The sequence below is a fragment of the Blastococcus sp. SYSU DS0510 genome (genome assembly GCF_054050835.1).
Window position 1 is genome coordinate 1 of the sequence record NZ_JBJHAC010000007.1, and the last position, 171,392, is coordinate 171,392.

161 protein-coding genes and 1 pseudogene are annotated in these 171,392 nt (G+C 73.7%); 90 read left to right on the forward strand and 72 right to left on the reverse strand.

The window, feature by feature from the left end; genetic code table 11:
• Positions 1-117 precede the first annotated feature (117 nt).
• On the reverse strand, positions 118-843 hold the full coding sequence (locus ACI79P_RS07485; protein WP_456580406.1) for a metal-dependent transcriptional regulator: 726 nt from the start codon (positions 841-843) through the stop codon (positions 118-120).
• Positions 844-998: 155 nt separating this feature from the next.
• Here ACI79P_RS07485 and ACI79P_RS07490 point away from each other — a divergent pair, with 155 nt between their 5' ends.
• From ACI79P_RS07490 to ACI79P_RS07500, 3 genes are all read left to right on the forward strand, one after another.
• Positions 999-2,180 (forward strand): acetoin utilization protein AcuC, encoded by a 1,182-nt coding sequence (locus tag ACI79P_RS07490; protein WP_456580407.1) that lies wholly within the window; start codon positions 999-1,001, stop codon positions 2,178-2,180.
• Positions 2,181-2,246: 66 nt separating this feature from the next.
• Positions 2,247-4,934, forward strand: coding sequence for a bifunctional acetate--CoA ligase family protein/GNAT family N-acetyltransferase (locus ACI79P_RS07495; RefSeq protein ID WP_456580408.1), 2,688 nt, complete (start codon positions 2,247-2,249; stop codon positions 4,932-4,934).
• A gap of 103 nt (positions 4,935-5,037) precedes the next feature.
• Entirely contained in the window at positions 5,038-5,634 is a 597-nt protein-coding gene (locus ACI79P_RS07500) for a class I SAM-dependent methyltransferase (protein ID WP_456580409.1), read from the forward strand.
• 184 nt (positions 5,635-5,818) lie between these two features.
• Here ACI79P_RS07500 and sigB read toward each other — a convergent pair whose 3' ends face one another.
• Together sigB and dtd are read right to left on the reverse strand one after the other, a co-directional pair.
• Complete coding sequence (gene sigB, locus ACI79P_RS07505; protein WP_456580410.1) at positions 5,819-6,805, reverse strand: RNA polymerase sigma factor SigB; 987 nt, start codon at positions 6,803-6,805, stop codon at positions 5,819-5,821.
• A gap of 279 nt (positions 6,806-7,084) precedes the next feature.
• Positions 7,085-7,516, reverse strand: coding sequence for a D-aminoacyl-tRNA deacylase (gene dtd, locus ACI79P_RS07510; RefSeq protein ID WP_456580411.1), 432 nt, complete (start codon positions 7,514-7,516; stop codon positions 7,085-7,087).
• A gap of 149 nt (positions 7,517-7,665) precedes the next feature.
• On the opposite strand from dtd, the gene ACI79P_RS07515 reads away from it, so the two are divergent.
• Positions 7,666-8,205 (forward strand): hypothetical protein, encoded by a 540-nt coding sequence (locus ACI79P_RS07515; RefSeq protein ID WP_456580412.1) that lies wholly within the window; start codon positions 7,666-7,668, stop codon positions 8,203-8,205.
• Positions 8,206-8,252: 47 nt separating this feature from the next.
• On the opposite strand, the gene ACI79P_RS07520 is transcribed toward ACI79P_RS07515, so the two are convergent.
• Positions 8,253-8,717, reverse strand: coding sequence for an ATP-binding protein (locus ACI79P_RS07520; RefSeq protein WP_456580413.1), 465 nt, complete (start codon positions 8,715-8,717; stop codon positions 8,253-8,255).
• Positions 8,718-9,088: 371 nt separating this feature from the next.
• Between ACI79P_RS07520 and ACI79P_RS07525 the strand changes: the two genes are divergently transcribed.
• Positions 9,089-9,802 (forward strand): GAF and ANTAR domain-containing protein, encoded by a 714-nt coding sequence (locus ACI79P_RS07525; RefSeq protein WP_456580414.1) that lies wholly within the window; start codon positions 9,089-9,091, stop codon positions 9,800-9,802.
• 139 nt (positions 9,803-9,941) lie between these two features.
• The gene (locus ACI79P_RS07530; RefSeq protein ID WP_456580415.1) at positions 9,942-10,418 is read left to right on the forward strand and encodes a hypothetical protein; all 477 of its coding nucleotides are present in this window, start codon (positions 9,942-9,944) and stop codon (positions 10,416-10,418) included.
• Positions 10,419-10,457: 39 nt separating this feature from the next.
• Here the strand turns inward: ACI79P_RS07530 and ACI79P_RS07535 are convergent, their stop codons facing one another.
• The 3 genes from ACI79P_RS07535 to ACI79P_RS07545 all read right to left on the reverse strand — a co-directional run bounded on the left by ACI79P_RS07535 (position 10,458) and on the right by ACI79P_RS07545 (position 12,247).
• The gene (locus ACI79P_RS07535) at positions 10,458-10,988 is read right to left on the reverse strand and encodes a DUF421 domain-containing protein (RefSeq protein WP_456580416.1); all 531 of its coding nucleotides are present in this window, start codon (positions 10,986-10,988) and stop codon (positions 10,458-10,460) included.
• A gap of 403 nt (positions 10,989-11,391) precedes the next feature.
• Positions 11,392-11,559 carry a hypothetical protein gene (locus ACI79P_RS07540; RefSeq protein WP_456580417.1) on the reverse strand — a complete coding sequence of 56 codons (168 nt, stop codon included), beginning with the start codon at positions 11,557-11,559 and terminating at the stop codon, positions 11,392-11,394.
• 40 nt (positions 11,560-11,599) lie between these two features.
• Positions 11,600-12,247 (reverse strand): TetR/AcrR family transcriptional regulator, encoded by a 648-nt coding sequence (locus ACI79P_RS07545; RefSeq protein WP_456580418.1) that lies wholly within the window; start codon positions 12,245-12,247, stop codon positions 11,600-11,602.
• 62 nt (positions 12,248-12,309) lie between these two features.
• On the opposite strand from ACI79P_RS07545, the gene ACI79P_RS07550 reads away from it, so the two are divergent.
• The 3 genes from ACI79P_RS07550 (at position 12,310) to ACI79P_RS07560 (ending at position 14,008) form a co-directional block, all read left to right on the forward strand.
• On the forward strand, positions 12,310-12,915 hold the full coding sequence (locus ACI79P_RS07550; RefSeq protein WP_456580419.1) for a class I SAM-dependent methyltransferase: 606 nt from the start codon (positions 12,310-12,312) through the stop codon (positions 12,913-12,915).
• Between the two features lie 64 nt (positions 12,916-12,979).
• Positions 12,980-13,564 carry an HhH-GPD-type base excision DNA repair protein gene (locus tag ACI79P_RS07555; protein WP_456580420.1) on the forward strand — a complete coding sequence of 195 codons (585 nt, stop codon included), beginning with the start codon at positions 12,980-12,982 and terminating at the stop codon, positions 13,562-13,564.
• A 105-nt stretch (positions 13,565-13,669) separates the two neighbouring features.
• Positions 13,670-14,008: a DUF3099 domain-containing protein gene (locus tag ACI79P_RS07560; RefSeq protein ID WP_456580421.1), complete on the forward strand. Its 339-nt coding sequence runs from the start codon at positions 13,670-13,672 to the stop codon at positions 14,006-14,008.
• 469 nt (positions 14,009-14,477) lie between these two features.
• Here the strand turns inward: ACI79P_RS07560 and ACI79P_RS07565 are convergent, their stop codons facing one another.
• Entirely contained in the window at positions 14,478-15,356 is an 879-nt protein-coding gene (locus tag ACI79P_RS07565) for a carbohydrate kinase family protein (protein ID WP_456580422.1), read from the reverse strand.
• Positions 15,357-15,364: 8 nt separating this feature from the next.
• Complete coding sequence (locus ACI79P_RS07570; RefSeq protein ID WP_456580423.1) at positions 15,365-16,294, reverse strand: pseudouridine-5'-phosphate glycosidase; 930 nt, start codon at positions 16,292-16,294, stop codon at positions 15,365-15,367.
• Between the two features lie 91 nt (positions 16,295-16,385).
• Here ACI79P_RS07570 and ACI79P_RS07575 point away from each other — a divergent pair, with 91 nt between their 5' ends.
• Entirely contained in the window at positions 16,386-16,616 is a 231-nt protein-coding gene (locus ACI79P_RS07575) for a DUF3039 domain-containing protein (protein ID WP_456580424.1), read from the forward strand.
• 168 nt (positions 16,617-16,784) lie between these two features.
• On the opposite strand, the gene ACI79P_RS07580 is transcribed toward ACI79P_RS07575, so the two are convergent.
• From ACI79P_RS07580 to ppgK, 5 genes are all read right to left on the reverse strand, one after another.
• Positions 16,785-17,843: a YihY/virulence factor BrkB family protein gene (locus tag ACI79P_RS07580; protein WP_456580425.1), complete on the reverse strand. Its 1,059-nt coding sequence runs from the start codon at positions 17,841-17,843 to the stop codon at positions 16,785-16,787.
• 83 nt (positions 17,844-17,926) lie between these two features.
• Positions 17,927-20,236, reverse strand: coding sequence for a VanW family protein (locus ACI79P_RS07585; RefSeq protein WP_456580426.1), 2,310 nt, complete (start codon positions 20,234-20,236; stop codon positions 17,927-17,929).
• 142 nt (positions 20,237-20,378) lie between these two features.
• Positions 20,379-20,603 carry a DUF7455 domain-containing protein gene (locus ACI79P_RS07590; RefSeq protein WP_091930645.1) on the reverse strand — a complete coding sequence of 75 codons (225 nt, stop codon included), beginning with the start codon at positions 20,601-20,603 and terminating at the stop codon, positions 20,379-20,381.
• Positions 20,604-21,009: 406 nt separating this feature from the next.
• Positions 21,010-22,341 (reverse strand): RNA polymerase sigma factor, encoded by a 1,332-nt coding sequence (locus tag ACI79P_RS07595; RefSeq protein ID WP_456580427.1) that lies wholly within the window; start codon positions 22,339-22,341, stop codon positions 21,010-21,012.
• Positions 22,342-22,630: 289 nt separating this feature from the next.
• Entirely contained in the window at positions 22,631-23,374 is a 744-nt protein-coding gene (ppgK, locus tag ACI79P_RS07600; RefSeq protein WP_456580428.1) for a polyphosphate--glucose phosphotransferase, read from the reverse strand.
• An 88-nt stretch (positions 23,375-23,462) separates the two neighbouring features.
• Here ppgK and ACI79P_RS07605 point away from each other — a divergent pair, with 88 nt between their 5' ends.
• Entirely contained in the window at positions 23,463-24,293 is an 831-nt protein-coding gene (locus ACI79P_RS07605; RefSeq protein WP_456580429.1) for an inositol monophosphatase family protein, read from the forward strand.
• A gap of 16 nt (positions 24,294-24,309) precedes the next feature.
• On the opposite strand, the gene ACI79P_RS07610 is transcribed toward ACI79P_RS07605, so the two are convergent.
• Positions 24,310-24,846 carry a LytR C-terminal domain-containing protein gene (locus ACI79P_RS07610; protein WP_456580430.1) on the reverse strand — a complete coding sequence of 179 codons (537 nt, stop codon included), beginning with the start codon at positions 24,844-24,846 and terminating at the stop codon, positions 24,310-24,312.
• A 118-nt stretch (positions 24,847-24,964) separates the two neighbouring features.
• The gene (locus ACI79P_RS07615) at positions 24,965-26,011 is read right to left on the reverse strand and encodes a phosphotransferase family protein (protein WP_456580431.1); all 1,047 of its coding nucleotides are present in this window, start codon (positions 26,009-26,011) and stop codon (positions 24,965-24,967) included.
• Between the two features lie 284 nt (positions 26,012-26,295).
• On the opposite strand from ACI79P_RS07615, the gene ACI79P_RS07620 reads away from it, so the two are divergent.
• The 6 genes from ACI79P_RS07620 (at position 26,296) to ACI79P_RS07645 (ending at position 30,169) form a co-directional block, all read left to right on the forward strand.
• Positions 26,296-26,595: a DUF4193 domain-containing protein gene (locus tag ACI79P_RS07620; protein ID WP_091930594.1), complete on the forward strand. Its 300-nt coding sequence runs from the start codon at positions 26,296-26,298 to the stop codon at positions 26,593-26,595.
• Between the two features lie 85 nt (positions 26,596-26,680).
• A complete protein-coding gene (locus ACI79P_RS07625; protein WP_456580432.1) occupies positions 26,681-27,556 on the forward strand; it encodes a hypothetical protein in 876 nt (291 codons plus the stop codon).
• 102 nt (positions 27,557-27,658) lie between these two features.
• On the forward strand, positions 27,659-28,159 hold the full coding sequence (gene dut / locus ACI79P_RS07630) for a dUTP diphosphatase (protein ID WP_456580433.1): 501 nt from the start codon (positions 27,659-27,661) through the stop codon (positions 28,157-28,159).
• Position 28,160: 1 nt separating this feature from the next.
• Positions 28,161-28,880, forward strand: a complete 720-nt coding sequence (locus ACI79P_RS07635) for a DUF3710 domain-containing protein (protein ID WP_456580434.1) — start codon at positions 28,161-28,163, stop codon at positions 28,878-28,880.
• Positions 28,881-28,944: 64 nt separating this feature from the next.
• Positions 28,945-29,322, forward strand: a complete 378-nt coding sequence (locus ACI79P_RS07640; RefSeq protein WP_456580435.1) for an OB-fold nucleic acid binding domain-containing protein — start codon at positions 28,945-28,947, stop codon at positions 29,320-29,322.
• Positions 29,323-29,383: 61 nt separating this feature from the next.
• On the forward strand, positions 29,384-30,169 hold the full coding sequence (locus ACI79P_RS07645; protein ID WP_456580436.1) for a DUF3159 domain-containing protein: 786 nt from the start codon (positions 29,384-29,386) through the stop codon (positions 30,167-30,169).
• A gap of 66 nt (positions 30,170-30,235) precedes the next feature.
• On the opposite strand, the gene ACI79P_RS07650 is transcribed toward ACI79P_RS07645, so the two are convergent.
• Both ACI79P_RS07650 and ACI79P_RS07655 read right to left on the reverse strand, forming a co-directional pair.
• Positions 30,236-30,916 (reverse strand): potassium channel family protein, encoded by a 681-nt coding sequence (locus ACI79P_RS07650; RefSeq protein ID WP_456580437.1) that lies wholly within the window; start codon positions 30,914-30,916, stop codon positions 30,236-30,238.
• Positions 30,916-31,584 (reverse strand): potassium channel family protein, encoded by a 669-nt coding sequence (locus ACI79P_RS07655; RefSeq protein WP_456580438.1) that lies wholly within the window; start codon positions 31,582-31,584, stop codon positions 30,916-30,918. The genes ACI79P_RS07650 and ACI79P_RS07655 overlap by 1 nt, the downstream gene beginning before the upstream one ends.
• Before the next feature lie 173 nt (positions 31,585-31,757).
• On the opposite strand from ACI79P_RS07655, the gene ACI79P_RS07660 reads away from it, so the two are divergent.
• The 7 genes from ACI79P_RS07660 (at position 31,758) to ACI79P_RS07690 (ending at position 38,455) form a co-directional block, all read left to right on the forward strand.
• The gene (locus ACI79P_RS07660) at positions 31,758-33,800 is read left to right on the forward strand and encodes an APC family permease (protein WP_456580439.1); all 2,043 of its coding nucleotides are present in this window, start codon (positions 31,758-31,760) and stop codon (positions 33,798-33,800) included.
• A 100-nt stretch (positions 33,801-33,900) separates the two neighbouring features.
• Positions 33,901-35,154, forward strand: a complete 1,254-nt coding sequence (locus ACI79P_RS07665; RefSeq protein ID WP_456580440.1) for a class I SAM-dependent RNA methyltransferase — start codon at positions 33,901-33,903, stop codon at positions 35,152-35,154.
• Between the two features lie 126 nt (positions 35,155-35,280).
• A complete protein-coding gene (locus ACI79P_RS07670; protein WP_456580441.1) occupies positions 35,281-35,409 on the forward strand; it encodes a hypothetical protein in 129 nt (42 codons plus the stop codon).
• A 92-nt stretch (positions 35,410-35,501) separates the two neighbouring features.
• The gene (locus ACI79P_RS07675; RefSeq protein ID WP_091930586.1) at positions 35,502-35,729 is read left to right on the forward strand and encodes a DUF4177 domain-containing protein; all 228 of its coding nucleotides are present in this window, start codon (positions 35,502-35,504) and stop codon (positions 35,727-35,729) included.
• Between the two features lie 54 nt (positions 35,730-35,783).
• Positions 35,784-36,152, forward strand: a complete 369-nt coding sequence (locus ACI79P_RS07680; RefSeq protein ID WP_456580442.1) for a hypothetical protein — start codon at positions 35,784-35,786, stop codon at positions 36,150-36,152.
• Positions 36,153-36,257: 105 nt separating this feature from the next.
• Positions 36,258-38,174: a 1-deoxy-D-xylulose-5-phosphate synthase gene (gene dxs / locus ACI79P_RS07685; protein WP_456580443.1), complete on the forward strand. Its 1,917-nt coding sequence runs from the start codon at positions 36,258-36,260 to the stop codon at positions 38,172-38,174.
• Positions 38,171-38,455, forward strand: a complete 285-nt coding sequence (locus ACI79P_RS07690) for a thiamine-binding protein (RefSeq protein ID WP_456580444.1) — start codon at positions 38,171-38,173, stop codon at positions 38,453-38,455. The genes dxs and ACI79P_RS07690 overlap by 4 nt, the downstream gene beginning before the upstream one ends.
• A gap of 180 nt (positions 38,456-38,635) precedes the next feature.
• On the opposite strand, the gene ACI79P_RS07695 is transcribed toward ACI79P_RS07690, so the two are convergent.
• From ACI79P_RS07695 to ACI79P_RS07705, 3 genes are all read right to left on the reverse strand, one after another.
• Positions 38,636-39,760: a ScyD/ScyE family protein gene (locus ACI79P_RS07695; protein WP_456580445.1), complete on the reverse strand. Its 1,125-nt coding sequence runs from the start codon at positions 39,758-39,760 to the stop codon at positions 38,636-38,638.
• A 230-nt stretch (positions 39,761-39,990) separates the two neighbouring features.
• Positions 39,991-42,078, reverse strand: coding sequence for a 3-hydroxyacyl-CoA dehydrogenase NAD-binding domain-containing protein (locus tag ACI79P_RS07700; RefSeq protein ID WP_456580446.1), 2,088 nt, complete (start codon positions 42,076-42,078; stop codon positions 39,991-39,993).
• Positions 42,075-43,298 (reverse strand): thiolase family protein, encoded by a 1,224-nt coding sequence (locus ACI79P_RS07705; protein WP_456580447.1) that lies wholly within the window; start codon positions 43,296-43,298, stop codon positions 42,075-42,077. The genes ACI79P_RS07700 and ACI79P_RS07705 overlap by 4 nt, the downstream gene beginning before the upstream one ends.
• Before the next feature lie 225 nt (positions 43,299-43,523).
• On the opposite strand from ACI79P_RS07705, the gene ACI79P_RS07710 reads away from it, so the two are divergent.
• The 3 genes from ACI79P_RS07710 (at position 43,524) to ACI79P_RS07720 (ending at position 46,861) form a co-directional block, all read left to right on the forward strand.
• On the forward strand, positions 43,524-44,618 hold the full coding sequence (locus tag ACI79P_RS07710; protein ID WP_456580448.1) for a sugar ABC transporter substrate-binding protein: 1,095 nt from the start codon (positions 43,524-43,526) through the stop codon (positions 44,616-44,618).
• A 139-nt stretch (positions 44,619-44,757) separates the two neighbouring features.
• Entirely contained in the window at positions 44,758-45,564 is an 807-nt protein-coding gene (locus tag ACI79P_RS07715) for an ATP-binding cassette domain-containing protein (protein WP_456580449.1), read from the forward strand.
• A 10-nt stretch (positions 45,565-45,574) separates the two neighbouring features.
• A complete protein-coding gene (locus ACI79P_RS07720) occupies positions 45,575-46,861 on the forward strand; it encodes a sugar ABC transporter permease (protein ID WP_456580450.1) in 1,287 nt (428 codons plus the stop codon).
• Between the two features lie 168 nt (positions 46,862-47,029).
• On the opposite strand, the gene ACI79P_RS07725 is transcribed toward ACI79P_RS07720, so the two are convergent.
• On the reverse strand, positions 47,030-48,280 hold the full coding sequence (locus tag ACI79P_RS07725) for a ribonuclease D (protein ID WP_456580558.1): 1,251 nt from the start codon (positions 48,278-48,280) through the stop codon (positions 47,030-47,032).
• 130 nt (positions 48,281-48,410) lie between these two features.
• Positions 48,411-49,043, reverse strand: coding sequence for a DUF3000 domain-containing protein (locus tag ACI79P_RS07730; RefSeq protein ID WP_456580451.1), 633 nt, complete (start codon positions 49,041-49,043; stop codon positions 48,411-48,413).
• A 103-nt stretch (positions 49,044-49,146) separates the two neighbouring features.
• Here ACI79P_RS07730 and hemE point away from each other — a divergent pair, with 103 nt between their 5' ends.
• The 3 genes from hemE (at position 49,147) to hemQ (ending at position 52,661) form a co-directional block, all read left to right on the forward strand.
• Positions 49,147-50,199, forward strand: coding sequence for a uroporphyrinogen decarboxylase (hemE, locus tag ACI79P_RS07735; protein ID WP_456580452.1), 1,053 nt, complete (start codon positions 49,147-49,149; stop codon positions 50,197-50,199).
• Complete coding sequence (gene hemG, locus ACI79P_RS07740) at positions 50,196-51,569, forward strand: protoporphyrinogen oxidase (RefSeq protein ID WP_456580453.1); 1,374 nt, start codon at positions 50,196-50,198, stop codon at positions 51,567-51,569. The genes hemE and hemG overlap by 4 nt, the downstream gene beginning before the upstream one ends.
• A gap of 381 nt (positions 51,570-51,950) precedes the next feature.
• A complete protein-coding gene (hemQ, locus tag ACI79P_RS07745; RefSeq protein ID WP_456580454.1) occupies positions 51,951-52,661 on the forward strand; it encodes a hydrogen peroxide-dependent heme synthase in 711 nt (236 codons plus the stop codon).
• Positions 52,662-52,776: 115 nt separating this feature from the next.
• On the opposite strand, the gene msrB is transcribed toward hemQ, so the two are convergent.
• The 3 genes from msrB to ACI79P_RS07760 are packed head-to-tail and all read right to left on the reverse strand — an operon-like array spanning position 52,777 to position 56,181.
• The gene (gene msrB, locus ACI79P_RS07750) at positions 52,777-53,190 is read right to left on the reverse strand and encodes a peptide-methionine (R)-S-oxide reductase MsrB (protein WP_456580455.1); all 414 of its coding nucleotides are present in this window, start codon (positions 53,188-53,190) and stop codon (positions 52,777-52,779) included.
• 41 nt (positions 53,191-53,231) lie between these two features.
• Positions 53,232-53,897 (reverse strand): response regulator, encoded by a 666-nt coding sequence (locus ACI79P_RS07755; protein WP_456580456.1) that lies wholly within the window; start codon positions 53,895-53,897, stop codon positions 53,232-53,234.
• A complete protein-coding gene (locus ACI79P_RS07760) occupies positions 53,890-56,181 on the reverse strand; it encodes a sensor histidine kinase (RefSeq protein ID WP_456580457.1) in 2,292 nt (763 codons plus the stop codon). Before ACI79P_RS07760 ends, ACI79P_RS07755 begins: the two co-directional genes overlap by 8 nt.
• 174 nt (positions 56,182-56,355) lie before the next feature.
• Here ACI79P_RS07760 and ACI79P_RS07765 point away from each other — a divergent pair, with 174 nt between their 5' ends.
• Positions 56,356-57,000, forward strand: coding sequence for a hypothetical protein (locus ACI79P_RS07765; RefSeq protein ID WP_456580458.1), 645 nt, complete (start codon positions 56,356-56,358; stop codon positions 56,998-57,000).
• Between the two features lie 125 nt (positions 57,001-57,125).
• Positions 57,126-57,602 (forward strand): hypothetical protein, encoded by a 477-nt coding sequence (locus tag ACI79P_RS07770; protein WP_456580459.1) that lies wholly within the window; start codon positions 57,126-57,128, stop codon positions 57,600-57,602.
• 65 nt (positions 57,603-57,667) lie between these two features.
• Here ACI79P_RS07770 and ACI79P_RS07775 read toward each other — a convergent pair whose 3' ends face one another.
• Together ACI79P_RS07775 and ACI79P_RS07780 are read right to left on the reverse strand one after the other, a co-directional pair.
• Positions 57,668-57,871 carry a cold-shock protein gene (locus ACI79P_RS07775; protein WP_040339721.1) on the reverse strand — a complete coding sequence of 68 codons (204 nt, stop codon included), beginning with the start codon at positions 57,869-57,871 and terminating at the stop codon, positions 57,668-57,670.
• Positions 57,872-58,029: 158 nt separating this feature from the next.
• Positions 58,030-58,425 (reverse strand): hypothetical protein, encoded by a 396-nt coding sequence (locus tag ACI79P_RS07780; RefSeq protein WP_456580460.1) that lies wholly within the window; start codon positions 58,423-58,425, stop codon positions 58,030-58,032.
• A gap of 258 nt (positions 58,426-58,683) precedes the next feature.
• On the opposite strand from ACI79P_RS07780, the gene ACI79P_RS07785 reads away from it, so the two are divergent.
• Together ACI79P_RS07785 and ACI79P_RS07790 are read left to right on the forward strand one after the other, a co-directional pair.
• The gene (locus tag ACI79P_RS07785) at positions 58,684-58,941 is read left to right on the forward strand and encodes a hypothetical protein (protein WP_456580461.1); all 258 of its coding nucleotides are present in this window, start codon (positions 58,684-58,686) and stop codon (positions 58,939-58,941) included.
• 104 nt (positions 58,942-59,045) lie between these two features.
• Positions 59,046-59,441 carry a PilZ domain-containing protein gene (locus ACI79P_RS07790; RefSeq protein ID WP_456580559.1) on the forward strand — a complete coding sequence of 132 codons (396 nt, stop codon included), beginning with the start codon at positions 59,046-59,048 and terminating at the stop codon, positions 59,439-59,441.
• Here the strand turns inward: ACI79P_RS07790 and ligD are convergent, their stop codons facing one another.
• From ligD to ACI79P_RS07805, 3 genes are all read right to left on the reverse strand, one after another.
• The gene (gene ligD, locus ACI79P_RS07795; protein ID WP_456580462.1) at positions 59,442-60,512 is read right to left on the reverse strand and encodes a non-homologous end-joining DNA ligase; all 1,071 of its coding nucleotides are present in this window, start codon (positions 60,510-60,512) and stop codon (positions 59,442-59,444) included. It lies immediately after the preceding gene.
• A gap of 34 nt (positions 60,513-60,546) precedes the next feature.
• Positions 60,547-62,106: an alpha/beta hydrolase gene (locus ACI79P_RS07800; RefSeq protein WP_456580463.1), complete on the reverse strand. Its 1,560-nt coding sequence runs from the start codon at positions 62,104-62,106 to the stop codon at positions 60,547-60,549.
• A gap of 107 nt (positions 62,107-62,213) precedes the next feature.
• Positions 62,214-63,284: an ATP-dependent DNA ligase gene (locus ACI79P_RS07805; protein ID WP_456580464.1), complete on the reverse strand. Its 1,071-nt coding sequence runs from the start codon at positions 63,282-63,284 to the stop codon at positions 62,214-62,216.
• A gap of 106 nt (positions 63,285-63,390) precedes the next feature.
• Between ACI79P_RS07805 and ACI79P_RS07810 the strand changes: the two genes are divergently transcribed.
• Positions 63,391-63,711 (forward strand): GYD domain-containing protein, encoded by a 321-nt coding sequence (locus ACI79P_RS07810; protein WP_456580465.1) that lies wholly within the window; start codon positions 63,391-63,393, stop codon positions 63,709-63,711.
• On the opposite strand, the gene ACI79P_RS07815 is transcribed toward ACI79P_RS07810, so the two are convergent.
• Together ACI79P_RS07815 and treZ are read right to left on the reverse strand one after the other, a co-directional pair.
• A complete protein-coding gene (locus ACI79P_RS07815) occupies positions 63,690-64,454 on the reverse strand; it encodes a dihydrofolate reductase family protein (RefSeq protein ID WP_456580466.1) in 765 nt (254 codons plus the stop codon). The genes ACI79P_RS07810 and ACI79P_RS07815 overlap by 22 nt on opposite strands.
• Entirely contained in the window at positions 64,454-66,208 is a 1,755-nt protein-coding gene (gene treZ, locus ACI79P_RS07820) for a malto-oligosyltrehalose trehalohydrolase (protein ID WP_456580467.1), read from the reverse strand. Before treZ ends, ACI79P_RS07815 begins: the two co-directional genes overlap by 1 nt.
• A 267-nt stretch (positions 66,209-66,475) precedes the next feature.
• Here treZ and ACI79P_RS07825 point away from each other — a divergent pair, with 267 nt between their 5' ends.
• Positions 66,476-67,369, forward strand: a complete 894-nt coding sequence (locus tag ACI79P_RS07825; protein ID WP_456580468.1) for an ATP-grasp fold amidoligase family protein — start codon at positions 66,476-66,478, stop codon at positions 67,367-67,369.
• Between the two features lie 168 nt (positions 67,370-67,537).
• Complete coding sequence (locus ACI79P_RS07830) at positions 67,538-68,479, forward strand: ATP-grasp fold amidoligase family protein (RefSeq protein ID WP_456580469.1); 942 nt, start codon at positions 67,538-67,540, stop codon at positions 68,477-68,479.
• Positions 68,480-68,513: 34 nt separating this feature from the next.
• On the opposite strand, the gene treY is transcribed toward ACI79P_RS07830, so the two are convergent.
• Both treY and glgX read right to left on the reverse strand, forming a co-directional pair.
• Positions 68,514-70,889, reverse strand: coding sequence for a malto-oligosyltrehalose synthase (treY, locus tag ACI79P_RS07835; RefSeq protein WP_456580470.1), 2,376 nt, complete (start codon positions 70,887-70,889; stop codon positions 68,514-68,516).
• Positions 70,886-72,997, reverse strand: coding sequence for a glycogen debranching protein GlgX (glgX, locus tag ACI79P_RS07840; protein WP_456580471.1), 2,112 nt, complete (start codon positions 72,995-72,997; stop codon positions 70,886-70,888). The genes treY and glgX overlap by 4 nt, the downstream gene beginning before the upstream one ends.
• Before the next feature lie 466 nt (positions 72,998-73,463).
• Here glgX and uvrB point away from each other — a divergent pair, with 466 nt between their 5' ends.
• From uvrB to ACI79P_RS07870, 6 genes are all read left to right on the forward strand, one after another.
• Entirely contained in the window at positions 73,464-75,581 is a 2,118-nt protein-coding gene (gene uvrB, locus ACI79P_RS07845; RefSeq protein ID WP_456580472.1) for an excinuclease ABC subunit UvrB, read from the forward strand.
• Positions 75,582-75,855: 274 nt separating this feature from the next.
• Entirely contained in the window at positions 75,856-77,037 is a 1,182-nt protein-coding gene (locus ACI79P_RS07850; RefSeq protein WP_456580473.1) for a TerC family protein, read from the forward strand.
• Between the two features lie 220 nt (positions 77,038-77,257).
• Positions 77,258-78,361 (forward strand): TerC family protein, encoded by a 1,104-nt coding sequence (locus tag ACI79P_RS07855; protein WP_456580474.1) that lies wholly within the window; start codon positions 77,258-77,260, stop codon positions 78,359-78,361.
• 54 nt (positions 78,362-78,415) lie between these two features.
• Complete coding sequence (locus ACI79P_RS07860) at positions 78,416-80,377, forward strand: S9 family peptidase (RefSeq protein WP_456580475.1); 1,962 nt, start codon at positions 78,416-78,418, stop codon at positions 80,375-80,377.
• 258 nt (positions 80,378-80,635) lie between these two features.
• Entirely contained in the window at positions 80,636-82,291 is a 1,656-nt protein-coding gene (locus ACI79P_RS07865) for a M28 family peptidase (RefSeq protein WP_456580476.1), read from the forward strand.
• A 108-nt stretch (positions 82,292-82,399) separates the two neighbouring features.
• The gene (locus tag ACI79P_RS07870) at positions 82,400-82,687 is read left to right on the forward strand and encodes a hypothetical protein (RefSeq protein ID WP_456580477.1); all 288 of its coding nucleotides are present in this window, start codon (positions 82,400-82,402) and stop codon (positions 82,685-82,687) included.
• 12 nt (positions 82,688-82,699) lie between these two features.
• Here the strand turns inward: ACI79P_RS07870 and ACI79P_RS07875 are convergent, their stop codons facing one another.
• The gene (locus ACI79P_RS07875; protein WP_456580478.1) at positions 82,700-83,365 is read right to left on the reverse strand and encodes an MBL fold metallo-hydrolase; all 666 of its coding nucleotides are present in this window, start codon (positions 83,363-83,365) and stop codon (positions 82,700-82,702) included.
• A 46-nt stretch (positions 83,366-83,411) separates the two neighbouring features.
• Between ACI79P_RS07875 and ACI79P_RS07880 the strand changes: the two genes are divergently transcribed.
• The 13 genes from ACI79P_RS07880 (at position 83,412) to ACI79P_RS07940 (ending at position 99,826) form a co-directional block, all read left to right on the forward strand.
• Positions 83,412-84,917, forward strand: a complete 1,506-nt coding sequence (locus ACI79P_RS07880) for an amidase (RefSeq protein ID WP_456580479.1) — start codon at positions 83,412-83,414, stop codon at positions 84,915-84,917.
• 166 nt (positions 84,918-85,083) lie between these two features.
• Entirely contained in the window at positions 85,084-87,981 is a 2,898-nt protein-coding gene (gene uvrA, locus ACI79P_RS07885; protein WP_456580480.1) for an excinuclease ABC subunit UvrA, read from the forward strand.
• A gap of 194 nt (positions 87,982-88,175) precedes the next feature.
• Positions 88,176-88,451: a hypothetical protein gene (locus ACI79P_RS07890; protein WP_456580481.1), complete on the forward strand. Its 276-nt coding sequence runs from the start codon at positions 88,176-88,178 to the stop codon at positions 88,449-88,451.
• 132 nt (positions 88,452-88,583) lie between these two features.
• Positions 88,584-90,617: an excinuclease ABC subunit UvrC gene (gene uvrC / locus ACI79P_RS07895; protein WP_456580482.1), complete on the forward strand. Its 2,034-nt coding sequence runs from the start codon at positions 88,584-88,586 to the stop codon at positions 90,615-90,617.
• Positions 90,614-91,606 (forward strand): RNase adapter RapZ, encoded by a 993-nt coding sequence (gene rapZ / locus ACI79P_RS07900; RefSeq protein ID WP_456580483.1) that lies wholly within the window; start codon positions 90,614-90,616, stop codon positions 91,604-91,606. Before uvrC ends, rapZ begins: the two co-directional genes overlap by 4 nt.
• Positions 91,606-92,574: a gluconeogenesis factor YvcK family protein gene (locus ACI79P_RS07905; protein ID WP_456580484.1), complete on the forward strand. Its 969-nt coding sequence runs from the start codon at positions 91,606-91,608 to the stop codon at positions 92,572-92,574. Before rapZ ends, ACI79P_RS07905 begins: the two co-directional genes overlap by 1 nt.
• A gap of 134 nt (positions 92,575-92,708) precedes the next feature.
• On the forward strand, positions 92,709-93,689 hold the full coding sequence (whiA, locus tag ACI79P_RS07910; RefSeq protein WP_091930636.1) for a DNA-binding protein WhiA: 981 nt from the start codon (positions 92,709-92,711) through the stop codon (positions 93,687-93,689).
• Between the two features lie 334 nt (positions 93,690-94,023).
• Positions 94,024-95,028 (forward strand): type I glyceraldehyde-3-phosphate dehydrogenase, encoded by a 1,005-nt coding sequence (gene gap / locus ACI79P_RS07915; protein WP_456580485.1) that lies wholly within the window; start codon positions 94,024-94,026, stop codon positions 95,026-95,028.
• On the forward strand, positions 95,028-96,221 hold the full coding sequence (locus ACI79P_RS07920; RefSeq protein WP_456580486.1) for a phosphoglycerate kinase: 1,194 nt from the start codon (positions 95,028-95,030) through the stop codon (positions 96,219-96,221). Before gap ends, ACI79P_RS07920 begins: the two co-directional genes overlap by 1 nt.
• A gap of 13 nt (positions 96,222-96,234) precedes the next feature.
• On the forward strand, positions 96,235-97,056 hold the full coding sequence (tpiA, locus tag ACI79P_RS07925) for a triose-phosphate isomerase (protein ID WP_456580487.1): 822 nt from the start codon (positions 96,235-96,237) through the stop codon (positions 97,054-97,056).
• A gap of 47 nt (positions 97,057-97,103) precedes the next feature.
• Positions 97,104-98,879: an ABC transporter substrate-binding protein gene (locus ACI79P_RS07930; RefSeq protein WP_456580488.1), complete on the forward strand. Its 1,776-nt coding sequence runs from the start codon at positions 97,104-97,106 to the stop codon at positions 98,877-98,879.
• A 242-nt stretch (positions 98,880-99,121) separates the two neighbouring features.
• Positions 99,122-99,358, forward strand: coding sequence for a preprotein translocase subunit SecG (secG, locus tag ACI79P_RS07935; protein ID WP_456580489.1), 237 nt, complete (start codon positions 99,122-99,124; stop codon positions 99,356-99,358).
• 126 nt (positions 99,359-99,484) lie between these two features.
• Complete coding sequence (locus tag ACI79P_RS07940; protein WP_456580490.1) at positions 99,485-99,826, forward strand: RNA polymerase-binding protein RbpA; 342 nt, start codon at positions 99,485-99,487, stop codon at positions 99,824-99,826.
• A 1-nt stretch (position 99,827) separates the two neighbouring features.
• Here the strand turns inward: ACI79P_RS07940 and pgl are convergent, their stop codons facing one another.
• The 6 genes from pgl to tkt form a co-directional block, all read right to left on the reverse strand.
• Positions 99,828-100,643, reverse strand: coding sequence for a 6-phosphogluconolactonase (gene pgl, locus ACI79P_RS07945; RefSeq protein ID WP_456580491.1), 816 nt, complete (start codon positions 100,641-100,643; stop codon positions 99,828-99,830).
• Positions 100,640-101,668, reverse strand: coding sequence for a glucose-6-phosphate dehydrogenase assembly protein OpcA (locus ACI79P_RS07950; RefSeq protein ID WP_456580492.1), 1,029 nt, complete (start codon positions 101,666-101,668; stop codon positions 100,640-100,642). The genes pgl and ACI79P_RS07950 overlap by 4 nt, the downstream gene beginning before the upstream one ends.
• A 40-nt stretch (positions 101,669-101,708) precedes the next feature.
• The gene (gene zwf, locus ACI79P_RS07955; RefSeq protein ID WP_456580493.1) at positions 101,709-103,226 is read right to left on the reverse strand and encodes a glucose-6-phosphate dehydrogenase; all 1,518 of its coding nucleotides are present in this window, start codon (positions 103,224-103,226) and stop codon (positions 101,709-101,711) included.
• Positions 103,227-103,391: 165 nt separating this feature from the next.
• Entirely contained in the window at positions 103,392-104,996 is a 1,605-nt protein-coding gene (locus ACI79P_RS07960; protein ID WP_456580494.1) for a glucose-6-phosphate isomerase, read from the reverse strand.
• Positions 104,993-106,099, reverse strand: a complete 1,107-nt coding sequence (gene tal / locus ACI79P_RS07965; protein ID WP_456580495.1) for a transaldolase — start codon at positions 106,097-106,099, stop codon at positions 104,993-104,995. Before tal ends, ACI79P_RS07960 begins: the two co-directional genes overlap by 4 nt.
• An 82-nt stretch (positions 106,100-106,181) precedes the next feature.
• Positions 106,182-108,395, reverse strand: a complete 2,214-nt coding sequence (gene tkt / locus ACI79P_RS07970) for a transketolase (RefSeq protein ID WP_456580496.1) — start codon at positions 108,393-108,395, stop codon at positions 106,182-106,184.
• Positions 108,396-108,669: 274 nt separating this feature from the next.
• Here tkt and ACI79P_RS07975 point away from each other — a divergent pair, with 274 nt between their 5' ends.
• Complete coding sequence (locus tag ACI79P_RS07975) at positions 108,670-109,602, forward strand: heme o synthase (protein WP_456580497.1); 933 nt, start codon at positions 108,670-108,672, stop codon at positions 109,600-109,602.
• 132 nt (positions 109,603-109,734) lie between these two features.
• On the forward strand, positions 109,735-110,115 hold the full coding sequence (locus ACI79P_RS07980) for an endonuclease domain-containing protein (protein ID WP_456580498.1): 381 nt from the start codon (positions 109,735-109,737) through the stop codon (positions 110,113-110,115).
• Here the strand turns inward: ACI79P_RS07980 and ACI79P_RS07985 are convergent.
• The gene (locus tag ACI79P_RS07985; RefSeq protein WP_456580499.1) at positions 110,018-110,944 is read right to left on the reverse strand and encodes a COX15/CtaA family protein; all 927 of its coding nucleotides are present in this window, start codon (positions 110,942-110,944) and stop codon (positions 110,018-110,020) included. The two genes, ACI79P_RS07980 and ACI79P_RS07985, sit on opposite strands and share 98 nt — an antisense overlap.
• A gap of 162 nt (positions 110,945-111,106) precedes the next feature.
• Between ACI79P_RS07985 and ACI79P_RS07990 the strand changes: the two genes are divergently transcribed.
• Genes ACI79P_RS07990 through ACI79P_RS08025 form a run of 8 tightly spaced genes read left to right on the forward strand, consistent with a single transcriptional unit; the run spans position 111,107 to position 118,061 of the window.
• Positions 111,107-111,949: a helix-turn-helix transcriptional regulator gene (locus ACI79P_RS07990; protein WP_456580500.1), complete on the forward strand. Its 843-nt coding sequence runs from the start codon at positions 111,107-111,109 to the stop codon at positions 111,947-111,949.
• A complete protein-coding gene (sufB, locus tag ACI79P_RS07995; protein WP_456580501.1) occupies positions 111,946-113,385 on the forward strand; it encodes a Fe-S cluster assembly protein SufB in 1,440 nt (479 codons plus the stop codon). The genes ACI79P_RS07990 and sufB overlap by 4 nt, the downstream gene beginning before the upstream one ends.
• Positions 113,385-114,701 carry a Fe-S cluster assembly protein SufD gene (gene sufD / locus ACI79P_RS08000; protein WP_456580502.1) on the forward strand — a complete coding sequence of 439 codons (1,317 nt, stop codon included), beginning with the start codon at positions 113,385-113,387 and terminating at the stop codon, positions 114,699-114,701. The genes sufB and sufD overlap by 1 nt, the downstream gene beginning before the upstream one ends.
• Before the next feature lie 3 nt (positions 114,702-114,704).
• Positions 114,705-115,058 carry a Rieske (2Fe-2S) protein gene (locus tag ACI79P_RS08005; RefSeq protein WP_456580503.1) on the forward strand — a complete coding sequence of 118 codons (354 nt, stop codon included), beginning with the start codon at positions 114,705-114,707 and terminating at the stop codon, positions 115,056-115,058.
• Between the two features lie 13 nt (positions 115,059-115,071).
• Complete coding sequence (sufC, locus tag ACI79P_RS08010; RefSeq protein WP_456580504.1) at positions 115,072-115,845, forward strand: Fe-S cluster assembly ATPase SufC; 774 nt, start codon at positions 115,072-115,074, stop codon at positions 115,843-115,845.
• Entirely contained in the window at positions 115,842-117,155 is a 1,314-nt protein-coding gene (locus tag ACI79P_RS08015; RefSeq protein ID WP_456580505.1) for a cysteine desulfurase, read from the forward strand. The genes sufC and ACI79P_RS08015 overlap by 4 nt, the downstream gene beginning before the upstream one ends.
• Positions 117,156-117,165: 10 nt before the next feature.
• On the forward strand, positions 117,166-117,654 hold the full coding sequence (gene sufU, locus ACI79P_RS08020) for a Fe-S cluster assembly sulfur transfer protein SufU (RefSeq protein WP_456580506.1): 489 nt from the start codon (positions 117,166-117,168) through the stop codon (positions 117,652-117,654).
• A complete protein-coding gene (locus ACI79P_RS08025) occupies positions 117,654-118,061 on the forward strand; it encodes a metal-sulfur cluster assembly factor (protein WP_456580507.1) in 408 nt (135 codons plus the stop codon). The genes sufU and ACI79P_RS08025 overlap by 1 nt, the downstream gene beginning before the upstream one ends.
• A gap of 73 nt (positions 118,062-118,134) precedes the next feature.
• Here the strand turns inward: ACI79P_RS08025 and ACI79P_RS08030 are convergent, their stop codons facing one another.
• Positions 118,135-119,184, reverse strand: coding sequence for a Gfo/Idh/MocA family oxidoreductase (locus tag ACI79P_RS08030; protein WP_456580508.1), 1,050 nt, complete (start codon positions 119,182-119,184; stop codon positions 118,135-118,137).
• Between the two features lie 447 nt (positions 119,185-119,631).
• Entirely contained in the window at positions 119,632-121,443 is a 1,812-nt protein-coding gene (locus ACI79P_RS08035; RefSeq protein ID WP_456580509.1) for an SCO7613 C-terminal domain-containing membrane protein, read from the reverse strand.
• 84 nt (positions 121,444-121,527) lie between these two features.
• Here ACI79P_RS08035 and ACI79P_RS08040 point away from each other — a divergent pair, with 84 nt between their 5' ends.
• From ACI79P_RS08040 to ACI79P_RS08060, 5 genes are all read left to right on the forward strand, one after another.
• A complete protein-coding gene (locus tag ACI79P_RS08040) occupies positions 121,528-123,129 on the forward strand; it encodes an ABC-F family ATP-binding cassette domain-containing protein (RefSeq protein WP_456580510.1) in 1,602 nt (533 codons plus the stop codon).
• A gap of 253 nt (positions 123,130-123,382) precedes the next feature.
• Positions 123,383-123,610 carry a helix-turn-helix domain-containing protein gene (locus ACI79P_RS08045; protein ID WP_347057180.1) on the forward strand — a complete coding sequence of 76 codons (228 nt, stop codon included), beginning with the start codon at positions 123,383-123,385 and terminating at the stop codon, positions 123,608-123,610.
• On the forward strand, positions 123,607-124,395 hold the full coding sequence (locus tag ACI79P_RS08050) for an enoyl-CoA hydratase/isomerase family protein (protein WP_456580511.1): 789 nt from the start codon (positions 123,607-123,609) through the stop codon (positions 124,393-124,395). Before ACI79P_RS08045 ends, ACI79P_RS08050 begins: the two co-directional genes overlap by 4 nt.
• A 79-nt stretch (positions 124,396-124,474) precedes the next feature.
• Positions 124,475-126,373 (forward strand): ABC transporter ATP-binding protein, encoded by a 1,899-nt coding sequence (locus ACI79P_RS08055; protein WP_456580512.1) that lies wholly within the window; start codon positions 124,475-124,477, stop codon positions 126,371-126,373.
• Positions 126,374-126,629: 256 nt separating this feature from the next.
• A complete protein-coding gene (locus tag ACI79P_RS08060; RefSeq protein WP_456580513.1) occupies positions 126,630-127,094 on the forward strand; it encodes an SgcJ/EcaC family oxidoreductase in 465 nt (154 codons plus the stop codon).
• 7 nt (positions 127,095-127,101) lie between these two features.
• On the opposite strand, the gene ACI79P_RS08065 is transcribed toward ACI79P_RS08060, so the two are convergent.
• On the reverse strand, positions 127,102-127,926 hold the full coding sequence (locus tag ACI79P_RS08065) for a DUF881 domain-containing protein (RefSeq protein WP_456580514.1): 825 nt from the start codon (positions 127,924-127,926) through the stop codon (positions 127,102-127,104).
• A 127-nt stretch (positions 127,927-128,053) separates the two neighbouring features.
• On the opposite strand from ACI79P_RS08065, the gene ACI79P_RS08070 reads away from it, so the two are divergent.
• Entirely contained in the window at positions 128,054-128,332 is a 279-nt protein-coding gene (locus tag ACI79P_RS08070) for a hypothetical protein (protein WP_456580515.1), read from the forward strand.
• A gap of 21 nt (positions 128,333-128,353) precedes the next feature.
• On the opposite strand, the gene ACI79P_RS08075 is transcribed toward ACI79P_RS08070, so the two are convergent.
• The 4 genes from ACI79P_RS08075 to ACI79P_RS08090 are packed head-to-tail and all read right to left on the reverse strand — an operon-like array spanning position 128,354 to position 132,864.
• Positions 128,354-128,518 carry a hypothetical protein gene (locus tag ACI79P_RS08075; protein ID WP_456580516.1) on the reverse strand — a complete coding sequence of 55 codons (165 nt, stop codon included), beginning with the start codon at positions 128,516-128,518 and terminating at the stop codon, positions 128,354-128,356.
• 10 nt (positions 128,519-128,528) lie between these two features.
• Positions 128,529-129,239 (reverse strand): sirohydrochlorin chelatase, encoded by a 711-nt coding sequence (locus ACI79P_RS08080; protein WP_456580517.1) that lies wholly within the window; start codon positions 129,237-129,239, stop codon positions 128,529-128,531.
• Positions 129,236-129,997: an SDR family oxidoreductase gene (locus ACI79P_RS08085; protein ID WP_456580518.1), complete on the reverse strand. Its 762-nt coding sequence runs from the start codon at positions 129,995-129,997 to the stop codon at positions 129,236-129,238. Before ACI79P_RS08085 ends, ACI79P_RS08080 begins: the two co-directional genes overlap by 4 nt.
• Complete coding sequence (locus tag ACI79P_RS08090) at positions 129,997-132,864, reverse strand: aconitate hydratase (RefSeq protein ID WP_456580519.1); 2,868 nt, start codon at positions 132,862-132,864, stop codon at positions 129,997-129,999. Before ACI79P_RS08090 ends, ACI79P_RS08085 begins: the two co-directional genes overlap by 1 nt.
• A gap of 263 nt (positions 132,865-133,127) precedes the next feature.
• On the opposite strand from ACI79P_RS08090, the gene ACI79P_RS08095 reads away from it, so the two are divergent.
• The 7 genes from ACI79P_RS08095 (at position 133,128) to ACI79P_RS08125 (ending at position 141,649) form a co-directional block, all read left to right on the forward strand.
• On the forward strand, positions 133,128-134,150 hold the full coding sequence (locus ACI79P_RS08095) for a phosphatase PAP2 family protein (protein WP_456580520.1): 1,023 nt from the start codon (positions 133,128-133,130) through the stop codon (positions 134,148-134,150).
• Positions 134,147-134,905, forward strand: coding sequence for an SIR2 family NAD-dependent protein deacylase (locus tag ACI79P_RS08100; RefSeq protein WP_456580521.1), 759 nt, complete (start codon positions 134,147-134,149; stop codon positions 134,903-134,905). The genes ACI79P_RS08095 and ACI79P_RS08100 overlap by 4 nt, the downstream gene beginning before the upstream one ends.
• 204 nt (positions 134,906-135,109) lie before the next feature.
• Positions 135,110-136,645, forward strand: coding sequence for a long-chain-fatty-acid--CoA ligase (locus ACI79P_RS08105; protein ID WP_456580522.1), 1,536 nt, complete (start codon positions 135,110-135,112; stop codon positions 136,643-136,645).
• Positions 136,646-136,800: 155 nt separating this feature from the next.
• Positions 136,801-138,132, forward strand: coding sequence for an NlpC/P60 family protein (locus ACI79P_RS08110; protein WP_456580523.1), 1,332 nt, complete (start codon positions 136,801-136,803; stop codon positions 138,130-138,132).
• Positions 138,133-138,399: 267 nt separating this feature from the next.
• Positions 138,400-139,671, forward strand: coding sequence for an AAA family ATPase (locus ACI79P_RS08115; protein WP_456580524.1), 1,272 nt, complete (start codon positions 138,400-138,402; stop codon positions 139,669-139,671).
• The gene (locus ACI79P_RS08120; RefSeq protein ID WP_456580525.1) at positions 139,668-140,696 is read left to right on the forward strand and encodes a DUF58 domain-containing protein; all 1,029 of its coding nucleotides are present in this window, start codon (positions 139,668-139,670) and stop codon (positions 140,694-140,696) included. The genes ACI79P_RS08115 and ACI79P_RS08120 overlap by 4 nt, the downstream gene beginning before the upstream one ends.
• Positions 140,693-141,649 (forward strand): VWA domain-containing protein, encoded by a 957-nt coding sequence (locus ACI79P_RS08125; protein ID WP_456580526.1) that lies wholly within the window; start codon positions 140,693-140,695, stop codon positions 141,647-141,649. The genes ACI79P_RS08120 and ACI79P_RS08125 overlap by 4 nt, the downstream gene beginning before the upstream one ends.
• A gap of 62 nt (positions 141,650-141,711) precedes the next feature.
• Here ACI79P_RS08125 and ACI79P_RS08130 read toward each other — a convergent pair whose 3' ends face one another.
• A complete protein-coding gene (locus ACI79P_RS08130; RefSeq protein WP_456580527.1) occupies positions 141,712-142,683 on the reverse strand; it encodes a quinone oxidoreductase family protein in 972 nt (323 codons plus the stop codon).
• Between the two features lie 294 nt (positions 142,684-142,977).
• On the opposite strand from ACI79P_RS08130, the gene ACI79P_RS08135 reads away from it, so the two are divergent.
• The gene (locus ACI79P_RS08135) at positions 142,978-143,895 is read left to right on the forward strand and encodes a competence protein CoiA family protein (protein WP_456580528.1); all 918 of its coding nucleotides are present in this window, start codon (positions 142,978-142,980) and stop codon (positions 143,893-143,895) included.
• A gap of 125 nt (positions 143,896-144,020) precedes the next feature.
• Here the strand turns inward: ACI79P_RS08135 and ACI79P_RS08140 are convergent, their stop codons facing one another.
• The 3 genes and pseudogenes from ACI79P_RS08140 to ACI79P_RS08150 form a co-directional block, all read right to left on the reverse strand.
• Entirely contained in the window at positions 144,021-144,746 is a 726-nt protein-coding gene (locus ACI79P_RS08140) for a DUF2510 domain-containing protein (RefSeq protein ID WP_456580529.1), read from the reverse strand.
• 540 nt (positions 144,747-145,286) lie between these two features.
• Positions 145,287-146,141, reverse strand: coding sequence for an SAM-dependent methyltransferase (locus ACI79P_RS08145; RefSeq protein WP_456580530.1), 855 nt, complete (start codon positions 146,139-146,141; stop codon positions 145,287-145,289).
• A 47-nt stretch (positions 146,142-146,188) separates the two neighbouring features.
• A pseudogene (locus ACI79P_RS08150) lies at positions 146,189-146,266 on the reverse strand (hypothetical protein); the annotation flags it as partial.
• Positions 146,267-146,425: 159 nt separating this feature from the next.
• Here ACI79P_RS08150 and ACI79P_RS08155 point away from each other — a divergent pair.
• On the forward strand, positions 146,426-147,220 hold the full coding sequence (locus tag ACI79P_RS08155; RefSeq protein WP_456580531.1) for a hypothetical protein: 795 nt from the start codon (positions 146,426-146,428) through the stop codon (positions 147,218-147,220).
• Between the two features lie 531 nt (positions 147,221-147,751).
• Here ACI79P_RS08155 and ACI79P_RS08160 read toward each other — a convergent pair.
• The 3 genes from ACI79P_RS08160 to ACI79P_RS08170 form a co-directional block, all read right to left on the reverse strand.
• Entirely contained in the window at positions 147,752-147,904 is a 153-nt protein-coding gene (locus ACI79P_RS08160; RefSeq protein ID WP_456580532.1) for a Zn-dependent oxidoreductase, read from the reverse strand.
• 79 nt (positions 147,905-147,983) lie between these two features.
• Positions 147,984-149,720: a DUF429 domain-containing protein gene (locus tag ACI79P_RS08165; protein WP_456580533.1), complete on the reverse strand. Its 1,737-nt coding sequence runs from the start codon at positions 149,718-149,720 to the stop codon at positions 147,984-147,986.
• A 228-nt stretch (positions 149,721-149,948) separates the two neighbouring features.
• Positions 149,949-150,101 carry a Zn-dependent oxidoreductase gene (locus ACI79P_RS08170; protein WP_456580534.1) on the reverse strand — a complete coding sequence of 51 codons (153 nt, stop codon included), beginning with the start codon at positions 150,099-150,101 and terminating at the stop codon, positions 149,949-149,951.
• Positions 150,102-150,500: 399 nt separating this feature from the next.
• On the opposite strand from ACI79P_RS08170, the gene ACI79P_RS08175 reads away from it, so the two are divergent.
• Both ACI79P_RS08175 and ACI79P_RS08180 read left to right on the forward strand, forming a co-directional pair.
• A complete protein-coding gene (locus ACI79P_RS08175; RefSeq protein ID WP_456580535.1) occupies positions 150,501-151,169 on the forward strand; it encodes a threonine/serine exporter family protein in 669 nt (222 codons plus the stop codon).
• A 58-nt stretch (positions 151,170-151,227) separates the two neighbouring features.
• Complete coding sequence (locus tag ACI79P_RS08180; protein ID WP_456580536.1) at positions 151,228-152,658, forward strand: amidase; 1,431 nt, start codon at positions 151,228-151,230, stop codon at positions 152,656-152,658.
• A 311-nt stretch (positions 152,659-152,969) separates the two neighbouring features.
• Here the strand turns inward: ACI79P_RS08180 and ACI79P_RS08185 are convergent, their stop codons facing one another.
• The 4 genes from ACI79P_RS08185 to ACI79P_RS08200 form a co-directional block, all read right to left on the reverse strand.
• Positions 152,970-153,125 carry a Zn-dependent oxidoreductase gene (locus ACI79P_RS08185; protein ID WP_456580537.1) on the reverse strand — a complete coding sequence of 52 codons (156 nt, stop codon included), beginning with the start codon at positions 153,123-153,125 and terminating at the stop codon, positions 152,970-152,972.
• A 153-nt stretch (positions 153,126-153,278) separates the two neighbouring features.
• Complete coding sequence (locus ACI79P_RS08190) at positions 153,279-153,554, reverse strand: type II toxin-antitoxin system RelE family toxin (RefSeq protein ID WP_456580538.1); 276 nt, start codon at positions 153,552-153,554, stop codon at positions 153,279-153,281.
• Positions 153,551-153,826, reverse strand: coding sequence for a type II toxin-antitoxin system Phd/YefM family antitoxin (locus ACI79P_RS08195; protein WP_456580539.1), 276 nt, complete (start codon positions 153,824-153,826; stop codon positions 153,551-153,553). Before ACI79P_RS08195 ends, ACI79P_RS08190 begins: the two co-directional genes overlap by 4 nt.
• 4 nt (positions 153,827-153,830) lie before the next feature.
• The gene (locus ACI79P_RS08200) at positions 153,831-154,169 is read right to left on the reverse strand and encodes a hypothetical protein (protein WP_456580540.1); all 339 of its coding nucleotides are present in this window, start codon (positions 154,167-154,169) and stop codon (positions 153,831-153,833) included.
• A gap of 314 nt (positions 154,170-154,483) precedes the next feature.
• Between ACI79P_RS08200 and ACI79P_RS08205 the strand changes: the two genes are divergently transcribed.
• A complete protein-coding gene (locus tag ACI79P_RS08205; protein ID WP_456580541.1) occupies positions 154,484-155,086 on the forward strand; it encodes a DUF1326 domain-containing protein in 603 nt (200 codons plus the stop codon).
• 5 nt (positions 155,087-155,091) lie between these two features.
• On the forward strand, positions 155,092-155,922 hold the full coding sequence (locus ACI79P_RS08210) for a DUF2182 domain-containing protein (protein ID WP_456580542.1): 831 nt from the start codon (positions 155,092-155,094) through the stop codon (positions 155,920-155,922).
• Between the two features lie 336 nt (positions 155,923-156,258).
• Here ACI79P_RS08210 and ACI79P_RS08215 read toward each other — a convergent pair whose 3' ends face one another.
• The gene (locus ACI79P_RS08215; protein ID WP_456580543.1) at positions 156,259-157,056 is read right to left on the reverse strand and encodes a MerR family transcriptional regulator; all 798 of its coding nucleotides are present in this window, start codon (positions 157,054-157,056) and stop codon (positions 156,259-156,261) included.
• A gap of 78 nt (positions 157,057-157,134) precedes the next feature.
• On the opposite strand from ACI79P_RS08215, the gene ACI79P_RS08220 reads away from it, so the two are divergent.
• Together ACI79P_RS08220 and ACI79P_RS08225 are read left to right on the forward strand one after the other, a co-directional pair.
• Positions 157,135-157,488, forward strand: coding sequence for a nuclear transport factor 2 family protein (locus ACI79P_RS08220; protein ID WP_456580544.1), 354 nt, complete (start codon positions 157,135-157,137; stop codon positions 157,486-157,488).
• 121 nt (positions 157,489-157,609) lie between these two features.
• Positions 157,610-158,575, forward strand: coding sequence for a hypothetical protein (locus ACI79P_RS08225; RefSeq protein WP_456580545.1), 966 nt, complete (start codon positions 157,610-157,612; stop codon positions 158,573-158,575).
• A gap of 100 nt (positions 158,576-158,675) precedes the next feature.
• Here ACI79P_RS08225 and ACI79P_RS08230 read toward each other — a convergent pair whose 3' ends face one another.
• Entirely contained in the window at positions 158,676-159,431 is a 756-nt protein-coding gene (locus ACI79P_RS08230; RefSeq protein ID WP_456580546.1) for a hypothetical protein, read from the reverse strand.
• A gap of 157 nt (positions 159,432-159,588) precedes the next feature.
• Between ACI79P_RS08230 and ACI79P_RS08235 the strand changes: the two genes are divergently transcribed.
• Both ACI79P_RS08235 and ACI79P_RS08240 read left to right on the forward strand, forming a co-directional pair.
• The gene (locus tag ACI79P_RS08235) at positions 159,589-161,652 is read left to right on the forward strand and encodes a sensor histidine kinase (RefSeq protein ID WP_456580547.1); all 2,064 of its coding nucleotides are present in this window, start codon (positions 159,589-159,591) and stop codon (positions 161,650-161,652) included.
• Positions 161,649-162,305: a response regulator gene (locus ACI79P_RS08240; protein ID WP_456580548.1), complete on the forward strand. Its 657-nt coding sequence runs from the start codon at positions 161,649-161,651 to the stop codon at positions 162,303-162,305. The genes ACI79P_RS08235 and ACI79P_RS08240 overlap by 4 nt, the downstream gene beginning before the upstream one ends.
• An 88-nt stretch (positions 162,306-162,393) precedes the next feature.
• Here the strand turns inward: ACI79P_RS08240 and ACI79P_RS08245 are convergent, their stop codons facing one another.
• From ACI79P_RS08245 to ACI79P_RS08280, 8 genes are all read right to left on the reverse strand, one after another.
• Positions 162,394-164,922, reverse strand: a complete 2,529-nt coding sequence (locus ACI79P_RS08245) for an HAD-IC family P-type ATPase (protein ID WP_456580549.1) — start codon at positions 164,920-164,922, stop codon at positions 162,394-162,396.
• Positions 164,923-165,104: 182 nt separating this feature from the next.
• Positions 165,105-166,094: a heme-dependent oxidative N-demethylase family protein gene (locus tag ACI79P_RS08250; RefSeq protein WP_456580550.1), complete on the reverse strand. Its 990-nt coding sequence runs from the start codon at positions 166,092-166,094 to the stop codon at positions 165,105-165,107.
• Positions 166,091-167,035, reverse strand: coding sequence for a PDR/VanB family oxidoreductase (locus ACI79P_RS08255; protein WP_456580551.1), 945 nt, complete (start codon positions 167,033-167,035; stop codon positions 166,091-166,093). Before ACI79P_RS08255 ends, ACI79P_RS08250 begins: the two co-directional genes overlap by 4 nt.
• Positions 167,032-167,577 (reverse strand): dimethylamine monooxygenase subunit DmmA family protein, encoded by a 546-nt coding sequence (locus tag ACI79P_RS08260; protein WP_456580552.1) that lies wholly within the window; start codon positions 167,575-167,577, stop codon positions 167,032-167,034. The genes ACI79P_RS08255 and ACI79P_RS08260 overlap by 4 nt, the downstream gene beginning before the upstream one ends.
• Positions 167,574-168,566, reverse strand: a complete 993-nt coding sequence (locus tag ACI79P_RS08265) for a heme-dependent oxidative N-demethylase family protein (RefSeq protein WP_456580553.1) — start codon at positions 168,564-168,566, stop codon at positions 167,574-167,576. The genes ACI79P_RS08260 and ACI79P_RS08265 overlap by 4 nt, the downstream gene beginning before the upstream one ends.
• Positions 168,563-169,549, reverse strand: coding sequence for a PDR/VanB family oxidoreductase (locus tag ACI79P_RS08270; RefSeq protein WP_456580554.1), 987 nt, complete (start codon positions 169,547-169,549; stop codon positions 168,563-168,565). The genes ACI79P_RS08265 and ACI79P_RS08270 overlap by 4 nt, the downstream gene beginning before the upstream one ends.
• On the reverse strand, positions 169,546-170,076 hold the full coding sequence (locus ACI79P_RS08275) for a dimethylamine monooxygenase subunit DmmA family protein (protein ID WP_456580555.1): 531 nt from the start codon (positions 170,074-170,076) through the stop codon (positions 169,546-169,548). Before ACI79P_RS08275 ends, ACI79P_RS08270 begins: the two co-directional genes overlap by 4 nt.
• 5 nt (positions 170,077-170,081) lie before the next feature.
• On the reverse strand, positions 170,082-170,444 hold the full coding sequence (locus ACI79P_RS08280; RefSeq protein WP_456580556.1) for a cupin domain-containing protein: 363 nt from the start codon (positions 170,442-170,444) through the stop codon (positions 170,082-170,084).
• Positions 170,445-170,650: 206 nt separating this feature from the next.
• On the opposite strand from ACI79P_RS08280, the gene ACI79P_RS08285 reads away from it, so the two are divergent.
• Complete coding sequence (locus ACI79P_RS08285) at positions 170,651-171,265, forward strand: helix-turn-helix domain-containing protein (protein ID WP_456580557.1); 615 nt, start codon at positions 170,651-170,653, stop codon at positions 171,263-171,265.
• A 13-nt stretch (positions 171,266-171,278) separates the two neighbouring features.
• Here the strand turns inward: ACI79P_RS08285 and ACI79P_RS08290 are convergent.
• The coding region (locus ACI79P_RS08290; RefSeq protein ID WP_456579568.1) for an integrase core domain-containing protein at positions 171,279-171,392 on the reverse strand (114 nt) is incomplete at its 5' end.

Here is a 171,392-nt window from a genome sequence, read left to right on the forward strand (position 1 = left end):
CCGAGCCAACCCCGACCGTCAACGCGACCGCCTGATCACCCAGCTCCGCGCCCTCGGCTACCGCGTCACCCTCGACCCCGTGGCATAGATCCGTAGGCCAGCTGCGGTCGATTTACTTCACAGCAGCGGAGCGGCTTCGAGCGGGGTGAGCTCCTCGTCGGTGGCGCTGACGAACATGTGCTGGGCCACGCCCATCGGCAGCACGTACCCGTCGAGGCTGACCGAGCCCTCGACGAGCTGAGCGGTCATCGTGACCCCCGGGCGCACCCCGTGCTCGGCCAGCGCGCGCAGCAGGTCGGCGTTCTCCTGCAACTGCTCGCTGATCCGGCGGATCACCACCGGACGCCCCTCGGCGGTGGCGGTGCCCGAGAGCAGCGTGAGCGAGTCCAGGACCGCGGAGGTCTCGCCGCCCAGCGGCTCGTCGCCGCGCAGCGCCTCGAGCCCGGGGATCGGGTTGCCGAAGGGCGACACCGTGGGGTTGCCCAGCAGCGACAGCAGGCGGCGCTCGACCGCCTCGCTCATCACGTGCTCCCAGCGGCAGGCCTCCTCGTGGACGTCGGCGTAGTCCAGGCCGATGACGTCGACGAGCAGGCACTCGGCGAGCCGGTGCTTCCGCATGACCGCGGTCGCGAGCTGGCGGCCCTCCTCGGAGAGCTGCAGGTGCCGGTCGCCCTCGACGGTGAGCAGGCCGTCGCGCTCCATGCGGGCGACCGTCTGGCTGACCGTGGGGCCGCTCTGGTGCAGGCGCTCGGCGATGCGGGCCCGGAGCGGGACGATGCCCTCTTCCTCCAGCTCGAAGATCGTCCGGAGGTACATCTCGGTGGTGTCGATGAGGTCGTTCACAGCTCTCCTCCGTGTCGGCGGCCAGTCTACGGGGCCGGGCGCGCGGCGCCGGGCTCCCGGCGGGCGGACTCGGCGACCGACCGGCCGGCACGGGACCCGGTAGCGTCCGGGCGGAGCCGCCCGCGCCCGTCCGGGCGCGCCGCAGGGGAGGTGCCATGAGCGACTCGGTCGCCGTCGTCTGGGATGACGCGCTGCTCGGATACACGATGGGTGGCGACCACCCGCTGCACCCCGTCCGGCTCGACCTGACGATGCGCCTGGCCGACGGGCTGGGTCTGCTCGCCTCCGACCGGCTGCAGGTGCTCAAGCCCGAACCCGCCGGCGAGGACCTGCTCACCCTGGTCCACGACCCGGTGTACCTGGAGGCGGTGCGCCGGGCGCCGGCCGACCCCGGCGTCGGCCACGGCCTGGGGACGGCGGACAACCCGATCTTCCCGGAGATGTACGAGGCCGCCGCCCTGATCACCGGGGGCAGCGTGCTCGCCGCCCGCCAGGTGCACACCGGCGCCGCGCAACACGCGGTGAACATCTCCGGCGGGCTGCACCACGCGATGCGCGGCAACGCCTCGGGCTTCTGCGTCTTCAACGACGCGGCCGTCGCCATCGCCTGGCTGCTGGGCCAGGGGTACGAGCGCATCGCCTACGTCGACCTCGACGTCCACCACGGCGACGGCGTCCAGGCCGCCTTCTACGACGACCCCCGCGTGCTCACGGTGAGCATCCACCAGACGCCGCTCACGCTCTTCCCGGGGACCGGCTTCCCGGAGGAGACCGGCGACCCCGACAAGGCCCTGGGCAGCGCGGTGAACCTGGCCCTGCCCAACGGCACCGACGACTCGTCCTGGCTCCGGGCGTTCACCGCCGTCGTCCCCAGCGTGCTGCGGGCCTTCCAGCCGCAGATCATCGTGACCCAGTGCGGCTGCGACGCCCACCACGAGGACCCGCTGGCCGACCTCGCCCTGACCATCGACGGGCAGCGGGCCAGCTACAAGGCCATGCACGAACTGGCCCACGAGATCTGCGACGGGCGCTGGGTCGCTCTCGGCGGGGGCGGGTACGGCCTGGTGCGCTGCGTGCCCCGGGCGTGGACCCACCTGATCGCCGAGGCCGGCGGCGCGAAGCTGGACCCGGCCACCGAGATCCCGGAGTCCTGGCGGGAGGACGTGCTCCGCCGCGGCCTGCGCGCCCGGCCACCGACACACATGACCGAGGGCGGATACACCGGCTTCTCCCGCTGGGACCCCTTCACCGAGTCGCGGGTCGACCGCGCGATCATGCGCACCCGTCGCGCGAGCTTCCCCTACTTCGGCCTGGACCCGGACGACCCCCGTGATTGAGGACCACCCAGCCTCCCACCACCCGCAAGCTCGTGGTGGGACCCTGCTGGGCGGCCGGAGGCTGCTGTGACGACCGAAGAATCCGCCCCTCCCGCGCCGCCGCCGGGCTGGGAGGCCGACATCGTCGCGGCCGACGGCGGCACGGTGCACCTGCGGCCGATCTGCCCCGAGGACGCCGACGGCCTCAACGGCCTCATGGAGCGCAGCAGCGACCAGACCCGCTACTACCGGTTCTTCGGGCCGATGAAGCGGCTCTCCGAGCGCGACCTGCACCGCTTCACCCACGTGGACCACGACTCCCGGGTGGCATTCGTCGTGCTGCTGGGCGACCAGATCGTCGCCGTCGGCCGCTACGACCGCTACCCCGGCACCGACGACGCGGAGGTCGCCTTCCTCGTCGAGGACGCCCACCAGGGGCGGGGGCTGGGCTCGGTGCTGCTCGAGCACCTCGCCGCCGCCGCCCGCGAGCGCGGGATCAAGCGCTTCGTCGCCGAGGTGCTGGCCCAGAACAGCAAGATGGTGCGGATCTTCCGCGACGCCGGTTACAAGGCGGAGCGCTCGTACGAGGACGGCGTCGTCCACCTCACCTTCCCCATCGAGCAGACCGAGGACGCGCTCGCCGTCGCCTACGAGCGCGAGCAGCGCAGCGAGTCCCGGTCGATCGCCCGGCTGCTGACGCCGTCGTCGGTCGCCGTCGTCGGCGCCAGCAACGACGACGGGAAGATCGGCAACGCCGTGCTCCGCCACCTGCTGGACTACGGCTTCGCCGGGCCGGTGTACCCGGTGAACCCGGGGGCCAGGCACGTGCGCGGCGTCCCCGCCTACGCCGACATCGAGTCCATCCCCGACGACCTGGACCTGGCGGTCCTCGCGGTGCCCGCGGACGAGGTCGCCGGCGTCGTGGAGGCCTGCCGTCGCAAGCGGGTCCGCGGGCTGGTCGTCATCTCCGGGGGGTTCGGTGAGTCCGGGCCCCAGGGGCGCGCCGCCGAGCGGGAGCTGGTGGCGTCCGCCCGGGCGTCGGGCATGCGGGTCGTCGGGCCGAACTGCCTGGGCGTCGTCAACACCGACCCCGAGGTGCGGCTCAACGCCAGCCTCGCCCCGATGGTCCCCGGCCGCGGCCGCGTCGGGTTCTTCGCCCAGTCCGGCGCCCTGGGCGTGGCGCTGCTCGAGCGGGCCCGCAGCCTCGGGATCGGCCTGTCGACGTTCGTCTCCGCAGGCAACCGGGCCGACGTGAGCGGCAACGACCTGCTGCAGTACTGGGCCACCGACCCGGGCACCGAGGTCGTGCTGCTGCACCTGGAGAGCTTCGGCAACCCCCGCAAGTTCGCCCGGCTGGCCCGCACCGTCGGGCGCACGAAGCCGGTGGTCGCGGTGAAGAGCGGCCGGCACGTCGGGGTCACCCCCGGCCTGGCCGGCACCTCGGTGGCCGTGCCCGAGCAGTCGGTGGCCGCGCTGTTCGCCTCGGCCGGCGTCATCCGGGTCGAGACCGTCGCGCAGCTGTTCGACGTCGGGATGCTGCTGGCCCACCAGCCCCTGCCGGCGGGGAGCCGGGTCGCGATCGTGGGGAACTCCACCGCGATCGGGGTCCTGGTCGCCGACGCCGTCCTCGAGGAGGGGATGGAGCTGGCGCACGCCGCGCCGGTGGACATCGGCGTCGCCGGCAGCGCGGAGGCGTTCCGGGCGGCGCTGCAGGACGCCGTGGACGACGAGGGCGTCGACGCCGTCGTCGCGGTGTTCCTGCCGCCGCTGATGGCGGGCTCCCAGGAGTTCGGGCCGGCGTTGCGCGAGGTGTCGGTGCGCGCGGGCAAGCCGATCGTGGCGAGCTTCCTGTCGACGGAGGGGATCCCCTCGGAGCTCGCCGTCCTCGACGAGCACGGCATGCCCGCGCGCGGGTCGGTCCCGTCGTACAGCACGCCGGAGCGGGCCGTCATCGCGCTGGCCAAGGTGTGCGAGTACGCCCGCTGGCGGCGCCGGCCCGTCGGCGAGGTGCCGGAGCTCCCCGACGTCGACGAGGCCGCCGCCCAGCGGATCGTCCACGGCGCGCTGGAGGGGGCGCCGGCCGGGCGGGAGCTCACCGACGACGAGCTGATCGGGCTGCTGGCCGCCTACGGCATCCCGCTGCTGGGCACCCGCACGGTCACCGATGCGGAGGCCGCGGTCGCGGCGGCGGAGGAGGTCGGCTACCCGGTCGTGCTCAAGTCGACCGCGCCGTGGCTGCGGCACCGGTCCGACCTCGGTGGCGTGCGGCTGGACCTCCCCGACGCCGAGGCGGTGCGCAGCGCGTTCGCCGCCATCCCGTCCGGCGATCCGGTGATCGTGCAGGAGATGGCCGCTCCCGGCGTGGCCACCGTGGTCGAGATCGTCGACGACCCGTCGTTCGGCGCGCTGGTCAGCTTCGGGCTCGGGGGCGTGGCCACCGATCTGCTCGGCGACCGCGCCTACCGCACCCTGCCGCTGACCGACCTGGACGCCGCCGAGCTGGTGCGCTCGCCGCGGGCCTTCCCGCTGCTGGACGGGTACCGGGGCTCCGAGCCGGTCGACCTCGCCGCGCTGGAGGACCTGCTGCTGCGGGTGGCCCGGCTGGCCGACGACCTGCCGGAGGTGCTGCGGCTCAGGCTGGAGCCGGTGATCGTCGGGCCGGCGAACCCGTGGCACGGCGGCCGCTCGCTGGTGGTCGCCGGCGGCACCGGGGTGGTGGGCCCGCCGACCGCCCGCGTCGACCCGGGTCCCCGCCGCATGCGCTCACCCGTCTGACGTCGGAGGCCGGGCGTCGAGACGGCGCGCGGAGTGGTGGTCAGCGGGGGGCGCGGCTGCTGCACTTCCTGCGACGGGTCCGACGTGCGACCGGAGGTCGGCGATGACCAGGTACGCCTTCGCCTACCGCGTGGGCTTCACGCCGTGGGAGCGGTACGCCACCGCGGCCGCCGCGAGCACCGGGGCCCTGCTGGCCCGGGAGAAGGCCGACCGCCCCACCCCGCCCGGACGGGCGCTGGACCTGGGCTGCGGGCGGGGCCTGTACACGAACGAGCTCGCGCGCCGGGGCTGGGACGCGGTGGGCATCGACGCCGCGCCCCGGGCGGTCCAGGCGGCCCGGCGTGACGCCGTCCCCGGTGCCCGCTTCGTGGTGGGCGACGTGACGGACCTGCCCGGGGCCGACGACACGGGGACGTTCGACCTCTTCCTCGACGTCGGCTGCTTCCAGGGTCTGGGAGCCGCCGGTCGGCAGGCCGAGGGCGCGGGCGTGTCGGCGCTGGCGAACGCCGGCGCGACGCTGCTGGTCCTCGCCTTCGGCCCCACCCGGGTGCGCTCCTCCGTCGGGGGCGTGTCCCCGGCCGAGGTCGAGGCCGCGTTCGTCGGGTGGGACGTGCTGTCGGTCGAGCCGGCGGACACCGCGGGGCTGGGCTGGCCGTTGAACCGCACCTCGCCGCAGTGGTACCGCCTCCGGATGCGGTAGGCAGGGGCTCCGTCGTCCTCCCTCACCGCCCAGCGTCCTCCCTCACCGCGGGCCGTGAGGGAGGACGCTGCATGATCAGGTCCCCTGATCGTGGCGGGCCACCGACGCGACGAGGGCCCGCCACCGGGTGGTGACGGGCCCTCGGGCCGATCGGCCGGTCGCGCCGATCAGGTGGTCGTGCGGATCAGGCGAGGTAGTCGCGCAGGGCGTCGGCGCGCTGCGGGTCGCGCAGCTTGGCCATCGTCTCGCGCTCGATCTGCCGGACCCGCTCGCGGGAGAGACCGAACTGCTTGCCGATCTGCTCCAGGGTGCGGGGCTGCCCGCCGTCCAGGCCGAAGCGCAGGACGACGACGTCGCGCTCGCGGTCCTCCAGCGTGGAGAGGACGTTGCGCACGTCGCCCTTCATCATCTGGAAGGCCACGGCGTCCTCGGCCACGGCCGCGTCGGCGTCCTCGATGAAGTCACCGAGACGGGACTCCTCGTCGGCGCCGACGGTCTGGTCGAGGCTGACCAGGTCGCGGCTGTACTCGAGCAGCTCGGTGATGCGCTCCTCGGGCAGGTCGAGCTCCAGGCCCAGCTCCTCGGCGGTGGGCTCCCGCTCGAGCTCCTGGTGCATGCGCCGGCGGGTGCGGACCACCTTGTTGACCTGCTCGGCCAGGTGGACGGGCAGCCGGATGGTGCGCCCGGAGTCGGCCATCGCGCGGGTGATCGCCTGGCGGATCCACCACGTCGCGTACGTCGAGAACTTGAAGCCCTTGGTGTAGTCGAACTTCTCGACGGCGCGGATCAGGCCGACGTTGCCCTCCTGGATGAGGTCCAGGAACGTCATGCCGTGGCCGGTGTAGCGCTTGGCCACCGAGACGACGAGCCGCAGGTTCGCCTCGAGCAGGTGGGCCTTGGCGGCCTTGCCGTCGGTGGCCAGGATCTTGTAGTCGCGCTTGCGGGCGGGCGTGAGGCCCTCCTGCTCGGCGAGCAGCCGCTCGGCGTAGAGCCCGGCCTCGATCCGCTTGGCCAGCTCCACCTCCTGCTCCGCGGTGAGCAGAGCGGTCTTGCCGATGGTGTTGAGGTAGACGCGCACGAGGTCGGTGGAGACCAGGCCGCTGGTGTCGGGCTCCCGCCGGGGGGCGCGCACGTCCAGGGTGTCGGTGGGGGAGGACTGCAGCAGCGTCACGATGGGTCTTCGTCCTTGCCTTGGTTTCGGATGCACCCGCCGGGCGGCGATGGGCGGCGGTGCTCTCCAGGCGTGGAGCGGGGGCCACGGTCCGGGGTCACCGGCCGGTCCCGCTCTTCTCTGTCCGGTGTGGTACGCCCTGCACAACGGCCACTGAGGGGTCCGGTGTTCCGCGATCCGGTCGTTCACAGCAAACCGACAGGGAGTGTCTTCGGTCACCTGCCGGTACCCGCCGCCGTGGAGTCCCAGACATGTCATTCCCATGACGAAGGCGGTGCGTCAGACCTCCAGCAGCAGGGTCATCGGCCCCTCGTTCACCGACGAGACGCGCATGCTCGCGCCGAAGACCCCCGTGGCCACGGTGGCGCCCCGGCGGCGCAGCTCGGCGACGACCTCCTCGACGAGCGGCTCGGCGAGTTCACCCGGGGCGGCGTCCTGCCACGACGGCCGGCGGCCCTTGCGGGTGTCCGCGTACAGCGTGAACTGGCTGACGACGAGCACCGGCAGCCCCAGGTCGGAGGCCGAGGCGGCGCCATCGGGGCCGGGGAAGATGCGCAGCTCGTGGATCTTGCGGGCCATCGCCCGGGCCCGGGCGGCGTCGTCGTCGCGACCCACTCCGACCAGTGACAGCAGTCCCCGCCCGATCTCGCCGACGACGACGTCGTCCACCGTTACAGCCGCTGCACCGACCCGGCTCACCACTGCGCGCACCGGGGCATCGTCCCCGGTGGCCGGAGTGCCGTGCGAGGGCGGTCAGGTCACAGGCGCCTGCCGGGTCTGCGCACAGCTCCGCCGCAGGTGGCGCGGCCACCCTGCTGCCGGACCGGTCACGAGGACCGGCCCGGACGGAGGAGCGGAACGTGCGGAAGAAACTGATCATCGCGACGACGGCCGGGGTGCTCGCCCTGGGCGGGGGGCTGGCGGCCGCGGTCCCGGCCCTGGCCGACGAGGACTCCTCGACCACCCGGCAGGACCGCATCCGCGACGCCCTCGCGGGGCTGGTGGACGACGGCTCCCTCACCGGGGCGCAGGCCGACGAGGTGGCCGCGACGCTGGCCGGCAGCGGGCTGGGCAGAGGTTCCGACCGGGGCGGTGGCCGGATGGACCTGGCGACGGCGGCGACGGCCCTCGGCCTCACCGAGGACCAGCTCCGGGAGGCGCTGGCCGCGGAGGGCACCTCGATGGCCGACGTCGCCGCGCAGCAGGGCGTCGCCGTGGACACCCTCGTCGACGCGCTCGTGACGGCCGGGCAGGAGCGCCTCGCCCAGGCCGTCGAGGACGGCGACCTCACCCAGGAGGAGGCCGACGAGCGCCTCCCGGAGCTGGAGGAGCGGATCACCGAGCGGGTGGCCGACGACGACCCACGTCCAGGCGGACGCGGGTGGCGCGACCGGGACTGACCCCCGACGCGGGGACGGCGGTGCCGCAGGGGCTCGCGGCACCGCCGTCAGCGGCCGTACCGACCGAGGGGCGGCGTCGGCTCCAGGCAGCCCCACACCACCTTGCGGCCCGCGTGCACGTCCCAGCCGTGCGCCGGGCAGAGCGCGGCGACCAGGTTCAGGCCCATGCCGCCGGCGGCGGGGTCCCGGTCGACGGGCGGGCTGGGTGGCCGGTCGGCCGCGGCGTCGCTCACCTGGAGGAGCCAGCCGCCCGACGTGCCGGTGACCGTCACCCGTACCGGCGGAGCACCGTGCCGCAGCCCGTTCGAGACCAGCTCCTCGAAGACCAGCATCAACCGGTCGAGGTCGTCGTCGCCGGGATCGGTCACGGCGGCCGCATCGGCCACCGCGGTGCGCAGCTGGGCGCGGCCGGCGCTGACCTCGGCCGCCGTCGCCGGCTCGCCGCGCCAGATGGGAGGCGCCCCCGCGTCGGGCGCCGGCGGTGGCTGGTGCGCCCAGAAATTCTCTGTCATCTACCTCTCCCGGGATGCCGGAGGACCGACATGCGAGAGGTCCTCGTCCCCAGGAGAGCTGTGGTGCGCACCCGTCGAGCGACCGGACCCGTGCTGTTAGAGCTCCGTCCACCCCGCGGTACCCACTCGCCGGCGCGGTAAGCGGCGGCACGGTGGCGCTCTGTCGATCCGGAGGCTCCGCGGGGAGCCGGCCGCCCTGAACCTGCCGGTGAGCCGGTCCCTCCGACGTGGAGCGGCCCGGTGCGTGCCCCGCACCGGGCCGCTGCGTGGGGCGCCGTCCGCAGGGGCTGGTCCCAGCGTGCCAGAATCGGGTCGTCCGCGATCCGGTTGTCGACAGCGAGGACTGTCCCGGTCGTGAGGGGAGGCTCTGCGTGACCGGCCAGGGAGTTCCACCGGGACCGGTGCTGCTCGAGCTGGTCGACCGGCTGGCGCACGAGATGCTGGCCCGGTCGGACCCCGACGACGTCCTCGCCCGCGCCGTGGAGCTCGCCGTCGCGAACATCGAGGGAGCGACCAGCGCCAGCATCACGGTGCTGGAGCGCCGGGACGTCTCCACCGCTGCCGCATCGGGAGACCTCGCCCGCGCCGGTGACTCGCTGCAGTACCAGCTGGGCGAGGGCCCCTGCCTGGATGCGGCGGCGGGCGCCGAGGTGGTGCACAGCCAGGACGTCGCCGACGATCCGCGCTGGCCGCGCTGGGGGCCGGCGGCCGCCACCGACCTCGGGGTGCGCAGCATGCTGTCGGTGCAGCTGCGGAGCCGCCGGAGCGCCTGGGGCTCGTTCAACGTCTACGGTCGGCAGCCCGACGCCTTCGACGGCTCCGCGATCGCCCTGGCCGTCAGCTTCGCCGGCCACTCCGCCATCGCCCACGCGCGGGCGTCCGACCGGCGGAACCTCGAGGCGGCGCTCGTCACCCGCAACCTCATCGGCCAGGCCCAGGGCGTGCTGATGGAACGACACAAGATCACCGCCGACCGGGCGTTCGAGGTGCTCGTCGCGACCTCCCAGGCGAGCAACACCAAGCTCGTGGAGATCGCCCGGCGGGTCATCGAGACCGGCGTCAGCCCGCCCGGCGTCGGCCGCTGATCCGGGCCTGACCCTCCGCGGACCTCGACCGGGCTTTCTCCCGGCGGTGAGCATCCCCGGCCGGGTCCGGGTACAGGGGGCCATCGAGCACCGTTGCCGAGCGCCGGAGCGCCGGTGGCGCGAGGTCGAGGAGGACGTCATGGCGGCAGACGAGGACACCGGCGACGCGCGTGGCACCGTCGTCCGGGGTCTGCGGAGCACGGTGGGGCGGGAGAGCACCACGTTCGGCTTCTCGATCCTGGTCACCGTCACCTTCGGGGTGTGCCAGGTGACCCAGGGGTCGCCGGATCTGGCGCGCATCTACCTGTACGCGGCCGGTGCGGTCCTGTCGTTCACGCTGCTCGAGGGCATCCTCTCGAGGGGTTTCCGGCGCCCGATGCCGCAGCACCCCACCCAGACGCTGGCGCTGGGTACGAGCATGAACATGCTGTCCGTGCTGGTCGGGCTGGGCGCCGCGACGCTGGTGAGCGTCTGGTTCTCCCACCTCGCCGTCTGGGCGCTGGCGCCGTTCGTCGCCGGCGTCGGCTACCTGGTGACCGAGAGCCTGGAGGCCGCGCTCGCGGAGCGGATCCTCGTCTCCTCCGGAGATCCTGAGGCGCAGGACGTGTCGGGGTAGGCGCCGGGGCGACGAAGGCAGCGGCGCCCGCGCAGGGGATCAGGCTCCGTCGGAGGTGTAGGGGTGGACCGAGGCCCCGTCCCCCATCTTGTCGGAGCCGATGACCGCGAAGCTGCCGTCGGCCTGGAGGATCACCGCCGCGACGTCTCGCAGCGACCCGAAGCCGTTCTCCCGCGCTGCTGAGTGGAGGTCCGACTCGATCATCCGGTGCCGGCGCATGGCCCGGTCGACCGGCCGCCCGTCGTGGTAGAGCAGCGTGGGGCCGGGATCCAGCAGGCTCTTCAGGGCAGGCCAACGGGCACGGCCTGCCGCGAAGGCCCACTGCAGCGAGACGAGCAGCGCGAACGTCACGAGAGCTTCGACCAGGGACACCTCGGAAGCGGTGAGCACCCGACCGAACGCCGAGCCGAGCGTCACCGTGATGATGAAGTCGAACGGTGTCATCTTCGCCATGTTGCGGGGGCCGGTACCGCGCAGCAGCAGGGCCAGCCAGACGTATCCGACCACGCCGATCAGCACGATGCGCAGGATCGGGTCCCAGCTATCCCAGAGGAACTGGACCTGGTTCACGCGGCGACCTCCGTCGGTGTCGGGGCTGCGGGAAACGGCGGGATCGCGGCCGGAACGCCGCGCTGCCGCAGCCACCGGGCGATCGGCTCCGGCATGGCCACGCGGGCGATCCGGAGCTCCTGCGCAGCAGCGTCCGACCCAGCATCGCCCAGCGGGACGCCCATGGCGCGGTCGCGGGCTGCCGCGCCGACCGCCTCGGGCCGCGCCGTGGTGCTCCCCGGGTGCCGGCGGGGGACGCCCCGCCGTGCCGGTCTGCCGACCTGGCTGCCGGGGCAAGGACGCGCCTCGACGGGACCGCTGCCGCGGCGGCTTGCCGGAGGTCCGGGTCCGGCGAGGTGCGGGCGACCCGTGGGCATCGAGCTCCCGCCCGACGGGGCAGTGGTGGAAGCCCGGGCAGCCCGCCTCAGCCGCCCTGCTCGCGCACCATCTGCCCGAGCGGGTCGTCCCGGGTCGGCTGCACGGATCCCGACAGCGCGCCCTCGGTGTCCGCGCCGGTGGATTCCCCGGCCTCGAGGGCGCGGAGGATCCGCTCGACCAGGTCCGGACCCGAGTCGTCGGGGATGGATACCACCTGACAGCTCACACGCCCCCGGTGGGCTGACCACGGCCCGTCACGGCAGCAGGCTGTCTTCGAGTGTGGTGCGCAGCCAGCGCTCGTACCGGTCCGGTGACCAGCCGCACTGCACCCGGAACATGTGGTGCAGCTCGGGGCTGGTGAGGGCCCACAGGACGGCGGCTGCCTCGTCCACCGGCATCGCGTCCCGCAAGGGGCCGTTCGAAGCGATCCATCCCGCGACGGTCGTCATGGCCTGCCGCCGCTGGCGCAGGTGGAGATCGTCGCGCATGGCCGCGACGTCGGCATCGACCGCGGCAGCGCCGCGCAGCATGTCATCGACCGGAGCGATCCGCTCCAGCTGGCCGAGGATGCCGTGGGCGAAGGCCGCGATCTGCCGACGCTGGTCTGTCTCGGCCCGCATGGCCTGTGGATCCGGTCTGTCCAGCAGCGGGACGTCGGCGTCGTCACCCCCCACGACGGTGTCCAGCGCCGCCTGCAGCAGACCGCGCTTGGAGCCGAAGAGGTGGAACACCGTGTCGACCGACACCTCGGCGCCGCCGGCGACCGCGGCCAGGGTCGTGCCGGCGTAGCCCCGGGTGAGGAACAGGTCGACGGCCGCCGCGACGATCCGGCGTCTGGTGCTCCTCGCCCGCTCGGCGCGCAGCGGGGAGCGGTACGGCCGTCGGTTGACAGGGTCCGCCACGGGGAGCACGCTACCGGTATTCGTCCTAGTGCAACTAGGACCGAAATGACGAGAGGTGCCGCATGAGCACCGGATACGCCATCGCCTACCGGCTGGGCATCACCCCGTGGGAGCGCGCAGGCAGGGAGGCAGCCAGCCAGTTCGCCGCACTGCTGTCCCGGGAGGAGGCCGAGCGGACCCCGCCGTACGGACGCGCCCTCGACCTGGGCTGCGGAACCGGTGCGCACTCCCTGGAACTGGCCCAGCGGGGTTGGGCGGTGACCGGGATCGATGCCGTGGGCGCCGCCGTGCGCCAGGCCCGGGCGCGCGCGGCCGAGCAGGGGGTCGACGTCACGTTCCTGGAGGGCGACGTCACCGCCCTGCGGCGGGCCGACGTGGGCGAGGTCGGCTTCTTCCTCGACGTCGGGTGCTTCCACGGGTTGACGGACAGCCAGCGAGTGGCGGTGGGGGACGGGGTCACCGCCGTCGCCGCCCCCGGCGCGACCCTGCTGATGCTCGCCTTCTGGCCGGGGCGGCGCTCCCTCCTGCCGCGCGGGGCCGGCCGCGGTGACGTCGAGACCGCCTTTCCCGGCTGGACCCTCGCCGACGAGGTGCTCGCCGACGTGACCGGGATGCCCGGCCCGCTCCGGCGGACCGCGCCGCGCTGGTACCGCCTGCGAAGAGCGTGACGGCGGAGCGGTCGCCGTGGCGGTGGGTCATCGCCAGGAGCCCCTCCTACGGCACGATCTCGGTGTGCCGACGCTTCGCATCGCCCAGGACGACGCCGCCGACGAGCTGCTCAGCCGTGACCCGCTCGCGCTGCTGATCGGGATGCTGCTGGACCAGCAGTTCCCGATGGAGCGCGCCTTCGGTGCTCCGCGGCTGCTGGCCGACCGCCTCGGCGTGGAGGCGCTCTCGGCCGAGCAGCTGGCGGCGATGGACCCCGAGGAGCTCGTCCGGGTGTTCCAGGGTCCTCCGGCGCTGCACCGGTACCCCGGCTCGATGGCGGGCCGGGCCCAGGAGGTGTGCCGCGCGCTGGTCGAGCGCTACGACGGCCGGGTCGAGGGGCTGTGGGCGGACGGCTGCGACGGCGCCACCCTGCTGAAGCGGCTCAACGGTCTGCCCGGCTTCGGTGCCCAGAAGTCGAAGATCTTCCTGGCCCTCCTCGGCAAGCAGTACGGCGTGACGCCGCCGGGTTGGCGGGAGGCCGCGGGCGACTACGGGATCGACGGCTCCCGGCGCTCGGTGGCCGACATCACCGGCCCCGAGTCGCTGGCCGAGGTGCGGGCGTTCAAGCAGGAGCAGAAGCAGGCGGCCAAGGCGGCCGCGCAGGGCTGACCGGGTCGCCTGCACCGGGCCCGTCCCAGTGGCACCATGGGGGCGGTCCGGAGAGCCGCAGGGGCGATCCCCCGCGGACACCGGCCAGCGAGGGGAAGGGTGCCCGTGGCCTCGAGCCAGCAGTTCCCGCGTACACGCAAGCCGGAGCCGGTGCTCATCACCGAGGCGGCCCCGAGCCTGGCCGAGCAGCAGGCCCGCCGGAAGCGGCGGTACGCGATCACGATGGCCATCCGTGGCGTCGCGCTCATCCTGGCCGCCGTCTTCTACAAGATCGTCTGGTTGATGGTCATCCTGGCGATCTTGGGCACCGTGCTGCCGTGGATCGCCGTCGTCATGGCCAACGACCGGCCGCCGAAGCCGCGGACCCGCCTCCAGGGCGTCGACGTGCGCCCCGACCGCGTCCTGGAGAACCCCGCCCGCTCCGGGCGGATCATCGAGGGCTGAGCGTCCCGACCGGCGCCTGCACGTGGTGGCGGCCGATCGGCAGCACCGGCGGCCGGCCCGACGTCGGGTCCACCACGACCGGGCTCTCCAACCCGCAGACGGCGCGCACGCAACGCCTCGGTCAGCACGCCGGCGGCGCGCAGGCGCCCGTCGGCCAGGGCGATGAGGTGGTCGGCGTAGCGCGCGGCCATGTCCAGGTTCTGCAGCACCATGACGACGGTCGTGGCGCGGGCCCGGTCGAGGTCGGTCAGCGGGGGACGACGAAGCCGATCGGGCCACCCCCTCATCCGAGGCCGGCGGCGAGCTCGTCCCCCGGGGCCACGGAGTTCAGGCTGCGGTGGAGAGCAGGCCCACGGCGAGGAACGGCAGCACCGTGCCGATGGCCGGGGCGATCGGCCCAGGTGAGGCTTGCCCAAACCTGGGCGACGCCCCCACGCGCCGAGGTCGCGATCCGGTGACGCGGCCGGGGTCAGCGTGCGCCGGCGCGGCGGACCACCTCGGCCGCGCGGGCCAGCCCGGCATCGAGCGCCTCGCCGGGGGTGGGCCGCGGCCCACCCAGCCACGCGGCGAGCAGCCCGGCGGCGAACGCGTCGCCGGCGCCGGTGGTGTCGACGACGTCCGTGGGATGGGCGGGCCGGTGCACGAGCTCGTCGCCCGCCGCCCACAGGGCGCCGTCGGCGCCGAGCGTGACGACGGCGATCGCGTGCCGGGTGGCCAGCGCCCGCGCCGCCGCGGTGACGTCCGCGCAGCCGGTGAGCAGCCGCGCCTCCTCCGCGTTGGGGAGCACGAGCGTCGCGACCGCGGTGTCCGCGAGCCACCGGTCCACGCCGTAGGCGCGCAGCGGGCCGGTCGAGGCCGGGTCCACCGAGACGCTGCACCCGGCAGCCGCCGCCGTGCGCAGCGCGGCCAGCCCGGCGTCCCGGGGGCCGGGGTCCAGCAGGGTGTAGCCCGACAGGTGCAGGTGGCCGCCCGGCGGGGGAGCCGGGACGTCGGCCGGGCGCAGCGCGAGGTTGGCGCCGCGGTCGGCCAGCATGCTGCGCTGCCCGTCGGGCTCCACCAGGCTGACGATCGTCCCGGTCGCCGCGCCGGGCACGGTGCGCAGCCGCAGCTCCACGCCGCCCGACGTCAGCTCGGCGGACAGGCCGGCGCCGGCTGCGTCGTCCCCGATGCAGCCGGCCAGCAGCACCGGCGTCCCGAGGCGGGCTAGGTGCGCCGCCACGTTGGCGCCCGCGCCACCGCCACGGCTGACGATCCGCGCGGGCCGGTCCGACCCCGGCGCCGGCTCCCCGGCGAGGACGGCGACGACGTCGGTGGCCACGTCGCCGACCACGACGACCCGGGGCTGCACGGTCGCGCTCAGGCGGTGCGGGCGGCCAGCGCCGCGGCGATCCGGCCGGCCAGCTCCGCGTTGCGCAGCACCAGCCGGACGTTCACCTCCAGCGTCGCGCCCTCGCTGGCCCGGTGCAGGTGGTCCAGGACGAACGGCGTGACGTCCTTGCCGCGCACGCCCGCCGCATCTGCCGCGGAGAGCGCGTCGGCGATGACGCGGTCGTGCAGCTGCCGGTCCAGCTGCTGGTCGACCGGCAGGGGGTTGGCCACGACCACGGCCCCCGGCGCCAGCCCGCGGCGGGCCGCGAACACCGCGGCGGCCTGCTCGGGGCCGGCGACCGACCAGTCCACGGTCGAGCCCGAGTCCGCGACGTAGAAGCCGGGGAAGGTGGTGGTGCCGTAGCCGACCACGGTGACCGACAGCGACTCCAGCCGTTCGAGGGTGGCCGGGACGTCGAGGATCGACTTCACGCCGGCGCAGACCACGACGACCGAGGTGCGGGACAGCGCCGTCAGGTCGGCGGACTCGTCGAAGGTCTCGATCGACTGCCGGTGCACGCCGCCCAGGCCGCCGGTCGCGAACACGGCCACCCCGGCCGCCTCGGCCAGCAGGGCGGTGCTGGAGACGGTCGTGGCGCCGCTCATCCCGAGCGCCGCGGCCACCGGCAGGTCGCGGACGCCCAGCTTGGCCAGGTCGGGGTCCGCGCAGACCCGGTCGACCTGGTCGGGGGTCAGCCCGACGTGCGGGGTGCCGTCGAGCACGGCGATGGTGGCCGGCACCGCGCCGCCGGCCCGGACCGCCGCCTCGACGTCGTCGGCGGCCGCCCGGTTGTCCGGCCGGGGGAGGCCGTGGGCGAGGAGCGTGCTCTCCAGCGCGACGACCGGCCGGCCGGCGGCGAGGGCGTCGGCGACCTCGGGGGAGAGGACCGGGCGGGGAGCGGTGGTCGGCAGCGGCACCCTGTCATCATGGTTGGCGGGTGCGCCGAGCACCGCGGCGACCCCGGCCGCGCGGCCGCCGCACGACCGCACCGTCGAGCAGGGAGCCCGCATGAGCAGCAGCGACATCCTCGAGCGGCCGGACGTCCGCGACTCCGACACCGGCAACGCCAACGAGGTCTTCCACTACGTCAAGAAGAACAAGATCGCCGAGAGCGCCGTCATGGGCACCCTCGTCGAGGCGCTGTGCGGCGAGGTCTTCCCGGTGACGAAGAGCCCCAAGCCCGGCAGCCCGGTGTGCCCGGCCTGCAAGGAGGTCTACGAGCAGCTCCGCAAGGAGTAGAAGGACGCCCTGCCCCCACCGCTCGCAGGCTCGCGGAGGGTCCCTGCAGGGGGCCGGGTCATCCCGAGTGGGCCCCGGAGGGGTCCGCGCAGGGACGACGGACGCGCTCCGCGCAGCTGGGGACGGCACTGGTGGCGGTGCGGTCCGGAGGACCGCGATGTCATCGCTTCATCGCAGGCCGAGTCGGCGCGCCTCCTCGTCCAGCTTGGCCTGCCGCCGTTCCTGCCGGCGACGCTCGTGGCGGCGCAGCGGCGCGGGCCACCGCGCCTGGATCGTGGCGTTGAGCTCGGCGCCGAGCAGCACCGCCATCCCGAAGAAGAAGCAGAACAGCAGCGCGCCGATCGGTGCGGCCAGCGCTCCGTAGGGCAGCGCCACGGTCAGGATGTCGCTGACGTAGGCGCGCAGCAGCAGGGCGGCGACGAGGAAGAAGCCGAGACTGAGCACCGCGCCGGGGAGCTGCCGCCGCCAGGGCAGCCGGTGCGGCAGGACGACGTGGAAGAAGCTGGTGAGCGCCAGCAGCATGCCGATGACCACCATCGGCCAGTAGACCGCGTTGATCAGCATGTCGGTGGTGTCCCGCCAGTTCTCCGGCACGAGTGCGACGAGCCTGCCGCGGCCCAGCACCAGCAGCGGCAGGGTCAGCACCGCCAGCAGCAGCCCCACGACGAAGAGCCAGAGCGCCATCAGCCGGGTGTGGATGGGGCCGCGCACGTCCCGCTGGTCGTAGGCGATCACGATCGTGTTCATGAAGGTCGCCGTCGCCGACGACCCCGCCCACAGCGAGAGCAGGAAACCGACGCTGACCAGCTCCAGCCGGCCGGAGCCGAGGATGTCGGCGAGCGTCGGGCGCACCAGGTCGTCGACGACGTCGGCGGTGAGCACCTGCGCCGACGCGTCGAGCAGCTGGGCCTCGATCTGGGCGACGGCGCCGTCGCCGATCAGCGAGCCCAGGTAACCGAGCGAGCCCAGCAGCCCGATGAGCAGCGGCGGGACGGACAGGATCTGCCAGAACGCCGCCTCCGCGGACAGCCCGATGATGCGGTCCTGCCAGGCCTTGGCCAGCGTGCGGCCGAGCACCTGCAGGGGCACCCGCAGCGGACCGGGCCACCGGCGCACCCGGGAGGGCCGGGGCAGGTCGAGCCGCGTGGCACCCTGCGGGGCGGCGTGCTCGGCGGCCTCGTCCGCGCCGACCCCGGCGGGCGAGCCGCTGGGGAGGACGGCGCTCACCTGACCAGTGTGCACGCCCGGGCGTGCCCCGACCGGTGGGGCGCCGGGCTCGGCACCCCACCGGGTCGGATCGGAACGGGACGTCAGGCCGCCCGCGGGCGCGACGGGCGCCGGCCGCCCGGCGCCGGTGCGCCGCCCGGCGCCGGTGCGCCGCCCGGGACGGTGCCCTCGGGGCCGGGTGCCGGTGCCTCCGCGGGCACGCAGTTGATCACCGGCTCGGCGGCGTAGCGGGTGCGGAAGTCCTCCCGCTTGATCTCGGCGCCGGTATCGAGGTCGCGGAAGACGCGGGTGACCGTGATGTCGAAACCGGTGGACCCGGACTGCGGCTCGCAGGTGGGGCTGTCGGGCTTGTTCTGCACGACCGGCTCGCGGAAGTTGTAGCGCTCGCTGCTGATCGACTGGATCTCGTAGCGCTTGGTCCCGTAGAAGGTGACGGTGATCGTCCCCGGCGTCCACGCCGTGTCGACGTACACGGCGGTGTCGCCGTCGTTGCGCCACTTCAGGTCGATCGAGTCGTAGTAGACCGTCGCTTCCCGGCCGGCCGGGTAGCGGCTGATGTAGAAGCTGTGCGGCTTGTGGAAGACGTCCTCGAGGCCGGCGAAGAAGACGGCGTTGAACATCGTCGTGGCGAACTGGCTGATGCCCCCGCCCACGGCGGTGGTGAACTCGCCGTTGTTGATCACACCGGCCTCGACGTAGCCCTGCGCCACGCCGCGCGGCCCGGTGAAGCCGTTCAGGCTGAAGGTCTCGCCGGGCATGATGATGGCGCCGTCGACCTCCTCCGCGACCACCCGGATGTTCGTACCGCTGGCCGGGTTGCCGATGTTGGTGGTGAAGCTGGAGATCTTCTCGCGCACGCCGAGGGCCTCGGCCTCCTGGGTGGTGAACTCCGCCGGCACCGGGCCCAGCTCGGCGGTGACCGTCCGGGGCGCCTCCTCGGTCAGCACGGGCAGCAGCTGCTCGGCCAGCCGGGCCGGCGCGATGCCGGTCCCGTCCACCGACGGGACGACGTTCACCGCGTCACCGGAGACCTCGAAGGTGGCGTCCTGCGCGGGGGTGCCGAACACCGACAGCTCGTCACCGAGGGCCGCCTGCAGCGCCTGGGGGTCCAGCCCGACGGCGAGCTCGCCGTCGTCCTCGGGCGTGAAGGTGAGGGAGCCGGCGATCGCCTCCACCGGCACCTCGGCGGAGGTGGCGCCGTCCTGGCTCACGACCTGGACCGGCGCCGACAGGGCGGGGGTGACCGTCTCGTCGAGGACGCGCTGGGCCTCCGCGGCGTCCACGCTCACCGGCGTCACCTCCACGGGGAGCTCGATCGGCGTGCTCGGATCGCCACCGGAGGCCAGCGCCTCGGTGATCGCCTCGGCCGAGCCCTCGCGGTCCAGCGTGCGGCCGTCCACCGGCTCGACGACCGAGGGGGTGGTGCCCTCGATGGCGATGGTGGCGTCCTGCGGGGCGCGGTCGACCTGCGCGGCGATGCCGTCGATCTGGGCCAGCAGGGCGGTCTCCTCACCGGTGATGACCGGCTCGACCTCGCGGTCGGAGAACAGGGTCACCAGGCGCGTCCACGGGTTGAGCGGCTGCTCCTCGGCGGCGTCCACGGTGCTCGGGACGTCGAGGGTGATGCCGGCCGTGGCGGGGGAGAGGGTGCCCGCGACGTCGGCGGCGGTGACCGTGTGGTCGGCGACGACCCGGGGGGCGAGCCGCTCCTCCAGCCGCTGGGCGGCCGACGCGGGCGAGAGGCCGCCGACGTCCACCCCGGCCACCACCGTGTTCCGCGGCACCTCGCCGGAGGACGCCAGCAGGTCGACGCCGTAGAGGACGGCCAGCGCGGCCAGGACGCCGGCGGGGACGAGCGCCGCCCGGCGGCGCCACCAGGGGCCCCGGGGGCCGTGCGCGTGGTCGTCGCCGGGCGGAGGGCCGTCCGCCCCGCCTCCGGGTGCCGCCCGCACGGTGTCGAGGGTCGCGGCGTCCACGGGGGCGGTGGCCGTGGCGTCGGCGTCGGCGACCGGGGTGGCGACGGCGGTGCCCGCGCCGTCCTGGGCCGTGGGGCCGCCGGTGTCCCGGTCCGGCCGGCGGGTGCTGTCGGGCTCCTCCGCCGGGGCCGGCTCGGCGACCGGCGGACCCTCGGCGGACGGGTCCTGCGCGGTCGCCGGGTCCTGCTCGGTCGCCGGGTCCTGTTCGGTCACGGTGTCCTGCTCGGCCGCTGCGTCCTCCGCGGTGGCCGGGGGCGCGGCGGGAGCCCCGCGCTGCCAGTCCCTGCCGACCGGACGGGTGTCGTCCGGGGCTGCCTCGTACGCCGGCGTCTGGCCGGTCGCCGGGGGCGGGGGCCCGTCCCCGACGTCGGGACGCATGCGCACCGTCTCGTCGGGTGCAGGGTGGTGCTGGGACATGGGGGTTTCCTCCGGTCGCCGCCGACCGGGGGTCCCCGGAGACGACGGAGCCGCCGGCCCGACGCCCGCACGAGGCGGGACGTCGGACGCGGCGGCGTCGTCGGGTGAGGCGGTCATCGCGGGCGCGACGATAGCGCCTCTCTCACGCAGTTACGCGCTGCTCGCCCTCAGTGTCGATGATGTCGACGGCGATGTCACGCAGCTTGCCCTCGTACTCGCGGGCGTGGTGTCCGCAGAACACGAGGTCGCTGCCGTTGGCGAGCACGACACGGACCTTGGCAAGTGCGCCGCAGCGGTCGCAGTGGAAGGGCACGACCAGGTCGTCGGCGGCGGGGGTCGTCGTCAGCGTCTGGGTCATCTGGGTCATCACTCGCTCTCTACCGCACGGACCCGCGGCTGCGGATCGGCCTCCTGCACAGCGCCAGGATGGCCCCTCGGATTCCCGTTCCGACCCGGTTCATCCCGGACTCGCCGAAAGAGATGAGTCCGTAACACACCGGGCGTGGGTGGAGCGGGTTCAGCAGGGGACGTCACTGGGGTGGAACTGAACTGGTGGTGCTCGTGCTGGTGATCATCTGCCGGGCCGGTGGTCGACCGGTCCGACCGTGGGTCCGCTGCTGTTCTGACCGGGCCCACGCTACGCCGTCTACCCGACAGGTGTCGGCGTACACGGTCGCGATCTCCCCGTGACCACTGTCGGGTGACGGCGGGACGGCTGAACGCGAGTGGCCCAGAACCGGGGAGGTTCTGGGCCACTCGCGTCCGGTGCCGGCTCAGTCCAGGTAGTCGCGCAGCACCTGGGAGCGGCTCGGGTGGCGCAGCTTCGACATCGTCTTGGACTCGATCTGCCGGATCCGCTCACGGGTGACCCCGTAGACCTGGCCGATCTCGTCGAGCGTGCGCGGCTGGCCGTCGGTGAGGCCGAAGCGCAGCCGGACGACACCGGCCTCCCGCTCCGAGAGCGTCTGCAGCACGCTGGTCAGCTGGTCCTGCATAAGCGTGAAGCTCACCGCGTCGACCGCCACCACGGCCTCGGAGTCCTCGATGAAGTCACCGAGCTGGCTGTCGCCCTCGTCACCGATGGTCTGGTCGAGGCTGATCGGCTCCCGGGCGTACTGCTGGATCTCCAGCACCTTGTCCGGGGTGATGTCCATCTCCTTGGCCAGCTCCTCCGGGGTGGGCTCGCGGCCCAGGTCCTGGAGCAGCTCGCGCTGGATGCGGCCGAGCTTGTTGATGACCTCGACCATGTGCACCGGGATGCGGATGGTGCGGGCCTGGTCGGCCATGGCGCGGGTGATGGCCTGCCGGATCCACCAGGTGGCGTACGTGGAGAACTTGTAGCCCTTGGTGTAGTCGAACTTCTCGACCGCGCGGATCAGGCCGAGGTTGCCCTCCTGGATCAGGTCCAGGAACGCCATGCCCCGGCCGGTGTAGCGCTTGGCCAGGGAGACCACGAGGCGGAGGTTGGCCTCCAGCAGGTGGTTCTTGGCGCGCTCGCCGTCGCGGACGATCCAGTTGAGGTCGCGGCGCATCTGCGGGGAGAGCTTCTGGCCCTCCTCCTCGGCCTGGCGGAGCCGTTCGGCGCCGTAGAGCCCGGCCTCGATGCGCTTGGCGAGGTCGACCTCCTCCTCGGCGTTGAGCAGCGCGACCTTGCCGATCTGCTTGAGGTAGGCGCGGACGGAGTCCGCGGAGGCGGTCAGCTCGGCGTCCTTGCGGGCCTGCCGCAGCGCCTCGGACTCCTCCTCCTCGTCCCACTCGAAGTCGGTGCCGCCCTCGGCGGTCTCCTCCTCGGCGACGACCTCGACGCCGTCCTTGCCGGTGACGACCGTCTCGTCGAGCTTCAGCCCCTCGGAGCCGGCGTCGACGACCGCGACCGCGCCCTCCTCGGTGGCCACCGCGGTGAGCACGGCGCCCTCGCCGGTGCCCGGCGACGGGGTGATCGCCGGCTTCGCGCGGCCCTTGGCGCCGGCGGCCTTGGCCGGTGCCTTCTTCCGTGCGGCGGCCGGGTCAGCGGCCGCCTTCCTGGCACGGGTACCGGTTGCGGCCGTCCTGGCGCGCGGGGTGCTCGCTGCGGCTGCTTCCGGTGCTGGCTGATCGGCGGGCACTCAGGTTCCTTCCCGTGCTGGGTGCGTTCCCCGGGGGACCGTGTGGTCCGCGGGCAGCGGCTCCGGCCGGCGCTCCGCGGGGGAGGAGGACCCACGGGACCGGCGCGGCGTTTGGCCGCGATCGGGTCGGGGGATCCCTCCCGGCTGGGAAGCGACGGGCTGGGGCTCCACCATTGTAACGACGTCGCCGGGTGAAACCAGCGCCTCGCACCCGGGGCCCTCGCTCCGAGGGGGCGGGCGGAGCGACCCGGTGGGGTGACGCGGAGCGCCCGGTCGGCGCCCTGCGCGGTCAGGCCTCGGCGCGCTCGACGGCGGCCAGGGCGGCGCCGACGATGCCGGCGTCGTTCTGCAGCTCGGCGGGGACGACCGGGGTGCGCGTGGAGAGCAGCGGTACCCACTTGTGCGCCTTCTTGCTGACGCCGCCGCCCACGATGATCAGATCCGGCCACACGCTGGCCTCGAGGACGTCGAGGTAGCGGTCGACGCGCAGCGCCCACTCGGGGTAGCTGAGCTCCTCCCGCTCCCGGGCGGCCGCCGAAGCGCGGCGCTCGCCGTCCTCGCCGTCGACCTGGATGTGGCCGAACTCGGTGTTGGGCACCAGCCGGCCGTCGACGAACAGCGCGCTGCCGATGCCCGTGCCGAACGTGAGCATGAGCACCACCCCGCGGCGGTCGCGGCCGGCGCCGTAGCGCATCTCGGCCAGGCCGGCGGCGTCGGCGTCGTTCAGCGTCTCCACCGGGCCGGGGATGCGCTGCGCCACCCCCGCGGCCAGGTCGGTGCCCAGCCAGCTCTTGTCGACGTTGGCCGCCGTGTGGGCGACCCCTGACTTGAGCACGCCGGGGAAGGTCACGCCCACGCGCCCGGACCAGTCGAACGAGCCGACGATCCGCGCGACGACGTCGAAGACGGGTTCGGGCAAGGAAGGCTGCGGGGTCTCGATCCGGAGCCGATCCCCGATCAGCCGACCCGCCTCCAGGTCGACCAGGCACCCCTTGATGCCGCTGCCACCGATGTCCACCCCGAAGCCCTGCACGCGGACAGGCTAGTAGAAGGCCCCCTTCGCCCTCCGCGACTCGCATGGGGCCCTGCTGCGAGGGGGGCCGCTGCGGCAGGATCGGCGCATGAGCACCCCGCGCGCAACCCTCACGGACCCACCGGCACCGGCCGGGCTGCTGGCACTGGCGGTCGCGGTCGCGCGCGAGGCCGCCGTCCTGGTGGCCCGCGGCCGGGAGTCCGCGGGGGAGCAGGTGACCACCAAGTCCAGCTCCGTCGACGTCGTCACGGCGGTGGACGCCGCCAGCGAGGAGCTGCTGGTCCGGCGGTTGCTGGAGGCGCGCCCGGACGACGGGGTGCTGGGCGAGGAGGGGGCCGCGCGCGAGGGCAGCAGCGGGGTCCGCTGGATCGTCGACCCGATCGACGGGACCGTGAATTTCCTCTACGACATCCCCGCCTACGCCGTCTCGGTCGCCGCCGAGGTCGACGGGGTCGTGCGCGCGGGCGCGGTGCTCAACGTCGCCACCGGGGAGCTGTTCACGGCGTCGGCCGGCGGTGGCGCGTGGCTGGAGGTGCCCGGCCGGCCGCTCCGCCGGCTGGCGGTCGGCACACCGGTGTCGCTGGAGCAGACGATGGTCGCGACCGGCTTCGGCTACCGGGTGGAGCAGCGCCGGGCGCAGGGTGCGGTCGTCGCGGAGCTCGTGACGCGGGCGCGCGACATCCGGCGGTTCGGCAGCGCGGCGCTGGACCTCTGCGCGGTCGCCGCCGGCCGGGTGGACGCCTACTTCGAGCTCGACCTGAACCCCTGGGACCACGCGGCCGGGGCGCTGGTGGCCGCCGAGGCCGGCGCGGTCGTGACCGGGCTGGGCGGTGCGCCGGTCGGGGAGCCGATGGTCGTCGCGGTGGCGCCCTCGGTGGCCGAGCCCTTCCTCGCGCTGGTCTCCGAGCTGCACCGCTGAGCGGGGGGCGAGGGCCTCAGCAGTCGGCGGGTGCGCTGTCCGGGGCGGTCAGCGCGGCCTCGACCTCCTCGGGCGGGGCGAGGCCGGCGAAGTCGGGGCCCAGTACCAGGTCGACGACGGCGTCGGCCCGGACGTCGCGGTAGGTCGTGGACCCGGGCACGAAGACGGTCAGGAACCGCGCGGCGTCCGCGCCGGGAGCGCCGTACCGCACCTCGCCGACGCCGGTGACCTCCCGGTCCGTCGGGTCGTTGGCCACCTCGTTGACGGTGAAGCCGCGGCCGGCGAGCTCGTCGGCCACCGTCTGCGCGAGGCCGCCCTGGCTCGTGGCGTTCAAGACGCGCACCGACACGGTGGCCGGGTCGAGGGACGGGGGCGCCGCCTCGGCGGTGGCGCAGGCCCGGGCGTCCGCGGCCCGCTGCTCCCGCTCCTGCTGGGCCACCGACCACCAGACCGCGCCGGCGGCCAGGGCCAGGACGAGCAGGAAGATCAGCGGGGGGAGCGGGCGACGGCCACTGCGCGGGCGCACCGGGGGCTGGGCGGTGCGCTCGGTCACGGGAGAGCTCCTCGGCGGGGATCCGGCAGGCGTGACGCCGGCCGGCCGGAACGGGACGGACGACGCCCGCGACTGGTGCGGACGGCGGTCGGTGCGAGCTTAGGGGCGGCGGGGCGTCCTAGATCGCACCGTCGTCCAGAGCGGCGCGTCCCAGCTCGACGCAGGGGTCGATCCGCTCCGCGTAGCCCGTCGTGTCCTTGCCCGCCATCGCGCCCGCGGCCGAGCGGGCCACGATGCCCGCGATGATCGCGGCGAACTTGAAGAAGCCGAAGGCCACGTACCAGTTGAGCTCGGACAGGTCGGTGCCCGTCCGGCCGGCGTAGCGCTCGGCCACCTGCTGCCGCGTCGGGAAGCCGGGCAGGGTGGTGACCGGGCTCTGCGACGACGGCCGCTGCTCGCCGGCCTCCGGCCAGTAGACGAGCATCATCCCGAGGTCGGTGAGCGGGTCGCCGACCGTCGACATCTCCCAGTCCAGCACCGCCTTGATCCGGCCCGGCTCGGCCGGGTCGAGCAGGCAGTTGTCGAGCCGGTAGTCGCCGTGCACGATGCCCGAGCCCTGGGTGGTGGGCACCGTCTCGGCCAGGCGGGCCGCCAGCGCGTCCAGCCCGGGCCGGTCCCGGTCACGGGTGGCGTCCCACTGCTTGGTCCAGCGCCGCACCTGGCGGGCGGCGAAGCCCTCCGGCCGGCCGAAGTCCGAGAGGCCGACGGCGTCGTGGTCCACCGAGTGCAGGTCGGCCAGGACGTCGACCAGCCGCTCACCGACCGCCCGGCGCTGCTCCGGCTGGTCGGCGTAGCCCGGCGGGAACTCGCGGACCACGTGCACCCCGACCACGCGCTCCATCACGTAGAAGGGCGCACCGAGGACGCCGGTGTCGGTGCACAGGTGCAGCGTCCGGGGCACGGGGACGGCGGTGCCGCCCAGCGCGCTGATCACCCGGTGCTCGCGGGCCATGTCGTGCGCGGTGGCCAGCACGGCGCCCGTCGGCGGCCGGCGCAGGATCACCGCGTCGTCGGCCGACCCGCCCTCGGGGGTCACCACGTAGGTGAGGTTGGACATGCCCGCGGCGATCAGCTCGACGGTGACCGATCGCCATCGATCGTCCCCGAGAGCAGCGGCCAGGTAGGGCCCGACGACGGCTGGATCAGCACCCGGGGGAGTCGACACCGGCGCAGGGTAACCTCTGGCGCTCCGCCGCCCGCCCGACCCTTCCCGGGTCCGATGTGTCACCTCCGCTGAGGCGGGCACAAATCGGGGCCGAACGGCGTTGGGGGGCTGCCGGCCTCTCCGCGAGGGGAGGCCGACGCAGTGGACGGGCGCCCCGTGCGGGCCGCTCCCACACCGACCCACCGGTCGCCCACCGGCGAACGGCCAGGACGACGGCGCGCACCCCGCGCCTCGTCAGACGAGCGGGCACGACGCCCGCGGAACCCCGGAGGAGGGGCACACCCATGGCCACCGACTACGACGCCCCGCGCCGCAACGAGACCGACGAGCTCGGCGAGGACTCGCTCGAGGAACTGAAGGCGCGGCGGGCCGAGGCCCAGTCCTCGTCGGTCGACGTCGACGAGACGGACTTCAACGAGAACCTCGAGCTCCCCGGCGCGGACCTGTCCAACGAGGAGCTGACCGTCCGCGTGCTGCCCAAGCAGGAGGACGAGTTCACCTGCTCGCGCTGCTTCCTGGTGCAGCACCGCAGCCGGCTCGCGTCCACCCGCGGCGACCAGCTGTTCTGTCGCGACTGCGCCTAAAAGGACCACCCTTCCCCCCGCGCCTCGCACGCTCGCCGCGGGACCCTGAAGGGTGGCCGTTCCAGCACCTCACCAGGGGGGACCGATGACCGAGGGGCCGCGCACCGGGGCGCCGCGTGACGTGCCGCCGCCGCGCCCGGTCGCGCCGCAGGCCACCCCCGCGACGCCCGAGGAGAGCCCCCTCGCGCGCGCCGGACGGGCTCTCGCCGACGCCGTCGCCGGGCTGACCGGGAGCGGCGCGGACCGGCCCGCCGGCGGGGGCCTGCGCGACGTCGTCGGCGCCGTCGCGGGAGCCGTGGCCGGCGCGTTCGGCAGCGGGACCCCCGCGCCGCCTCCCGGCCCGGCCGAGACCCGGGCCGCCCCTGGGGACGGCCGCGTCCCGGGCGCGCTGCTGGGCGACCTCCTGGCGGCGGCCGCGCCCCGGCTGCCGATCCGTGACCGGGACCGCCTGCGCGCCGCCCACCCCGGGTTGTCGGACGACGAGATCGCCGAGGCGCTCGTCCAGCGGGCCGCCCGCGCCACGTCGGGCATCGGGGCGGCCACGGGCGGCCTCTCGGCCGCCCACTGGTTCGCGCCGCCCTCCCTGCTGGCGGTCCCGCTGGAGCTGGGGGCCGAGACGGTCCTGGTCGCCGCCGTCGAGGTCGTCCTGATCGGCGAGCTGCACGAGCTGCACGGCCGGCGCGCCCCGGGGGACGCCACCGAGCGGGCGCAGGCCTACCTCGCCGGGTGGTCGCTGCAGCGCGCCGTGCGGGACGGCGGCGCCGCCGGGCTCGGCACGGTTCTCGGGGCCGCGGGCCTGCGCGCCCTGCGGCGGCGCATGACCCGCCGGCTGGCCGGTGCGCTCCCCGCGGCGGCCCCCTTCCTCGTCGGCGCCGCGCTCTCGGGCCGGGGCAACCGCCGGGCGACCGAGACCCTCGCCCGCCGCATCCTCTCCGACCTGCGGGAGGGTCCGACCGCGTGAGCCGACCCGGCCTCCGGGGTGCGGGTCGCCGGCCTCCCTGCAGGGGCCCGGCGCGAGCCTGCGAGCGGTGGGGGGCGGGGAGGTCCTTATAGGGTCGGCGACGTGGCCGAACCCTCCGAGCTGGACGTGGCCGTCCGGCTCACCGCCCCCGACGGCGCGGTCCCGGCCTACGCCCTGGCCGGTGACGCCGGGGCGGACCTCACCGCGGCCGAGGACGTGGAGCTGGCCCCGTTCGAGCGCAGGCTCGTGGGTACCGGTGTGGCGGTGGCGATCCCCGAGGGCTACGCCGGTTTCGTGCACCCCCGCTCGGGGCTGGCCCACCGGCTCGGGCTGAGCATGGTGAACGCACCCGGGACCATCGACGCGGGCTACCGCGGGGAGATCATGGTCAACCTCATCAACCTGGACCCGGTGACGCCGCTGCGGCTCTCCCGCGGCGACCGCATCGCGCAGCTGGTGGTGCAGCCGGTGGTCCGCGCGCGGTTCGTGGCGGTGCCCGAGCTCCCCGCCAGCTCTCGCGGCGAGGGCGGCCACGGCTCCACCGGCGGGTACGGGCCCGCGGCGACCGGGTCCTCCGACACACCAGCACTCGAGGGGAACTGACATGCCGTTCGGACGGCGGCGCAACCGCATCGACCGCAGCCTGCGCGAACGGGGCGTGCCCCCGGAGCCGCAGCAGCGGATCCGGGAGGTCTACGAGACGACGGGCCCCTGGGACGAGGCCGACGCACCCCAGGACGGCCTGGCGCGGATCGACCTGGGCGCCCTCCGGCTGCCCGCGCTGCCCGGGATGGACCTGCGGGTGGAGCTGAGCCCGCAGCAGAAGGTGATCGGCGCGACGCTGCGCCACGGCAGCTCGCTGCTCCAGGTCGCGGCGTTCGCCGCCCCGCGCGCGGCCGGCATCTGGGACGAGGTCCGGGCCGAGCTGGCCCGCACCGCCTCGGGCCAGGGCGCGTCCCTGCGCGAGCAGGAGGGCCCCTTCGGCATCGAGCTCGTCGGCACGGTCGTGGCGGTCGCACCGGCGCAGCCCGGGCAGCCCGCCCCGGCGGCGTCCCGGCGGCCGGCCCGCTTCCTCGGCGTCGACGGCCCGCGCTGGTTCCTGCGCGGTCTGCTGAGCGGCTCCGCGGCCGCGGGCGGCGAGGCGGAGGCGGCCGCGCTGGAGGGGGCCTTCCGCGGCATCGTCGTCGTCCGGGGCAGCGAGCCCATGCCGGTGCGCGAGCCGCTCCCGCTCGCCCTGCCCCCGCAGGCCGCGGCGCAGCTGGCGGCGCAGCAGCCGCCGCCGGGGGCTGCCCCGGGCCGGGCGCCGGCCGGCGGCCCCGCCTGACGACGCGATGCAGGGAACACCCGTGCGCGTCCACGTGGGCACACCGGCGGCCTACGCTGGTGCCGTGACGGAGACCCGACCGGCGGGCTGGTGGTCGCGCGCGGTGCAGCGACTCACCGCCGACGACCACACCATCGACGCCCAGGAGCTGCGGGCGGGATCGGCCAGCGCAGGCTGCGAGCCGGTCAGCGCCTGCCGCAAGGGTGCGGTGGTCACGGTCACCGGCCGGCTCAAGTCGGTCGTCTACACCCCGCGCGAGACGGTGCCGACGCTCGAGGCCGAGCTGTTCGACGGCTCGGGTTCGGTGACCCTCGTCTGGCTGGGCCGCCGGCGCATCGCGGGCATCGAGCCCGGCCGGACGCTCACCGCGCGCGGGCGGTTCGCCGCCTTCGACGGCCGGCAGGTCATCTACAACCCCTGGTACGAGCTGAGCGCCGGCTGACCGCAGCGCGACGGCGGGCAGCCGCCACGCGGGGGACGGGCAGCGGACGAAGGGGACGAGGGTGACCGCAGCGGGCCGGACGGACGACGGCGAGCACGGTCCGGAGCCCGACGCCCCGGCGTCGGCCTTCGACCGCGAGCAGCTGCTGGCCCAGCTGGGCGGCTGGCGCGGCATGCTCGACGCCACGCTGCCCACCGTGTCGTTCATCGTGGCCAACGGCATCGCGGGGCTGCGCACCGGCATCTGGGCGGCGGTGATCGCGGCGGTCGGGGTCTTCGTCCTCCGCCTGGCCCGGCGGCAGAGCGTGCAGCAGGCGTTCAGCGGGCTGATCGGGGTGGGCATCGCGGTGGCCATCGCGGCCAACACCGGCGAGGCCCGCGACTTCTTCGTGCTCGGGATCGTGCGCAGCCTCGTCGTCGGCGTGGTCCTCCTGGGGTCCATCCCGTTCCGCTGGCCCCTCGTCGGGGTCGTCGCCGAGTTCCTGGCGCCGAGCCACCTCGGCTCGATGGCGAGCCACTCGCTGCCCTGGAACCGGCGCTCGCGCGGGACGGAGCCCGAGGCCACCACGCCGGTGACCCCCGACCTGCGGGACGCGCCGCAGCTGCACTGGCGCCGCGACCCCCGGCTGCTGCGCGCCTACTCCTGGCTCACCGCCCTCTGGGCCGCCTCGTTCTTCCTGCGCGCCGGCGTGCAGTGGGTGCTCTACCGGGCCGACGAGGTTGAGCTGCTCGGCACCGCGTCGGTCGTGCTCGGCCTGCCGCTGACCGCCGTCGTCCTCGTCATCACGCTGTGGGTCGTCGCCCGGCTGCACCGGCACCGCACCCCCCCGGCTCCACCCGAGGCTTGAGTGCATGGCCCCCTTGCAGGGGCCCGCCGCGAGCCTGCGAGCGGTGGGGGGCAAGGGGGTCCTCGTTCAGGCGTGGATGCGGCCGGGGCCCTCCGGGGCGAAGACGTACTGCAGCTCCTCCTCGGTGTCGCCGTGCGACACGAACAGCAGCTCGTCGCCGGACTCCAGCGGCTCGTCGGGCGACGGGGTGATCACCCGGTCGCCGCGGAGGATCGTCGTGAGCACCGTCTCTCGGGGGAGCGGCACCTCGCGCAGCGGGCGCCCGACCCAGGCGGTGTCGTCGCCGAGGGTGATCTCGACCAGGTTGGCCGCGCCCTTGCGGAAGCTCATGAGGCGGACGACGTCGCCGACGGTCACCGCCTCCTCGACCAGCGCGGCCAGCACGCGGGGGGTGGAGACCGCGACGTCGACGCCCCACGCCTCGGTGTAGAGCCACTCGTTGCGCGGGTCCTTGACCCGGGCGACCACGCGGCCGACCGCGAACTCCGTCTTGGCGAGCAGCGAGACGACCAGGTTGGCCTTGTCGTCGCCCGTGGCGGCGACGACGACGTCGCAGGTGGCCAGCTGCGCCTCCTCCAGGGAGGAGACCTCGCAGGCGTCGGCCTGCACCCACTCCGCGCCCGGCACCGAGCGGGTGCGGACCTTGCGGCCGTCCTTCTCGATCAGCATGACGGCGTGGCCGTTCTCCAGCAGCTCCGTGGCGATGGAGCGGCCGACCGCGCCGGCTCCGACGATCGCGACCCGCATCAGTGTCCGCCTTCCTGGGGGCCGCGCTCGACGACCTCGTGGACCCGTGCGGTCAACTCGTCGGTGACCGCGACGACCAGCTGGTCGCCGTCCTGCAGGACCGTGGTCGGCGTCGGCAGCTGGGCCTCGCCGAACCGGGTGAGCCAGGCTGCCCGGGCGCCGGTCGCCGCCTCGAGAGCGGCCAGCTTGCGGCCCACCCAGCGGTCGGTGACGGTCACCCGCACCAGCAGCACCTGCCCGGTCGGCTCCCGCCACAGCTCGCTCACCTTGACCGACAGCAGCTCGCGGAGCAGCCGGTTCACCGTCCACGGCACGGTGGCCACGCTCGGGATGCCCATGCGCTCGTAGACCTCGGCCCGCTTGGAGTCGTAGATCCGCGCGACGACGTGCTGGACGCCGAAGGTCTCCCGCGCCACCCGGGCCGAGATGATGTTGGAGTTGTCGCCGCTGCTCACCGCGGCGAAGGCGCCGGCGGAGTCGATGCCGGCGTCGAGCAGGGTCTGGCGGTCGAAACCGAGCCCGGTGATCTGGCGGCCGGCGAACTCCGGGCCCAGCCGGCGGAAGGCCTCGGGGTCCTGGTCGATCACGGCCACGCTGTGCCCGATCTGCTCCAGGCGCCGGGCGATGGCGGAGCCGACACGGCCGCAGCCCATCACGACCACGTGCACGCGTCACTCTCCGCAGTTCTCCGGTGGCGCCGGCGCCGTCCGCCCGCGCATCACCGGCCGCGAAGCTACACCCGCCGGGGCCCCGGCAGCGGGCAGGACGCCGGTATCCCCCTCGGGGGCCAGGTGGCCCGAGTCACGCCCGCGGCGGCCCCGCGCGTCCGTACCATCGCGCCGTGCCGAACCTGTCCGATCTCGGACAACTCCCGAAACGCCTCGTCCTCGGCCGCCCCGTACGCAGCGACCGGGCGGGGGAGTCGTTGCTCCCCAAGCGGCTCGCGCTGCCGATCTTCGCCAGCGACCCGCTCTCCTCGGTGGCCTACGCCACGCAGGAGATCCTCATCGTCCTGACCCTGGCGGGGACCGCGTTCCTGTTCTTCGCCCCCTGGATCGCGATCGGCGTCGTGGTGCTGCTCACGACCGTGGTGCTCTCCTACCGGCAGGTCGTGCGCGCGTACCCGTCCGGCGGCGGCGACTACGAGGTGGCGGTCAAGAACCACGGGCAGTGGGCCGGTCTGACGGTGGCGAGCGCGCTGCTCGTCGACTACGTCCTCACCGTCGCGGTGTCGGTGTCGGCGGGGACCGACAACATCATCTCGGCCTTCCCCGAGCTCAACGAGTACCGCGTCCTGATCGCCCTGGGCCTCGTGGCGCTGCTGGCCGCGGTCAACCTGCGCGGCGTCCGCGAATCGGGCCGGACCTTCGCGGCGCCGACCTACCTCTTCATCACCGGCATCATGATCATGGTCGTCACCGGCCTGCTGAAGTACTTCGTCACCGGGGGCGGCCTGGTCGCGGAGAGCGCCTCGTGGACCGTGCTGCCCGAGCCCGGGTACGAGGAGGTCACCGGGCTGGCGCTGGTCTTCTTCGCGCTGCGCGCCTTCGCCTCCGGCTGTACGGCGCTCACCGGCGTCCAGGCGATCGGCAACGGCGTCCCGGCCTTCCGTCCGCCCAAGAGCCGCAACGCAGCGACCACCCTCGCCCTGATGGGCGGTATCGCGGCCACGATGTTCGCCGGGGTCACCGCCCTCGCGCTGCTCGCCGGCGTCAAGTACGTCGAGAACACCTGTGACCTGGTCGGGTTCCCCGGGGACTGCGAGACCGATCCCCAGCGCACGGTCATCGCCCAGCTGGCGGCGGCCACCTTCGGGGGCGACACCTCGCTCGGCTTCTTCTACGTCCAGGCCGCCACGGCGCTGGTCCTGATCCTGGCGGCCAACACGGCGTTCAACGGCTTCCCGTTGCTGGGCAACGTGCTCGCCCAGGACCGGTTCATGCCGCGGCAGCTGCACACCCGGGGCGACAAGCTCGTCTACAGCAACGGCATCCTGCTGCTCGCCGGCTTCGCCGGACTGCTCATCGTCGCCTTCGACGCCGACGTCAACCGGCTGATCCAGCTGTACATCGTCGGCGTGTTCACCAGCTTCACGCTGGGGCAGACGGGCATGGTGCGGCACTGGAACCGGGAGCTGCGCAGCGTCACCGACCCGGGTACCCGGGCCAGGATGAGGCGCTCGCAGGCCATCAACGCCCTCGGCGGCACGCTCACCGGCGTGGTCCTGGTCATCATCATCGTCACCAAGTTCACCCAGGGGGCCTGGCTGGTGCTGCTGGCGATGCCCGTGCTCGTCGTCCTGATGAGGGGCATCAACCGGCACTACTGCCGCGTGTCGGAGCAGTTGGAGCCCGACGCCGACGCCCGCACCCTGCCCAGCAAGGTGCACGCCGTCGTCCTGGTCTCCAAGGTGCACAAGCCGACGCTCCGGGCGCTGGCCTTCGCCCGGGCCACCCGCCCGGACGCGCTGACCGCGCTCACGGTCAACGTCGACGACGGCGAGACCCGCGCGTTGCAGGCCGACTGGCAGCGCCACGACATCCCGGTCCCGCTCACCGTGGTGGAGTCGCCGTACCGGGAGGTCACCCGCCCGGTGCTCGACTACGTGAAGGGCATCCGGCGGGACAGCCCGCGGGAGCTGGTGGTGGTCTTCGTGCCGCAGTACGTCGTCGGCCACTGGTGGGAGAACGTGCTGCACAACCAGAGCGCGCTGCGCCTGCGCGCCCGCCTGCAGTTCGAGCCCGGCGTGATGATCACGACCGTGCCGTGGCAGCTGGAGAGCTCGGTCGGCCACGACGACGACGGCCGGCGCGGCGGCCCCGCCCCGGGCGACCTGCGCCGCGGCTTCACCGACGACGAGGTCGATGTGACGCCGTATGGCTGAAGCTGAAGGACCTCGCCGCCCCCCGCGACTCGCACGCTCGCCGCGGGACCCTGCGGCGAGGCCGCGCCGTCCCCGGCGGAACGACTCGTCCGACCGGGGGATGGGCTGGGCGGGGCAGGAGTTCGAGGTGGCCGTCGGGCCGGTGGCGCACGGGGGGCACTGCGTCGCCCGGCACGAGGGCCGGGTGGTGTTCGTGCGGCACACGCTGCCCGGCGAGCGGGTGCGCGTGCGGGTCACCGAGGACCGGCACCCCGGCTTCTGCCGCGCCGACGCCGTCGAGGTGCTGGAGGCGGCGCCCGCCCGGGTCGAGCGCCCCTGCCCCTACAGCGGTCCGGGGAGGTGCGGCGGGTGCGACTGGCAGCACGTCGACCCCGCCGAGCAGCACCGGCTGAAGGCGTCGGTCGTCCGCGAGCAGCTGGTGCGGCTCGGTGGCCTGGACGCCGGCGACCCCGTGGTCGCGGGCCTGGTCGTCGAGGAGCTCCCGGGCGGGGCGCTGCGCTGGCGGTCCCGCGCGCGCTTCGCCGTCGACGGCACCGGCGCCCCCGGCCTGCGGCGGCACCGCTCGCACGACGTCGTGCTGCTCGACGACTGCCCGATCACCGTGGAGCCGGCCGCGCAGGCGGTGCTGGGACGGCGCTGGCCGGGTGCGGGCGCCGTCGACGTCGCGATCGACTCGACCGGCGCGGTGACCACCGTCCCGCTGGACCGCCGCGGCCGGCCGCGCGGCGCCGAGGTGCGGCGCGCGGGGGAGGAGCTCCCCGCCGAGCCCGCCGGCCGCGCCGAGCGGCGGGCCGGGGGCCGGGACTGGGAGGTCGAGGGCACCGGCTTCTGGCAGGTGCACCCCGCCGCCGCCGACGCGCTGGTGGACGCCGTCGCCGGGTTCGCGGCCGTGACGGCCGGGGAGACGGTGCTGGACCTCTACGCGGGGGCCGGGCTGTTCGGCGGCGCGCTGGCCCCGGGGGTGGGTGCGGGCGGGCGCGTCGTCTGCGTCGAGGCCGACCCCGGCGCCTGCGCGGCCGCGGACGCCAACCTCGCCGACCTGCCCCAGGCCGAGGTGTGGCAGGGCGAGGTGGACGCCGACGGGCTCGCCGAGCTGCTCGCCGAACTGGGCTCCGGGCCGGACGTCGTCGTCCTCGACCCGCCCCGCGCCGGTGCCGGGACCGCGGTGAGCCGGCTGCTCGCCGGGAGCGGCGCGCGGGCCGTCGTGTACGTGGCCTGCGACCCCGCTGCGCTGGGGCGCGACGTCGCCGCGTTCGCCGCCGCCGGGTACCGGCTGGCCGCGCTGCGCGGCTTCGACGCCTTCCCGATGACCGCCCACGTGGAGTGCGTCGCCCTGCTGGTCCCGGCCGCGTAGGGCCGGGCCCCCCGGCGGGACGTGGCGGTTCGGCGACGGAGGACCACTCCCGTCGCACCCGTCACACGCGTCGTCCGGCCGCGGGGTCGTCTGCGTACCGTCCGCCCTGTGACGAGGGGAGATGCGATGCAGAGCACGACCGCCCACCCGCACGTGGCCGCCGCCCGCAAGCTCCTGGCGCTCGGGTGGTGGTTCGTCGCCGCCGGTGCCGCGCTGGCGCTCGGGCTCGAGGTCGAGGACGGCGTCTCCCTCTGAGCGAGCTCGGGGTGGTGCGCTCGGCGCCCTCCGATGACCCGCCGCACCCGCCCGGCTGCTCGCGCGGTGACCCGCCTCGCTACGGTCAGGGGGTGCCCACGTGGGAATACGCCTCGGTCATCACCGCCAACGATGCGGAATCACAGCGGGCCGGCGTGAGCGTCAAGCTCCCCGGCGGACAGTCGGAACGCCAGCAGGGCGACACCAGCTCGGTGCTCAACAAGCTCGGCGCCGAGGGGTGGGAGCTGGTCAGCTACCACTCCAGCGGCGCCGGCACCTGGGGCTTCGAGCAGTTCTGGCTCAAGCGCCAGTCCTCCTGACCCGACACGGTCACCTGTCGAACGGTTGTTCGACAGGTGGGGCAGAATGGCGCGGTGGACGTCGCAGTGCCGCCGGGCTGGCCGGAAGAGGTGCGCCCGCCCGGCGCGCCCGACTGGGAGCGCACCGCCGTCGCCTGGCTGTTCGACCTCGTGCCGCCGGACTATCGCGCCCACGAGGTGCTCCGCCGGTACCCGGTGCTGCTCGCCCGGTTCGCCGGCGACCACGTCGCCGCCGGCCTCGAGGCCGCCCGTGCCGGCTGGCGCACCCTGCGGGTCGAGCTCGCCGACCAGCTTCCCCCCGAGGCCATCGAGGCGGCGATGGGCGCCTACGAGCGCGAGGGCGCCCGGCTGGCCGCGGCCGCTCGCGGGGTGGAGGTCGTCGGAGGCGCGTTGCGCGGGGAGCGGTGGGTCCCGCGCCTGTGAGCTGCATCTGCGGCACCCGCTCGACCGGAAGTACGGGGCAACCGCAGTTACAGTGGATCGGCGGCGCTCACCGGCTCCGCCCGACCGAGAGGACACCGCCGCACCGTGCCGCTCCTGCGATCGCTGCGGGGCCCGGAAGACGTCAGGGCCCTCGAGTCCGAAGCGCTGCCCGCCCTCGCCGCGGAGATCCGTGACGCCCTGGTCACCAGCGTGGCGAGGACCGGTGGCCACCTCGGCCCGAACCTCGGCTGCGTCGAGCTCACCATCGCCCTGCACCGGGTGTTCGAGTCCCCGCGCGAGCCGATCGTGTTCGACACCGGTCACCAGTCCTACGTGCACAAGATGCTCACCGGCCGGGTCGAGGGCTTCGAGCGGCTGCGCCAGCGCGGCGGTCTGTCGGGCTATCCCAGCCGTACCGAGAGCGACCACGACTGGGTGGAGAACAGCCACGCCTCGACGTCGCTGTCCTACGCCGACGGCCTGGCCAAGGCCTTCGCCATCCGGGGTGACTCGCGGCCCGTCGTCGCCGTCATCGGCGACGGCGCCCTCACCGGCGGCATGGCCTGGGAGGCGCTGAACAACATCGCCGCGGCGCAGGACCGCCCGGTCGTCATCGTGGTCAACGACAACGGCCGCTCCTACTCGCCGACCATCGGCGGGGTCGCCGACGCGCTGGCCACGCTGCGGCTGCGCCCGGGCTACGAGCAGGCGCTGCTGCAGGTGCGCCAGGCGCTGCACCGGGCCCCCGTCGTCGGCTCGGCCCTCTACGACGCGCTGCACGCGATCAAGAAGGGCCTCAAGGACGTCCTCTCGCCGCAGGGCATGTTCGAGGACCTGGGCATGAAGTACGTCGGCCCGGTCGACGGCCACGACGTGCGCGCGATGGAGTCCGCGCTGCGGCGGGCCCGCTCCTTCGGCGGCCCGGTCATCGTGCACGCCGTCACCACCAAGGGGTTCGGCTACCCGCCGGCCGAGACCGACCAGATCGACGCCTGGCACGCGACGGGCGTCTTCGACCCGGACAGCGGCGCGAGCGTGCGCAAGACCGGGCTGGCCTGGACCGACGCCTTCGCCGACGAGCTGGTGCGGGTCGGCGCCGAACGCCCCGACGTCGTCGCCATCACCGCCGCGATGCTGCACCCGACGGGCCTGGCGCCGTTCGCCGAGCGGTTCCCCGAGCGCACCTTCGACGTGGGCATCGCCGAGCAGCACGCCCTCACCTCGGCCGCGGGCCTGGCGATGGCGGGGTTGCACCCGGTCGTCGCCGTCTACTCGACCTTCCTCAACCGGGCGTTCGACCAGCTGCTCATGGACGTCGCGCTGCACCACCAGCCGGTGACGGTGGTGCTCGACCGCGCCGGCGTCACCGGCGACGACGGCGCCTCGCACAACGGCATGTGGGACATGTCGATCCTCTCGGTCGTGCCCGGGCTGGCCCTGGCCGCGCCGCGCGACGAGGCGACCCTGCGCGAGGCGCTGCGCGAGGCCGTCGACATCACCGACGGCCCCTCCGTCGTGCGCTTCCCCAAGGGCTCGCTGCCCCCGGACATCCCGGCCGTCGAGCGGCGCGGCCCGGTGGACGTGCTGCGCCGCGGCAGCCGGGCGGAGGTGCTCCTGGTCGCAGTCGGCTCGATGGTGCCGATGTGCCAGGCCGTCGCCGAGCGGGCCGCCGACCACGGCATCGAGGTGACCGTCGTCGACCCGCGCTGGGTGCTCCCGGTCTCGGCCGAGCTGGTCGAGCTGGCCGCCGGGCACCGGCTGGTCGTCACCGTCGAGGACGGCGGCCGGGCCGGGGGAGTGGGCACCACGCTCAGCCAGGCCCTGCAGGACCGCGACGTCGACGTGCCCGTGCGCACGCTGGGCCTGCCGCAGCAGTTCTTCGAGCACGGCAGCCGCGGGCAGGTGCTCGCCGACGCCGGGCTGACCGAGCAGGACGTCGCCCGTCGGATCGCGGAGTGGACGGCCAGGCTGGCCGAGCGCTCCGAGAGCCCCGTCGTCGAGTCGGTCGAGGGCGGGCGATGACCGTCATCGCCGAGATCCAGGTGGCGCCGTCGCCACCCGGCACCGCGGAGAACCCGCACGCGCACGTCGAGGCGGCGATCGCCGTCATCCAGGCCTCCGGGCTGCGTCACGAGGTGGGGGCGCTGGGCACCACCCTCGAGGGCGAGGCCGACGAGGTGTGGGCCACGCTGCGCGCCGCGCACGAGGCGATGCTGGCCGCCGGCGCCGCCGGTGGGCTGTCGCACATCAAGGTCGCCTCGGTGAACCGCACGATGGACAGCCTCACCGCCAAGTTCCGCTGAGCCCGCCGCCAGGCTCGCCGCCCGGCCGCGCCACGCCCGCCGTCGTCCTCCCTCACCGCAGAGCGTCCTCCCACACCCCACACCGTGAGGGAGGACGCTCCACGATCAGGGCACCTGATCCCAGCGAAGGTTCAGGCGGCGACAGGTCGAGGTCGGCGCCCGCCGGCGGGGTCGGCGCGGCTAGAAGGACCGCTTGGTCAACCGCCAGACCTGCCCGTCGCTGTCCGGCGCACCGATCCCGGTGCCGGGGGAGAGCGAGTTCACCGACACGTACACGTTCCCCGGCTGGTCGACGACCACGCCCGCAGGCGAGGGGACGGGCAGGGTGGCCCGTGCGCCGTTCTTCGGCACGAACACCATCTGACCGGCCCGGTCGGCACCGCCGAACAGCTCGCTGACGTACAGGTTGCCCGCCTGGTCCTGCGCGGCACCGGTCACCCCGGTGAAGCCGGTCCAGGTCTGCTGGATGGCCCCGGTCCGGCGGTCCAGCTCCCAGACCCGGCCGGCGCCGGGGACCAGCGATCCCAGGCCCCCCACGATGACGTCCCCGTCCCGGCTGAAGGTGAGGGCCGTCGGGACCGGGTCGCAGGAGGAGTCGTTCTGGTTGGGCCGGGTGTCGCAGGGGCCACCGGTGATGTTCGGCAGCACGGCGAACACGCTGATCTCACCGCTACCGTCGACGGCGAGGACGGCGTTGGCGGCGGCGTCGGCCACCAGCACCCGGTCGCCCAGGTCGAGCACCCCGTACGGGTTCGACTCGAAACCCTGGCCGTCCGGGTCGTTCGCCCACTCGAAGGCACGGATGTCGGCGACCACGACGGCCGGCTGGCCCGCCGCCGCGCGCAGCAGCTTCCCCTCCTGCTCCTTCGGCAGGCCGGTGATGCCGTCCGGCACGTCGACGTCCTTGGCGACGTAGATCCGGTCCAGGGACCGCGCGCTCGCCGAGTCGTTGCCGGTGGCGCCGATCCCGGACGGACCGGCTTCGGACAGCAGACCGGTCACCACGCGCTCCGCAGTGACCCCCTGGACCTTGCTCGGGCGCCGCACGATGCTGACCGCCCCGGTGGTGCCGACGCAGACCTGTTCCCCGCCCACGACGGCACAGTCGCTGCCTCCGGTCCCGGACTCCGCGATGACCAGCACCCCGTCACTGGTCAGGTCCAGCTGCCGGGGGTTGTCCAGGTGCCGCGCGACCGGCACCGGGGCCAGCCGTGAAGCGTCGGCGGGCGCGGCGACGGCGGGACTGATCCACAGCGTCGTGATCGCCAGGCCGGTGGTGGCAGCTGCACATGCGAGACGTCTCATCGATACCCCTAGCCAGTCGAGGAGCTGGGCCGTCGGAACGGACCAGCGCGAGGACGCCGAACGTTGGCAGGGGGATCCGGGCTGGTCAACCGTCCACTGCGCGGTGCGCTGGAGGCAGGCCGCCGGCGATACCTCGGCTCCGTCGTCCTCCCTCACCGCAGAGCGTCCTCCCTCACCGCGCACCGTGAGGGAGGACGCTCCACGATCAGGGCACCTGATCCCGGCGGGGGTCAGGCGGGGAGGGAGGCGACGCCCTCCGGCAGGAAGCGGGAACCGGTGACCTTCTCCGAGACGCCGGTGCGGTCCAGGTAGGCGGAGATGCCGCCCAGCCAGAACGGCCACCCGGCGCCGAGGATCATGCACAGGTCGATGTCCTGCACGGCTTGCACGACGCCCTCGTCCAGCATCAGCCGGATCTCCTGCGCCAGCGCCTCGAGGGCACGCGCGCGCACCTGCTCCTCGGTCAACGGCTCCTCGCCGGCGAAGGCCTCCGCGAGCTCGGGGTCCACGACGCCGGGCTCGGTGAAGACGCTGGTCCTGCCCAGCTCGACGATCCGCCTGAGCCCCTCGCCGACGGCGAACCGGTCGGGGAACGCCTCGTGCATCCGCTCGGCGACGTGCAGCGCCACCGCCGGGCCGACCAGCGAGAGCAGCTCGAACGGCGTCATCGGCAGGCCCAGCGGGTCGAGCGCCTTCTCGGCGACCGGCACCGGCGTGCCCTGCTCCACGGCGGCGGTGACCTCGCCGAGGAAGCGGGTGAGCAGCCGGTTGACCACGAACGCCGGAGCGTCGGCGACCAGCACGCACGACTTCTTCAACGACTTCCCGACGGCGAAGGCGGTGGCCAGCGTCGCGTCGTCGGTCTGCTCGGCGCGCACCACCTCCAGCAGCGGGAGGACGGCGACCGGGTTGAAGAAGTGCAGCCCCACCACGCGTTCGGGGTGCTCCAGCTTCGCCGCCATCTCGGTCACCGACAGCGCCGAGGTGTTGGTGGCCAGCACGCACTCGGGCGAGACGACGGCCTCGACTTCAGAGAACACCTGCTGCTTGACCGACATCTCCTCGAAGACGGCCTCGATGACGAGGTCGGCGTCGGCGAAGACGTCCTTGGACAGCGACCCGGTGACCAGGCCCTTGAGCTGGTTGAGCTTGTCCTGGCTCAGCCGGCCGCGGGCAGCCAGCTTGTCGAGCTCGCCGTGCACGTAGGCGACGCCCTTGTCCACGCGCGCCTGGTCGATGTCGGTGAGGACCACCGGCACCTTCAGCTGCCGCACGAACAGCATCGCCAGCTGCGAGGCCATGAGCCCGGCACCGACCACGCCGACCTTGGCGACCTTGCGGGCCAGCTTGCGGTCGGGAGCGCCGGCCGGCCGCTTGGCCCGCTTGTTCACCAGGTCGAACGAGTAGAGCGAGGCCCGCAGCGGGTCGCTCATGAGCAGCTCGGCGAGGGCGTCGTCCTCGGCCGAGGTGCCGGCGGTGAAGGCGTCGCCCGCGATGCCGTTGCGGGCCAGGTCGAGCAGGTCCACCGACCGCACGGCGCCGGGGGAGGCGTTGCGCGTCCGGGCGGCGACGATGCCGCGGGCGCGGGCGATCGCGTCGTCCCACGCCGAGCGGTCGACCTCCGGACGGGAGACGGGCACGGAGCCGTCGAGCACGCCGACGGCCCACTCGAGCGAGCGCTCGAGGAAGTCGGCCGGCTCGAAGAGCGCGTCGGCGATGCCGAGCTTCGCGGCCTCGGGCGCCGGCGTCATCTTGTTCTGCGCCAGGGCGTTCTCGACGATCACCGTGACGGCGGGGTCGATGCCGATCAGGTTCGGCAGCAGCTGGGTGCCACCCCAGCCCGGCACCAGCCCGAGGAAGGCCTCGGGGAAGCCGACCGCCGCGCCGGCGCTGATGGTCCGGTAGTGGCAGTGCAACGCGAGCTCCAGGCCACCGCCGAGGGCCACGCCGTTGACGAACGCGAACGTCGGGATCGCCGAGTCCTTGAGCCGCCGGAAGACCCGGTGGCCGGTCTCGGCGATCTCGCGCGCGGCGGCGGCGTCCGTCACCGACGGAACCCCGGAGAGGTCGGCACCGACGGCGAAGACGAACGGCTTGCCGGTGACGGCGATCGCCGCCGGTGCGGGGGAGTGCGCCGCGATCTCGTCCAGCGCGGCGTCCAGGGACGCCAGGCCGCCGGGGCCGAAGGTGGAGGGCCGGGTGTGGTCGTGCCCGTTGTCGAGCGTGATCAGCGCGACCTCGCCGACCAGGCCCGGGTAGGTCAGGAACCGCACCTTGGCGGCGGTCACGACCTCGTTCTCGAAGACGGCGTTCGTCACTTCTGGAACCCCTCCCAGGTCCGGTTCTCCCAGATCACGGTGGCGCCCATGCCGAGGCCCACGCACATGGCGGTGAGGCCGTACCGGACGTCGGGGCGCTCGGCGAACTGGCGGGACAGCTGGGTCATCAGGCGGACGCCCGAGGAGGCCAGCGGGTGGCCGACGGCGATGGCGCCGCCCCACGGGTTGACGCGCTCGTCGTCGTCGGCGATGCCGAAGTGGTCGAGGAAGGCGAGCACCTGGACGGCGAAGGCCTCGTTCAGCTCGAACAGGCCGATGTCCTCGATGGCGAGACCGGTGCGGGCCAGGGCGCGCTCGGTGGAGGGCACCGGGCCGACGCCCATGACCTCGGGCTCCACCCCCACGAAGCCGTAGCCGACCAGCCGCATGCCGACGTTCAGGCCGAGCTCCTCGGCGACGTCCTCGGCGGCCAGCAGGCAGCCGGTCGCGCCGTCGTTGAGGCCCGCGGCGTTGCCCGCGGTCACGTGCCCGTGCGGGCGGAACGGCGTCTTGAGCGTGCCGAGGCCCTCGAGGGTCGTCTGCGGCCGCGGCGGCTCGTCGACGGTGGCCATGCCCCAGCCGTGCTCGGCCGAGCGGGTGGCGACGGGGACCAGCTCAGGGCCGATCTTGCCGTTGGCGAGCGCCTTGGCGTACTTCTGCTGGCTGGCCAGCGCGAAGGTGTCGGCGCGCTCCTTGGTCAGGTGGGGGAACCGGTCGTGCAGGTTCTCGGCGGTCGAGCCCATGACGAGCGCGGACTCGTCGACCAGCTTCTCGCTGAAGAACCGCGGGTTCGGGTCGGCGCCCTCGCCCATCGGGTGGCGGCCCATGTGCTCCACGCCGCCGGCGATGGCGACGTCGTAGGCGCCGAAGGCGATGCCGCTGGCGGTCGTCGTCACCGCGGTCATGGCCCCGGCGCACATCCGGTCGATCGAGTAACCGGGGACCGACGTCGGCAGACCGGCCAGCAGCGCCGCGGTCCGGCCCAGGGTCAGGCCCTGGTCGCCGATCTGGGTGGTGGCGGCGATGGCCACCTCGTCGACGCGGTCGGCCGGCAGCGCCGGGTTGCGGCGCAGCAGCTCGCGGATGACGCGGACGACGAGGTCGTCGGCGCGGGTCTCGGCGTAGATGCCCTTCGGGCCGGCCTTGCCGAAGGGGGTGCGCACGCCGTCGACGAAGACGACCTCACGCAGCGAGCGTGGCCGCCGCTCAGTGGAAGACACAGAACCTCCGCAGGTGTCGGAGCCGGCCCTGGGAGGGCGCGGCGGGCTACAAGTTACCCACCGGTAACCGTCCGGGCCAAGCGCGCCACGACCCCCGTCCGAGGGGGGTCTCCCGGATCACGGTCCGGCAACGGCGCAGGGGTGTGCTTGCGGTCACAAGCGGATGGCGCGCAAGATGACCCGCCGGAATTTCTCTGTAACCCCAACGAAATAGAGGTCCCTCTCATGGCGCGACGGCGCACGGTGACGACGGCGATCGCTGCGGCCCTGGTCTTCGGGCTGGCCGCGTGTGGTGGCGACGACAGCGGCGGTGGCAACGGCGGCGGCGGTGGCGGTGGCGAGGCCGCTGCGGGCAAGGTCGGCGTGATCCTCCCCGACACCGCCTCCTCGGCCCGCTGGGAGTCGGCCGACCGCCCGCTGCTCGAGGCCGCCTTCGAGGAGGCCGGTGTCGAGTACGACATCCAGAACGCGCAGGGCGACGCCCAGCGGATGAACACGATCGCCGAGCAGATGATCACCGAGGGCGTCACCGTCCTGGCGATCACGAACCTCGACTCCGCCTCGGGCGCCGCCATCCAGCGCCAGGCCGAGAGCCAGGGCGTGCAGACGATCGACTACGACCGGCTCACCCTCGGCGGCGAGAGCGACTACTACGTCTCGTTCGACAACACCGAGGTCGGCCGCCTGCAGGGCGAGGGCCTGGCCCAGTGCCTCGGCCCCGAGCCGGCGAACATCGCCTTCCTCAACGGCTCGCCCGACGACAACAACGCCACGCTGTTCTCGCAGGGTGCGCACGAGGTCCTGGACCCGATGGACCAGTACACGCAGGTCGCCGAGCAGGCCGTGCCGGAGTGGGACAACCAGCAGGCCGCCACGATCTTCGAGCAGATGTACACCCAGGCCGGCGGTGACATCCAGGGCGTGCTGGCCGCCAACGACGGCCTGGCCAACGCCGTCGTCTCGATCCTGGCCCGCAACAACGTGGCCGGGCAGGTGCCGGTGACCGGTCAGGACGCGACGGTCGAGGGGCTGCAGAACATCCTCGCGGGCGAGCAGTGCATGACCGTCTACAAGCCGATCGCCGACGAGGCCCAGGCCCTGGCCGACCTCGCCGTGGCCCTGGTCAACGGCGAGGAGCCCCAGGTCGACGGCTCGGTGGAGGACCCCGAGGGTGGTCGCGAGGTCCCCTCGGTGCTGCTCGAGCCGGTCTCGATCTTCCGGGACAACGTCAAGCAGGTCATCGACGACGGCTACCAGACCGCCGCCGACGTCTGCACCGGTGAGTACGCCGCTGCCTGCACGGAGCTCGGCATCTCCTGAGCCATCCGGCCGGGGCACCCGCACGGGTGCCCCGGCCGCGTGCTCCCGCCCTGCCGGCCCCGGCTCGCCCCGGGGCGGCGGGGCGCCCTATCGTCCCGCCCACGGTCGACCGACCGTTCCCTGCTGGAAGGACGCAGCGGTGTCCGCACCCGAACAGACCTCGCCCACCCCGACCCTCGAGCGGCCCACGCTGAGCCTGCGGGGGGTCAACAAGAGCTTCGGGGCCGTCCAGGTCCTGCACGACGTCCACCTCGACGTCTACCCCGGCAAGGTGACCGCGCTGGTCGGTGACAACGGCGCCGGCAAGAGCACGCTCATCAAGGCCATCGCCGGCATCCACCCGATCGACTCGGGCACCGTCGAGTTCGAGGGCGAGCCGGTCCAGCTGAGCGGCCCGCGCGACGCCGCCCGCCTGGGCATCGAGGTCGTCTACCAGGACCTCGCGCTCGCCGACAACCTCGACGTCGTCCAGAACATGTTCCTGGGCCGGGAGCGCAAGCGCGGCGTCCTCCTCGACGAGGCCTCCATGGAGGAGGCCGCGCGGGACACGCTGACCAAGCTGTCGGTGCGCACGCTGAAGTCGGTGCGCCAGCTGGTGTCCAGCCTCTCCGGTGGGCAGCGGCAGACCGTCGCCATCGCCAAGGCCGTGCTCTGGGAGTCCAAGCTCGTCATCCTCGACGAGCCGACCGCCGCGCTCGGCGTGGCGCAGACCCGGCAGGTGCTCGACCTGGTGCGGCGGCTGGCCGACACCGGTCACGCCGTCGTCTTCATCACCCACAACATGGTCGACGTGTTCGAGGTCGCCGACCGCGTCGCCGCCCTGTACCTGGGTCGCGTCGCCGCCGACGTCCCGATCTCCGAGGTCGACCGCACCCAGGTCATCGAGCTGATCACCTCCGGCCGCTCCGGCGAGCTGGGGCTCGCGCCGGACGCGCTCGAGGACTGAGAGGACCCCCATGTCGAGCAACACCCTGACCGCCGCCGAGGCCAGCGGGCCGCACAAGCCGGCCGCGGGCTTCGAGGGCGACCGGCAGGACAACACCGTGGGCGGCGCCGTCCGCGGCTACCTGAACAAGCTGCGGGCCGGTGACCTCGGCGCGCTGCCCGCCGTCCTCGGCATCGTCGTCCTGGGCATCCTGTTCACGGTCCTGCGGCCGGGCACCTTCCTCACGCCGCTGAACCTCTCCAACCTGCTGGTCCAGTCGACGCCGATCATCGTGCTGGCGATGGGGCTGGTCTTCGTCCTGCTGCTGGGCGAGATCGACCTCTCCGCCGGTGTGGTGAGCGGGGTCTGCTCGGCGGTGCTGGCGCAGTTGCTGGTGCAGGCCGGGGTGGCCTGGCCGATCGCCGTCCTCGGCGCGATCGCCACCGGCGCCGTGATCGGCGTCTTCACCGGCAGCCTGGTGGGTCTGGTCGGCATCCCGTCGTTCGTGGTGACCCTCGCGCTGTTCCTCGGCTTCCAGGGCGTCACCCTGCGGCTGATCGGCCAGGGCGGCACCGTGCCCGTCCGCGAGCCGGTCATCCGGGCGCTGGCCAACGAGAACCTGCCGGTCACCCTCGGGTGGATCCTGGCCGTGCTCGTCGTCATCGCCTACGCCGCTGTCGAGTTCTGGCGGTGGCGGTCGCAGCGATCCCGCGGGCTGGCCCACCAGCCGCTGGCCCTGGTCGTGCTGCGCATCGTCGTGATCGCCGCCGTCGTCTTCGCGGTGACGGCGATCCTCAGCGTCGACCGGGCCCTGGCGGCCACGATCGACCTGGCCGGGATCCCGTACGCGGTCCCGCTCGTCGTGGTCCTGCTGCTGGTCCTGACGTTCGTGCTGTCGCGGACCAGCTTCGGCCGGCACGTCTACGCCGTCGGCGGCAACGCCGAGGCCGCGCGCCGTGCCGGCATCAACGTGACCCGGATCCGCGTCCTGGCGTTCGTGATCTCCTCGAGCCTGGCGGCGATCAGCGGCATCCTCGCCACCTCCCGGTTGAGCTCGGTCACCCCTGACGCGGGCGCCGGCAACACCCTGCTCTACGCGGTCGGTGCGGCCGTCATCGGCGGCACCAGCCTCTTCGGTGGGCGCGGCCGGGCCCGGGACGCCGTCCTGGGCGGGCTGGTCATCGCGATCATCGCCAACGGGCTGGGCCTGCTGGGGGTCGCGGCGTACCTCAACTTCATCATCACCGGCGGCGTGCTGCTGCTGGCCGCGAGCGTCGACGCGCTCGCCCGCCGTCGGGCCGCCACGGCCCGACGATGACCCCTGCCGTCCGCCGCGCTCAGCGCCGGCGGGCGGCAGGTGACCACGCCGACGCCGGCGCCACCCGCTCAGCGCGGGAGGCGCCGGCGTCGTCGTGGGGACTGGTCACGGCCCCGGCGCAGGGGCCCGCCGCGAGCCTGCAGCGGTGGGGGGCGCCGGGGTCCTTTCTCAGGCGCGGGTGACGGCGTCCGCGAGCAGGTCGAGGGTCAGCTCGACCTGCCACTCGCGGGCGCCACCGGCCCGCAGCGCCTCCGCCACGGCGGCGCGCTCCCGCGGCTCCGGCGGGCTCCACATGGTCCGGCGCACCAGGTCGGGGGAGAGGAGGTTCTCCACCGGCACGGAGTGCTTCTCCGACAGCTCGGCGAGCCCGGCCCGCACCACCTGCAGCCGGGTGGCGGCCGCGGGGTCGCGGTCGGCCCAGCGGTTCACCGGCGGCGGGCCGTCGCCAGGCCTGCTCTGCAGGGGCAGCTGGTCCTCGGGCAGCGCCTTGCCACGCGCGAGCGCGGTGTACCAGTGCGCCACCAGCCGGCGGTTGGCCCGGCCGCGGAAGACGGGCAGCTCCAGCAGGGCGCCCTCGTTCTTCGGGTCGGCCTGGACGGCGGCGACCATCGCCGAGTCGGGCAGCACGCGGCCGGGCGCGACGTCGCGCTTGCGGGCCAGCTCGTCGCGGGCCTCCCAGATCGCCCGCAGCATGCCCAGCTGACGCCGGCTGCGCAGGCCGTGCACACCCGACGTCCGCCGCCAGGGGTCCTGCCGCGGCGCGGGCGGGCCGGCGGCGAGGATGGCCTCGAACTCCTGCCGCGCCCACTCGGTCTTGCCCTGCTCCTCGAGGATGGCGGCCAGCGCGTCGCGCAGGTCGACCAGCACCTCGACGTCGAGCGCGGCGTAGACCAGCCACTCCTCGGGCAGCGGGCGGGTGCTCCAGTCGGCGGCGGAGTGGCCCTTCTGCAGCGAGAAGCCCAGCAGCGACTCGACGACGGCGCCGAGCCCCACGCGGGGCAGCCCCGCCAGGCGGGCGGCGAGCTCGGTGTCGAAGATGCGGGCGGGGACCAGGCCGATCTCGGCGAGGCAGGGCAGGTCCTGGTTGGCCGCGTGGAGCACCCACTCGGCGTCGGCGATCGCCGCCTGCAGCACCGAGAGGTCCGGCAGCGGGATGGGGTCCAGCAGGCCGGTGCCCGAGCCGTCGCGCCGCAGCTGCACCAGGTAGGCGCGCTGGCCGTAGCGGTAGCCGGAGGCGCGCTCGGCGTCGACGGCGACCGGGCCGGTGCCCGCGCGCAGCGCCTCGGCGTACTCGACGAGCTGCGTGGAGGTCTCGATGACCGGAGGGAGGCCGTCGCGGGGGGCGAGCAGCGGGATCGCCTCGGGGGTCTCGGCGGCCGCCGGGTCCTCCGGTGGCCGGGGAGTGGGCTCGGTGCTCAGTTGCCGTCCACCTTCTTGCCGGTCCTCGTCCTTCGGTCCACCGGCGCCCGGGCCGGGAGGGCGGCGACCGCGCCGATCCTGGGAAGGAGCACCGGCGCAACGGGCTCCGCGCCGCTGTGCCGCACCGATGTTAGAGAGTCTCGCTGCCGACCCGGTCGGAGGGACCCAGGAGGTGCACGCCGGGGGGCGGCAGACCGGCGGCGTTGCCGAGCACCTCGAGCCACGCCACCAGGTGCCGGTCGAGGTCGGAGTCCACGGCGGTCCAGGAGGCGCGGATCTCGACGTCGACCGTGTGCTCGGGGCCGGCCAGCTCGCCGAAGCGCGTCGACGCGGTCCGGGTGACCGTGCCGCCGACCGTGTGGTGCACCGCGCCGGCGTCACCGAGCGCGTCGGTGAGCCAGCTCCAGGCCACCTCGGAGAACATGGCGTCGTCCACCAGCTCCTCGTCGGTCCCGGCGGAGAGGTAGCCGACGCAGCGGGTGGTGCCGTGCCAGGCCTCGTGGCCGTCGGGGTCGAACAGGACGATGAACCGCGCGCTGGCGATCTCCACGTCGTCCTCGTCGTCGCCGGCGTCGGGATCGGGCACCCGGGCGCCCAGGGCGACGGCGTAGGGAGCCAGGCGCTGGGGCGCCGGGATGCGGCCCAGCTCGATCTCGGGGCGCACCCGCACCGCGGCCAGCGACTCCAGGGCGGCGCGGAAGGCGGCCGGGACGTCGCCGTCCCGGTTCCCGTCCCCGGCGTCGGCCAGGTTGCGCGGCTCCACGTCCGCAGAGTAGGCCGGTGCGGGGCGGTGCGTCGCCGACGCGCCGCAGGCGGCCGGACGCGGCGCGGCGGTGCGACCCGGCGGTCTGGGAGGATCGGCGGTCGTGAGTCCCGCTCCCGCGTCGGCGTCCCCGGCCGATTCCGACCTCGTCCGTGCCGCACGCGGCCTCCCGGTGAGCCGCACCCCGGTCTGGTTCATGCGCCAGGCCGGGCGTTCGCTCCCGGAGTACCGGGCCCTGCGCGCCGGCACGGCGATGCTCGCGGCCTGCCAGGACCCCGACCTGGTCACCGAGATCACCCTGCAGCCGGTCCGCCGGCACCAGGTCGACGCCGCCATCCTCTTCTCCGACATCGTGCTGCCGCTGGTGGTGGCCGGGGTGGACATCGAGATCAAGCCGGGCATCGGGCCGGTCGTCGCGAACCCGGTGCGCACCGTGGCCGACGTCGACGCGCTGCCCGACCTCGGGCCCGACCAGCTCGGCTTCCTGCAGACGGCGGTGCGCTCGCTGGTCGCCGAGCTCGGCCCGACGCCGCTGATCGGCTTCGCCGGGGCGCCCTTCACCCTCGCCACGTACCTGATCGAGGGCGGGCCCTCCAAGGAGCACGCCCGCACCAAGGCGTTCATGTACGCCGAGCCGGAGGCGTGGTCGCGGCTGCTGCAGCGGCTGTCGCTGTCGGCGGCGACCTTCCTGCGCGCCCAGGTCGACGCCGGCGCCTCGGCCGTGCAGCTGTTCGACTCGTGGGCCGGGGTGCTCTCGGCTGCCGACTACGCCGAGCGCGTGCTGCCGCACTCGCGGGCGGTCTTCGACGGGCTCGGCGACCGGGACGTCCCCCGGATCCACTTCGGGGTGGGTACCGGGGAGCTGCTGCCGCTCATCGGCGACGCCGGCGCCGACGTCGTGGGGGTCGACTGGCGCGTCCCGCTGGACGAGGCCGCCCGCCGCGTGGGCCCGGCCCGCTCGCTGCAGGGCAACCTCGACCCCGCCGTCCTGCTGGCCGACCGGGCCACCGTCGAGCGGGAGGTCCGCCGGGTCGTCGAGCAGGCGAAGGGCGCCCGCGGGCACATCTTCAACCTCGGCCACGGCGTGCTGCCCGACACCGACCCCGACGTCCTCACCCGGGTCGCCGCACTGGTGCACGAGCTGACGGGCTCGTGACCCGCCGGCTGGTCGTCGTCGGCGCCGGGATCACCGGCCTGGCCGCCGCCTTCGAGTGGCGCCGCCGCCGGCCCGACGACGAGATCGTCGTCCTGGAGGCCGGCGACCGCATCGGCGGCAAGCTGGACCGGATGGACCTGGCCGGGGCCTGGTACGACACCGGTGCCGAGGCGATGCTGGCCCGGGTGCCCGAGGCCGTCGCCCTCGTGGAGGCCCTCGGGTGGGGCGACCGGCTGGTGCCGCCGGCCACCACCCAGGCCTCGGTGGTGCTCCCCGAGGGCCGGTTCCCGCTGCCGGCGGGCACCCTCCTCGGCGTGCCGGCCTCGGCCGACGGGCTGGACGGTGTGCTGACCCCCGCCGGGGTGGCGCGGGTCCGCGCCGAGGCCGAGCTCCCGCCGCTGGACCTGCCCGACGGCGACGTCGCCGTCGGCGGGCTGCTGCGCGAGCGGCTGGGCGACGAGGTGGTCGACCGGCTGGTGGAGCCGCTGCTCGGCGGCGTCTACGCCGGCCGGGCGGACGAGCTGTCGCTGACCGCCACCATCCCGCAGCTGGCGGCGCACCTGCGCGGCGCCCGCTCGGTGCTCGAGGCCGTCGCGGCCGGCCGGGAGGCCGGGGGGCGCAGCCGCGGCGACGCCGACGGCCCGGTGTTCGTCACCGTCGACCGCGGGATCGGGGCGCTCCCCGCGGCGCTGGCCGAGGCGGCGCGGGCCGATGTCCGGCTCCGCACGCCGGCCCACGCCCTGCGCCGCACGGCGACCGGGTTCGAGGTCTCGGTCGGACCGGTCGCGGCGCCCGAGGTGCTGACCGCCGACGCCGTGCTCGTCACCGCCCCGGCGCCGAAGGCGGCCCGCCTGCTCGGCCACGTCGCCGCGGACGCCGTCGAACCGCTGCGGGGCATCCCGTACGCCTCGATGGCCGTGGTCGCCATGGCGTTCCCGGGCCAGGACGTCGACGCCGGGTCCGGCCTGCTCGTGCCGCCGGTGACCGGCCGGCTGGTCAAGGGCGTCACCGTCTCCTCGGCCAAGTGGCCGCACCTGGCCCGCGGCGGGGTGCTGCGGGTGCGCTCGTCGGTGGGCCGGTTCCGGGACGAGGAGCAGCTGCAGCGCCCCGACGAGGAGCTGGCCGCCGACGTGGTCGCCGACGTCGCGGAGCTGCTGGCCCTCGAGCGGCCGGAGCCGCTGCAGACCCGCGTGGTGCGCTGGGGTGGCGGGCTCCCGCAGTACCAGGTCGGCCACCCCGGGCGCGTGGCCGCGGTCCGGGCCGCGGTCGCCGGCGTGCCCGGCCTGGCCGTCGCCGGTGCCGCGTACGAGGGGGTGGGCGTACCCGCCTGCATCCGCGACGCGCACCGGGCCGTGGCCACCCTCATCTAGGCGAGGTCCAGGCGGTCGACCCGGACGCGGGACCCGTGCCGGGGATCACGGGAGGCGCGGGCATCGGCGCGGCCCGGTCGGCGTTGGGCCTGCCGTGCGCACGCACCTGCACCAGAAGTCCATCGTCCCACCCGTCCCACCGATCCGGTGCTTCAAGCACCACGTGTGGATGGCCGCCTGCTCCGACTGCCGCGCCGCTCGCGCGGTCCGGCCGTCGGAGGGGCGCGAGCAGCCGGCCCAGGCCGGCTGACGCCACCCCGCACCGGCACGGCCGACCCCTCCGAGGGCCCTGATCGCACCGATCGGGGCCCTCGGTGTTCCCGCACCCGGGTGGGCCGCCCGGCACGGAGGGGCGAGCGGTGGTGCGGGACAATGGCGCGCATGAGCGAGGACCAGCGCAGCATCGGCAAGCGGGCCAACGAGCTGAACGACACCATCCGCTACACGATGTGGTCGGTGTTCAGGCTCGCGCGGCCGTTCGGTGACGAGCAGCGGAGCGCGGCCGCCGACGAGGCCGCCGCGCTGATCGAGGAGCTGGCCGGCAAGGACGTCGTCGTCCGCGGCACCTACGACGTCGCCGGGTTCCGCGCCGACGCCGACCTCATGGTGTGGTGGCACGCCTCGACCGCGGAGGCGCTGCAGGAGGCCTACACGCGCCTGCGCCGGACCGCGCTCGGCCGGCGGCTGGACCCGGTGTGGTCGCAGCTGGCGCTGCACCGCCCGGCGGAGTTCAACCGCAGCCACATCCCGGCGTTCCTCGCCGACGAGGAGCCGCGGCGCTACGTCTGCGTCTACCCCTTCGTGCGGTCCTACGAGTGGTACCTGCTGCCCGACGAGGAGCGGCGGGACATGCTGAAGGAGCACGGCATGCAGGCCCGGCCCTACCCCGACGTCCGGGCCAACACCGTCGCCGCCTTCGCCCTCGGCGACTACGAGTGGATGCTCGCCTTCGAGGCCGACGAGCTGCACCGCATCGTCGACCTCATGCGCGACCTGCGCGCCAGCCGGGCCCGCCGGCACGTGCGCGAGGAGGTGCCGTTCTACACCGGCATCCGCAAGCCCGTGCAGGAGCTGGTCCGCGACCTGGCCTAGATGTCGCCTAGATGTACGACATCCCCCGTCGCGGGCCCGGAGGGTCCCGACGGGGGATGTGCAACGGCTCAGCGCAGCCGGGGAACGGCTCCTGGCCGCGGTGTGATCCGGAGGATCACGAAGGGCTCAGCCGGATGGAGACGCTGTTGATGCAGTAGCGGTCGCCGGTGGGCGTCTGCGGGGCGTCGTCGAAGAGGTGGCCCAGGTGGCTGTGGCAGGTGGCGCACAGCACCTCGGTGCGGATCATCCCGTAGCTGCGGTCCTCGCGGAGGATGACGTTGTCCTCAGCGGAGGCCTCGTAGAACGACGGCCAGCCGCAGTGCGAGTCGAACTTCGTCTCCGAGCGGAAGAGCTCGGCCCCGCACGCGCGGCACTCGTAGACGCCGACGGTCTTGGTGTCGACGTACTCGCCGGTCCACGCGCGCTCGGTGCCCGCCTGGCGGAGCACCGCGTACTCCTCCGGGGACAGCTGCGCCCGCCACTCCTCGTCGGTCTTGGTGACCTGGGGCTGCTGAGGGGAGGTCGTCATGCCTGGTCGAACGAGCGGCGCCGCACCACCATTCCCGGTGCTCAGCGGCCCAGCCCCGCGTCGCGGGCCCGCACGATGGCCTGCGCCCGGTCGGTGACCTGCAGCTTGGCCAGCACGTTGGACACGTTGTTGCGGACGGTCTTGGGCGACAGGTACAGCGCCGCTGCGATCTGCGCGTTGGACCGCCCGGCGGCGACCAGGTCGAGCACCTCCCGCTCGCGGGCGGTGAGCTGGGGGAAGACGGTCTCCGGCCCGGTCGGACCCGAGGCGAAGAACTCACCGATCCGCCGGGCGAGGGCGGCGCCGAACACCGCGCCGCCGTTGGCCACCGTCGTGATCGCCCGGACCACCTCCTCCTGGTCGGCGCCCTTGAGCAGGTAGCCGCGCGCCCCGGCCCGGACGGCGGCGAACACCGTCCCGTCGTCCTCGCTCATGGTCAGGACGACGATCCCCACCGACGGCGAGGCCGAGGTCACCCGCCGGGTCGCCTCGATCCCGTCGATCCCCGGCATCTGCACGTCCATGACGACGACGTCGGGCTGCTCCGCGAGCGCGAGGGCGACCGCGGCCTCACCGTCGGCGGCGGTGCCGACCACGGCGAGGCCCGGGACGGAGTCGAGCAGCATGGCCAGGCCGTCGCGGTAGACCGGGTGGTCGTCGGCCACCACCACCCGCAGCGGCTCGCCGTCCCCAGCGGGCTCACCCACGGTGCACCTCCTCGCTTCCGCGGACCGCTCCGCTCCTCGCTCCCACGCCCGGGCCGCCTCCGCGGTCGGTCCGCTCCTCGTTCGTACCTCGCTGCGATGCTCCCTCCCTGTCGGCAGCCGCCTCGCTGGGAAGCTCACGGTCCTGTCCGCTCGCCCTTCCTCCTCCGTCGGCGGGCAGGACCGCCCGCACCACCGTCCCGCCGTCGGGCGGGCACGACACCGTGCACCGGCCGCCGAGCTCGGCCGCGCGCTCGCGCAGCGACACCAGCCCCACCCCGGCCGGGGCACCCTCCGGGATGCCGACGCCGTCGTCGGTCACCGTCAGGACCAGGGACCGGTCGGCGTCGCGGACCAGCTCCACCCGGCAGGTCGAGGCGCGGGCGTGCCGGGCGACGTTGGCCAGGGCCTCCGACGCGATCCGGTAGGCGGCGACCTCCACGGCGGCGGGCAGGTCGTCGGCGGTCGGGTCCGCCTCCACCGTGGTGGCCGTGCCCGCGCCCAGCAGCCGGTCGGCCTGCTGGCGAACCGCCCCGGTCAGGCCGAGGTCGTCCAGCGCGGGCGGCCGGAGGTCGTGCACCAGCCGGCGGACGTCGGCCAGTGCGGCGGCGACGTCGTCCCGGGCCGTGCGGAGCAGCCGGTCGGCGTCCTCCGCGCGACCGGCCGCGGTGAGGTTGCGGGCGGTGTCGATGCGCAGGACCACGGCGCCCAGGCTGGGGCCGAGGCCGTCGTGGAGATCGCGACGCAGCCGGCGGCGCTCCTCCTCGCGGGCGGCGACCAGCTCCTCCCGGCTCTGCTGCAGCTGGGCGGCCAGCGAGCTGGCCCGCGCGGCGGCCGCGGCCTGGCGCACGACGTCGGCCAGCAGCCCCTCGTCGCGGGTGACCAGGTGCGCGCGGACGCCGTCCCGGGGCAGCAGGAGGCGACCGACCTCCTCGCCGCGGTAGGCGATGGGCAGGGACCGCACCGCCGGTGGGCGCCGGCCGTGCTCGGCGACCAGCCGCTCGCCGCCTGCGTGCTCCACCTCGACGCCGACGTAGGGGGACCGGAAGGCCTCCGCGACCGCCGCCGCGATCGCCACCAGCTGCGCCTCCGCGCCGCCGGAGCGCTCCAGCCGCGCGGCCAGCCCCGAGACCACCCGGTAGGGGTCGTCCCGCTCGCCGAGCACCCAGCGCCGGACCAGCCGCCAGAGCGGGGCGCGCAGCGGCACGTAGACGGCGGCGACGAGCAGCAGGGTCAGCAGGGTGGCATCGCGCTCGCCGAACCGGTCCCCGAGCAGCGCGCCGGCCGCGCCGAGCACCGCCAGGTCCAGCAGGACGACGCCGATGCCCAGCACGCCGTAGACCACCGTGCCGCCGAGGAGCCGGTCGATGTCCACCGCGCGCGGCCGCAGGATGCCGACGGCCACGGCGCCCCCGGTCAGCGCGACGGCGACCATCAGGGCCATCGCGCTCGGCTCGCCCGGCAGCAGGAGCGTGCTGAGCATGACGAGCAGGTCCACGACGGCGGCCCAGAGCAGCCAGCGCATCCGGCGACGGTCCTCGTTCGTCGCCTGGCGGTAGCGGAGGACCACCGAGGCCGCGGGCACGGCGATCCCCAGCACGGCGACGGGAAGGGCGATCCGCAGGAGGGGCAGGGTGACCGATTCGGGCAGCGGCAGGGTGGTGAGGTCGAGGTCCAGGGAGCGGTAGGCCCCGGGCAGCTGACCGTCGTCGGCGGTGAAGGCGACCTCCGAGGGGACCACCAGGAGGAGCGCCGGCAGCAGGGCGGTCGACGCGAGGCTGGCGATCGCGACGGGCCTCCACCGCCCGCCCGGCAGCCGCCCGTCGGGGTAGAGGAGCAGCAGCAGCGGCAGCCCGAGCAGCAGCGCGGCGCCCAGCCGCTGCAGGAACCAGAAGGCGAGGCTCGCCCCGGGCAGCGCCGGGTCGTACTGGACCGCGTACGCGAGCCACGACTCGGCGAGGCCGTCGACCGCCCAGAACAGCCCCGTGCCGGCGAGCACCCAGGAGACGGCGTTGCCCGGTGCCCGGAGGAGCAGCAGCGCCCCGGGGACGGCGACGGCGACACCGGCGAGCGCGGCCACCGAGCCGGGGGCGACGTCGACGGAGGCCCGCGCCGCGGAGGGCGTGAGCACGTCGAGGACGGCGGCGGCGACGCAGGCGGCCAGCGACAGGGCGAGGACGGCCCAGGCGGCGGGTCGGCCGGCCCGGACCCGGCGAGGTGGCGGCGGTGGCGGGCACTGCGACCGCGACGCACCGATCCGCCCGGTCGCCGGCGCCTGTGTCTGCACGCGCGCATCCTCGCCTGCCGACGTCCCGGTCGTCACGGGGCAGGCGTCCCGGGTTCCCCGGGACAGTTCTCGGGACCCGATCGAGGGCGGCGGGCCCTGGGTGCCCGGGACGGGTTCCCGCGACCGTTCTCCCAGGCGGTGCACAGGGCACCGCACCTCACCACCGGAGACGTGATGTCCCTCAGCACCACCCCCGCCCCCGCCCGCACCGACGTCGCGGAAGCCCGCGGCACGGTCCCCGGCGCCTCGACCAGCCTGGTCCGCCGCGCCGGCGTCGCCGTCGCCGCCGGCGCCGGGTCCTGGGCGATCGCCTGCGCAGCCCTCGGGACGACGCCGCCCGCCGGCACCTGGCAGGCGACCGTCGTCAACGTGGCGGCCGTGGCCTTCCAGGTCGGCCTGATGTTCCTGGTGACCGTGCAGATGCGGACCGGCGCCATCGGCACCGGCCGCCTCGCCCGGCGCCTCCTGCACGTGGAGCACGGCCTGCTCTCGGTGGCCATCGTGTCCTCGCTGATGTGGGCGTTCACGCCCGGGCTCTACGACACCGGCTTCTTCTTCGTGATCGACCTCTTCTGGCCGCTGTCCATGCTGGGCATGGCCGCCCTGGGGGTCCGCATCGCGATCGCCGGCCGCTGGCAGGGCGTCGCCCGCTTCTGGCCGATGGTCGCCGAGAGCTGGGCGCCGGTCACCGTCCCGACCGCGTTCCTCCTGCCGGCGATCACCCAGTACGTGGGCGCCGCGCACCTGCTCGTCGGGTACGTCGTCCTGGGCGTGCTCCTCGCCACCCGGCCGCACCTCACCGGGGCCCGTGACTGCTGACGGACCTCCTGCCCCCCGCGACTCGCGAGCTCGCGGCGGGACCGTGCAGGAAGGCCTGGGTGCCCCGTCTCCCACGCGGGAGGCGGGGCACCGTCGTGCTCGGGGCCAGGGGGGAGACTGGGGGAGTGACCTCCGCTCCCCAGCCGCCCGGCGGCCTCCTGCCCGACGTCTGGTTCACCCGCGACCTGCCCGTGCTGCGGGCGATCGCCCGGCTGGTCGACGAGCCCAAGCACGGCGGCGCGCCCTACCTGCTCGGCTCGGTGGTCCCGGGCAGCGGGCTGCCGAAGGCGGACGTCGTCGCCGCGGCGAGGGCGCTGGCGTCGGCGGGCTACATCGAGCCGCTGACCAACCACGCCGGCGACATCGTCCGGATCACCGGGATCTCGGCGGAGGCCCGCCGGCTGGCCGGGCTGTGGCCGACCCCGCAGGGCGAGTGGGAGCGGCTGCTCGAGCAGCTGGCCGCCCGCGCCGCGAACGCGCCCACCGACGTGGAGCGGCAGCGCTGGCAGGCGTTCGCCGATGCGGCCCGCGCGGTCGGCGAGCACGACGGCGCGCTGCTCATGTCCGCGCTGATCGGCGGGTACGTGCCGCGCGCCCGCTGACCGGCCCGCGAACGACGACGCCCCCGCCCGGAGAACCGGACGGGGGCGTCGTGCTGATCAGGTGATCAGAGCGGGGTGACGTTCGCAGCCTGCGGGCCCTTCTGGCCCTGCTCGATGTCGAACGCGATCCGCTGGCCTTCATCGAGCGAGCGGTACCCGCTGGTCTGGATGGCCGAGTAGTGGACGAACACATCCGGTCCGCCGCCGTCGGGGGTGGCGAAGCCGAACCCCTTCTCCGCGTTGAACCACTTGACAGTTCCTTCGGGCATTGCTCGCTCCTAGCTGAGGTGGTGCATCGGGGTCCTGCCATAGCGCAGGGCCTTCCCGACGCGACAACCCTAGCGGCCGATGACCGGATCGGGACACCGGTGCGGCAGAACTGTGACCTGGGACTCCTTCTGCGTGTCGATGCGGAACCGCTCTGGCCTCAGAGCAAGTGGCCCGGATCCTCCGGGAACGCGGGCGCAACCCGTCGTCCCCGGCGGGGCCAGGCGGGCCCGTAGGCGCCGACGGAATACGTCGCGCGCACCGGCGTGGCGGCGGGCAGGGCGGCCGGCTCGGGACGCCAGGAACGGACGCCGATCGGTCGTTCGGCGAGGAGGACCGGGGCTGCCGGCGGGTGCGGCGCCGGGACCCAGCGCCGGAGCCCGAGCTGGCCGGCCAGCAGGACGGCGAGCGCGATGGAGACGGTGAGGAAGGCGTCGGTGACCGCGGTGGCCACGTCGAGGGCGGTGATCCGGGGCCAGCCGATGGCCTCCAGCTGGTGGCCGACCATCTCGACGACGACGTACAGCACGCCGTACGCCAGCAACCAGATCCTCACCCGTGCTCCTCCGCCGTGGTCGACAGGTGCATCGACCACCGCTACCCACCGCTGGAGCTCCGGAAGGCGTCCCGGGATCGCCGCTCACCCCTCCGGGGGAGCGGGACCGTCCGTGCGGAGGAGGACGGCCGGCGGGGGAGACGGCCCGCCCTGGTCTTGCGGTTTTCCTGCGGTTCCCTCCGCACCGCCGTGCGGCTGCTCGCCGACGGTGGGACCTGCCGGACGGATCCGGCGCACCACCGATCCAGGAGGACCGCCATGCAGCCGCTCGCCGCCTCGCCCGTGCCCACGCGCACCGCCGTCCCGGCCGGTGCCGTCTTCCTGCGCGACGTGGACGACCTGCACGACGCCGACCTGGACCAGCTGCTGGCCGACCGCCTCGCCGAGTCCGCCGGTGCGCTGCCCGCCGCGGTGATGGCGGCCCGGCTGGCGGAGCAGATCGCGCAGCCCGGGACGGCGCCGGCCGCCGGCCGGGTGCACGCGCTCCCCGCGACCGCACATCGGCTCGTCGGCTGACCCCCTGAGCCGCGACACGTGGGAGGTGGGACATCCGGACCGAGCCGACGCTCGGTCCAGCCGTCCGACCGGTGAGCCTCCCTGAGCTCGGGCACGGGACGAGGATGTGCGCCGGCGCCGACCTCCGAGGGCCAGAGGTGGGCGTCAGCGCACTCCCGCGTCGTCGGGCGACCGGCGGCCCGCCGATCGGCGGGACACGCCACGGCGAGGTGCGGTTCCCGCAGGTCGCCGCGCCGGCTTCCGCCCGGGGACCCGGTCGCCCTCTACTGGGTGAGCGGGTACGAGGAGCGCTCCCTCCGGCCCGGGCGAGCATCACGATCGACGAGGACACCGTGGACGTGCAGGGGCAGATCGTCCGGCAGCAGGTCCAGGGCCGGCGGTGGCTGCTGTCCGTGCAGTTCCGCGAGCTCTCGGAGCAGGACGCCACCGTGCTGCGGCGCCGGGTGTTCCGGGCGCTGCGCGAGGAGCGCGCGGCCGCGGTCGACCGATCCCCGCCCTGACTACCCGGCGGTCGCGGGGGGCTTCCGGGCCCGGCTGGGCTGCACGCGCATCGGCTCGCCCGGCATCTTCGGGTAGTCGGGGGGATAGGGCAGGTCGCCGAGGCCCTCGTCGGCCTCCTGCTTCTCGAACAGCTCCAGCAGCGGCTCGATGCCGAAGGCGTGGTCGGCCAGCCCGGCGTGCTTGTCACCGACGGCGGCGAACCGGGCCGGCATGGTGAGGACGTCGAAGTCGGTGGGGTGGACGTCGGGGAGCTCGTCCCAGTCGACCGGTGCCGACACGGGCGCGTGGGCCCGGGGCCGGATCGAGTAGGCCGAGGCGATCGTGCGGTCCCTGGCCATCTGGTTGTAGTCGATGAAGATCTTCTCGCCGCGCTCCTCCTTCCACCACGACATCGTCACCTGGTCGGGGAGGCGCCGTTCGAGCTCGCGGCCGAAGGCGATGACGGCGTGCCGCACCTCGGTGAAGGTCCACCGCGGCTGGATCGGCACGTAGACGTGCACGCCACGGCCGCCGGAGGTCTTCGGCCACCCCTCCATGCCGTACTCGTGCAGCAGCTCCCGCACGTGGGGGGCGACGCGGACGGCGTCGGAGAAGTCGGTGCCCGGCTGCGGGTCCAGGTCGATGCGGATCTGGTCGGGCGACTCGACGTCGTCCCGGCCCACCGGCCAGGGGTGGAAGGTCAGCGTGCCGAGGTTGGCGCACCAGGCGACGACGGCGACCGAGTCGGGCGCGATCTCGTCGGCGGTGCGCCCGCTGGGGAAGGTGATGTGCGCCGTCGGCACCCAGTCGGGGGCGTTCTTCGGCACCCGCTTCTGGTAGAACGCGTCGCCGTGGGTGTCCGCCCGCGTGGCCATCTTCGCGTCGGGGGAGAAGCCCCCCGGCCAGCGCTCCAGCGTGGTGGGCCGGTCTCTCAGCGCGAAGAGGATCCCGTCGCCGACCGCGATGAAGTACTCGACGACGTCGATCTTGCGGATCCCGCGTTCGGGGAAGTACGGCTTCTCCGGGTTGGAGACCCGCACCTCGTGCCCGTCCACCTGCAGGACGACGGCGTCCTTGCTGCTGCTGGCCATTCCCGCGCTCCGCTCGTCCGGGGGCTGCCGAGTCTCACGCAGGACAGGTGAGCCCGTCCACGGGGACGGTGAGGTCGATCAGGTACGCGTTGACCGCCGCGGTGACGCACTCGGTCTTGGGGTAGGCGGTGTGGCCCAGCCCCTGCCAGGTCAGCAGGGCGCCGTTCTGGAGGTCCTCGGCGAGGTCGACGGCGCCGGGCAGCGGGGTGACCGGGTCGCCCTCGGTGCCCACGACCAGGATCGGCGCGCTGCCCTCGGCGTCGCGCTCGGGCAGCGGGGTGCGGTCGGCCTCCCACACCGAGCAGGTGAACAGGCCGGCGGCCGCGCCCGCACCGAAGAGCGGGTAGCGGGCGCTCCACTCACCGACCAGCTCCCGCACCCGGTCCTCGGGCACGGTCTCCTCGGTGTCGGCGCAGTTGATCGCCAGGTTGGCGTCGAGCAGGTTCGAGTAGGTGCCGTCCTCGAGCCGGCCGCTGTAGTCGTCGGCCAGCGAGAAGAGCAGGCGCGAGTCGCCGTTGCGGGTGGCGGCGAGGCCCTGCGCCAGCTGCGGCCAGGATGCGGTGTCGTACAGCGCCGCCTGCACCGCGGTGAGGATGACCCCCGGCGTGGCCTGCCGCGTCTCGCCCTCCTCGCTGCTCGGCACGGGTGTGGCCTGCGCCTGGGCGAGGAGCTCCTCGAGGAAGCGGCGGGGGTCGTCACCCAGCGGGCAGCCGGCGATGAGCGCCCGGCAGTTGTCGGCGAAGGCGTCGAAGCCCCGCTCGAACCCGGCGGCGTTGGCCTCGGCGTCGGCGACCGCGTCGACGTCGGGGTCGACGGCGGCGTCGAGCACCATGGCGCGCACGCGGTCGGGGTAGAGCTCGGCGTAGGTCGAGCCCAGCGTGGTGCCGTAGGAGTAGCCGAGGAAGTTCAGCTGCTCCTCGCCCAGGGCCAGGCGCAGCTGCTCCATGTCCCGGGCGGTGTCGACGGTGTTGAAGGTGCCCAGCGCCTCGCCGTACTCGTCGGCGCAGCCCTCCGCCACCTCGCGGGAGAGGGCGAAGACGTCGTCGAGCTGCTCGTCGGTCGTCGGACGCGGCTCCGCCGCGATCGCGCGGTCCTTGAGCTCCTTGGGGATGCACTCCACGGGGGTGGACAGGCCCACGCCGCGCGGGTCGAAGCCCACGATGTCGAAGCGGCGCAGCACGTCCTCCGGCAGGGTGAGCGCCAGGCCGATGGCGGCGTCGGCGCCGGAGCCGCCCGGGCCGCCGGGGTTCACCATCAGCGACCCGATCCGATCGGTCTGCCCGGCCAGCACCGCGCGGACGAGGAAGAGCGGCAGCGTGGCGCCGCCCGGCTCGTCGTAGCTGATCGGCACGTCGGTGCGGCCGCACTCGAAGGCGAGGTCGCGCTCGCTGCCCGGCTGCCCCTCGATGAGCGGCTGGATCTGCGCGTCGCAGTCGGTCCACTCGATCGGAGCGGCCTCGGGCTCGGTCGGTGCCGTGCTGGTCGCCGCGGGCTCTTCCGTGGTCTCGGCGAAGGAGGTGCAGCCGCCCAGCACGAGGGGCAGGGCCAGGAGCAGGCCGGAGGCGGCGGCCGGGAGGCCACGGTGCAGACGCATGATCACGAGCATAGGTACCTTCCCGCCCCCCACCGCTCGCACGAGCTACCACGGCCCCCTGCAGGAGCCCGCCGCGAGCCTGCGAGTGGTGCGGGGCAGGGGGTCCTTCACCCGTCCAGGACCTCGGCCAGGTCGTAGCGGACCGGCACCTCGAGCTGGTCGTACGTGCAGCTGCGGGGGTCCCGGTCGGGGCGCCAGCGGAGGAACTGGCCCGTGTGACGAAGTCGACGGCCTTCCAGCTGGTCGTACTTGATCTCCACGACCAGCTCCGGGCGCAGCGGCACCCAGGAGAGGTCCTTCTTCGCGTTCCACCGGCTCACCGCGCCGGGCATCCGCTGCTCGCCGTCGGCCTGCACCTGGGCGTTGGCCCAGTCCTGCCACGGGTGGCCGTCGAGCGCCTCGGCGCGGTAGGGCGCGAGCTCCTCGACCAGCTCGGCGCGGCGCTTCATCGGGAAGGACGCCGCGACCCCGATGTGCTGCAGCTCGCCGTCGTCGTAGAGGCCCAGCAGCAGCGAGCCGACGATCGGCCCGCTCTTGTGCCAGCGGAAACCCGCGACGACGCAGTCCGCCGTCCGCACGTGCTTGACCTTGGTCATCAGCCGCTGGTCCGGGCCGTAGGGCAGGTCGGCGGACTTGGCGACGACCCCGTCGAGGCCGGCGCCCTCGAACGTCTCGAACCAGCGCTCGGCGGTGGCGGCGTCCCGGGTGATGCCGGTCAGGTGCACCGGCGGGCGGGCCCCGGCCAGGGCGTCCTCCAGCCGGGCCCGCCGCTGGGCGAACGGGACCTCGAGCAGCGACTCGTCGCCCAGGGCGAGCAGGTCGAAGGCGACGAAGGAGGCCGGCGTCTGCTCGGCGAGGAGCGTGATGCGCGACTCCGCCGGGTGGATCCGCTGCAGCAGCGCCTCGAAGTGCAGCCGGTCGTCCCGCGGCACGACGATCTCGCCGTCGACGACGCAGCGCTCGGGCAGGTTCTCCTTCACCGCCGCGACGACCTCCGGGAAGTAGCGGGTCAGCGGGCGCTCGTTGCGGCTGCCGAGCTCCACCTCGTCGCCGTCGCGGAAGACGATGCAGCGGAAACCGTCCCACTTGGGCTCGTAGAACCACTCGTCGCCGACCGGCACCTTCGTGGCGGGCTTCGCGAGCATCGGCTTCACCGGCGGCTGCAGCGGCAGGTCCATGCCGGTCAGTCAAGCAGCCGGGGCGCGCACGAGGGCCTCGACGGAGTGCGCGGGCGGTCCTAGCGTTCCCGGCGCGGGGGACGACCCCCGGGAGGCGCAGAGGCCCATGTACCTGACCAGGTTCAGCTACACGCCGGAGACCTGGAGGCGGCTGATCGCGGACCCCGAGGACCGCCGCGAGGCCGCGACGACCTACATCGAGTCGGTGGGCGGGAGGCTCCACGGCTTCTGGTACGCCTTCGGCTCGCACGACGGGGTCAACCTCTGGGAGGCGCCGGATGACGTCGCCATGGCGTCCGTGGTGCTGGCGATCGGCAGCGGCGGGGCGGTCACGAACCTGGAGACGACGGTGCTGCTGACGGTGGAGGAGACCCTGGAGGCCCTGGGCCGGGCCCGGGGGATCGGCTACCGCCCGCCGGCGGGGTAGGACGGCTGCCGCTCCGCCGACCCGATCGCGTACCGGGCGAAGAGCATGCCGTCCTCCTCGAGCAGCTGGCGCAGCTCCAGCCGGGTGGGGACGCCCAGAGCGGCGTCGAGCAGCCGGGTCTCGCCGCCGACCAGGGCCGGGGAGAGCGACAGGTCGAGCTCGTCGACGACGCCCGCCGCGAGCGCGGTCCGCAGCAGCTGCGGCCCGCCCTCGCAGGTGACCTGCTCCAGACCGCGCCCGGCCAGCGCGGCGAGGGCGGCGGGCAGGTCGACGTCGTCGTCCCCGCACACCAGGACCTCCGCGCCGGCGGCGGCGAGCGCGGCGCGCCGCTCGGCGTGGGCGGCCCCGCAGGTGACGACGACGGTGCGGGAGACCGCCTCGGTGACCAGCCGGCTCGACGGGTCGAGGCTCCCCCGCCGGGAGACCACGGCGATCGGCGCCGTGGGTGGCCGGCCGATCGCCGCGCGCAGCCGGCCGACCACGGAGCCGGGCAGGACCGGCCGGTAGCCCTCGGCGGAGGCGGTGCCGTGCCCGACCAGGACGACGTCGGCGAGCGCGCGCAGCACGCGGAACACCCGCTTGTCGCCGGGCGAGCCCAGCCCTTCGCTCACCCCGCCGACGGTGATCGCGCCGTCGAGCGAGGCGATGAAGTTCATCCGCAGCGCGGGGCCAGGCGCCAGCCGGTAGGCCTCCACGAGCTCGTCGTCGTCGACCGGCCCGGGCTCGGGCAGCAGCCGCCGCATCAGCGGGTGGCGAGGACGGCCGCGCTCTCGGCCGGCAGGGTCACCGTCGCGCCGTCGACCTCGGGCAGCTCCCCGGTGCAGAAGAGGACGTCGCCCACCGTGCGGTCCAGGTCGACCTCGCGCGGCTGGTCGGCGAGGTTGACCGCGACCCGCAGCGCGCCGCGGTGCACCACCAGCCAGCGGTCGGCGTCGTCCCAGGTCACCTCGACCGACGCCAGGTCGGGGTCGACCAGGTCGGGGTGGGCGCGGCGCAGCGCCAGCAGCGAACGGTGCAGCGCGAGCAGCCGGTCGTGCGGCTCCTTCTCCGGCTCGCTCCAGTCGAGCTTCGAGCGGGTGAAGGTCTCCGGGTCCTGCGGGTCGGGCACCTCGTCGGCGTCCCACCCGTGCTCGGCGAACTCGCCCTTGCGACCCTCCGCCGTCGCGCGGCCGATCTCCGGGTCGGTGTGGCTGGTGAAGAACTGCCAGGGCGTGGCGGCGCCCCACTCCTCGCCCATGAAGAGCATCGGGGTGAACGGGCTGGTGAGCACGAGCGTCGCGCCGACGCCGAGGAGGCCGGGGGAGAGCGACGCCGAGATGCGGTCGCCGACGGCTCGGTTGCCGATCTGGTCGTGGTCCTGCAGGTAGCCGAGGAACTTCCAGCCCGGCAGGTGCGCGGTGTCCACCGGCCGGCCGTGGTGCCGGCGGCGGAAGCTCGACCAGGCGCCGTCGTGAAAGAAGGCGCCGGTGAGGGTCTTGGCCAGGCCGCCGAGCCCGGCTTCGGCGAAGTCGCGGTAGTAGCCCTGGTCCTCGCCGGTCAGCGTGGCGTGCAGCGCGTGGTGGAAGTCGTCGCTCCACTGCGCGTGGATGCCGGTGCCGCCGGCGACCCGGGGCGTCACCATCCGCGGGTCGTTGAGGTCGCTCTCGGCGATCAGCGTGAGCGGCCGGCCGACGGCGGCCGACAGCCGGTCGACCTCCGCGGCCATCTCCTCCAGCAGGTGGGTGGCCCGCTCGTCGACGAGGGCGTGCACGGCGTCCAGGCGCAGCCCGTCGACGTGCATGTCGCGCAGCCACATCAGGGCGTTGTCGATGATGTAGCGGCGCACCTCGTCGGAGTCCGGCCCCGACAGGTTGACCGACTCGCCCCAGGTGTTGGCGCCGCCCTCGCTGAAGATCGGCATGAACAGCGGCAGGTAGTTGCCCGAGGGGCCGAGGTGGTTGTAGACGACGTCCTGCACCACGCCGAGGCCGCGCTGGTGGCAGGCGTCGACGAACCGCTGGTAGGCCGCCGGGCCGCCGTAGCTCTCCTGCACCGCGTACCAGAGGACGCCGTCGTAGCCCCAGTTGTGCGTGCCGTCGAAGCCGTTGACGGGCAGCAGCTCCACGAAGTCGACGCCGAGGCCGACGAGGTGGTCGAGCTTCGCGATCGCCGAGTCCAGGGTGCCCTCGGGGGTGAAGGTGCCGACGTGCAGCTCGTAGACCACGCCGCCGGCGAGGGGGCGGCCGGTCCAGGCGTCGTCGCCCCAGGCGTAGGCGGAGGGGTCGAAGCGGCGGGAGAGGCCGTGCACGCCGTCGGGCTGGCGGCGCGACCGCGGGTCGGGGCGGGGCGTGTCGTCGTCACCGAGCAGGAAGCCGTAGTCGGCCTCGGGCCCGGCCTCGACCTCGGTGCGCCACCAGCCGCCCTCGTCGCGGTGCATGTCGTGGACCGCGCCGTCCACCTGCAGACGCACCCGCTCCGGCAGCGGCGCCCAGACGGCGAACTCGACGGGTGCGGGCATGCAGGGCCTCCAGGACGGGGTCGGGCGGGGACGGTGACGATGTTCTGCCCGGACGGCGGCCGTCGAACCGTCGGGCGGTGTCGCAGCGCCGTCGGAGGGCTGCGGACCCGTGACGGCCGAGGGGGAGCCGGTGACCGGCTCTTCCCCCGATGGTGGGACGCGGGGACGAGATCGCGGTACCTAGGCTTCTCGCCGCGGTGGCGCACGGTCGCCACGGTGCAGACGCACGCCGGGGCATGCCGGCGTTCCCCGGAGAAGGATCTCGTGATGCCCAGGAGCCAGTTGAACGCGGTCCTGCGCTCGCGCCTGCGACCCGCGCACCGCCGCATCGCCGGCCTCCTGCCTCCGGCCGCCCGGCGGCGCTACCTCTACCTGGCCGGGCAGGGGCGGGTGCCCCGGTTGCGCGCCCCGCAGACGTTCACCGAGAAGGTCAGCTGGCGCATCCTCCGGGACCGCCGGCCGGAGCTGGCGTGGACGTGCGACAAGCTGGCGATGAAGGACCACGCGCACCGCCTGCGGCAGGAGGCGGGCGTGGCCGTGCCGGAGACGCTGTGGTCGGGGGAGGACCTGGCCGCGGTGGCCGGCCGCCGGTTCGACCGCCCCTGGGTGCTCAAGCCGAACCACCGGAGCGGGCTCGTGCGGTTCGGGGCCGCCTCGGAGGTCGTCGACGCGGCGACGGTGGCGGCGACGCGGGACTGGCTGCGCGACGACCAGAACGCGCTCCTGGGGGAGTGGGCCTACAGCTTGGCCCGGAAGCTGTTCCTCGTCGAGGAGGCTGTCGGCGGGGGCGACCCCCTGGACGACTACAAGTTCCTGGTGTTCGACGGCGAGGTCGCCGCGGTCCAGGTCGATCGGGGCAGGTTCACGGCGGAGCAGACGCGCTCCTACTACACGCCTGACTGGGAGCGCATGCCCGTCGAGCTGGTCGTGCCGACCGGACCGCCGGTCGAGGCCCCGGCGAACCTGGGCGCCATGCTGCGGGCCGCGGAGGTGCTCGGCCGTTCATTCGACTTCATGCGCGTCGACCTGTACACCACGGGGGACGAGGTGTGGTTCGGCGAGCTCACCCCGTACCCGAGCGGGGGCTGCATGCGGTACGAGCCCAGGGAGTTCGACGCGTGGCTGGGATCGCACTGGTCGCTGCCGGCGTCCCCGCGCTGAACCCGGCGCCGGACGGCGCCACGGCCCGGGTCGACGGCGTCGTTCTCCCTCGACGGTGGGACGCGGGAACGGGATCCGGAACCTAGGCTTCTCACCGTGGCGGCCAGGTGTCGCCGCCACGGTCAGCAGCACGCCGGGGATGCCGGCGTCCCACGGAGAAGGACCTCGATGCCCCGCAGCCAGTTGAACGCGGTCCTCCGCTCCTACCTGCAGCCCGCGCACCGCGGGATCGCCGGTCTGCTGCCACCGACCGCGCGGCGGCGGTACCTGTACCTCGCCGGGCACCGGCAGCTGCCCCGCCTGCGGGACCCGCAGACCTTCTCCGAGAAGGTCAACTGGCGGATCCTGCGCGATCGCCGCCCCGAGCTGGCGTGGACCTGCGACAAGCTCGCGATGAAGGAGCACGCGCACCGCCTGCAGCAGGAGGCGGGCGTGGTCGTCCCCGAGACGCTGTGGTCGGGGGAGGACCTGGCCGCGGTGGCCGGCCGCCGGTTCGACCGCCCCTGGGTGCTCAAGCCGAACCACCGGAGCGGGCTCGTGCGGTTCGGCGCGGCCTCGGAGGTCGTCGACTCGGCGGCGGTGGCGGCGACGCGGGGCTGGCTCCGGGACGACCAGAGCGCGCTGCTCGGGGAGTGGGCCTACAGCGAGGCCCGGAAGCTCCTCCTCGTCGAGGAGGCCATCGGCGGGGGTGAGCCGCTGGACGACTACAAGTTCTTCGTCTTCGACGGGCAGGTCGCCGCCATCCAGGTCGACCGGGACCGGTTCACCGGCGACCACACCCGCAACCTGTACACCCGCGACTGGGAGCCCGTCCCCGTGCAGGTCGTCGCGCCCAGCGGGCCGCCGACCGGGGCACCGGTGGACCTCCCCGCGATGCTGCACGCGGCGGAGGTGCTCGCTCGCTCCTACGACTTCATGCGGGTCGACCTCTACAGCTCGGCCGGCACCATCTGGTTCGGGGAGCTCACCCCCTATCCGGGCGGCGGGGTCATGCCGTTCGAGCCCGCTTCCTTCGACGCGTGGCTCGGGTCGCGGTGGACCCTGCCGACGTCCCCGCAGGGAGACCGACCGGCCGGCGCCCCGCGACCTCGCGCCACCGCTCCGGCGTAGCCGCGCACCTCGGTACCGCTCCCGGTCGCCGCCGCTACTCCCGCACGAGGAGCGCCACCGGGAGGCGCGAGAGCAGCGCGCCGGCCTCGACCCCCGCCGCGTCCGAGACCACCCGGGTGCCGGTCAGCAGGTCGCGCCAGGCGCCGGTGCCCAGCTGCAGGGCCGTGTCTCCCCAGCCGGTCCCGGCCAGCGCCGCCGGCAGCCGGGTCCCCACGACGACGACGCCGCCGCGGTCGTAGGCCACCAGGTGGTCCGCCGCCGAGCCGGTGACCGCGACCGGCTGGTACCCGCTGAACCGGTCGGGCTGGTCGCGGCGGGCGCGCAGGGTCCGCGAGACGACGAGGAGCTTCGCCGCCCCGCTCTCGTCCACCGGAGGCACCTCGCCGCCGTCGAGCCGCTCCAGCAGCGAGCGGCGGAGGGCGTAGTCGACCGGGCGACGGTTGTCGGGGTCGACCAGCGACAGGTCCCACAGCTCGGTGCCCTGGTAGACGTCCGGGACGCCCGGCATGGTGAGCTGCAGCAGCTTCTGGGTGAGGGAGTTCGACCAGCCCAGTGGGGCGATGCGGGTGACGAACGCGTCGATCTCCGACCTCGTGGCGGGGTCGTCGAAGGCCCCGTCGACCAGCGCGTGCAGCCGGGCCTCGAACTCTTCGTCCGGATCGGTCCAGGTGGTGGAGGTGCCGGCCTCGCGCGCGGCCTTCTCTGCGTAGGCGTGTGCGCGCTCGCGGGACAGCGGCCAGGCGCCGACCAGGTTCTGCCACACCAGGTGCGCCAGCGGGCGGTCGGGGAGCGGGTGCCGGTCGAGCCACCCCCGCACGAGCCGGGCCCACTCGTCGGGGACCTCCGCGAGCACCGCCAGCCGGGCGCGCACGTCCTCGCTGCGCTTGGTGTCGTGCGTCGAGAGCGTGGTCATCGACAGCGGCCGCACCTCCTGACGCCGCTGCTGGGCCGCGTGGAACTCGGCGACCGTGCTGCCGAAGCGGGCCGGGTCGCCGCCGACCTCGTTCAGCGCCACGAACCGCGACCAGCGGTAGTAGGCGCTGTCCTCGACGCCCTTGGCCATCACCGGCCCGCTGGTCTGCTCGAACCGGGTCGCCGCCTCGGTGCCCGCCTGCGACAGCACCGGGTGCAGCGCGTCCAGGGCCGCGACCAGGTCGGGTCGCCGGGCGCGCACCGCCGCGACGGTCTCGTCGAGGTGCTCGCGGCCGTCGGGCAGGTAGCTGCGGTAGACGCCGAAGGTGGCCAGCAGCTCGGCCAGCGCCTCGGTCTGCTGCTCGCGGTCGATCCCGGGCAGCTCACCGATCACCCGCACCAGGCGGGCGACCTCCGAGCCGAGCATCCCGTCGGTGACCTCGCGCTTGCAGTCGTGGACGAGCTGCGCGTAGTCGACCGGCCGGCCGGCGAGCTCGGTGTCCAGCGCGGTGAGCGCCTCCTCGCCGGCCGGGTCGACGAGCACCTGGTCGACCTCGGTGAGCGCGTCGTAGCCGGTGGTCCCAGCGGTCGCCCAGCTCTCCGGCAGGTCCTCGCCGGGCTCGAGGATCTTCTCGACGACGGTCCAGCGGCCGCCCGACGCCTCGGCGAGCCGGTCGAGGTAGCCCTTGGGGTCGGCCAGCCCGTCGGGGTGGTCGATCCGCAGCCCGTCGACGGCGCCGTCGTGCGCCAGCCGCAGCACGAGCTCGTGGGTGGCGTCGAAGACCTCCGGGTCCTCGACCCGCAGGCCGGCGAGGGTGTTGATGGCGAAGAACCGCCGGTAGTTGAGGTCGGAGTCGGCGCGGCGCCAGTCGACCAGCTCGTAGTGCTGGCGGGCGTGCACCTCCTGCGGGGTAGGACTCCGGCCTTCCTCGGTCGTCAGGGTGCCCGGCGCGATCGGGAAGCGGTTGTCGTAGTAGCGGAGCTCCCCGTCTTCGTCGCCCCCACCCTCCCGGCCGACGACCTCGAGCTTCTCGACGTCGTCCGCCGACCCCAGGACGGGGATGCGCACCTTGCCGCCACCGAAGTCCCAGTCGATGTCGAACGCCGCGGCGTGCGCGCTGTCCCGTCCGTGCTTCAGCACGTCCCACCACCACGGGGCCGCGGCGGGGTCGGCCACGCCCATGTGGTTGGGCACCAGGTCGAGCACCAGCCCGAGGCCGTGCTCGTGCAGCGCGGCGACGAACCGGTCGAAGCCGGCTTGCCCGCCCCGGGCCTCGTCGATGTGCGCGTGGTCCACGGTGTCGTACCCGTGGTTGCTGCCCTCGGCGGAGCGGAGCAGCGGCGAGCTGTAGGCGTGGGTGACCCCCAGGTCGGCGAGGTACCCGGCCACCTCCGCGGCGTCCTGGAGCGGGAATCCGGCGTGCACCTGCAGTCGGTAGGTCGCCGCCGGGGTGCCGCGGCGGCGCTCGCTGCCGGGCACCTGGATCGGCTGGCTCACTGCGCGGGCCCCGTCAGGACGACGATCGAGCGACCCTGCACGGTGACGGTCTCGCCGGGCTTGACCTCGACCGGCTCCACCTCGTGCATCTCGGCGGTGTCGAGCACCGGCGTCCAGGTCCGCGAGTAGTCGTCGCTGGGCAGGGTGAACTCGATCGGCTCGTGCGAGGCGTTGAACGCCAGGTAGAAGTGGTCGTCGGAGACGTACTCGCCGCGCTCGTCGGTCTCCCTGATCCCCACGCCGTTGAGGTAGACCGCCAGCGACTTGGCGTAGGCGGCGTCCCAGTCCTCGTCGGCCATCTCCTCGCCCGACGGGGCCAGCCAGGCGATGTCGGGCACCGGGTCACCGAGCCCGCGGCGCACCGGCCGGCCGTGGAAGAACCGGCGACGGCGGAACGTCGGGTGGTCGCAGCGCAGCTTGGTGACCTTCTTGGTGAACTCCAGCAGGCCCTCGTCGACGTTCTCCCAGTCGATCCAGGTCAGCTCGGAGTCCTGGCAGTAGCCGTTGTTGTTGCCGCCCTGCGAGCGCCCGAGCTCGTCGCCGTGCAGCAGCATCGGCACGCCCTGGCTCAGCATGATCGTGGTGATGAAGTTGCGCCGCTGCTGCGCGCGCAGCTGCAGGATCTCCGGGTCGTCGGTGGGGCCCTCGACGCCGCAGTTCCAGCTGCGGTTGTGGCTCTCGCCGTCGTTGTTGCCCTCGCCGTTGGCCTCGTTGTGCTTCTCGTTGTAGGAGACGAGGTCGTTGAGCGTGAAGCCGTCGTGCGCGGTCACGAAGTTGATGCTGGCCACCGGCCGCCGGCCCGAGTGCTGGTACAGGTCGGAGGAGCCGGAGATCCGGTCGGCGAACTCGCCGATCGTCCCCCCCTCACCGCGCCAGAAGTCGCGGACGGTGTCGCGGTACTTGCCGTTCCACTCCGTCCACAGGGCCGGGAAGTTGCCGACCTGGTAGCCGCCCTCACCGACGTCCCACGGCTCGGCGATCAGCTTCACCTGGCTGACCACCGGGTCCTGGTGGACCAGGTCGAAGAAGGTCGCCAGCCGGTCGACGGCGTGCAGCTCGCGGGCCAGGGAGGAGGCCAGGTCGAAGCGGAAGCCGTCGACGTGCATCTCGGTGACCCAGTAGCGCAGCGAGTCCATGATCAGCTGCAGCGACTGCGGCGTCCGGACGTTGAGCGTGTTCCCGGTACCCGTGTAGTCCATGTAGAACTGCTCGTCGCCCTCGACGAGCTTGTAGTACGTGCGGTTGTCGATGCCCCGGAAGGAGAGCGTCGGGCCCAGGTGGTTGCCCTCGGCGGTGTGGTTGTAGACCACGTCGAGGATCACCTCGATGCCCGCCTCGTGCAGGGCGCGGACCATGCCCTTGAACTCCTGGACGTGCTGCCCGGCCGTCGTGTTGCTGGCGTACTCGTTGTGCGGGGCGAAGAAGCCGATCGTGTTGTAGCCCCAGTAGTTGCGGAGCCCCTTCTGCTGGAGGGTGTCGTCCTGCACGAACTGGTGCACCGGCAGGAGCTCGATCGCCGTGATGCCCAGGTCCTGGAGGTGCTCGATCGTCGCCGGGTGCGCGACGCCGGCGTAGGTGCCCCGCAGCTCCTCGGGGATCCGCGGGTTGGTCATCGTGAGCCCCTTGACGTGGGCCTCGTAGATGACCGTCTTGTTGTAGGGGGTCTTCGGCGGCCGGTCGACGCCCCAGTCGAAGTACGGGTTGACGACGACGGACTTCGGCATGTGCGCCGCCGAGTCGTCGTCGTTGCGCTCCTTGGTCTCGAAGTCGTAGCCGAAGACGGACGGGTCCCAGTCGATCTGGCCGTCGATGGCCTTCGCGTACGGGTCGAGCAGGAGCTTGTTCGGGTTGCAGCGCAGCCCCTGCGCCGGGTCGTGCGGGCCGTGCACACGGAAGCCGTACTTCTGGCCGGGGTGGATGCCGGGCAGGAAGGCGTGCCAGACGTACCCGTCCATCTCGGGCAGCCGGACGCGTTCCTCGTTGCCGTCGTCGTCGAACAGGCACAGCTCGACCTTCTCGGCCACCTCGCTGAAGATCGCGAAGTTCGTCCCGGTGCCGTCGTACGTGGCGCCGAGGGGATAGGCACTTCCGGGCCACACCTGGGTCATCTGGGGGGTTCCTCCTGCGCAGGGCGCCCCGGGGCTGGGGGCGGGTGACCCGGGTGCATGCTCGCGCGACCCGGGTCCGGGGACGGGCGTCGGGACCCCGTTGCCCGCGCGCGGGGCTCGCCACACCTACGCGGAGGGTGAGACTGCCGACTCCCGCGCCGGCGGGCGGGTACCGGGTGCGACGACGCCCCCCGCGGTGGACCGCAGAGGGCGTCGTGCGCAGGCCCGGCCGGGGGTCGCGTGCCCGCCGGGCCGGGACCGGGGGGCGCACCGGGGTCCGACCTCGCCCGGGGAGAACCCGGGTGGCGCTGGTCCTCGGCGCGGACCGCTCCTGCGACTGGGCACGCTAGGGGTGCGGGCGGGAGCAGACAAGTACCCGCCCTGCCGGTCGGTGTCCCGGGCGCCCCAGCCCTCGCGCCCAGCGCTCGCGACCCGTTCTGTCACACCGCCGACGTACCGTCGTCCCGTGCGCACGTCCACCGAGCTCAGGCCCACCCAGGGGCGCTTCCGCGTCGTCAGCGACTTCCAGCCCTCGGGCGACCAGCCGGCCGCGATCGAGGCGCTCGCCCAGCGGGTGAACGCAGGGGAGAAGGACGTCGTCCTCCTCGGCGCCACGGGCACCGGCAAGTCCGCGACGACGGCGTGGCTGATCGAGAAGGTCCAGCGCCCGACGCTCGTGATGGCGCCGAACAAGACCCTCGCCGCCCAGCTGGCCAACGAGTTCCGCGAGCTGCTCCCCGACAACGCCGTGGAGTACTTCGTCTCCTACTACGACTACTACCAGCCCGAGGCCTACGTCCCGCAGACCGACACCTACATCGAGAAGGACTCCTCGATCAACGAGGAGGTCGAGCGGCTGCGGCACTCGGCGACCAACAGCCTCTTCACCCGGCGGGACGTCGTCGTGGTGGCCACGGTCTCCTGCATCTACGGCCTGGGCACGCCCCAGGAGTACGTGGAGCGGGCGCTGAAGATCAAGGTGGGGGAGGAGCGCGATCGCGACGAGCTGCTGCGCACCCTGGTCACCGAGCAGTACACCCGCAACGACCTCTCGTTCACGCGCGGCACCTTCCGGGTGCGCGGCGACACGATCGAGGTCTTCCCCGTGTACGAGGAGCTCGCCGTCCGCATCGAGATGTTCGGCGACGAGGTGGAGCGGCTCTACTACCTGCACCCGCTGACCGGCGAGGTCGTGCGCGAGGTCGAGGAGATCTACGTCTTCCCGGCCAGCCACTACGTCGCCGGCCCGGAGCGGATGGAGCGGGCGATCGGCAACATCGAGGCCGAGCTGGAGACGCGGCTCGCCGAGCTCGAGAAGCAGGGCAAGCTGCTGGAGGCCCAGCGGCTGCGCATGCGCACCACCTACGACATCGAGATGATGCGCCAGGTCGGCTTCTGCTCGGGCATCGAGAACTACTCGCGCCACATCGACGGCCGCTCGCCCGGCAGCGCCGGCAGCTGCCTCCTCGACTACTTCCCCGACGACTTCCTCCTGGTCATCGACGAGTCGCACGTGACCGTCCCGCAGATCGGCGGCATGTACGAGGGCGACATGAGCCGCAAGCGCACGCTGGTCGAGCACGGCTTCCGGCTCCCCTCGGCGATGGACAACCGCCCGCTGAAGTGGGAGGAGTTCACCGACCGGATCGGCCAGACCGTCTACCTCTCGGCGACGCCGGGTGACTACGAGCTCGGCCGGACCCAGGGCGAGGTCGTCGAGCAGGTCATCCGCCCGACCGGCCTGGTCGACCCGGAGGTCGTGGTCAAGCCGACCAAGGGCCAGATCGACGACCTGGTGCACGAGATCCGGCTGCGGACCGAGAAGGACGAGCGGGTGCTGGTCACCACGCTCACCAAGAAGATGGCCGAGGACCTCACCGACTACCTCCTCGAGCTCGGCATCAAGGTCCGCTACCTGCACTCCGAGGTCGACACCCTGCGGCGGGTGGAGCTGCTCCGCGAGCTGCGCCAGGGCGAGTACGACGTGCTGGTCGGCATCAACCTGCTGCGCGAGGGCCTGGACCTGCCCGAGGTGTCGCTGGTCGCCATCCTCGACGCCGACAAGGAGGGGTTCCTCCGCTCGGGCCGGTCGCTCATCCAGACGATCGGCCGGGCCGCGCGCAACGTCTCGGGTCAGGTGCACATGTACGCCGACAAGATCACCCCCTCGATGGCGCAGGCGATCGAGGAGACCAACCGGCGCCGGGAACGGCAGATCGCCTACAACACCGAGCGCGGGGTGGACCCGCAGCCGCTGCGGAAGAAGATCGTCGACATCCTCGACGGCATCTACCGCGACGCCACGGAGGCCGAGGGCGCCACCGAGCTGCTCGGGGGCTCCGGTCGGCAGCAGTCGCGTGGCAAGTCCCCGGTGCCCGGGCTGTCGTCCAAGTCGCGGGCGAAGGCCGGCTCGATCGACGTCCAGGGCCTGCCGCGCAACGAGCTGGCGGACATGATCACGCAGATGAACGAGCAGATGCTGGCCGCCGCTCGTGAGCTGCAGTTCGAGGTGGCCGCCCGCCTGCGCGACGAGCTCAACGAGCTGAAGAAGGAGCTGCGCCAGTTCGACGCCGCGCACGCCTGACCCCCGGCGGGAGCCGGATCGTCGACCGGACGGGCCTCGGATCTTCGTCGGGGAGCGGGGAACTCCTCGGCGACCCGGGGCGTTGACGCCTCTGAACCACACGGAACGTGCGGGCGGTGACGTCTGCGCGGACCGGGTTCGTGGAGGGGAGTATCCCGACGCGAGCGGGTCGTCACTACGGGATCCCCTGCGGTCCCCGGCCCGCCGGCCGCCCGTCCGGGCGGTGGGAGAGACCTCCGGCAACTGACAACCGCCAGTTCCCCGGAGGCTCTTCTTGGACGTCCCGTTCTGGGTCTGGGCGATCACGGTCACCGCGATCGTCGCCATGCTCGCTTTCGACTTCTTCGGTCACGTGCGCACCCCGCACGCGCCGACCCTGCGTGAATCGGCCACCTGGTCGGCGATCTACGTCGCGCTCGCCATCATCTTCGGGATCCTGATCTGGGTCTTCTACGGGGCGACGTACGGCGGTGAGTACTTCGCCGGCTACATCACCGAGAAGAGCTTGTCGGTCGACAACCTCTTCGTGTTCGTCATCATCATGGCGAGCTTCGGGGTGCCTCGGGAGCTCCAGCAGAAGGTGCTGCTGTTCGGCATCGCCTTCGCGCTCGCGCTGCGCACGGTCTTCATCGCCGTGGGCGCCGCCGCCATCGCCAACTTCAGCTGGGTGTTCTACCTCTTCGGCGCCATCCTCATCTGGACGGCCTGGGTGCAGGCGCGCAGCGGCGGGCACAGCGAGGAGGAGGACTACAAGGAGAACGCCGTCCTCCGGTTCGCGCGCAAGCGGCTGCGGACCACGGACGAGTACCACTCCGACCGGATGACGGTGAAGCAGGAGGGCAAGCGCTACCTGACCCCGCTGGCGATCGCGCTGATCGCGATCGGCACCGCCGACGTCATCTTCGCCGTCGACTCGATCCCGGCGATCTTCGGCCTCACCCAGGAGACGTTCCTCGTCTTCGCCGCGAACGCCTTCTCGCTGCTGGGTCTGCGCCAGCTGTTCTTCCTCATCGACGGGCTGCTCGACCGGCTGGTGTACCTGGCGTACGGGCTGGCGGTCATCCTCGGCTTCATCGGCATCAAGCTGGTCATCCACGCGCTGCACACCAACGAGCTGCCGTTCCTCAACGGCGGTGAGCACATCACCCTGATCCCCGAGGTGCCCACCTGGCTCTCCCTGTCGGTCATCCTGGTCACCTTGGTCGTGACGACCGTGGCGAGCCTGGCCAGGAGCCGCCGGGACCGCGAGGAGCACGCCGCCCTCGCCGGCGACGTGCCGCAGGCCCCCGCCGGGCTCGCCGCGGAGGAGCGGCCGGCGGGTGCCGACCCGGCGGTCGGGACCGGGTCGGCCACCGCCGGCGATCCGCTCGGCCAGGGCGTGGGCGACCACGGGCCCGGGGCTGCGGACGCGCGCGGGGAGACGGCGCGCCGGACGGACGGATCACTCCGGCGGTGAACGGCGGAGCGCCGGGGTACGGTGTGCGCCACGTACCCCGGTGCTCGCAGTCGATGGGGCCTGCACGGCGACGGGGTCGCACGATGGAGGGGAGTATCCCCCCGCGGCAGCGTCGTCATCACGAGATCCCACGGTCTCCGGTGCTGCCGGTCGTCGGCCCCGGCCGGCGGTGGGAGAGACCTCCGGTGCCGACACTCGTCCCCCGGAGGACCTGACCCGCATGGAACTTCCCGTCTGGTTCGAGATCACGACGTTCGTGGGGCTCACGGTCCTGCTGCTCGCCGACCTCGCCATCGTGGCCCGCCGCCCGCACGAACCCTCCATCAAGGAGGCCGGGCTGTGGGTGAGCTTCTACATCAGCCTGGCGCTGATCTTCGGCCTGCTGATGCTGGCGTTCACCAACGGCACGTACGCCACGGAGTTCTACGCGGGCTGGCTCACCGAGTACTCGCTCTCGGTCGACAACCTCTTCGTCTTCGTGATCATCATGGCCCGCTTCCAGGTGCCCCGGAAGTTCCAGCAGGAAGCGCTGATGATCGGCATCATCATCGCGCTCGTCCTGCGCGGGATCTTCATCCTGCTCGGCGCCGTGGTCATCGAGCGGTTCGTGTGGGTCTTCTACATCTTCGGCGCGTTCCTCATCTACACCGCGATCAACCTGGTGAAGCACCGCGGCGAGGACGACGAGTACGAGGAGAACGCGTTCATCCGGCGGATGCGCTCGGTGCTCCCGATCACCCAGGACTACCACGGCGCGAAGATCCGGGTGACCGAAGACGGCAAGAAGATGTGGACGCCGATGATCGTGGTCATCCTGGCGCTCGGCACCACCGACCTGATCTTCGCGCTGGACAGCATCCCGGCGATCTTCGGCCTGACCCGGGAGCCGTTCATCGTCTTCACGGCCAACGTCTTCGCCCTCATGGGCCTGCGCCAGCTGTACTTCCTGCTGGGCGGCCTGCTCAAGCGGCTCGTGTACCTCTCCCTCGGGCTCGCCGTCATCCTGGCCTTCATCGGCGTCAAGCTGATCCTCGAGGCGGTGCACGAGAACCAGCTGCCGTTCGCCGGTGAGCGCGAGCCCATCGAGGCGGTGCCGCACATCCCGATCTGGCTCTCGCTGAGCATCATCCTGGGCGTCCTGGTCATCGCCACCGTGGCAAGCCTCCTGAAGACCCGCGGCCAGATCGCCACCGCCGGTCCGCCGGACATCGACACGGAGACGGCGCAGTCGGTGCCCACCGGCGGGCCCGAGGCCGCGGCCGCGGCCGAGGCCAAGATCGCCGAGCGCGGCGCGGCCGCCGAGGACGACCACCGCAGGAGCTGACGGAGGGGGTTCCTGCCGGAGGGCGGGTCCGGGGTCTCGGCTAGCGTCGCCGGCATGCGCCCGTCGGACCTCTCCCTCCTGCGGACGCCGGGGACGCCGACGGTCTCGCCCGACGGGCGCATCGCGGTGGTGGCCGTGGGCTGGGCGGATCCGGAGGCCGACGCCTACCGCAGCCAGCTGTGGGCGGTGCCCACCGACGGCTCGGCGCCCGCGCGCCCGCTGACGGCCGGTCGCCGCGACACCGACCCCCGCTTCTCCCCGGACGGGCGGTGGATCGCCTACCTCGGCGCGGAGCCCGGCGGCCGTCCCCAGGTGCGGGTGCTGCCGGCGGCCGGCGGGGCGCCGCGCCGGCTGACCGGCCACCTGCTCGGCGCCGGGGCCCCGGTGTGGGCCCCGGACTCGCGCCGCCTCGCCTACGTCGCCCGGGTGCCCGAGCAGGGCCGGTACGGCACGGTGCCCGGGGTCGGGCCGGCGGCGGAGCCGCCCCGGCTGATCACCACCCTCGGGTATCGGCGGGAGGGGGTCGGGCACCTGCGCGACCGGCCGGCCCAGGTCTTCGTCGTCCCCCTCCCGGCCGACTTCGCCGACGACGCCGCCCCGCTCCAGGAGCCGGTGCAGGTGACCACGGGGCACGCCGACTGCGCCGACGTGACCTGGCGCCCGGACGGCGCCGAGCTGGCCTTCGTCTCCGCGCGGCACGACCGCGCCGACCTGGTCCGGGACGTGCACGCCGTCCGCCCCGACGGCTCCGGGCTGCGCCGGGTCACGGAGGCGCGCGCCGACTGCTCGCTGCCCGCGTACACCCCGGACGGCGGCTCGATCGTGCTCACCGCCGTCCCCGACCTCGGGCCCGCGGGGGTGGACGCCGCGGCCCGGGCGGCGGTGCCGTGCCGGGTGCCCGTCGACGGTGGCCCGCTGACCCCGATCCTCGACCCGGAGGAGCACGCGCGGGGCGACCGCACCCCGGCGACCGTGCTGGCCGACGGGGCGGTGCTGGTGGGCGACCAGCGGCGGGGGGCGGTGGCGCTCCTGCGGGTGCCCCTGGACGGCGGGCCGCCCGAGACGCTCGTCGACGGCTCGTTCACCGTCCGCGGGATCGGAGCCGCCGGCGCGGTCGTCGTCGCCACCGTGGCGCACGACCGCTCGGCCGGCGAGCTGCTGGCCCTGCGCGGCGGGCAACGCCGGCTGCTCACCGGGTTCGGCCGGGAGCTCGGGGCGACCGGGCGCCTGCACCGGATGCACGAGCGGAGCGCGCACGCGCCCGACGGGTACCCGGTGCACGGCTGGGTGACGCTGCCGCCGGGCGAGGGGCCCCACCCGGTGCTGCTCGTCCTCCACGGCGGGCCGTTCCGCCAGGACGGCTGGGAGCTGCTGGACGAGACGCAGGTGCTCGCCTCGGCCGGCTACGCCGTCGTCCGGTGCAACCCGCGCGGGTCCGCCGGCTACGGCGCGGCGCACGGGCGGGCCGTCCGCGGCGCGTGGGGCGGCCCGGACGCCGACGACGTCCTGGCGTTCCTCGACGCGGTGCTCGCCGACCCGGCGCTCGACGCCGGGCGGGTGGGCGTCATGGGGCGGGGCTACGGCGGCACCCTCGCCGCCCTGCTGATCGGCCGGACGGACCGCTTCGCGGCAGCCGTCGTCGAGGGCGCGTTGACCGATCCGGAGAGCTTCGTCGGCAGCTCCGACGTCGGCTGGTGCTTCGTCGACTCCCACCTCGGGACCGATCCGGAGCGGTTGCGGGCGCAGAGCCCGCTGGCCCGGGCCGGGAGCATCCGCACGCCCACGCTGGTCGTCCACGGCGAGGAGGACCAGCGGACGCCGCCGGAGCAGGGGGAACGCCTCTACGTCGAGCTGGTGCGGCGCGGGGTCCCCGCCGAGCTCCTGCTCTTCCCGGGGGAGGGGCACGACCTCCCGCACACCGGTGGGCCCCGGCACCGGCTGGCGCGCCTGGAACACCTTCTCGACTGGTGGGGGCGGTGGCTCCCGGTCGGCGGCACAGCCCACTCCGGTAGGTGATCCCTCGACACGCCGTCACGGTCGATCACTGAGCGTCGATGACGTTGCTCGGCGTGTCGTGACGTGCGTCACACGGGAAGTCGCAGGTCGTGAACGGCAATCGAGGTGGGGAAGAGGTCCCCGGGCGGGCCGCGCGGGTTTCCGGATCGGAACCTTCCTCTATGCAACCGGGCCGTCACTCCGGTGGAGTGCCGGTGCCGGCAACGGAGCCGGCGCCCGGCGGCTGCGCCGCCGACCACCGATCGAAGGGGATCGAGCGTGAACGAACGACGGACCGCGTCCGCACGACGGACGGCGGCTCGAACCATCGCACTGGGCACCAGCGGGCTCATGATCGCCCTGGCGCTCCCCGTCACCACGGCCACCGCCGCACCCCGGGACCCGTGCGACCGCCGGCACAACAACACCTACGCCAAGCTGCTCGAGTGCGTGGACCTCGAGGACGTCCTCGAGCACCAGCAGGCCTTCCAGAAGATCGCCGACGACAGCGACGACCCGGTCTACCCCGGCAGCCGCGCGGCGGGCACGGACGGCTACGCCGACAGCGTCGAGTACATCGCAGGCCTGCTGGAGGACGCCCGCATGGACGTCACCCTCGATCCGGTGGAGGTCACCTTCAACTTCCCCGCCGTGCTCCGGCAGCTGACGCCGGTCCCGGCCGAGTACGAGACCGGCGTCTTCACCGGCAGCGGCTCGGGCGCCGTGGAAGGCGCGGTCGTCCCCGTGGACCTCGTCATCGACGGCGACCGGGCGACCTCCAGCAGCGGGTGCGAGGCCGCCGACTTCGCCGGGCTGGACCTGACCGGTGGCTCCGACGTCGCGCTGATCCAGCGCGGTACCTGCAACTTCGGCGACAAGGTGGTCAACGCGCAGACCGCGGGAGCGGAGGCCGTCGTCATCTTCAACCAGGGCAACGGCCCCGACCGCATGGAGCTGATCGTCGCCAACGCCGCCACGCTCGGTGACGGCAGCACGGTGACGCACAGGATCCCCGTCGTCGGCGCCAGCTTCGACCAGGGCGTCGCCCTCGCGGAGGGGGACGCCACCGCGTTCGTCCAGGTGTTGCCTGCGGAGACGCGCACCGACTACAACGTGATCGCCGAGGTGCGGGGCCGGGACAGGAACAACGTCGTCATGGCCGGCGCGCACCTCGACAGCGTCACCGAGGGCCCCGGCATCAACGACAACGGGTCGGGCTCCGCGGCCCTGCTGGAGACGGCGCTGTCGATGGCCAGCCTCAAGCCGCACAACACCCTGCGGTTCGCCTGGTGGGCGGCGGAGGAGCAGGGGTTGGTCGGCTCGGCCAGCTACGTGGCGAAGCAGCCGCAGAGCGAGCTCGACCGGATCGCGCTCTACATGAACTACGACATGGTGGCCTCGCCGAACTACGTGCAGATGGTCTACGACTCGGACGAGTCGACCTGGGACGCCTCCGCTCCGATCCCGCCGGGGTCGACGGCGATCGAAGACGTCTACGAGTCCTACTACACCAAGATCGGCGTGCCCTACGACGACGCGGAGTACTCCGGCCGCAGCGACTACCAGGCGTTCATCAACGCCGGCATCCCCTCCGGTGGACTCTTCACCGGCGCCGAGGTGCGCAAGACCGAGGAGCAGGCGGCGATCTGGGGCGGGGACGCGGGTGAGCAGTTCGACCCCTGCTACCACCAGGCCTGCGACCAGATCGGCAACCTCGCGCTGGACGCACTGGACGTGAACAGCGACCTCATCGCGTTCGCGATGCTCACGTTCGCCTTCTCCACGGAGTCGGTGAACGGCGTGAAGGGCAGGCCGGTCCCCGGGCCGGCGTTCGAGCTGCCCGCCCCCGCCGGTGCGGAGGGCACGTTCGCCGTGCCCGCCGGCGGCGGTGGTCTCGAGCACGACCACGTGCACGGCCACGAGATCGTGAGCTGATCGACCTCCCGGAACGCGAGCCGTCGTCGGCGTCCCCCGGGGGACGCCGACGACGGCTCGCGCCGTGCGGGGGTGCCGGCCAGGGCCCGGGGGCCTACCGTGCGCAGGATGGCGCTCATCTACCCCGTCCGGATCGACTCCCCGGAGCCCGACGAGGACGCGGACCCCGACTTCGCCGAGCTGGCCGCCGACCTCTCCGACCAGTGGCTGGTCGAGGTCGACCTGGGCGAGGACGGCGACGACGCCTGTTTCGGCCCGCTCACCCCGCGGGCGGCGTGGGACCTCGCCCTCGGCGTGGAGGGGCAGCGCCCCGAGTGGACGGTCTCGGTGCTCCCGCTGCACGTCCCGGGCACCCCCGACGAGCTCGTCGCCCTCTTCGACGAGGACGACGAGTAGCCCGGCCGGCGGTCACCAGCCGCGGGCGCGCCACTCCGGGAGGTGCGGGCGCTCGGCCCCCAGGGTGGTGTCCCGGCCGTGCCCCGGGTAGACCCACGTGTCGTCGGGCAGGACGGCGAACAGCCGCTGCTCGACGTCGTCGATCAGGCTGGCGAAGTCCTCCGCGGACCACGTCTTCCCCACGCCGCCGGGGAAGAGGCTGTCGCCGGTGAAGACGTGCACGCCGGCGTCGGCGGGCCCGCGCCAGACCAGCGCGATGCTGCCCGGCGTGTGCCCGCGCAGGTGCACGACCTCGAGCACCTGCTCGCCGACGGTCACGGTGTCCCCGTGCTCGACCGGCCGCGTCACCGGGACGGGGAGGGCCAGGGCGTCGGCGGGGTGCGCGACGGTCCCGGCCCCGGTCGCGGCGACCACGTCGGGCAGCGCCCGGTGGTGGTCCCAGTGGCCGTGCGTGGTGACGACGGTGCGCAGGTCGGCGTCCCCGACCAGCGCCCGGAGGACGTCCGGCTCGTCGGCGGCGTCGACGAGCAGCGCCTCGCCGGTCGCGGTGCAGCGGAGCAGGTAGGCGTTGTTGGCCATCTCGCTGACCGCGACCTTGGCGACGGTCAGGCCCGGCAGCTCGCGGACGTCGGCCGGGCCGCCGACGGTGACGTCTCCGGTGTAGGTCGGGGTGCTCATCGGACTCCGTTCGGAAAGTGTCGGCGGGCGCCGTTACGGTCCAGGCATGGACGCTAGCGGAGGTGTCGGCACCGCTCAGGGCGATGCCCCGGGGGAGAGGGCCGGTGGGCAGCAGGCCGGGCAGCGGATCGTCGGGCTGACGGCCACGGAGATCGCCGCCCGGGTGCGCGCCGGCGAGCTCACGGCGGTGGAGGTGGTCCGCGCGCACCTCGACCACATCGAGGCGGTCGACGCGCGGGTGGGCGCCTTCCGCGTCGTGCGGCGCGAGGCGGCGCTGGCCGAGGCGGCCGCGGTGGACGCGAGCCTCACCCGCTTCGCCCTCCCGCTGGCCGGCGTCCCGGTCGCGGTGAAGGACAACATCCCCGTGGCCGGCGAGGTCTGCACCGACGGCTCCCCGGCCTGCCCGGCGGGCCCGGCGCGGCGGGACCACGAGATCGTGACGCGGCTGCGCAAGGCCGGCGCGGTCGTCGTCGGCATCACCCGCGTGCCCGAGCTCTGCCTGTACGCCGCCACCGACGGCCCCGGCACGGTCACCCGCAACCCCTGGGACACCGCCCTCTCGCCGGCCGGGAGCTCCGGCGGCAGCGCGGCAGCGGTCGCCTCCGGCTCGGTCCCGATCGCGCACGGCAACGACGGCATGGGCTCCCTCCGGCTGCCCGCCGCCGCCTGCGGCCTGGTCACGCTCAAGCCGGGCAACGGGGCGGTCCCCGGCGGCATCGGGGCCGACGACTGGTCGGGCATGGCGGTCAACGGGGTGCTGGCCACGACGGCGGCCGACCTCGCGGTCGCGTACGCCGTGCTCGCGGGGGAGCAGCCGTCGGCGCCGGCGGCACCCGACCGCCCGCTGCGGATCGCCGTCAGCACCCGGTCGCCGCTGCCCGGGGTCCGCGCCGACGAGTCCACCCGCGCGGCGGTCGACGCCGTGGTCAACCAGCTGCGGGCGGCGGGGCACACGGTGGTGCGCCGGAACCCGCCGGTCACCCCCGCGGCCGCGGCCGGCGCGCTCGCGCGCTGGATGGCCGGGGCGGAGGACGACGCGGAGTTCCTCGGGATCGACCGCGCCCTCCTGCAGCCCCGCAGCCGCACCCACGCCCGCATCGGCCGGCTGGTGCGCCGGCTCGGGCTGATCCGGCCCCGCACGCAGGCGCGGTTCCGGCAGCGGATGATCGACTTCTTCGGCTCCGAGGCCTCCGCGCAGGGGCCCGGCCCGAGCGCGCGGGGGTCGGGGGGCGGGGAGGTCCTCGATCTGCTGCTCACCCCGGTCACCACCGGTCCGCCGCTGCCCGCCCGGCCTTGGCACGAGCGCGGGTTCCTGGCCAACATCACGGCCAACGCGCGGTGGGCGCCGTGGACGGCGGCGTGGAACCTCGCGGGCATCCCGGCCGCGGTCCTGCCGGCCGCCACCCGGCCCGGCGGGCCCCCGGTCCCCGTCCAGTTCGTCGGCCCGCCGGGTGCCGAGGAGCGGCTACTCTGGATCGTCGGCGAGCTGGAGTCCCGCCGGCCCTGGCGCCGGTACGCGCCCGTCTTCGACCCCACCGCGACGCCGGACTGAGCGCCCGACCCGGCAGCGCCCGGCCCCGGTGACCGGGCGCAGCTCACACCGCCGGGTGGACGACCGCGGAACGCGCCGGTGTTGGACCGGGTGAACCGCGACCGGACCACGACGGCCGCCGTCCAGCGCACCACCGCTCCACACACCAGCGACCGACAGGGATCACATGGACCGGCTCGTCGTCCGCGGCGCCCGCGAGCACAACCTCAAGGACGTCCACATCGACCTCCCTCGTGACGCGCTCATCGTGTTCACGGGGCTGTCGGGGTCGGGCAAGTCCAGCCTCGCCTTCGACACGATCTTCGCCGAGGGGCAGCGGCGGTACGTCGAGTCGCTGTCGGCCTACGCCCGCCAGTTCCTCGGCCAGATGGACAAGCCGGACGTCGACTTCATCGAGGGGCTCTCCCCGGCGGTGTCGATCGACCAGAAGTCGACCAACCGCAACCCCCGGTCGACCGTCGGCACCATCACCGAGGTCTACGACTACCTGCGCCTGCTCTACGCGCGGGCGGGCCAGCCGCACTGCCCGAACTGCGGCAAGCCGATCTCCCGGCAGACGCCCCAGCAGATCGTCGACCAGGTGCTGGCGATGGAGGAGGGCACCCGGTTCCAGGTCCTGGCCCCCGTGGTCCGCGCCCGCAAGGGCGAGTACGTCGACCTGTTCAGCTCGCTGCAGACCCAGGGCTTCTCCCGCGTCCGCGTCGACGGGACGGTGCACCCGCTCACCGAGCCGCCGACCCTGAAGAAGCAGGAGAAGCACAGCATCGAGGTGATCGTCGACCGCCTCACGGTCAAGGAGAGCGCCAAGCGCCGGCTCACCGACTCGGTGGAGACCGCGCTGGGCCTCGCCGGCGGCCTGGTCGTCCTCGACTTCGTCGACCTGCCCGATGACGACCCCGCGCGGGAGCGCACCTTCTCCGAGCACCTGGCCTGCGTCGACGACGGGCTCTCCTTCGAGGCGCTGGAGCCGCGGTCGTTCTCGTTCAACTCGCCCTTCGGCGCCTGCGGCGAGTGCACCGGCATCGGCACCCGCAAGGAGGTCGACCCCGAGCTCGTCGTCCCCGACCCCGGGAAGAGCCTCGCCCAGGGCGCCATCGCCCCGTGGTCGAGCTCGATGAGCAACGAGTACTTCACCCGGCTGCTCACCGGTCTCTCGCAGCAGATCGGCTTCTCCATGGACGAGCCGTGGGAGCGGCTGCCGGCCAAGGTGCAGAAGGCGATCCTGCACGGCTCGCCCGACCAGGTGCACGTCCGCTACAAGAACCGGTACGGCCGCGAGCGCAGCTACTACGCCGCGTTCGAGGGGGTGCTGCCGTTCCTCGAGCGCAGGCACGACGACACCGACAGCGAGTACATGCGGGACAAGTACGAGGGCTACATGCGCGACGTGCCCTGCCCCGTCTGCCACGGCACCCGGCTGAAGCCCGAGATCCTCGCGGTGAAGCTCAACGGGCGGTCCATCGCCGACGTCACCAACCTCTCCATCGGCGAGGCGTCGCAGTGGCTGGGCGCGCTGGAGCTGGGGGAGCGGGAGAAGGCGATCGCCGACCGCGTGCTGCGCGAGATCCAGGCCCGGCTCTCCTTCCTCGTCGACGTCGGCCTCGACTACCTCTCCCTCGACCGCCCGGCGGCCACGCTGGCCGGTGGGGAGGCGCAGCGCATCCGCCTGGCCACCCAGATCGGCTCCGGGCTCGTCGGCGTCCTCTACGTGCTGGACGAGCCCTCGATCGGGCTGCACCAGCGGGACAACACCAAGCTGATCGAGACCCTCGTGCGGCTGCGGGACATGGGCAACACGCTGATCGTCGTGGAGCACGACGAGGACACCATCAAGATGGCCGACTGGGTGGTGGACATCGGCCCCGGTGCCGGTGAGCACGGCGGCGAGGTCGTCGTCAGCGGCACGGTCGAGGAGCTCCTCGCCAGCGAGCGCTCGCTGACCGGCCAGTACCTGTCCGGCCGCAAGCAGATCGTCGTCCCCGAGCAGCGTCGCGAGATCACGCCCGGGCGCGAGCTGGTGGTGAAGGGCGCCCGCGAGAACAACCTGCGCGGCGTCGACGTCACCTTCCCGCTCGGTTGCATGGTGGCGGTCACCGGGGTGTCGGGCTCGGGCAAGTCCAGCCTGGTCAACGACATCCTCTACAGCGTCCTGGCCAACGAGCTCAACCGGGCGCGGCTGGTGCCCGGCCGGCACCGCACCGTCACCGGGCTGGAGCACCTGGACAAGGTCGTGCACGTCGACCAGTCGCCGATCGGCCGCACCCCGCGGTCGAACCCGGCCACGTACACCGGTGTGTGGGACCACGTCCGCAAGCTGTTCGCCCAGACCTCCGAGGCGAAGGTCCGGGGGTACCTTCCGGGCCGCTTCTCCTTCAACGTCAAGGGCGGCCGCTGCGAGGCGTGCTCGGGCGACGGCACGCTGAAGATCGAGATGAACTTCCTGCCCGACGTGTACGTGCCCTGCGAGGTCTGCAAGGGCGCCCGGTTCAACCGGGAGACCCTCGAGGTGCACTACAAGGGGAAGACCGTCTCCGAGGTCCTGGACATGCCGATCGAGGAGGCGGCGGACTTCTTCGCGGCCATCCCGGCGATCGCCCGCTACCTGCGCACGCTCACCGACGTGGGGCTGGGCTACGTCCGGCTGGGCCAGCCCGCGACCACGCTCTCCGGCGGTGAGGCGCAGCGGGTGAAGCTCGCCAGCGAGCTGCAGAAGCGGTCGAACGGGCGCAGCATCTACGTCCTCGACGAGCCGACCACCGGCCTGCACTTCGAGGACATCCGCAAGCTGCTGCTGGTCCTGCAGAGCCTGGTCGACAAGGGCAACTCGGTGATCGTCATCGAGCACAACCTCGACGTCATCAAGAGCGCCGACTGGCTCATCGACATGGGGCCGGAGGGCGGCTTCCGCGGCGGCACCGTCGTCGCGGAGGGCACCCCGGAGTTCGTCGCCTCGGTGCCGGAGAGCCACACCGGCCGCTACCTGGCGCCGTTGCTCGACGCCGACGCGATCGCCGCGGCGGCGGCCGGCCCGGTGAAGAAGCGGGTGCGCAAGAAGGCGAGCTGACCGACCGGCGTCGCCGACGGCCCGCGTTCCCCGGGGGGAGCGCGGGCCGTCGCTCTCGGAGGGATGCGTCGCCGGTCCGGGGCGCGGTCGACGCAGGGGGTTGAGCCGGCGCCTCACTCGCCGTACTCTCGGTGTGACCGACGTCACCCCGGCCGACCGGATGGGGTGGCGGAGTCCCTCGGAGGAGGACAGCGATGAGTGCGCTGACGCCCGACTGCGACCCCGACCTGTCCAACTGCGGCTCGCCCGTGTCCGGTGGCGGCGTGCGGTCCACCATCGTCCTGCTCGCCGTGCTCGCGGCGTCCGCGAGCGCGGTCGGCAGCGGCGCGACCGGCGCCATGGCGTTCACCGCCGGCGGCGCCGCCGTCGTCTCGGCGCTGGTGCTCGGCCGCCGGGCGGTGCGCCTCGCGCAGCGCGCGACCGCCGGGATCGTCGCGCACACCTCCTGGCGGTCCCGCCCCGCCGGCTGACGCACCCGTGCGAGCCCGGTCCGGTGCGGTGCCACCGGACCGGGTCGGCGCGCGCCCGGGGCCGCTGGGGCGGTTGGGGCGGGCGGGTGCGCTCGCTGACGGCGTGTCGGTGGCGCGACCTAGTGTGGAGACATGGCCGACCCGTCCACGTACCGCCCGGCGGTCGGCTCCATCCCGGAGTCCCCGGGCGTCTACAGGTTCCGCGACCCCAACGGTCGCGTCATCTACGTGGGCAAGGCCAAGAGCCTCCGCCAGCGGCTGAACAGCTACTTCGCCGACGTCGCGGGCCTGCACCCGCGCACCCGCCAGATGGTGACGACGGCGTCGAGCGTCGAGTGGACCGTCGTCGGCACCGAGGTCGAGGCGCTGCAGCTCGAGTACAACTGGATCAAGGAGTTCGACCCGCGGTTCAACGTCCGCTACCGCGACGACAAGAGCTACCCCAGCCTCGCCGTGACGTTGAACGAGGAGTACCCGCGGCTGCAGGTCATGCGCGGCCCGAAGAAGAAGGGCGTGCGCTACTTCGGCCCCTACGCCCACGCCTGGGCCATCCGCGAGACCCTCGACACCCTGACCCGCGTCTTCCCCGCCCGCACCTGCTCCACCGGGGTCTTCAAGCGGGCCGGCCAGATCGGCCGCCCCTGCCTGCTCGGCTACATCGGCAAGTGCGCCGCGCCCTGCGTCGGCAGGGTGAGCGCCGAGGAGCACCGCCGGATCGTCGACGACTTCTGCGACTTCATGGCCGGCCGCACCGAGTCGATGATCAAGCGGCTCGAGCGCGAGATGGGCGAGGCCGCCGAGGCGATGGAGTACGAGCGGGCCGCGCGGCTGCGGGACGACATCGGCGCGCTCAAGCGGGCGATGGAGAAGCAGGCCGTCGTCCTCGGTGACGGCACCGACGCCGACGTCGTCGCGTTCGCGCAGGACGAGCTCGAGGCCGCCGTCCAGGTCTTCCACGTCCGCGGGGGCCGCGTCCGGGGTCAGCGCGGCTGGATCATCGACAAGGTCGAGGACGTCACCACCGGCGAGCTGGTGGAGCAGTTCCTCCTGCAGGTCTACGGCGGGGTCGACGAGCAGACCGGCGTCGGCGAGGCCGGCGAGGCGGTGCCCCGCGAGGTGCTGGTGCCCGAGCTGCCCGCCGACGCCGACGTCTACGTCGAGCTGCTCGAGGAGCTGCGCGGTGGCCGGGTCTCGCTGCGCGTCCCCCAGCGCGGGGACAAGCGCAGCCTCATGGAGACCGTCGAGCGCAACGCCAAGGAGGCGTTCGCCCGGCACCGGGTGAAGCGGTCCAGCGACCTCACCGCCCGCTCCCTGGCGCTCTCGGAGCTCCAGGAGGCGCTGGAGCTCCCCGACGCGCCGCTGCGGATCGAGTGCATCGACATCAGCCACGTGCAGGGCACGAACGTGGTCGCGTCGATGGTCGTCTTCGAGGACGGACTGGCGAAGAAGTCGGACTACCGGCGCTTCTCCGTCACGGAGGGCACCGACGACACCGCGGCGATGGCCGAGGTCGTCCGCCGCCGTTTCGCCCGCCACCTCAAGGACGAGGCGGACCGCCGGGACGAGCAGGGCATCGCCGCGGAGGAGGGGCGGCCGCGCAGATTCGCCTACCCGCCGAACCTGCTCGTCGTCGACGGCGGTGCCCCGCAGGTCGCCGCCGCCGCCCGCTCCCTCGACGAGCTCGGGGTCGTCGACGTCGCGGTCTGCGGCCTGGCCAAGCGCATGGAGGAGGTCTGGCTGCCGGGGGAGAGCGACCCGGTCATCCTGCCGCGCACCTCCGAGGCGCTCTACCTGCTGCAGCGGGTGCGCGACGAGGCGCACCGGTTCGCGATCACCTACCACCGGCAGAAGCGGTCCACCAGCATGCTGGTGTCGCTCCTGGACGACGTCCCCGGGCTCGGGGAGACGCGACGGAAGGCGTTGATGAAGCAGTTCGGATCGCTCAAGCGGTTGCGCGCCGCGACAGTGGAGGAGCTCATGGCGGTGCCGGGGATCGGCCGGCGGACGGCGGAGGCGGTGCAGGTGGCGGTCGCGGAGCCGGCTCCGGCGCCCGAGGAGGGGCAGCCCCCGGCGGAGACCAGCCTGGCGCCGCAGGGCCCGGCCGAGCAGGGCGTCCCGCGCGCCGGCTCCGGCGACACCGCCGAGGTCGGCCGGGTGGCCTCGTGACCGCCGGCACCGGCTCGGTGCCGGCGGACGAGTCGGCCGTCGGGGGGGCCGGCGCCGAGGTCTCCGGAGCGCCGGCGGTGGGGCCGCAGAACGGCCTCTCGCCGGCGATGGATCCCGCCAGCACCGAGGTCCAGCCGCTCGAGGTCGTGGTCGTCACCGGGCTCTCCGGCGCCGGGAAGAACAGCGCCGGGCGCGTCCTCGAGGACCTCGGCTGGTTCGTCGTCGACAACCTGCCGCCGGCGCTCCTGCTGCCCATGGTGGAGCTGGGCGCCCGTGGTGACCTGCGCCGGTTCGCCGCCGTCGTCGACGTCCGCAGCCGCGCCTTCTCCAGCGACCTGGAGGAGGCGATCCGGGTCCTCTCGGCGGCCGGGCACCGGCCGCGCGTGGTCTACGTCCACGCCCGCGACGAGGTCCTGGTCCGCCGCTACGAGTCCAACCGCCGGGAGCACCCGCTGCAGGGCAACGGCACGCTCACCGACGGGATCACCGAGGAGCGGGCGCTGCTCACCGGCATCGCCGGCGAGGCGGACCTCTGGGTCGACACCAGCGACCTCAACGTCCACCAGCTGCGCGCCACGCTGGAGAACGCCTTCGCGCGCGACGGCCGCACCCCGCCGCTGACCGCGACGGTGATGAGCTTCGGCTTCAAGTACGGGCTCCCCCTGGACGCCGACCTCGTGGTGGACGCCCGCTTCCTGCCCAACCCGCACTGGGTGCCCGAGCTCCGCGCGCACAGCGGGCGCGACGCCGACGTCCGCGACTACGTCCTCGGGCAGCCGGACGCCCGTGACTTCCTGGACCGGTACAGCGAGGTGCTCCGGCTCCTGCTGCCCGGCTACCGGCGGGAGGGCAAGCGCTACCTCACGCTCGCGGTCGGCTGCACCGGCGGGAAGCACCGCAGCGTCGCGATCGCCGAGGAGTTCGCCCGACGGCTGCACGCCGAGGGCATCGCCGCCGTGGCCCGGCACCGCGACCTGGGACGCGAGTAGTGGGCGGGACGACGTTCCCGGGGCGGGCGCCCCGGGTGGTCGCCTTCGGCGGCGGTCACGGGCTCGCGGCGGCGCTGGCGGCGTGGCGGAGGATCACCCCCGAGCTGACCGCCGTGGTCACGGTCGCCGACGACGGCGGTTCGTCGGGGCGGATCCGGCGCGAGATGCCGGTGCTGCCCCCCGGTGACCTCCGCATGGCCCTCGCGGCCCTGGCCGGGGAGGCCGAGCGCGAGCAGACCCTCGCCGCGCTCTTCCAGCACCGCTTCGGCGGCAGCGGCGTGCTCGCCGGCCACCCGGTCGGCAACCTGCTGCTGACCGGGCTGGCCGAGATGTTCGGCGGCGACACCGTCCGCGCCCTCGACGAGATGTGCGTGCTCGTCGGCGCCTCCGGTCGCGTGCTGCCCATGGCCGACGAGCCGCTGGACCTCGTCGCCCGGGTGGAGACCGCCGACCCCGACGACCCGGCGCGCGTGCGCACCATCCGCGGGCAGGCGGCGATCGCTGCGACCCCCGGCCGGGTCCGGGAGATCCGGCTGGCGCCCGCCGACCCGGTGGTGCACCCGGCGGTGCTCGACGCCATCGCCGCGGCCGACGTCGTCTCCCTCGGCCCGGGTTCCTGGTACACCTCGGTGCTGCCGCACCTGCTCGTGCCGCGGCTCCGCGCGGCGCTGGCGGCCTCCGGTGCCCGGGTGGTGGTGGTGCTCAACCTGGAACCGCAGCCCGGCGAGACGGACGGCTTCTCCCCGGAGGAGCACCTGGCGGTGCTGCAGGCGCACCTGGACGGAGTGGCGTTGCACACGGTGGTCGCGGACGTGGAGTCGGTTGTTGACCGCCGTGGTCTCCTTGAGGCGGTCCGCGGGTGCGGTGCCGAGCTGCTGCTGGCGCCGGTCGCCGAGCCGGACGGTGCGCCGCGGCACGACCCGGGGCGGCTGTCCGCGGCGCTGGCATCCGTGGTCGGCTTGCGGTGAACGGATAGCGGAGTGCGAGCGGGTACCAGGTGGACGGTCGACCGGCCGGCACGAGGGGGAGAGGGGACGGCGTACGTGACGCTGACCCGGACTGCGGGGGCGGATACCTCCGGAGGAACGTGGGGGTGGACGGCATGGCGATGACCGCCATGGTGAAGGACGAGCTCTCCAGGGTGGAGTGCACGAAGACCTCCGAGCGCAAGGCCGAGGTGACCGCGCTGCTGCGGTTCTCCGGCGGGTTGCACATCGTCGGTGGCCGCGTCGTCATCGAGGCGGAGCTGGACACCGGCTCGGTCGCCCGGCGGCTGCGCCGGGACATCAGCGAGGTCTACGGCTACACCAGCGGTGTCAGCGTGCTCGCGGGCGGGAACATCCGCCGCGGTGTGCGCTACCTCGTCCGCATCGCCAAGCACGGCGAGGGTCTGGCCCGCCAGACCGGCCTGGTCGACCAGCGCGGCCGCCCGGTGCGCGGGCTCCCACCGGCGGTCGTCTCCGGCAGCATCAACGACGCCGAGGCGGCCTGGCGCGGTGCCTTCCTCGCCCACGGCTCGCTGACCGAGCCCGGCCGCTCGTCCTCGCTCGAGGTCACCTGCCCGGGGCCGGAGGCGGCCATGGCGCTCGTCGGCGCGGCCCGCCGGCTGGGGATCGCCGCCAAGGCCCGCGAGGTCCGCGGCGCCGACCGCGTCGTCGTCCGGGACGGTGACGCGATCAGCGCGCTGCTGACCCGCATGGGCGCCCACGACGCGGTGCTGGCCTGGGAGGAGCGGCGCATGCGCCGCGAGGTGCGGGCCACCGCGAACCGCCTGGCCAACTTCGACGACGCGAACCTGCGCAGGTCCGCGCGGGCCGCCGTCGCCGCCAGCGCGCGGGTCGAGCGCGCCCTGGAGATCCTCGGCGAGGACGCGCCCGAGCACCTGCTCGTCGCCGGCCGGCTGCGCCTGGAGTTCGGTCAGGCCTCGCTGGAAGAGCTCGGTCAGCGGGCCGACCCGCCGATGACCAAGGACGCCGTCGCCGGTCGCATCCGGCGGCTGCTGGCCATGGCCGACAAGCGGGCCAAGGACCTCGGCATCCCCGACACGGAGTCCGTCGTCACCGACGACATGCTGGCCCAGTAGAAGGACCTCGTCCTTCCCACCCTTCGCAGGCTCAGGGCGGGACCCGGGACGAGGCCGTTCCAGCACGTCGCCGGCGGGGGCCGTTCCAGCACGTCGCCGGCGGGGGCCGTTCCAGCACGTCGCCGGCGGGGGCGTTCCAGCTCGTCGCCGGCGGGGGCGTTCCAGCACGTCGCCGGCGAGGCCGTTCCAGAGCTGGGTCAGGACCCCTGTCGATCAGGTGACCTGATCACCAGGGAGCGGGGGCCGCGTCGCGGCGGGACCGATAGGGTCTGCACCGAGCGAGGCCGCGCGGTCCGTGCGGCAACCGACGTGACGGTTCCATGGGAGGTCTGCAGTGACGGTCCGGGTAGGCATCAACGGATTCGGCCGGATCGGCCGCAACTTCTGGCGGGCCGCCGCGGCCAGCGGTCAGGACATCGAGATCGTGGCGGTCAACGACCTGACCAGCAACGAGGCCCTGGCCCACCTGCTGAAGTACGACAGCATCCTCGGCGTCCTCAAGGAGGAGGTCGCGGCCGACGGCGACGGCATCAGCATCGGTGGGAAGACCATGAAGGTCCTCTCCGAGCGCGACCCGGCCAACCTGCCCTGGGGCGACCTCGGCGTCGACGTCGTCGTCGAGTCGACCGGCTTCTTCACCAAGGCCGCCGACGCCCGCAAGCACGTGGACGCCGGTGGCGCCAAGAAGGTCATCATCTCCGCGCCGGCCACCGATGACGACATCACCATCGTCATGGGGGTCAACGACGACCTGTACGACGGCTCGCAGACGATCATCAGCAACGCGTCGTGCACCACCAACTGCCTGGCGCCGCTGGCCAAGGTCCTCAACGACGCGTTCGGCATCGAGCGCGGCCTGATGACCACCATCCACGCCTACACCGCCGACCAGAACCTGCAGGACGGTCCGCACAAGGACCTGCGCCGTGCGCGCGCCGCCGCCCTCAACATGGTGCCGACGTCCACGGGCGCGGCCAAGGCGATCGGCCTGGTGCTCCCGGAGCTCAAGGGCAAGCTCGACGGCTACGCCATCCGGGTCCCCGTGCCGACCGGCTCGGCCACCGACCTCACGGTCCAGGTCTCCCGCGAGGCCTCGGCCGACGAGATCGACGCCGCCTACCGCGAGGCCGCCGCCGGGCCGCTGGGCAAGTACCTCACCTACACCGACGCGCCGATCGTCTCGTCCGACATCGTCACCGACCCGTCGTCGTGCATCTACGACGCGAAGCTCACCAAGGTCTTCGGCCCGATGGTCAAGGTCCTGGGCTGGTACGACAACGAGTGGGGCTACTCGAACCGCCTCGTCGACCTCACCACCCTGGTCGGCAAGTCCCTCTGATGCGCTCCGTCGACGACCTCATCGCCGAGGGCGTCTCGGGTCGGCGCGTGCTGCTGCGCGCCGACCTGAACGTCCCGCTGGACAAGCAGACGCGCGAGATCACCGACGACGGCCGGATCCGCGCGAGCCTGCCGACCCTGAAGGCGCTGCGGGAGGCCGGGGCCCGCGTGATCGTGGCGGCGCACCTGGGCCGCCCCAAGGGCACGCCGGACCCGCAGTTCTCGCTCGCGCCGGTGGCCGCCCGCCTGGGCGAGCTGCTCGGCACGACCGTGCCGCTCGCCACCGACGTGGCCGGCGAGGACGCGCAGGCCAAGGCCGCCGGCCTCGGGGACGGCGACGTCCTCCTGCTGGAGAACGTGCGGTTCGAGGCCGCGGAGACGTCGAAGGACGACGCCGAGCGGGCCGCTTTCGCCGAGCGGCTCGCGGCGCTGGCCGACGTCTACGTGGACGACGCCTTCGGCGCGGTGCACCGCGCGCACGCCTCGGTGTTCGACGTCGCCGAGCGGATCCCGCACTACGCGGGCCGCCTCGTCGCCCGCGAGCTCGAGGTGCTCACCCGGTTGACCACCGACCCCGAGCGGCCCTACGTGGTGGTGCTGGGCGGGTCCAAGGTCAGCGACAAGCTGGCGGTGATCGAGGCGCTGCTGCCCAAGGTCGACCGGCTGCTCGTCGGCGGCGGGATGTGCTTCACCTTCCTGGCCGCGCAGGGCCACGAGGTCGGCACGTCGCTCCTGGAGGCCGACCAGGTGGAGACCTGCCGCCGGCTGCTCTCCGAGGCCGGCGACCGGATCGTGCTCCCCGTCGACGTCGTCTGCGCGCCGGAGTTCGGCGCGGACGCCCCGACCACGATCGTGGCCGTCGACGCCATCCCCGGGGACCAGATGGGGCTCGACGTGGGGCCGCGCACCGTGGAGCTGTTCGGCAGCACCCTGGGCGACGCGCGCACCGTGTTCTGGAACGGCCCCATGGGCGTCTTCGAGCTGGCGCCCTTCCAGGCCGGCACCCGCGGCGTGGCGCAGGCGGTCTCCGCCGTCGCCGGGCTGTCGGTCGTGGGCGGCGGGGACTCTGCCGCCGCGGTGCGGGTGCTCGGCCTCGACGAGAACGCGTACGGGCACATCAGCACCGGTGGCGGCGCGTCGCTGGAGTACCTCGAGGGCCGGGACCTCCCGGGCCTCGCGGTGCTGGCCGACTGAGCGAGGAGCGGACATGGCACGCACGCGTCCCACCCCGGCCCGCGAGGGCCGCCGGCCGCTCATCGCCGGCAACTGGAAGATGCACATGACCCACCTGGAGGCCATCGGCCTGGTCCAGAAGGTGGTCTTCTCGCTCAAGGAGGAGGAGCTCGAGGCGGCCGAGGTCGTCGTCCTCCCGCCGTTCACCGCCTTGCGCAGCGTGCAGACGCTGGTGGCCGGCGACAAGCTGGACATCGGCTACGGCGCGCAGGACCTCTCGCCCCACGACTCCGGCGCCTACACCGGTGACGTCAGCGGCGCGATGCTGAGCGCCCTGGCCTGCGGCTACGTGACCGTCGGGCACTCCGAGCGGCGCGCGCTGCACGACGAGGACGACGCGGTCGTCGCCGCCAAGCTGCGCAGCAGCCTGCGGCACGGCATCGTGCCGATCCTCTGCGTGGGGGAGGGGCTCGACGTCCGCAAGGCCGGCACCCACGTCGCCCACTGCACCGGTCAGCTGGACGCCGCCCTCGAGGGGCTCACGGCCGAGCAGGTCGCCGGGCCCGGCGGTGGCGTCGTGCTCGCCTACGAACCCGTGTGGGCGATCGGCACCGGCGAGGTAGCCACCCCGGAGGACGCGCAGGAGGTCTGCGGCGCCCTGCGCGCGCGGCTCGCCGAGCGCTTCGGGAGTGACAGCGCGGCCACGGTCCGTATCCTCTACGGCGGGTCGGTGAAGGCCGCCAACACGGCCGGGATCCTGGCCGGGGCGGACGTCGACGGCGCACTCGTCGGCGGGGCCAGCCTGGACGCCGAGGAGTTCGCGCAGATCTGCCGGATCGCCGCCGGGGGTAGCTGAACCCTGCTGCCCGCCGCCGGCCGGACACGGATGGGGGTGGGCAGCAGGTGGAGCCTTCGACGCTGGAGCGGTGGACCGACCGGCTCCCGCCCTGGGCGCGGGGCTGGTCGCGTCGGCGCCTGCTGGCCTCCGCCGCGGTGATCACGCTGGTCGTGGTCCTCGCCGTGAGCTGCCTCGGCAGCACGGGCGGGCGCGCCGACGTGCCGGTGCTCGCCGACGGCCCCGACGCCGGCATCGAGGGCGTGCGGTCGCCGTCGGACCAGCGCGGCGGCACGCTGCGGGTGGTCGCGCCCGCCGTCGACAGCCTGGACCCGCAGCGCTCCTACCTGCCGGGCGTGTGGAACCTCATGCGGCTCTACACCCGGACCCTGGTCACGTACTCGAGCGAGGCGGGGGGCACCACCGAACTGGTGCCCGACCTCGCCACCGACCTCGGCACCGTCTCCGAGGACGGGCTGACGTGGACCTTCACGCTGAAGGAGGGCGTCCGCTTCGAGAACGGCCGCCCCATCACCAGCGCCGACGTGAAGTACGGGATCCAGCGGTCGTTCGCGTCGGACGTGATCGTCGGTGGGCCGACCTACCTGGTGGGCCTGCTCGACGACCCGGCCAACCCCTACCCGGGGCCGTACTCGACCGACGAGGACGACCCCGACCTCACCTCCATCGAGACGCCCGACGACCGCACCGTCGTCTTCCGGCTGCGCACCGCGCAGCCGGAGCTGCCCTACGTGCTGGCGCTGCCGTCGGCCGGCCCGGTGCCGGCCGAGGCCGACACCCGCGGTGAGTACGGCGCCGACCCGGTGTCCTCCGGGCCCTACGCGATCACCTCGGTGGACCCGGAGACCGGCATCCTGCTGGAGCGGAACCCGGAGTGGGACCCGGCGACCGACGAGGTGCGCACGGCGCTGCCCGACAGCGTGGTGGTGCGCACGGGGCTCTCCGGGTTGGCGCGCGACCAGGCGCTGCTCGCCGGCTCCGCCGACCTGGACATCTCCGGCACCGGGGTCATGCCCGCCACCACGGTGCGCCTCGCCGGTGAGGACGGGGAGCAGCTGATGGACCGGGTGGACGACGTCACGACCGGCGCCGTCCGCCTGCTCGCGCTGCCCACGGACGTCGCGCCCATGGACGACGCCGGCTGCCGGACCGCCGTCGCGGCCGCCGTCGACCGGCGCGGCGTCCAGGATGCGCTCGGCGGGGCGGTCGACGCGGTGCGCAGCAGCTCGCTGTGGCCGCGGGTCCTGTCCGGCGGCCCCGAGGGCGGCGCCGAGGGTCCGGACCTGGCCGCGGCCCGGGCGGCCCTGGAGGAGTGCGGGCGGCCCGACGGGTTCGCCACCGTCCTCGCGGTCCCCGACGTGAGCAGCAGCGTCGACGTCGCCGAGGAGATCGCCACCCAGCTCGGCGAGGTCGGGATCGACGTCGAGGTGCGCCCGCTGGACCCCGCGACCTTCTACGCCACCGACGTCGGCAACCCCGACAACGTCGCCGCCAGCGGCTACGGCCTGATCCTGGCCACCCGGACCGCGGATTTCCCGACGCCCGGGTCGTTCCTCGTGCCGCTGGTCGACGGGCGCAGCATCGCCCGGGTCGGCAACCCGAACTACGCGCGGCTGGCCGACCCGGAGGTCGACGTTCTGGTCGACCGGGCACGGGCGGGCGAGGCGGAGTGGGCCGAGGTCGCCGTGGCGGCCCAGGCGCGGGCGGCCTACGTGCCGCTCGCCGAGACCCGCATCCAGCTGCTGGCGGGGCAGCGGCTGCGCAACGGCCTGGTGATGCACCCCTACGACGGTTACGACGTCGCCACCGCCGGCGTCCGCTGACAGCCGCGGGAGCATCGCAGCGGGGAACGGTCCAGTGGCCGCGCTGCGGGGTCCCGCCGCGAGCGAGCGGTGGGGGGCAGCGGGGTCCTTCCTGGACCGGGGCGCGGGAGCGGGCCGGTGGGTCGTCCGCTGACGGCCGCGGGCGGCACCGGCAGTGCTGACCGGTGCACCGTCGACCGTCGGCTACGCTCGAACCGACAGCTGGCGTCCGTCGCCGGTCGCCGACACTTCCGGAGAGGTCAATGGAGCTGGTCCTCAACGTGCTGCTGGTCCTCAGCAGCCTGCTGCTCGTGGTGCTCATCCTGCTGCACCGCGGCAAGGGGGGCGGGCTGTCCTCGATGTTCGGGGGCTCGGTGTCCTCTTCGCTGTCCGGGTCGTCGGTCGTGGAGAAGAACCTCAACCGCCTGACCGTGCTCACCGCGATCGTCTGGACGGTCTGCATCGTCGCCCTGGGCATCCTGATCAAGGTGAATCCCTGACCTTGCCCGACGTGGCCTGCTTCACAGCCGGCGCGCAATCGTGACCGGGAAACGGCCTCCCAAGCCCTAGACTCCTCCCGCGGTGGTCGGCGTCGCCGCGCCCGGACGGACGATCAGGGGGCACACGTGGCTGGTGGGAATGCGATCCGGGGCACCCGGGTCGGAGCGGGTCCGGTCGGCGAGGTCGAGCGCGGCGAGTCCGCGCCCCGCCGGCGGATCCCCTTCTGGTGCGCCAACGGCCACGAGACGCGCGTGGTCCTCGCGAGCGACGCCGAGGTGCCCGAGCTGTGGGACTGCCCGCGCTGCGGGCTCCCGGCCGGGCAGGACCGGACGGCCCCGCCGCCGGCACCGCGGATCGAGCCGTACAAGACCCACCTGGCGTACGTGCGGGAGCGGCGCAGCGACGCCGACGGCGACGCCCTGCTCGAGGAGGCCCTCGACCGGCTCCGCGTGCGCCGCGGCGGCTGACTCAGCCCCCGGCGCGGGGCAGGCGCGACGCGGCACCGGCGTCGAGCAGCCAGCGGGTGGCCCGGGTGCCGTGAACCCCGGCCGCGGGGAGGTCGACCGGGTCGGCTCCGCCCAGCGCGGCGGCCACCGCCTCGGCCTTCTCCTCGCCGGAGACGAGCAGCCAGACCTCCTCGGCGCTGTTGATCGCCGGGAAGCCGAGGCTGACGCGGGTCGGCGGCGGCTTGGGGCAGTCGCGCACCGCGACCACCGGGCGCGCGTCACGCACCGCGGGGGAGCCGGGGAAGATCGAGGCCGTGTGGCCCTCGGCCCCCATGCCCAGGAGAAGCACGTCGAAGCGGGGCAGCTCCGCGCCCTCGGCGGCGTGCGCCCGGAGTTCGGCCAGGTAGGCCTCGGCGGCCTCCTCGGGTGAGCCGGAGCCGGAGTCCGACGCCGGCATCGCGTGCACCCGCTCCTCGGGGACGCCGACGCGGTCGAGCAGCGCGGCGCGGGCCTGCCCCTCGTTGCGCTCGCCGTCCCCGGCGGGCACGAAGCGCTCGTCGCCCCACCAGATGTCGACCGCGGTCCAGTCGACGGTCTCGCGGACCGGCTCGGCGGCCAGGCCGGCCACCCGCTCCAGCACGGCGATGCCGATGCCGCCGCCGGTCAGCACCACCGATGCGGTGCCGTGCACCGCCTGGGCCGCGGCGAGCCGCGCGACGAGCGCCTCGGCGACCGCGCGGGCCAGCCGGTCGGCGTCCGGCTCGATCACGACGTCGGGGACGGGGCGGCCGGCGTCGGGGAGCTCGGCGGACACCCGGTCGCCGGGGGAGAGGCTCATCCTCCTGCACCGTCCTCGGGGTCGGTGTCGTCGGGCGCGGCGGGGTCGAACCACACGTGCTTCCGGACCGCGGGCCGGTCGGACAGCCCGGTGAGGCCGGTCGCGGCCTCCAGGGCATCGCTGTAGGGCTCGTCGGGGTCGAGCCGGTGCAGCTCCTCGCTCAGCAGGTCCCCGAGGGGCCGCTCGGGCAGGGCGACGCTCGAGTCCGGCCGGTAGGGCTGGGAGATGACCGCGCCGCCCCGGCGGTCGGCCCGGACCCGCACCTCCTCGTCCTGGTCCAGCTGCAGGGCGATCGACCCGACGCCGCTCGGCCCGGTCCGCTGCTCGGCCGGGGTGATCTCGATGCTGCAGCCGCTGCGGGAGGCGAGCCACCCGGCCAGCAGCTGGGCGGTGGCGTTGTGCGGATCGCCCTCGATCGTGCCGCCGCGCACCCGGACGGCGTCGCCCCGGCGGCCGGAGACGGAGTCCAGCGTCGAGGTGAGCGCCGCGCGCCAGGGGGTGCTCCGGGTCCAGGCCAGGTCCGAGTCCCCGGGGGCGTAGTCCTCGGCCCGGATGCGCAGAGCGGCCAGCGGGTCCTGCGCCAGCGAGGTGTCGGTGATCCGCCGGTCGGCGAAGACGCCCAGGGCGTCGGTCGCGATCCGCTCCGGCGGGTCCTCGTGCCACCAGGTGACGACCGGGGCGTCGGCGGCGAGCAGGGGCAGCACCACCGACTCGGCGTGCAGGGCCAGCCGCCCGTACATGCGCATCACGACGGCCTCACCGGGGCCGAGCCGGCCGCCGATGAGCACCTCCGCGTCGAGCCGGGGGCCGGGGGCGTCGATCTGCCGGCGGACCACGATCAGCAGGCGGCAGGGGTGCAGCTCGGCGGCGTGCGTCGCCGCCTCCTCCGCCTCGGCGACCCGGCTCTCGTCGGCCACGACCACCAGCGTCAGCGCGACCCCGGAGAGGACGGCCCCGCCGGTGCGCCGCTGGGCGGCCAGTTCCTTCACCACGGCCGATCCCGTGGTGTCCCACAGCGTGGTCATGCGGTCTCCTCCGGTCGGCGGTGGCGCGGGCGGGTGGCGCTCACGGTCGCCGCCAACGACGGCCCTCGGCCGCGAGCATCTCGTCGGCGGCCCGCGGGCCCCACTCGCCGGCCCGGTAGGGGTAGGGCTCGTTGCCGGCCCAGAACTCCTCCAGGGGGTCGATGACCGCCCACGACGCCTCCACCTCGGCGTTGCGCGGGAAGAGGGTGGCGTCGCCCAGCAGGACGTCGAGGAGCAGGCGTTCGTAGGCCTCGGGGCTGCTCTCGGTGAACTGCTCGCCGTAGAGGAAGTCCATCGAGACGTCCCGGACCTCCATGACGCTGCCGGGAACCTTCGACCCGAACTTGAGGGTGACCCCTTCGTCGGGTTGCACCCGCACCACCAGCTGGTTGTTGCCCAGTTCCTGGGTGTCGGTCTCCGCGAAGGGCAGGTGCGGAGCCCGCTTGAACACCAGGGCGATCTCGGTGACCCGGCGGGGGAGCCGCTTGCCCGTGCGCAGGTAGAAGGGCACCCCGGCCCAGCGGCGGGTCTCCACGCCCAGCCGCACCGCCGCGTAGGTCTCGGTCGTCGAGGACGGGTCGACGCCCTCCTCCTGGCGGTAGGCCTGGACCCGCTGCCCGGCCAGCCAGCCCTGCTGGTACTGCCCGCGGATGGCCGACCTGCGCAGGTCGTCGGGCAGCGAGATCGCCCGCAGCACCTTGAGCTTCTCGGTGCGGATCTCCTCGGCGGAGAACTCGACCGGCTCCTCCATCGCGGTCAGCGCCAGCAGCTGCAGCAGGTGGTTCTGCAGCACGTCGCGGGCGGCGCCGGTCTTCTCGTAGAAGCCGGCCCGGCCGCCGATCCCGACGTCCTCCGCCATGGTGATCTGCACCGAGTCGACGTGGTGGCCGTTCCAGACCGGCTCGAAGAGGGTGTTGGCGAACCGCAGCGCCATCAGGTTCTGGACGGTCTCCTTGCCCAGGTAGTGGTCGATGCGGAAGACGTCGTCGGCGGTGAAGACCGAGTCCACCAGCGCGTTGAGCTCGCGGCTGGACTCCAGATCGGTGCCGAACGGCTTCTCCACCACGACCCGCCGCCAGCGCTCCGGCGTGCTGTCGGCCATCCCGGTGCGCTGCATCTGCTTGAGGACGACGGGGAACATCGCAGGCGGGATCGACAGGTAGAATGCAGCGTTCCCGCCGATGCCGTGGCTGCCCTCCAGCTCGGCGAGGTGGTGGGCCAGCTCGTCGAAGGCGTTGTCGTCGTCGAAGCTGCCCTGGACGAAGCGGACGGTGCCGGCCAGCCGCTCCCAGACCTCCTCGCGCCAGGGCGTCCGGGCGTTGTGGCGTGCGGCGTCGCGGGCCAGCTCCGCGAACTCGGTGTCGCCCCAGTCGCGGCGGGCGAAGCCCAGCAACGCGAAGTTCGTGGGCAGCAGGCCGCGGTTGGCGAGGTCGTACACGGCCGGCAGGAGCTTCTTGCGCGCGAGGTCACCGGTGATGCCGAAGACGACCAGGGCGCAGGGCTCGGGGACCCGGGGCAGCCGCCGATCGCGGGGATCGCGCAGGGGATTGGGGATCATCGCGGGCCGCGCAGCGGGGAGAGGCTCACGAGCGGGCCACGCAGCGGGGAAGATGTCATCGTCCGTCCTCGTGGTCGGAGGGGTCGCCGTCCGGCCCCGGGGAGCCGGACGGCGGGTGCAGCAGGCGCGGGTCGAGCGGCGGCTCCGGCGTCGGATCCGCCGTCCTCAGCAGCGCAACGCGGTGAGCAGCTGGTCGATGCCCGCCGCGCGGTCGGTGAGGTGCAGGTGGAGCAGCGGGCGGTCGCGGTCGGCCAGCGCCTTCCGGTCGCCGGCGGCCTGGGCCGCCTGCAGGGTGCCGAAGGTGTACGGCCGGTCGGGCACCGGCAGGTCCTCGCCGATCGCGCCGGTGATCTGCAGGAAGACGCCGACCTGCGGTCCGCCCTTGTGGTACTGCCCGGTGGAGTGCAGGAAGCGCGGGCCCCAGCCGAAGGTCACCGCCTGCTCGGTCCGCCCGGCCAGCGCGGTGCGCAGCGCGGCGGCGCGGGCGTCGCGGAGCCGGTCCAGGTAGGCCATGACGGCGAGGTAGCCACGCGGCGGCACGGCGGCGAGGAGGGCGTCCAGCGCCAGCGAGAGCCCGTCGTGGGACGAGAGGTCCACCCCCGTGAGCACCGCCGCCGTGCCGCGGATCTCCACCGCGCCGATCGTGGCCTCGGCCGGCTCGTCGGGGAGCCCGGCGGCGAGGATCGCCCGGGTGTTCTCCTTGCTCTCGGTCACGTTCGGCTGGTCGAAGGGGTTGATGCCCAGCACCCGCCCGGCCACCGCGGTGGCGTACTCCCAGCCGAGGAACTGCGCGCCGAGCGGCCCGGTCACCCCGACCACCGGCTCGGCGCCGGTGGCCTGTGTGCCCACGAGACCCAGCAGCACGTCGGCGCCGGAGCGGCCGGGCGCCTCGGGCGACTCGAGGACGACCGGCAGGATGCCGCGCCCCTCCTTGCCCGTGGACTCGGCGATGAGCTGCTCGGCCCAGTCGCCGAAGCCCTCGATCGGGGTCTCGCCGGCGTCGGCGAGGGCGAGCTTGTCGCGGCCGGCGCAGACCGCCGCGCCCAGCACCACCCCCAGCTCCATGGCCGGGTTGGCGGGGTCGGCGAGGTGCTCGGCCAGCTGTTCGGCGTCCTCGACGAGCGCGGCGACGTCGGCACCGGCGAGCGCGGAGGGGACCAGCCCGAAGGCGGAGAGCGCGCTGTACCGCCCACCGACGGTGGGGTCGGCGAGGAACACCGCCCGTGCGCCCATGGCCTGGGCCGTCTCCGCCAGCGGCGAGCCGGGGTCGGTGACGACGACGAAGCGGGCGCCGATCCGGCGCTCGTCGAGGCCGGCACGGGCGAACGCGCTCATGAACGCCCGCCGCTGGCTGTCGGTCTCGACCGTGCCGCCCGACTTGGAGCTGATCACCACGACGGTGCGCTCCAGCTCGGTCATGGCCGCCGCCACCTGCCCGGGGTCGGTGGTGTCGAGCACGACCAGCGGCACGCCCGCGGTCCGGCAGATGACCTCCGGTGCGAGCGAGGAGCCGCCCATGCCGCACAGCACGATCCGGTCCAGCCCCTCGACGACCAGCTGCGCGCGGAGCTCGGCCAGGGACGCGAGCAGCGACCGGGAGGTGGCCGGGAGGTCCAGCCACCCCAGCCGGACGGCGGCCTCGTCCTCGGCGTCGGGGCCCCACAGCGTCGCGTCCTTGCGCACGAGGCGGGCCGCGACGCCGTCCTGCTCGAGCTGCGCCCGGAGGGGCTGCGGGATCTCCAGCCCGGTGCAGGTGACCCCGAGGGTCACGCTTTGTCCTCCAGCTCCGTGCGCACCGACTCGGTGAGCTCGTCCCAGGACTCGACGAACTTCTGCACGCCCTCCTCCTCCAGCACCCGGAAGACGTCGTCGAGGTCCACGCCCGCGTCACGCACCGCCTGCATGACCCCCGCGGCGTCGTCGTAGGACTTCTGCACGGGGGTGCCGGGGGCGCCGTGGTCGGCGTAGGCCATGAGCGTCTTCTCCGGCATGGTGTTGACCGTGCCGGGGGCGATGAGCTCGCTGATGTAGAGGGTGTCGGAGTACTCCGGGTTCTTGACTCCCGTGGACGCCCACAGCGGCCGCTGCCGGCGGGCGCCCTTGGCCTCGAGGGCCTGCCAGCGCTCGGAGGAGAAGACCTCCTCGTAGGCCTGGTAGGCCAGCTGGGCGTTGGCGACGCCGGCCTTGCCCTTGAGCGAGGGGTCGGCGCCCGCGGCGTCCAGGCGCTTGTCGATCTCGCTGTCCACCCGGGAGACGAAGAACGAGGCCACCGACTCCAGCTGCGAGAGGTCGGCCTCCGGGTCGTCGGCGAGCCGCTGCTCCAGGCCGGAGAGGTAGGCGTCCATGACCGCCCGGTACCGCTCGAGGCTGAAGATCAAGGTGACGTTGACGCTGATCCCGCGGGCGATCGAGGTGGTGATCGCCGGCAGGCCGGCCGCGGTGGCGGGGATCTTGATGAACAGGTTGGGCCGGTCGACCAGCCACCACAGGTGGGCGGCCTCGGCGGCGGTGGCGTCGGTGTCGTTGGCGAGGCCGGGGGCGACCTCGAGGGACACCCGTCCGTCGCCCGGCTGCCGGTCGGCCACCGGCCGCAGCAGGTCGCAGGCGTCGCGGACGTCGGCCGCCGTGACGGTGCGCAGGGCCTCCTCGACGCTCACCTGGCGCACCGCGAGGGCGTGCAGCTGGTCGTCGTAGGACTTTGAGCCGCTGATCGCCGCGGCGAAGATGGTCGGGTTGGTGGTCACGCCGACGACGGAGTGCTCGTCGACCAGTGACTGGAGGTTGCCGCTGCGGATGCGGTCGCGCGAGAGGTCGTCGAGCCAGACGGCGACCCCCGCGGCCGACAGCTCGGCCAGGTTCTCGTTCTGTGCCATGTCAGGTGCCTTCCTGAGAGAGGACCCCCTTGCCCCCCACCACTCGCGAGCTCGCGGCGGGACCCTGCAAGGGGGCCAGGGTTTACCGATCGCCTGTTGCGTGGGTGAGGCCGCCGGTGGCGGCGACCGGACCGGCGGGGACGGCCGCTCCGGAGCGGGCCGCCTCGAGGCTCTCGCGCGCGGCGTCGACGACGGCCTGGTCGGTCAGGCCGAACTCCTCGTACAGCACGGTGTAGGCGGCGCTGGCTCCGTAGTGGGTGAGCCCGACGATCCGCCCGGCGTCGCCGACGAACTCGCGCCAGCCCATGGGCACGCCCGCCTCGACGCTGACCCGGGCGCGCACCGAGGGTGGGAGCACCTCGTCCTTGTAGGCCTGGTCCTGGTCGGCGAACCACTCGACGCAGGGCACCGAGACCACCCGGGTCGGGACGCCGTCGGCCTCCAGCCGCTCGCGCGCCGCCATCGCGATCTGCACCTCGGAGCCGGTGCCGAGCAGGATGACCTCCGGGCTGCCGCCCGAGGCCTCGGCCAGGACGTAGGCGCCGCGCGCCACGCCCTCGGCGGAGGCGAACTGCCCGCGGTCGAAGACCGGCAGGTTCTGCCGGGAGAGCAGCAGGCCGGCGGGCCGGTCGTTGTTCTCCAGGATCGTGCGCCAGGCGACGGTGACCTCGTTCGCATCGGCGGGCCGGACGACGTCGAGCCCCGGGATCGCGCGGAGCGCGGCGAAGTGCTCGATCGGCTGGTGGGTCGGGCCGTCCTCGCCCAGGCCGATGGAGTCGTGCGTCCAGACGTAGGTCACCGGCAGCTGCATGAGGGCGGCCAGCCGGACCGCGCCGCGCATGTAGTCGGAGAAGGTGAGGAACGTCCCGCCGTACACCCGGGTGCCGCCGTGCAGGGCGATGCCGTTCATCACCGCCCCCATGGCGTGCTCGCGGACGCCGAAGTGGATGGTGCGGCCGTAGGGGCCGCCGGACCACATCTTCGTCTGCCGGTCGGCGGGCAGGAACGACGGTTCGCCCTCGACCGCGGTGTTGTTGCTCTCCGCGAGGTCGGCCGAGCCGCCCCAGAGCTCCGGCAGCCGCGGGTAGAGGGCGGCCAGCACCTTGCCCGAGGCCTTGCGGGTGGCCACGCCCTTCTCGTCGGCGGGGAAGGAGGGCAGCTCCTCGGCCCAGCCGTCGGGCAGCCGGCGCTCGCGCATGCGGGCCAGCAGCGCCGCGCCCTCGGGGTTGCCCCGCTCCCAGTCGGCGAACGCCTCGTCCCACTCCGCCCGGTCGGCGCGGCCCTTCTCGACGACGGAGCGGGCGTGGGCCAGCACCTCGTCGTCGACCTCGAAGGTCCGCTCGGGGTCGAAGCCGAGGATCTCCTTGGTCGCCCGCACCTCGTCCTCGCCGAGCGCCGACCCGTGCGAGGCGCCGGTGTTCTGCTTGGTCGGTGCCGGCCAGGCGATGACGGTGCGCAGCACGATGAGCGAGGGCCGGCCGGTCTCGGCCTTGGCCGCGGCGAAGGCGGCGTCGACGGCGGCGAGGTCCTCGCCGTCGTCGACGTGCTGCACGTGCCAGCCGTAGGCCTCGTAGCGCTTGCCGACGTCCTCGGTGAAGGCGACGGTCGTGTCGTCCTCGATGGAGATCCGGTTGTCGTCGTAGACCAGCGTCAGGTTGCCGAGCCGCTGGGTGCCGGCCAGCGAGCAGGCCTCGCCGCTGACGCCCTCCTCCATGTCGCCGTCGGAGGCGAAGCACCAGACGTGGTGGTCGAAGAGGCTCTCGCCCTCTGCGGCGTCGGGGTCGAGCATGCCGCGCTCGCGGCGGGCGGCCATCGCCATGCCGACGGCGTTGCCGACGCCCTGGCCCAGCGGGCCGGTGGTGGTCTCCACGCCGGGGGTGTGGTTGACCTCGGGGTGGCCCGGGGTCTTCGAGCCCCAGGTGCGGAGCGCCTGCAGGTCCTCCACCTCGAGGCCGTAGCCGGACAGGAAGAGCTGCACGTAGAGCGTCAGGCTGGAGTGGCCCATGGAGAGCACGAACCGGTCGCGGGCGATCCACTGCGGGTCGCTGGGGTCGTGCCGCAACCACTTGTGGAACAGCAGGTAGGCGGTGGGCGCCATGCTCATGGCGGTGCCGGGGTGGCCGTTGCCGACCTTCTGGACGGCGTCCATCGCGAGCACCCGCGCGGTGTCGATGGCGCGGCGGTCGAGGTCGCCGAAGTCCTGGGGGAGGGTGGGCTGCGGCTGCGACGGGCTGCCGGTGGGCGCGTCGGTCGCGGCCTCGGCCGGCGCTTCCGGCCCGGTGCTGCGCGTGTCCATCTGGTCGGTTCTCCCTCGAGGTAGGCCTGACGTCGTGCCCGGGCGCGCGGCCGGCCGGCGGTGGCTGGTGCGGAGCCGGGGGGCGTGACGGCGTCGTCGTCGCCCCTACCCGCTGCACCGGCGGCAGCAACGTGATCAACCCTAGTCATCCGAGGTCATGCCGCGCGCCTGCCTCGGGACCGGCCGGGGCTACAGTGGGGGAGTTCCGCCTCCAGGCTCGAAGGGATCCCGTGGTGCCCTGCTGCCCGCGCGCGACCGCGCACGAGGGCACCCGGTGACGGCGCTCTCCGAGCGCATCGCCGCCCCTGCTCCCCGCCTCACCAGCCGGCTGCGTGCCCGCGTCGGCGCCTACGTCGGCCTCACCAAGCCGCGCATCATCGAGCTGCTGCTGATCACGACGGTGCCGGCGATGATGCTGGCCGACCGGGGTTGGCCGTCGCTGTCGCTGCTCTTCTGGACCCTGCTGGGCGGCACCTTCGCCGCCGGCGCGGCCAACGTCTTCAACTGCTACTTCGACCGGGACATCGACCGGTTGATGCAGCGGACCAGCAAGCGGCCGCTGGTGACCGGTGAGGTCACGCCGCGGGCCGCCCTCGTCTTCGGCTCCGTCCTCACGGTCGGCTCCATCGTGCTGCTGCTCCTGACGACGACGCCGCTGGCCGCGGTGCTCGCGGCGGCGGCGATCTTCTACTACGCCGTCCTGTACACGATGGTGTTCAAGCGGCACACCCGACGCAGCACCGAGTGGGGCGGCGTCCCCGGCGCGGCACCGGTGCTCATCGGCTGGGCGGCCGTGACCGGGTCGCTGGACTGGCCGGCGGTCGTGCTCTTCGGCGTCGTCTTCTGCTGGCAGATGCCGCACTTCTGGGCGCTGGCCCTCCGGTTCAAGGACGACTACGCCCGGGCCGACGTCCCGATGCTGCCGGTGGTGACCACCGCGCTGTCGGTCGGCCGGCAGTCGGTGGCCTGGGCCTGGGCGACCGCGGTGGTCTCGCTGCTGCTCTGGCCGGTGGCCGCCGACTACGGCATCGGGCTGGGTTACGCGATCCCGGCGGCGCTGCTCGGTGCCTGGTTCGTCGTGGAGTCCCACCGGCTGCTGGGCCGCATCAAGCGCGGCGGCGACATGAAGCCGATGCAGCTGTTCCACGTCTCGATCTCGTACCTGTCGCTGCTGTCGGTCGCGATCATCGTCGACGCCATCGTCTGAGCCCCGGCCGAGCGGGTGCGCCGGCGCCCGGTTCCAGCGCTCGGAACCCGGCCCCACCGCACACGCGCCTGCTCCGTCCACAGATCGACGCCGCTGCCGCCACGCAACCCGGCAGCCGGTCAGGGTCGCCGGGTGGCGTACGACATCGCGGAGCTGCTCGGACCCGACGGCTGGGCGACCCGCGCGCCGGGGATGCCCCGCTCCACCCAGCAGCGGCAGGTCACCGTCGGCGGCCGGACCCACCACCTGGACGCCGCGTACGACGACGTCCTGCTCGCCGTCGAGATGGACGGCGCGGCATGGCACGGTTCGCGGGAGCAGCGCGAGCGGGACATCCGCCGGGACGTGCTGCTCGCCACCGCCGGCTGGCAGACGCTCCGCTTCAGCCACCGCCGGCTGACGGCGTCGGCGCCGGTCAGCGGGCGGCGACCGCCGGCTCGGCGGGGGCGGTCACCGGCAGCTCGGACGCCGGCCCGCGGACCGACCAGACGAGCCGTGCGGTGTACGCGGTGATGAGCACGGCGCCCAGCATGTGCAGCAGCACGAGCAGGATCGGCAGGCCGGTGAAGTACTGGGCGTAGCCCACGACGCCCTGGGCCAGCTGGACGACCAGCAGGTCGCGGGCGGCCCGGCGGACCCGGCCGGGGGAGTCGGTCGCGTAGAGGGCGACGAGCAGGGCGACGGTGAGGCCGAGCAGCAGGAAGACGGCGTCGGCGTGCAGGTGGCTGACCAGCTCGGGGTCCAGCCCGGTGCGCCCGGCGTCGGGGTCGCCGCTGTGCGGGCCGCTGCCCGTCACGACCGTCCCCATCACCAGCACGAGGGCGGTGACGACGGCGATGGCGCGGACGAGGAGGCGGAACGGCGGCTTGAGCAGCGGCTGCCCGACCCCCGGCTCCCGTGAGCGCAGCCAGAGCACGGTGGTGAGCGCCACCAGGCCCATGGAGACGAGGAAGTGCGCCGCGACGGTCCACGGGTTCAGGCCGGTGAGGACGGTGATGCCCCCGACGACCCCCTGCGCGGGGATGCCGAGGAACGCGGCCACGGCCAGGGTGCGGAGATCACGGCGCGGCGACCGGACGACCACGACGACGAGCGCCACGGCGAGGACGGCGAGGACGAACGTCAGCAGCCGGTTGCCGAACTCCACCACTCCGTGGATGCCCATCTCCGGCGTCGTCACGAAGCTCTCGTCGGTGCACCGGGGCCAGGTGGGGCACCCGAGGCCGGAGCCGGTGAGGCGGACGACGCCCCCGGTCAGCACGATCGCCCCGTTGGCCACCACGTTCGCGAGGGCGACCCGGGAGATGGTCGTGGTGGAGAAGGAGGCGGGCAGGACCGGCACGCTCCGATGCTAGTTGACGGACGCCGCTGCCCCGCGGCCCGCGAGTCCGCCGCGGGGCCCTGCGGCCCGGGCGGCGTGAGGCTGATCACGAAGGCGTCCCGTCGGCGTCCTACTTAGGTCGGCCTTGCTTGCGAGGTCCCCGAAATAGGACACACTCGTGTTGTGGAAATTCTCGCGGCGCACCCCCGGCCGTCGGCGTCCGCCGACGACGGGCGCACCCGCGACCGCGTGAGCGGGCTGCTGCTCGAGCACGGGCCGCAGACCGCGACCGAGCTCGCCGACCGGCTCGGCGTCTCCCCGGCTGCGGTGCGCCGCCACCTCGACGCCCTGGTCGCCACCGGTCGCGTCGAGGAGCGGCAGGTACGGGACGCCCACCGCGGCCGAGGGCGCCCCGCCCGGCGCTTCCACCTCACCGACGCCGGCCGCTCCGCGTTCCCGCACGCCTACGACGACCTCGCGCTCACGGCGCTGCGCTACGTCGCGTCGGCCGGTGGCCCCGACGCCGTCCGCGCCGTCGCCGAGCAGCAGCTCGCCGGGTTGGAGGCGCGCGCCTCCAGCGCGGTGGACGCGGCCACGACCGGCAGCTCCGGTGCCCCGGCGGACCGCGCCCAGGCGCTCGCCGCCGCCCTCACGGCCGAGGGCTACGCTGCCACCGCCTCAGCGCTCTCCGGCGGTGGGCAGCTCTGCCAGCACCACTGCCCGGTGGCGCACGTCGCGGCGGAGTTCCCGCAGCTCTGCGAGGCCGAGACGGCGGTGATCGGGCGGCTGGTCGGCACGCACGTCCAGCGGCTGGCCACGATCGCCCACGGCGACGGGGTCTGCACCACCCACATCCCCGGGCCGGTGCTCCGCGGCAGCGGCCGGGGCCACATGCGCGAGGGGAACAGATCGACCCCTGAACGCCCTGTACCAGGTGAGCGAGCAGCGCCCGACCGCGCGCGCACCCGCACGACCGAGTCCACCAGCACCGCCCCCACGAACGACCGGGAGAGGACGCCCGCATGACCAGCACGCAGCAGCCGGTGACCACGCCGCTGACCCAGGACGAGCAGATCGACCAGCTCGGCCGGTACGAGTACGGCTGGGCCGACACCGACGTCGCCGGCGCCTCCGCCCGTCGTGGGGTCGACGAGGACGTCGTCCGCGACATCTCCGCGCGCAAGAGCGAGCCCGAGTGGATGCTCGAGCGCCGCCTCAAGGCCCTCAAGCTCTTCGGCCGCAAGCCCATGCCGGACTGGGGCTCGGACCTCTCCGGCATCGACTTCCAGAACATCAAGTACTTCGTGCGCTCCACCGAGGCCCAGGCGGCCTCGTGGGAGGACCTGCCCGACGACATCAAGAACACCTACGACCGGCTCGGCATCCCCGAGGCGGAGAAGCAGCGCCTGGTCTCCGGTGTCGCGGCCCAGTACGAGTCCGAGGTCGTCTACCACCAGATCCAGAAGGAGCTGGAGGACCAGGGCGTGCTCTTCCTGGACACCGACTCGGCCCTCAAGGAGCACCCGGACCTGTTCCGCGAGTACTTCGGCTCGGTGATCCCGTCCGGTGACAACAAGTTCGCCGCGCTGAACACCGCCGTCTGGTCGGGTGGCTCCTTCATCTACGTGCCGCCGGGCGTGCACGTCGAGATCCCGCTGCAGGCCTACTTCCGGATCAACACCGAGAACATGGGCCAGTTCGAGCGGACGCTGATCATCGTCGACGAGGGCGCCTACGTGCACTACGTCGAGGGCTGCACCGCGCCGATCTACAAGTCGGACTCGCTGCACTCCGCGGTCGTCGAGATCATCGTCAAGAAGAACGCGCGCTGCCGGTACACGACCATCCAGAACTGGTCGAACAACGTCTACAACCTGGTCACCAAGCGGGCCGTGGCCCACGAGGGCGCGACCATGGAGTGGGTCGACGGCAACCTCGGCTCCAAGGTGACGATGAAGTACCCGGCCGTCTGGATGACCGGCGAGCACGCCAAGGGCGAGGTCCTCTCCATCGCGTTCGCGGGCGAGGGCCAGCACCAGGACGCCGGCGCCAAGATGGTGCACGCCGCGCCGCACACCTCCTCGACCATCGTGTCGAAGTCGGTGGCGCGTGGCGGTGGCCGCACCTCCTACCGCGGCCTGGTCCAGATCGACGAGGGCGCCTACGGCTCCAAGTCCACGGTGAAGTGCGACGCCCTGCTGGTCGACACGATCAGCCGGTCGGACACCTACCCCTACGTCGACGTCCGCGAGGACGACGTGGCCATGGGCCATGAGGCGACGGTCTCGCGGGTCAGCGACGACCAGCTCTTCTACCTGATGAGCCGCGGCCTCTCCGAGGACGAGGCCATGGCGATGGTGGTGCGCGGGTTCGTCGAGCCGATCGCCCGCGAGCTGCCCATGGAGTACGCCCTCGAGCTGAACCGGCTCATCGAACTGCAGATGGAAGGTGCCGTCGGCTGATGACCGACCAGAACACCGGTACGACCGACCTCACCAGCCAGCCGAGCACCCTCGCCTCGGAGCTCTTCGCTCCGGGCGTGGGCGCACAGGCCGGTCCGCCGACCACCCCGGCTTCTGAGACCGGCACCGCCGGTGACGTGCAGCCTGGTGCGCACTCGCACGGTGGCCCCGCGCCGACCGGTTCGCCGGCCGAGCGGTTCACCTCGACCGCCCCGGACGCCTTCGGCGTGCCCACCGGGCGCGAGGAGACCTGGCGCTTCACCCCGATGAAGCGGGTCCGGGCGCTGCTCGACGGCGCCCCGTCCGACGCCCACCTGACCTGGACGACCGACCTGCCCGAGGGCGTCGAGCTCACCAGCGTCGAGGCCGGCGACCCGCTGCTGAAGGAGCTGCCCGAGCCGGTGGACCGGCTCGCCGCGCTGGCCCGCCAGCGCAGCGGCGGCGCCGCCGTCGTCCGGGTGCCCGCCGAGGCCCAGCTCGACCGGCCGGTCACGCTCGGCCTGGCCGGGTCCGGCTCCGACGAGGTCGTCTGGGGTCACCTGGTCATCGAGGTCGGCGCCTTCGCCCAGGCGACGATCGTGCTCGACCACAGCGGTCTCGCGAAGTACGCGGGCGGCGTCTCCGTCCTCGTCGGCGACAGCGCGCAGGTGCGGCTCGTCTCGGTGCAGGACTGGGCCCCGGGTGCGGTGCACGGCGGCCAGTACGACGCCGTCGTCGGCCGGGACGCCACCTTCACCCAGGTCGTGGTGACCCTCGGCGGCGACCTCGTGCGCCTGGTCAGCAACGTGCAGTACGCCGGCCCCGGCGGCAGCGCCGAGCTGTTCGGCGTCTACTTCTCCGACGAGACGCAGCACCAGGAGCACCGCCTCTGGGTCGACCACGCGGTGCCCAACTGCACGAGCAACGTGCTCTACAAGGGCGCGCTGCAGGGCGAGGGCGCCCGCACGGTCTGGATCGGCGACGTCCGCATCCGGCCCGCGGCCACCGGCACCGAGACCTACGAGCTCAACCGGAACCTCGTGCTCACCGATGGCGCGCGCGCCGACTCGGTGCCCAACCTGGAGATCGAGACCGGCGAGATCGTCGGCGCCGGTCACGCGAGCGCCACCGGCCGGTTCGACGACGAGCAGCTGTTCTACCTCTGCTCGCGCGGGATCGACGCCGAGACCGCCCGCCGCCTGGTGGTCCGCGGATTCTTCGCCGACGTCGTCCAGCGGATCGGCGTCGACGGGCTGCAGGACCGGCTGATGGCCGCGATCGACGAGCGCCTCGGCGCCCTGCCCGCCCTGGACGAGCAGCCGGTCGAGGTGTCCTGAGCCATGGCCTTCGAGCGCGTCTGCGCCCTCTCCGACATCAAGGAGCCGGGGTCGCTGCGGGTGGAGCTGGCGGACATCGACATCGCGGTGGTCCGGTACGAGGGTGCGGTCTACGCGCTCGAGGACCGCTGCTCGCACGCCGACGTCCCGCTCACCGACGGCGACGTCGAGACCTTCGACGGCGCACCCACGATCGAGTGCTTCCTGCACGGGTCGTGCTTCGACCTGCGTACGGGCGAGCCCACCAACCTGCCGGCCACCGAGCCGGTCCCCGTCTACCCGGTCCGCGTGGAGGGGGAGGACGTGTACGTCGACACAGAGGCCGACGGCGCCCTCCCCGCCGCGGCCGCCAACTGAGGAGCGAGAAGAAGTGTCCGTTCTGGAGATCCGCGACCTGCACGTCAGCGTGGGCGAGGGTGACGACGCCAAGGAGATCCTCCGCGGCGTCGACCTGACCGTCCGCTCCGGCGAGACCCACGCGATCATGGGCCCCAACGGCTCGGGGAAGTCCACCCTGGCCTACTCGATCGCCGGCCACCCGAAGTACACGATCACCGGTGGCACCGTCACGCTCGACGGCGAGGACGTCCTCGCGATGAGCGTCGACGAGCGCGCTCGCGCCGGCCTGTTCCTGGCCATGCAGTACCCGGTCGAGGTGCCCGGCGTCTCGGTGTCGAACTTCCTGCGCACCGCCGCCACCGCCATCAAGGGCGAGGCCCCGAAGCTGCGCACCTGGGTGAAGGACGTCAAGAACGAGATGGAAGCGCTCGAGATGGACCCGGTCTTCGCCGAGCGCAACGTCAACGAGGGCTTCTCCGGCGGTGAGAAGAAGCGCCACGAGATCCTGCAGATGCGGCTGCTCAAGCCCGCCATCGCGATCCTCGACGAGACCGACTCCGGCCTCGACGTCGACGCGCTGCGGATCGTCTCCGAGGGCGTCAACCGCACCCGCGAGGAGGGTGACGTCGGCGTCCTGCTGATCACCCACTACACGCGGATCCTGCGCTACATCAAGCCCGACTTCGTGCACGTCTTCGTCAACGGCAAGGTCGTCGAGGAGGGCGGCCCGGAGCTGGCGGAGAAGCTGGAGAACGAGGGCTACGCCGCCTACGGCAAGGGCATCACGGAGGTCGCGTCCGCATGACCACGACCGTCTCGCGTCCCGGAGCCGGGGCGCAGCGAGCGCCCCTGCCTCTGGACGTCGAGGCGATCCGGGCGGACTTCCCGATCCTGACCCGCACCGTCCGTGACGGAAAGCGGCTGGTCTACCTCGACTCCGGGGCCACCTCGCAGAAGCCGCGCCAGGTGCTCGACGCCGAGCGCTGGTTCTACGAGAACGTCAACGCCGCGCCGCACCGGGGGGCCCACCAGCTCGCCGAGGAGGCGACCGGCGCCTACGAGCAGGCGCGGGCGACGATCGGCGCGTTCATCGGGGCCCCCGAGAACGAGGTCGTCTTCACCCGGAACACCACCGAGGCGATCAACCTGGTCGCCTACGCGCTCTCCAACGCCGCCACGGCCAAGGAGCCGGAGTTCCGGACCTACGCCGTCGGCCAGGGTGACGAGATCGTGGTCACCGAGATGGAGCACCACGCCAACCTGATCCCGTGGCAGCAGCTCTGCGAGCGCACCGGGGCGACCCTGCGCTGGCTGGGGCTCACCGACGACGGCCGGCTGGACCTCTCCGACCTCGACACCGTGGTGAACGAGCGCACCAAGCTCGTGGCGGTCACCCAGCAGTCGAACATCCTGGGCACGATCAACCCGCTCGAGGAGATCGTCGCCCGGGCCCACGCGGTGGGCGCCCTGGTGCTGGTCGACGGCGCGCAGTCCGTGCCACACCAGCCGGTCGACGTCACCACACTCGGCGCGGACTTCCTGGTCTTCTCCGGGCACAAGATGCTCGGGCCCACCGGCGTCGGCGTGCTGTGGGGGCGCTACGACGTCCTCGACAAGCTGCCGCCGTTCCTGACCGGTGGCTCGATGATCGAGGTCGTGCGCATGGAGGGCAGCACGTTCATGCCGCCGCCGCAGCGGTTCGAGGCCGGCGTCCCGATGACCGCGCAGGTGATCGGGCTCGGTGCCGCGGTCGACTACCTGCAGGCCCTGGGCATGGAGACGGTGGAGGCGCATGAGCTCGCGCTCACCGGCTACGCGCTGGAGCAGCTCGCCGAGATCCCCGGTGTCACGGTGATCGGCCCGGCCGACACCGTCGCCCGCGGGGGAGCGATCTCCTTCACCGTCGAGGGCATCCACCCGCACGATGTCGGCCAGGTGCTCGACGACCTCGGCATCGCCGTCCGCGTGGGGCACCACTGCGCCTGGCCGGTGGTCCGGCGCTACGGCGTGCCGGCGACGACCCGGGCGACGTTCTACGTGCACACCGGCTACGACGACATCGACGCGCTGGCGGATGGAATTCGCGCGGCCCAGAAGTTCTTCGGAACGGTGTGAGGCGCATCTGATGCAGCTGGAATCGATGTACCAGGAGATCATCCTGGACCACTACAAGAACCCGCAGGGGCGAGGGCTCCGTGACCCGTTCGACGCCGAGGTGCACCACGTCAACCCGACCTGCGGCGACGAGGTGACGCTGCGGGTGAAGCTCGACGGCGACACGGTTGCCGACGTGTCCTACGAGGGGATGGGCTGCTCGATCAGCCAGGCCTCGGTCTCGGCGATGTACGAGCTCGTCGTCGGCAAGCCGGTGAGCCAGGCGCTCGAGACCGGCGAGCACTTCATGACCCTGATGCAGGCGAAGGGCGACCCGGCGGTCGCCGAGAAGCTCGAGGAGGAGCTGGAGGACGCCGTCGCGTTCGCCGGCGTCTCCAAGTACCCGGCTCGCATCAAGTGCGCGCTGATGAGCTGGATGGCCCTCAAGGACGCGTCCGCCCGAGCCCTGTCCACCACCGTGTCGGCCACCCACCCCACCACCCCGGCCGGAGGCCAGTGATGAGCGAGACCACCGAGAACGCGACGACGGAGAACGCGACGCCCGCCACCGACGGTGCGCCCGGCGACCTGCCCGCCTACAAGTCGGCGCTGATCGAGGACCTCGAGGAGGCGATGCGTGACGTCGTCGACCCCGAGCTCGGCGTGAACGTCGTCGACCTGGGCCTGGTCTACGGCCTCGACGTCGACGAGAGCAACGTCGCGATCATCGACATGACGCTGACCAGCGCGGCCTGCCCGCTGACCGACGTCATCGAGGACCAGGCGCGCCAGGCGCTGACCGGTGGCCCCGGCCCCGGCCTGGTCGACGACATCCGGATCAACTGGGTCTGGATGCCGCCGTGGGGCCCGGACAAGATCACCGACGACGGCCGCGAGCAGCTGCGCGCCCTCGGCTTCCGGGTGTAGCAACCCGCAACCGTGCGCTGAACGGGGTCATGGCAGCTGCCATGACCCCGTTTCGCGCACCACGGCGCCGGGTTCAGCCGCGGAACCGCACGGTGCCGCCGTCGGTCGCACTGAGACGGGCGGCGTCGAGCACCCTCGCCGACGCGATCGCGTCACGCGGGTCCACCGGAGCGGGCCCCAGCCCCCGGATGGCGCGCGCGAACGCCGGGTAGAAGCCGTCCCAGCTGCCGCGCTCGCTCGGGACGTGCTCACCGGCGTCCCCCCGGTGCAGCCTGCCCCAGTGCAGGGCCGGCTCGGCACCCCAGGCCGGACCGAGGGACGCAGGGGTGTGGCCGGCGAGCAGCAGCTCCTCCTGCACGTCCATGGGGCTGCCGCTGACGTAGCTGGCTGCCGTCCCGGTCACCCGGAAGCGCGGGCCGGGCGCCCCCTGGATCCAGCTGCCCCACAGGTGCGACCGCCCGCCCGCGACGTGGGTGAGGGCGACGAAGACGTCGTCGTCGAGCCCGTCGTCGCGCAGCCGCCACTCGGCGTAGACGGACGCGACCGGGCCCATGAGGACCAGGGCCTGGTCGACCAGGTGACTGCCGAAGTCGAGGAGCGTGCCCCCGCCCGAGGCACCCGGGCCGTCACCGGGAGCCAGCCGCTCGAACCGCGACTCGAAGCGGACGAGCTCGCCCAGCGTGCCGTCGCCGGCGAGCCGCCGCACGGTGAGGAAGTCCGAGTCCCAGCGGCGGTTCTGGTACGGCGCGAGCCGCAGCCCCAGCCGGTCGGCCAGCTCCACCGACCGGGTGGCCGCCGCGGCGTCGAGCGCGAACGGCTTGTCGCACACCACCGCCAGGCCCAGTTCCAGGGCCTGGTCGGTGAGCTCGCTGTGCGTGCTCGCGGGGGTGGAGATCGCCACCGCCTCGGCGCCGGCGGCGGCGAGCTCCTCCATCGAGTCGAAGGTGCGCCGGGCGTGCCCGTCCTGCGCCACCAGCGCCTTCCGTGCGGGGGACGAGGTCACCACCCCGAGGAGTTCGATCTCGCGAGCCGACCGCAGCAACGGGGCGTGGAACCAGCGCCCACCGAAGCCGTAGCCGACGAGGCCGACTCGGACGGGGGGCATCGGGTCGGGCGAGCTCATGCCGCCATCCTCTCCTGCCGCCGTCCGGCGTGGTCCGTGCGCGCGCGGCCGTGTGCGTCAGCCCTGCCGGCCCGCCAGCTCGGCGAAGGTGTCGGCGTCCCAGTCGGCGATGAACGTGCTCACGTGCGGCAGGTGGTCCAGGCCGATGTGCTCGACCACGCCCTCCAGATTCACGGCGTCGGCGAAGTCGAGGAAGGCATCGAGGTGCTCGGCGTCGCCGTCCTGGCGCCACGCAGAGGGCGAACCGCTTCTCGAAGGCCGCCGCGCGCGGGGCGTGGTAGCCGCCGAGCGACCAGCCGACGATGCCGATCCGTGCCGCGTCGACGTCGCTCCGGGCCTCGAGCCAGTCGACGGCGGCGCCGGGCCCAGACCTCCGTGTCGATGCGGGCGGTGAGCCCCTGCAGCCGCAGCGCCTCTGCCCGCTCGTGGTGCTGCGGCCGACGCGGGTCACCGGAGGTCGGCGAGGCGGGCGGCGAAGCCGGCGACCGGCGCGCGTTCGCGCACCACCCCCACGAACAGCAGCACGGTCCCGACCGCCAGCGCGGCGGCCAGCGGCCAGGGCAGTGCCCGCACCGCGAGGCCCAGCGCCAGCACCAGCGCCGACCCGGCCCCGACCAGGATGGGGGCGCGGACGCCGGCCCGGCTCCCCGCCACCATCGCCGCCGCGGCAGCGGCCAGCACGAGCACGGCCCGCGGGTCGTCGGGGGAGAGGACGGCGAGCGCGGTCGACGGGACCGCCGCCACCAGCAGGCCCGGGCCCCACGACGGCCACGACGCCTCCCGCCCGAGGGCCCGCCCCGCCGCCAGCAGCAGGCCTCCGGCGGCCGGGAGGGTGTACGCCTCCACCGTGCCGGTCCCGGCGAGGGCCGCGGCGATCCAGCAGGCCAGGACCAGCTGCGCCGCGCCCACCCGCCAGGCGGCCGTGGCGTCGGTCTCCATGCCGGTGTCGCGGGCGGCCGACCGGCCGGTCCACCACGCCCAGGCGAGCGTGGCCGCGCCCTGGACCGCGAGGTGCACCAGCACCTGGGCCCGGTCACCCCGGACCACGAGGAGGAGCACGGCCAGGGCGGCGACGAGCGCGGCGGCGGTGACCGTGGCCCGCCGGGAGTCCCGGTCCAGCACCGCGGCCGTGCCCAGCGCGGCCACGTACAGCGCGGTCAGCAGGACGGCGGCCCCCGCGGGGGAGGCCCAGCCGTCGGGCATGCCGAGGACGGCGGCCCCCGCCAGGCAGCCGACCGCCGTCGGCGCCGCCACCTCCCGGTCGTCGGGCCGCAGCGCCGCCACCCACACCGTCGGGGCCGCGGTGAGGACCAGCAGCAGCGCCAGCGCCGACCAGTGGGCGCCCGCGACCAGGCGGAGCACCGACAGCACGGCCAGCAGCACGCCCCCGCTCAGCGCCGCCGGCAGCAGCAGGCCGCGGCGCCACCCGCTCAGGGAGCCGGCCGGCACGGCGGCGGTCAGCACGCCGGCGAACCCGGCCACGGCGACGGCGACCGGCCCACCGGCGGCGGACGCCCCCGCGACGGCGGCGCCGGTCACCGCCCCGGAGACGACGGGGACCAGGCGTGGGGGCCCGAGCAGCACGTCCAGCGGTTCGCGCAGCCGGGCGAGCAGCAGACCGGCCGCGGCGCCCGCCACCAGCGCCGCGGCGATCCACCGCTCTCCGGCCGTGGCCGTCCACGCCTCGCGCAGGCCGGCCAGCACCCCGGCCGCGAACCAGGGAGCCGTCGTCGCCAGGACCAGCCGGGCCACCAGCGGCCGGGCGGAGAGCACGACCGCGAGCCCCGCCAGCGCCACCGCGAGCAGGAACTCGGTGCGCACGGCGGCCGCGACCCCGTCCAGCAGCCGCAGGACGGCGAGCTGCAGGCCGGCCCAGGCGGCGAGCGGCCAGGCGGCGGTGGCGGGGGAGACGCGCTGCAGCCCGACGAAGGCGCCGGCGAGGGCGAGCGGCAGCAGGGCGTCCCCGGTGCCCAGTGCGGCGACGTCCCCGGCCGCCAGGGCGAGGCCCGCGGCGCTGGCCGCGAAGGTCTCGGCCGAGCTGCGCAGCCGCGCGCGGTCGGCCCGGACGGAGACCGCGGCGGCGACCGCGGCGAGGACCAGGAGCGCCCCCTGCAGCAGCGGGCCGCCGTGGGCGGAGGCGAGCGCCGCGGCGCCGCTCACCAGCAGCACGGCGCCCACGGCCAGGAGCACCTGCGGCGGGCGGGCCGCGTACGGGAACGGCGGCGATACCGGGCGGGTCGTCCGCGCCTCCGGGGTCACCGGAGCACCCTGCCCGCGGGGGTGCCGCCCGAATCACGGCGAATCCGTTCGGAACCCGGCGGTCGAGCGCCTACCCTGGGTGCAGTGATCACGACGACCGGCCTCGAGCTGCGTGCCGGCGCCCGCATCCTCATCAGCGAGGCCTCCCTGCGGGTGCAGCCCGGTGACCGCATCGGGCTCGTCGGGCGCAACGGCGCCGGCAAGACCACGACGCTCACCACCCTGGCCGGCGAGCGCCTGCCGCACGCCGGGAAGGTGGAGGTCAGCGGCGAGATCGGCTACCTGCCGCAGGACCCGCGCAGCGGCGACCTCGACATCACCGCCAGCGACCGGGTGCTCTCCGGCCGCGGCCTGGACGTCCTGAAGGCGCAGCTGGTCAAGGCCCAGATCGCCATGGCCGAGCCCGCGGACGACGACGAGCGCGACCGCGCCGTCCGCCGCTACGGCCGGCTCGAGGACCAGTTCGCCGCGCTGGGCGGGTACGCCGCCGAGAGCGACGCGGCGCGCATCTGCACCAACCTGGGCCTGCCCGACCGCGTGCTGGCCCAGCCGCTGCGCACCCTGTCCGGCGGTCAGCGCCGCCGCGTCGAGCTCGCCCGCATCCTCTTCTCCGACGCCGAGACCCTGCTGCTCGACGAGCCGACCAACCACCTCGACGGCGACTCGATCACCTGGCTCAAGGGGTTCCTGGGCGGCCACAAGAGCGGGCTCATCGTCATCAGCCACGACGTCGAGCTGCTCGACGCCGTCGTCAACAAGGTGTGGCACCTGGACGCCAACCGGGCCACCGTCGACGTCTACAACCTCGGCTGGAAGCCCTACCTGGCGCAGCGGGAGACCGACGAGCGGCGCCGCAGGCAGGAGCGGGCCAACACCGAGCGCAAGATCGACACGCTGAACGCCCAGGCCGACAAGATGCGCGCCAAGGCCACCAAGGCCAAGGCCGCCAAGAGCATGGACAAGCGGGCCGAGCGCCTGGCCGCCGGCCTGGCCGACGTGCGGGTGCAGGACAAGGTCGCCAAGCTGCGCTTCCCGACGCCGGCCCCGTGCGGCAAGACACCCCTCACCGCGGAGGGGCTCTCCAAGAGCTACGGCTCGCTGGAGATCTTCACCGACGTCGACCTCGCGGTGGACCGGGGCGCGCGCGTCGTCGTCCTCGGGCTCAACGGGGCGGGCAAGACCACGCTGCTGCGGATGCTCGCCGGCACCGAGAACCCCGACACCGGCGAGGTCAAGGCCGGCCACGGGCTGCGGGTGGGCTACTACGCCCAGGAGCACGAGACCCTGGACATGGACCGGACGCTGCTGGAGAACATGCGCTCGTCCGCGCCCGACAGCACCGACACCGAGCTGCGGCGCATCCTCGGCGCCTTCCTGTTCTCCGGCGAGACGGTCGACCAGCGCACCGGCACCCTCTCCGGCGGCGAGCGCACCCGGCTGGCGATGGCGACGCTGGTCGTCTCGGGGGCCAACGTGCTGCTCCTCGACGAGCCGACCAACAACCTGGACCCGGCCAGCCGCGAGCAGGTGCTCGAGGCGCTGCGCACCTACGCCGGCGCGATCGTGCTGGTCACCCACGACGAGGGTGCGGTGCGGGCGCTGGACCCGGACAAGGTGATCCTGCTGCCCGACGGCACCGAGGACGCCTGGAGCGAGGACCTCGCGGACCTGGTCGAGCTGGCCTGACCCTCTGTCGGCCTCCGGCCGACACGGCGGCCAGGTGCCGTCCCCCTGCTGCGCGGAGCGCGTCCCTGGCGCTCGCCGGGGACCCTCCGGGCCCGGCTCGGAAGGCCGCTTCACATGGCCGACGTCACGCGTCTGGGTGATCATGGGGAGGCGGGCGCCGTGGTCGACGGGACGACGGTGACAGCCAACTACGGGCCGCCACCCCCCATCGGCACGCCGGTGGGCCGGTCGGTGGCCGACACGGAGGGGAGCCATGGCCGACACGAGCACTGCGGACCTCGGCAAGGGCAAGCGGATCACCGGCGGTGACCGGTCGACGCTCGCCGACGAGCTGCGCAAGCGGTACGACGAGGGGGAGAGCATCCGCTCCCTGGCCACCTCGACGAACCGGTCCTACGGCTTCGTGCACCGGCTGCTCTCGGAGTCCGGGGCCTCGCTGCGCAGCCGCGGCGGGGCCAACCGGAACAGCAAGAAGGCGTGACCCCCGACCCCACCGATCCCCCCACGCCCGGCTGGGTGCGGAGCAGTCGCGACGGCGCCGTCCTCACCGTCACCCTCGACCGCCCGGAGCAGCTCAACGCCCAGACGCCCGCCACCTGGCAGGCGCTGGCCGACGTCGGCGCGGCGCTGGACGAGGACGTCCGCGTCGTGGTCCTGCGCGGCTCGGGCCGGTCCTTCTCGGCCGGGCTCGACCGCAGCATGTTCGAGACCGGCAACGGCAGCGGCGGTGGGCTGGGCGAGCTCGTCCGGCTGCCGGTCGACGAGGCCCAGGAGCGGATCCGCGGCTACCAGGCCGGCTTCCGCTGGCTCCGCTCACCGGGCGTCGTCTCGATCGCCGCGGTGCAGGGCCACGCCATCGGCGCCGGCGCGCAGCTGGCCCTCGCCTGCGACCTGCGGGTGTTCACCGACGACGCCCAGCTCCGGCTGCCCGAGGTGACGCTCGGCCTGGTGCCCGACCTGACCGGGACCAGCACCTTGGTCGAGCTCGTCGGCTACTCGCGGGCGCTGGAGCTGTGCATGACCGGTCGCGCGGTCGGCGCCACGGAGGCCCAGGCGATCGGCCTGGCCACGGTCGTCGTGCCGCGGGGGGAGCTGGACGACGCCGTCGCCGACCTAGCCGCGGCGCTGGTGGCGCCGCCGGTGGGCGCCAGCCGGGCCACCGCCGCGCTGGTCCGCTCCGCCGTCCGCAACGACCCGGAGAGCCAGGACGCCGCCGAGCGGGCCGCCCAGGTGCAGCGGCTGCACGATCTCGTCAGGGGCCGCTGAGACACTCCCAGGAACAAGCGCGGTCGCGCCCCGGTTGCAGATGCCGCCGGGGCGCGGCCCCGGGGACGAGGGAGGTGGCATGGACGTGAGCCAGTCCATGACCTCCATGGCGGCGATGCGGTCCTTCAGGCGGGACCCGTCGGTGACCGCTCGGCAGCTGCCCAAGGGGACCGTCCGCCGGATCATCGGCATCGCCCGGCCCTACCGGCGCGAGCTGACCCTCTTCCTGCTGCTCGTCGTCGGCTCCTCGGTGATCGGCGTGATCACGCCGCTGCTCGCCGGCAACATCGTCAACCGGATCGCCGGGCTGGAGGGCACCGCCGGCGACATCGTCCAGATCGCGCTGGTCATCGCCGGCCTGGCCGTGGTCGACGCCGGGATCTCGCTGGGCACGCGGTGGTACTCCGCGCGCATCGGCGAGGGCGTCATCTACGACCTGCGCAGCCAGGTCTTCGAGCACGTCCAGCGCATGCCGGTCGCCTTCTTCACGCGCACGCAGACCGGCGCGCTGGTCAGCCGGCTCAACAACGACGTCGTCGGGGCGCAGCAGGCGTTCACGTCGACGCTGTCGGGCGTCGTCAGCAACGTCATCGGGCTGGTGCTCACCGCGGGCGTCATGCTGACGCTCTCGTGGCAGATCACGCTGCTGTCGCTGGTGCTCGTGCCGCTGTTCGTCCTGCCTGCCCGCCGCATCGGCCGCCGGCTGCAGGAGATCACCCGGGAGTCCTACTCCCTGAACGCGTCGATGAACGCGACGATGACCGAGCGGTTCAACGTCGCCGGCGCGCTGCTGGTCAAGCTCTTCGGCCGGCCGAGCGCCGAGGCGGAGTCCTTCCGCGGCCGGGCCGCGCGGGTGCGCGACATCGGCGTCCTGTCGGCCATGTACGGGCGCACCTTCTTCACCGCGCTGACGCTGGTGGCGGCGCTGGCGACCGCGCTGGTCTACGGCCTCGGTGGCTGGCTGGCGTTCACCGGGCAGCTGAGCGCCGGCGACGTCGTGGCGCTCGCGCTGCTGCTGTCACGGCTCTACGGGCCGCTGACCGCCCTGTCGAACATCCGCGTGGACGTCATGAGCGCGATGGTCAGCTTCGACCGCGTCTTCGAGGTGCTCGACCTGCCGCCGATGATCCGCGAGGCGCCCGACGCCGTCCCGGTGCCGGCCGACGACCGGTCCATCGAGTTCGAGTCCGTCTCCTTCGGCTACCCGGCCGGCGCGGACGTCTCGCTGCCGTCGCTGGAGGAGGTGTCGCTGCCCGAGCACGGCGGCCCGGTCGACGTCCTCCACGACATCTCCTTCCGCGTCGCCCCCGGGCAGCTCGTCGCCCTGGTCGGGCACTCGGGTGCGGGCAAGTCGACGATCGCCAACCTGGTGCCGCGGCTGTACGACGCGACCGGCGGGACCGTGCGGGTGGGCGGCGTGGACGTGCGGCGGGCGACGCTGGCCTCGCTGCGCGACGCGGTCGGGGTGGTCAGCCAGGACGCCCACCTGTTCCACGACACCATCGGCGCCAACCTGCGCTACGCGCGCCCGGAGGCGACCGAGGAGCAGCTGTGGGACGCGCTCACCGGCGCCCGCATCGCCGACCTCGTGCGCTCGCTGCCGGAGGGGCTGGAGACGGTGGTCGGCGACCGCGGCTACCGGCTCTCGGGCGGCGAGAAGCAGCGGCTGGCGATCGCCCGGGTGCTGCTGAAGGCTCCTGGCATCGTGATCCTCGACGAGGCGACCGCCCACCTGGACAGCGAGTCCGAGGCCGCGGTGCAGCACGCGCTGGACACCGCGCTGGCCGGCCGGACGTCGCTGGTCATCGCGCACCGCCTCTCGACCATCCGCAGCGCCGACCAGATCCTGGTCATCGACGATGGCCGGATCGTCGAGGCGGGCACGCACGAGGAGCTGCTGGCGCGCGAGGGCCGCTACGCCGATCTGCACCGCACCCAGTTCGCGCAGAGGGAGCCCCGCTCCGTCGTCGTCGGGTGACCCGACCAGGCCCCGGTGCCGATGGCGCTGCGCGCACGACCGGGCACGCATCGTGGCGGGCGCTCGGTGGTCGGCGCGTCGCACCCGATCGGGCGGCGCGGAACACCGGCGAGCGTCGAACGGTGAGGTCACCCGGACCACTAGCGTCACACCTGTCCCAGGCGGCCGCAGCCGGGACACGTGGCCGGGCTGGCGCGGCCACGCAGGACCGCAGCAGGCGTCGGCACGCACCGGCGAACGCCAGCGAGGAGGAGACGTGACCGCAGCGCACCCGCAGGACGCCCAGATCCAGGCTCTGTACGCGGAGTTCATCGACGGTTGGAACCGGCGCAGCGGCGCGGGGGTGGCGGCCGGCTTCGCCGACGACGGGGACATCATCGGGTTCGACGGGAGCCACCACCGCGGCCGGCTCTCCATCGCGGCGGACCTGCGCCAGGTGTTCGCGTCGCGCCAGACCCCCGCCTACGTGGCCGTGGTCCGCTCGGTCCGCCCGGTCGGCGACGGCGTCGCGATGCTCACCGCGCACGCCGGCATGATCCCGGCGGGCGCCAGCGACCTGGACCCGGAGCTCAACGCCGTCCACACGATGGTCGCCGTGGACGAGGGGCGCGGCCGGTGGCGGATCTCGCTGTTCCAGGTCACCCCGGCGGCGTGGCACCAGCACCCCGAGGCGCGCGAGGCCCTCACCGAGGAGCTGCGGGGGCTGCTCATCCCGCAGTGAGCCGGGCTCAACCGACGATCGCGTCCACCCGGACCTCGTCGACCTGCTCCACCCGCGCCCGCGCGCCCTCGCGGCCGATGTCGGCGATCACCCCGCCGGAGACCGAGAGGGCGATCTCCATGGCGGCGGGCGGGCCGATGGCGCGGAACTCGTAGGGCGAGCTCAGCGGCCGGCCGTCGATGCGCAGCGCGCCGGGGGAGCCCGTCACCGCGCTGGAGACCACGACCCGCACGCCGTCGACCTCGAGGGCCTCCGCGCCGGCGCCCCGCAGTTCCTGGAGGGCACCGAGGACGACCGAGGCGGGGACCGTGCCGTCGGGGTCCTGGACGGTCAGCACCACGCCCGGACCGCTCGCCGGGAGGGTCCCCGCCAGGATGCCGATGGCCTCCGCGCGGGAGCGCGCCTCCTCGAGCACGCTGCCCGACTCCTCCTGGCCGCTGCCGAGGTCGTCGAGGGTCTGCCGGGTGTCGCCGATCTCCTGGCGGAGGGCCTCCTCGCGGGCGTTGAGCTCGTCCAGGAGGAGGACGAGGTCCGCCTCCCGGCGCACGTCCTGGTCGGTCGGCTCGGCGGTGTTGCGGATCTGGACGGTGAGGGCGAACCCCAGCGCCACGGTGAGCGCCGCGGTGGCCGCCACGGCGACGGGCCGGCTCCACGAACGGACCGACCATGACCCTCCGGTGGAGGTCGAGGGTTGCGCGGCGGTGGTCCGGCCCGAGCCAGCCGTGCCGTCCTCGGCGCCCGCCGCCGCGCCGTCCTCGGTGCCGAGGTCCTCTGCGACCTGAGGCGGCACCTCGCCGGCGGGATCGGCGTCCCTGCGCGCGTCCCCGTCCATCGCACTCCACAGTAGGTCAGCGGTCGGGACCGCCGGCGACGCCCGCTGCTTCCAGCAACTGCAACGAGGTGACCGGTCGGAACCCGGACCGACCCGAGGGGCCGCGCGGTGGGGCCATACTCCTGCCGTGCCGACCTCGACCGCCCGCGACCTCGGTGCCCTGGTGCTCGCCGCGGTGGCCGGGGCGGCCCACCTGGTGGTCGGCTACTTCTACCTGGTGAGCGGGCTCGCCGTGCCGTTGTACGCGCTGCTCCCGCTCTGGGTGCTCTGGCTGGTGCTCGCGGCGTGGCTGATCCGGCTCGCGCTCGCCCGTTCCTGGTGGACGCCGCTGGTGCCGGTGAGCGCGGCCGCGGTGCTCGTCCTCACGGTCGCGGTCGGCGGCGGGCTGCTCGGCTGGCAGGCCTGAGCCGGGCCGTGCGCCGGGGGCTCAGCCGCCCGGGCGGTGGAACTCGTCCGGCGCCGCGGCGGCGCGCACCTCGGCGTGGTGGGTGCGGAGGGCGTGCAGCACGGCCCGGTTCACCACCCGGTAGAGGGTGTACAGAATGAGTGCCACGAGGGCGAGATGGATGCCGAGGCCGATCAGCGAGGTCACCGCGGCGAGGTCATCGGCCGGGTGCGACGGCAGGCAGCGCGGCGTCGTAGCGGTCGAGCAGGACGGCGGCGATCCGCTCGTCGGGGAGCAGCGGTGCGGTGACGACGTCGGCCCCCGCACCGGCGAGCTTGTCGTGGAAGTGCCCCGGGGCGAGGAGGTAGGCGGCGATGACCACCTGCCGGGCGCCCCGGGACCGCGCCGCGGCGACGGCGTCGGGCACCGGCGGCGTGGCGGCCGAGCCGTAGCCGGTGGTCACCGGGCCGGCCCAAGAGCCCTGGAGGAGGGCGGCCGTGCGCTGGACGTCGGCCACCGACCGCGGGTCGCTGGAGCCGGCGGCGGCCAGCACGACGGCGGTACGGGGGTCGCCCGGGTCGGCACCGGACTCCCGCAGCCGGTCGTGCAGCACCGCGGCCAGCCGGGGGTCGGGGCCCAGCGGGCGGGCGGCGACCGCGGCGTCGTGCGCGGCGACGGCCCCGGCGATGTCGACGTGCACGTGGTAGCCGCCCGACAGCAGCAGCGGGACGACGACCGCGGGCCGCCTCTCGGCGGAGAGGCCGGCGACGACGTCGACGACGGTGGGTGGCTGCACGTCGACGAACGCCGCGGTCGTGACCAGCCCGGGGCGCTGGGCGCGGGCGGCGAGGGCCAGTTCGGCGATCAGCCGCCGGCCGGTCGGGTTGCGGGTGCCGTGGGCGCAGGCGACGAGGACCGGGGCGTTCACAGGGCGCGCGTGACGCCGCCGTCGACGGCGACCATCGTCCCGGTCAGGTAGGAGGCGGCGGGGGAGAGGGCGAAGGCCGCCACCCGCCCGAACTCCTCCGGGCGACCTACCCGGCGCAGCGGGATGGCTGCCTCGGTCCGGGCCCGCATCGCGGCGGCGTCACCGGATGCGGCCTCGATCTCGGTGATCCGGTCGGTGGCGATCGTGCCCGGGAGCAGCCCGAGCACCCGGATGCCGCGCGGCCCCAGCTCGTCGGCGAGGGCCTTGGCGGTCATCGCCAGCCCGGGGCGCAGCCCGTTCGAGATCGCCAGGTGGCCGATCGGCTGGCGCGCGGAGATGGAGAGGACGAAGACGATCGCGGCGCCGTCCGACAGGTGCGGGACGAGCGCCTTGACCAGGCGCAGCGGGCCGAGCAGCACGCTCTCCACGGCGGTCCGCCAGTGCTCCTCGGCGACGTCGAGCACGCTTCCGGGCGCCGGGCCGCCGACGGAGATCAGCGCGCCGTCGATGCTGCCCAGCTGCTCCCGGGCGGAGGCGACCAGCCGCTCGGCGGCGCCGGTGTCGGCCAGGTCGGCCGCGATGCCGGACGCCGCCGGCGCCCCACCCAGGGAGGCGACGGCGGCGTCCACGGACTCCGGCGTCCGGGAGCTGACCAGCACCCGGGCTCCGTCGTCGACGAGGGTCCGGGCGGTCGCGAAGCCCAGCCCCCGGCTCGCGCCGGTGAGCAGGTACCCGCGGCCGCCCAGACCCAGGTCCATCAGGCGGCCGAGCCGCGCAGCGAGCGGAGGACGTACTGCATGATCCCGCCGTTGCGGTAGTAGTTCGCCTCGCCGGGGGTGTCGATGCGCACCCGGGCGTCGAACTCGGTCGTCCGACCGTCCGATGCCTGAGCCTGGACCTTCACCGTGCGCGGGACCTCGCCGTCGTTCAGCGCGGTGATCCCGGTGATGGTGAACTCCTCGTCGCCGGTCAGGCCGAGCGACTCGCGGTCCTGGCCCTCGGGGAACTGCAGCGGCAGGACGCCCATGCCGATGAGGTTCGAGCGGTGGATGCGCTCGTAGCTCTCCGCGATGACGGCCTTGACGCCCAGGAGCGCGGTGCCCTTGGCGGCCCAGTCGCGGGAGGACCCGGAGCCGTACTCCTTGCCGGCCAGCACGACCAGCGGGATGCCGGCGTCGATGTAGGCGCGCGAGGCGTCGTAGATCGTCGTCGTCTCGCCGGTCAGGTGGTTCTTCGTGACGCCACCCTCGGTGCCGGGCACCAGCTGGTTGCGCAGCCGGATGTTGGCGAAGGTGCCGCGGATCATGACCTCGTGGTTCCCGCGGCGGGAGCCGTAGGAGTTGAAGTCGCGGCGGTCCACGCCGTGCTCGCGCAGGTACTTGCCCGCGGGGCTGTCGGCCTTGATCGAGCCGGCCGGGGAGATGTGGTCGGTCGTCACCGAGTCGCCGAGCACCGCCAGGGTGCGGGCGCCGGTGATGTCCTCGACCGGGGCCGGCTCGGCCGGCATGCCCTCGAAGTACGGAGGGCGCCGCACGTAGGTGCTGTCCTCGGCCCACTCGAAGGTGTCACCGGTCGGCGTGGGCAGGTTCTGCCACTGCTCGGTGCCGGCGAAGACGTCCTCGTAGCTGCGGCCGAACTGCTCCGCGGAGACGGCGTGGTCGATGACCCGCTGGACCTCCTGCGGCGAGGGCCAGATGTCGTGCAGGAAGACGTCGTTGCCGTCGGCGTCCTGACCCAGCGGGTCGTTGTTCAGGTCGACGTCCATGGAGCCGGCGAGCGCGTAGGCGATGACCAGCGGCGGCGAGGCCAGGTAGTTCATCTTGACGTCCGGGTTGATCCGGCCCTCGAAGTTGCGGTTGCCGGAGAGCACCGAGACGACGGCGAGGTCGGCCTCGTTGACCGCCTGGCTGACCGGCTCGGGGAGCGGGCCGGAGTTGCCGATGCAGGTCGTGCAGCCGTAGCCGACCAGGTAGAAGCCCAGCTTCTCCAGGTACGGGGTGAGCTCGGCCTTCTCGTAGTAGTCCATGACGACCTTGGACCCGGGGGCCAGCGTCGTCTTCACCCACGGCTTGCTGGTCAGCCCGCGCTCGACGGCGTTCTTGGCCAGCAGCGCGGCGCCGATCATCACCTGCGGGTTGGAGGTGTTGGTGCAGGAGGTGATCGCGGCGATCACGACGTGGCCGTGGTCGATCTCGGTCTCGGTGCCGTCCTCCATGACCACGCGGGTCGGCTTGGAGGGGCGCCGGCCGACGTCGTGGCCGTCGTAGTGGTGCGGCTTGCCGGCCTCGCCGTTGCCGTGGGTCTCGGCGATCGGGTCGGACGCCGGGAAGGTCTCGGCCACGGCCTCGTCGACCGAGGAGGTGACGCCGTAGGGCTTCTCCTGCGACGGGACGCCGGGCTTGCGGTCCTCGCCGCCGGTCTCGTCGTCGGCCACGTAGTCGGCCAGCGCCGCGCGGAAGGCCGGCTTGGCGTCGGTGATCGCGACGCGGTCCTGCGGGCGCTTCGGGCCGGCGATCGAGGGGACGACGGAGCCGAGGTCCAGCTCCAGGTACTCGGAGAAGGCCGGCTCGCGGGAGGCGTCGTGCCAGAGACCCTGCTCCTTGGCGTAGGCCTCGACCAGCTTGACCTGCTGCTCGTCGCGGCCGGTGAGCTTCAGGTAGGTGATGGTCTCCTCGTCGATGGGGAACATCGCCGCGGTGGAGCCGAACTCGGGGCTCATGTTGCCGATCGTGGCGCGGTTGGCCAGCGGCACCGCGGAGACGCCCTCGCCGTAGAACTCGACGAACTTCCCGACCACGCCGTGCTGGCGCAGCATCTCGGTGATGGTGAGGACGAGGTCGGTCGCGGTGGCGCCGTCCGGCAGCTGGCCGAAGAGCTTGAAGCCCACCACGCGGGGGATGAGCATCGACACCGGCTGCCCGAGCATCGCGGCCTCGGCCTCGATGCCGCCAACGCCCCAGCCCAGCACGCCGAGGCCGTTGACCATGGTGGTGTGGCTGTCGGTGCCCACGCAGGTGTCGGGGTAGGCGACCACGCGGTCACCCTCCTGGCGCGGGAAGACCACGCGCGCCAGGTGCTCGATGTTGACCTGGTGGACGATGCCGGTGCCCGGGGGGACGACCTTGAAGTCGCTGAACGCGCCCTGGCCCCAGCGCAGGAACTGGTAGCGCTCGCCATTGCGCTCGTACTCGATCTCGACGTTGCGCTGGAACGAGTCCTCGGTGCCGAAGACGTCGGCGATCACGGAGTGGTCGATGACCAGCTCGGCGGGGGCGAGCGGGTTGATCTTCTGCGGGTCGCCGCCGAGCTCGGCCATGGCCTCGCGCATGGTGGCGAGGTCGACGATGCAGGGGACGCCGGTGAAGTCCTGCATGACCACGCGGGCCGGGGTGAACTGGATCTCCTGGTCGGGCTCGGCCGACGGGTCCCAGTTGGCGATCGCCCGGATGTGGTCGGCGGTGATGTCCGCGCCGTCCTCCGTGCGCAGCAGGTTCTCGAGGAGGACCTTCAGGCTGAAGGGCAGCTTCTCCGCGCCCTCCACCGCGTCGAGCCGGTAGATGTCGTACTGGGTGCCGTCGACGTCGAGCGTCGACCGGGCCCCGAAGCTGTCCTTGCTGGCTGCCACTTCTCTGCGCCTACCCCTCGTGGTTCATCACGCGTCGTTGACCACCCCCGATCATCCCAGCCCGCGGCCGGGAGCACCGAGTCAGGCGACCCTTTCCTCACCCGGTGACCCCTGTCACGGGTCGGGAAACCGGGCCGGGAGCTCCGGGTGGCTCGCAACCCTCCCGTCCGCGCAGCCGCAGCAGCCCCACCGCTCGCCGGCCGACGGCGCGCCGCCGCCGCGTGTGCCGACCGTGCGTCGCGGTGCGGTTACGGTCCCGCGCCATGACCGCGGTCGACCCATCGGCACCCGCCCTGGCGGCGGCCCCGCCCGTCCTCCGGGACGCCGCGGCCGGCGCCGACGCCGCGGCCGGCGCGCCCGGCACGCGAGCCCGGGTGGTCGCCGGCGGGCTGTGGGGCGGCCTCCTGGTGGCGTTCGCGCTCACCTGCGCCGCGCGCGGCCTGCCGACCGACCGCGTGGTGCTGCTCGGGTGGGTGCTCGCCGGGCTGGCCGTGCACGCCGCCACGCAGGGCTGGCGCCGGGTGCTCCGCCTGCTGGCCGACTGGCTGCCGCTGGTGGCCGTGCTGCTGGCCTACGACGCGACCCGCGGGCTGGCCGACGGGCTCGGGGTGCCGGTGCACGTCCGCGAGGTGGCCGACGCGGACCGCTGGCTCACCGGCGGCGTGCTGCCCACGGTCTGGCTGCAGGAGCACGTGCAGGCCGACTGGTGGAAGGCCGTGGCGACGCTGGTCTACAGCAGCCACTTCGTCCTCACACCCGTGGTGCTCGCGGTGCTGTGGCTGCGCGACCGCGCGCGCTGGGCGCACTGCGCCCGCCTCGTGGTGGCGCTCTCCCTGGCCGGGCTCGTCACCTACGTGCTCTACCCGGCGGCGCCGCCGTGGCTGGCGGCCAAGCAGGGCGTCATCGAGCCGGTCGCACGGATCAGCAGCGCCGGGTGGGAGGTGCTCGGGCTGCCCCGTGCCGGGGTGCTGCTGGACACCAGCCAGGGCCAGGTCAACCTCGTCGCGGCGGTCCCCTCGCTGCACACCGCCTTCGCCGTCCTCATGTGCCTCGTGCTCCTGCCGCTGGCCCGGCGGGCCTGGCAGCGGGCCGCGCTGGTGGCCTACGCCGTCCTCATGCCCCTGGTGCTGGTCTGGTCGGGGGAGCACTACGTCGTCGACACCCTGCTCGGCGCCGCCTACGCGTGCGCCGTCGTGCTGCTGGCGCCGCCGGTCGGGCGCCTGGCCCGGGCAGGCTCGCAGCGCGCGGCCGCGGCGTTGCGCGTGCCCCTACCGTGGCAGGGGTGAGCGGCACCGTTCCCGACCCGCTGCCCGGCTGGTTGACCGCCGCGGGCCGGATCACCGTGCTCAGCGGCGCGGGCATCTCCACCGACAGCGGCATCCCCGACTACCGGGGCCCGAACGGCGTGTGGACGCGCGACCCGGACGCCGAGAAGCTGGTCACCCTCTCCTACTACGTGGCCGACCCCGACATCCGCCGCCGCGCCTGGCTGATGCGCCGCGACCTGGGCGCCCAGGACGTGCGGCCCAACGCCGGGCACGCCGCGCTCGTCTACCTCGAGCGGCAGGGCAGGCTGCGCGCGCTGGTCACCCAGAACGTCGACGGGCTGCACCAGGCGGCGGGCTCGGACCCCGCGCGGGTGGTGGAGATCCACGGCACCGTGCACGAGGTCGAGTGCCTGGGTTGCCACGCCCGGACGACGATGGCCGAGGCGCTGGACCGGGTGGCGGCGGGGGAGCCCGACCCGGCCTGCCGGGCCTGCGGGGGGATCCTCAAGTCGGCGACGATCAGCTTCGGGCAGCTGCTGGACCCCGACGTCGTCGAGGCCGCCGTGGAGGCCGCCGCCGACTGCGACGTGCTGCTCGCGGTGGGGACGTCCCTCCAGGTCCACCCGGCGGCGGGGCTGGTCGACGTCGCCGTCCGCCACGGGGCCCGCGTGGTGGTGGTCAACGCCGAGCCGACGCCCTACGACGACGTCGCCGACTTGGTCGTCCGCGAGCCGATCGGCACCGCGCTGCCCCGGCTGGTCGCCGGCGGCTGACCGCGTCCTCCCTCACCGCCGGGCGTCCTCCCGCACGGCCCACGGTGCGGGAGGACACCCCGTGATCAGGTCCCCTGATCCCGGCTGGAGCGGCGCCGGGCCGGCCGGGCGCCTCGCCGCTCGTCGCCGTCCCCGCCGAGCGCTAGCGTGACGGGGACCACGTCGACGGCCGGCCCGCGCCGGCCCAGCAGCCCGGGAGCCGGCATGCGCGTACCCCTGACCAGTCGCGACTTCCTCGACCGCGCGGAGCTCGTCTACGGCGACCGCGTCGGCATCGTCGACGAGCCGGCGCAGCCCGCGCCGTCCCTGGGCGAGGTGACCTACCGGGAGGTGGCCCGGCGCGGCCGCGCCCTGCAGGCCGGGCTCGACGCGCTGGGCGTCGGGGAGGGGGAGCGGGTGGCGATCGTCAGCCACAACGCCGCCCGGCTCCTCGAGGTGCTGCTGGCGGTGCCGTCGTCGGGCCGCGTCGCGGTCCCGATCAACTTCCGGCTGCAGCCCGAGGAGGTCGAGTACATCGTCGGCCACTCCGGCGCCCGGGTGCTGCTGGTCGACCCCGAGCTGGAGACCTCGCTCAAGGGCGTGCGCACCGACCACCGGTTCGGCACGGGGGAGGAGTACGAGCAGCTGCTCCGGTTCGACGACGAGGCGCGGCCGTGGTCGGAGCCCGACGAGGACGCCACGGCGACGATCAACTACACGAGCGGGACGACGGCGCGGCCCAAGGGCGTGCAGATGACCCACCGCAACATCTGGGTCAACGCGGTCACCTTCGGCATGCACATGCAGGTCAGCGACCGCGACGTCTACATGCACACGCTGCCGATGTTCCACTGCAACGGCTGGGGCCTGCCCTATGCCATGGCCGGCGTCGGCGCCCGCCAGGTGGTGATCCGCAAGATCGACGGCGCGGAGATCCTGCGCCGCGTCGACCAGCACGGCGTCACGGTGATGGCCGGGGCACCCGCCGTCTGGAACGCCGTCCTGGACGCCGCCGCCGACTGGGAGGGCGAGATCCCCGGGCGCGACCGGGTGCGGATCATCGTCGCCGGTGCGCCGCCGCCGTCCCGGACGATCGCCCGCGTCGAGGCCGAGCTCGGCTGGGAGTTCAACCAGATCTACGGCCTCACCGAGACCGCCCCGCTGCTGACCATCAACCGGCCGCGCGCCGAGTACGACGACCTCGACCCCGAGGAGCGCGCCAAGCGGCTCTCCCGCGCGGGCGTGCCGGCGATCGGCACCCGGATGGCGATCAGCGACAGCGGCGAGGTGCTGGCGCGCAGCAACACCGTGCTCGCCGGCTACTGGGAGAACCCCGACGCCTCGGCCGAGGCCCTCGAGGGCGGCTGGTTCCACACCGGCGACGGCGGATCGCTGGACGAGCACGGCTACCTGACGATCTCCGACCGCAAGAAGGACGTGATCATCACCGGCGGCGAGAACGTCTCCTCGATCGAGGTCGAGGACGTGGTGTTCAGCCACCCGGCGGTCGCGGAGGTCGCGGTCATCGGCATCCCCGACGAGAAGTGGGGCGAGATGGTCACCGCCATCGTCGTCCTGGCCGAGGGGGAGCAGGCCACGGAGGCGGACATCATCGCCCACTGCAAGGCGAGGATCGCCGGGTACAAGGCGCCCAAGCGGGTCGAGTTCCGCGACGAGCTGGCCCGCACCGCCACCGGGAAGATCCAGAAGTTCAAGCTGCGCGAGGACTTCTGGGCCGGCAGCGAGCGCAAGGTCAACTAGCCGGCGTCGTCCCACCTCCCGCCGTCTCACCCGACCTGGGGTCCCACCCGTCGGGGTGAGAGGCGTTCAACGACGTCCCCGTCCGCACCGATCACCAGCACGGTGGCGCCCTGCCCGGGCGCCGGTCGTCGATGTGCTGGAAGAGGTCGGACAACGTGGACAGCGCTATCCGGAGCGGTACGGCGCGCACCCCGGGGGCTCGCACGGTGCTGCGGGTCGCCGGGACGGCGCTCGCCGGCCTCCTCCTGCTCGGGCTCACCCCGGCGGTCGCGGAGGCGGCGCCCCGCCGCCCCAGCGACAGCCAGATCGCCGCCGCCGAGGAGCGCGCCGCTGCCGTCGCCGACCGCATCGGTGCGCTCAGCGGGCAGCTGGCGGACGCGCAGGCCGACGTGGACGCCGCCCGCGCCAGGTCGGCGATCGCGCTGGACGAGTACCAGGCGACGCAGGAGGCCTTCGAGGCGGCGCGGGCGCACGCCGACGCCGCCGCGGGTGCCTCGGCGCAGGCCGCGGCCGAGCTCGGTGTGGCCCGGGACGACGTCGTCGCCTTCGCGCGGCGCAGCTACATGGAGGGCAGCACCTACTCCGGCGCGGCGGCGCTGGTCACGGCCGGCGACCCGGGCCAGCTGATCGAGCGCGCCGCCCTGCTCGAGGCGGCCGGCGCGCACCGGACCGACGTCCTCGTCCGGGTCGCCGAGCTCAAGGTGACCGCCGACCGCGCCGACGCCGTGGCGCAGACCGCGCTGGTGGAGGCCGACGCGCTGCAGGCCGAGGCGACGGCCACGCTGGAGATCGCCCGCACCGCGGAGATCTCGGCCCGCGCCCAGGCGGCCAATCTCGCCACCGAGGAGCAGCAGCTCCAGCAGGAACTGACCGCCGCCCAGGAGGAGCTGCAGGACCTCGTCGGCGAGCGGGAGGCCGCGGAGCTCACGGCGACCGTCGTCGCGGCCCCGGCCCCAGCCCCGACCCCGGCCCCGACCCCGGCCCCGGCCCCGCAACCGGCCCCCGCTCCCGCCCCGGCCCCCGGGGGCGGCGACCGGCCGGTCAGCACCCCCGCGCCCGTCGGCTCCGGCGACGCCTCGGCGGCGCAGCAGGCCATCGACGCCGCCATGGCGCACCTCGGCCTGCCGTACGCCTGGGGCGGCGGCGGGACGCGCGGCCCCGGCCCCGGCCAGGACCCCGACGCGGGCGTCGTCGGCTTCGACTGCAGCGGCCTCACCCAGTACGCCTACGCCCAGGCCGGCATCCGCATCCCCCGGAACAGTCGGGACCAGTACGCCGCGCTGCCCAAGGTGGCCGGTGACGACCTGCGCCCCGGTGACCTGGTCTTCTGGGGCACCGACCCGGGCAACCCGCGCTCCATCACGCACGTCGCCCTGTACCTGGGCGGGAACAAGGTGGTGCAGGCCCCGCAGAGCGGCGACGTGATCAAGGTGTCGGCGATGTGGTGGCGCGGTTACGTTGGCGCCGTGCGCCCGAGCGCCCGCTGAGCGGCGGACCCACCGCCGGACGTGAGGCGTCGGGCAGCCACGGGGGGAGCTGCCCGACGCACCGCACACGCTAGCAGTCCCGGCCTGCCGTGGGCAGGCATATCGCGCTCCTGCGCAGTCGTTCCGCGAGGGGACGCACGGCGGGTCGCGACGGCGCGGCGGCACACGGCTCCGGTGTAGGACACTGGGCCGGGGCCGGCACGGCACGGCCCCGTCGACGGCCTGCCCGAGCCGGGTGGTCGCGGCCCGGCACGACCAGGGAGCCACGTGTCCAGCGCTGCCAGCACACCGACCGAGAGCGCACCCGCCCACCCGCAGGCGCCCGTGCCCCCCTCGGTCGACGCCGCCCGGCTGGAACGGGTGCTCTTCGAGATCAAGCGCGTCATCGTCGGCCAGGACCGCCTGGTCGAGCGGATGCTCGTCGCGCTCCTCGCCCGGGGCCACGTGCTGCTCGAGGGCGTGCCCGGGGTCGCCAAGACCCTCGCCGTCGAGACGCTGGCGACCGTCGTCGGCGGCACCTTCTCCCGGCTGCAGTTCACCCCCGACCTGGTGCCGGCCGACATCATCGGCACCCGCATCTACAAGGCCGGCCAGGACGCCTTCGACACCGAGCTCGGCCCCGTCTTCGCCAACTTCCTGCTCACCGACGAGATCAACCGCGCCCCGGCCAAGGTGCAGTCGGCGCTGCTTGAGGTCATGGCCGAGCGGCAGGTCTCCATCGGCGGCGTGACGCACCCGCTGCCCGACCCGTTCCTCGTGCTGGCGACCCAGAACCCGATCGAGAACGAGGGCGTCTACCCGCTCCCGGAGGCCCAGCGCGACCGCTTCCTCATGAAGGTGCTGGTCGACTACCCGAGCTCCGAGGAGGAGCGCGAGATCATCTACCGGATGGGCTCCCAGCCCCCGGTGGCCGAGACGGTGCTCGGCCCCGACGAGCTCCGCCGGCTGCAGCGGACCGCCTCGCAGGTGTTCGTCCACCACGCCCTCGTCGACTACGTCGTGCGCCTCGTCGTCGCCACCCGGTCGCCGCGCGAGCACGGCATGGAGGACGTCGCGACGTGGGTCTCCTACGGCGCGAGCCCACGGGCCTCGCTCGGGCTGATCGCGGCCGGCCGGGCACTGGCGCTCGTGCGCGGGCGGGACTACGTGCTCCCGCAGGACGTCCTCGACGTCACCGCCGACGTGCTGCGCCACCGGCTGGTGCTCTCCTACGACGCGCTCGCCGACGGCGTGCCGGCCGACCACATCGTCAAGCGGATCGTGCAGACCGTCCCGCTGCCGCAGGTGGCGCCCCGCCAGGGCGCCTCGGGCGGGGGCCCCGGCGTGCCGGGCGGGCCGTCGGTGCCCCAGGGGCAGGCCGGGCCCTTCTTCGGCCCGCCGCAGGGCATGCCGCAGGGCGGGCCGTGGGGGCAGAACGGCCCGCAGCCCCAGGCCGGCCCGCACTACGGCCACGGACCGCAGGGTGCCGGCCGGCCGGCGCCGGGCGAGCACGGCGCGCACGGCAGCCCCAACGGCGCACCCGGGTCGCAGCGGACGTGATCGGCCGCCGTCGCCGGGCGGAGCCGCCGCCGGCCGCGCCCGAGCACAAGGGGCTGCTGCTGCACCCGGCGACGCCGGGCTCGGGTACCGGCCCGGGAGGTGAGGACGGGGCGCCGCCGCGCTTCACCGACGGGCCGGCCGACGTGCTGCTCCGCCGCCTCGAGCTCACCGTGCGTCGCCGGCTGGACGGCCTGCTGCAGGGCGACCACCTCGGCCTCGTCCCCGGCTCGGGCAGCGAGGCGGGCGACTCGCGCACCTACCACCCCGGCGACGACGTCCGCCGCATGGACTGGCCGGTCACCGCCCGCACCCAGGTGGCGCACGTCCGGGAGACGATCGCCGACCGCGAGCTGGAGACGTGGGCGGTGGTCGACCTCTCGGCGAGCCTGGACTTCGGCACCGCGAACTGCCAGAAGCGCGACCTCGCGATCGCCGGGCTGGCGGCGGTCGGGCACCTCACCGTGCACGGCGGCAACCGGCTGGGCGCCGTCGTCACCACGGGGGAGCGGGTCGACCGGTACCCGGCGCTGCCCGGGCGGCTCGGGGCCGAGCGGCTGCTCCGCTCGGTGGTGGCGACGCCGCGGGCCGGCACCGGCCGCCGGGGCGACCTCGCCGCCGCCCTGGAGACCCTGCGCCGCCCCCCGCGCCGGCGCGGCCTGGTCGTGGTGATCTCCGACTTCCTGGGCGACGACGACTGGGAGCGGCCGCTGCGCGGCCTGGGCGCCCGGCACGATCTGCTGGCGGTCGAGGTCGTCGACCCCCGCGAGCTGGAGCTGCCCGACGTCGGCCTGCTCACCGTCGTCGACCCCGAGACCGGCCAGACGCTCGAGGTACCGACCGGCGACGCCGAGTTCCGTGCCCGGTACGCCGAGGGCGCCGCCGCCCAGCGCGCGCGGGTGGCCGCGGCGCTGCGCCGGGCCGGGGCCGGCCACCTGCAACTGCGGACCGACCGTGACTGGCTCATGGACGTCGTCCGCTTCGTCGCCGAACGCCGGCGTGCCGGCAGCGGAGGGGCCTCCCGATGACGTTCCAGTCCCCGTGGTGGCTGCTGGCCCTGCTGGTGGTCGCCCTGCTGGTGGCCGTCTACGTGGTGCTGCAGCTGCGGCGGAAGGCCTACGCCGCCCGGTTCACGAACGTGGCGCTGCTCGGCTCGCTGGTGCCCAAGCGGCCCGGCTGGAAGCGGCACCTGGCGTTCGGGCTGGTCGCGCTCGGCCTGGCCACGCTCGTGGTGTCGCTCGCCGTGCCCAGCACCGAGGTGCGGGTGCCGCGGGAGCGGGCGACCGTCGTCATGGCCGTCGACGTCTCCCTCTCCATGGAGGCCGAGGACGTCGAGCCGACCCGGTTCCAGGCGATGCAGCGGGCGGCGACCGAGTTCGTCGACGTGCTGCCCGAGCGGATCAACCTGGGCCTGGTGACCTTCGCCGGCACGGCCACCACGGTGGTGCCGCCGACCACCGACCGCGCGCAGGTGGCGGTCGCCATCGAGAACCTGGACCTCGCGGAGGCGACGGCGATCGGCGAGGCGGTCTTCACCTCGCTGGCCGCGATCGAGAACTTCCAGGCCTCGCTGGAGAGCAGCGGCCAGGAGCCGCCGCCGGCCCGGATCGTGCTGCTGTCGGACGGCACCAATACCGTCGGCCGGGACGACACGCAGGCCATCGAGGCCGCGCGCGCCGCCGGGGTCCCGGTCTCCACGATCGCGTTCGGCACCGACTACGGCACCCTCGACATCGACGGCGAGCGGGTGCCGGTGCCGGTGGACCGCGCGGCGCTCGAGGAGATCGCCGACCAGACCGGCGGCAGCTACAGCGAGGCCGCCAGCGCCGCGGAGCTGGAGCAGGTGTACGCCGACCTGGGCAGCCAGATCGGTTACACCACCGAGCCGAAGGACATCAGCCCGTGGTTCGTGCGGGCCGGCGTCCTGGTGGTGCTGATCGGCGCCGTCCTCAGCCTCTTCTGGACCAACCGCCTCATCTGAGAACGGACCCCGCCGCCCCCACCGCTCGCGGCAGGCCCCTGCGGCGGGGCCGTTCCAGCCGGTTACCGGGCGGGGTCGAGGACGAGCTTGCCGGTGGTGCGGCGGGCGAGCAGGTCCTGGTGGGCGTCGGCGACGGCGGAGAGCGGGTAGCGGCCGCCGACGACGGGCTTCAGCTCACCGGCGTCGACCATGGCCAGCAGGTCGGTCATCGCGTCGTCCATCATCTGCGGGCGGGCCATGCAGTGCGCCAGCCAGAAGCCGATGACCGCGCGGCTCTTCTGCATCAGGATGCCGGGCGGGACGGCGTGGGTCTGCTGCCGCGCGGCCATGCCGTAGGTGACCAGCCGGCCGAACGGCGCGAGCGCCGACAGCGAGCCGCTGAACACGTTGCCGCCGGTCATCTCCAGCACGATGTCGACCGGCTTGCCGCCGTTGGCCTCGCGGAGGGCGCCGGTGAAGGCCTTCGGGTCGTCGTCGGCGAGCGCCGGGTCGACGGTCGCGTGCGCGCCGAGCTCCTCGGCGAGCTGCCGCTTCTCCGGGCTGGAGGCGGTGGCGATCACCCGGCCGGCGCCCCAGCGGCGGGCCAGCTGGACGGCGAGCGAGCCGACCCCACCGGCGCCGGCGATGACGACGACGGCTTCGCCCTCGGCGAGGTGCGCGCTGGTGCGCAGCAGGTGCCAGGCGGTCGAGCCCTGGAGGACGACGGCGAGGGCCTGCTCGTCGCTCACGCCGTCGGGCACGGCCCAGGTGAGGAAGTCGTGGGCCACGACCTTCTCGGCGTAGCCGCCGCCGTCGAGCAGGCCGACGACCCGCTGCCCGCCGCCGACAGGGGTGCCGACGAACTCCGCACCCGGGATCAGCGGCAGCTTCTGCTCGGCGAGGTAGCTGTTCTCGATCTGGTGGGTGTCGGCAAAGTTGACTCCTGCCGAGCTCACCTCGTAGAGCTGCTGACCGGGCCCCGGGACGGGATCGGGCAGGTCGACGATGTCCATGACCTCGGGGCCGCCGAAGCGGGTGATCTGCACAGCACGCATGCCGTGACCCTAGGTCTTCGGGGTCGCGGCGCCCTCGGGGCAGTGGCATGCCGCTCCGCAGGCAGTCAGCCAAGGTTGAGAACCGTCGTACCCATGGCAGAGGCTGCTCCCATGCGCGGGAGGCGACCAGGTTCGAACCCGGGCCCCGCCCTGCGCATGACTCTCGCCTTCGGTCCTAATGACGAGCGGGTCGATATCCGCAAGCCGGAGGCCTACGAACGTTGGCACAGCCGGGGTGGACTCCGCTGCGTCGGTTGTGGCGAGCCGGTTCATCCCTTCTTGCGAGGTGAACGGGTGTGGCTGCGCCACAACGCCGTTGACGCCGAGCAGCGGCACGGGGCCACCGGTGCAGCAGGGCGGGAGAGTGAGGAGCACGTCGCCCTGACTTGGTGGATCCATGACTGTCTTGAGGCGCAGAGCCTCTCGCCCAAGTACGACCGGACCGTCGGTGAGCTGCGCCCGGATGTCTACGTGGAGATTCAAGGGCGGAAGCTCGCCTACGAGGTGCAACTGTCGCCCATCCCCCTTGAGACGGCACATCGTCGCACTGAGTCGCTGCAGCACCAGGGATATGAGGTCCTCTGGGTGACGCGAAACGTCAACTGGGTGGACCGGCTTCCGTCCGTGGGACTACGCGCGGAGACGGAGAAGCCCGATCACTACGCGACCACTGAAGTGCATGGCGTCTACTACTCCGTGATGGAGGGCTATCTGTCCTTGGACCGCAGGACCCGGAGATTGCAGCCAGGGTTGCGGCGCCCTGCGCTGGCGACCTTCTTAAGAGACCACCTGGCGAAGACGGTGGACTGGGGCCCGGTGCAACAGACTGCTGACGGCGTACAGAACGGCTGGGCATCGATGACCGACTGGAAGCAGCACACAGAATGGCAGGCTCGCCGAATAGCCGAGCTCGAGGCGAGGCTGGACGAGGGCGCCGGCGTGCGGTCTGACTTGCGGCGTCGGCTAGGGGCGCTTGACGCAACCGCGCGCCGCTGGCAGCGCGACCTCGTCGAAGCGCAGGCGGCGCTCGATCAGCGGACCAGTGAGCTGGATCATGAGCGAGCACGAGTCGCTGAAGCGGAGCAGCGTTTCCTCGCAGCAAGTCGAACGGCGTCACAGTGGCGGCATAGGTACGAGGCCCTGCAGAAGGAGCTCATGAGCACGGCCTACCGACGTTGGAGGTTCAGGGCCTCGCTGAAGTCATCCCAGTGACTCCGCAATCGGCCGCCGTGGAATCCCTGGGCGATCAGGTGCCTGAGCCTTCTCGAACGGACGAGCCGGTCGAGCGCATGCCCGACCGGCTCGTTCTCCGCGTGGCGTTCGACTGGAGCGACTCCTTAGGGCGCGCCGAGGCCGTAGGTGAAGGAGCCGCTCGACCAGTTCATGGTGGCGTTGTATTTGTACCCACTCATCGTTCCGTCGCCGTTGTCCACGTTGGCGACAAAGCACGCGAAAACGGTCGTCTGCTCCGTGAGGTCGTCCGTCGAACCGCCGCCAACCGGAGAGCAACTCACGTCAATTATCGGACCGTCGATGATGTCGTCAGCCGCATGGCCCTCGGCCATCGCCTTGACGCTCGCCTCGATCTCTGTGACCGACGCGCGCCTCGCGCTGCGCTCCCCCTCGTCCCTTCTTTCCTGAGCAGCCGCAGCAGCGGCGTCCTCGCGCTCTTGTTGTTCGCGTTCTTCGGCCGCGGCCTTCTCCTCAGCGGCTGCGGCTTCTGCTGCGGCCACCCGTGCATCATTGGCCGACTTCCAGGCGATACCGCCGCCGATAACGCCAAGGAGAACCGCCACCGCTCCGGCGATCGCAAGCCACTTGCCGACCCGCCGCTTCTTCGGCGCCATACTGGCTTCCGGGGTGGCCATGCCGGTTTCGGCAGGGGCGGTGGGTGGAGGTAGTGCCAGCCACTGCTCACCGTCCCAGTACCGCTGTTCGCCGGTCGGGGTGGGATACCAGCCCGCGCCCGGAGCCATCCCGGGCATACGGTCGTTGCTCGCATAGCCGATGGTGGCTTCGGGCGTGCCGGTCTCCGGCGCGCCGTCAGGAGGCGTTGTGCTCATGCGAGCACATTCGCACAGGCACTGAAGATTGAGCAGAGTGCCACCCCGTAAGTGGGGCTGTAGGACTTGCCGAACAATGAAGCGTGAACGGTTGCTAATTCCGGAGCGATGTCGCAGCTGCCCGTCACGGCGTCTGCTGTGGGGAGGGGGCGGACTCATCGACCTGAGCCCGGCCTCCGTCAGGCTTAGAGAGAAGCTGGCCCGACGTGGTGGGTGTCGGCAAAGTTAACTCCTGAGGAGCTGACCTCGTAGAGTTGCTGGCCGGGCCCCGGGGCGGGGCGGGCAGGTCGACGACGTCGAGAACTTCGGGACCGCCGAAGCGGGTGATCTGCACGGCTCGCATGCCGCGACACTAGGTCCTCGATCGCTGCTGGCTTCGCCCCGCGGTGTAGGCCACCTGTCGAGAACGGTCATCAACCGGATCTGACACTGGCGCTCCCCGCGGTGGAGGACCGCGGCGCCCGCCGTGTCTTTCCGGCCGGCGACTTACCACTGGGGCAGGACCCGCTTGCACGCCTAGCTCCTGCTGAGATCGGACCACTAGCCAGGCTTGTCGAATACGCCCTGGATGAACACCGTGCGCCCGGCGTCGGTGTTGCGCCCGGAGTTACTCATCTTGACGGCTGCCTGTTCTCCCAGCACGAGATGCATTCCAAGCGGAGGAGGGGGGGCGCTGGAGCCGCTCGCAGCCGACGCTTGCGCGTTCGCCTGCTGTGCCTTGCGCGCCGCCACGATGTCGGCGGTAATGTCGCGCCAGGTGCGCTCCAGGAGACCTGCACCGCGGATCAACCCTCGGAGGGATTCCGCGTCGGCCAGATGGCTCTGGTTGGCGCGGCTCGCCCATGGGACCGGAAGCTCGATCGGCTCGCCGTTCCCCGCGCAGATTTCCTGGCAGACGAACAGCCCGCCCGGCCTGAGTACCCGGGCGATTCCGGAATACAGGCGGCGCTTGTCCCGGATGTTCATCTGCATTTGTATCGTCCACACCACGTCGAAGCTGGACGCGGCGAACGGAAGCTCCAGGGCATCACCCGCCTGAAAGCGGGTGCGATCGGACAACCGCGTCATCCGAGAAAGGGCGTTGGCCACCCCGCAGAATTCAGGCGAGAGATCGATGCCTGTCACGTCGCAACCCAAAGTTGCGGCGAGGTAACGCGCCGGGCCGCCCAACCCGCTGCCCACGTCGAGCACTCGCGATCCTGGCGGAATCTTTGCAAGCTCCACCAATGCGCGCGTGGCCGAACGTCCCGCGGAGTGAAACTCGTCGGCCGGCGCGAGATCTTCGTGCGTGACCGAGTCCAGGTCCTTGCCGAGAGCTTGCAACCCCGCCACGATTGGCGGCAGAAGTCCGCCCGGCTCGTAGTGACGAAGCATTTCCTCGTGCGACTCGCCCATGGACGCAAATCCTCCGCGGATTTCGGGGAGCCGTCAACGCCGGGGTCCATGAACATGCGGCCGCGCTCCTGCAGCTTCCATAGCGCGTAGGCAACCGCTTCCCCGTCCTCGGCGGAGACAAGCACAGCGGAATGCCCATCCGGATGCCGCCAGCGGCTGCGCCCGGCCCCTAGAAGCGCACGTCGGCAGGTTGGCCGGCTGTCGCGGCCGCCACCTCCGGGTGTTGTCGGTGGCTCATGGCATCGTCCTCAGCTAGTGCTGAACGACCGAGCGGGGGACACGCGTTGAACCTGGACTGGCTTCCGGCCTTCACGGTATGGACGCCGGACGATTGGTCGGCTTTCGGGACAAATGTGACCGCCTTTATCGCGGTCGCCGCTGGCCTGGTGGCATGGCGACAACTCCGCGAAGCGCGCAAGCTTCGAGAGGAGCAAGCTCAGCCATACGTGGTCTGCTACGCCGAAAAGACCCCCGGCCACGATCAGTCTGTTGACATCGTTATTAGAAACTTCGGAACGACGGTGGCTCGTGACGTCGAGTTGACAGTGCAGCCGTCGTTGATGCGAAGCGGTCACGCTGGACGCGAGCCCGAGCAGGTTCATCTGCCTGCGCAGATCCCAGCTTTGGTGCCCGGGCAGGAGTGGCGGACCTGGTGGGACCTCGGCACTGCGCGCGTTGACTTCCCCGACCTGCCCGACCTGCCCGACCGTCATGACGTTCTGGTGACCTATCAGGACAGTAAGGGCAAGCCACTGCCGAGCACGCCGTCGGTTCTTGACTGGCGCGACTTCTCCACCCGCGAATGGCTCGTGACCAAGGGAGTGCATGAGATCGCCACCGCTTTGCAGGAGATTCGCCGAACGGTGAAGAGCTTCCAAAACAGCGGACGTGGCGGGATGGCTGTGTTCGTGCGAGATGGAGATGCCGCCGATCAGCGGCAGCGGGAGGCAAGGGCGACAGCCAAGGCGAAGCATGAGGAGTTGACGCGGCAATTGCTGCCCGGCCAGGAGTCCAGCCGGGCTCCCGGGCAGTCGTCCGAGGCGGAAGCTGTCGATCCTGAGCCCGACGTGCCGTCTTAATCTAGCTAGCGTTCGCCCGGCTACCAGGCTCGGCTGTGCCCTTCGGGAATGGGCTTCTTCAGCCAGTACTCATCCTCCCGAACGGCAGTCACCTCCCAGCCCTAAAGCCCGAGTTCGTCGAGCAGCGCCAAGACGTTCCGTAGTCCGCTGTCCAACAAGTTCGTCTGCAAGCCGGTCACTGAGGGCGTCAGCACCAACTGACTGCCTTCGACGTTGACCACGACGTTTGTCCACCTGTCCATGCTCCGGACGGTAAGTGGACACAGGGGTGTTCACGGAAGTGGACAGCCAGCGACACGCCGCAAACAGCTGCTCAGGCGCAGGCGTGACAGGACCTTTGCGCGGCCCCAGGCGGTGGCGGCCACCGGTCAGGCCTCAGCTGTTCGCTGCCGGCCTGCCTGCTATCAACACTCGGCTATCGCACCGAACTATGGCTGCCCCGAGCATGGGAAGGGGCGAGACGGTAAGCACACCGTTCACCTCCGCTCGACGCGGGCTGTCAACCGCGGACAAGACGCAAGGGCGTGAGAGTTAACGCTCGCGTCGGTGGTGGGTGTCGGCGTAGTTCACGCCGGCGGTGGAGACGTCGTGCAGGGTCTGGCCCGCACCCGCCTCCGGCTCGGGGACGTCGACGACGGTCAGGACCTCGGGGCCACCGAACTCGGTGATCTGGACTGCGCGCATGGGGGCGAGGCTATGGCCTGCTCACCCCCGGACGTCGTTCCGGCCGGTCCCGTTGGTGTGCTCGGCCGCGGCGCGGTGGTCAGCTGCCGGTGAGCCGCTGCAGCCGGGTGGTCAGCGCGGACCGCCGGTCGGCGTTGCCGTGCAGGTCCACGTACCGCTGCCCGAAGCTGGCCAGCAGCGTGTCGTCCAGCCGGCGCACGGCACCCGGGGGATAGCGGTAGTCCATCCGGGCGGTGATGCCGCTGTCGTCGACACCGCGGAGTACCTCACCCAGCTCCACCAGGCTGGTCACGCCCAGTTCGAGCAGCAGACCGGAGATCCAGGTGTAGTGGTCCGGGCGCGACCAGCCGGCGTCGGCGTACTGCCCGGCCAGGAAAGCAGCCAGTTCCCGGGGCGCGATCCGAGGGTCGTCGGGGTCGATGTCGTCGGCCTCGTCGCTGGGAACCGGTGCCCGGAGGCGTTCGCGGATCGCGGTGAACTGCTGATCGGCCAGCTCCAGCAACCCGGCGGCCAGGGTGAACCGGCGGTCGAACTCGGGAGCGTGCTCGTCCGGCACCGTGCCCTTGTAGCGGATGTCGTGCTCGAACTCGGCCCACGCGTGCTGCAGGACCGTGCGCACCTGCACCTGCACCACGCGCCCCACCAGCTCTGGCAGCTCGTCCGCCCGGCTCGGGTCCACGCCGATCAGCAGGTGCCGGCTGGAGTAGCCGAACCGGCCCTGCTGCGCGGTCCGCCGACCCATGTCGAGGTCGTCGATTACCTGCACCTGCGCGGCCAGCAGCTCGGCGACCGCCTCCACGTCGCTCTGCACGTAGGTGATCACCCGCACGCCGATCTGGTCGGTGATCTCCCGTGCCGGGTCCGGGTAGGCAGGCACCCCGTCGACCGTGCGGGCCGCCTTCTCCGCGAACGAGGCGATGCTCTTGGTCCGCCCGGTCACCGACAGGTAGTTGATCCCGGCGTCGTCGAGCACCCCGGTGACGAGCGCGAGCGCCTGCGCGCCGGCGACCAGGGTCTCGGGCCGGCCGTCGGCGTACGCCTGGATGGCCTGCTGCACCGGGTCGGGCGGGGGTGCGGCGACCCGGGGGCCGGGCTGCAAGTCCGGCGGCAGGGTCGGGGTCACGATGGCGCCGCCGGCCGCGTCGCCGTAGGTGGTCACCTCGTCCGGGCGCCGGACGGCGATCCATCCCACGTAGGCGCACACCACGGCGTCGACCTGGTCCTCCGCCACCCGCAGCTCGCTCTTGCGGGTGGCGGCCTGCACCTGCTGGCGCAGCGCGGCGAACGGTGCACCGAGGTCGAGCTCGACCACCGCGCCCAGCAGGTCGATGAGCAGCAGCAGCTCCGCACGCATCTGCTCGAGCGCCCGGCCCGGCTTGTTCTTGTACTTCAGCGTGCGGCCCAGCCGGAACAGCGCCACCGTCGCCGCGTGCGGGTACACCTCGATCGCCCGGCGGTCGCGGCCCGAGCGGGGGTCCAGGTCCAGCCGCAGGCGCCGGCCGATCCGCCCGCCGCGGGTGTCACCATCGGTGAACTCGGGTCTGCGGGTGTTCGTCGGGTGCGCCCCGGCCTGGAACCTTGCGAAATCGGCGTTGAGCGCCCGCTCGGCGGCGCGGTTCCCGGTGGCGTTGGTGACCACCAGCGGGGCGTCGATCGCCACAATGCACGGGCCGGCGGTGAACGGGGCCAGCGCGGTCTCGATCTCCTCGTCGGTGCGCACCGCGCTGACGTGCACCAGCCGGCCGGCGTCGTCCAGCACGGCGAGGCCGGTGGGTTGCTTGAGCCCCCAGGCGAGGTCGATCCCGATGTGGTGCACGAGGTCAGCATGCCCGGCCCCGCAGCTGGTCGGGGCTCGTCCCGTGAGACCTGCCTGGCGTGTGCGAGTCACGATCTGCCCGAGATCCCTCGGCTGAGCGCCGTTCCACTGGCCGGCTGTTCACCGGGTGGACGAACCGCGGGGACATGGACCAGTTGCGCGTAAGCGTGACGACACGGAGTCGCCGCATGCGCGGCTCCCCGAGACGCCCGCCCGCAGGCCGTGAGGTCAGTTGCGAGACAGCCGGTGGGTGTCGGCATAATTCACGCCAGCGGTGGAGACGTCGTAGACCTTCTGGCCGGGGCCGGCCTCCGGCTCGGGGACGTCGAAGACGTCGAGGACCTCGGGACCGCCGAAGCGGGTGATCTGCACGGCACGCATGAGCAGCAGGCCAGGGCCTCGCCAACGTCGCGCGGGTCGCAGTTCTGACGAGTACGGCCGCGCGGTCAGCCGAGCCGAGGACAACCGACCCGTCTCCGTGAGCCCGCCGCCCCTCGCTCAGGTGACCGGCCGGACACCTGGTCGCCAACGCTCATGGGGTCGCGGTGATGCGCCGAACGGGAACCCGGGTGGGCCGGGCTCCCGACAGCTCGTCGCCCCCGTCCTTCGCGCGCTGGACGTCCCCATGGGACGCGGGCGCCGCCGGAAGTGAGGGGAACCGCGCCTTGGTGTCATTCAGGCGGTATGTGGGCGTGACGCCCTCCTCGCCGTGTGGGAGGTCGAGGTCCGCACGTCGTTGGTCGTCGCCGGGATCGTGGTGCTCCTGGCAGGTCTCCCTTTGTGGGCGCTGCTGAGGGCGCGATCAGCGGCTTTCCCCTCACCGCCGCGGCGCGGGCCCTCGACGTGCTCACCTCGACGACCGGCATCGTCGTTGGCGTCGCCGGAGTTCAGCACCACGGGCATCGGGCGCAGGTCCCGCTGAGCGCGCTCGACCCGTCCACCTTCACCGTGCCGTTCGCCGTGGCGTCGGCCGCCGCAGCTGGGATGGTCGGGGTCTGGGCGGTGGCGTCACATGCCCGCCCGCTTGCCGTCGGAGCGGCCACGGTGGCCGGCGCGCTGGCGTGGACGACGTCGTCCACGGCTGCCGCGTTGAGTGCCGGCCCAGCAGTGGCGAGTGCGACGGCGGCCGTGGTCGTCGGGTCCTGCGGTGAGGCGCTGTCCGATCGGCTGCGGATCCCGCCCCTGCTCGTCGCGGTCTGCGGCATCGTCCCGTTGCTCCCCGGGCTCGCCATCTACCGGGGCCTCTTCGCGGTCGTCGTGGGGGCCGCGACGATCGGGCTGGCCTCGCCGCCTGCGTCGTGCTGGGCAGGTACGTCGGCCGGCCGCTGGGCGGCAGAGCCGGGGCTCGTCTCCCTGGATCGAGGATCTGGGGTGAGGCGGCCCGACCGCCGGGGCCCTAGCATCGAGCGCACCGCCTGCTCCGACCGTGGAGGAATCAGTGCTGGATGACGCCGACTTCGCCTATGTCAGTGCGACGGAGCTCGCCCGGCGCGTCCGGGACCGAGAGGTGTCACCGACGGAGCTCGTCGATGCCTGCGCCGCCCGGATCGAGGAGCGCAACCCCAGCCTGAATGCCTTCGTCTTCACCGACGTCGACGGCGCCCGGGGGGCCGCCCGGGAGGCGGAGAGGGCGCTCGCCGACGGCTCGGAGATCGGCCCGCTGCACGGCGTACCCACCGCGATCAAGGACCTGTTCGACTTCAAGCCCGGCTGGCCGGCCACCTTCGGCGGCGTCCGCGCGCTGGCCGACTTCTCCCTCGACGCCTACTGCATCTTCGCAGAGCGCGTCGAGAGGGCCGGCGCAATCATCGTCGGCAAGACCAACTCGCCGGTCATGGGCTTCCGGGGCACCTGCGACAACCCGTTGTTCGGGGCGACCGCCAACCCCTTCGACACCTCCCGGAACCCCGGGGGGTCCTCCGGTGGCAGCGCCGCAGCCGTGGCCGACGGGCTCGTGCCGTTCGCCGAGGGAACGGACGGTGGCGGATCGATCCGGATCCCCGCCGCCTGGTGCGGGCTGTACGGGTACAAGGCGTCGTTCGGGCGAGTTCCCTCGGTCGTCCGGCCGAACGCGTTCGGCAGCACGATGCCCTTCCTCTTCGAGGGACCCCTGACGCGCACCGTCGAGGACGCCGCCTTGGTGCTCGACGTGCTGTCGGGCTACCACCCGGGCGACGTGTTCAGCATCGACGGCCAACCGCACGAGTTCACCCGCGATGTGCGCCGGGACATCTCCGGCATGCGGATCGCCTATACCCCTGACTTCGGGGTCTTTCCCGTCGACCGACGTATCCGCGAGACGGTCGGCCAGGCGGTTCAGGCCTTCCGTGACGCCGGGGCCGTCGTGGAGGAGATCGACCTGACGCTGCCCTATGGCCAGCGCGAGCTCAGCGACCTGTGGTGCCGGCAGATCATGCTGGTCAACGTGGGCGCCTTCGAGAACATGAAGAAGAACGGTCTGGACCTGCTCGGCGAGCACCGCGACGACTTCCCTGACGGTTACCTGCGCTGGGCCGACCACGTGTACGGGATGACGATCAGCGAGCTCGACCAGGACTACGTGATGCGCTCCGCGGTCTACGACACCGTCCAGGCGGTGTACGCCGACTTCGACCTGCTGGTCACCCCCACCCTCAGCGCCATGCCGGTCCTCAACTCCGAGGTTCCAGGCACGACTGTTGGGCCGAGCGAGGTCGAAGGTGTCGAGGTCGACCCCTACATCGGCTGGTGCCCGACGTACCTGACCAACTTCACCGGTCACCCGGCCGCATCGATCCCGGCCGGACTGGTCGACGGGCTGCCCGTGGGCATGCAGATCCAGGGACGTCGATACGCCGACAGCGACGTGCTCGCCGCCAGCGGCACCTTCGAGTCGCTGCGTCCCTGGGCCGACAGCTACCACGCACCGCGCGATCGCGCCCTGGGACCCTCGGCCTGACCTCCACGTCCGTCTCCGGCTCCACGCTCGGCCCATTCACTGGACTTGAGCGATGCGGTTGGTGGGTCGGGGGGCAGGAAGCCGGCAATGCGAGGATCGTCGCTCCGGGCCCGGGTTCGTGGGGGATCTCCGGTCCGGTCCGCAGGGACGGTTCTGTGCGTGGCATCCGGCCGGACTGCCGTGTCGCGTGGATTGGTGTACCTCGTCCGTGTGCTGGCCTGCGTGTTGCTGACCATGCCGTCTGCAGGGCGGGCCGGTCGATCACCTCGTTCCCGTCGGTGCGCCTGGTGTTCCGCACTCCAGCAGTGAGGTCAGTTGCAGAACAGTCGGTGGTGGGTGTCGGCGAAGTTGACTCGCGCGGAGCTGACTTCGTGGAGCTTCTGGCCTTCGCCAGGCGTCGGGTCGGGGAGGTCGACGATGTCCATGACCTCGGGGCCGCCGAAGCGGGTGATCTGCACGGCACGCACGTGCAGGAGGCTAGGTGCTGCGCATGCGTGTACTGGCGTCGGGCTTCAGGTCCGACCCGAGGGTGGGTTCTCGCGTCACGCCCCCATCGGCTGTTGGGGCTCGAGGCGCGACGCGGTGATGCTGGACAGGCCGTCCCGGCAAGAACCGCCCGGTCAGCCGTAGACGTCGGCGCGGTGCGAGATGCGCACGACTCTGACGAGTACCTCGTCGTCGTGGATGGAGTAGATCACGCGGTACTGGCCTCTCCGTGCGGACCAGTAGCCCTCGAGTTCGAAGCGCAGCGGCTTGCCGACGCGGTACGGGTCCGCAGCGAGTGGCCCGTACAGGAAGTCGACGACCGCCACGGCCACCGGCTCGGGCAGGTCTCGCTCGATCGCCCGCTTGGCCGCTGCCGAGAGGACGACGGTGTAGGTGTCCGGGACTGTCACCGGCGGCGGGCGGCGAGGGCCGCGCGCACGTCCGCTTCGTCGTAGACCTTGCCCGCGGCCATCTCCTGCTCGGCCCGCCTGATCTCCGTGCCGGCTCGGGGATCGGAAAGGATCTCCAGGGTCTCCATCAGGGACTCGTAGTCCTCGACGGCGAGGATGATGGCGACCGGGCTGCCGTTCTTCGTGACGGTGACGCGCTCGTGCGTGCCGGCGACCTCGTCGATCACCTGACTGAAGTGCGCCTTGACCGCCGCCAGAGACTGAATCGACATGACCCTAATTCTGGTCAATCAGCCAGTCCTGGTCAAGCAGTTCGGCGGGAGACCTCCAGGCGACTCTGCGCGGGTGGAAGCTCGAAGTCGGTGGATCGACGACCGTCGTGATCCAGTCACCGGCCGCTACGTGGAAGCTCCACGTTCCCCAACAGTCTTCGCCCACTGCCGTCTGCAGTGCGCCGGCCCACGCCGTGTCGTCCGGTCCGATCGAGGACGTCCCCGGGCGAGAGAGTGCGATGGCGGTGTGGGCTTGGGCGTACAGGGGACTTTCGGTGACGATCATGTGGCGCAGCTGGCGGACGAGCCCGAGCACGGCCGGCGGGCCGAAGGTCTCGTCCATCACTGACGCATCAAGACGTCGTCCACAGCCCGCAGCTTCGGTCGGACGCCGGCGTCACAGGTGACCCGAGATGACGAGCGCTCCACAGGGCCCGCCGTTGTCACACGATCGTCTGCTGAGGATTCCGTCAGTGGTGAACCCCGGGGCCGCCGAAGCGGGTGATCTGCACGGCACGCATGCAGGGAGGCCAGGGCGTGGCTCGTCGGCCACCGGAGGCGGGATGACGCACGAGAAGTGGGCGGTCCGCTCCCGACGTGGTTGACCGGCCAGTCATGGGGTTCGAGACTGGTCACCTCCTGTGGAGGGAGCCGGAGATGTCATGGAACGTCAAAGGCAGCTACGCCGAGACGTGCTCGTGCGAGCTGATGTGCCCCTGCAACCTCTCCTTCGACCACGGCGCGACCTACGACTACTGCCGCGCGACCCTGGCTTTCGACATCCGCGAGGGCGAGGTCGAGGGCACCGATGTCCGGGGCCGTCGTGTCGTGGCGATCATCGACACCCCGAAGGTCATGACCGACGGTGGCTGGCGTCTCGGCGTGTTCGTCGACGACCAGGCCGACGACGACCAGTTCGACAAGTTGGTCAAGGTCTTCGGCGGGCAGCTCGGCGGCCCGATGGCCGCGCTGGCTCCTCTCGTCGGCGAGATCGTGGGTGTCGAGCGGGCGGAGATCGAGATCGGCCACGAGGGGCTGCTGCACCGCGTCCGGGTCGGCGACGTGATCGAGTTCCAGGTCGAGGACATCGTGCCGTTCGGCAAGGAGGACGGGCAGCCGGTCCGGTTCGACGGGATGTTCCATCCGGCCGGGGCGAACCTGACCATGGCCGAGGCGCGGAGTTCGCGGATCGACGCCTTCGGGATCCGGTACGAGGGCAAGACCGGCCTGTCGACCTCCGACTTCTCCTGGGCCGCCTGACCGCCATGGGCGCGCCCACCCGGGAACGGCTCACCGCTGGCGGGGGGATGGGGCCGGCCTTCGCCGCCGTGCGCGTGCGGCTCGTCCTGGTCGCCGCGCTTCTCATCCTGGCCGGCGCAGGGTGGTGGTGGACCGCCGACCAGATGCGGGGCATGGACGAGGGGCCCTGGACCGGCCTGGGAACGCTCGGGTGGTTCGTGGGGGTCTGGGTCCTGATGATGGCGGCGATGATGTTCCCGTCGGTCGCACCGACGATCGCCCTGTACTCGCGCATGACCAGGCAGCGGTCTCCACTCCGACCGCTGCTCTTCGCCGGGGGCTATCTGGCCACGTGGGCCGGCGCCGGACTGTTCGCCTTCGCGCTCGCCGGGGTCCTCGGCCGGGTGCCGGGTGACCTTTTCGGCTGGGACCGGGCGGGCCGATGGATCGCGGGTGGCACGCTGGTCGTCGCGGCGGTGTACGAGCTGACCCCGTTGAAGGACGTCTGTCTCGGCAAGTGCCGCAGCCCGCTCGGGTTTCTGCTCGGCTCGTGGCGGGACGGTCGCCGGGGTGCGTTCCTGATGGGCGCGAAGAACGGTGCCTGGTGCGTCGGCTGTTGCTGGGCACTCATGGCCTCGCTGTTCGCCCTGGGCGTCATGAGCATCATCTGGATGGCGTTCGTCGCCGGGTTGATCGCGGTCGAGAAGACCCTGCCGTGGCGCAGGGTCGCGACGTACGGGACAGCGGCGGTGCTGCTCACGCTCGGCCTGCTGCTGTTCGTCGCCCCGGAAGCCATCCCGGCCCTCACGGTCCCCGGGGCGGGGGAGATGGACACGATGAGTCCGATGAACTCCTGAAGGGGCGGAAGGCCAGTGGCCGACTCCCACGACTGGGCGTGGTGGGTGTCGGCGAAGGTGCTGCCGGCGGCGGAGACGTCGTAGAGGTGCTGACCTGCCGGCCGCAGGCTCGGGGACGTCGAGACCTCGGGCACGCGAAGCGGGTGATCTGGACTGGGTTCATGGGCGACGCTGGAGGATCACCCGAGGACGTCGGGATACCGTCGATCCCAGCGACGGGGCCACCGCGGCGTCCTGGTGGCGCCGTCCTGAGTCGAGCTCCAGCCTGTCCGGGCCGCGGCAGCGAAAGAAGAGTCGGCGTCGTCGCACGTTCGCAGTACGGGCCGGGCTGACCGTTCATCGCGGGGCCATCCGGAAGACCGGCCAGCCGATCTCGGTGCGCCAGGCAGCCGGGTCGGCGGTGTCTCGTGGGCCGACCAGATACGTCTCCCGTACGGGCCCGGCGACGGCCAGCGTGTTGTTCACCACCCAGGTGCCGAGTTCGCCGTAGGTGACGTCGATGTCGTCGTGCTCGCCGACGTGGGTGGTCACGGCGAGCTCGACGGCGGGCAGGGTGACCGGGTGCACCCGGCCGTTGCGCGGCGGTTCCGCCGTCGGCCGGTACACGAGAACGTGCCCCCGGCCGTCCTCGAACAGAGCGTTGTCGTACAGCCCGCCCGGAGCACCGGTCGGCCGGCGAACCACGGCGTCCAGCTCGGCCATGGCGCCGGCGTACCAGCCGAGCACCTCCTCGTACGCCACGTCGTCCTCGACCGCGGCCACCGTCGTCACCGGAACCGTGCGGAGCTCGACGTCCAACGGGGCCGGCTCCGGTCGGAGCAGCCGGCGCAGCGACACGACCGTGGCGCGAGTCCGTTCCAGCTCCGACTCGAGTCGCTGAAGATGGTCGGCGACGAGGCCGGCACGGGTGCCCGGGTCGGGGGAGCGCAGGATGCGCTGGACGTCGGACAGCGGGAGGTCGAGCTGCCGTAGCCGGTGGATGACCTGGGCGATCGGGATCTGATCCGCCCCGTAGTAGCGGTATCCGGTCGTGGCGTCCACCGTCGCGGGCTCGAGCAGGCCGGCGTCGTGATAGCGGCGCAGGGTGCGCACGCTGAGGTGGGTCAGCCGCGAGAACTCCCCGATCGCCAGCATGGGTGAACTCTGCACCCTCTCCCCGGGGGAGAGTCCAGCGCTTGACCTTCCCCCATCGGACGGCCGCACCGTGGGGCCATGACCACACCGACCAGCATCCAGCCCGACCAGCTCCCGGCCACGATCCGCAGCTACCTGGCTGCGCACGATGCCGGCGACGCGGACACCGCGCTCCGCGCCTTCACGGCCACCGCTGTGGTCGTCGACGACGGCCTCACCTACCGCGGGACCGAGGAGATCCGGCGCTTCCTGGCCAAGGCCGGGGCCGAGTTCACGTACAGGAGCGCCCTCGTCGCCGCGGAGCGCACCGACGACGCGCACTGGGTCGCCACCAAGCACCTGGAGGGCAACTTTCCCGGTGGGGTCATCGACCTGCGCTACCGCTTCACGATGGACGGCGACCTCGTGGCGGACCTCGTCATCGCGCCCTGACCACCGTGGCCTCGTCGTCGTCGGTGTGCGCTGGAACGGGCCGCGCTGCGTACGCCGGATGACGTCGACGACCGGTCAGCTGACGGAGGTGCGTGGCCCGGCGCCCGGCGAGCATCCCGGCATGGCTGCAGACCACGAGCCGCCGGAGCTCGACCAGCTGAACCCGTACGCCCGCATCCTGGCCGACGAGGCGCTCCGTCGGGGCATCCGCGTGGACATCACCGACGCGGCCTTCGGCGAGCTGCAGCTGACCCTCGGCATGCGCAGCGTGTGCACCCGAGAGTCCCTGTCCGAGCTCACCACCGCGGTCGCCATGAGCCGGTGCGACGACAAGCGGGTCACCCGCCGCATCGTGCACCGGGCCGGGGTGCGCGTCGCCGCAGCGGCCGAGGCGCGCGACGGCGACCTGGGGCCCGCGGCGGAGCTCCTGGAACGCTGCGGGGAGGTCGTCGTCAAACCCGCGCGTGGGGAGCAGGGCAAGGGCATCACGGTGGGCGTCCGGGAGCGCGGGCACCTCGAGCAGGCGGTGACGCTGGCGCTCCGGCACTGCCCCGACGTGCTCGTCGAGGAGTGCGTCCCCGGCGCCGACCTCCGGGTCGTGGTCATCGACCACGAGGTCGTCGCCGCGGCCGTCCGGCGCCCGGCGGAGGTGGTGGGGGACGGCGAGCGGGACGTCACGGCGCTGATCCGGGCGGCCAGCCGACGGCGGGAGCGGGCGACGGGAGGGGAGTCGCGCATCCCCCTCGACGAGACCACCCGTGCCGACGTCCGCGCGGCCGGCTGGGGGATGGACGACGTCCCGCCCGCGGGACTGCGGGTCCAGGTGCGCCGCACGGCGAACCTGCACACCGGCGGGACGATCGAGGACGTGACCGACCGGTTGCACCCCCGGATGGCCGCAGCCGCCACGCGCGCCAGCCGCGCCATCGGCATCCCCGTGACCGGCCTGGACTTCCTCGTCCCCGACCTCGACGGGCCCGAGCACGTGTTCATCGAGGCCAACGAACGGCCGGGCCTGGCCAACCACGAGCCCCGGCCCACCGCGGAACGGTTCATCGACCTGCTGTTCCCGGAGACGCGCCGCTGAGGGCGGGCACGACGAGCGGGACGGCGTCCCCACGGCCGGTGACCGTGGGGACGCCTCCTGCCTGGCACCGCCGCCCCGCGACGGAGGACGGCCGGCTCCGTCAGCCCCGGGTCGCGAGGGCCAGCCGTGCGAGCGGGACGAGTGCGGCGCCCTGCACGACGGCCCCGGTGACGCTGACGGCGTTCGGGAACTCGCCGCTGGCGAGCACGAACCCGACGACGGTCACCGCCGCCGGCCACCAGCCGATCGCGCGACGGGAGCGGTGCATGGCGACGGCGAGCGCCACGGTGCCCACGATGGCGCAGACGAGCAGCCACCCGACCGGGTCGATGATCGCCCCTTGCAGCCGGACGAAGGCAGCGACCCCGCCCGGCCGGACGGCGCCGTCCTCGACCATGGCGAGCGCGGCCAGCCGGAGCCCGACGAACGCGCCCCCACCGACCGCCCCCAGGGCCAGCAGCGCCGCGGACAGCGCGGAGGCGATCGGCGAGGTGCGCCGGAGGACCACCGCGGCGAGCGCGCCGACGGCCACCATCGTGGTCATCGCGAGCGCGTAGGCGAGCGTCGAGGCGACCATCGCGCCGCTGTCGGCGGCGACGGCGGTCAGGTACACCTCGGCGTCCTGGCGCGGTAGCCCGGCGCTGTTGAGCGCGTACTGCGCGGCCATGGCGACCGGCGACACCAGCGCGGCGCCGGCCAGGGCGGCCCGCCGCCATCCCCGGGCGCGGTGGGTGGGTGCGGCCGGCGCGGCGTCCCGGGTGCTGGCGCCGGTGACGACCGCCTGGTCCGGTGCGCTGAGCTCCGAGCCCATCCGGATCTCGGTCGTCGGTGCGGGGGTGCTGACGTGCTGGGTCATGGCGAACTCTCCAGGTCGTCTCGACGGCGGGGGTGCCGTGCGAGCTGCCGGAAGGCTCCGGGCCGCGACGTCCTGCCGTCATCGGACGCCGGTCCCGATCGGGTGCAGGACCGCCGTCCCTCCCACTCGGGACGCCCTCTGCTGAGAACATCCCGGCATGCACCCGCGCTCCGCGTCCGGTGATCGCCGCCGGCACCCGTGGCACCGCCTGGCCACCGCCGGCGGTGCGGCGTGCGTCGCGCTGGCGGCGGCCACCCTGGTGCTGCAGCTGCTGCCGGCTGACGGGCCGGACTACCCAGCCGGGGGTGCGCTGCGCGGGGTCCTGGCCGGGATCGCCTACGGCGCCCTCGGCGCCGTCGTCGCGGCCCGCCTGCCGCGCACGCCGGTCGGCTGGCTGATGGTCGTCGTGGGCCTGAGCAACGCCGTGTCGTCGTTCAGCGGCTCGCTGGCGCACCTGCTGCTCACCGGCACCCCCGGGGACCAGGTGGGCGCGCTGCTGTACTGGGTCGCCGGCTTCACCTGGGTGCCGGGCTACACGCTGGTGCCCTCGGTGCTCCTGCTCCTCTTGCCCACCGGATCCCTGCCGTCACCGCGCTGGCGATGGGTGGCGGGCGTGTCGGTCCTCGCCACGGTCACAGCCACCGTGGCGTGGGCGGTGACGCCCTACGACCAGCGCGACATCCCACCCCCCGTGTTCTACGGCGAGCTCGACCACCCGGTGGCCGTCGACGGCGCCTGGACCGTCGTGAGCGCCACCCTGCCCGTCGTGGTGCTCGCCGCGCTGCTCGGGATCGCCTCGCTCGTGCTGCGCCTGCGCCGGGCGTCGGGGCAGGAGCGCGACCACGTGGTCCTCGTGGCCGCCGGCGCCGTGGCGACGCTGGCGCTGCTGGTGGCGGGCTGGTTCCTGCCGGTCGCCTCGGCCGCCTTCGTCGCGGCGGCCATGGTGCCGCTCCCGGCCGCCATCACCTACGCCATGGTCCGCCGCCGGCTGTGGGACCTCGACGTCGTGGTCAACCGGGCGCTGGTCTACGGAGCGCTCTCCGTGCTGACGCTGGCCGCGTACGGCGGCCTCCTGGCAGTGCTCACCGGGCTGGCGCAGCGGGTGACGGAGGACTGGGACCTCCTCCTGTTCGTGCTCGCCGCGATGGTGGTGCAGCCGCTCAAGGACCGCGTGCAGCGGACCGTGAACCGGCTGCTCTACGGCCAGGCCGACGAGCCGCACGCGGGCGTGTCCCGGCTGGCGGAACGGCTGGCGTCCGCCAGTTCACCGAGCGCCGTGCTCCCGACGGTGGTGGACGTGGTGGCGCGGACCCTGCGGCTCCCGTACGCCGAACTGCGCGTCGCCCACCACGGCGTGGTCGTGCACGGACGCCGCGACCCGCGGGCGGAGACGCTCACCGTGCCGCTCGTCTACTCCGGCCGCTCGGTGGGGGAGCTCGTGGTCGCCGTGCCACCCGGTGGCCTCGGTGAGCGCGGGCGCAGGTTGCTGGAGGAGCTGGCCCGCCACACCGCCGTGGCGGCGCACGCCACCGCGCTCCAGGCGGAGCTGCACCGCTCCCGCGAGCACATCGTGACCTCGCGCGAGGAGGAGCGCCGGCGGCTGCGCCACGACCTGCACGACGACCTCGGCCCCGGCTTGGCCGCCACCGCCATGCAACTGGACGTCGCCGTCGATCTCGTGCACACCGACCCCGACCGCGCCGCCGCGGTTCTCGAGGCCGCTGCCGGATACCTGCGGGACAGCGTCTCCGGCGTCCGGCGCATCGTCGACGACCTGCGGCCGGCCGCGCTCGACGACCTCGGCCTGGTGTCGGCCGTGCAGGCGATGGCGGAACGCCTGCGCACCGCCGGGGTGGAGGTCACGGTGACGGGGGAAGGACCGCTGACCGGACTGTCGGCGGCGGCCGAGGTCGCCGCGTACCGGATCACCGGGGAGGCGCTGGCAAACGTGGCAAAGCATTCGGGGGCCCAGCACGTCGACGTGCGCCTCGCGCACGAGGACGGGGTGATCACGGTGCGCGTAGCCGACGACGGGATCGGGCTGCCGCGGCAGGCGACGGCCGGGGTGGGGCTCACCTCGATGCACCAGCGGGCCACCGAGCTGGGCGGGACGTGCACCGTCACCGGTGGCAGCGGCGGCACGACGGTCGTCGCGACGCTGCCTGCGGACCACCACCCCACGGCTCCGGTCCCGGAACGGCTCGCGGAGGTCGCGACGTGACCGCGCAGCTCTCCGTCCTCGTGGCCGACGACCACCCGATGTTCCGCGCCGGCATCGCCGCGCTCGTCGACGCGCTGCCGTGGGCCCGCGTGGTGGGGCAGGCGGCCGACGGCGACGAAGCGATCGCGCTGGCCCTCACCGAGCGGCCCGACGTCGTCCTGATGGACCTGCACATGCCGGGCACCAACGGGCTCGAGGCGATCCGGACGCTGGCCAGCGAACTGCCCGCTGCGGCGTGCCTGGTGCTCACGATGGTCGAGAACGACGACACCGTCGCCGCGGCCCTCCGTGCGGGCGCGCGCGGCTACCTGCTGAAGGGGGCGAGCCGGCAGGAGATCACCCGGGCGCTCGAGGCGGTGGGGCACGGCGAGGTGATCCTCGGCGCGGCGGTCGGTCCAGCGGTGCTCACGCGGCTCATGACCCGTACCGAGCGGTTGACGCCGTTCCCGCAGCTGACCGAGCGGGAGCACGAGGTGCTCGACCTGGTCGCCCGCGGGTTGAGCAACGGGGAGATCGCCCGCCGCCTCTACCTGTCGGAGAAGACCGTGCGCAACGTCGTGTCGACGGTGTTGACGAAGCTGCCCGCAGAGTCCCGGCCCCAGGCGATCGCGATGGCTCGTGACGCCGGTCTCGGCGGTGCGGAACTCCCCTGAGAGGCGCGCGGCCCCTTCTTCCCCAGGGCTGGTCGGCCGCCGGAGCGCCTGCCCTGCCGGCCGGCACCTCCAAGTGGCCCGAGGCGGATCAGCGCGGGGCCACGCCGACGCGCGCCAGCCCGAGGGTGCGCTCCAGAACGCGGAACCGGTAGGCCGCGCTCAGGACGGCGAACCAGACCAGCAACGCCGGCAGCACGGTGAAGAACACCGGGTCCGCGGCGCCGGTGAGCCCGAAGTAGTCGCTGACGGCAGGGATGAACAGGCTGCCGGTGAAGACCGCGGCCAGCACGGCGACGAGCACGGCCGGGCGTCTGTCGCCGTCGGGCCGGGTCCACGCCGCGAACAACCGGCTCGGTGGCCGCAGGAACAGGATGAGCAGGAACGCGGCGAAGGAGACGAACGTGGAGAGGGCCGTCTGGGCGCCGATGGTCGCCGCCGCCTCGGCGAACCCGACGTCGTCCGACGAGAGCCCGGTGTAGCGCTCGAACGCGGCGAGCACCTCCTCGGGGGTGCCGGAGCGGCTCAGGCCTTCGAACAGGAACGTGTAGTGGTAGGCGTACAGCGCCACCCCGCCGGCGGCCGTGGTCACCGCCGCGGGGACGACGAACCGCCCCAGGTTCGCCAGCAGGTGCGGGTCGGGTGCGATCGGATGCGCCCACGCCGTCAGGAACAGCGTCGGCACCCCCACGGTGAGCAGGGTCAGCCCGACGTTGGCCGGTGAGTACGGGAAGCCCAGCCCCAGCATGGTGACGGCGAGGATCACCAGACCCTGGGTGCTGACCCGGGCCAGGAACACCTGCATCGAGGTGCCGATGCCGTTGATGATCCGGCGCCCCTCGTGCTGTGCGGGCCGCAGCGCCGCGAGCGAGTCGTCGGTCAGCACGATGTCGGCGACGTCGCGAGCGACGGCGCTGCCGCTCTTCATCGCCACCCCGACGTGGGCCCGCTTGAGGGCGCGGGCGTCGTTGACGCCGTCCCCGATCATGGCGACGTAACGTCCCTGCCGGCGCAGCGACTCGACGAGCCGCTCCTTCTGCTCCGGGGCGATGCGGCCGAAGACCGCCGCCCGCCGGACGACCCGGTCCAGCTCGGGGTCGGACAGACCGTCGAGCTCGGCACCGGCCACCGGGACCCCGGCGTCCAGGCCGGCCTGCCGGGCCAAGGCCGCCACCGTGCGCGGGTCGTCGCCGGAAACGACCTTGAGGTCGATGCCGTCCCTCGCGAACCCCGCGATGGTCTCCGGCACGTCGGGCCGCAGCTCGTCGGCGAGGGAGACGACGGCGACCGGCTCGAGAGCAGGTAGCTGCGGCCGCCCGGCGGGGTCTCGGACAGGGGTGTCCGCGTCGGCGCGGGCGACGACGAGCACCCGGAGCCCTTGCGCGGTCAGGTCGCCGACGGTGTCGGTCAGCGCGGGACCGGAGAGGTGCGGACCCAGCCGGTCGGGCGCGCCCAGCACGTAGAGCCCCTCATCGGTGCGCAGCGCGCTCCACCGCAGGGCCGACGAGAAGGGGATCTCGTCGCGCACCGCCCACGTCTCGCCGGGCAGGGCGCCGGCCAGCGCCGTGGTGGTGAGGTTGGGCGCCGACGTGCTGCGGGCCATGGAGCCGACCAGCAGGCCGGCCACCTCGGACGTGATCCCGCCGACCGGCTGCACCGCCGCGAGGCCGAGCCGACCGGTCGTCAGCGTGCCGGTCTTGTCCGTGCAGACGACGTCGACGTTGCTGACCGACTCGACGGCGTTCACCTGCTGCACGAGGGCGCCGCGGCCGCTGCTCCTGGCCGCGCCCACGGTGTAGGCGACGGTCACGAGGAAGAACAAGCCGTAGGGGACCAGCCCCGAGAGCACCGCGGTGGTCTGCACGACCCGGACCAGGGAGAACCCCTCGAGCGCCGCCTGGAACAGGATCGTCACGCTCATCAGCGCGACGAGGAGCATCACCAGCCGGACGACGAAGTCGATGCGGTCCTGCAGGGGCGTCCGGTCGGTGCTGGACCGCCGTGCGTCCGCGGTCAGCCGGCTGGCGTAGCTGGCCGCGCCGACGTCCCGGGCCAGCTGGTACCCCTCGCCGCCGACGCAGAAGCTCCCCGACAGCAGGTCGTCGCCGGGAACCTTGTGCAGCGGTTCGGACTCCCCCGTCAGCAGCGACTCGTCGACGTCGACCCGGCCGCCGTCGAGCACCGGCCCGTCGACGACGAGCTGGTCGCCGGGGCGCACGTGGACGGCGTCACCGCGGACGACGTCCTCCGGGGTCACCTCGACGTCCCGCCCGTCGCGGACGACGGTGACCCGGGTGCGGTCGAGCAGCTGCAGCCGGTCGAGCTTGCGCCGGGCGCGGATTTCCTGCGCGGCGCTGATCGCGGCGTTGAGCAGGCCGAGGCCGACGCTGGTGAAGGCGTCGCTGTAGCGGCCCAGCGCGAGCAGCGCGGCGCCGATGACGAACAGGATGACGTTGAAGAAGGAGAAGACGTTCGTGCGGATGATCCGGGCATAGCCGCGGGACGAGCCGCTCACGGCGACGTTGCCCTCGCCCCGCCGCCGTCTGGCCTCGGCTTCCCGCTGGGTCAGGCCCAGGGAGACGTCGTCGCCCAGCGCGGGGCCGGACTCCTGCACAGCCATGCGGCTCGACCTCCGTCATCCGGCCCGACCGGCCGCGCCCCTCCCGAGTCTGCCGGGCGCGGCAGGCAGCCGCCGCCCGGCGCCGGTTCTCGGCCGGTGTGCACCGGCACGGGGGGAGGGGACGTCCACTTCCTCCGGCTCGGACGACCGGAGTCCTCCCTCGAGCCGTGGGCGGAAGAAGGTCAGGCCGCGGCGGTGGCGCGCGTGGCGTCGCCGAGCCAGGCCACGACCTCGTCGCGGTAGGGGGCGATGCCCTTGTATTCCGCGATGTCGGCCGGGAGCTCGTCGACGACCGCCGCCAGCTGCTCGCCCCAGCCGGGGACCATGACGATCTCGTCCAGCGGCGCCATGTACGTGCGGATGTTGAACGTCAGCGTGCCGGTCAGGGGCAGACGGGTCAGGTGCTCCAGTTCGATGCGCAGCTGCAGCCGCCCGAAGTCGCCGTCGCGCACCAGTCGGGGGATGTCGGCGTCCCACTCCGGCTTGACCTCCAGGCTGATGTCCCGGCGCGGGGACCCATGCGCGGAGAAGGTCCAGTTGACCCGGCGGTAGGTCTGGTCGGCCGTGATGCCGCGCATGAACCGCGTGGCGCGGCTGGTCACGCCGTCCTCGTTGAGCCGCGGCACGGGTCCGTGGATCTCGTCGAGGTGCATGCCGATGTCGAACTTCACCGACCACGCGGCGGCCCAGGTCACCAGCGCGGCGTCGAACCACAGCCGGCCGCCGCGGTCGCTGACCATGAGGATGTCGTCGGGTACCTGGCAGCCGATCCAGGTGAGCGGGTCGGTCGGCAGCGTGGCGGCGTCGCCCAGGACGAACGACTGCTCGATGCCGAGGAGGTCGTTGCGCCAGCCGAACGCCCCGGAACCGAGGTCGGCCAGGTGCATGGCGTCGGGGCGGGCGACCACCAGCTCACCGAGCAGGTGCAGGAGCATGTCCCAGCACGCCGGCTCCATGTGCGGGAGCACCTGCCGCCGCCCCGGGTCGCGGGCGAGCACGTCGCGGCGCAGCGCCATCTGCTCGACGTAGTCGTCGCCCAGGTCGACGACGTGCTCCCCCCAGGACCCGGCGGGCGTCTCGACGCGCCGGCGGGCGGGCTCGACGTTGACCGTGTACCGGAAGGTCCGGTCGGCGGGGGCGAAGGGCCAGGGCAGCCGCGTCAGATCGCTCACAGGTCCAGCTCCAGGTGGGTGTCGGCCGCCCGCGACACGCAGGCGAGCAGATGGGTCGAGGACTGCCGGTCGGACTCGTCCAGGACCAGGTCCCGGTGCTCCACGCGGCCGGCGGCCACGGGGACCAGGCACTGGCCGCAGACGCCCTGCCGGCACATGTTCGGGACGTCGACGCCGGCGCCGAGCACCGCGTCGAGCAGGCTGGTGCCGCTGGGCACGGGGAGCTCCCGGCCGCTGCGCCGCAGCCGGGCGGTGAACGGCCGGCCGGGGGAGCGCTCCGGGGCCTGGAAGTGCTCGAGGTGCACCCGGGCCGGTGGCCAGCCGGCCGACCGCGCCGTCGCGGTGAACAGGTCCAGGACGGCGGCCGGGCCGCAGGCGTAGGCGTGCGTGCCCCAGGGCTGGACGGCCATCCGCTCGCGCAGCGCGCCGGTGAGGGCCGCCCGGCCCTGCGCCTCCACCAGGTCGGGGCCGGCGAGCTCGCGCACCTCCTGCAGGTGGGCGGCCTCGCCCGGGCGGTAGCCGTAGACCACCTCCACGGGGCGTCCCCACGCCCGGGCGGCCGCCAGGTGCGACAGGATCGGCGTGACCCCGATGCCGGCCGCGACGAGGAACGCCTTCCGCGCGGCCAGTTCCGGCCGGAACGCCGAGCGGGGCGGCTCGACCGGCAGCAGGTCGCCGACCTGCAGCGCGTCGTGCAGCCAGGCCGAACCCCCGTCGTCCCCCGTGCGCAGCACCGAGATCCGGTAGTCGCGCGGGGCGATGCCGGAGCCGGTGAGGGAGTACGCGTTGCGGGTGCCGCCGGCGGTGACCACCAGATGGCTGCCGGGCGCGTACCCGGGCAGCGGCCGGTCGTCCGGGTCGGCCAGCACGATCTGCCGCACCCGGTCGGTCACCGCCTCCACCCGTGCGACCCGCAGCGGCCGCGTCGCCAGGACGCTCATCCGGCGTCCCCGGCCCCCGCCACCGCGGAGGCGAGGTAGCTGCCCCGGTGCCCCGAGGCGTGCTCGTGCACCTCGAGCCGCAGGCCGCACCCGGGGCAGCCGACCTCCGCACCGGGCGCGACCGCCAGCCGCGCGGTGGTCTCGCAGTGGACGCAGAACACCGGGATCGGCCCCCGATCGACGGCGAAGGCGGTGATCTCCTCGGGCAGCAGCCCCCTCCCGCGGGCCAGGGCGACGAGGGCGAGGACATCGGCCTCGGGCCCGGCCACCAGCACCCGGCCGCCGACGTGCATCCCGTCGAGGCGGCGGGCGAGCGCCGGAGCGGACGACGCGTCCACGCCCGGGAGCCCCCAGCGCCGCACCGGCCGGCCGTGCTCCCGCGCCTCGGCCGCCCACCGGTCGACGACCTCCGCGGCGCGGCCGCCGACCTGCACGAGGAGGAACGCGCGGCCCGCGGGGTCCGGCGCCGGCGGCTGCGCCGGCCACGACGGCACGCTCGTGCGGCGCGGCCGGAGCTGCTCACCGGTCAGGACGGCGGTCACGCCGCACCGCGCAGCCACGCGACCGCGGCGGAGCGGAAGCGGGTGAGGCCCTTGTAGTCGGCCATGTCGTCCGGCAGCTCCTCGAGGACGGCGGCGAACCGGTCCCGCCACGCGGGCACCCGCGCCAGGTCCTCCAGCGGCAGCAGGTAGGTGCGGATGAGGAACAGCACCGCCCCGGAGCTGGGCAGGCGGACCAGGTGCTGGACCTCCACGCGCAGGTGAAGCCGAGCGCCGAGGTCCTGCTCCAGCACCAGCCGGCGGTCGGGGCCCCACTCGGGGTAGGTCTCGGTCGCGGTGTCCAGCCGCCGGCCCACGGTGATCGTCCAGTTCGTGCGGCGGTAGGCCTCGCCGGGCTGGAGCCGCATGAGGAACTGGTGGGCGCGCTCGATGACGCCCTCCGGGTGCACCCGCGGCACCGGGCCGTGGATCTCGGGGAAGCTCATGCCGACGTCGAAGCGCATCGACCAGTCCGCGGCCGCGGTGACGACGCCGGCGTCGGCCCACAGCGCGCCCTCGCGCTGGTCCAGGAGCACGAGGTCGTCCTGGACCTGCGGTGCGAGGAACTCCAGCGGCGCGGACGGCAGCGTCGCGTCGTCGCCGAAGGTGAACTCCTGGTCGACGTCCAGCAGCGCGTTGCGCCAGCGCCAGCGGTCCCCGCCGAGGCGGTCGAGCGCGAACGCGTCCGGGCGGGCCCGCTGGAGCTCGCCCATCACATAGAGCATCGCGTCCCAGGCGGCCGGCCTCATGTGCGGCAGCTCCTGCAGCCGGGTCGGGTCCGCGGCCAGCAGGGCGGCGCACTCGGCACCGTCGGAGGCGTAGTGCTCGTCGACGTGCAGCACGTGCTCGCCCCAGCTGCCGGCGGCGGTCGGCCGCGGTGCGAGCGCCGGCTCCACGTTGGTGCTGTACCGGTAGGCGTCGGTCGGGAAGGGGAAGGGGAACGAGGTGATGCGGGCGGGCAGGGCCCGGTCGCGGATGTCGATGGCAGTCACAGGTCGAGCTCCAGGGTGGGGCCGGTGCTGCGGGAGACGCAGCACATGACGCTGTCGGCGGCGGCCTTCTCGGCCTCGCTGAGGAAGAGGTCGCGGTGCAGGGGGGAGCCGGAGACGACGGGGACGCGGCACTCGCCGCAGACGCCCTGCCGGCACAGGTTGGGCACGGGGACGCCGGAGATCTCGAGGGCCTCCAGCAGGGTCACCCCCGAGGGGACCGTGACCCGCCTGCCGGACCGGGCGAGGGTGACCTCGAAGGGGTCGCCCGGGTCGAGCGCGGCGGCGGAGAAGCGCTCGGTGTGCACCCGCGCCTCCGGCCAGCCCAGCCGATCCGCCGTCCCGAGCACCGTGTCGAGGAGGGCGGCCGGCCCGCAGGCGTAGAGGTGCGTGCCGAGCGGGGCGGCGGCGAGGGCGGCCTCGATGCGTTCCACGAAGCCGGCCACGTCCGGGTGCTCCTCCAGGCGCGGGCCGCAGAGGGCTCGCAGCTCGTCCAGGTGCGCCCCGGCGCCGGGGCGGTAGCCGTAGAGCAGCGTGAAGTCCCGGTGCCAGCGGGCCGCGGCGCGGGCGTGCGACAGCAGCGGCGTGATGCCGATGCCGCCGGCGACGAGCAGGTGGTGCCGCGCGGTGGCGACCGGGGCGAACGCGCTGCGCGGCCCGTCGGCGGCCACGATGTCGCCGACCGCCAGCTCGTGGACCCACCGCGAACCGCCGGACCCGTCGGGGCAGAGCAGCACCGAGACCGAGTAGCTCTCCGGCGCGATGCCCGAGCCGGTCAGCGAGTAGGCGTTGCGCCGGTCGCCGCAGTGCAGCACCAGGTGGCTGCCGGGCGGGTAGGCGGCCAGCGGTCCGCCGTCGGCGGGGACGAACTCGACCGTCCGGATGCCGGCTGCCGCGTCCCGCACGTCGGTCACCCGGAGCCGGCGGGTGCCCGGCCCGGCGTGCACCGCGGTCTCCGCGGGCGCCGGCGGGGCCATCGCGGTCATGCCGGCACCCCCGTCGGCGCGGCGTCCTCGGCGTCCACCATGAAGCCGAGGTAGGCGCCCAGCCGCCGGGAGACGTGGTGGTAGACGTGCAGCGTCCGCCCGCAGCCCCCACACGTGCAGGTCGCGCCGATCGCGGCGGAGGTCTCCGTCTCGTGCGCGCAGTGGGCGCAGTGGACCCGGCGGGTGGGGATCCCCGTCACGTGGGTCAGCACCTCGGCCGGGACGGCCCCGAGCCGGAGGGCGCGGGCGCGGGCCCGGAGGACGCCGTCCTCCGGGCCCGCCACGAGCAGCCGCCAGCCGACCAGGGCCTCGCTCGCGCGGGCGTCCACCCAGGCCAGCGCCTCGGCGGTGGTGCGCGCCCGGAGCACGCTCACCGCCGCCCCGGCGGCCGCCGCCTCCGCCGCCCAGGCGGAGACGACGGGGCCGGCGGCCTCGTCCAGGCCGAGGACGGCGGCGCTCCGGATGCCGTGGGGGAGGGCCGGCGGAGCGGCTGCCCACCGCGGCACGCTGGTGTGCTCGATCGCCATGCCGATCAGGGAGCGAAGGACCGCTGGCCGGTGTAGAAGCCCAGCGCCCGGTCGGGGGTCTCGAAGCGGATCCGCGAGCCCTTCGGGAAGAACAGCACGTCCTTGGGGCGGGCGACCACCTGCGTGCCGCTGTCGAGGTCGGTGAGGTGGAACTCGCCCTCCACCACGACCTTCATCTCGTCGTAGGTGTAGGTGTAGTCCAGCGGCTCGCCGGCGAGCAGTTCGAAGAACCCCGAGCACAGCTCCGAGCCCCCGGGGTTGGCGAACGTGTCGCCGATGGCGGCGTTGACGCCGGGGACCTCCATGCTCGGGAGGTCCTGGTAGGTGCCGCTCGCATGTCCGAAGACGATGGTGCCGGTGGTGGTCATGTCCGCCTCCTCAGCGCGGGTCCGGCCGGGCGGCCGATCCCTGTGGGTGGACGACATGTAACGTCAGTGGACGATCCGATGGGTGTCGGTGCTGTAACGAGTGGGTGACGGCAGTCGCCCACGGTCGCGGGGGCGCCCCTCCCGTCCGGGTCATGCGGTCGCGGCGGCGCCCGCTGGGGGGCTCTCGGGGCCCCTATGCTCGCGCCGTGGAGGCCACCCCCGAGCCCGGCGGGCTCGACGACGCGCCCGGCGGTCAGCTGGAGGACGTCATCGCGATGCGCGTCCGCGAGTTCCGGCTGGCCAAGGGTGTCTCGCTGGCCGAGCTCGCGCGGAGCACCGGGCTGAGCAAGGCGATGCTGTCGAAGATCGAGCACGCCCAGACCTCCTGCAGCCTGTCCAGCCTGGCGCGGTTGGCCGAGGCGCTGGCGGTCCCGGTCACGGCGCTGTTCCGTGGCGTGGACGCCGAGCGTGAGGCGGTCTTCACCCCCGCCGGCCACGGCGCGCAGATCGTCCGGCGGGGCAGCAACGTCGGTCACCTCTACCAGCTCCTGGGGGCGCTGCGCGGGGAGCACAAGCGGCTGGAGCCGCTGCTGGTCACCCTCACGGAGGCCAGCGAGGTCTTCCCGCTCTTCCAGCACCCGGGCACCGAGTTCATCTACGTCCTCGAAGGTGCGCTGACCTACGGCCACGGGGAGGCCCGCTACGAGATGCGTCCCGGCGACTCGCTGGTCTTCGATGGCGAGGGGCCGCACGGGCCGGTCGAGCTGACCGAGCTGCCCATCCGCTTCCTGACCGTCACCGGCTACGGGCACGTCGTCTAGATGTACCCGGCCATCAGGTTGGTGCCAGACGGCTGATCGGGGGCTTGCCGCCGAGTGCGCTGTGACGGCGTCGAGTGTTGTAGTCCTCGATCCACGGGGCAAGGGCGGCAGCGCGCTCATCGTTGCT

Excerpts from the sequence above, each read along its gene's own strand:
- ACI79P_RS07490 (WP_456580407.1), top strand. The coding sequence starts at position 999 with ATGAGCGACTCGGTCGCCGTCGTCTGGGATGACGCGCTGCTCGGATAC.
- ACI79P_RS07500 (WP_456580409.1), top strand. The coding sequence starts at position 5,038 with ATGACCAGGTACGCCTTCGCCTACCGCGTGGGCTTCACGCCGTGGGAG.
- ACI79P_RS07520 (WP_456580413.1), bottom strand. The coding sequence starts at position 8,717 with ATGACAGAGAATTTCTGGGCGCACCAGCCACCGCCGGCGCCCGACGCG.
- ACI79P_RS07530 (WP_456580415.1), top strand. The coding sequence starts at position 9,942 with ATGGCGGCAGACGAGGACACCGGCGACGCGCGTGGCACCGTCGTCCGG.
- ACI79P_RS07550 (WP_456580419.1), top strand. The coding sequence starts at position 12,310 with ATGAGCACCGGATACGCCATCGCCTACCGGCTGGGCATCACCCCGTGG.
- ACI79P_RS07575 (WP_456580424.1), top strand. The coding sequence starts at position 16,386 with ATGAGCAGCAGCGACATCCTCGAGCGGCCGGACGTCCGCGACTCCGAC.
- ACI79P_RS07585 (WP_456580426.1), bottom strand. The coding sequence starts at position 20,236 with ATGTCCCAGCACCACCCTGCACCCGACGAGACGGTGCGCATGCGTCCC.
- ACI79P_RS07590 (WP_091930645.1), bottom strand. The coding sequence starts at position 20,603 with ATGACCCAGATGACCCAGACGCTGACGACGACCCCCGCCGCCGACGAC.
- ACI79P_RS07605 (WP_456580429.1), top strand. The coding sequence starts at position 23,463 with ATGAGCACCCCGCGCGCAACCCTCACGGACCCACCGGCACCGGCCGGG.
- ACI79P_RS07620 (WP_091930594.1), top strand. The coding sequence starts at position 26,296 with ATGGCCACCGACTACGACGCCCCGCGCCGCAACGAGACCGACGAGCTC.
- ACI79P_RS07625 (WP_456580432.1), top strand. The coding sequence starts at position 26,681 with ATGACCGAGGGGCCGCGCACCGGGGCGCCGCGTGACGTGCCGCCGCCG.
- ACI79P_RS07635 (WP_456580434.1), top strand. The coding sequence starts at position 28,161 with ATGCCGTTCGGACGGCGGCGCAACCGCATCGACCGCAGCCTGCGCGAA.
- ACI79P_RS07650 (WP_456580437.1), bottom strand. The coding sequence starts at position 30,916 with ATGCGGGTCGCGATCGTCGGAGCCGGCGCGGTCGGCCGCTCCATCGCC.
- ACI79P_RS07665 (WP_456580440.1), top strand. The coding sequence starts at position 33,901 with ATGGGCTGGGCGGGGCAGGAGTTCGAGGTGGCCGTCGGGCCGGTGGCG.
- ACI79P_RS07670 (WP_456580441.1), top strand. The coding sequence starts at position 35,281 with ATGCAGAGCACGACCGCCCACCCGCACGTGGCCGCCGCCCGCAAGCTC.
- ACI79P_RS07690 (WP_456580444.1), top strand. The coding sequence starts at position 38,171 with ATGACCGTCATCGCCGAGATCCAGGTGGCGCCGTCGCCACCCGGCACC.
- ACI79P_RS07695 (WP_456580445.1), bottom strand. The coding sequence starts at position 39,760 with ATGAGACGTCTCGCATGTGCAGCTGCCACCACCGGCCTGGCGATCACG.
- ACI79P_RS07710 (WP_456580448.1), top strand. The coding sequence starts at position 43,524 with ATGGCGCGACGGCGCACGGTGACGACGGCGATCGCTGCGGCCCTGGTC.
- ACI79P_RS07720 (WP_456580450.1), top strand. The coding sequence starts at position 45,575 with ATGTCGAGCAACACCCTGACCGCCGCCGAGGCCAGCGGGCCGCACAAG.
- hemQ (WP_456580454.1), top strand. The coding sequence starts at position 51,951 with ATGAGCGAGGACCAGCGCAGCATCGGCAAGCGGGCCAACGAGCTGAAC.
- msrB (WP_456580455.1), bottom strand. The coding sequence starts at position 53,190 with ATGACGACCTCCCCTCAGCAGCCCCAGGTCACCAAGACCGACGAGGAG.
- ACI79P_RS07765 (WP_456580458.1), top strand. The coding sequence starts at position 56,356 with ATGTCCCTCAGCACCACCCCCGCCCCCGCCCGCACCGACGTCGCGGAA.
- ACI79P_RS07775 (WP_040339721.1), bottom strand. The coding sequence starts at position 57,871 with ATGCCCGAAGGAACTGTCAAGTGGTTCAACGCGGAGAAGGGGTTCGGC.
- ACI79P_RS07785 (WP_456580461.1), top strand. The coding sequence starts at position 58,684 with ATGCAGCCGCTCGCCGCCTCGCCCGTGCCCACGCGCACCGCCGTCCCG.
- ACI79P_RS07790 (WP_456580559.1), top strand. The coding sequence starts at position 59,046 with ATGTGCGCCGGCGCCGACCTCCGAGGGCCAGAGGTGGGCGTCAGCGCA.
- ligD (WP_456580462.1), bottom strand. The coding sequence starts at position 60,512 with ATGGCCAGCAGCAGCAAGGACGCCGTCGTCCTGCAGGTGGACGGGCAC.
- ACI79P_RS07800 (WP_456580463.1), bottom strand. The coding sequence starts at position 62,106 with ATGCGTCTGCACCGTGGCCTCCCGGCCGCCGCCTCCGGCCTGCTCCTG.
- ACI79P_RS07805 (WP_456580464.1), bottom strand. The coding sequence starts at position 63,284 with ATGGACCTGCCGCTGCAGCCGCCGGTGAAGCCGATGCTCGCGAAGCCC.
- ACI79P_RS07810 (WP_456580465.1), top strand. The coding sequence starts at position 63,391 with ATGTACCTGACCAGGTTCAGCTACACGCCGGAGACCTGGAGGCGGCTG.
- ACI79P_RS07815 (WP_456580466.1), bottom strand. The coding sequence starts at position 64,454 with ATGCGGCGGCTGCTGCCCGAGCCCGGGCCGGTCGACGACGACGAGCTC.
- treZ (WP_456580467.1), bottom strand. The coding sequence starts at position 66,208 with ATGCCCGCACCCGTCGAGTTCGCCGTCTGGGCGCCGCTGCCGGAGCGG.
- ACI79P_RS07825 (WP_456580468.1), top strand. The coding sequence starts at position 66,476 with ATGCCCAGGAGCCAGTTGAACGCGGTCCTGCGCTCGCGCCTGCGACCC.
- ACI79P_RS07830 (WP_456580469.1), top strand. The coding sequence starts at position 67,538 with ATGCCCCGCAGCCAGTTGAACGCGGTCCTCCGCTCCTACCTGCAGCCC.
- glgX (WP_456580471.1), bottom strand. The coding sequence starts at position 72,997 with ATGACCCAGGTGTGGCCCGGAAGTGCCTATCCCCTCGGCGCCACGTAC.
- ACI79P_RS07855 (WP_456580474.1), top strand. The coding sequence starts at position 77,258 with ATGGAACTTCCCGTCTGGTTCGAGATCACGACGTTCGTGGGGCTCACG.
- ACI79P_RS07860 (WP_456580475.1), top strand. The coding sequence starts at position 78,416 with ATGCGCCCGTCGGACCTCTCCCTCCTGCGGACGCCGGGGACGCCGACG.
- ACI79P_RS07870 (WP_456580477.1), top strand. The coding sequence starts at position 82,400 with ATGGCGCTCATCTACCCCGTCCGGATCGACTCCCCGGAGCCCGACGAG.
- ACI79P_RS07875 (WP_456580478.1), bottom strand. The coding sequence starts at position 83,365 with ATGAGCACCCCGACCTACACCGGAGACGTCACCGTCGGCGGCCCGGCC.
- ACI79P_RS07880 (WP_456580479.1), top strand. The coding sequence starts at position 83,412 with ATGGACGCTAGCGGAGGTGTCGGCACCGCTCAGGGCGATGCCCCGGGG.
- uvrA (WP_456580480.1), top strand. The coding sequence starts at position 85,084 with ATGGACCGGCTCGTCGTCCGCGGCGCCCGCGAGCACAACCTCAAGGAC.
- ACI79P_RS07890 (WP_456580481.1), top strand. The coding sequence starts at position 88,176 with ATGAGTGCGCTGACGCCCGACTGCGACCCCGACCTGTCCAACTGCGGC.
- uvrC (WP_456580482.1), top strand. The coding sequence starts at position 88,584 with ATGGCCGACCCGTCCACGTACCGCCCGGCGGTCGGCTCCATCCCGGAG.
- whiA (WP_091930636.1), top strand. The coding sequence starts at position 92,709 with ATGGCGATGACCGCCATGGTGAAGGACGAGCTCTCCAGGGTGGAGTGC.
- ACI79P_RS07920 (WP_456580486.1), top strand. The coding sequence starts at position 95,028 with ATGCGCTCCGTCGACGACCTCATCGCCGAGGGCGTCTCGGGTCGGCGC.
- tpiA (WP_456580487.1), top strand. The coding sequence starts at position 96,235 with ATGGCACGCACGCGTCCCACCCCGGCCCGCGAGGGCCGCCGGCCGCTC.
- secG (WP_456580489.1), top strand. The coding sequence starts at position 99,122 with ATGGAGCTGGTCCTCAACGTGCTGCTGGTCCTCAGCAGCCTGCTGCTC.
- pgl (WP_456580491.1), bottom strand. The coding sequence starts at position 100,643 with ATGAGCCTCTCCCCCGGCGACCGGGTGTCCGCCGAGCTCCCCGACGCC.
- ACI79P_RS07950 (WP_456580492.1), bottom strand. The coding sequence starts at position 101,668 with ATGACCACGCTGTGGGACACCACGGGATCGGCCGTGGTGAAGGAACTG.
- zwf (WP_456580493.1), bottom strand. The coding sequence starts at position 103,226 with ATGATCCCCAATCCCCTGCGCGATCCCCGCGATCGGCGGCTGCCCCGG.
- tal (WP_456580495.1), bottom strand. The coding sequence starts at position 106,099 with ATGGCACAGAACGAGAACCTGGCCGAGCTGTCGGCCGCGGGGGTCGCC.
- tkt (WP_456580496.1), bottom strand. The coding sequence starts at position 108,395 with ATGGACACGCGCAGCACCGGGCCGGAAGCGCCGGCCGAGGCCGCGACC.
- sufB (WP_456580501.1), top strand. The coding sequence starts at position 111,946 with ATGACCAGCACGCAGCAGCCGGTGACCACGCCGCTGACCCAGGACGAG.
- sufD (WP_456580502.1), top strand. The coding sequence starts at position 113,385 with ATGACCGACCAGAACACCGGTACGACCGACCTCACCAGCCAGCCGAGC.
- ACI79P_RS08005 (WP_456580503.1), top strand. The coding sequence starts at position 114,705 with ATGGCCTTCGAGCGCGTCTGCGCCCTCTCCGACATCAAGGAGCCGGGG.
- ACI79P_RS08015 (WP_456580505.1), top strand. The coding sequence starts at position 115,842 with ATGACCACGACCGTCTCGCGTCCCGGAGCCGGGGCGCAGCGAGCGCCC.
- sufU (WP_456580506.1), top strand. The coding sequence starts at position 117,166 with ATGCAGCTGGAATCGATGTACCAGGAGATCATCCTGGACCACTACAAG.
- ACI79P_RS08025 (WP_456580507.1), top strand. The coding sequence starts at position 117,654 with ATGAGCGAGACCACCGAGAACGCGACGACGGAGAACGCGACGCCCGCC.
- ACI79P_RS08030 (WP_456580508.1), bottom strand. The coding sequence starts at position 119,184 with ATGAGCTCGCCCGACCCGATGCCCCCCGTCCGAGTCGGCCTCGTCGGC.
- ACI79P_RS08045 (WP_347057180.1), top strand. The coding sequence starts at position 123,383 with ATGGCCGACACGAGCACTGCGGACCTCGGCAAGGGCAAGCGGATCACC.
- ACI79P_RS08055 (WP_456580512.1), top strand. The coding sequence starts at position 124,475 with ATGGACGTGAGCCAGTCCATGACCTCCATGGCGGCGATGCGGTCCTTC.
- ACI79P_RS08065 (WP_456580514.1), bottom strand. The coding sequence starts at position 127,926 with ATGGACGGGGACGCGCGCAGGGACGCCGATCCCGCCGGCGAGGTGCCG.
- ACI79P_RS08085 (WP_456580518.1), bottom strand. The coding sequence starts at position 129,997 with ATGGACCTGGGTCTGGGCGGCCGCGGGTACCTGCTCACCGGCGCGAGC.
- ACI79P_RS08095 (WP_456580520.1), top strand. The coding sequence starts at position 133,128 with ATGACCGCGGTCGACCCATCGGCACCCGCCCTGGCGGCGGCCCCGCCC.
- ACI79P_RS08105 (WP_456580522.1), top strand. The coding sequence starts at position 135,110 with ATGCGCGTACCCCTGACCAGTCGCGACTTCCTCGACCGCGCGGAGCTC.
- ACI79P_RS08125 (WP_456580526.1), top strand. The coding sequence starts at position 140,693 with ATGACGTTCCAGTCCCCGTGGTGGCTGCTGGCCCTGCTGGTGGTCGCC.
- ACI79P_RS08130 (WP_456580527.1), bottom strand. The coding sequence starts at position 142,683 with ATGCGTGCTGTGCAGATCACCCGCTTCGGCGGCCCCGAGGTCATGGAC.
- ACI79P_RS08140 (WP_456580529.1), bottom strand. The coding sequence starts at position 144,746 with ATGAGCACAACGCCTCCTGACGGCGCGCCGGAGACCGGCACGCCCGAA.
- ACI79P_RS08145 (WP_456580530.1), bottom strand. The coding sequence starts at position 146,141 with ATGGGCGAGTCGCACGAGGAAATGCTTCGTCACTACGAGCCGGGCGGA.
- ACI79P_RS08160 (WP_456580532.1), bottom strand. The coding sequence starts at position 147,904 with ATGCGCGCAGTCCAGATCACCGAGTTCGGTGGCCCCGAGGTCCTGACC.
- ACI79P_RS08170 (WP_456580534.1), bottom strand. The coding sequence starts at position 150,101 with ATGCGTGCCGTGCAGATCACCCGCTTCGGCGGTCCCGAGGTCCTCGAC.
- ACI79P_RS08195 (WP_456580539.1), bottom strand. The coding sequence starts at position 153,826 with ATGTCGATTCAGTCTCTGGCGGCGGTCAAGGCGCACTTCAGTCAGGTG.
- ACI79P_RS08200 (WP_456580540.1), bottom strand. The coding sequence starts at position 154,169 with ATGGACGAGACCTTCGGCCCGCCGGCCGTGCTCGGGCTCGTCCGCCAG.
- ACI79P_RS08205 (WP_456580541.1), top strand. The coding sequence starts at position 154,484 with ATGTCATGGAACGTCAAAGGCAGCTACGCCGAGACGTGCTCGTGCGAG.
- ACI79P_RS08210 (WP_456580542.1), top strand. The coding sequence starts at position 155,092 with ATGGGCGCGCCCACCCGGGAACGGCTCACCGCTGGCGGGGGGATGGGG.
- ACI79P_RS08215 (WP_456580543.1), bottom strand. The coding sequence starts at position 157,056 with ATGCTGGCGATCGGGGAGTTCTCGCGGCTGACCCACCTCAGCGTGCGC.
- ACI79P_RS08220 (WP_456580544.1), top strand. The coding sequence starts at position 157,135 with ATGACCACACCGACCAGCATCCAGCCCGACCAGCTCCCGGCCACGATC.
- ACI79P_RS08225 (WP_456580545.1), top strand. The coding sequence starts at position 157,610 with ATGGCTGCAGACCACGAGCCGCCGGAGCTCGACCAGCTGAACCCGTAC.
- ACI79P_RS08230 (WP_456580546.1), bottom strand. The coding sequence starts at position 159,431 with ATGACCCAGCACGTCAGCACCCCCGCACCGACGACCGAGATCCGGATG.
- ACI79P_RS08235 (WP_456580547.1), top strand. The coding sequence starts at position 159,589 with ATGCACCCGCGCTCCGCGTCCGGTGATCGCCGCCGGCACCCGTGGCAC.
- ACI79P_RS08245 (WP_456580549.1), bottom strand. The coding sequence starts at position 164,922 with ATGGCTGTGCAGGAGTCCGGCCCCGCGCTGGGCGACGACGTCTCCCTG.
- ACI79P_RS08255 (WP_456580551.1), bottom strand. The coding sequence starts at position 167,035 with ATGAGCGTCCTGGCGACGCGGCCGCTGCGGGTCGCACGGGTGGAGGCG.
- ACI79P_RS08270 (WP_456580554.1), bottom strand. The coding sequence starts at position 169,549 with ATGACCGCGATGGCCCCGCCGGCGCCCGCGGAGACCGCGGTGCACGCC.
- ACI79P_RS08275 (WP_456580555.1), bottom strand. The coding sequence starts at position 170,076 with ATGGCGATCGAGCACACCAGCGTGCCGCGGTGGGCAGCCGCTCCGCCG.
- ACI79P_RS08280 (WP_456580556.1), bottom strand. The coding sequence starts at position 170,444 with ATGACCACCACCGGCACCATCGTCTTCGGACATGCGAGCGGCACCTAC.